The 230,686-nt window shown below is 71.4% G+C and carries 173 protein-coding genes, 2 tRNA genes and 3 pseudogenes (2 of these 178 cut by a window edge); 103 read left to right on the top strand and 75 right to left on the bottom strand.

The window, feature by feature from the left end; all coding sequences use genetic code 11:
* The 5 genes from ACN27J_RS13460 to ACN27J_RS13440 all read left to right on the top strand — a co-directional run.
* Positions 1-197: the 3' portion of a SigE family RNA polymerase sigma factor gene (locus ACN27J_RS13460; protein WP_421366479.1), read on the top strand. The gene continues 424 nt to the left of window position 1, outside the view; 197 of the gene's 621 nt are visible here — the last part of the coding sequence; the start codon falls outside the window, past its left edge; it ends in the stop codon at positions 195-197.
* Positions 198-224: 27 nt separating this feature from the next.
* Positions 225-1,505 carry a sensor histidine kinase gene (locus ACN27J_RS13455; protein WP_421366477.1) on the top strand — a complete coding sequence of 427 codons (1,281 nt, stop codon included), beginning with the start codon at positions 225-227 and terminating at the stop codon, positions 1,503-1,505.
* Positions 1,502-2,167, top strand: a complete 666-nt coding sequence (locus ACN27J_RS13450; protein ID WP_421366475.1) for a response regulator — start codon at positions 1,502-1,504, stop codon at positions 2,165-2,167. The genes ACN27J_RS13455 and ACN27J_RS13450 overlap by 4 nt, the downstream gene beginning before the upstream one ends.
* Before the next feature lie 174 nt (positions 2,168-2,341).
* On the top strand, positions 2,342-2,779 hold the full coding sequence (locus tag ACN27J_RS13445; protein WP_421366473.1) for a hypothetical protein: 438 nt from the start codon (positions 2,342-2,344) through the stop codon (positions 2,777-2,779).
* 1 nt (position 2,780) lies between these two features.
* Complete coding sequence (locus tag ACN27J_RS13440) at positions 2,781-5,315, top strand: FtsX-like permease family protein (RefSeq protein WP_421366470.1); 2,535 nt, start codon at positions 2,781-2,783, stop codon at positions 5,313-5,315.
* Between the two features lie 47 nt (positions 5,316-5,362).
* Here ACN27J_RS13440 and darG read toward each other — a convergent pair whose 3' ends face one another.
* The 4 genes from darG to ACN27J_RS13420 all read right to left on the bottom strand — a co-directional run bounded on the left by darG (position 5,363) and on the right by ACN27J_RS13420 (position 8,361).
* Entirely contained in the window at positions 5,363-6,427 is a 1,065-nt protein-coding gene (darG, locus tag ACN27J_RS13435; RefSeq protein WP_421366468.1) for a type II toxin-antitoxin system antitoxin DNA ADP-ribosyl glycohydrolase DarG, read from the bottom strand.
* 5 nt (positions 6,428-6,432) lie between these two features.
* Positions 6,433-7,119, bottom strand: a complete 687-nt coding sequence (gene darT / locus ACN27J_RS13430) for a type II toxin-antitoxin system toxin DNA ADP-ribosyl transferase DarT (protein ID WP_421366467.1) — start codon at positions 7,117-7,119, stop codon at positions 6,433-6,435.
* 84 nt (positions 7,120-7,203) lie between these two features.
* Positions 7,204-7,279: transfer RNA gene (locus ACN27J_RS13425), tRNA-Arg, on the bottom strand.
* A 56-nt stretch (positions 7,280-7,335) separates the two neighbouring features.
* Complete coding sequence (locus ACN27J_RS13420) at positions 7,336-8,361, bottom strand: alpha/beta hydrolase (protein WP_421366465.1); 1,026 nt, start codon at positions 8,359-8,361, stop codon at positions 7,336-7,338.
* Between the two features lie 116 nt (positions 8,362-8,477).
* On the opposite strand from ACN27J_RS13420, the gene ACN27J_RS13415 reads away from it, so the two are divergent.
* Complete coding sequence (locus tag ACN27J_RS13415; protein WP_278171057.1) at positions 8,478-8,888, top strand: PPOX class F420-dependent oxidoreductase; 411 nt, start codon at positions 8,478-8,480, stop codon at positions 8,886-8,888.
* Between the two features lie 102 nt (positions 8,889-8,990).
* On the opposite strand, the gene ACN27J_RS13410 is transcribed toward ACN27J_RS13415, so the two are convergent.
* A complete protein-coding gene (locus ACN27J_RS13410) occupies positions 8,991-9,482 on the bottom strand; it encodes an SRPBCC family protein (RefSeq protein WP_278171056.1) in 492 nt (163 codons plus the stop codon).
* 353 nt (positions 9,483-9,835) lie between these two features.
* Positions 9,836-10,855, bottom strand: coding sequence for an alpha/beta fold hydrolase (locus tag ACN27J_RS13405; RefSeq protein ID WP_421366463.1), 1,020 nt, complete (start codon positions 10,853-10,855; stop codon positions 9,836-9,838).
* Positions 10,856-11,439: 584 nt separating this feature from the next.
* Here ACN27J_RS13405 and ACN27J_RS13400 point away from each other — a divergent pair.
* The 3 genes from ACN27J_RS13400 to ACN27J_RS13390 all read left to right on the top strand — a co-directional run bounded on the left by ACN27J_RS13400 (position 11,440) and on the right by ACN27J_RS13390 (position 15,314).
* Entirely contained in the window at positions 11,440-13,068 is a 1,629-nt protein-coding gene (locus tag ACN27J_RS13400) for an FAD-binding oxidoreductase (protein ID WP_278171054.1), read from the top strand.
* A gap of 43 nt (positions 13,069-13,111) precedes the next feature.
* Entirely contained in the window at positions 13,112-13,849 is a 738-nt protein-coding gene (locus ACN27J_RS13395; protein ID WP_278171053.1) for an SDR family NAD(P)-dependent oxidoreductase, read from the top strand.
* Positions 13,850-14,129: 280 nt separating this feature from the next.
* A complete protein-coding gene (locus ACN27J_RS13390; RefSeq protein ID WP_278171052.1) occupies positions 14,130-15,314 on the top strand; it encodes an acyl-CoA dehydrogenase family protein in 1,185 nt (394 codons plus the stop codon).
* Between the two features lie 180 nt (positions 15,315-15,494).
* Here ACN27J_RS13390 and ACN27J_RS13385 read toward each other — a convergent pair whose 3' ends face one another.
* Both ACN27J_RS13385 and ACN27J_RS13380 read right to left on the bottom strand, forming a co-directional pair.
* Positions 15,495-15,974, bottom strand: coding sequence for a winged helix-turn-helix transcriptional regulator (locus tag ACN27J_RS13385; protein WP_278171051.1), 480 nt, complete (start codon positions 15,972-15,974; stop codon positions 15,495-15,497).
* An 88-nt stretch (positions 15,975-16,062) separates the two neighbouring features.
* Entirely contained in the window at positions 16,063-16,491 is a 429-nt protein-coding gene (locus ACN27J_RS13380; RefSeq protein ID WP_421366460.1) for a nitroreductase/quinone reductase family protein, read from the bottom strand.
* A gap of 322 nt (positions 16,492-16,813) precedes the next feature.
* Between ACN27J_RS13380 and ACN27J_RS13375 the strand changes: the two genes are divergently transcribed.
* From ACN27J_RS13375 to ACN27J_RS13350, 6 genes are all read left to right on the top strand, one after another.
* On the top strand, positions 16,814-17,251 hold the full coding sequence (locus ACN27J_RS13375; RefSeq protein WP_278171049.1) for an SRPBCC family protein: 438 nt from the start codon (positions 16,814-16,816) through the stop codon (positions 17,249-17,251).
* A gap of 245 nt (positions 17,252-17,496) precedes the next feature.
* Complete coding sequence (locus ACN27J_RS13370) at positions 17,497-18,381, top strand: single-stranded DNA-binding protein (protein WP_421366458.1); 885 nt, start codon at positions 17,497-17,499, stop codon at positions 18,379-18,381.
* 129 nt (positions 18,382-18,510) lie between these two features.
* The gene (locus tag ACN27J_RS13365) at positions 18,511-19,539 is read left to right on the top strand and encodes a cobalamin biosynthesis protein (RefSeq protein ID WP_421366456.1); all 1,029 of its coding nucleotides are present in this window, start codon (positions 18,511-18,513) and stop codon (positions 19,537-19,539) included.
* A gap of 31 nt (positions 19,540-19,570) precedes the next feature.
* Positions 19,571-21,193, top strand: a complete 1,623-nt coding sequence (locus ACN27J_RS13360; protein WP_421366455.1) for a cobyric acid synthase — start codon at positions 19,571-19,573, stop codon at positions 21,191-21,193.
* Complete coding sequence (locus tag ACN27J_RS13355) at positions 21,190-21,912, top strand: uridine kinase family protein (RefSeq protein ID WP_421366454.1); 723 nt, start codon at positions 21,190-21,192, stop codon at positions 21,910-21,912. The genes ACN27J_RS13360 and ACN27J_RS13355 overlap by 4 nt, the downstream gene beginning before the upstream one ends.
* A 31-nt stretch (positions 21,913-21,943) precedes the next feature.
* Entirely contained in the window at positions 21,944-23,065 is a 1,122-nt protein-coding gene (locus ACN27J_RS13350; protein ID WP_421366452.1) for a M48 family metallopeptidase, read from the top strand.
* Positions 23,066-23,133: 68 nt separating this feature from the next.
* On the opposite strand, the gene ACN27J_RS13345 is transcribed toward ACN27J_RS13350, so the two are convergent.
* A complete protein-coding gene (locus ACN27J_RS13345) occupies positions 23,134-24,612 on the bottom strand; it encodes a plasmid pRiA4b ORF-3 family protein (protein WP_421366451.1) in 1,479 nt (492 codons plus the stop codon).
* Between the two features lie 113 nt (positions 24,613-24,725).
* On the opposite strand from ACN27J_RS13345, the gene ACN27J_RS13340 reads away from it, so the two are divergent.
* Both ACN27J_RS13340 and ACN27J_RS13335 read left to right on the top strand, forming a co-directional pair.
* Positions 24,726-26,111: a dipeptidase gene (locus ACN27J_RS13340; RefSeq protein WP_421366448.1), complete on the top strand. Its 1,386-nt coding sequence runs from the start codon at positions 24,726-24,728 to the stop codon at positions 26,109-26,111.
* A 10-nt stretch (positions 26,112-26,121) separates the two neighbouring features.
* A complete protein-coding gene (locus ACN27J_RS13335) occupies positions 26,122-26,346 on the top strand; it encodes a hypothetical protein (protein ID WP_281551270.1) in 225 nt (74 codons plus the stop codon).
* A gap of 75 nt (positions 26,347-26,421) precedes the next feature.
* Here ACN27J_RS13335 and ACN27J_RS13330 read toward each other — a convergent pair whose 3' ends face one another.
* Both ACN27J_RS13330 and ACN27J_RS13325 read right to left on the bottom strand, forming a co-directional pair.
* Positions 26,422-26,706: a putative quinol monooxygenase gene (locus ACN27J_RS13330; RefSeq protein ID WP_421366446.1), complete on the bottom strand. Its 285-nt coding sequence runs from the start codon at positions 26,704-26,706 to the stop codon at positions 26,422-26,424.
* Positions 26,707-26,742: 36 nt separating this feature from the next.
* On the bottom strand, positions 26,743-27,768 hold the full coding sequence (locus ACN27J_RS13325) for a glutathione S-transferase family protein (protein WP_421366444.1): 1,026 nt from the start codon (positions 27,766-27,768) through the stop codon (positions 26,743-26,745).
* A gap of 227 nt (positions 27,769-27,995) precedes the next feature.
* Here ACN27J_RS13325 and ACN27J_RS13320 point away from each other — a divergent pair, with 227 nt between their 5' ends.
* The 3 genes from ACN27J_RS13320 to ACN27J_RS13310 all read left to right on the top strand — a co-directional run bounded on the left by ACN27J_RS13320 (position 27,996) and on the right by ACN27J_RS13310 (position 29,705).
* On the top strand, positions 27,996-28,367 hold the full coding sequence (locus ACN27J_RS13320) for a hypothetical protein (RefSeq protein WP_278171040.1): 372 nt from the start codon (positions 27,996-27,998) through the stop codon (positions 28,365-28,367).
* 130 nt (positions 28,368-28,497) lie between these two features.
* The gene (locus ACN27J_RS13315; RefSeq protein ID WP_421366442.1) at positions 28,498-28,917 is read left to right on the top strand and encodes a roadblock/LC7 domain-containing protein; all 420 of its coding nucleotides are present in this window, start codon (positions 28,498-28,500) and stop codon (positions 28,915-28,917) included.
* 53 nt (positions 28,918-28,970) lie between these two features.
* Entirely contained in the window at positions 28,971-29,705 is a 735-nt protein-coding gene (locus ACN27J_RS13310) for a Clp protease N-terminal domain-containing protein (protein WP_421366440.1), read from the top strand.
* 130 nt (positions 29,706-29,835) lie between these two features.
* Here the strand turns inward: ACN27J_RS13310 and ACN27J_RS13305 are convergent, their stop codons facing one another.
* A complete protein-coding gene (locus tag ACN27J_RS13305; RefSeq protein ID WP_421366439.1) occupies positions 29,836-30,897 on the bottom strand; it encodes a YihY/virulence factor BrkB family protein in 1,062 nt (353 codons plus the stop codon).
* Between the two features lie 274 nt (positions 30,898-31,171).
* Between ACN27J_RS13305 and ACN27J_RS13300 the strand changes: the two genes are divergently transcribed.
* Together ACN27J_RS13300 and ACN27J_RS13295 are read left to right on the top strand one after the other, a co-directional pair.
* Positions 31,172-32,347: an FAD-dependent oxidoreductase gene (locus ACN27J_RS13300; protein ID WP_421366437.1), complete on the top strand. Its 1,176-nt coding sequence runs from the start codon at positions 31,172-31,174 to the stop codon at positions 32,345-32,347.
* 180 nt (positions 32,348-32,527) lie between these two features.
* Positions 32,528-33,676, top strand: coding sequence for a sensor histidine kinase (locus ACN27J_RS13295; RefSeq protein WP_278171035.1), 1,149 nt, complete (start codon positions 32,528-32,530; stop codon positions 33,674-33,676).
* A 27-nt stretch (positions 33,677-33,703) separates the two neighbouring features.
* Here the strand turns inward: ACN27J_RS13295 and ACN27J_RS13290 are convergent, their stop codons facing one another.
* Complete coding sequence (locus tag ACN27J_RS13290) at positions 33,704-33,952, bottom strand: DUF5988 family protein (RefSeq protein ID WP_123604967.1); 249 nt, start codon at positions 33,950-33,952, stop codon at positions 33,704-33,706.
* A 209-nt stretch (positions 33,953-34,161) separates the two neighbouring features.
* On the opposite strand from ACN27J_RS13290, the gene ACN27J_RS13285 reads away from it, so the two are divergent.
* The gene (locus tag ACN27J_RS13285; RefSeq protein WP_278171034.1) at positions 34,162-35,085 is read left to right on the top strand and encodes an alpha/beta fold hydrolase; all 924 of its coding nucleotides are present in this window, start codon (positions 34,162-34,164) and stop codon (positions 35,083-35,085) included.
* 89 nt (positions 35,086-35,174) lie between these two features.
* Here the strand turns inward: ACN27J_RS13285 and ACN27J_RS13280 are convergent, their stop codons facing one another.
* The 13 genes from ACN27J_RS13280 to sbnA all read right to left on the bottom strand — a co-directional run bounded on the left by ACN27J_RS13280 (position 35,175) and on the right by sbnA (position 62,012).
* Positions 35,175-44,660: an SDR family NAD(P)-dependent oxidoreductase gene (locus ACN27J_RS13280; protein WP_421366435.1), complete on the bottom strand. Its 9,486-nt coding sequence runs from the start codon at positions 44,658-44,660 to the stop codon at positions 35,175-35,177.
* A 27-nt stretch (positions 44,661-44,687) separates the two neighbouring features.
* The gene (locus ACN27J_RS13275) at positions 44,688-51,053 is read right to left on the bottom strand and encodes an SDR family NAD(P)-dependent oxidoreductase (protein WP_421366433.1); all 6,366 of its coding nucleotides are present in this window, start codon (positions 51,051-51,053) and stop codon (positions 44,688-44,690) included.
* Between the two features lie 76 nt (positions 51,054-51,129).
* Positions 51,130-52,392, bottom strand: a complete 1,263-nt coding sequence (locus ACN27J_RS13270; protein WP_421366431.1) for an FAD-dependent monooxygenase — start codon at positions 52,390-52,392, stop codon at positions 51,130-51,132.
* Positions 52,389-52,658, bottom strand: coding sequence for an acyl carrier protein (locus tag ACN27J_RS13265; protein ID WP_421366430.1), 270 nt, complete (start codon positions 52,656-52,658; stop codon positions 52,389-52,391). The genes ACN27J_RS13270 and ACN27J_RS13265 overlap by 4 nt, the downstream gene beginning before the upstream one ends.
* Entirely contained in the window at positions 52,648-54,672 is a 2,025-nt protein-coding gene (locus ACN27J_RS13260; RefSeq protein WP_421366428.1) for an HAD-IIIC family phosphatase, read from the bottom strand. Before ACN27J_RS13260 ends, ACN27J_RS13265 begins: the two co-directional genes overlap by 11 nt.
* Complete coding sequence (locus ACN27J_RS13255) at positions 54,662-55,732, bottom strand: 3-oxoacyl-ACP synthase III family protein (RefSeq protein WP_421366426.1); 1,071 nt, start codon at positions 55,730-55,732, stop codon at positions 54,662-54,664. Before ACN27J_RS13255 ends, ACN27J_RS13260 begins: the two co-directional genes overlap by 11 nt.
* A gap of 91 nt (positions 55,733-55,823) precedes the next feature.
* Positions 55,824-56,849, bottom strand: coding sequence for a 2,3-diaminopropionate biosynthesis protein SbnB (sbnB, locus tag ACN27J_RS13250; protein WP_421366424.1), 1,026 nt, complete (start codon positions 56,847-56,849; stop codon positions 55,824-55,826).
* 98 nt (positions 56,850-56,947) lie between these two features.
* The gene (locus ACN27J_RS13245) at positions 56,948-57,160 is read right to left on the bottom strand and encodes an MbtH family protein (protein ID WP_416568969.1); all 213 of its coding nucleotides are present in this window, start codon (positions 57,158-57,160) and stop codon (positions 56,948-56,950) included.
* On the bottom strand, positions 57,157-59,001 hold the full coding sequence (locus ACN27J_RS13240) for a non-ribosomal peptide synthetase (RefSeq protein WP_421366422.1): 1,845 nt from the start codon (positions 58,999-59,001) through the stop codon (positions 57,157-57,159). The genes ACN27J_RS13245 and ACN27J_RS13240 overlap by 4 nt, the downstream gene beginning before the upstream one ends.
* Entirely contained in the window at positions 58,998-59,528 is a 531-nt protein-coding gene (locus tag ACN27J_RS13235) for a hypothetical protein (RefSeq protein WP_421366420.1), read from the bottom strand. Before ACN27J_RS13235 ends, ACN27J_RS13240 begins: the two co-directional genes overlap by 4 nt.
* 2 nt (positions 59,529-59,530) lie before the next feature.
* Entirely contained in the window at positions 59,531-60,046 is a 516-nt protein-coding gene (locus ACN27J_RS13230; RefSeq protein WP_421366418.1) for a GNAT family N-acetyltransferase, read from the bottom strand.
* Positions 60,047-60,051: 5 nt separating this feature from the next.
* Positions 60,052-61,008: a TauD/TfdA family dioxygenase gene (locus ACN27J_RS13225; RefSeq protein ID WP_278171022.1), complete on the bottom strand. Its 957-nt coding sequence runs from the start codon at positions 61,006-61,008 to the stop codon at positions 60,052-60,054.
* Positions 61,009-61,025: 17 nt separating this feature from the next.
* Positions 61,026-62,012 carry a 2,3-diaminopropionate biosynthesis protein SbnA gene (gene sbnA, locus ACN27J_RS13220; RefSeq protein ID WP_421372221.1) on the bottom strand — a complete coding sequence of 329 codons (987 nt, stop codon included), beginning with the start codon at positions 62,010-62,012 and terminating at the stop codon, positions 61,026-61,028.
* Positions 62,013-62,285: 273 nt separating this feature from the next.
* Between sbnA and ACN27J_RS13215 the strand changes: the two genes are divergently transcribed.
* From ACN27J_RS13215 to ACN27J_RS13200, 4 genes are all read left to right on the top strand, one after another.
* Entirely contained in the window at positions 62,286-64,754 is a 2,469-nt protein-coding gene (locus ACN27J_RS13215; protein WP_421366416.1) for a beta-ketoacyl synthase N-terminal-like domain-containing protein, read from the top strand.
* A complete protein-coding gene (locus tag ACN27J_RS13210) occupies positions 64,751-65,545 on the top strand; it encodes a thioesterase II family protein (protein WP_421366415.1) in 795 nt (264 codons plus the stop codon). Before ACN27J_RS13215 ends, ACN27J_RS13210 begins: the two co-directional genes overlap by 4 nt.
* 84 nt (positions 65,546-65,629) lie before the next feature.
* Positions 65,630-66,427 (top strand): AfsR/SARP family transcriptional regulator, encoded by a 798-nt coding sequence (locus ACN27J_RS13205; protein ID WP_278171018.1) that lies wholly within the window; start codon positions 65,630-65,632, stop codon positions 66,425-66,427.
* 337 nt (positions 66,428-66,764) lie between these two features.
* Complete coding sequence (locus ACN27J_RS13200) at positions 66,765-67,388, top strand: response regulator (RefSeq protein ID WP_123603269.1); 624 nt, start codon at positions 66,765-66,767, stop codon at positions 67,386-67,388.
* Positions 67,389-67,466: 78 nt separating this feature from the next.
* On the opposite strand, the gene ACN27J_RS13195 is transcribed toward ACN27J_RS13200, so the two are convergent.
* Entirely contained in the window at positions 67,467-68,492 is a 1,026-nt protein-coding gene (locus tag ACN27J_RS13195) for a ketoacyl-ACP synthase III family protein (protein ID WP_421366412.1), read from the bottom strand.
* A 193-nt stretch (positions 68,493-68,685) separates the two neighbouring features.
* Positions 68,686-70,245, bottom strand: a complete 1,560-nt coding sequence (locus ACN27J_RS13190; protein ID WP_421366410.1) for an MFS transporter — start codon at positions 70,243-70,245, stop codon at positions 68,686-68,688.
* A 267-nt stretch (positions 70,246-70,512) separates the two neighbouring features.
* Here ACN27J_RS13190 and ACN27J_RS13185 point away from each other — a divergent pair, with 267 nt between their 5' ends.
* From ACN27J_RS13185 to ACN27J_RS13165, 5 genes are all read left to right on the top strand, one after another.
* Complete coding sequence (locus ACN27J_RS13185) at positions 70,513-71,214, top strand: TetR/AcrR family transcriptional regulator (RefSeq protein WP_421366408.1); 702 nt, start codon at positions 70,513-70,515, stop codon at positions 71,212-71,214.
* A gap of 75 nt (positions 71,215-71,289) precedes the next feature.
* Positions 71,290-71,649 (top strand): hypothetical protein, encoded by a 360-nt coding sequence (locus ACN27J_RS13180; protein WP_416593193.1) that lies wholly within the window; start codon positions 71,290-71,292, stop codon positions 71,647-71,649.
* Positions 71,650-71,789: 140 nt separating this feature from the next.
* On the top strand, positions 71,790-74,801 hold the full coding sequence (locus ACN27J_RS13175) for a LamG domain-containing protein (protein ID WP_421366405.1): 3,012 nt from the start codon (positions 71,790-71,792) through the stop codon (positions 74,799-74,801).
* A 91-nt stretch (positions 74,802-74,892) separates the two neighbouring features.
* Positions 74,893-81,135, top strand: coding sequence for an RHS repeat-associated core domain-containing protein (locus tag ACN27J_RS13170; protein ID WP_421366404.1), 6,243 nt, complete (start codon positions 74,893-74,895; stop codon positions 81,133-81,135).
* Positions 81,136-81,168: 33 nt separating this feature from the next.
* Positions 81,169-82,164 carry a DNA polymerase domain-containing protein gene (locus ACN27J_RS13165; RefSeq protein ID WP_421366401.1) on the top strand — a complete coding sequence of 332 codons (996 nt, stop codon included), beginning with the start codon at positions 81,169-81,171 and terminating at the stop codon, positions 82,162-82,164.
* Between the two features lie 38 nt (positions 82,165-82,202).
* On the opposite strand, the gene ACN27J_RS13160 is transcribed toward ACN27J_RS13165, so the two are convergent.
* Positions 82,203-83,033 (bottom strand): siderophore-interacting protein, encoded by an 831-nt coding sequence (locus tag ACN27J_RS13160; RefSeq protein WP_421366400.1) that lies wholly within the window; start codon positions 83,031-83,033, stop codon positions 82,203-82,205.
* 211 nt (positions 83,034-83,244) lie between these two features.
* On the opposite strand from ACN27J_RS13160, the gene ACN27J_RS13155 reads away from it, so the two are divergent.
* The 9 genes from ACN27J_RS13155 to ACN27J_RS13115 all read left to right on the top strand — a co-directional run bounded on the left by ACN27J_RS13155 (position 83,245) and on the right by ACN27J_RS13115 (position 93,656).
* Complete coding sequence (locus ACN27J_RS13155; RefSeq protein ID WP_421366398.1) at positions 83,245-84,453, top strand: ABC transporter ATP-binding protein; 1,209 nt, start codon at positions 83,245-83,247, stop codon at positions 84,451-84,453.
* 49 nt (positions 84,454-84,502) lie between these two features.
* Positions 84,503-85,264: an isochorismatase family cysteine hydrolase gene (locus tag ACN27J_RS13150; protein WP_421366396.1), complete on the top strand. Its 762-nt coding sequence runs from the start codon at positions 84,503-84,505 to the stop codon at positions 85,262-85,264.
* Positions 85,265-85,307: 43 nt separating this feature from the next.
* Complete coding sequence (locus ACN27J_RS13145) at positions 85,308-86,030, top strand: cysteine hydrolase family protein (protein WP_421366394.1); 723 nt, start codon at positions 85,308-85,310, stop codon at positions 86,028-86,030.
* On the top strand, positions 86,027-87,148 hold the full coding sequence (locus tag ACN27J_RS13140; RefSeq protein WP_421366391.1) for an ABC transporter substrate-binding protein: 1,122 nt from the start codon (positions 86,027-86,029) through the stop codon (positions 87,146-87,148). The genes ACN27J_RS13145 and ACN27J_RS13140 overlap by 4 nt, the downstream gene beginning before the upstream one ends.
* A gap of 5 nt (positions 87,149-87,153) precedes the next feature.
* A complete protein-coding gene (locus ACN27J_RS13135) occupies positions 87,154-88,923 on the top strand; it encodes an ABC transporter permease (RefSeq protein ID WP_421366389.1) in 1,770 nt (589 codons plus the stop codon).
* A 94-nt stretch (positions 88,924-89,017) separates the two neighbouring features.
* Entirely contained in the window at positions 89,018-90,208 is a 1,191-nt protein-coding gene (locus ACN27J_RS13130; protein ID WP_421366387.1) for a M24 family metallopeptidase, read from the top strand.
* 4 nt (positions 90,209-90,212) lie between these two features.
* Positions 90,213-91,544 carry an MFS transporter gene (locus ACN27J_RS13125; RefSeq protein WP_421366384.1) on the top strand — a complete coding sequence of 444 codons (1,332 nt, stop codon included), beginning with the start codon at positions 90,213-90,215 and terminating at the stop codon, positions 91,542-91,544.
* A 116-nt stretch (positions 91,545-91,660) separates the two neighbouring features.
* On the top strand, positions 91,661-92,350 hold the full coding sequence (locus ACN27J_RS13120) for a GntR family transcriptional regulator (RefSeq protein ID WP_421366382.1): 690 nt from the start codon (positions 91,661-91,663) through the stop codon (positions 92,348-92,350).
* A gap of 76 nt (positions 92,351-92,426) precedes the next feature.
* On the top strand, positions 92,427-93,656 hold the full coding sequence (locus ACN27J_RS13115) for an MFS transporter (protein ID WP_421366380.1): 1,230 nt from the start codon (positions 92,427-92,429) through the stop codon (positions 93,654-93,656).
* Here ACN27J_RS13115 and ACN27J_RS13110 read toward each other — a convergent pair.
* Positions 93,653-95,566: a hypothetical protein gene (locus tag ACN27J_RS13110; RefSeq protein WP_421366378.1), complete on the bottom strand. Its 1,914-nt coding sequence runs from the start codon at positions 95,564-95,566 to the stop codon at positions 93,653-93,655. The genes ACN27J_RS13115 and ACN27J_RS13110 overlap by 4 nt on opposite strands.
* A 6-nt stretch (positions 95,567-95,572) precedes the next feature.
* Entirely contained in the window at positions 95,573-96,610 is a 1,038-nt protein-coding gene (locus tag ACN27J_RS13105) for a hypothetical protein (RefSeq protein ID WP_421366376.1), read from the bottom strand.
* A 147-nt stretch (positions 96,611-96,757) separates the two neighbouring features.
* Here ACN27J_RS13105 and ACN27J_RS13100 point away from each other — a divergent pair, with 147 nt between their 5' ends.
* The 7 genes from ACN27J_RS13100 to ACN27J_RS13070 all read left to right on the top strand — a co-directional run bounded on the left by ACN27J_RS13100 (position 96,758) and on the right by ACN27J_RS13070 (position 105,354).
* A complete protein-coding gene (locus ACN27J_RS13100) occupies positions 96,758-97,255 on the top strand; it encodes a WXG100 family type VII secretion target (RefSeq protein WP_421366374.1) in 498 nt (165 codons plus the stop codon).
* 43 nt (positions 97,256-97,298) lie between these two features.
* Entirely contained in the window at positions 97,299-97,589 is a 291-nt protein-coding gene (locus tag ACN27J_RS13095; RefSeq protein WP_421366372.1) for a WXG100 family type VII secretion target, read from the top strand.
* 164 nt (positions 97,590-97,753) lie between these two features.
* The gene (locus tag ACN27J_RS13090; protein ID WP_421366370.1) at positions 97,754-98,158 is read left to right on the top strand and encodes a YbaB/EbfC family nucleoid-associated protein; all 405 of its coding nucleotides are present in this window, start codon (positions 97,754-97,756) and stop codon (positions 98,156-98,158) included.
* The gene (locus tag ACN27J_RS13085; RefSeq protein ID WP_278170989.1) at positions 98,151-98,516 is read left to right on the top strand and encodes a hypothetical protein; all 366 of its coding nucleotides are present in this window, start codon (positions 98,151-98,153) and stop codon (positions 98,514-98,516) included. Before ACN27J_RS13090 ends, ACN27J_RS13085 begins: the two co-directional genes overlap by 8 nt.
* Positions 98,517-98,576: 60 nt before the next feature.
* Positions 98,577-103,982: a zeta toxin family protein gene (locus ACN27J_RS13080; RefSeq protein ID WP_421366368.1), complete on the top strand. Its 5,406-nt coding sequence runs from the start codon at positions 98,577-98,579 to the stop codon at positions 103,980-103,982.
* Positions 103,983-103,985: 3 nt separating this feature from the next.
* Positions 103,986-104,363 (top strand): hypothetical protein, encoded by a 378-nt coding sequence (locus tag ACN27J_RS13075; protein ID WP_421366366.1) that lies wholly within the window; start codon positions 103,986-103,988, stop codon positions 104,361-104,363.
* A gap of 88 nt (positions 104,364-104,451) precedes the next feature.
* Positions 104,452-105,354: a hypothetical protein gene (locus ACN27J_RS13070; RefSeq protein ID WP_421366364.1), complete on the top strand. Its 903-nt coding sequence runs from the start codon at positions 104,452-104,454 to the stop codon at positions 105,352-105,354.
* 197 nt (positions 105,355-105,551) lie between these two features.
* On the opposite strand, the gene ACN27J_RS13065 is transcribed toward ACN27J_RS13070, so the two are convergent.
* Positions 105,552-105,974 (bottom strand): hypothetical protein, encoded by a 423-nt coding sequence (locus ACN27J_RS13065; protein WP_421366363.1) that lies wholly within the window; start codon positions 105,972-105,974, stop codon positions 105,552-105,554.
* Between the two features lie 112 nt (positions 105,975-106,086).
* On the opposite strand from ACN27J_RS13065, the gene ACN27J_RS13060 reads away from it, so the two are divergent.
* From ACN27J_RS13060 to ACN27J_RS13050, 3 genes are read left to right on the top strand one after another with little or no spacing between them, the layout of a single operon-like run.
* Positions 106,087-106,410, top strand: a complete 324-nt coding sequence (locus ACN27J_RS13060; RefSeq protein WP_421366361.1) for a hypothetical protein — start codon at positions 106,087-106,089, stop codon at positions 106,408-106,410.
* A 25-nt stretch (positions 106,411-106,435) separates the two neighbouring features.
* Positions 106,436-108,226, top strand: coding sequence for an HNH endonuclease (locus ACN27J_RS13055; protein ID WP_421366359.1), 1,791 nt, complete (start codon positions 106,436-106,438; stop codon positions 108,224-108,226).
* A 7-nt stretch (positions 108,227-108,233) separates the two neighbouring features.
* Positions 108,234-109,475 (top strand): S8 family serine peptidase, encoded by a 1,242-nt coding sequence (locus ACN27J_RS13050; protein WP_421366356.1) that lies wholly within the window; start codon positions 108,234-108,236, stop codon positions 109,473-109,475.
* A 12-nt stretch (positions 109,476-109,487) separates the two neighbouring features.
* Here the strand turns inward: ACN27J_RS13050 and eccB are convergent, their stop codons facing one another.
* Positions 109,488-110,897, bottom strand: coding sequence for a type VII secretion protein EccB (gene eccB / locus ACN27J_RS13045; protein WP_421366354.1), 1,410 nt, complete (start codon positions 110,895-110,897; stop codon positions 109,488-109,490).
* Between the two features lie 7 nt (positions 110,898-110,904).
* Positions 110,905-112,311, bottom strand: coding sequence for a type VII secretion integral membrane protein EccD (eccD, locus tag ACN27J_RS13040; RefSeq protein WP_421366352.1), 1,407 nt, complete (start codon positions 112,309-112,311; stop codon positions 110,905-110,907).
* Positions 112,312-112,463: 152 nt separating this feature from the next.
* On the opposite strand from eccD, the gene eccCa reads away from it, so the two are divergent.
* Positions 112,464-116,429: a type VII secretion protein EccCa gene (eccCa, locus tag ACN27J_RS13035; protein WP_421366351.1), complete on the top strand. Its 3,966-nt coding sequence runs from the start codon at positions 112,464-112,466 to the stop codon at positions 116,427-116,429.
* 91 nt (positions 116,430-116,520) lie between these two features.
* Here eccCa and ACN27J_RS13030 read toward each other — a convergent pair whose 3' ends face one another.
* From ACN27J_RS13030 to ACN27J_RS13020, 3 genes are read right to left on the bottom strand one after another with little or no spacing between them, the layout of a single operon-like run.
* Positions 116,521-117,639 (bottom strand): hypothetical protein, encoded by a 1,119-nt coding sequence (locus ACN27J_RS13030; RefSeq protein ID WP_421366349.1) that lies wholly within the window; start codon positions 117,637-117,639, stop codon positions 116,521-116,523.
* Positions 117,636-118,904 carry a type VII secretion protein EccE gene (locus ACN27J_RS13025; protein ID WP_421366348.1) on the bottom strand — a complete coding sequence of 423 codons (1,269 nt, stop codon included), beginning with the start codon at positions 118,902-118,904 and terminating at the stop codon, positions 117,636-117,638. Before ACN27J_RS13025 ends, ACN27J_RS13030 begins: the two co-directional genes overlap by 4 nt.
* Positions 118,901-120,580, bottom strand: a complete 1,680-nt coding sequence (locus tag ACN27J_RS13020) for a right-handed parallel beta-helix repeat-containing protein (protein WP_421366346.1) — start codon at positions 120,578-120,580, stop codon at positions 118,901-118,903. Before ACN27J_RS13020 ends, ACN27J_RS13025 begins: the two co-directional genes overlap by 4 nt.
* A gap of 263 nt (positions 120,581-120,843) precedes the next feature.
* On the opposite strand from ACN27J_RS13020, the gene ACN27J_RS13015 reads away from it, so the two are divergent.
* From ACN27J_RS13015 to ACN27J_RS12980, 8 genes are read left to right on the top strand one after another with little or no spacing between them, the layout of a single operon-like run.
* Entirely contained in the window at positions 120,844-121,734 is an 891-nt protein-coding gene (locus tag ACN27J_RS13015) for a hypothetical protein (RefSeq protein WP_421366345.1), read from the top strand.
* Entirely contained in the window at positions 121,731-122,990 is a 1,260-nt protein-coding gene (locus tag ACN27J_RS13010; RefSeq protein WP_421366343.1) for a lipopolysaccharide biosynthesis protein, read from the top strand. The genes ACN27J_RS13015 and ACN27J_RS13010 overlap by 4 nt, the downstream gene beginning before the upstream one ends.
* Entirely contained in the window at positions 122,983-123,888 is a 906-nt protein-coding gene (locus ACN27J_RS13005; RefSeq protein ID WP_421366341.1) for a glycosyltransferase family 2 protein, read from the top strand. Before ACN27J_RS13010 ends, ACN27J_RS13005 begins: the two co-directional genes overlap by 8 nt.
* A gap of 1 nt (position 123,889) precedes the next feature.
* Entirely contained in the window at positions 123,890-125,056 is a 1,167-nt protein-coding gene (locus tag ACN27J_RS13000) for a glycosyltransferase (RefSeq protein WP_421366339.1), read from the top strand.
* Positions 125,056-126,441: an O-antigen ligase family protein gene (locus tag ACN27J_RS12995; protein WP_421366337.1), complete on the top strand. Its 1,386-nt coding sequence runs from the start codon at positions 125,056-125,058 to the stop codon at positions 126,439-126,441. The genes ACN27J_RS13000 and ACN27J_RS12995 overlap by 1 nt, the downstream gene beginning before the upstream one ends.
* Positions 126,442-126,499: 58 nt before the next feature.
* On the top strand, positions 126,500-127,936 hold the full coding sequence (locus ACN27J_RS12990) for a Wzz/FepE/Etk N-terminal domain-containing protein (RefSeq protein WP_421366334.1): 1,437 nt from the start codon (positions 126,500-126,502) through the stop codon (positions 127,934-127,936).
* A 41-nt stretch (positions 127,937-127,977) separates the two neighbouring features.
* Positions 127,978-129,249, top strand: a complete 1,272-nt coding sequence (locus ACN27J_RS12985) for a DUF1800 domain-containing protein (protein ID WP_421366332.1) — start codon at positions 127,978-127,980, stop codon at positions 129,247-129,249.
* A 1-nt stretch (position 129,250) separates the two neighbouring features.
* Entirely contained in the window at positions 129,251-130,492 is a 1,242-nt protein-coding gene (locus tag ACN27J_RS12980; RefSeq protein ID WP_421366330.1) for a DUF1501 domain-containing protein, read from the top strand.
* On the opposite strand, the gene ACN27J_RS12975 is transcribed toward ACN27J_RS12980, so the two are convergent.
* A complete protein-coding gene (locus ACN27J_RS12975) occupies positions 130,493-132,055 on the bottom strand; it encodes a trypsin-like peptidase domain-containing protein (protein ID WP_421366327.1) in 1,563 nt (520 codons plus the stop codon).
* A gap of 373 nt (positions 132,056-132,428) precedes the next feature.
* Positions 132,429-132,501: transfer RNA gene (locus tag ACN27J_RS12970), tRNA-Arg, on the bottom strand.
* A gap of 227 nt (positions 132,502-132,728) precedes the next feature.
* Between ACN27J_RS12970 and ACN27J_RS12965 the strand changes: the two genes are divergently transcribed.
* Together ACN27J_RS12965 and ACN27J_RS12960 are read left to right on the top strand one after the other, a co-directional pair.
* Complete coding sequence (locus ACN27J_RS12965) at positions 132,729-133,400, top strand: DUF433 domain-containing protein (protein ID WP_421366324.1); 672 nt, start codon at positions 132,729-132,731, stop codon at positions 133,398-133,400.
* Between the two features lie 323 nt (positions 133,401-133,723).
* The gene (locus tag ACN27J_RS12960) at positions 133,724-134,218 is read left to right on the top strand and encodes a hypothetical protein (RefSeq protein ID WP_421366322.1); all 495 of its coding nucleotides are present in this window, start codon (positions 133,724-133,726) and stop codon (positions 134,216-134,218) included.
* An 88-nt stretch (positions 134,219-134,306) separates the two neighbouring features.
* Here the strand turns inward: ACN27J_RS12960 and ACN27J_RS12955 are convergent, their stop codons facing one another.
* On the bottom strand, positions 134,307-134,477 hold the full coding sequence (locus ACN27J_RS12955) for a hypothetical protein (RefSeq protein WP_278170959.1): 171 nt from the start codon (positions 134,475-134,477) through the stop codon (positions 134,307-134,309).
* 207 nt (positions 134,478-134,684) lie between these two features.
* On the opposite strand from ACN27J_RS12955, the gene ACN27J_RS12950 reads away from it, so the two are divergent.
* On the top strand, positions 134,685-135,398 hold the full coding sequence (locus tag ACN27J_RS12950; RefSeq protein ID WP_421366319.1) for an iron transporter: 714 nt from the start codon (positions 134,685-134,687) through the stop codon (positions 135,396-135,398).
* A 48-nt stretch (positions 135,399-135,446) separates the two neighbouring features.
* Here the strand turns inward: ACN27J_RS12950 and ACN27J_RS12945 are convergent, their stop codons facing one another.
* Genes ACN27J_RS12945 through ACN27J_RS12925 form a run of 5 tightly spaced genes read right to left on the bottom strand, consistent with a single transcriptional unit; the run spans position 135,447 to position 147,449 of the window.
* Positions 135,447-136,649, bottom strand: a complete 1,203-nt coding sequence (locus ACN27J_RS12945; RefSeq protein ID WP_421366317.1) for a PP2C family protein-serine/threonine phosphatase — start codon at positions 136,647-136,649, stop codon at positions 135,447-135,449.
* Positions 136,650-136,675: 26 nt separating this feature from the next.
* Positions 136,676-136,978 (bottom strand): acyl carrier protein, encoded by a 303-nt coding sequence (locus tag ACN27J_RS12940; protein WP_421366315.1) that lies wholly within the window; start codon positions 136,976-136,978, stop codon positions 136,676-136,678.
* 23 nt (positions 136,979-137,001) lie between these two features.
* Positions 137,002-140,181: a non-ribosomal peptide synthetase gene (locus tag ACN27J_RS12935; protein ID WP_421366313.1), complete on the bottom strand. Its 3,180-nt coding sequence runs from the start codon at positions 140,179-140,181 to the stop codon at positions 137,002-137,004.
* A 60-nt stretch (positions 140,182-140,241) separates the two neighbouring features.
* Positions 140,242-141,795, bottom strand: a complete 1,554-nt coding sequence (locus ACN27J_RS12930; protein ID WP_421366311.1) for a class I adenylate-forming enzyme family protein — start codon at positions 141,793-141,795, stop codon at positions 140,242-140,244.
* Positions 141,792-147,449 carry an amino acid adenylation domain-containing protein gene (locus tag ACN27J_RS12925; protein WP_421366309.1) on the bottom strand — a complete coding sequence of 1,886 codons (5,658 nt, stop codon included), beginning with the start codon at positions 147,447-147,449 and terminating at the stop codon, positions 141,792-141,794. The genes ACN27J_RS12930 and ACN27J_RS12925 overlap by 4 nt, the downstream gene beginning before the upstream one ends.
* A 183-nt stretch (positions 147,450-147,632) precedes the next feature.
* On the opposite strand from ACN27J_RS12925, the gene ACN27J_RS12920 reads away from it, so the two are divergent.
* On the top strand, positions 147,633-149,051 hold the full coding sequence (locus tag ACN27J_RS12920; RefSeq protein WP_421366307.1) for a condensation domain-containing protein: 1,419 nt from the start codon (positions 147,633-147,635) through the stop codon (positions 149,049-149,051).
* A 285-nt stretch (positions 149,052-149,336) separates the two neighbouring features.
* On the opposite strand, the gene mmsB is transcribed toward ACN27J_RS12920, so the two are convergent.
* The 6 genes and pseudogenes from mmsB to ACN27J_RS12890 form a co-directional block, all read right to left on the bottom strand.
* Positions 149,337-150,518: a multiple monosaccharide ABC transporter permease gene (gene mmsB, locus ACN27J_RS12915; RefSeq protein ID WP_421366305.1), complete on the bottom strand. Its 1,182-nt coding sequence runs from the start codon at positions 150,516-150,518 to the stop codon at positions 149,337-149,339.
* Positions 150,515-151,450: pseudogene (locus ACN27J_RS12910) on the bottom strand (ATP-binding cassette domain-containing protein); the annotation flags it as partial. The gene mmsB and the pseudogene ACN27J_RS12910, both read right to left, overlap by 4 nt.
* 89 nt (positions 151,451-151,539) lie before the next feature.
* On the bottom strand, positions 151,540-152,862 hold the full coding sequence (locus ACN27J_RS12905; RefSeq protein WP_421366303.1) for an IS110 family transposase: 1,323 nt from the start codon (positions 152,860-152,862) through the stop codon (positions 151,540-151,542).
* A 225-nt stretch (positions 152,863-153,087) separates the two neighbouring features.
* Positions 153,088-153,705: pseudogene (locus ACN27J_RS12900) on the bottom strand (ATP-binding cassette domain-containing protein); the annotation flags it as partial.
* A 10-nt stretch (positions 153,706-153,715) separates the two neighbouring features.
* Positions 153,716-154,837: a multiple monosaccharide ABC transporter substrate-binding protein gene (gene chvE, locus ACN27J_RS12895; protein WP_278174601.1), complete on the bottom strand. Its 1,122-nt coding sequence runs from the start codon at positions 154,835-154,837 to the stop codon at positions 153,716-153,718.
* Positions 154,838-155,219: 382 nt separating this feature from the next.
* A complete protein-coding gene (locus ACN27J_RS12890) occupies positions 155,220-156,203 on the bottom strand; it encodes a LacI family DNA-binding transcriptional regulator (RefSeq protein WP_278174600.1) in 984 nt (327 codons plus the stop codon).
* Between the two features lie 664 nt (positions 156,204-156,867).
* Between ACN27J_RS12890 and ACN27J_RS12885 the strand changes: the two genes are divergently transcribed.
* The 7 genes from ACN27J_RS12885 (at position 156,868) to araA (ending at position 165,682) form a co-directional block, all read left to right on the top strand.
* A complete protein-coding gene (locus tag ACN27J_RS12885; protein ID WP_421372220.1) occupies positions 156,868-157,821 on the top strand; it encodes an ABC transporter substrate-binding protein in 954 nt (317 codons plus the stop codon).
* A gap of 137 nt (positions 157,822-157,958) precedes the next feature.
* Positions 157,959-159,485: a sugar ABC transporter ATP-binding protein gene (locus ACN27J_RS12880; RefSeq protein ID WP_421366301.1), complete on the top strand. Its 1,527-nt coding sequence runs from the start codon at positions 157,959-157,961 to the stop codon at positions 159,483-159,485.
* On the top strand, positions 159,482-160,627 hold the full coding sequence (locus ACN27J_RS12875; protein WP_421366299.1) for an ABC transporter permease: 1,146 nt from the start codon (positions 159,482-159,484) through the stop codon (positions 160,625-160,627). The genes ACN27J_RS12880 and ACN27J_RS12875 overlap by 4 nt, the downstream gene beginning before the upstream one ends.
* Complete coding sequence (gene yjfF, locus ACN27J_RS12870) at positions 160,624-161,646, top strand: galactofuranose ABC transporter, permease protein YjfF (protein ID WP_421366297.1); 1,023 nt, start codon at positions 160,624-160,626, stop codon at positions 161,644-161,646. The genes ACN27J_RS12875 and yjfF overlap by 4 nt, the downstream gene beginning before the upstream one ends.
* 43 nt (positions 161,647-161,689) lie before the next feature.
* Positions 161,690-163,372: a ribulokinase gene (gene araB, locus ACN27J_RS12865; protein WP_421366295.1), complete on the top strand. Its 1,683-nt coding sequence runs from the start codon at positions 161,690-161,692 to the stop codon at positions 163,370-163,372.
* Positions 163,372-164,109: an L-ribulose-5-phosphate 4-epimerase gene (locus ACN27J_RS12860; RefSeq protein WP_421366293.1), complete on the top strand. Its 738-nt coding sequence runs from the start codon at positions 163,372-163,374 to the stop codon at positions 164,107-164,109. Before araB ends, ACN27J_RS12860 begins: the two co-directional genes overlap by 1 nt.
* Before the next feature lie 76 nt (positions 164,110-164,185).
* Entirely contained in the window at positions 164,186-165,682 is a 1,497-nt protein-coding gene (gene araA, locus ACN27J_RS12855) for an L-arabinose isomerase (RefSeq protein WP_421366292.1), read from the top strand.
* Between the two features lie 162 nt (positions 165,683-165,844).
* Here araA and ACN27J_RS12850 read toward each other — a convergent pair whose 3' ends face one another.
* A complete protein-coding gene (locus ACN27J_RS12850) occupies positions 165,845-167,110 on the bottom strand; it encodes an APC family permease (RefSeq protein WP_421366291.1) in 1,266 nt (421 codons plus the stop codon).
* A complete protein-coding gene (locus ACN27J_RS12845; RefSeq protein ID WP_421366289.1) occupies positions 167,107-167,973 on the bottom strand; it encodes an SURF1 family protein in 867 nt (288 codons plus the stop codon). Before ACN27J_RS12845 ends, ACN27J_RS12850 begins: the two co-directional genes overlap by 4 nt.
* 129 nt (positions 167,974-168,102) lie before the next feature.
* Between ACN27J_RS12845 and ACN27J_RS12840 the strand changes: the two genes are divergently transcribed.
* On the top strand, positions 168,103-169,695 hold the full coding sequence (locus ACN27J_RS12840; protein ID WP_421366287.1) for a cobyrinate a,c-diamide synthase: 1,593 nt from the start codon (positions 168,103-168,105) through the stop codon (positions 169,693-169,695).
* On the opposite strand, the gene ACN27J_RS12835 is transcribed toward ACN27J_RS12840, so the two are convergent.
* Positions 169,675-171,738: a transglycosylase domain-containing protein gene (locus tag ACN27J_RS12835; protein ID WP_421372218.1), complete on the bottom strand. Its 2,064-nt coding sequence runs from the start codon at positions 171,736-171,738 to the stop codon at positions 169,675-169,677. The genes ACN27J_RS12840 and ACN27J_RS12835 overlap by 21 nt on opposite strands.
* A 182-nt stretch (positions 171,739-171,920) precedes the next feature.
* Here ACN27J_RS12835 and cobC point away from each other — a divergent pair.
* From cobC to cobA, 3 genes and pseudogenes are all read left to right on the top strand, one after another.
* Positions 171,921-173,012, top strand: a pseudogene (cobC, locus tag ACN27J_RS12830) (Rv2231c family pyridoxal phosphate-dependent protein CobC); the annotation flags it as partial.
* A gap of 95 nt (positions 173,013-173,107) precedes the next feature.
* Positions 173,108-174,157 carry a nicotinate-nucleotide--dimethylbenzimidazole phosphoribosyltransferase gene (gene cobT, locus ACN27J_RS12825; protein ID WP_421372217.1) on the top strand — a complete coding sequence of 350 codons (1,050 nt, stop codon included), beginning with the start codon at positions 173,108-173,110 and terminating at the stop codon, positions 174,155-174,157.
* Complete coding sequence (gene cobA / locus ACN27J_RS12820) at positions 174,154-175,434, top strand: uroporphyrinogen-III C-methyltransferase (protein WP_421366286.1); 1,281 nt, start codon at positions 174,154-174,156, stop codon at positions 175,432-175,434. The genes cobT and cobA overlap by 4 nt, the downstream gene beginning before the upstream one ends.
* Positions 175,435-175,480: 46 nt before the next feature.
* Here cobA and otsB read toward each other — a convergent pair whose 3' ends face one another.
* Together otsB and ACN27J_RS12810 are read right to left on the bottom strand one after the other, a co-directional pair.
* Entirely contained in the window at positions 175,481-178,090 is a 2,610-nt protein-coding gene (gene otsB, locus ACN27J_RS12815; RefSeq protein ID WP_421366284.1) for a trehalose-phosphatase, read from the bottom strand.
* On the bottom strand, positions 178,091-179,488 hold the full coding sequence (locus ACN27J_RS12810; RefSeq protein ID WP_123603184.1) for an alpha,alpha-trehalose-phosphate synthase (UDP-forming): 1,398 nt from the start codon (positions 179,486-179,488) through the stop codon (positions 178,091-178,093). It lies immediately after the preceding gene.
* A 359-nt stretch (positions 179,489-179,847) separates the two neighbouring features.
* On the opposite strand from ACN27J_RS12810, the gene ettA reads away from it, so the two are divergent.
* From ettA to ACN27J_RS12790, 4 genes are all read left to right on the top strand, one after another.
* Positions 179,848-181,524 carry an energy-dependent translational throttle protein EttA gene (gene ettA, locus ACN27J_RS12805; protein ID WP_421366281.1) on the top strand — a complete coding sequence of 559 codons (1,677 nt, stop codon included), beginning with the start codon at positions 179,848-179,850 and terminating at the stop codon, positions 181,522-181,524.
* 82 nt (positions 181,525-181,606) lie between these two features.
* Complete coding sequence (locus ACN27J_RS12800; protein ID WP_421372216.1) at positions 181,607-182,023, top strand: acyl-CoA thioesterase; 417 nt, start codon at positions 181,607-181,609, stop codon at positions 182,021-182,023.
* A complete protein-coding gene (locus ACN27J_RS12795; protein ID WP_421366279.1) occupies positions 182,020-182,802 on the top strand; it encodes a hypothetical protein in 783 nt (260 codons plus the stop codon). Before ACN27J_RS12800 ends, ACN27J_RS12795 begins: the two co-directional genes overlap by 4 nt.
* Before the next feature lie 129 nt (positions 182,803-182,931).
* Positions 182,932-183,573: a YbjN domain-containing protein gene (locus tag ACN27J_RS12790; protein WP_278170934.1), complete on the top strand. Its 642-nt coding sequence runs from the start codon at positions 182,932-182,934 to the stop codon at positions 183,571-183,573.
* A 7-nt stretch (positions 183,574-183,580) separates the two neighbouring features.
* Here the strand turns inward: ACN27J_RS12790 and ACN27J_RS12785 are convergent, their stop codons facing one another.
* The 3 genes from ACN27J_RS12785 to ACN27J_RS12775 all read right to left on the bottom strand — a co-directional run bounded on the left by ACN27J_RS12785 (position 183,581) and on the right by ACN27J_RS12775 (position 186,999).
* The gene (locus ACN27J_RS12785; protein ID WP_421366277.1) at positions 183,581-184,054 is read right to left on the bottom strand and encodes a globin; all 474 of its coding nucleotides are present in this window, start codon (positions 184,052-184,054) and stop codon (positions 183,581-183,583) included.
* A gap of 102 nt (positions 184,055-184,156) precedes the next feature.
* Positions 184,157-185,632, bottom strand: coding sequence for an MFS transporter (locus tag ACN27J_RS12780; RefSeq protein ID WP_421366275.1), 1,476 nt, complete (start codon positions 185,630-185,632; stop codon positions 184,157-184,159).
* 266 nt (positions 185,633-185,898) lie between these two features.
* A complete protein-coding gene (locus ACN27J_RS12775; RefSeq protein ID WP_421366274.1) occupies positions 185,899-186,999 on the bottom strand; it encodes a mechanosensitive ion channel family protein in 1,101 nt (366 codons plus the stop codon).
* 267 nt (positions 187,000-187,266) lie between these two features.
* On the opposite strand from ACN27J_RS12775, the gene ACN27J_RS12770 reads away from it, so the two are divergent.
* On the top strand, positions 187,267-187,806 hold the full coding sequence (locus ACN27J_RS12770; RefSeq protein WP_421366272.1) for an HNH endonuclease: 540 nt from the start codon (positions 187,267-187,269) through the stop codon (positions 187,804-187,806).
* 14 nt (positions 187,807-187,820) lie between these two features.
* Here ACN27J_RS12770 and ACN27J_RS12765 read toward each other — a convergent pair whose 3' ends face one another.
* Together ACN27J_RS12765 and ACN27J_RS12760 are read right to left on the bottom strand one after the other, a co-directional pair.
* Positions 187,821-188,912: a class F sortase gene (locus ACN27J_RS12765; RefSeq protein WP_421366270.1), complete on the bottom strand. Its 1,092-nt coding sequence runs from the start codon at positions 188,910-188,912 to the stop codon at positions 187,821-187,823.
* A 15-nt stretch (positions 188,913-188,927) separates the two neighbouring features.
* Positions 188,928-189,455, bottom strand: a complete 528-nt coding sequence (locus tag ACN27J_RS12760; protein ID WP_421366268.1) for a hypothetical protein — start codon at positions 189,453-189,455, stop codon at positions 188,928-188,930.
* Positions 189,456-189,660: 205 nt separating this feature from the next.
* On the opposite strand from ACN27J_RS12760, the gene ACN27J_RS12755 reads away from it, so the two are divergent.
* From ACN27J_RS12755 to ACN27J_RS12745, 3 genes are read left to right on the top strand one after another with little or no spacing between them, the layout of a single operon-like run.
* Complete coding sequence (locus ACN27J_RS12755) at positions 189,661-191,169, top strand: amidase (protein WP_421366266.1); 1,509 nt, start codon at positions 189,661-189,663, stop codon at positions 191,167-191,169.
* Between the two features lie 26 nt (positions 191,170-191,195).
* Positions 191,196-191,492, top strand: coding sequence for a hypothetical protein (locus ACN27J_RS12750; RefSeq protein ID WP_421366264.1), 297 nt, complete (start codon positions 191,196-191,198; stop codon positions 191,490-191,492).
* Complete coding sequence (locus ACN27J_RS12745) at positions 191,479-191,898, top strand: DUF5130 family protein (RefSeq protein WP_278170924.1); 420 nt, start codon at positions 191,479-191,481, stop codon at positions 191,896-191,898. The genes ACN27J_RS12750 and ACN27J_RS12745 overlap by 14 nt, the downstream gene beginning before the upstream one ends.
* 40 nt (positions 191,899-191,938) lie before the next feature.
* Here ACN27J_RS12745 and ACN27J_RS12740 read toward each other — a convergent pair whose 3' ends face one another.
* From ACN27J_RS12740 to ACN27J_RS12730, 3 genes are all read right to left on the bottom strand, one after another.
* Positions 191,939-192,973: an NAD(P)-dependent alcohol dehydrogenase gene (locus ACN27J_RS12740; RefSeq protein ID WP_421366262.1), complete on the bottom strand. Its 1,035-nt coding sequence runs from the start codon at positions 192,971-192,973 to the stop codon at positions 191,939-191,941.
* 295 nt (positions 192,974-193,268) lie between these two features.
* Positions 193,269-193,781: a hypothetical protein gene (locus ACN27J_RS12735; RefSeq protein WP_421366260.1), complete on the bottom strand. Its 513-nt coding sequence runs from the start codon at positions 193,779-193,781 to the stop codon at positions 193,269-193,271.
* On the bottom strand, positions 193,744-195,000 hold the full coding sequence (locus ACN27J_RS12730) for a helix-turn-helix domain-containing protein (protein WP_421366258.1): 1,257 nt from the start codon (positions 194,998-195,000) through the stop codon (positions 193,744-193,746). Before ACN27J_RS12730 ends, ACN27J_RS12735 begins: the two co-directional genes overlap by 38 nt.
* A 556-nt stretch (positions 195,001-195,556) precedes the next feature.
* Here ACN27J_RS12730 and ACN27J_RS12725 point away from each other — a divergent pair.
* Together ACN27J_RS12725 and ACN27J_RS12720 are read left to right on the top strand one after the other, a co-directional pair.
* Entirely contained in the window at positions 195,557-195,682 is a 126-nt protein-coding gene (locus ACN27J_RS12725; protein ID WP_421366256.1) for a hypothetical protein, read from the top strand.
* Positions 195,683-195,687: 5 nt separating this feature from the next.
* Entirely contained in the window at positions 195,688-196,311 is a 624-nt protein-coding gene (locus tag ACN27J_RS12720) for a GNAT family N-acetyltransferase (protein WP_421372214.1), read from the top strand.
* Positions 196,312-196,413: 102 nt separating this feature from the next.
* Here the strand turns inward: ACN27J_RS12720 and pepN are convergent, their stop codons facing one another.
* Positions 196,414-198,966 carry an aminopeptidase N gene (gene pepN, locus ACN27J_RS12715; RefSeq protein ID WP_421366253.1) on the bottom strand — a complete coding sequence of 851 codons (2,553 nt, stop codon included), beginning with the start codon at positions 198,964-198,966 and terminating at the stop codon, positions 196,414-196,416.
* Positions 198,967-199,188: 222 nt separating this feature from the next.
* Here pepN and ACN27J_RS12710 point away from each other — a divergent pair, with 222 nt between their 5' ends.
* The 4 genes from ACN27J_RS12710 to ACN27J_RS12695 all read left to right on the top strand — a co-directional run bounded on the left by ACN27J_RS12710 (position 199,189) and on the right by ACN27J_RS12695 (position 202,127).
* Positions 199,189-199,815, top strand: coding sequence for a DsbA family protein (locus tag ACN27J_RS12710; RefSeq protein WP_421366251.1), 627 nt, complete (start codon positions 199,189-199,191; stop codon positions 199,813-199,815).
* A 150-nt stretch (positions 199,816-199,965) separates the two neighbouring features.
* Positions 199,966-200,202: a hypothetical protein gene (locus tag ACN27J_RS12705; RefSeq protein WP_123603169.1), complete on the top strand. Its 237-nt coding sequence runs from the start codon at positions 199,966-199,968 to the stop codon at positions 200,200-200,202.
* Between the two features lie 192 nt (positions 200,203-200,394).
* Positions 200,395-201,594, top strand: a complete 1,200-nt coding sequence (locus ACN27J_RS12700; RefSeq protein WP_421366249.1) for a DUF1015 family protein — start codon at positions 200,395-200,397, stop codon at positions 201,592-201,594.
* Positions 201,595-201,659: 65 nt separating this feature from the next.
* Positions 201,660-202,127: a ribose-5-phosphate isomerase gene (locus ACN27J_RS12695; protein ID WP_123603168.1), complete on the top strand. Its 468-nt coding sequence runs from the start codon at positions 201,660-201,662 to the stop codon at positions 202,125-202,127.
* 60 nt (positions 202,128-202,187) lie between these two features.
* Here ACN27J_RS12695 and ACN27J_RS12690 read toward each other — a convergent pair whose 3' ends face one another.
* Together ACN27J_RS12690 and ACN27J_RS12685 are read right to left on the bottom strand one after the other, a co-directional pair.
* Positions 202,188-202,670, bottom strand: coding sequence for a hypothetical protein (locus tag ACN27J_RS12690; protein WP_421366246.1), 483 nt, complete (start codon positions 202,668-202,670; stop codon positions 202,188-202,190).
* 23 nt (positions 202,671-202,693) lie between these two features.
* A complete protein-coding gene (locus tag ACN27J_RS12685) occupies positions 202,694-203,953 on the bottom strand; it encodes a GNAT family N-acetyltransferase (protein WP_421366245.1) in 1,260 nt (419 codons plus the stop codon).
* 114 nt (positions 203,954-204,067) lie between these two features.
* Between ACN27J_RS12685 and ACN27J_RS12680 the strand changes: the two genes are divergently transcribed.
* From ACN27J_RS12680 to ACN27J_RS12670, 3 genes are all read left to right on the top strand, one after another.
* Positions 204,068-204,694, top strand: a complete 627-nt coding sequence (locus tag ACN27J_RS12680) for a hypothetical protein (protein ID WP_421366243.1) — start codon at positions 204,068-204,070, stop codon at positions 204,692-204,694.
* 90 nt (positions 204,695-204,784) lie between these two features.
* Positions 204,785-205,693, top strand: coding sequence for a phosphatase PAP2 family protein (locus ACN27J_RS12675; protein ID WP_421366242.1), 909 nt, complete (start codon positions 204,785-204,787; stop codon positions 205,691-205,693).
* A 47-nt stretch (positions 205,694-205,740) separates the two neighbouring features.
* Positions 205,741-206,631: a hypothetical protein gene (locus ACN27J_RS12670; protein WP_421366241.1), complete on the top strand. Its 891-nt coding sequence runs from the start codon at positions 205,741-205,743 to the stop codon at positions 206,629-206,631.
* A 27-nt stretch (positions 206,632-206,658) separates the two neighbouring features.
* On the opposite strand, the gene metH is transcribed toward ACN27J_RS12670, so the two are convergent.
* A complete protein-coding gene (gene metH / locus ACN27J_RS12665) occupies positions 206,659-210,300 on the bottom strand; it encodes a methionine synthase (RefSeq protein ID WP_421372213.1) in 3,642 nt (1,213 codons plus the stop codon).
* Positions 210,301-210,646: 346 nt separating this feature from the next.
* Between metH and ACN27J_RS12660 the strand changes: the two genes are divergently transcribed.
* The 5 genes from ACN27J_RS12660 (at position 210,647) to fabG (ending at position 214,868) form a co-directional block, all read left to right on the top strand.
* A complete protein-coding gene (locus ACN27J_RS12660) occupies positions 210,647-211,177 on the top strand; it encodes a hypothetical protein (protein WP_421366240.1) in 531 nt (176 codons plus the stop codon).
* A gap of 114 nt (positions 211,178-211,291) precedes the next feature.
* Positions 211,292-212,392 carry a WD40/YVTN/BNR-like repeat-containing protein gene (locus ACN27J_RS12655; protein ID WP_421366238.1) on the top strand — a complete coding sequence of 367 codons (1,101 nt, stop codon included), beginning with the start codon at positions 211,292-211,294 and terminating at the stop codon, positions 212,390-212,392.
* Position 212,393: 1 nt separating this feature from the next.
* The gene (locus ACN27J_RS12650; RefSeq protein WP_123604943.1) at positions 212,394-212,669 is read left to right on the top strand and encodes a ubiquitin-like small modifier protein 1; all 276 of its coding nucleotides are present in this window, start codon (positions 212,394-212,396) and stop codon (positions 212,667-212,669) included.
* A 46-nt stretch (positions 212,670-212,715) separates the two neighbouring features.
* Positions 212,716-213,990, top strand: coding sequence for an MFS transporter (locus ACN27J_RS12645; protein WP_421366236.1), 1,275 nt, complete (start codon positions 212,716-212,718; stop codon positions 213,988-213,990).
* Between the two features lie 119 nt (positions 213,991-214,109).
* The gene (gene fabG / locus ACN27J_RS12640; RefSeq protein WP_421366234.1) at positions 214,110-214,868 is read left to right on the top strand and encodes a 3-oxoacyl-ACP reductase FabG; all 759 of its coding nucleotides are present in this window, start codon (positions 214,110-214,112) and stop codon (positions 214,866-214,868) included.
* A gap of 13 nt (positions 214,869-214,881) precedes the next feature.
* Here the strand turns inward: fabG and ACN27J_RS12635 are convergent, their stop codons facing one another.
* Positions 214,882-216,507 carry a glycoside hydrolase family 43 protein gene (locus tag ACN27J_RS12635; protein ID WP_421366232.1) on the bottom strand — a complete coding sequence of 542 codons (1,626 nt, stop codon included), beginning with the start codon at positions 216,505-216,507 and terminating at the stop codon, positions 214,882-214,884.
* Positions 216,508-216,766: 259 nt separating this feature from the next.
* Here ACN27J_RS12635 and ACN27J_RS12630 point away from each other — a divergent pair, with 259 nt between their 5' ends.
* The 5 genes from ACN27J_RS12630 to ACN27J_RS12610 all read left to right on the top strand — a co-directional run bounded on the left by ACN27J_RS12630 (position 216,767) and on the right by ACN27J_RS12610 (position 222,846).
* A complete protein-coding gene (locus ACN27J_RS12630; RefSeq protein ID WP_278170900.1) occupies positions 216,767-218,050 on the top strand; it encodes an extracellular solute-binding protein in 1,284 nt (427 codons plus the stop codon).
* A gap of 9 nt (positions 218,051-218,059) precedes the next feature.
* Positions 218,060-218,989 carry a carbohydrate ABC transporter permease gene (locus ACN27J_RS12625; protein WP_278170898.1) on the top strand — a complete coding sequence of 310 codons (930 nt, stop codon included), beginning with the start codon at positions 218,060-218,062 and terminating at the stop codon, positions 218,987-218,989.
* Positions 218,986-219,882 carry a carbohydrate ABC transporter permease gene (locus ACN27J_RS12620; RefSeq protein ID WP_278170896.1) on the top strand — a complete coding sequence of 299 codons (897 nt, stop codon included), beginning with the start codon at positions 218,986-218,988 and terminating at the stop codon, positions 219,880-219,882. The genes ACN27J_RS12625 and ACN27J_RS12620 overlap by 4 nt, the downstream gene beginning before the upstream one ends.
* 143 nt (positions 219,883-220,025) lie before the next feature.
* Positions 220,026-222,038 carry a hypothetical protein gene (locus ACN27J_RS12615; RefSeq protein WP_421366229.1) on the top strand — a complete coding sequence of 671 codons (2,013 nt, stop codon included), beginning with the start codon at positions 220,026-220,028 and terminating at the stop codon, positions 222,036-222,038.
* Between the two features lie 49 nt (positions 222,039-222,087).
* Complete coding sequence (locus ACN27J_RS12610) at positions 222,088-222,846, top strand: arginase family protein (protein WP_421366227.1); 759 nt, start codon at positions 222,088-222,090, stop codon at positions 222,844-222,846.
* On the opposite strand, the gene atzF is transcribed toward ACN27J_RS12610, so the two are convergent.
* The 6 genes from atzF to ACN27J_RS12580 form a co-directional block, all read right to left on the bottom strand.
* The gene (atzF, locus tag ACN27J_RS12605; RefSeq protein WP_421366224.1) at positions 222,818-224,587 is read right to left on the bottom strand and encodes an allophanate hydrolase; all 1,770 of its coding nucleotides are present in this window, start codon (positions 224,585-224,587) and stop codon (positions 222,818-222,820) included. The genes ACN27J_RS12610 and atzF overlap by 29 nt on opposite strands.
* Before the next feature lie 92 nt (positions 224,588-224,679).
* Positions 224,680-225,852 (bottom strand): BMP family ABC transporter substrate-binding protein, encoded by a 1,173-nt coding sequence (locus ACN27J_RS12600; protein WP_421366222.1) that lies wholly within the window; start codon positions 225,850-225,852, stop codon positions 224,680-224,682.
* Between the two features lie 19 nt (positions 225,853-225,871).
* Positions 225,872-226,783 (bottom strand): ABC transporter permease, encoded by a 912-nt coding sequence (locus tag ACN27J_RS12595; protein WP_421366220.1) that lies wholly within the window; start codon positions 226,781-226,783, stop codon positions 225,872-225,874.
* Complete coding sequence (locus ACN27J_RS12590) at positions 226,780-227,838, bottom strand: ABC transporter permease (protein ID WP_421366218.1); 1,059 nt, start codon at positions 227,836-227,838, stop codon at positions 226,780-226,782. The genes ACN27J_RS12595 and ACN27J_RS12590 overlap by 4 nt, the downstream gene beginning before the upstream one ends.
* Entirely contained in the window at positions 227,835-229,400 is a 1,566-nt protein-coding gene (locus ACN27J_RS12585; RefSeq protein WP_421366215.1) for an ABC transporter ATP-binding protein, read from the bottom strand. The genes ACN27J_RS12590 and ACN27J_RS12585 overlap by 4 nt, the downstream gene beginning before the upstream one ends.
* Positions 229,397-230,107: a GntR family transcriptional regulator gene (locus ACN27J_RS12580; RefSeq protein WP_421366213.1), complete on the bottom strand. Its 711-nt coding sequence runs from the start codon at positions 230,105-230,107 to the stop codon at positions 229,397-229,399. The genes ACN27J_RS12585 and ACN27J_RS12580 overlap by 4 nt, the downstream gene beginning before the upstream one ends.
* Before the next feature lie 288 nt (positions 230,108-230,395).
* On the opposite strand from ACN27J_RS12580, the gene ACN27J_RS12575 reads away from it, so the two are divergent.
* Positions 230,396-230,686 carry the 5' portion of a DUF4956 domain-containing protein gene (locus ACN27J_RS12575; RefSeq protein ID WP_421366211.1) on the top strand. The gene runs 357 nt beyond the window's last position, so the window shows 291 of its 648 coding nt (coding positions 1-291); its start codon is at positions 230,396-230,398; the stop codon falls past the right edge of the window.

Here is a 230,686-nt window from a genome sequence, read left to right as displayed (position 1 = left end):
AGGTGGCATTGCTGCGGGCGCTGGCGGAGTTCCCGGTGCGCGACCGGGCGGTGCTGGTGCTGCGGTACTGGGAGGACCAGAGCGTGCAGACCGTCGCCGAGATCCTCGGCATCACCGCCTCGGCGGTGAAGATGTGCAGCATGCGGGCGCTGCAGCGGCTGCGTACCGTCCTCGGCGAGGACTTCCCGACCAGCTGATCGGGGCCGCGACCTAGGCTGGGCGGCATGCCGCCCGCGTCGACGTCGCCGTACCAGCCAGCGTCGCCGTACCGCTGGACGTTGCTCGACCTGGTCGTCGCGACGGCGGTGGCCACCGTCGCCTGGCAGTACCGCGCCTCGCTGGCGGACCTGGCGATCGGCTTCGGCATGGCGGCGGCGCTGGTGTGGCGCCGCCGCCGCCCGATGACGGTCATGCTGGTCGTCGCCGGTCTGGGCGCGGCGCAACTGCTCGCCGCCCCGGGCGTGCCGGCGTTCTACGACGTCGCGGTGCTGATCGCGATGGTCGCGGTGGTGACCCACGCCGGCCCACCGGTGTACGGCTGGCTGGCCGGCGGGTTGGTGCTGGTCGGAGTCGCGGTGGTGGCTGTTGACCGGGTGCTGCTCTCCGATGACCGGCACCCGGTCGGCCTCGCCGACTTCAGCGAGTACGGCGTGCTGGCCCTCGGCTGCGTGGCGATCTGGCTGACCGCGTACACCTTGCGGACCCGCAAGGAGCAGACGGCGGTCGCGGCCGAACGGGCGGCGGCCGCCGAGCGGGAACGCGACCAGCTGGCCCGGCTGGCCGCCGCCGACGAACGGGCGGCGATCGCCCGCGAGCTGCACGACGTCGTCGCACACAGCCTGGCGGTGATGACCGTGCAGGCGGACGGCGCCAGCTACATGATCGACCTGGACGCCGAGCAGGCCCGCAAGGCAATGGTCACCATCGGCGACACCGGCCGTGACGCGCTGGAGGACATGCGTCGCATCGTCGCCGTCCTGCGTCGGGTCGATGCGTCGCCGGGCGCTGCGGAGCCCGAGGCGGCCGGGCCCGCCGACACCGACTGGCGTCGGGCCGGAATCGCCCAGCTCAGTACCCTGGTCGAGCGGACCAGGGGAGCCGGTCTCGTCGTCGAGCTGAGCATCGACGGCGACCCGGCCCGGTTGTCGCCGGCCGAGGAGCTGACCATGTTTCGGGTGGTGCAGGAATCGCTGACCAACACGCTGCGACACTCCGGACCCGGCACCGCCGTCACCGTGGCCGTGCGGATCGGAGCGGACGCCGCCGAGCTGACCGTCATCGACGACGGCCGCGGGACGGCCACCGCCCGGACGGCAACCGCCCAGACGCCTGCCGGACCGACACCTGGCGGCAACGGGCTGCTCGGGATGGGTGAGCGGGTGGCCGTGCACGGCGGCGAGTTCACCGCCGGACCGCGCCCCGACGGCGGCTGGCAGGTGGCCGCCGTACTGCCGATCAGCTCCCGGACGCGGGCCGGGACGGTGCCGACGGAGGTGACGTCGTGACGATTCGGGTGTTCCTCGTCGACGACCAGGAGCTGGTCCGTGCCGGTTTCGCGATGGTGCTCGCCGCCCAGCCGGACATGGCCGTGGTCGGTGAGGCCGCCGACGGTGCCGCCGCGCTCGCCGCCCTGGCCAGCACCGACGCCGATGTGGTGGTGATGGACATCCGGATGCCGGTGATGGACGGCATCGAAGCCACCCGGCGGCTCTGCGCCCAGGACCGGGCTGACGCGGCGAAGGTGCTGGCGTTGACGACATTCGACACCGACGAGGACGCCTTCGCCGCGTTGCAGGCCGGGGCCAGCGGCTTCCTGCTCAAGAACGTCCGACCGGTCGAACTGCTGGCCGCGATCCGGGTGGTGGCCAGCGGCGAGTCGGTCGTCGCGCCCCGGGTCACCCGCCGGCTGCTGGACCGCTTCGCCCGACAGCTCACCCCGGACCCGGTCGCCGACGACCGGCTCGCCGTGCTGACCGCCCGGGAACGCGAAGTGCTGGCCCTGGTCGCCGCCGGCCTGTCCAACACTGAGATCGCCGCCCAGCTGTACGTCGCAGAAGCGACCGTCAAGACCCATCTCGGGCGGATCCTCACCAAACTCGACCTGCGGGACCGGGTTCAGGCCGTCGTCTTCGCGTACCGGATCGGTCTGGTCCGACCCGGGTCCTGACCGGTCCGTCCCCGCTTCCTGACCGGGGGCGTTGCGACCGGCATCGGATCGGACGTACGACCGCAGTCGTACCCGGCCAGGCCCGCAAGTCCGATCGTGCGCCGATGCGTCCGACACCCTCGCCGGCCGACGATGGTCCCTGCAAAGCGAACCAGATCGTCCGGAAGGCAACCGATGTCCATCTCATCCGACGCCAGCTCCCGCCGAACCACCGCGCTGCGCCTGATCGTTCTCGGCGCGGTGACCGTCGTGGTGCTGGCGGCTGTCGCGTTCGGCGGCAACTACCTGTGGCAGCTGCGCTTCGGCCCGACCCCGGCGTCGGCGGCCGACTGCCGGCTGGCCCAGGAACTGTTCGACCGGGGCAGCACCGCACCGGCCGACCCCGCCGAGGCCGAGGAGTGGGAACAGGACCTGCGCCGGATCCGGTACGCCGAGTTCGTCAACGACGGCATCAGCACCGAGGTCGGCCGGTTCATCCACTGGTCCCGGGTCAAGGCCACCGGTGCAGGGGAGCGGCCCACCGCCGACCAGGTCGCCGAGATGCGCCGCAACGCCGAGGGACACTGCGCCGGCAGCGGGATTGAGCTGACCATCCCCGAGCTGGCTTTCTGAGATGGGTGTCGTCAACACCAGCGTGCTGCGTACCCAGCTGCGCGGCATCCTGACCCGACCCGGTCGGCTGCTGCTCACCGGCCTGTCGGTGCTGGTCGCGGCGTTCGTGGTGGCCGGCGCGGTGCTCGCCTACCAGATGATCGCCCGCACCACCCTGGACACGTACAGCGACACCCCCACCGGGACCAGCCTGGTCGTCACCGCCGGCGGGAAGCCGATCGCCGACACCCAACGCACCGCGATCGCCGCCATGCCCGGCGTCGCCCAGGTCGCCGGCCGCGCCGACCTGACGCTCGCTGTCGGCGACCCGGCCGCCGGCACCTCGATCACCCTGGTCGCCGACCCCGGCTCCGGTGCGCTGTCGCGGGTCGTGCTGCGCGCCGGGCGGTACCCGGCCGCGGCGGGGGAGATCGCCGTCAACCAGCGCGCCGCCGACCGGCTCGGCGTCGGACCGGGCGGCACCCTGCGGCTGTACGGGGGCGACCCGACAGCCGCACCGGTCACCGCCACCGTCACCGGTGTCGTCGACGGCCCGGACACCAGCGTGGAGCAGGCGTACGCGCCGGACATCATCCTGGCGACGGTGGTCGCGACCCCGGTCGACTGGTCGCGGATCGACATCGTCGCCGTACCCGGGGCCGACCTCGACGGGCTCACCGACGAACTGATGCGCCACCTGGACCGGGTCGACCCGCACACGTACCCGAGCGTGGTTCCCGGCGACGCGAAGCGGCTGGCCGAGGCGCAGGACGCCGTCGCCCGGTTCGACCAGATCTTCGCGCTCGCCGCGATGTTCCTTGCGGTCACCGTGATCGCCGCCGTACTGGTCGCCTCGTCGACGTTCCGCATCGTCTTCGCCCAGCGGATGCGCCAGCTGGCGCTGCTGCGCACCATCGGCGCGCACCGCCGGCAACTCGTCGTCGCGTTGACCGTCGAAGGGGCGGTGGTTGGCCTGCTCGCCGGCACCGTCGGGGTGCTGCTCGCGGTCGCTGCCAGCCTCGCCGCACCGGCGCTCGCCGCCGCTGCCGGCCAGCAGCTGTCCGCCCCCAGGCTGCCGTACGGCGTACTGCTGGCCGTCGTCGTCGGCGCGGCGGCGCTCACCGCCGGGGCGGGCCTGGTGCCGGCGCTCGCCGCCGCGAACGTGCCACCGCTGCAGGCGCTGCGCAGCGCCGCGACGGTGACCGCCGAACCGGGCGTTACCGCCGGCCGCCTCCTGGTCGGTCTGCTGCTGGCCGCCGCGTCGGCCGGTGTCGTCGGGGTGACCATCACCGACCTGGCTACCGCCGACTCCGCTGATTCCGCCAGCGACTCCGCCGGCACGCTGCTGGCCATCGTCGGAATCGGCACCTTCGCGTTCGGCGCGCTCGTCGCGCTCGGCCCGCTGCTGGTCCGGCCGGTGCTGGCCGTCGTCGGCTGGCCGCTGCGGCGGCTCCGGCCGGTCGGTGCCCTCGCCGTCAGCACCGTCGGCGGGGTGCCGCGCCGGGCCGCCGCCGTGTCAGTGGTGGTCGCGCTCGGCGTGGCCCTCGTCGGCGGTGCCACCGTCGGCACTGCCAGCCTGCGGGCCTTCACCGACCAGAAACTGGCCGCCCGCGCCCCTGCCGACCTGGCACTGTTCGCCCACGACCAGCCGATCACCCCGGCCGTGGTCGAGCAGCTCCGGTCGCTCGACGCGGTCCGCCACGTCGCCCCGTTCCAGCAGGCCCAGGTCACCACCGGCGACCGGTCGTACGCCGCCATCGCCGTCGACCTCGCCGCCCTGCCCCGGCTGACGACGCTGGTCACCACCGACGGCGCGTTGACCGACCTCGGGCCGGGCCGGGTCGTGCTTGGCGAGGCGGTCGCCCGGGACCTGGCCGCCCAGGCTGGCGACCCGATCGCGGTACGGGGCGAGGCCGGGCAGCTGAACCTGACCGTCGCGGCGGTGCTCGGCGGTGAAGCACCACTTCAGTCCGATGTGGTGCTGGCATCGGGCGACCTGGACCGGCTCGGCGGCACGCAGACCGGGCTGCTCGCCGACTTCGCCGGTGGCGCCGGCACCCGCGACGCGACAGTGGCCGCCGTACGGCAGCTCGGGGTCGCCGTCGGTGCCGACGTGGCCGTGCTGTCCGACTACCGCGAGGCGACCGACGCCGAGGTGACGTCGCTGTTCCTGATCGCAGTGGGGCTGCTGGCGATGACCGTGCTGATCGCGGTCGTCGGGGTCGGCACCACCACCGCGCTGTCGGTGCTGGAACGCACCCAGGAAGTCGGACTGCTGCGGGCGCTCGGTCTGAGCCGGCCCCGGCTGCGGGCGATGATCCTGGTGGAATCCGGCCTGTACGGGGTGGTCGGCGCGGTGCTGGGGCTGGCGCTCGGCGTACCGCTGGCCTGGTTGTCGATCGAGGCGCTGCGGCTGGGCATGCCGCCGGTACTGCCGGCCGGGCAGCTGCTGGTGATCGTCGCGGCGTTGGCGGTGATCACCGCGATGGCCGGGTTGGCGCCGGCCCGCCGGGCCGCCCGGGTCAGCCCGGTCGCCGCCATCGGCGACCCGGACTGAACGATCGAAGGACGCCCGAGTCTTATCGAAGCCTGGCGGGAGGTGGCCTATGCAGGCAAGAGGCGATGGTCCGCTAAGCGGTTGGCGGCCAGGTTGATGTGCGCATCGGTGAAGAGGCGAGCCTTCCGTAGGCTCCAACTTGCCACGCGGTTGGTGAGCTCCGCGACGTCGGCGGTCGGTGGGTCCTGCACAGCGGCGAAATGGACGGTGGCCAGAAGTTCCAAACTGTACGGGGCTTCGAATCCGTCGACCAGGTCGAGCACCCTGGTGAGCTGCGAGACGTGCTCCGGATTTCGCTGCACTGACTCGTTGGCGACCTCGTAGCCCTCGGCAAAGGGCTTGATCGGTGCGAGGTCCGTCACCCGCGAGGACCGGTCACCGAGACCGGTGAGGAAGTGGCCTTCAAGCGTGGCCAGGACCTGTGTCAGGCTTTCAGAGTACGGACCGTACCGGCCCCGGACGAACGTCAGCTTCAGCGGCGCGCCGGCGAGTTGCAGGAAGTAGGCCAGCTTCTGCACCTCCAACTCGCTGATCCCGTCGCGGAATTCCTGCAGTCGGGCACGAGCCAGATAGGCGCCGATTGTCGCCACCAGCAGAGCGCGCAGTTCGGTCAGCTTCGGGCGGGGCGTGGCATCCGGCATGCTCGCGGGAAGCGGCGCGCCCTCCGGTGCGAACACCACGGCTCGGACCTGGGGCATCTTTCGGCAGGCCTCCTCGATCAGTGGCCGGACCTTGGCCCAGTCCAGCCCGCCGTTGCCGCAGCCGAGCGCCGGGATCGCAATTGAGCTGATGTTGTGCCGGGAGACGACAGCGACGAGATCTGCCAGTCCGGCACGGATGTCGTCAAGTTTGGAGGCGCTGCGCCAGTGCTCTTTCGTGGGGAAGTTGATGATGTACCGGCGAGGGCCGATAACACCACGATCCATCACGAACATCTGCCCCAGTCGTACCTCGCCGCGCTTGCAGGCGGCATGGTACGAGCGAAAATTGTCGGGGTATGCGCGTTTGAACTGCAGAGCGATGCCCTTGCCCATTACTCCGACCGTGTTTACCGTGTTGACGAGGGCATCCGTGTCTGCGGTGAGGAGGTTGCCGTGGCCGACCTCGATCATCTCCGTCACCTCCCAGTCCGCTGGAACCCGTAGTACCACGTCGGTCTGACAGCAATGCTCTCGGCTAGCTGATGATCACCCAGTGTCGCCTGCGCCTTGGCTGCATACGCTGAACTGTACGCCGCTACCTGGTGAAACACCGCCAAGGGAACTTCCTCGTGAACCAGGAACTCCGCCATCCGGCGACGCTGCCGGTCTGGATCGTCTACGGTGCTGTTCCAGCGTTCCGCTTGCATGAGCGGCCAGTCCACCATGCTGTCCAAGTCGTCGAGTGCTGTGGTGAAGGCTGACGTTGCGTTCGCCGCGTTGCCGTCGGTCGCGACCCACGCCGCACCAGCGTCCACGACTGCACCGACTGTCGCAGCGAGGTAGACCAACGGGCGGTCGCCGTCCGCGTACCGGCCGGCGATGCTGTCGCGATGGTCGCAGGCAATCCGATACATCATGGGTGAACGTGGGGCGAAGTAGAACGGGACGTAGTCCCCAACGTAACCCCGTGGGCCGATCGGGATCCGCCGCCGGCGGCGAGAGTCCTTGATCGCGGGATCGCCGACCTCCGTGCGCATGAGGCCGGCGCGGGCGGAAACATCGCAGGCCAACCGGCCTTCTGTAGAGATACTGGCAAGATTGTCGATGTGGGTGAAGTGCAGTATCCATCGGCTTCGTGCGGACGTCGACGCCGCTGGGGACATCTGGGTCAACCTCCGCTGACGTGACCGTGAGGACAGGAGTCCATCGGACAGCCTGCCCGCGAGCGTCGAAGCTCCGACCTGGGGTGGTGCGCCCGGTAGGGTTCGAACCTACGACCTTGGGATTAGAAGTCCCCTGCTCTATCCGCTGAGCTACGGGCGCTTGCTGATCTTCGTCCTGGCGTGCACATAGTAGTGGTCGCAGGTTGCCGTGACGAGTCAGTCGGTCTCCGGTAACCCTCGGTCGACCGGGCGTTGCGCCTCCACCGGTTGACCAGGGTCCGGGCCCAACGGCTCGGTGGTGAAGTAGCCGCGCAGCCAGCGGTCCAGCTCGCTGAACAGCTCGTCGCGGGCCGGCTGGTGGGACAGGGTCAGGTCGTGCAGGCCGCCGTCGATGCGGACCACGGTGACGTGCCGGCCGAGCCGGGGGGCCCACCGGGCCATGTGCTCGACGTCGAGTACCGCGTCGGCCAGGGTAGCCGAATCGTGCCAGCTGTGGCTGCGGTAGGACCGGGAGGAACAGGCCAGCAGGACCGGCGCGGTGATGTGCAGTCCGGCACGCAGCTGCCGTTGGGCGCGGCGGATCGCGGTCAGCCAACCGGCCCGCACCGGAAACCCGGTGAGCGGCTTCCATTCCAGGTCGTAGTCCCATTCTCCGTTCTGGGAGGCGTGCACGCTCTGCCCGTACACCCGGGAAAGCCCGACCGGGACGACGCGGTAGGGCGAGCGGCCGGTGAGGTGGCAGATGGCCGCCGCCACCGGCCGGCGGAGCAGCCACGGTGCGTTGAGGTCGAAGAACGGGCTGTTCAGGAACAACCCGTCCGGTGCGGTGCCCTGGCTGGCCCGCGCGTCGGCCCAGATCGCGGCGATCAGCCCACCGGTGGAGTGGCCGTTGACCAGCAACGTCTCGTTGCCGTCCTGCTCGCGGATGATCCGGGCGGCGGCGTCCAGCTCCGGGAAGTAGTCGCTGAGGTCGCGGCAGAAGTTCGGGGTCTGGTGCGGCAGCAGGCTCCGGCCGTACTTGCGCAGGTCGAGGGCGTAGAAGTCCCAGCCGCCGCGGACGAAGTGGTCGGCCAGATGGGTCTGGAAGAAGTAGTCGACGAAGCCGTGCAGGTAGAGCACCGCCCGCCCGGCCGGGCGGTCCGCCCGGCGACGGACCAGGGTCGCGACGACCGGACCCTCGTCGTCCGGGTCCAGCTCGATGACCTGCTGCTCGTACGGGAGTCCGAGGATGTCAGGCTGCACGACCTTGACCGTACCGCCGGATGGTTACCTCCGGGTAGGACCGCGCTGCGCGTCGCACAATCGAAGGCGGCACTGCCGGCGGCCGAGCGGCGGTGCGTGGTGCGAGGAGGTGCGAGATGAAGGCCGAACAGGCGACGGCGTTCCTGCGGGCGAACCATCGGGCGGTGATGGTGACCCGGCATCCGGACGGCCGGCCGCAGACCAGCCCGGTGCTGGTCGCCGTCGACGATGCCGGCCGGGTGCTGGTCAGCACCAGGGAAGGTGCGGTCAAGGTGCGCAACCTGCTGCGCGATCCACGGGTCACGTTCTGCGTGACGACGGACCGGTTCTTCGGAGACTGGGTGCAGATCGATGGACAGGCAGAAGTGGTACGGCTGCCCGAAGCGCTCGACGTGCTGGTCGACTACTACCGGCGGATCTCGGGGGAGCATTCCGACTGGGACGACTACCGGGCTGCGATGCGCCGCGACAAGCGGGTGGCGATCCGGGTGAGCGTCACGCATGCCGGCCCGGACGTGCACGGGTGACGGCTCCGGCGTGTACCGGGTGACGGCTCGGACGTACCAGGGTGACAGCCTGGACGGCCGGCACGTGGGCCCCGGTCGGGTTGACCGGGGCCCCACGGTGGATCAGCGGCTGGCCGATCCGAGCTCCACCTCAGCGGTGGTCTGCGCCTGGCCCGTGGCGTTGGGGGCGCCCTGGCCCTTGCCGATCAGGTCCTTGAGGCTGCCGTTGATGTAGTTGCCCCACCCCTCCTGGCAGGCGTTGTAGCACTCGAACTCGGGCACCAGGCCGTGGTGGGTGAAGACGACCTTGGTCTTGCCACCCTCCTCCGAGATGTCGAAGGTCATCGTCGTGTCGACCCACTCGGAGCTGTCCTTGACGAACGAGAAGTAGTTGTCCACCACGTGCCAGGTGACCTTCTCGCCGGGGACCGACTCGGTCACCCGGATCGTGCAACGGTGCAGGTCCTCGTAGTGGTACCGGAACTCGTCGCCGGCCTTCTCGGCGCTGCCCTCGATCTCGGCCGACCACCATCCCTGCGGATTGGTGATGGCCTCGTACGCCTCCTTCGGGGACTGGTCCACGGAGAACTCGGTGGTGTAACTCGGCCCGGTCATGACTTCCTCGCATTCGTGATATGCGGAAAAGGGGTTGGCGACGTCCCGCGACCGTGTGTCGCGGAAGTCGGCAATGCTCCGCATCGGGCGGAGCTGTCGGAACGTCGGCATCCTTTTTGGATGACCGGCATGTGTCGCGCACCCACTGACCTAGGCTAATGCGTCCACTTGTGTCACGCAAGTCACGTGTGGAGCGTGTTGGCGTGCCGTCAAGCAAGGTTCACATGCTGGCAATACGCACTTTCCGACAGTGGTACCAATCGATGTAACCGGCTCGCCTGCGCCGCTGAAGTCGCTGGCCACGACGCGGACACGGTCCACCGGGTGCCGGTGGACCGTGCCCGCGAGGCAGGTCAGGCGATGCAGCTCGAGAGTGACTCGGTGGGCGCGGGGACGCCCTCAGGCCCGAAGAAGAGGTTGGCGCAGTCGATCAGGAACTCCGGGGTCTCCTCCTGAATCCAGTGGCCGGCACCGGGGGCCACGACACCGCGCACGTCATCGGCCACCTGCTCGAACGACGCCGCGACACCGAGCCCGAAGACGAACTCGGCACCCATCGCGAGCACCGGCTGGGTCAGGCGCTTGGACTCGGCGTTGGCCTTGGTGTCCTCCGCGTTCTCCGGCCAGGCCCGGTAGTAGTTGTAGCCGGCGCTGCGCCGGGCCGGGTGCAGGTAGGCGCGGATGTGGCTGTCACGGTCGATCGCGTCCGGGACCGCCGCGAACTCGAAGACGTAGTTCAGGTAGGTGGCGACGTCGCTGTTGTCCACGATCTTCTCCGGGACCGGCGACGGCGCCATGTTGAGCTTGAAGTGGAAGCTGAGCGGGTACGCGTCCTCCAGACCGAAGCCCAGCAGCGGCGAGTCGAGCACCGCCAGGCGGGTCACCTCGCGGGGGTAGTCCCGGGCCCAGGCGTAGCCGACCAGCACGCCCATGTCGTGCCCCATGACCTTCACCTCGCGGTACCCGAGCCGGTTCACCGCCTGGTGCAGACGTGCGGCCGTGGTCTTCTGGTCGTAGCCGTCCCGCGGGATCGCGGAGTAGCCGAGGCCGGGCAGGTCGAACGCGATCACGGTGTGCGTCTTGGCCAGCTCGGGCATCACCAGGTGCCAACCCCACCAGGTCTCGGGCCAGCCGTGCAGCAGCACGAGGGCCGGCCCGGAACCGCCCTTGACGTAGTGCACCTTGCCGCCGTCGGTGTGGACCAGACCGTGGCGGAAGGTCCGGTCGAAGATCGCGCGACCGACGACCGGCTCGCGCTGGGCGTGTCCACCTCGCGCCGCGGTGGCGTCGGCGGCGCCGTTCGCGTCATGAGCCACCGCTGCCCCGACGCTACCGACGGTGACTGCCAGGGCGGTGATCCCTCCGACGATCATCCGTTTGAGTGTCAACCGCGATCCCCTGACCCGAGCATCGACCAACCGTGACGACATGGCTCTACCTCTTCCTCTCGTCGACCGCATGTGGCGGGTTGCGTCCAAGCTATGACGATTAGCGAAGAATGTATTCTTCTCGATTGCTGTCTCTCCGCGGCCGCCTCCAGCCCTCTCCAGGCGCGGACCATGGTGTGACGCAGCAGCGTCGGTGCGACGCTGGTCCGCCCCGAGGGACGGTCACCTGACTACTGGTCACCCACGTCGGATGGTGGGTTCGGGTCGTTGCCCGGAACTGGGACGCGCGCTCGACTGTGCCAATCTTTCAGGTTCCTCGGCCACTTCTGTGTTGCCCTGTTGGTTACCGACCTCGCCGTCATCGCCGGTCTAATCGCGATCCTCCCGCGGAATTTTTCAATCAACCGCAACGAGTAGTGGCAAAAGAAGCGGTCGCCGGGAGAGGGCAATTTCAAGGAAGCAAGCGGGTGCCGCCGGCTCATAGCCTGGCGACCGATGTGCGGACGTGGCCGGCGAACATTGGTGTCGTCCGCTCTCACTGTCTCTGATTCCGAGAGGACGGGATTGCCATGACTGACGAAGAGCGGAAGTTCGAACGGCGTACGTTCCTTGCCGGTGCAGCGGGGGCCGGAGGCGTCGCCCTGGCCGGTGCCGCGCTGCCCGGCACGGCACACGCCCACGGAAATGGTGAGTCGATTGCGCTGGTGGCGCCTGTCACCCCGGCTGACCCCCAGTACCCCGACCTCGTGATGGGGCTGAACAACCGGTGGACTGCGACGCCCGATTCGGTGTACGTGGTGGATTCCCCGCACCAGGTTGCCCCGATCGTCCGACGCGCGGTGCGTCGCGGAACCAAGCTGACCGTCCGAGGCGGCGGTCACGGATTTGAAGACTTCGTCTACAACAGCGAAGTCGAAACGATCATCGACATGACGAACATGAACCGGATCTACTACGACACGAGGATGAAAGCTGTCGCGGTGGAGGCCGGTGCCATTCTGCTCGACGTCTACGAAAAGCTCTACCAGACCTGGGGCGTCACGCTGCCTGGTGGCGTCTGCTACTCCGTCGGGATGGGCGGCCACGTCGCCGGCGGTGGCTGGGGCTGGCTCGTCCGTCGCAATGGACTGATCGTCGACCATCTGTACGCCGTCGAGGTGGTCACGGTCAACGCCGCCGGCCGGGTCAACACGATCATCGCCACCCGGGACCGGCGGGACCCGCACCGCGATCTCTGGTGGGCCCACACCGGTGGCGGCGGTGGGAACTTCGGCGTCGTCACCCGCTACTTCTTCCGCTCACCGGGGGCCCACGGTCGGAGCCCGGCGCAACTCCTGCCGAAACCGCCGTCCAAGGTGCTGTCCAGCTTCGCCCTGTGGAGCTGGAGCACCATGACCGAGGCCGACTACATCCGCCTGCTGCAGAACTACGCCAGCTGGCACGTCGCGAACATCTCGCCGGACAGCCCCACCCGCGAGGTGACGAGTCTGATTCAGTCGTTCCACCGGTCCAACGGCGAAATCCACATGTACGCCTTCGTCGACTCCGCCGTGCCGAACGCGCAACAGATGCTGGACAGCTACCTGGCCCATCTGCAGAACGGTGTGACGCCGGCCGTGTTCGCCGCGCAGAGCACCATGCCGTGGCTGCAGTTCTGCAAGCTCACCGGTACCACCAACACGCTGAACAACGACCCGACGCTACGCGGTGAGTACAAGTCCGCCTTCATGAAGGACACCTTCACCACGGCGCAGGCCGCAGCGATCTACCGGGCGATGACCCGGTCGGACATCAACAACCCGAATCTGAACATCGTCATCAGCCCGTACGGCGGCAGGACCGCGGCCGTGCCCAACGCCGCGACGGCGATTCCCCACCGGGAGGCCGCCTACAAACTGCTCTGGCAGGCGCAGTGGGCCAATCCGGCGGACGATGCGGCGAACATCGCGTGGGCCCGGGAGACCTATCGGGACACCTTCGCGGACACCGGTGGCGTACCCGTACCGAACGATCAGACCGACGGCTGCTACGTCAACTATCCGGACGCCGACCTGAGCGATCCGGCCTGGAACGGGTCGGCCTTCGCCTGGCACGACCTCTACTACAAGGAGAACTACCGCCGGCTGCAGGCAGTGAAGAAGGCCTACGACCCGCGGAACTTCTTCAACCACCGCCAGTCGGTCGAGCTCCCGTCCTGATCGGACGGGTGTCAGAAGAAGTCCAGACGAAAGGGAGTACGGAATGCACACGATCACCGGTAAGACGGTCCTGGTGACCGGCGCCAACCGTGGCATCGGCCGGGCGCTGCTCGAGGAGGCGCTCAACCGGGGCGCGAAGCGGGTGTACGCCGGGACCCGTCAGCCGTTCGACCACCCGGACGGGCGGGTCACCGCGGTGACGCTGGACGTTACCGACGCGGAGCAGATCGCACAGGCCGCGAAGACCGTCGGCGAACTCGACGTGCTGGTGAACAACGCCGGCGAGGTCACGTTCGACGACCTGAGCGATCGCGCGGTGCTCGAAAAGATGTTCGCGGTGAACTTCTTCGGGGTGTACGACACCATTCAGGCGTTCCTCCCGGCGCTGATCCGGTCCCAGGGCGCGATCATCAACAACATTTCGGTGAACGCGTTCGCGCCGTTCCCGTTGGTCTCCTCGTACTCGGCAGCCAAGGCGGCGGCGTTCAACCTGTCTCAGTCGCTTCGTGGTCTGCTGGCGGGTAAGGGCGTCGGCGTGCACGCCGTCATGACCGGGCTCGTCGACACCGACATGACCAAAGGCTTCGACGTGATGGCCAAGGCGGCGCCCGAGCACGTGGCCAAGAACGTCTACGACGGGCTGGAGAAGGGCGAGGAGGAAATCTTCCCCGATGCCATGGCCGAGCCGCTGGCCGACAGCTGGCGTTCGGGCGGGGGGAAGAACCTGGAGCGCCAGTACGCGCAGATGGCGGCGCAGATCGCCGCAGCTCAGTCCGCCTGAGCGACAACCTACGACGGGCGGTACCGCCCGATGCGGGTCAGAGAAGGGCAGTGGACGCCGTCGGAATGGCGTCCACTGCCCTTCTGCGTTCAGCCCGCGAATGTTCTGTTGGACTGGAACTCAGCCGGAGGATCGGTATGCAGTTCGTTCCTGAGCAACGTGAGAGATGTGGACCGTAGGGGCCTCATGCCAGAGTTTGTGACGACGGGACGTCCCCCCGGCATCCTGCCGCAGTAGCTGCGCCAGGCACCCATTTCTGCCATCGTCTGGAGGAGTAAAGATGACGGTAATCGAGTCCGCGCCACAGCCCGAACTCGTACAGCGAGCCAGGGACCTGGTCCCGCTGATCCAGAAGCATGCCGCGTGGCAGGAGGAGAACCGCGTCCTGCACCCGGAGGTGCTCGACGCGCTGAAGGAGGCCGGCCTGCTCCGGTTGCGGTTCCCGGCGCGGTACGGCGGTACCGTGCCGGACGCGCGTACGGTGGTGGACGTGGTCGCCGAGCTGGGCCACGGCGACGGCTCCACCGGTTGGACCATCAGCACCATGACTATCGGTGCCTGGCTGGCCGGCCTGCTGCCGGATGAGGCGCAGGACGAGATCTTCGCGAACCCGGAGGACCGGTTCTGCGGCTCGGTCGGCCCGAACGGGGTCGCCGTGAAGACCGAGGGTGGCTACATCCTGAACGGTCGGTGGCACTTCAACACCGGTGCCCCGCAGGCACAGTGGGACACGCACTCCATCATGATCGACCTCGGTGACGGCAACATGGTGCCGGGTATGGCGGTCGTTCCGGTCTCGGACCTGACGATCGTGGACGACTGGCACACGGTCGGCCTGCGCGGCACCGGCAGTGTCACGACCATCGCCCAGGACCTGTTCGTGCCCGAGAACCGGGTGCTGAACATGGTGCCGGTCATGATGCACAACCAGCACGCGTCGAAGATCAACGCCGACTATCAGGCATGGCGGGTGCCGTTCCTGCAGTTCGCGGTCGCCGTGGCGGCCGCCCCGGCGCTCGGCATGGCGCGGGCCGCCTGGGACGCCTTCATGGAGCGGCTGCCGAGCCGGCGGATCACCTACACCAACTACGAGAAGCAGATCGAGGCGACGCTGACCCACCTGCAGGTTGCCGAGGCGCGAGTCAAGATCGACGAAGCGGAGTTCCACCTGCACCGGGCGGTGCGCCGACTCGATGAGAAGGCCCTCAGCGGCGAGCCGTGGACCCTGGAGGACCGCGCTGCGGCACGGATGGACGCCGGTGCCGTGTGCGCACGGGCGAAGGAGGCCGTGGACATCCTGAACAACGCCAGCGGTGGTTCGTCGGTGTACTCCGAGGTGCCGATCCAGCGGATCGAGCGGGACGTCCAGACGATCAACCTGCACGGCATCATGCACCCGAACACGAACCTGGAGACCTACGGCCGTGTTCTGTGCGGCCTGGAGCCCAACACGATGTTCCTGTAGACGGTGCCTCGTTCGCGTGGCCGGACCTCATGGTTCCGGCCACGCGTTCGTTTGTGCGAGACCAGCGGACCACGCGGTTTCCCGCAGCTGTTCCCCGCACCAGCCGCACGGTCGCACTAGCAGACCTGGTCGAGCCAGCAGACTTGGTCGAGTCAGCAGGACGGTCGAGGTTGCGGCGGGTCAGCGTCGCTGTCTGCGCTGTTCGCGCAGCGCGATGAACCGGGAGTCGGCGCGCGCCGCTACGTCGCTGGGTGCCGGGGAGCCGCCGCACCCGGCGCACCCGGCCTGCAGACTGACGTGGCCGCCACAGCCTTCGTGCTCGAAGGTGACCGGCCGCCCGTCCGGATTGGCCCAGCGGTCACCCCACTCGGTGAGCGCGATGATGACCGGTTGCAGTTGGCGACCTTTCTCGGTGAGCACGTATTCGACATGGGCACCACCGGCACTCGGCTGTGTCTCGAAGACGCCCGCCTCGACGAACTCGCTCAACCGTTTGGCCAGGATGTTCGTGGCCACACCCAGGTCCCGCTGGAAGTCCGTGAACCGGGTCATCCCGAAGAACATCGCGTTTCGGATGATGAGCAGGCTCCAACGCTCGCCGACGACCTCGAGTGTCCGCGCGGCAGAGCAGACCTCGTTGGCGTACAGGCGTCCCAGCACAAGTCGAAGTCTTGCATGTCGGCTTGCGTGGTGCAAGCGGATGTGTTGAACTGGCCGGGTGACCGCCCCGCTGACCGGAGTCGCGCCGTCAGTCCGTCCGGGTCAGCAGGAACATCGGCAGCCGCCGTCCAGTCCTGGCCGCGAACTCGTCCGGGCCGGTGGTCTCGCCGAACAGCTCCGACCACAGCCGGCTGCGGGCCTCATCGCCGAGCGGCTCGACGGTCACCCGGAAGGTCTCCTCGCCCAGTTCGACGGTCGTGCTCGCCATCGCGGCCAGGTTCGCGCACCAGGCTGGACGGACCGGAGAGTCGCCGTTGGATCCGATGACGGCGTAGCGGCGCTGGTCGTCGAACGGAAAGCAGATCAGCGGCGTGATCCGGGCGATCCCGGTCCGGACGCCGACGTGGTGCACCAGGATCACGAGGGAGTCGGCCAGGATCCCGCCGACGCGGCCCGCGTTCGCGCGGAACTCCTCGATGACCCTTCGGTTGAAGTCGATGGCCTCGTCCCTGGGCATCAGTGGCATGGGTTCACTCCAACTCGTGGGCTGAGGGGCCGTACTGCCGGCATCCGCAGCTGCTCCGGATTTCCACGGTACCGATCCGGCGCGGCGGCAAGGGCACCGCGAACGTCACCGGGCCGGCGACCGGTCTCGCGGTTCTCCGATTTTGCCCAATGTAGAGCAGGATCCCCGGGGACCGTGTGGTGCGCCGTACGCTGGCGAGAAGAAGGCGTGAGTCTCGCCGGGCGGCGAGGACCGATGGCCCGCCCGACGCAGCGTCGTGTTCACATCCGAGGCCGCCTGCGTCCACCGCAACATCCCAACCAGGAGGAAGAACATGAGCGAGAGCTACACGACGTCCTTCACCGTGCACCAGAACCCGGAGGACGTCTTCCACGCCATCAACGACGTACGCGGGTGGTGGGACGGGGAAATCGAGGGAACGGCCGACAGTCTCGGCGCCGAGTTCACCTACCGACACGGCGCGCTGCACTACTCGAAGCAGAAGGTCACCGAGTTCGTGCCCGGCAAGAAGGTCGTCTGGCTCGTCACCGAGGCCGACATCACCTTCGTGACGGACCGGACGGAGTGGAAGGACACCCGGGTCGTCTTCGACATCGCGGAAAAGGACGGCAAGACGGAGGTCACGTTCACCCACGAGGGGCTCGTGCCACAGTTCGAGTGCTACGACGGCTGCAGCGACGCCTGGGGATACTACGTCAAGGACAGTCTTCCCAAGTTCATCGCCAAGAGCCGGTCCGAGGTCGGTAGCTGAGCCTACCGGTCACCACCGGACACCATCCGACTTCCATCCGGCGGGTGGGCCGCTGAGCAGCGGCCCACCCGCCGGTTCCGTTTCGCGCCTTAGCAGATCAACTCGGTATCGGAGCGGTTGTCCACAGCCGGGGATCTGTCCACAGCGCCGCCGGACCGTGGCTGGCCGGCAGGGGTGCCGTCCATCAATGCTGAGCGTCGAGTCGACTCGATCAGATCAATCCGACGAGCCCCTGCGGAGATGCGATGTTCGATACGTACGTAACGGTTGTCGGTAACGTGCTGACCACGCCGGAGTGGCGGCGTACCACCCAGACCAACACACTGGTCGCCAACTTCAAAGTGGCCTCGACGGCGCGCCGGCTCGACCGGGAGAGCAACCGCTGGGTCGACGGCAACAGCCTGCGGGTCCGGGTGAACTGCTGGCGCAAGCTGGCCGAAGGGGTCTGCTCCTCGGTCATGCTCGGCGACCCGGTCGTCGTGGTCGGCCGGCTCTACACCCGCGACTGGGTGGACGGCGACGGCAACAACCGCCTGCAGTACGAGATGGAGGCCGTGGCGGTCGGCCATGACCTGGCCCGAGGACGGGGTCGGTTCACCCGCAACCGGCCGACGTTGGCGACCAGCGAGGTCGACGGGGACGACCCGGAGCGGCGGGTGCAGGGTGAGGCCACCGCCGAGGTGCCGGCCGACGAGGTGCCGGCGACCCGCAACGAGCTGTTCGACGGGGACGACGACCCGATGTTCCTGGAACCGTCGGTGCCGTCGCCGGTTGAAGGGGAACCGAACCGTCCGGGTGGCCGGCCGGTCACCCTCGCCGTGGACGTGCTCGCCGCCGGGGCGGCCGAGGCCGCCTCGGTCCCGGCCGGCACCGCCGCCGCTTCGACCGAGGACCCCGGAGCCGGCACCACGACGACCGACGGCGACGCCGGTCACCGCGACGAGCCATCGGACATGCTGATGGACACGCCGTCGTCGCGGTCGCCCGGCGGCGACCGGGATCCCGACGACCCGACCGGCGATCCGCTGGCGGTCGAGGATCTGCGGGCCGCAGATCTGCCGGCCGAGGAGCGGCCGGTTTCGTCCGGCCGGGCCCGGCGGTCGCGGAGCCGGACGGCGGTGCCGGTCTGACCCTGGCCGGCCCAGACCGACGAGCGCGGTGGTACGGGCCCGTCTGCCGTACCACCGCGCCGACGGTCGACCGACCGGTGACCGTCAGCCGACCCGTCACCCGTCACCGGCTCCACGTAGGCTGCCGTAGTGGCTACCAGCGCTGGCAGGGTCAACGCGTCGGCCGCCGCGGCCACGGCCGGCGGTCTGGTCGCCGGCTACGCCCTGGATACCCTGTTCGGCGACCCCCGCCGCTGGCATCCGGTCGCCGGGTACGGCCGGTTTGCTGGTGCCGCCGAGCGCCGGCTGTACCGGCCGACCCGTCGGGCCGGCGTCGCCTACACGGCCGTGGCCGTCGGAGGGCCGGTGATCGCCGCCGTGGCGGCGTCGGTGCTGACCCGGCGGCATCCGATCGCCCGGGCGGCAATCGTCGCCGGCACCACCTGGGCGGTGCTCGGCGGTCGTACGCTGCGGACCGAGGCGGATGTGATGGCGGGGGCGCTGCGCCGGGCAGACGTACCAGCGGCCCGACGCCGGCTCAACCATCTCTGCGGCCGGGACCCAGCCGCGCTCGACGCGCCGGAGCTGGCCCGGGCGACCGTCGAGTCAGTCGCCGAGAACACCTCGGACGCCGTGGTCGCGCCGCTGTTCTGGGGTGCCGTCGCAGGTCTGCCCGGCCTGGTCGGCTACCGGGCGGCGAACACGTTGGACGCTATGGTCGGGCACCGGTCGTCGCGCTACGAACGGTTCGGCACGGCTGCGGCGCGACTCGACGACGTGCTGAACTTCGTTCCGTCGCGGCTCACCGGGCTGGCCGCCGTGTGGTGGTCGCCGGCAATCAAGGGCGACCGGGCACGGGCCTGGCGGGTGTGGCGTCGGGACCGCGCCGACCATCCGAGCCCCAACGCCGGTCAGTGCGAGGCGGCGTTCGCCGGGGCGCTCGGGGTCCGGCTCGGTGGGCGCAACATCTACTTCGGGCGTTCCGAGGTGCGTCCGTATCTTGGTGACGGTCCGCGTCCCTCGCCTCGGCAGATCCGCCGGGCAGCCACCCTGTCTCGGCGGGTCGGCGACACCGCTGCCGTCGCGTCTGTGTTCGCGGCGCCCGTCGTGCAGGTGACCGCCGCACAGCTGACCGTACAGATGGTCAGAGCCGTCGTGCGGACCATCCGCCGCCGGTAGCGGCAGGACCAGGAGTGGAAGGGAGTCCGGGGTGCCGGGGAGTGCTGGCCCCGCCGGTGGTGGCGGCCTACTGGTCGCCGGGACCACCTCCGACGCGGGCAAGAGCTTGCTCACCGCCGGAATCTGTCGATGGCTGAACCGGCGTGGGGTGCGGGTCGCGCCGTTCAAGGCACAGAACATGTCCAACAACTCGGCGGTGGTCGTCGGGTCGGACGGCCGGGGCGGCGAGATCGGACGGGCGCAGGCGGTGCAGGCAGCCGCTTGCGGGCTGGAGCCGCAGGTACGGTTCAATCCGGTCCTGCTCAAACCAGGCAGTGACCGGTCCAGCCAGGTCGTGCTGCTGGGGGAGGCGGTCGACACCGTCACCGCGACCAACTACCGCGCGATGCGCTCCCGCCTCGCCGACACCGTGCACACCACCCTCGCCGAGCTGCGTGGCGAGTACGACGTGGTGATCTGTGAAGGAGCCGGCAGCCCAACCGAGATCAACCTGCGGGCTGGCGACTTCGTCAACCTCGGGCTGGCCCGGCATGCCGGGCTGCCGGCGATCGTCGTCGGTGACATCGACCGGGGTGGCGTCTTCGCCGCCATGTTCGGCACCGTAGCCCTGCTCAGCGCCGAGGATCAGGGACACATCGCCGGGTTCGTGATCAACAAATTCCGTGGTGATCAGGAGTTGCTGCGGCCCGGGATCGACATGCTGCACCAGGTGACCGGCCGACCCACCTACGGGGTGCTGCCCTGGCAGCCCGATCTCTGGCTGGACGGCGAGGACTCGCTGGCGTACGGCCAGACGATCGGACGAGCCACGGCGCCGCGCGGCCGCGACATCCTGCGGGTCGCGGCGGTGCGACTACCCCGGATCTCCAACGCCACCGATCTCGAAGCGCTCGCTGCCGAGCCGGGCGTGCAGGTCCGGCTCACCGTCGACCCGACCGAGGTCGCCGCCGCCGACCTCGTCGTCCTGCCCGGCACCAGGTCGACCGTGGACGATCTGGCCTGGTTGCGGGGGACCGGGCTGGCCGCGGCGGTGACCACGCACGCTGGCGCCGGCCGCCCGCTGCTCGGCATCTGCGGTGGGTTCCAGATGCTCGGCCGGGTGATCCACGACGAGGTGGAGAGCCGCCGGGGCAGGGTACCGGGGCTCGGCCTGTTGCCCGTCGAGATCACCTTCGCCGAGCGCAAGACCGTGACCCGCAGCGCGGGGCGGGCCTACAGCGACGTCCCGGTGCGCGGCTACGAGATTCACCACGGGTACGTCTCCCGGTCCGACGGGTCGACCTCGCCGCTGTTCACCGGCACCAGCACCAGCACCGAGGTGGGCACCGGCACCGGCCCTGGCGCGACGGGCGGCACCGAGGGCGTACGGCTCGGTCCGGTGTGCGGCACCCACTGGCACGGTGCCTTCGAGTCCGACGAGTTCCGTCGCCGCTACCTCACCGACGTGGCCCGCCAGGCCGGCCGGCACGGCTTCACCGTCGCGCCGGACACCAGCTTCGCGGCGCTGCGCCAACGCGGACTCGATCTGCTCGGCGACCTGGTGGAGGAGCACCTGGACACCGCCGCGCTGTGGCGGCTGATCGAGTCCGGGCCGCCGGCCGGACTACCGTTCATCCCACCCGGAGCTCCCCGGTTACCCGGAGCTCCCCGGTGACGCGGGGGATCTCGACCTTCGAAAGTCTGGCCCGGCGGGTGTACGCCGCCCCGGCCCGCCTCGGCCGGGTCCGGCTCGTCGTCATCGACGGCCCGAGCGGCGCCGGCAAGTCCACCTTCGCCGACCGCCTGGCCACTGCCTGTGCGACGGTCGCAGCGAGGGGCCCGAACCCGGCCATGCCCCCGGCTGCGAATCCGGCCAGCACCGTCGCCGGACCGGCCGTCGCCGTCGTACACACCGACGACCTGCTGGACGGCTGGCGTGACCAGTTCACCTTCTGGCCCCGGCTCAGCACCCACGTGCTTGACCCGCTGCGGACCGGCCGGCCGGCCCGCTACCGACGATACGACTGGGCCGCCGGACGGTTCGGCGCCGGCTGGACCGTGATCGAACCGCCCGCCGTACTCGTGATCGAAGGGGTGAGCGCGGCCCGCGCGGCGGTCCGGCCGGCCGCGACGCTGTCGGTCTACGTCACCGCACCCGAACCGGTGCGCCTGGCCCGGTCGCTCACCCGCGACGGGGCCGCGATACAGCCGACGCTCGACCGCTGGCGGCGGGCCGAGGAGCGGTTCTTCTCCGCCGACGGTACGCCCGGTGCGGTCGACCTGCTCGTCGACGGCGCTGCTGAGCTCCCGTCCGGCCAGCTGGCGTACGGGTGGATCCGGGACTGGCCGGACGTAGACGCCGGTGGCGCCGGTGGGGCACCATCGGCCGGGTAGGCCAGTCAGCCGATCCCGGGGAGCGTCCGCCATGACCGCAGACGACGACGGCACCACGCCCACGGCTGCGGCCAGCGGCGGTACGCCGGACGCCACCACCCCGCCGGACCGGCGGCGGATCACGTTGACCGGGATCAGCTCCCGTGCCTGGGAGCACCCGGCCGACCGGGGCGCGTTGACCGCGCTCCGCGAGCTGCGTGGCTTCGACGACGTGGTCCGGACGTTCTTCGGGATGTGGAACGAGCGGGCCTTCCGGCTCAGCTACCTGGCGTCGGCGATCCGGGTCGACCACCGTCAGTACCCCCGGGTGCACCGGTTGCTCGCCGAGGCGGCGACCGCGCTGGACGTTCCGGAGCTGCCGGAGCTGTTCGTGACCCAGTCCCCGGTGCTCGGTGCCCAGGCCATCGGCCTGGACAAACCGTTCATCGTGGTCAACACCGCCTGCGTACAGCAGCTCGACGACGCCGAGCTGCGGACGCTGCTCGGCCACGAGCTGGGGCACGTCCGCAGTGGTCACGCCGTCTACCAGACAATTCTCACCATCCTGACCCGATGGGCGGCGAACCTGAGCTGGCTGCCGGTCGGCGCGATCGCGCTGCGGGCGATCATCGCAGCGATGCTGGAGTGGTGGCGCAAGGCGGAGCTGTCCGGCGACCGTGCCGGGCTGCTCGCCGGTCAGGACCCGGCGGCGGCGCAGCGGCTGCTGATGAAGCTGGCCGGTGGCGGCGACCTCAGCCAGATCGACACCGCCGCGTTCCTGGAGCAGGCTGCCGAGTACGACGGCGGCGGTGACCTGCGGGACAGCCTGCACAAGTTCCGGATGACCGCGTGGAGCACCCACCCGGTGCCGGTGGCGCGGGCTGCGGCACTACGGCAGTGGATCGACTCCGGCGGTTACGCGCAGGTGCTGGCCGGTGACTACCCGCGCCGTGCCGACGACCCGGCCGCTTCGGTGACCGAGGAGATCAAGGCGGCCGCGCAGGCGTACCGCGAGGAGTTCGGCCGCAGCCAGGATCCGTTGGTCGGCCTGCTGCGTCGGCTGGGTTCCGGCGCGGCCGATGTCGGCGAGTGGGCCAGCGGCGCCGCCGGCCGCGCCCGGTCCTGGATGGGCGCGGCCAGCTCCACCGGCCGGCCCGGTGGCCGGCGGAGCTGACTTCAGGCCGGCCTGGTGGCCGGCGGGGCCGACCTGCCGCCGGTCAGCGCAGCGCGGCCAGCCGCCGGTCAGCGCAGCGCGGCCAGCCGCCGCTCGATCACGTCGGGATCGAACCGCCCCGGGTCCAGCGGTGCCTGCCCGTCGTCGAGGCCGAGCCAGTCGCGCCGGTCCGCGTACTCCGGATGGGACGGGTCGGCCAGCACGTCGAGCAGATGGGCGTAGCCCCAGACGCCGCCGCAGTCCTCCGGTGGGGCGGCCCGCTCGCCTCCCGTACACCGGGGGTAGACCGCCGTCGGGTCGCGGTCGGTGACCGCCACGACGGTGATCTCGTGGGTCCAGTCGTCGCCGAAGTCGTACCGGTAGGTGATCATGTCGCCGACGGCCGGGGCGACCTGCTCCAGGGTGACCTTGCGCTCCGACTGGCGCCCGGTCCGGTCGCCGGGCGGTGCGAACTCGCCGTACGGCGTCTCGAACAGGTGCAGGTGGCTGTCGTCCCAATCGAACGCCGACTGGATCACGTGGTGCAGGTCCTCCAGCGGAGTGTCACCCACGACCTCCAGCTGCCGCCGGACCGGCGGCTCGCTGCCAGCCAGCACCACGTCGACCCGGTAGGCCGGCGCCGGTCCCTGTGACTTCTTCCGTTTGGCCGGCAGCTTGCGCGTCGGTGCCGGCCGGACCGACCCGGGACGGTGCTGCGCGGGAAACCCGCCGCCGCCGGGCAGGCCGGGGAGCAGGTCCGCCAGGTCGTCGGGACCGGCTTCGTGGTGCGGGGCCGGCGGCCGGTCCGACTCCGGCATGGTGGCCAGCCGGGCGTCCAGCAGGGTGGCCAGCACCGGGTACGGCGGCCCCTCGTCGTCGTCGGGCTCCGGTTCGTCGTCGAGTTCGGCGTCGGCCTCGTCGTGCACGCTGCGGGCGTCCAACGCCTGCTCGACGTGCCACCGCAGGTCGGCCGGGTCGAGTCGGGTCCGGGTGGTGCCCGGATCCCGGGTCAGTTCGTCCAGGGCCGCCGGCAACTGGTCACCGTCCAACAGCAGGATGTCCTGGGCGGCCGCGCAGTCGGCGTGGTCGACGACGACCATCATGGCGTGCGTACGGCCGGCCCGTCGGAAGGCGACGGTGAAGACCGAGTCGGTACCGTCGGGGCTGTCGATCCGCCAGCAGTCGTCCACCGTCACCTCGGCGGCGACCTCGTCGGCCCACTTCGGCATCGGTACGCCGGTCCCGGCGAGGGCCGTCACTGCGGCTCTGGCCACCTTGGCGGCGGGCGGTGGGGACACTGCGGCGATGGCGGTCAGCAGGGCCACCGCCTCGGGGCCGCCTCGGTCGGCGAGCTGCGGGATGAGCCCGTCGCGGAGCGGGCGGACGCCGTCGGGGTCGGGTTCGTCGCCGACCATCGCGACGAACATCGCCCCGGTGAGTTCGGCGGCGATCGGATCGTCGTCGTCGACCAGGGCGGCGGCGCCGCTCAGCAGGGTGCCGATGACGTCGCCGGTCTCCTCACTGCAGCCGGGGCAGTCGCACGGTTCGGGGTTGTCGGTGCCGTCCATCGCGCCAGTGTGCCCGTCCGCTTGCGGCGGCGCGAGGGCGAGGCCCCCGGCGTGTCGTCGGGTGAGCACCGGACGGCGGTGACCCCGCGCCGGCCGGCCCCTACCATCGTCGGATGACGACTGCCATTCCCACCGCCGCCGATCTGCGTTCCGCCATCGCCCGGGAGTTGCCCGGGGTCCGCGCCGACCTGGAGCGGCTGATCCGCATCCCCGGTATCGCCTTCGACGGGTTCGACCACAGCCAGGTGGAGCGGTCCGCCGCGGCGGTCGCCGAGCTGGCCCGGGGCTGCGGACTGGACGTGCAGGTGGTCCGGGCCGGCGGGCAGCCGGCGGTGCTGGGCCGCCGGCCGGCGCCGCCCGGCGCCCCGACGGTGCTGCTGTATGCCCACCACGACGTGCAGCCGGTCGGCGATCCGGCGCTGTGGTCCAGTGACCCGTTCGAGCCGGTGGAGCGGGACGGCCGGCTGTACGGGCGGGGCGCCGCCGACGACAAGGCCGGAGTCATGGCGCACGTCGCCGCGCTGCGGGCGTTCGGCGACGCGCTGCCGGTCGGCGTGGTGCTCTTCGTCGAGGGTGAGGAGGAGTACGGCAGCGAGTCGCTGTCCCGACTGCTGGACGCCCACCGCGACGAGCTCGCCGCCGATGTGATCGTGATCGCAGACTCGGCGAACTGGGAGATCGGCGTACCGGCGTTGACGACGTCGCTGCGGGGCCTGGTGAACTGTTTCGTCGAGGTCCGCACCCTTGAGCAGGCGGTGCACAGCGGCATGTTCGGCGGTCCGGTGCCGGACGCGCTGACCGCGCTCTGCCGGCTGCTGGCCACCCTGCACGACGAGGCCGGGGACGTGGCGGTACCGGGCCTGGTCGGGCGGACCGGCGCCGCCGTCGACCTGCCGGAGCAACGGTTGCGGGACGAGGCCGGCATGGTCGACGGGGTGCGGTTCACCGGCACCGGCGCGTTGACCGACCGGCTGTGGACCAAGCCGGCGCTGGCCGTGCTCGGCATCGACGCCCCGGCCACCGACAGCGCCCCGAACGCCCTGGTGCCGGCGGCGCGGGCCAAGCTGAGCCTGCGGTTGGCCCCGGGTGACGACCCGTCAGCGGCGTACGCGGCGCTGACCGCGCACCTGCGGGCGCAGGCCCCGTGGGGGGCGCGGGTCGAGGTGAGCCTGGAAAGTGACGGCGACGCCTGTGTGATCGACGCGACCGGTCCGTACTTCGACGCGGCCCGCGCGGCGTTCGCGGCGGCCTGGGACGGCACGGCACCGGTGGACGTCGGTGTCGGCGGTTCGATTCCGTTCATCGCCACGTTCCAGGAGATGTTTCCGGACGCGGCGATCCTGGTGACCGGGGTGGAGGACCCGTACACCGCCGCGCACGGGCCGAACGAGAGCCTGCACCTGGGCGAGTTCGCCCGGGTCTGCCTGGCCGAGGCGTTCCTGCTCGCGGCGGTCGCGGATCCGGCGATTCAGCTGCGCGAGCTTCCGTCGGTACGCTAGTCTTTCGAACATGAGTACGAACGAGGTGATTGCGCGGCTCGACGCCGCGGTCAGTGCTCTGCGGGGCGTCAGCGTCTCCGCCTGGTCCGAGGAGTCGCTGCGCGCCCAGCTCGGCGAGGTCTCGGTCGCCCTCTGCGCCATTGATTCCGCGTTGGCCCGGGTGGCCGACGAGGTGCGTGCCCACGGTCTGCGGGTCGAGGAGCCGGCCACGGCTGGCGTCTCGGGCCGGTCGTGACCTGGTCCGTCAGTCGGCCGTGACCCAGGCTGCGGCCGGCTGACGGAGAGCGTCACGGCCGGCTGACGGAGAGCGTCACGGCGAGCCGACGGACGACACCTCGAAGCGCTCGACCCGGGCGTCGCGGATCGCCGCCGTCTGCTCTGCCGACGGGCCCGAGTCCCGGAAGCGGAGCAGGTCTGCCTCGGATTCCCACCGTTCGTAGACGTTGATCCGGTCCGGCTCGACCAGGTCGGCGCTGAGGCTGAAGTCGAGGCAGCCGGTAGCGGCGCGGGCCGCCTGCACCACCGGTTGGCATTCAGCCAGGTACGCCTGTCGGCCGGCGGGCTCTACGTACAGTGCACCGGCGATGATGATCAATGCCGCTCCTTGCGTCGGTCGCTGGCCAGCTCGGTCTCAGCTCAGCGGGGTGTGGTCGGCTGGCACGCGCTCGGCGGCCGGTGGCGGCCCCGGCGGGCTGCCGGTGCCGAACGGGCGCCCGCCGAGCCTGTCGCGTCCGTGCGGGGTCAGCCAGTTGGTGAGGTCCGGGCCGGCCGGTACCACCCCGGTCGGGTTGATGTCCCGGTGGACCTCGTAGTAGTGCCGTTTGATGTGGTCGAAGTCGATGGTGTCCCCGAACCCTGGCGTCTGGAACAGATCCCGGGCGTACGCCCAGAGCACCGGCATCTCGGTCAGCTTCTGCCGGTTGCACTTGAAGTGTCCGTGGTAGACGGGGTCGAAGCGCACCAGCGTGGTGAACAGCCGTACGTCGGCTTCGGTGATGGTGTCGCCGACCAGGTAACGCTGGTTCTCCAGTCGCGTGGAGAGCCAGTCGAGCCGGTCGAACAACCGTCGGTACGCCGCTTCGTAGGCCTGCTGGCTGCCGGCGAACCCGCAGCGGTAGACCCCGTTGTTCACGTCGGCGAAGACCACTGAGTTGACCTCGTCGATCTCGGCGCGCAGCGGCTCCGGGTAGAGCTGCGGCGCGCCGCTGCGGTGGTACGCGGTCCACTCGGTGGACAGGTCGAGGGTCATCTGGGCGTAGTCATTGGTCACCACCTGCCCGGTCGGCACGTCGACGAACGCCGGCACGGTGATGCCGCGCTCATAGCCGGGGAACCGGGCGAAGTAGGCGTCCTGTAGCCGTTCAACACCGAGTACCGGATCGCGTCCGTCCGGGTCGAGGTCAAAGGTCCAGCTGCGCTTGTCGTGGGTGGGCCCGGCCACGCCCATCGACAGAGCCTGTTCCAGACCGAGCAGCCGGCGGACGATGATTGCCCGGTTTGCCCACGGGCACGCCCGGCTGACCACCAGTCGGTATCGATCCGGCTCCACCGGGTAACCGTCGCGACCGTCGGCGGTGATCCGGGTCGCGATGTACCGCTGGTCGCGGGTGAACTCACCGCCGGGGTTGACGTAGCTGCCGTCTGCCGTCTTCGCCATGTCTGCACCGTACCCATTCGACGCGCGCCGCACCTGGTCCGGACGCAGCCGGGCCGGCGGCGACAGCTCACCGTGCGGTATCGGTCATGCCGGTGACTTCGGTGGACGTCGGACGGGGATTGGTAGTCTGCTCAGCCAGTTATCGCCCGGCGACGTGCACCCTGGCTCATCGTCGTGCAACTCTCCGGTGGGCGTTGACCCACCTGAAATCACCCCGGAGGCAGGGCATGGCTTCACTCGACACGGCACTCAAGGACGCGATGGGCATCGAGGGTGCAGTCGGTGCCGCGCTGGTCGACTACTCCAGCGGCATGACACTCGGCACCGCCGGTGGCTCTGCTGAGATGGACCTCGCGGTGGCCGCGGCAGGGAACACGGACGTGGTCCGGGCCAAGATGCGCACCCTGGAGATGTTGAAGATCCCTGACGGTATCGAGGACATTCTCATCACGCTGGACACCCAGTACCACCTCATTCGTCCGGTCTCCTCCCGGTCCGGTCAGGGCCTGTTCTTCTACCTGGCGCTGAGCCGTTCCCGGTCGAACCTGGCCCTGGCCCGGCACCAGCTGCGACAGATCGAGGCCTCGATCGAGCTCTGACCGGGATCAGTAGGAGTCTCGTCTGCTCGCCGGGGTGGGCGGCCGGGTGCGCTCGGTCGCTCTCCCCGGCGAGTGCGCTGCCCGGGTGGGACGACGACACCCGCACCGTACCGTCGAACGGAGATCAGTCATGTCTGGAACCAACGGCAGCGTGCCGTCACCTCCGGATCCGGCGTCCGCTGAACTGGCCTCGCTGAAACACGGCGTCACCGGCGTGATCGGCTCGGTGATCGCCGGTGTCGACGGGCTGTTGCTGCTGCACGATCTGACCGACGGGACAGAGCCGCACGACCTGGCGGCGCTCGCGGCGGCGACCTTCGGACTCGGCCGGCAGACCGGCCTCGCGCTGCGGCAGGGCCCGTTTCGGGAGTCCACCGTCCGCAGCCACAAGGGATATTTCTCGGTGTACGCGATCAACGACAAAGCGTTGCTCGCGGTGCTCGGCGCCGACGGGCTGAACGTCGCCCGGCTGCACATCGAGGCGCGCGGGGTGGCCGGCCGGTTGACCACCATGCTCGACGAGCATCTGGCCAATCAGGTGCGGCTCTGAGAGAACGTCAACCTATGGTTGACGCAAGACATGCGTCAACCTATGGTTGACGCATGTCCGAATACCTGCCGCTCGGCAATCCGGTCCGCCTCGACGACCTGATCGCCGGGATCAAACGAGCCAGTGACGATCGACTCGCCCAGCTCAGCAACGCCGTCGTCGTCGGCGACCACCTCGGCGAGCTCGCCGATCACCTGATCGGCCACTTCGTCGATCAGGCCCGCCGGTCCGGCGCGTCCTGGACCGACATCGGGCGCAGCATCGGGGTCAGTAAGCAGGCCGCGCAGAAGCGGTTCGTGCCGAGGACCCCGGAGGAACCCAACGACCTCGACCCACAGCAGGGGTTCAGCAGGTTCACTCCGCAGGCCCGCAACGTGGTGGTCGCCGCCCAGCACGAGGCCCGCAGGGCCGGCAACGACGAGATCACCACCGGGCATCTCGTCCTGGCCCTGCTGGCCGAACCGGACAGCCTCGCCGCCCGGGTTCTGGCCGACCGGGTGGGCGACCCGGATCGGATTCGTCAGGTGGCGGCGACCGCCCTGCCGCCGGCGGTCGACCACGTGCCGGAGCTCGTCCCGTTCGACGCCCAGGTGCGCAAGGTGCTGGAGCTGACCTTCCGCGAGGCGCTACGGTTCGACGACCGGATGGTCGGGACGGCCCACATCCTGCTCGCCCTGCTGGAGTACGCCGCCGGGGTCGGCCCGCTGGCCGATCTGGGAGTCACCAAGCCCGATGTCGAGACGTACGTCCGCTCCGCGGCCTCCCGGGAGGACCTGCCGGCGGCCTGACCGGCCAGCGGCGGTCGCGGCCGTCCGACAATCCAGCCGTCAGCCGTCAGCCGTCAGCCGTCAGCCGTCAGCCGTCAGCCGTCAGCCGTCAGCCGTCAGCCGTCAGCCGTCAGCCGTCAGCCGTCAGCCGTCAGCCGTCGGTCTCGGCGGCCGACGGCTGACGGTTGGCGGGCAACTTGCGGGTGTCCCGCAGCTGAAGGTACGGCTCGCGGTCGTCCGGATGACCGGCCGCGATCGCCCGGCCCCGCTCCAGCTCGGCGTCCAACTCGCCGCCGAGCAGGATCGCGATGTTGGTCAGCCACAACCAGACGAGGAAGACGATCACGCTGGCGATGGCACCGTAGGTCTCGTTGTACGACCCGAAGTTGGCGACGTAGAACGCGAATCCGGCAGAGACCAGCAGCCAGAGCAGCACCGCCAGGACGCTGCCCGGGCTCACCCACCGGAACCCGCCCTGCCGGGCGTTTGGCGTGGCCCAGTACAGGATCGAGAACATCAGGCTGACCAGGACCACCAGCACCGGCCACTTGGCGACGTCCCAGGCGGCGACCGCCTCCGGTCCGACACCCAGCAGTTCCCCGGTCCGGGCGGCCAACTCCCCGGTGAAGACCACGATCAGCGCGCTGGCGATCAGCATCAGCCCGATGACCGCGGTGACGCCCAGCCGGATCGGCAACGTCTTCCAGATCGGGCGGCCCTCCGGCACGTCGTAGATGGCGTTCGCGGCCCGCATGAAGGCCCCGATGTAGCTGGACGCCGACCAGAAGGCGGCGAGCAGACCGACGACGGCCACCAGGCCGGCCGTGTCGGAATTTGCCCGGACCTGGCGAATCGACTCGTCGAGGAAGCCACCGATCTCGCCCGGCGCGAGACCGCCGATCACGCCCTGGACGTCATCGGTGGCACCGCCGCCGAGCAGCCCGAGCACCGCCACCAGCACCAACAGACCAGGAAAGATCGACAGTACGCCGTAGTAGGTGAGCCCGGCGGCCAGGTCAGGTACCGCGTCGGCGGTGACCTCGCGGACCGTACGCCGAGCGGCCGCCCACAGCGACGCAGCTGACAGCCGGGCAGGACTGGCCGGCCCGTCGTCCGGCCCCACCGGCGGCCGGCCGGGATCGTCCGGGTCACGGCGGTCGGTCGCCGGCCCGTCCCGGTCCGGCTGAGTCCCTGTGGTGCCCGCTGTCGACATCGTGGCGACCTCCGATCGGTACGGTACGAGGATCCTGCCCAACCGCCGTCCCGGCCAATCCTCGGGTCGCCTACCGGCACCGGACCGGCCGATCGAGTCCAGGGCACGCCCTGGATTGCCAAATCGGGTCGGACACGCACCCCGGGCAGGATGCGACGATGAACGGCGGCAGCCGGCTGACGGCGGCCGGCCCTCGCCGGCCGCATCTCAAGGGGCGCTGCAGTACCTGGCGGCACACTTCTCGGTGCGTGACAGTCACGACGGAAGGATTCCGATGACACTTCGTGCCACGATTGTCGGTGCCGGGCTCGCCGGATCGCTGACCGCGGTCGCGTTGGCCCGTTCCGGCGTCGGAACCTCCGTCTACGAGGCGTACCTCGATCCGGCCGGGACGACCGGGGGCTTTCTCAACCTGACCGCCAACGCGCTCGGGGCGCTGCATTCGGTCGGCTGTCTGGAGCAGATACAGGCACGCGGGATCGTGGTGAACCGGCTGTGCCTGTGGAACGGCGAAGGCCGGCTGCTGGGCCGACTGTCTCGGGCCGGTCGCCTGGCCAACCGGCCGATGAATCTGTCGATCATGCGTGGCGACCTGGTGTCCGTGTTGCGTGACGAAGCGGTCCGGGCCGGAGCAGAGGTCCACACCGGCCGCTGGCTGGCCGGTGCCACCAGCAGCACCGGTGGGGTGACTGCGCAGTTCATCGACGGGGCCCGGGTGGAGTGCGACGTGCTCGTCGGTGCCGACGGGACGCATTCGCGGGTGCGCAGGGTGATCAGCAACGCGGCGCCACCGCCTGAGTACGGCGGACACTGCGCGATCGACGGGGTGACCCGGCTGCCGGGCATCGCGGCCGGGACGTTGCATCTGGTGGTCAGCCGGCAGGGCTGCTTCCAGTACACCGCCAAGCCGGACGGCACCGTCTGGTGGAACGCGTTGGTGCCCACCGGCGACCTTGACCCGGCGGAGCTGGCCGGCATCAGCGAGCAGGGCTGGCGGAGCCGGCTGTCCGCGCAGTACGGCCAGGGCGACACCCCGTGCGCCGCACTGATCGCGCAGTGCACCACGCTGGGCCGCCCCGCGCCGCTCTACCTGCCGCAGCGGTTGGCGCACTGGCGGCGGGGCCGGATGGTGGTGCTCGGCGACGCCGCCCACCCCGTCGGGTACGGGCTCGGTGCCGGGCTCGCCCTGGAGGACGCCGTGGTGCTCGGTCGCTGTCTGCGCGACATCGACGACGTGCCGATGGCGCTGACCGCGTACGAGTCGATGCGTCGGTCCCGGACGGAGCGGGCGCTGCGCGCCGGCACACGGTACGGCCGGTTCCGTAACCTGCCCGGCCGCGGCTGGCTCGACGTCGCTCTCGCGCCGCTCTACCGCCGGTACTTCTGGGGTGGGGCATCCTCCTGGCTGCTGGCGTACGACGTGGAGTGGCACCGCCAGGTCCGCGTCTGACCAGCGTCGGTCCGACCCGGCGTCGGTGGTCGGATCACCGCCCGACTGACCACCGTCGGGTGGCCGCAACGACCGACCCGGGCCGCCGCCCGTTCGACGTCGATCGAACCGTTCGGTCCCGATCGACGCTGGACGATCAGCTGGCGGATCCTCTGGACGTCGCGTGGTTGAATTGCCGGCATGAGCGCCGTTGCGGAGGCGAAGGTCTCTCCTGGACGGGAATTCTGGCTCCGCCGACGCGGCATCCAGGTACGCCTGTTCGCCCTGTCCTGCCTGGCGTTTCTCGCCTTTCCGTTGAGCGTCGTGCACGACCGAAACAAGGCACTCTACGTAGGACTTGCACTGTTCGTGCTCGGCTACGCCCGGGTGGTCGTCCGTAACACTCCGCAGCTGCACACCAACCGTGCGCCGGTGACCGTCGCCGTGACATTGATCTGTGGCCTGGCGATGGTGCCGCAACTGCGCTACGACTGGCTGTCCGGGCTGGCCTTCTTCAGCCTGGTGATGCTGCTGATCAACTGCCCGTTGCGGTGGTGGCCGGCGTTGGTGGTCGGCCACACCGTGGTCTTCGTGGCCATCGCGGTGGGCTGGCTGCGGGTCAGCGCCGACTCGGTCGTGATCCTGATCCTGCTGATCGCCATCACCAGCGGCGTGCAGGTGGCGATCTACAACCAGATCGACACCTCGATGCAGCTACTGCAGGCGCGGGCCGAGCTGACCCAGTTGGCGGTGGCCAGGGAACGGCTCCGGATCGCCCGCGACCTGCATGACATCCTCGGCCAACGGCTGTCTGCGGTGACCCTCAAGGCCGATCTCGCCGCCCGGATGGTGGACTCGGCGCCGGACCGGGCGGTGACCGAGATGGCCGAGGTGGCCGAGGTGGCGCGGGACGCGCTGGCCGAGGTGCGGGCAGCGGTCTCCGGCTACCGGAAGGTCTCCCTGGCGGTGGAGGCGCAGTCCGCCGAGGCGTTGCTGCAGGCGTCGGGGGTCGTGGTCAGCGTCCGTGGCACCCTCGACGACCTGCCGGAGCCGATCGAGGAGTGCGCGGCCTGGCTGATCCGGGAGGCCGCCACGAACATCGTCCGGCACGCCCACGCGCGTCGCTGTGCGATCGCGGTGACCCGCCGCGAGGGACGGTTCATCCTGGAGGTACACGACGACGGGGTGGGCGCGGGGCTGACCGGCGCGCCACCGTCCGGTACCGGGCTGACCGGCCTGGCCGAACGGGTGGAGCTCGTCGGCGGGGACCTGTGCGTCGGTCCCCGCGACGGCTGGTTCGTGCTGCGTGCCGAGCTGCCGCAGACCGTGGCGCCGATGGTCCGGGGCTGACCGGCTCCGCGTCGGCTGACGTGGCGGCTACTCGGCGACCCGGGTGCGGGCCGTCCACTGGAAGACCACGGCCGCTCCGTGGTCTACGCCGGTGACGAGATCGCGTTCGAAGTGCTCGTAGCCGCCGAGCCACGGAATTTTGATCTTCCGCTGCTCGGGAGTCACCAGCCGGCGGCGCTGCTCGGCGGTGAGACTCGCCGGACCGCCGTGCAGGACGGCCGTCACCATCGCGGGGTCCACTCCGGCCGGGTGGACCGGGTTGGGGTGGTCGGACATCGGCACCTCCGGGTTTCTGCGAGTCACCTGCCGGCCGATCGCTACCTGGCGTCCGACCCGGCTGCGGTGGTCGGTTGCTGTTGCTGTGACGCTAACGATCGGCGCTAAAGAAGCCCTTGAGCAGCGTGGGAGCAGCGCCGGCTCCGGTGGCACCGGCTGGCGGCGGCCGGATCAACCGGTGCTCAAGGGCGGCGCAGCACGCTCGACGCATGACGATTGGACCAGGACCTGCCCAGGTGACGGGTACGGCGACGTCGCGGGTGAGCGCGACGCGTCCCGAGGAGATCGAGATCGCGTACCAGCGTCTCGGTGACCCGCAGGGTGAACCGTTGCTGCTCATCATGGGCCTCGGCATGCAAATGATCATGTGGCACGACGACTTCTGCTCGGCGCTGACCGAGCGGGGCTTCGCCGTGGCCAGATTCGACCACCGCGACGTCGGCGCCTCCACCCATCTGCACGCCGACGGGCGACCGACCATCCTGCGGATGATGCTTCGACCGGGTGCCGCGACGTACCGCATCGAGGACATGGCGGGCGACGCGCTCGCCGTGCTCGACGCGCTCGGCTGGCCGCGGGCGCACGTGGTGGGCATCTCCCTCGGCGCGATGGTCGCCCAGCAGTTGGCGATCGAACATCCGGACCGGCTGCTCAGCCTCACGTCGATCGCCGCGACCGCGACACCCCGGATCGGCCGGCTTTCGATGCGGACCGCGATGAAGCTGCAGCGAATGCAGGACCGGCCGGTCGCCGACCGCGACGACGCTGGTCAACTGATGGTGGACCTGTACGACCTGATCGGTTCGCCCGGCCACGACATGGACGTGGACTGGCTGCGCGAAATGGGCCGGCGGGCCTTCGACCGCGGCTACGACCAGGCCGGGCGACTACGGCACGAGGCGGCTCTGATGGCTTCCCGGGACCGGCGGGCCGGCCTGGCGAAGCTTCGCATCCCGGCGCTTGTGGTGCACGGCGAGGCGGACCGGATCTGGCGGCTGCCCGGCGGCGAGGCGACGGCAGCCGCGATTCCCGGCGCCCGGCTCGTCACCTATCCAGGGCTCGGGCACGGCATCCTGCCCCGCGATCTGTGGAACGACGTGATCGACCACATCCGCCAGCTGGTCCCGGCCTGACCGGACCGGCCGCCGACGGACACCCGGCCGCCGGCCGTCGCCCCGGTGGTGTGGTGCCACGACGTGGCACCACACCACCGGTGTGATCGTCAGGGCCCGGCGGCGAGATCGGCCCGGGCCGCCTCGATCAGGTCGGTGAGGGAGAGCGAGGCCAGATCGGCGGCGTCCACCGCCGACTCCGCCGGCCGCGCGGGCTCTGCCGACTCCGCCGACCGCGCCGACTCCGCCGGCTCTGCTGGCCCCGGTGCGCCGCCCAGCTGGTCCGCTGCCGGGAGCCGGCTGTCCACGAAGGCGGTCATCGCCCGTACCGTCGGGTGGTCCAACGCGGCGGTTGCCGGCAACTCGACGTCGAGCGCGTGTGACAACCGGGCCCGCAGGTCGATCGCCATGATCGAGTCGAGGCCCAGCTCGGCGAAGCCCCGACCGTCGTCGATCCGTCCGGTGTCGCCGATCGTCTCACCCACCAAATCCGAGATCGCCGAACGCAGCCGGTCCTGCCGGTCCGGGCCGGCCAGCCCGAGGAGCATGCCGCGCAGCCAACCCGCCGGTCGGCCGGCCTCCGCCGGTCGGCCCGTGGCCGGGCCGCCCGCCGACCGGTCGTAGGTCGCACCGGAGACGTCCGCTACCAGTTCGCGGACCAGCGCAGCCCGAGGGTGCCCGGCGGCCCGCCCGGCGTACCGGGCCAGGTCCACGGCGACCGCGACCAGCCGGGTGCGCCGCGCGCCGAGCGCGGCGGCCAGCAGCGGGGCCGCCTCCGCGTCGGTGAGAGCCCGCACGCCCAGCTGACCGGCGGCCCGGCGGACCGCCTCGGTGGCGGCCAGCCCGCTGCCCCCTGCCGGTTCCCAGGGACCCCAGTTGACACTGACCGCCGGTACGCCGTCGGCGCGTAGCGCGGTCGCCAGCCCGTCCAGGTAACCGTTGGCGGCCGCGTAGTTCACCTGACCGGCGGAGCCGAACACACTCGACACCGAGGAGAAGAGCACGAAGGCGGTCAGGTCGAGGCCGCGTACCGCGTCGGCCAGTGCGCGGGCACCGCCCACCTTGCCGGCGAAGACCTTCTCGTACGCCGACTGAGGCAGCGTCGCGAAAGCGCCGTCGTCGGTTGCGCCGGCCAGGTGCAGGACGGCCCGCAGCGGACCGAGTCGGCCCGCCGCGGCGACGGCCGTGGCACAGCCGGCCGGATCGGCGACGTCCGCGGCGACCACCTCGACCCGTACCCCCCGGGCGACCAGCTCGTCGATGGCGGCCCGGGCGTCGGCACCCGGGGCTGACCGGCCGACCAGCGTGATCGTCCGGGTGCCACCGTCGGCCAGGATCCGCGCGATGCTCAACCCCAGCGCGCCCAGACCGCCACTGATCAGGACACCGTCCGGCCAGCTCGACACCGGACCGGGTTCGACGGCGGCCAGCCGGGGCACCTCGACCCCGTCGGCGTGCAGCCGTAGCCGGGGCTCGGTGACGCCGCTGGCCAGCACCGCGTCGATCTGCCGGACCAGCCGGGCCGCTGCCGTCGTGTCCGGCTCGACCAGGTCGACCCGCAGCAGCCGCCGCTGCGACTCCTCCGCTTCGACCGCGGCCAGCATCCCCCAGAGTGCCTCCCGGTCGGGTGCGGCCTCGTCGCCGGCCGGGCAGACCACCACGTACGGCGTCGACGTCGACTGGCTCCGGAGCGACTCGCCGAGCGCCAGCACCGGCGCGGGCACCAACCCGACAGCATCGCCGTTCGGGTGGTCGCCGGTCGGGTCCGTGCCGGGCCGGCCTACGGCCAGGAATCTGAGGTCAACCACGAGGTCCGCCCCGGACCCGGGTCCGGACCGGTCGACGTCCACCGTGTGCCCGAGGTCGCGCAGTTCAGCCGCCAGCGCCTCGGCGAAGTCGGTCGCCGGGCCGACCAGCAGCACCGACCGGGACCCGCCCGACAGGGCCGCTCCCGTCGGTGCGGTCGTGTCGCGCCCGCCGGAAACCACCGGCCCGGTGCCCGGGATTCGGCCGTCGTCGGCCGGCTGCCACCGCACCGTGTAGAGGCCGGCCCGGTCGTCGCGCAGGCTCCGGCGTAGCAGCTCCCGGGGCGCGTGCCGGACCCGGAAGTCGTCGACCGCGAGCAGCGTCGTCCCGTCCGGCGTGGCCAGCCGCAGATCGGCGGCGGTGACCCGGCTGCGGCCACGGGGCAGCGGCTCGGCGTCGCGGACCCGGACCCGCCCCCACAGCTCCCCGTCGATCCGGTCCCGGGCCGGAAACTCCAGTCGGGCCGCGGCGAACGGGATGGCCAGTGCGGGAGCCTCCTCGGCGACCTCGTCGACGAGGAAACCGGCGATGCTCTGGAAACAGGAGTCGATCAGTCCCGGGTACAGCTGGTAGTCCGCCGGGTCGTCGGGCAGCGGCGGCTGAACGTAGCGGACCAGCGCCTCGTCCCGGCCCAGCCAGATGTCAGCGATCCACCGGAACGACGGACCGAGGGTGTAGCCGAGGTCGCGGAAGTACGCGTAGAACTCTCCGCCGGTGACGTGCCGCTGTGCCGAGGCGATGAAGGCGGCCCGGTCGGCAGCCGGGTCCGGTGCCGCGAGGTCCGCCACTGCGGAATCCGCCACTGCGGAATCCGGTGCTGCGGGGCCGGTCGTCGCCGTCGGCCGTACCCGGGCCGCCAGATGCTCCTGCCAGAGGTCCCGGTCGGCGTCGACCAGACTGCTCACCGCGAGCCGGCCACTGGACCGGTCGACGGTCAGCTGGACCTCGTACCGTTCCTGCTCGGTGATCACCAGCGCCCGGGGGCAGACCAGATCGGTCAGCGTCACCGGGCTGCCGTCTGGCGCCAACGCCTGCACCAGGGTGGCCAGATGTGACGCGGCCGGGGTGACCACCGTGCCGTAGAGCCGGTGATCGGTCAGGTAGGCCGGGAACGCGGCACTGCGGGTGAACTCGAAGACCCGCCCACGGAGCGCCGGCGAACGTAGTTCCCGCCCGACGTGCGACTGGGTCGACTGCCCGGTTGCCGCTGCCGGCGGCTGTCCCGTCGGCGGCTCGTCCACCGTAGCCGTACCCGTAGCTGACGATGACGCTGCCGGCGGCTGGTCAGCCAGCGGTGTCCAGTACCGGGTGTCGGCGAACGGGTACCGCGCGGCCCGCTGCCCGGTCGGTCGCGGTCGCCGTGGCTGCACCGCCGCCCACTGGACCGGCTGACCGGCGAGGTAGAGGCTGCGTACCGCGTCCAGCAGCGTGGCCCGGTCGGCGGCGCCCCGCCGCAGCGAGGTGACCACCCCGCCGTCCGGTGCCGACCCGGCGCCGGTGACCAGGCCGGCCAGCGTACGTCCCGGCCCGATTTCCAGGAAGACGTCGACGCCCAGCTGGCGCAGCTGGCCGATGCCGTCATGGAAGCGGACCGGCTGACGTACGTGGCGGCACCAGTAGTCGCCGAGGTAGGTGTCCGGCCCGGCGAGCCGTCCGGTCAGGTTCGCCACGATCGGCAGCGCCGGTGGGCGGCTCGGCAGCGACGCCAGGGTCTGCCCGAAGTCGGGGAGCATCGGCTCCATCAGTCGGCTGTGGAACGCGTGCGACACCACCAGCTGCTGGCAACGGACCCCCTTCGCCCGGCAGCCGGCGGCGAAGGCTGCGATCTCCTCGGCGAGTCCGGCCACCACGACCGCGCGAGGGCCGTTGATCGCGGCGACGTCCAACGTGGTGCCGACCAGCCACTCGGCGACCTGGTCCGGCTCGGCCGCGACGGCCAGCATCGCGCCCGGCCGGGTGTCCTGCATCAGCCGCGCCCGCCGGGCCACCAGCGCCAGTCCGTCGGCGAGATCGAGCACGCCAGCGTGGATCGCCGCCGTGATCTCCCCGACGCTGTGGCCGATCACCGCCGACGCGTGGACCCCCCAGCTCGCCCAGAGCGCGGCGAGGGACAGCTCCAGCGCGACCAGCGCCGGCTGGGTCGCCCAGGTCTGGTCGAGCAGCTCCGGCCGCGCGCCGTGCCACATCAGCTCGGGCAGCGAGCTGCCCAGTCGCGGAGTCAGGATCTCGTCGCAGGCGTCGAACGTCTCCCGGAACACCGGTTCGGTCCGGTGCAGTTCGGCGCCCATCCCGAAGTACTGACTGCCTTGGCCGGAGAAGAGGAAAGCCACCCGGGGTGGTCGGCCGGCCCCGGCGGGCGCTGTGGGCTGGGCCAGTGCGCGGCGTAGGTCCTCGACGGACGAACCGAGCGCGGCCCGGCGGACCGGCAGGTGGGCCCGGCCCGCTCCGGCGCTGCCGACCAACGCCGGCAGGTCCGCGTCCGTGCTGCCGGCGAGGACCTTGTCCCAGGCCGCCACCGACCGGTCCAGCCCGGCCTCGTCCGGCGCGGACAGCGGCAGCAGCCACGGGCCGCCGGGCTCGTCCCCGGCCGGCCCGTTGAGCACCGGTCGCCCGGCCGGCTCATCAGCTACCGGTCGCCCGGCCGGCTCCTGCGGCGGTGCCTCGGCGAGTACGACGTGCGCGTTGGTGCCGGAGAAACCGAAGCTGGACACCCCGGCGAGGCGGGGCCGGCCGCCGGAACGCCACCGTACCGGCTCGTCCAGCACCCGGACGTTCATCTCCGCCCAGCCGATCTGCGGGTTCAGCTCGGCACAGTGCAGGTTGGCCGGCAGCCGGCCGTGCCGCAACGCCAGGACGGTCTTGACCACCGACACGATGCCGGAGGCCGACTCGCAGTGGCCGACGTTGCTCTTCACCGACCCGAGGTGCAGCGGCTCACCAGGTGCCCGGCCGTCGCCGAGCACCTGCCAGGCGGCCCGGACCTCGACCGGGTCGCCCAGCGCGGTGCCGGTGCCGTGCGCCTCCAGGTAGGACACCTGCGGGCCGGACGCTCCGGCGTCGGCGAGCGCGGCGCGCAGCACCGCCTGCTGCGCGGTCCCGTTCGGCGCGGTCAGGCCGGACGACGCCCCGTCGGAGTTGACCGCGCTGCCGCGTACCACGGCCAGCACCCGGTCACCGTCACGCAGCGCGACCGACAGCGGTTTGAGTAGCACCACCGCGGCGGCCTCGGAACGGACGAAGCCGTCGGCGTCGGCGGCGAACGTCTTGCACCGGCCGGTGGGGGAGAGCATGTGGGCCCGGCTGACCGCGACCGACGCCTCCGGCGAGACGATCACGTTCACGCCGCCGACCAGCGCCGTGTCGGTCTCACCGCTGCGCAGCGACCGGATCGCCAGATGCAGCGCGACCAGGGCCGAGGAGCAGGCGGTGTCGACCGCGATCGCCGGCCCGTGCAGACCGAGCAGGTACGCGATCCGGCCGGCGGCCGCGTTGAGCGAGGTGCCGGTGCCGAAGTACGCGTCCAGTTGGTCGAGCCCGCCACGTTGCAGCAGCCGGGCGTAGTCGGAGTTGGAGATGCCGATGTACACACCGGTCCGGCCGCCGGCCAGGCCGGCGGGGTCGACGTCGGCGTCCTCCAGCGCGTGCCAGGCACACTCGAGCAGCAGTCGGTGCTGCGGGTCCAGGCTCTGCGCCTCCCGGGCAGGGATCCCGAAGAACCCGGCGTCGAACCGGTCGACGTCGCTGAGGAAGCCGCCCTGGTCGGTGGTGATCGTGCCGGTGCTCATCGGGTCGCTGTCGTGCAGCGCGGTGCCGTTCCACCGGTGCGGCGGGACCGGGCCCACTCCGTCGCGGCCGTCGACCAGCAGTTGCCAGAACTCGTCGATGGAGTCGGCACCGGGGAACCGGCCGGCCATTCCGATGATCGCGATCGGCTCCCCAGCCGCGGCTGCGGCTGCAGCGTCGGCGTCGGCCACCGGGTGACGGTCGACATCGGCCCTGGTGCCGGTCCCGGTGCCGGCCGGCTGCGGCGTGAGTGCCGGGGCCGGGGCCGGTGGCCGGGTCGGCTCCGGGGTGCCCGGCTCGGCCGGTCGGTCCGTCGGATGCTGCCGTTGCCCGCCGGCCGGCGGTACGGCGCCGGAGTCGACCCGACCCAGCATCAGTGCGGCCAGGTCGGAGATCGTCGGGTGGTCGAAGACGTCGGCCGCCTGAAGCGGTACGCCGTACTCGCCGGTAAGGGCGTCGACCAGATCGACCGCCATCATCGAGTCCAGGCCGAGATCGAAGAATCCCTGATCCTGGCGGACCTGCTCGCCGTCCGGGTAACCGAGGATCCGGGCGACGACCGTACCGACCTGGTCGCGAAGCGCCGCTGGTCGGGCCAGCACGGGCAGGGCCAGCAGACGCTCGCGTCCCGCCCCCCCGGTACCGGCGGGCGGCTCGGCGGCGCGGGCCCCGGCCGGGTCGGCGGGTCCCGACGCCGGCCCGGCCGGGGGGTAGAGGGCGCCGCCACCGGCGGCGGATCCGGCGGTCAGGTCCCGGTACAGCGCCCGGGGCCGACGGGCCGACATCACTGCGGCGAACCGGTCCCACCGGACCGGGCAGCAGAGCAGCACCGCGTCCGGCCCGGCCGTGCGGGCGGTCAGGCTGGCGGCACCGGTCTGCGCGGTGACCGGGTCGACACCGCCGCGGGCCAGCTCGGCCAGATCGGTCGCGTCCACCATGCCGTCGACCGTCCACGGTCCGAAGGCGATGCTCGTCGCGGCCAGGCCGGCGGACACCCGGTGGTTGGCGATCATGTCGATCCCACCGTTGGCGGCGGCGTAACCGCCGTAGCCGTCGGCTCCCCAGTGCGCCGACACCGACGAGACCGTCAGGAAGAAGTCCAGCGGGTGGTCCCGCAGCAGCAGATGCAGCCACCAGGCGCCGGTGAACTTGCCGCGCAGGGTTTGCTCGAAGGCGGCCCGGTCGGCGTCCGCCAGCGGCGTACGGGTGAGCTGCCCGGCGGCGTGTACGACACCGCGCAGCCGGGGCAGGTCGTCGTCGAGCGCTCGGGTCAGCGCCGCCGGGTCGTCGCAGTCCGCCGTACGGTAGCGCACCTCTACGCCGGCGTCGGCCAGCTCGGCGAGCAGTTCGGCAGCGGCCGGCGCGATGTCGTCGGCGGCCCGGCGGCCGGTCAGCAGCAGCCGACGGGCGCCCCGGCGTACCAGGTCGCGGACCAGGCAACGACCGACCCCGCCGAGCCCACCGGTGACCAGGTAACTGCCGTCCGGGTCGATCGGCAGCTGCGGGGCGTAGTCGGCGGACACCGGACGCAGCCGGGCCGCTGCCGCCGTGCCCCGGCGGACGGCGAGCAGGTCCTCCTCGCCGGCGCCGGGCAGTGCCCGTAGCGCCGCCCGCAGGTCCGCCGGCCCGGGGTCGACCGGCAGGTCGACCAGGCCGCCCCAGGCCGGCAGCTCCAGGCCGAGCACCGGGGCCAGCCCGTGCAGCAGGCCGTGGGTGCTGGCCCGGACCGGATCGTCGGCACCGATCCGTCGGGAACCCTGGGTCAGCACCACCACCCGTCGGTCGGGCGCACCACCGGGCAGCGCCCGTACGGCGGTGGTCACCGCCGCGCACAGCGCCGCGCCGGCACCGGCCAGCCCACCGTCGCCTGTGGTGGCGAGCTCGGTGGCGGTCGGCTCGGCGGGAGCCAGCTCGGCGGGGAGCGCTTCGGCGGCCATGGCGAGCAGCACCAGCACCTTCTCGGCCGGGTCACGCCGCTGCCAGAACGCCTGCCACTGCTGGCCGTCGGCCGGCAGCGGCTCGGTCGCGGCCGGCAGCCCGGCCGGGCCGAGGACGACCGTCGGCCAACCGGCTGTCCGGGCCACGTCGGCCAGCGCGGTCAGCAGCTCGCCGTCGTCACCGGCGAGCACCAGCGTGGCGCCGTCCGGTTCGCGGCCGGCGATCGGCTGCCAGTCCAGTTCGTACAGGGGTGCCGGCGGCGACGCCACGTCGGACGACGCGGGTCCGGACTCGACCGGTGGGGCGTACCGCTGCCGCTGCCACGGGTAGTGCGGCAGCTCCACCACCTGTCGCGGCAGGTCGGGCAGTGCCGTCGGCAGATCCCCCTCGTAGACCTGCACCGTCGGGGCGTCGGTGCCGTCGGCCAGCGCGGCCAGCGCGGCCGCGGCCGCCGCCGGGTCGGCGGCGGTGACCCGGGCGCGGACGGCGTGCCGGGTCCGGCCAGCGGTGACGGTGTACGCGAACGCGGCGTACTGCTCCGGCCGCAGTTCGGCCAGCCGCCGGCCGTACCGGTCGGCGAGTTCCCGCAGCGCCGGCCGGCTGCCGGCGGAGATCTCGAACCCGGTGACCGGCACGGCGTCACCCGCGACCGGCTGGTGGTGGCCTGGCGCGGAGCCGGCGGGGCCGGCCGGTGCGTCGGCCGGCTCCGGTTCGCCGACGATGACGTGCGCGTTGGTGCCGCTCATCCCGAACGAGCTGACGCCGGCATGCCGGAGCCCGCCCGGCCGGCCCGTCCAGGGCAGCAGCCCGGTGGGCATCCGCACCCGGGTGCCGGTCAGATCGATCCGCGGGTTCAGGGTGGAGAAGTGCACCAGCGGCGGTACGGCGCCGTACCGCAGCGACAGGATCGCCTTCACCACACCGACCACGCCGGCGGCCGCCTCCAGGTGACCGACGTTGGTCTTGGCGGCGCCGACGTACAACGGGTCGTCGGCCTCGGTGGGCCGGCCCAGAGCCGTCGTGACCGCCTCCATCTCGATCGGGTCGCCCAGCGCGGTGCCGGTGCCGTGGGTCTCGATCAGCCCGATGTCGGCCGGGGTGAGCCGGGCGTCGGCCAGCGCCGCCCCGATCAGTGCGGACTGGGCCAGCACGTTCGGCGCGGTGAACCCGGACGACCGCCCGTCCTGGTTGACCGCAGATCCGTTCAGGACGGCGTGCACCACGTCACCGTCGCGCCGGGCGGCGTCCAGCCGCTTGAGCACCAGCACGGCGCAGCCCTCGCCCCGGATGAACCCGTTCGCCCGGGCGTCGAACGCCTTGCACCGCCCGTCCGGGGAGAGCGCACCCATCTGCGGCCCGAGCAGCCGGGTGGAGCGGGGGGACATGATCAGGTTGACGCCGCCGGCCAGCGCCACCTCGCACTCGCCGCGCCGCAGCGCCGTACTGGCCTGGTGGATCGCGACCAGCGACGACGAGCAGGCGGTGTCGACGGCGACCGCCGGGCCGGTCAGCCCGAGCGCGTACGCCACCCGCCCGGCCGCGAAGCAGTGCCCGTTTCCGGTGGCCCAGTAGGCGTCGGCGCCGTGCGGCTCCCAGTCCCGGTAGTCCTGGTGGGTGATGCCGACGAAGAAGCCGGTACGGGTGTCGCGTAGCTGCTCCGCCGGCCGGGCCGAATGCTCCAGCGCCTCATGGCAGACCTCCAGCAGCAGCCGGTGCTGCGGATCGAGAGCCCTGGCCTCCCGTGGGCTGATCCCGAAGAACGCCGCGTCGAAATCGAGGACCTCGTCGAGGAACCCGCCGAGCTGCGGCAGCTGTGCCCACTCCCGCTCGAACGGGGCCCGTCGGGCGGCCGGCAGCGGCCCGATCAGGTCCCGGCGCTGCGCCAGGGCCTGCCAGAACCCGTCGAGGGTGTCGATCCCGCCGGGCAGGCGCAGCCCGACACCGATCACCGCGATCGGCTGGTTGTCGCCACTGGCCTCCAGCTGCGCCCGCAGCTTGCGGATCGTGTCGAGGGCGCGCGACAGCGGCGTCGGCGCGGACGGCGTCGTGCCGTTCGATGTGGTCGTCACAGCGGTTCCTCCGCAGGTCGCAGGTCGCTACTCGGTGGCGGGCACGGCGTCGGATGCGGGCACGGCGTCGGGTGCCGGCACCGGCCGCTCGTCGCCGCCGGCGGGCAGCCGGTCGCAGAGCATGCCGGTCAGCGCGCCCGACGTGCCGTACGTCCACAGCAGGGTCGGCGACAGCTTCAGGTCGAAGGCCGCCTCCAGTCGGTTGCGCAGTTCCAGACTCATCAGCGAGTCCAGGCCGAGCGCCTTGAACGGGGTGTCCCGGTCGATCACCGTCGGGTCGATCCGCAGCACCCGGCCGGTGAGTTCCCGTACCTTGGCCTCGACCAGCGGGGCCCGGTCGTCGGCCGGGGTGTTGCGCAGCTGGTCGAGGAACTGCCCGCCATCACCGCCGGCCGCTGCCGCTGCCCGGCCGGCGCGCAGCTCCTGCCAGCTGGGCAGCGCGGCGGTGTCGGGGTAGGCGTCGAACCATTGCCGCAGATTGAGTGGCAGGTAGCCGACGACCGTGGCGTCGGTGGTGAGCAGCCGGGTCAACGCCGGCCAGGCCTGCTCGGCGGGGAAGCTGCCCATGCCGCGTTCCGCCAGCCGGTCACCGCGGTTGCCGTCCCGGGCGGCGAGCCCGACCCCGGCGAACGGCCCCCACTGCACCGACAGCGCGGCGAGCCCGCGTCGGCGACGGTCCTCAGCGAGCCCGTCGAGGTACGCGTTCGCGGCCGCGTATGCCGCCTGCCCGGCGTTGCCGACCAGCGCGGCGGCCGAACTGAACAGGACGAACAGGTCCAGCGGATCGGTGCCGGTGAGGGCGTCCAGGTGTCGGGCCCCGTCGACCTTGGGGGCGAGCACCCGGTCGAGCTGCCCGCTGTGCAGTGTGGCGATGGTGGCGTCGTCCAGTACGCCGGCTGCGTGTACCACCCCGCGTAGCGGCGGCAGGTCGGCGCGTACCTGGGTGAGCACGTCGGCCAGCGCGGTCTGGTCGGCGACGTCGACCTGGTAGGTGCGTACCTGGACGCCGCCGCGCCGGACCGCGTCGATGCGCGCGGCGGCGTCGGCGTCCGGCGCGGAGCGGCCGAGCAGCGCGATCGCCCCGCCGCCGGCGGCGGCGACGAACTCCGCCAGGGACAGCCCCAGCGCGCCGAGGCCACCGGTGATCAGGTAGGTGCCGTCGTCGCGGAACCGGCCGTCGGGCAGCGGCTCGGGCGCCACCGACGCCACACTGTCCGGCCGGCTGAGCACGAACTTGCCGATGTGCCGCCCCTGCGACATTTCCCGGAGCGCCTCGGCGGCCTGGTCGAACGGGTAGCCGATCACCGGAAGCCGGCCGAGCTGGCCGGTACGGACCAGCTCCCACACCTGCCCGAACTGTTCGGTGAACCGGGCCGGCCGGCGTTGCATCAGACCGGCCACGTCGACCGAGGCAAGCGAGATTCCCTTACGGAACGCGCTCAACGAGATGGTGCGGTCGGCGTAGATGTCCTTCTTGCCGACCTCGATGAACCGGCCATCCTCGGCCAGCACGTCCAGGCCACGGGTGATCGCCGCGCCGGTCAGCGAGTTGAGGATCACGTCGCAGCCGCGTCCGCCGGTCGCCGTCAGCACCTGCTCGGCCCAGGACAGGTCGCGGGAGTCGAACACGTGCCGGATGCCGAGCCGGCGCAGGTGTTCCCGTTTGCTCTCGGTGCCGGCGGTGGCGATCACCTCGGCACCGAGGTGCCGGGCGACGGCGATCGCGGCCAACCCCAGCCCGCCAGCGGCCGAGTGCACCAGGACGGTGTCGCCGGGGCCGGTTCGGCCCAGCTCGACGAGTCCGTACCAGGCGGTCACCCCGACCAGTGGCAGCGCCGCCGCGTCCTCATCGGACAGCTCCGGCGGGATCGGCCGGACCCGGCCGGTGCTGACGGTGACGTGCGAGGCCAGGGCACCGAAGACGCAGGCGACCACCCGGTCCCCGACGGCGAGGCCGGTCACCCCGGCACCCACTGCGGTGACCCGGCCGGCGCATTCGCCGCCGAGCAGCCCGGCCCCGACCGGGTCGGGGTAGGTGCCGACGGCCTTCATCACGTCGATGAAGTTCAGCGCCGCAGCGGTTACCTCGACCTCGACCTCACCGGGGCCGGGGCGTCGGCGGCGTAGTGGGCGGAACTCCAGGCCGTCCCAGCCGCCGGCGCGGGCCGGGATGAGCCGGAACGGCTGACGCGGGGTACGCCAGCGCGGCCGCGTACCGTCGGCGACCCGGTCCAGGTCGGCCCGGCCGGTGGCCAGGATGCGGCCGACGTACCGGCCGTCGGGGCGCAGCACCACCTGGTCGTCGCCGTCGGCCGCACCGAGCTCGGCGACCAGCGCGGCGGCGGTGTCGGTCGACTGAGTGCCGGCGGAACCGGCGGTGCCGGCCGTCCCGGGCAGATCGATGACGGTCGCGGCGAGCTCCGGGTGCTCCCGGCGCAGCACCCGGGCGAAACCCCAGAACAGGGCGGCGCCCGGGTCCGGCCGGTCGGCCGCCGTCGCGGTCTGGGCGTCCACGGTGACCAGCACCAGTCGGGGCGGCACCGGGCGGCCCAGGCAGGCCCGGACCAGGTCCGCCAGCTCGGCGAGGGCCTGCCGCTGACGGTCCAGGCCGGCCGGGGCGGCCGGTGCCAGGTAGACGAGGCCGGTCAGGTCGCCGTCGCGTACCGCGTCGACATCGCCGTCGGCGGCCGGCACGTCCGCGTCGGCGCCGACCCGGCGCAGCTCGGCTGCGACGCCGTCGGCGGCGGTGCCGCTGGCGTCACCGGAGCCGACGATCAGCCAGCGGCCGTCGGGCGCACCCGGCTGCTGCACCGGTCGGGGCAGGAACCGCAGTTGGTGCAGCAGCCCGCCGTCGGGATCGGCCGGCCCGGACACGTCCAGCTCCTGCAACGTCAGCCGGTGCAGGCTGAGCAGCGGGGTCCGGTCGGCGTCGTAGAGGTGCACGTCGTACCGGCCGTCGTCGTGACGGAACACGTACGACCAGGCCGCGACGGTCGGCTCGGCGAGTTCGCCGTGCACATCGATCCGGTCCACCCCGGTCGGTACCACGGTCGCCGGGCCGGCGTGCAGTGCCAGACTGACCTGCAGCGCCGCGTCCAGCAGCGCCGGGTGCAGCGGGTACGCCGCCGCCCCGGCCCGGCACCGGGCGGGCAGCGCCAGCTCGGCGAGTGCCCAGTCGGCGCCGTGGCGTAGCCGCCGGATCCCCTGGAAGGCCGGCCCGTAGCGCAGCCCGCGCTGGTGGCAGCCGGCGTAGAAGGTCTCCGGGTCGACCTCGGTCGCCTGGTCGGTGAGCCGCTGCCCGGGAAACTCCATCGGGTCCACCGCCACGGTCGTGTGCCGGACCTGGGCGGTGGCGTGCCGGAACCAGCTGGCGCCGTCAGCGCCGAGCGACTGCAGCACGAACGAACCGCCCTCGGTCACGTCGTCGCGCCACAGCAGGCCGAGCCGGGCCGGTCCGTCGGCCAGCGTAAGATCACTGTGGAACGTGATGCGGTGCAGGGTGGTCGGTAGCTGATCGGTACGGGCCCGGCCGGTCCCGAGACCGAGCACGATCATCGCGGCACCCGGCACCACGACCGCGTCGTGCACCCGGTGGTCGTCGAGCCAGGGCTGGTCGTCGACGCCGAGTTCCAGCTCCGCCTGCCACAGGTCGGTCTCCGACGGGGACGGCACCAGGGCGATCTCGGTGCCGGCGGTACGGGAGCGTCGCCGGGCCGCCGGCGGCCAGTGCGCCGACCGCTGCCACGGGTAGCCGGGCAGGTCGACGCCGAACCCGTCGGGCAGCGCGGCGAACGGGGCCAGCCCGGCGACGTAGCCGCGGCCGAACGCGGCAGCAAGGTCGGCCGGGGTGCCCTGGTCGCGGCGCAGCGTGGACAGCACCCGCGGCGGATCCTGCCGGGCCGCCGCGAGCTGCTCCAACGCCGGCACCAGTACCGGGTGCGGGCTGATCTCCACAACGTGGGTGACGCCGTCGTCGAACAGTCGACCCATCGTGTCGTGGAACTGCACCGGCTGGCGCAGGTTGTCCACCCAGTAGCGGGCGTCCATTTCCGGCCCGGCCAGCGGGGCGACCCGGACCGTCGACATCAGCTCGACCTCGCCCTGACCGGGCCGCACCTCGTGCAGCGCGGCGAGCAGATCGTCGGTGAGCGCGTCCATCTGCGGGCTGTGTGAGGCGTAGTCGACGTCGACCAGCCGGCAGAAGACCTCGTCGGCGTCGAGCAGCTCCTTGAGGGTGAGCACCGCCTCGGTCTCGCCGGACAGCACGCACGAGTTGGGACCGTTGTGCACCGCCAGGGAGACCAGCTCCTCGAAGCCGGCGAGCGCGTCGAGCGCCGCGTCCCGGTCCAGCGAGACGGCGAGCATCCGGCCGTTGCCCGAGGTACGCAGCGCGAGCGCGCTGCGCCGGGCCACCACCATCGCGGCGTCGGAGTAGCTGAGGATGCCGGCCACCGTGGCGGCGGCGACCTCGCCCTGGCTGTGCCCGACGACCACATCCGGCACGACACCGTTGGCCCGCCACAGCTCGGCCAGCCCGACCGAGGTGGCCCACAGGGTTGGCTGCAGCATGTCCACCCGGGACAGCCAGCCGTCCCCGGCGGCACCCGAGACGACCTGGGCCAGGTCCCAGTCGACGTACGGCCGCAGCGCGTCGGCGCACCGGTCGATGACTTTCGCGAATGTCGGCACCTCGGCGTAGAGCCGCTGTCCCATCGCTGCCCACTGGGCGCCCTGGCCGGGGAAGACGAACGCGGTCCGGCCGGCGGTGTCGGCTCGTCCGGCGGCCACCCCGGCGAGGTCCGCCTGCGGATCGTCCAGGTGGGCATCGATCAGCGTCACGGCCGTTTCGGCGTCCGCCGCGACCACGGCGGTACGCAGCGGGAAGTGGTCGCGGCGGTGCGCCAGCGCACCGGCGAGTCGCTGCGGCTCGGCCCCGGCGGCGAGCCGGTCACGCAGGTCACGCAGGCGCTGGGTCAGGGCCTGGTTGGTGTGCGCGGAGACCGGCAGGACGGCCGGCACCGCCGGACCGGTCGCGGTGGTGGCCGGCGCCGCGCGGCGGTTCGTGCCGGCCGGCGGGTCGGCGACCACGACGTGTGCGTTCGTGCCTCCCCAGCCGAACGAGTTGACGCCGAGGCAGACGGCCTCGTCGACCGGCAGCGGCAGCGGCTCGCGGACCAGCTGCAGGTTGAGGCCGGCGAAGTCGATGGCGGGGTTGAGCTCGGCGGAGTGCAGGCTGGGCGGCACCACCCGGTGTTCGATGGCGAGCAGCACCTTGACCAGGCCGGCGAGCCCGGCGGCCGCCTCGGCGTGCCCGATGTTGGTCTTCACCGAGCCGATGGCCAACGGAGTACCCACCTGACCGCCGTCACCGGCACCGTCACCGGCGCGGGCGCCGGCCCGGCCGAGGATCCGGCCGATGGCGCCGGCCTCGATCGGGTCGCCCCGGCCGGTGCCGGTGCCGTGCGCCTCGACGTAGCGCAGCCGGTCGACCACGCCGTCCAGCCCCTGGTACGCCCGGCGCAGCAGGTCCTCCTGACCGGCCGGGTTCGGGGTCACCAGGCTCTCCCCGCCGCCGTCGTTGTTCACCACGGTGCGCACGATGACGCCGCGGATCCGATCGCCGTCGGCGATCGCCCGGTCGAGCCGCTTGAGCATCAGCGCCGAGACGCACTCGGCCCGGACGAACCCGTCGGCGGTGGCCGAGAACGCCTTGCACCGACCCTCCGGGGAGAGCCCACCGAAGGCGGTCAGCCCGATGGACACGTCGGGGGCGAGGATCAGGTTGACCCCGCCGACCAGCGCCGCGTCGGTCTCGCCGGCGCGCAATGCCTGACCGGCCAGGTGCAACGCCACCAGCGACGACGAACACCCGGTCTCGACGACCAGTGACGGCCCGGTCAGTCGCAGGAAGTACGAGACCCGGGCGGCGATCACGTCCAGGGCGTTGCCGACCGCGCTGTGCGTGGTGGCCCCCAGGCCGCGTTCCTTGCGCAGGATCTCGTAGTCGTGCCAGGAAGCTCCGACGTAGACCCCGGTACGGGAGCCGCGCAGTCCGGCCGCCGGCTGGCCGGCGTCCTCCAGGGTCCGCCAGACGGTCTCCAGCATCAGCCGCTGCTGCGGGTCGATGTCCTCGGCCTCCCGGGGGGAGATCCCGAAGAAGCCGGGGTCGAACAGGTCGACTTCGTCGACGAATCCGCCGACGTCCTGAACGTGCCGTTCCGGGTCGAGCTGGGCGCTGGCGTCCCACCGGTCGCCGGGCACCGGGGCGATCGCGTCGCCCCGGTCGCGGAGCAGCCGCCAGAAGCTGTCCACGTCCGGTGCCTGGGGAAACCGGCCGGCCATGCCGACGACCGCGATGAGCTGGGTCGGGTCGGTACCGTCGTTGTCGAACATAGCGAGACCGCCTCGGGAGACAGGGGTGCGGGAGCAGGTTCGGGTCTGATGTGGTACGGGTACGGGCCGGGTGAGGTCAGTCGCCGGTGCCCACTGCGGGTCCGGTCCGGACGTCCTCGGCGAGATCCGCCGGGTCGATCTGGTGCGGCGCGTTGAGCACGCTGCCGAAGATCCGGTACTTCAGCGGCAGCACGTCGAGGGTCCGGTAGCGGGCCCGACGCAGCAGTACGCCGACGGTGCCGCCCTGAGCCAGAGCGGACTCCTGGATCCGTTGGAACCGGGTGACGAACGCCTTGTGCCGCTGCCGTTGCGTGACGAAGTCGGCGGTGTCGGCGGCGGTGACGACCGGGCCGCGGTCCGCTGCCAGCGCGGCGGCGATCACCGGGGTGAGGCAGACGGCGTCCTGGATGGCCACGTTCACGCCCTGGCCGAGGATCGGTGTGCAGGTGTGCGAGGCGTCGCCGACCAGGATCAGCCCGTCTCGGCTCCACTGCGGCACCTCGGCGGTGAAGATCTCCAGGAACGAGGTGTCGTCCCAGGTCCGCAGGTGTTGCTGGACAAGCGGAGCGAGCCGGGGGTCGAGGGCGGCCACCACCGAACGGAACGCGTCGAAGCCGGCCTTGCGCAGCGCGCCGAGGCTGCGTTTCGGCAGGTTGGTGCCGATCCGCAGCGAGTCGGGGAAGGTGGGCAGCACCACCAGGTGCCGGTCCCGGTTGATCACCAGCTCGGCCTGTTGCCCCCACTGCGGTGGCCGGGGCAGCCGGAACGACAGGAAGTCGCGGGCCATCTGCTGCACGTCGGCGGTGAGCCCGGCGGCGTGCCGTACCTTGGAGAACCGTCCGTCGGCGCCCACCACGAGCCGGGCCCGGACCTCGACCGACGAGCCGTCGCGGCGGCGCAGCCAGGCACCGCGGATCGCACCGTCCTGCTCGATCAACCGGGTGAAGGTGGTCCCGAACTGGTAGTCGAACCCGCGATGCTGCTGCCCGGCGTCAATGAAGATCTTGATCAGGGCGGGCTGCGGGATGTCGATCGGCACCTCGCCGACGCCGAAGCGGCGGTAGTCGACGTGCATCACCCGCCGCCCCTCCATCCGCATGGTGACGCCCTCGGTCGGCAGGTAGCCGTGGCCGTCCAGCGCCGGGCCGAAGCCCAGCCGGCGCAGGGTCACCACCGACGGGGCGGCGATCGTCTCGCCGCGGAACTCGCGCTCCAGGCTGGTCTGCCGCTCGGCCACCAGCACGTCGATCCCGCGCCGGGCCAACAGGTGACCGAGCAGCGCGCCGGCCGGTCCGCCGCCGACGACCAGGACGTCGGTCTGCATCGTCTGGTCGCTCACCGGACCGGCCCTTCGCTCGCCGGGACCGGTGCGACCAGCGCCGCCAGGTCGGCGACGGTGGTGGCGGTGGTGAACCGTTCGTAGTCCACCGACGCGCCGCTGCTGCGTTCCAGGTAGACCAGCACCCGCAGGGCGTTCACGGAGTCCCAGCCGTCGATCGCGGTCAGCGGGGTGTCGGCGGTGACCTGCTCGGACTCCAGGTCCAGCAGGTCCGCGAGGATGTCGGCGATCAGATCGACGCCGGAGTCAGGCCGGTCAGCGGACATCGAAGGGCTCCTCGTTGTTGGTGATCTCGATCCAGCCGGGCAGCTCGACGAGGTCGCGCAGTTCGTGGCGGAACTCGGCGGCACCCGCCGGCTCGGTGGCGGCGGCGGTGCGGTCGGCGTCAACGGTGCGGTCGGCGTCAACGGTGCGGTTGGCGGTGTCGGTCGGGTCGACGGGGTGGAAACCGAGCCGTGGATAGAAGTCGGCGAACCGGGCGTTGCGCTCGGTGCGGCGGAAGCTGCCGTACACGGCCGGCACCCCCCGGGCGACCGCGCTGCGCAGCACCAGGCCGACGATCGCTCCTTCCACGTCCCGGGAGAAGACCCGGCAGCTGAGGACAAGGTTGTCGATGCTCCAGGCGCCGTCGGTGCGTCGGGTCAGGGCCAGCGCCGCGATCAGCCCGTTGTCACCGAACCGGTCGGTCAACCGGGCACCGTAGAAGGCCGTGGCGCCGCTGCCGGCCGGACCACTGTCGCCGCCGACGTCGCCGCCGGACGGGTCGGCCCCGTCGCCCAGCTCGGCGGTGCCGTACCGGATCCCGGTGAGGTTGAACTGGTTGGTCTTGGCGAACAGTTGGGTGATCCGGCCCGCGTTGTGCCGGTCCAGCGGCTGCACGGTGAGCCGGGACTCCAGCCCGGCCAGGTAGTCGTCCAGGCTGCCGGCGTCCCGGACCAGCTCCCGTCGGCGGGCGCTGGCCTGGTACATCGCGACCCGTTGGCGGTCCTCGTCGGTGAGGCTGAGCACGGTGAAGTCGCCCCGGGCGGCGAGGCGGTGGGCGTACCCGGCCGGCTCGCCCGGCAGGTCGACGGTGCCGACCTGCGGTGCGAGCCGGTGCATCAGGTCCCGCTCGGCCGGGTTGTCGTCGACGAACACCAGCGCGTCGAGACCGATGTTGAGCTCCTCGGCGATCGCCCGCAGGTTGTCCGGCTTCGGCTCCCAGTTGATCCGGGTAGCTACGAAGGTGTCCGGCCGGAGCACCATCTCGGGGTGCCGGGCCAGCGCCTCTACCGCGACGTCGTGGTCGTTCTTGGAGGCGACGGCGAGCAGTACGCCCTGCGCCGCCAGGTCCCGGGCCAGCTCCTGCAGTTCGGTGTGCGCCGAACCGGGGTAGCCGCCACCCACCGTGACGGCGTCCGGGCCGATGTCACCGACCACCCCGCTCCACAGCGTCTCGTCGAGGTCGAGCACCAGGCACTTGGCGGCCCGGCCGAGGTCAGCGGCGGCGACCCGGGCCAGCTCGTGGGCGAAGGCCGACAGATAGCCGGGGGAGTACGCGTGGCCGGCGACGTGGCGCATCCGGTCGTCGGCGAACGTGCTCCCGGCCCGCTCGGCCAGGTCCGCCGTTGACAGGACGACCGTCGCCGGATGGTCGGCGGCGAGTTCGGCGATCGCGGCGTTCATCCGCGACCAGACCGCGTCGAGCCGGGCCCGGGCGGCGTAGCTGATCAGCCGGTGCCGGCGCAGCGGATGCAGCGGTACGGTGCCGAGCACGGTCAGCCCGCCGAGCACCTGCCGGCACGCGGTGAGCCAGGACGCCAGCTCGGCCGGGAACGCGGCGCACCGGGCGGCGATCTCGTCGACGTCGACCGGGTCGGCCAGCCCGGACAGTACGGCAGAGTCGTCGAGCAGCAGGGCGACGATCCGGGGCCGCAGCTCGGCGAGGTCCGGCGCGCCGGCGGCGATCTCCAGCCGCCACTGGTCGAAGCCGGCGGTGCGGATCTCGGGCAGTATCGCGTACCGCACGCCAGCCGCGGTGAGCAGCGCCGGCAGCGGGTCGAGCGTGGCGCTGCCGAGCAGCGCGATCCGGGTCGGCGCCAGCTCGGCGCGCAGCTGGTCAGCGGCCCGGCGGCCGCGCAGCAGCGAGCCGGCGGCCTCCAGGTCGAGCGGGTCGGTGAGCCGGTCCAGGAGCGGCCGTAGCCGCCGGACGTCGCCGGCCGACCCGGCCCGGATCAGCGCCCGCAGCTCGGCCAGCGGCGGGCCGGCCGACGTCGGCGCGGAGATACTGTCAACGGACATCGTCGGCCTCCTCGGGCCGGTGCCGCAGCGCCATTCCGGTCAGCACCCACTTGGACGACTCGACGGTGGTGACCAGCAGCCGCCCGCCGATGCCGGTGCCCGCCGCGATCCGCCGCATCGCCCGGTTGAGCTGGATGAACGGCAGCGCGTTGCCGTTGTTGCCGGTGTCGGCGACGCAGCTGACCGCCTGCTCGGGCCGAACCCCGAGGTAGCGCCGGATCTTCTCGGTCATCACCCCGTTGAGCTGGGGGATCAGCAGGTGTTCGACGTCGTCGACGGGCCAGCCGGTGACCGCGACCAGCTCGTCGAGGATCGCCCGGGCGGCCTCCGGCACGTGCTGCTCGATCGCCTTGTAGTCCTCCTCGGACATTGCTTCGCGGACCGGTTCGCCGCGCGGACCGGCGACCGTCGGCGCGCCCTCCGCGCCGTACCAGCGGACGATCTGCGCCGGCGACCGGCCCTTGCCGACGGTCCGGGTGAACAGGTGCTCGACGACCAGTCCCGGCCCGTCGGTGCCGGCGTCCACCACGGCCGCCCCGGCCCCGTCGCCGAACAGCGCGAAGCTCACCATCTCGGCCGGCCGCAGCTGGGCGATCGCACCGTCCGACGGCCACAGGTTGCGGCAGGTGTCGGCCCCGATGACCAGGCCGCGCCGCAGCTCTCCGGCGGCGAGCAGGGCACGTGCCGTGTAGAGGCCCTGCAGGGCGCCGGCGCATCCCGAGGTGAGCTGGAAGGTCGGGATGTCGTTGAGTCCGAGCCGGTCGGCGACCAGGTTGACGGTGGCCGGCATCAGGTGGTCGGGCGACGCGGTGGTCAGGATGACGAAGTCGAGGCTGGCCGGGTCCAGACCGGACCGCAGGAGGGCCTGCTCGCCGGCGGCGGTGGCCAGGTCGCTGGTGGACCGGGGCACCCCGGGCGGGCCGTCCGGCCGACAGAAGTATCGGGTGCGGTTGCCGGTCATCGCGTCCAGCCACCGTTCGTGCAGGCCGAACCGGGCGGCCATGTCCGCGTTGGTGACCGGCTCGCCGGGAAGTACCTCACTGAGGGATACCAGTCGCACGGCTGCGTCCTTACGTCGGTTCGTGCGGGTACGGGGATCGGGTTGCCGGCGGGTCAGGTTGCGACCTGCCGGCTACGGCGCCGGGGCCGGGTCAGCCGTACCGGCTGACGTCGTGGAAGAAGCCGGGCACGCTGTGCAGTCCGCCGGCCGCCGCGATGCTGTCGTAGACGTGCTTGGCGAGCACCAGGTCCAGCACTCCGAGCCCGAACGGGGAGAAGATCACCGGCTGGTCGGCGGGTACGTCGATCCGCCCGGTCAGCACGTCGTCCAAGGTGCCGGCGACGAACCGCCGGTGCCCCACCCGCTGCTCGGTCAGGTGCACCGAGGTGTCCGCCTTCATACAGTGCTCGACGTCGTCGACCACGTTCGTCGAGGCGAGGATCAGCTCCGGGGACAGGTCACGCAGCGAGACGTGCAGCACCAGCGGATGGTGGGCGAGCAGCTGCGGGTCGGACAGGTGGGGCCGGCCGGCGACGGTGGCGAAGACGATCAGCGGGTACGACCGGACCAGCTCCTCGGCGTTGCCGTACAGCTGGACGTCGTCGTGCCCGCCGCGGACCAGATGGTCGCGGAACCCGCCGGCGTGCTCGGCGGACAGGTCGTACAGCCCGACGCTGTCGAACTCGCACCCGTTGCCGACCAGGTAGGTGTGGATGTAGCGGGCGATCAGGCCGGTGCCGACGAAGCCGACCCGGCGCGGCACCCCGCCGCGGGCGGCGGACAGCCGCAGCGCGGCGGACGCGGCGGACGCGGCGGTCCGGGTCGCGCTGATGATCGACGACTCCAGGCAGGCGATCGGATACCCGGTCTCGTAGTCGTTGAGAACCAGCACGGCCGAGGCCCGGGGGATCCCGCCGGCGACGTTGTCCGGGAAGCTGGAGATCCACTTCATGCCGTGTACCTCGACCTTGCCCCGTACCGAAGCGGGCAGCGCGATGATCCGGCTGTTCGGGCGGTCCGGGAACCGCAGGAAGTACGAGTCCGGGTTGGTGGTTTCCCCGGCTCCGTGCAGCCGGTACGCGGACTCGATCAGCTCGGTGACCTCCGGCTCACGTCCACTGATCGTGTCGTGCACCTGGGCGCCGGAGATGACGGCGAAGGGCGGAATCTCTGCCATGGGGTGGTGTGCTCCGTCGTTCGGGACCGCCTCGTCGGGGCGGCGGTCGTCGGCGTACGACCGGCCGGGTCGGGCACCCGGCCGGTCGTCGGGTCCGGTCAGTCGGTCGAGCGCGCCGCCATCGCCCGGCGCAGACCGGCCGGGCGCAGGTCGGTCCAGGTTTCGTCGACGTGTGCCGTGCACTCGTCCTCGGTGCCCTCGAATCCGGCCGGTCGCCACCCGCCGGGTGCCGGTCGGGCGGCAGGGAAGAGCCCGTACTGCTCCTCGTCGTTGACCAGCACGGCCCACCGCTCGACGGGTTCGCCACTCATGCCGGGGCCACCTGGTTGAGCCGTTCGTTGACCGCCTCGGTGAAACCGGCGAAGGTCGGGTTGCGGAACAGCAGTTGGGTGGGCACCTTGACGCCACCCAGTTCGGCCCGCAGCCGGCTGGCGACCTGCATCGCGCTCAGCGAGTGACCGCCGATGTCGAAGAAGTCGTCGGTGTCGCTGATCGTGTCGATCTTCAGAATCTCGCACCAGACGGTGCGTACCGTCTCGGCGGCGTCAACTGGCATCGGAGGCTCCTCGTCGTTGTCGGGTCCTGGTCCGTCCGGACCGGACGTCAGGCGGTTGATCAGTGCGCCCCGGTCGGCCTTGCCGCCGACGGTCAACGGGATCGTGTCGACCACCGTGTAGTTGCCCGGGCGCATCCAGGACGGCAGCTGGCTGGCGGCGTGTTCGCGTACCGCGGCCAGGTCGGCACCCGGGCGCAGCCGGACCACGGCGGACAGTTGGCCGCTGTCCACCTCCGGGTGGTACAGCACCACCGCGCGGGCGACCCCCGGATGGTCGGCGATCACCGCCTCGATCTCACCCAGCTCCACCCGGTGTCCCCGGATCTTGATCTGGTCGTCGGTGCGACCGATGTAGCGCAGCGTGCCGTCCGGCTGGCGGACCACCCGGTCACCGGTGCGGTACATCCGGGCACCGTCGTCGGCGAGCGGATCCGGGACGAACTTCGCCGCGGTCAGCCCCGGCCGTCCCGAGTAGCCACGGGCCAGGTACGGGCCGGCGACGCACAGCTCACCGGGGGTGCCGTCGGGCACCGGTGACAGCGTCGCGTCGACGATGCGGGCCTGCACCCCGGCCAGCGGGCGGCCGATGTGCGGCGGCTCGCCCGGCACGATCGGGGTGCCGGCCACGTTCACCGCGGCCTCGGTCGGGCCGTACAGGTTCATCGCCGTCAGCACCCCGTCGGAGATCAACTGCTCCAGGGTGGCCCACAGCGGCGGCGGCACCGCCTCACCGGCGATGAACAGCCGGAGGAACCGGTCCTTGGCGGCCACCGTGGCCAGCTCCTCGATCAGCATCTGGGCGTGCGACGGCGTCATGTCGGCCTCGCTGAGCCGGTGCTCGACCATGAACTCCGCGAACTCCTCCGCGTCGCGGCGCATGTCGTCGGTGAGCACCCCGACCGTGTCGCCCCGCAGCACCCGGACCCACTCCTGCACCGACGCGTCGAAGGCCACCGAGGCGTTCCAGGCCAACCGGGCGCCGGGCGGGCCGAAGAAGCCGCCCTGCTCCATGCCGTTGAGGAAGCTGACCAGCGCCCGGTGGGAGATCTCCACTCCCTTGGGCCGGCCGGTCGACCCCGAGGTGAAGATGACGTACGCCAGGTTGTCCGGATGCAGCGGCACCGGCGCGGTACGCGGATGCGCTTCCCAGTCGATCCGGTCGAGGACCACCGGGTCGCCGACGCCGGTGTCCGGCACCGACCCGATCAGGTCGGCGTGGGTGATCGTGGTGACCAGGTCCGCGTCCCGGGCGATGCGGGCCAGCCGCTGCGCCGGCTGCTCCGGGTCGAACGGAACGTAGACGGCACCGGCCTTCAGGATGCCGAGGATCGCCACCAGCAGGTCGACCGACCGGGGCAGCAGCACCCCGACGGCGCGTTCCGGGCCGGCGCCCCGACCGGCCAGGATGCCGGCGAGTCGGTCGCTGCGGTCGTCGAGCTGCGCGTAGCTGAGCCGGCCGTCGGTCGCGATCACCGCGTCCCGGTCCGGGTGGGCGGCGACCACCTCCTGGAACGCGGCGATCGCCGACCCGTGCCACTCCGGCCGGCCGCGCCGGTCGGCGGGTGCCGCGGCGGGCGCTTCAACTGTCTGGGTCATCGGGTGGCCGCCTCCTGCTGCGCGGCGACCTGCGCCAGCAGCGCCTCGGTGTCCTGCAGCGGACCGGCCTCGGTCTGCAGCACCACCCGCCACCGGTCGTGGTCACGCAGCCAGCAGGTGACGTGCACGAAGGTGATCGTGGTCTCGGCCGAGTCGAAGCGGACCACCTCGAGGATCTGGCCGCTGATGCAGTTCTGCACCACCGACTTGATCGGCGTGACGTGCAGCGTCCAGGTCGGCTCGTCGAAGTACTCGCGCAGAATGCGCCCCCACGCATCCCGGTTCATCCCGACGGTCCCGTCGGCGCCGAGCCCGGTGGCGTTCTCGTTGATGAAGAACGAGATGAACTTGTCGTAGTCCCGCTCGGCGAACGCCCGGTCGAACTCCTCGCCGGCGACGGTCAGCTCCGCGACACAGCGGGGGCATCCCGCGTCACCGGCCTGGCCGGCGGTGAACGCGGTCTGCGGGGCGGCCGCACCGGCCAGCGGCGCCGCCTGCGGATCGATAACCGCGAGCTTCTCTCGCATCGTTACTCCTGTCTCGGTGTGGTCGGCGGTTGCGGGGTGTGCCGCATCAGCAGCAGCACCCCGTCGGGGCACATCGGGTCGGGGATCGTCCCGTCCGGCATGAAGCCCTCGGACGCGTACAGCGTGCGGCCCCTGGTGTTGTCCGGCTTGACGTCCAGCCAGACCTGGCGGGCGCCGTGGACCCGGTAGGCCCGGTCCACCGCGGCGCGGAACAGCCGGCGCCCGTACCCCGCGCCCCGGTGCCGGTGCGACACCACGATGCGGCGCAGTTCGACGACGCGGTCCGGCCGGCGCAGCCCGGCCAGCACGACGAAACCCACCACCGAGGTGCCGGCCTCGGCGACGATCTGTTCCTGGTCCGGATCGGCGTGGGCCCGCTCGTGATAGGCCAGGCCGGTGATGCCGAGGTACCGGGTCGTCTCCGGCCCCTGCTCGATCCCGACCAGCGCGTCGAGTTCGTCGACGGTGGCCGGCCGGACGCCGAACTCGGTCGGGACGTCCGTCGTGGGGGGTGCCACGGCGGTTACGGCTCGACCGGCGCGTCGGAGGCCTCCGCCATCGCGATGGCGATCCGGCGGCCGCCGGTGAACGGCTCCCGACCGTGCGCGGTGAGCATGTTGTCGATCACCACGAGGTCGTCGGCCCGCCAGTCGAACCGGGTCAGCGCCGCGCGGTACGCCTCCTGCAGGTGCTTCATCACGTCGTCGGGGATCCGCGCGCCGTCGCCGTAGTAGCTGTTCGTCGGCAGGTTCTCTTCGCCGTACATCTCCAGCATCTCCTCCTGGTAGACCTGCGGCAGGGTGCTGATGTGGAAGAACGTGGCGTGGTTGAACCAGACCGGTTCGCCGGTCACCGGGTGCGGGTGCACGGGCTCGCGGACCGCCCGGGTACGCAGCCCGTCGGTGCCGATCCATTCGACGTCGATGCCCTGGCTGCGGCAGTACCGCTCGACCTGCGACCGGTCCTCGGTGTCGTAGAAGTACTGCCAACTGCCGCCCATTTCACTGAACGTGCGCACGTACATCCACTTGCGCCGGATGAACTCCTCGGCCACCGACGGGTCGATGTGCCGGTAGACCTCACGGACGTCGGCGAACGGGGTAGCACCCTGGGTCTCGGCCGGCTGCAGGCAGTAGAAGAACACCTTCATCGGCCACTGCGCCTGGTAGGAGCACTCGTTGTGCAGGAAGATCTCCTCGGTCGGCGGGTAGTCGGTCGAAGTGAAGACGTTGCCGGAGAGGCTGCTGCGCGGCGACGTCCGCTCGGTGTAGTCCAGCGGAGCGCCGGACAGCGCTCGGACCACGTCGTGCAGTCCGTCGACGCCACCCACCTCGAAGCCACGGAACATCGCCGCCCCGGTACGGGTGATGAGCGAACGGATCTCCGCCCGGTTCTCCTTGATGACGTCGAGAATCGACAGGCCGTTGTCCGGTTCGATGACTGCGGGGAGGCTCTGCCCCGGCAGTGCGGTTACCAACATGGTTTCCCCTTCGCTGATCAGTGCCGGCCGGCGGCGGCGATCCCGGACTCTTTCCACAGGTGTGACACGTCGCCGAAGTTCTGTTGAACCCACTGGTCGGAATAGATGGTGTTGAGGTAGCGCTCGCCGCGGTCGGGAAAGACGAGAACGCAGGTCGCGCCGGCCGGAATGTGGTCGCGGAACCGTTCCAACGCCGAGATGACCCCGCCGGAGGATCCGCCGGCGAGAATCGCCTCCCGGGCCATCAGCCGCCGGCAGCCGACGACGCAGTCGAGGTCGGAGACGTGCACCACCGGGTACGTCCCGGTGGTGGCCAGCAGCGGCGGTCGCGCCGACGCGCCGTGGCCCGGGATCAGCCGGTGCCGGCTCTCGTCACCGAAGATCGCGCTGCCGACCGCGTCGACGGCGACCACCCGGGTGGCCAGCGCCTGCTCCCGGACGTAGTCGAGCACCCCGGTCAGCGTGCCGCAGGTGCTGGTGGCACAGAAGATGAAGTCCGGCGGGGCCGGCAGAGCGGCGATGATCTCCCGCATCGTTCGGTGGTGCGCGGCCGGGTTGAGCGGGTTGGCGTACTGATTGGGCCAGTAACCTTCCGGATGCTCGGCCAGCAGCTCGCGGACCCGGCGGATGCGTTCCGGCAGGTACTCTCCGGTGACCGGGTCGGGCCGGTCGATGATCTCGATTTCGGCCTGGAACGCCCGGAGGATGGCGATGTTCTGCGCGGTCGTCTTGGCGTCGACCACGCAGATGAAGCGCAGTCCGAAGTAGCGGCAGACCTGGGCGATGCCGATCGCCAGGTTGCCGGAGCTGGATTCGATGACCACCGAACGGTTCGGCACCAGTTCCGCCGCGTGGATCTTGTGGAGCAGCATGTTCAATGCGGTGCGGTCCTTGATGCTGCCGCCCGGATTCGCCAACTCCAGTTTCGCGAACACCCGCGCCGGAATGTCTCGCAGCAGGCCGTTCAGCTCGACCAGCGGCGTATCCCCGATACATCCGAGAATCCCTTGCACGCTGCGTTGAACCCCTTGCTCGGTGCGTTGGGTCACGTCGCCCCCTCTGGTCGCGCCATTCGTGCCGACCGGTCACCTCGGACCGCGTACGCATTGCGGTTCAGGCGTGAACGGCAACGAGTCTTGCCGGGGATGCTTGAGTGAACCTTGACGCTCTCGCAGGCCGGCGGTGCGGCCGGCGGTCCCAAGGTCCACTCAAGCGCCGCCGGTTACGTTCGGCCAGCTTCGATCACCATCCCCGGCCAACGGACATCGAGGATCGACGTGGAGACAACAGACCTGCGTACGCTTGTCGAAGAGCAACTGCGACTGTCGCACCGGCTGCGGGCGAGGATCCGCGAGCTGGAAGCCGAGCGCGCGGCACCCCTGGCCGTCGTCGGGACGGCGCTGCGCTTCCCCGGCGGCGTAACCACCCCCGAGCAGTACTGGGAGTCGCTCACCGGCCCGGCGTCCGGGCCGCAGGAGATCCCGACCGACCGGCCGGGCCTACGCTCGGTGCACCACCCGGAAGTGGGTCGGCCCGGCCGTTCCTACGTGGAACGGGCCGGCTTCCTGGCCGACGTGGCCAGCTTCGACCCGGACTTCTTCGGTATCTCGCAACGGGAGGCCGAGTCGCTGGATCCGCAGCAGCGGCTGTTGCTGGAGACCTCGTGGGAGGCGCTGGAACGGGCCGGCGTCGCGGTCCGCCGGGCCGACCGGCTGGACGCCGGCGTCTTCGTCGGCCTGATGGCCGCCGAGTACGGCGAACGGTTCACCGACGCCGACCCGGACCGGCTCGACCCGTACTTCGGCACCGGCGGCGGGCACTGCTTCGCCGCCGGCCGGATCAGCTACGCGCTCGGACTGCGCGGCCCGGCGGTCACCCTCGACACCGCCTGCTCGTCGTCGCTGGTGGCGCTGCACTCCGCAGCCCGCAGCCTGCGGTCGGGGGAGTGCCGGTACGCGCTGGTCGGCGGGGCGAATCTGATCTTCTCGCCGAGGCTGATGGTGTCGCTGTGCCAGAGTCGGGCGCTCGCCCCGGACGGCAGGTCCAAGCCGTTCACCGCCGCCGCCGACGGCTACGGCCGCGGCGAGGGTGTCGCCACGGTGGTGCTGATGCGGTTGGCCGACGCGGTCGCTGAGGGCCGGCCGGTGCTGGCGGTGGTGCGTGGCAGCGCGGTCAACCACGACGGCGCCTCGTCCGGCTTGACCGTGCCGAACGGTCCGGCGCAGCAGGAGGTGATTCGGGCCGCCCTGCGTGACGCCGGGGCCGATCCGGCCGAGGTGAGCTACGTCGAGGCGCACGGCACCGGCACCGCGTTGGGCGACCCGATCGAGGTCGCCGCGCTCGACGCGGTGTACGGCCGGCGGCGGTCCGACGCCCGGCCCCGGCTGCTGGTGAGCAGCGTCAAGGCCCGACTGGGTCACCTGGAGGCGGCCGCCGGCCTGGCCGGGCTGATCAAACTGGTGCTGATGCTGCGTCACGAGCGGATCGTCGCCGACGTGCCGGAGGCCGACGGGCCGCTGAACCCGCTCGTCCCGTGGGCGGACGGTCGGATCGAGATACCGCGCCGGGCGGCCGACTGGTCCGGCGCCGGGCGGATCGCCGGGATCAGCGCGTTCGGGCTGAGCGGTACCAACGCGCACGTGATCGTCCAGGCGGCGGACCCGGCCCCGGCCCGGCCGTCGGACCCGACGGCCCAGCCGGGGCGTCCGGAGCTGCTGGTGCTGTCCGCCCGCAGCCCGCAGGCGCTGCAGACGCTCGCCGCCTCGGTCGGCACCTACCTCTTCCGTAGCGACCCGGCCGAGCTGTCCTCGGTGTGCCACACGTTGCGCGCCGGGCGGGCGCCGTTGGCGTACCGGCTGGCGGTCACCGGGACGTCGGCGCGCGACCTCGCCCGCAAGGTCAGTCTCGCTGTCGACGCCGTGCCGGAGCCGGCCGGTCCGCTGTCCGGCGCGGCCCTGGTGCTGCACCCCGCGGCCGCGGACGCGTTGGTCAAGGGGGTCGCGGCGATCGCCTCGGAGCTGCCGCTGCTGACCGACGAGGGCCGGGCACCGGAGCTCGACCCGGCAGGTTGGCTGACCGGGGCGCTGGACCTGCTCGGCGTACCGACGGTCGTACGGCAACCGAACGCGGACTCTGCCGGCCCCGGCGCCGAACATGTCCACCCTGCGCTGCTTGATCTCGGCGACCAGCGGGTGGCGCTGGTGCCGGCCGATCCGGACCGGGCGACCGCCGTGTTCCTCGATGCGTTGGCGGCGTTGTTCCGGGCCGGCGCCGAACTGCGGATGGACCGGCTGCGGGCGCCGGACGCCCGGTTCGTCGGGGACCTGCCGACCTATCCGTTCCAGCGACGCCGCTGCTGGGTGCCGGAGCCGGTGGCACCGTCGCCAGCCACACGCGACTCCGGTGCCGCCGCGCTGCCGGACGGAGTCCGGCCGCCGTCCCAGAACGCCGTCGGGCCGGCTGCGGACGCCGTCGGGCCGGCCCCGGATGCGGCCGATCAGGCCGCGGTGGAGAGCTTCCTACGTACGGAGCTGGCCGAGGTGCTGAAGGCGAACGGCGAATTGGACCTGCGGCTGACCTTCGCCGAGCTGGGTGGCGACTCGTTCACCGCGATGCTGTTCCTCAGCCGGGTGCAGGAGTGCTACCAGCTCGACGGGGCCAGCGCCGAGCTCGCCGTGGACGAGCCGCTGTCGGCGTTGCTCGCCGGCCTGGCCCGGGACGTCGCCAGCGCGGCGGTGCGGGGATGAGCCGGTTCGTCCGGCCCCGTCCGGCCGGTGACGCCACCCTGCGTTTCATCGCCTTCCACCACGCCGGTGGATCCGCCGCTGGCTACCACCCGTTGGCCAGGGAACTGCCGCCGGACTGGGAGGTGCTGCTGCTGGACCTGCCGGGGCGGGGCCGACGGTACGCCGAACCGCCGCTGCGGGCGATGACCGCCGTCGTCGACGAGGCGACCCGAGCGGTGTCACCGCACGCCGATCGGCCGTACGTGCTGTTCGGGCACAGCATGGGTGCGGTCGTCGCGGTCGAGGTCGGGCGCCGGCTGTCGACGGTCGGCGCGGCACCGCTGTGGGTGGGGGTGTCCGGGCGGGCGGCCCCGACGACGCCCACCCCGCCGGTGCCCGGTCTCGGTCGGCTCGGCGACCTGGCCGACGCCGAGCTGCTGGAGGTCCTGCTGGGCCTCGGTGGCACGCCACACCGGCTGCTCGAGCTGCCGGAGATGCGGGAGCAGTTTCTCCGGGTCGCGCGTGCCGATCTGCAGGCGGTCGACTCGTACCGGCCCGAGCCGGACCGCTCGCCGCTGCCCTGCCCGCTGACCGTGTTCAGCGGGCTGACCGACTCCTGGGCACCGCTGGACTGCCTGCCGGCCTGGCAGGTGGAGACCGCTCACCAGCTGCGTCAGTGCTTCTTCCCGGGTGGACACTTCTACTTCCACGGCACGGCGTACCCGCACCTCGCCCGGGAGATCCGTACCGAGGTGACGGCCGTGCGGGGCGCGGCCGAGCAACGGCATGAGTTCTTCACGGTCGGCAGGTGATGGTGTCACTGGATCCGTGCCCCGATCCGTCGCAGACTGTTTTCAATGAGTTGCCAAGTCTGATGGCGAATCGGGGAACGAGTCATGCGAATCAACCTGCTCGGACCATTGCAGGCGACAATTGACCAGACGTCGATCGTGCCGTCTGCGGCCAAGCCGTGCCAGATTCTGGCATTGTTGGCCCTGAACGGCGACCGGCTGGTCACCAAATCCGCGATCTTCGAGGAACTCTGGGAGAACAACCCGCCACACAGCGCCACGACCACCCTGCATACCTACATCCACCAGCTCCGGCGGCAGATCAGCCGGGCGATGGCCGGCGACCCGTCGGGCGATTCTCGTGACGTTCTGGTGACCGAACGTGGTGGCTATTCGCTGCGGATGTCCGGCGGCCTCACCGACGTGCAGGAGTTTCAACGGTTGGGCCGGGCCGGCAGTGCGGCCTTCGAGCGGCGTGACTACCACGCCGCGAGCAGCCGGCTCGGCGACGCCCTCGCGCTGTGGCGGGCGCCGATGCTGTCGGACATCCAGTTCGGACCGCAGCTGGCCATGCACGCGCTGTCCCTCGGCGACCTGCGGCTCGCCGCACTGGACCGGCGGATCGAGGCCGACCTGCAGCTGGGCCGGCACCTGGAGGTACTGGGGGAGCTGCGTGCCCTCACCGCCCAGCATCCGCTCAACGAGAGCTTCGCCGCTCACTACATGACGGCGCTCTATCTGTCCGGTGACGTCGGTACGGCGCTCGGGGAGTTCCGCCGGATCCGTACGCTGCTCGTCGCCGAGCTGGGTGTCGAGCCGGCGCGTCGGCTGCACGAGCTGCAGCAGGTGATCCTCAGTGGAGGCGTTCCGCTGTCGGGGCGTGACCTGGTCGGCGCGGCGTAGCCGGCAGAGCCGCACCCCGAGCGACACATGGGTCCGGGTAAATTCGGTATATTCCGGCCTAACCCGCTTCCGTTGCCGGCAATAGTTGAAGGCAGGGGGTACCCTGTGGTCGGTCGCTGAGTCGGCGGATGGGGTCAATAACGCGGACCCAATGTCGGAACGCGGACCTGATGTCGGTTTTGGGAGGGAAGCGCGGGTGAGGTCTTCAGCCCTTTTCGGTGGAGCCTGAAATCGGCGTGCCGGAAATGGTGGCCCCGCCCGCGTGGCTGATCGCGGCATTAGTACGGTGCGTCGTCGACCGTGACGCAGCGGTCGTGCAGGAGGCGGGAAACGAGTCATGCAGACGTGCCCGTTGCGGGTCCTACTGGCTGAGGACGTCCACATGGTCCGTGGGGCGCTGGTCGCCCTGCTCGAACTGCAACCGGACATCCAGGTTGTCGCTCAGGTCGAGCGGGGCGACGCGATCCTGCCGGCCGCGCTGACCCACCGTCCGGACGTGGCGATCATCGACGTCAACCTGCCCGGGATCGACGGCCTCTCGGCGGCGATGCTGGTACACGACCAGCTTCCCAGCTGCCGAACGCTGATCCTCACCGGTATCGACCGGCCGGGGATGCTGCGGCGCAGCCTGGAAGCGGGGGTGACCGGTCTGATGCTCAAGCACGCCCCACCCGCCAGTCTCGCCGAAGCGGTGCGCGAGGTTGCCGCCGGGCGACGGGTGGTCGACTCGCAGATCGCCCTTGCCGCGTTGAACGAGCGGTCCACGAGCCCGCTCTCGCCCCGGGAGATCGAGATCCTCAAGCTGACGGCGAACGGGCACTCGGCGAAGGAGATCGCCGCGATGCTCTATCTCTCGGCAGGAACCGTCCGTAACCACCTGACCTCTATCGCCACCAAACTCGATGCCCGTACCCGGGTCGACGCGGTGCGGATCGCCCGGGATGCCGGCTGGATTCTCTGATCCGGCCGGCATCCCGACGCCGGGCCGGACGCCCCGGCCGGCCCGGTACCCGCGGACCGGGACCGGACCGGGCGCGGATCAGACGAACTCCAGCACCGCAACCGTCCACATGAATCCGATGCCAGCGCCGACGGTGATCAGCTTGTCGCCGGACTTCGGCTGGTTGGTCTCGACCAGGTGGTTGATCCCGCCGATCTGGTCGCTGTTGCCCATGTGTCCGAGGTCGCGCCCCCACTCATAGGTCGTCCGGGCCGGGTCGAGGCCGAGTGACTTGTGGAAGCCCCACTCGACGATCGGCTGGATCAGATTGGCGTGCACGAACCAGTCGGCTTCGGTGACGCTGGTCCCCGCCTCGGTCACTGCCTGGTCGAGCACACTGGTCAGCTTCTGGTTGACCAACTCGAGGGCGTCGTCGTAGGCGTCCTCGTAGCGCATCAGCCACTCGTCCTTGCGCGCGGTCAGGTCGACCGGCTTGCCGGTGTCGAACGGCGCCCAGGTCCACGGCCCACCACCCCGGTACAGCGGCTCCAGGCTCGGCTCGGTGGTGCTCGCCGTCGCCAGCAGCCGGGCGAAGCCCTGCCGCTTGGACAGCACCAGGGCGCTGCCCGCGTCGCCGAAGATGGTCTGGTCGTCGCTCTTCCAGCGGTCGATGTACGGCAGCCGGAAAGCGTCCCCGGCGGTCAGCAGTGCGGCGGTGGTGTCCGGCCGGGCGGCCAGGTAGGACGCGCCGAGCTCCAGCGCCGCGAGCAGACCGTTGCAGCCCTGTCGCATCTCGATGGTGACCGAGGGGCCGCCGCCGACCGTCTCCTGCTGGACGTAGTGGGCCGGGCTCCACATCTCCCGGCCCTGGTGTGACACGTACCCGTGCAACACCAGGTCGATGTCCTGCGGGTCGTGACCGGAGCGGGACATGGCCTGCCGTCCGGCTGCGGCGGCCATCACCACACCGGCCTCGTCGTCGTTGGCCACCCGTACCGCCCGGATGCCGTTGGTCTCCGCGGCGGAGGCGTCATAGGCGCCGTCGGCGACCGCCTGCTCTGCGGTGTACTGCTGCTCCGGCAGGTACAGCCCGGTGCCGGCCAGATAGATGTTGTCCCAACGCACGGTGCCTCCTTCGGCAAAATCGGTCCACCGACAGCAAACCGGTTGCCACTCGACCGGACCTTGAGCCGGTATGCCGGACGGACCCTGAGCCGATATGCCGGACGGACCCTGAGCCGGTATGCCGGACGGACCCTGAGCCGGTACGTCGGACCGGGCCGGGCACCGACGTGGTGCCCGGCCCCGTCCGACGGTTTCAGGACGCGGCGGGTGCCGCGACCGGCTTGGCGTCGCTGCCGCCGGCATCGGCCGGTGCGTCGGCACCGTCGGTGGCAGACCCGTCGGGGGAGGTGCCGGCGGCCGGCGGCGGTGCGGCCGGCAGACCGCGGAAGCCGATCAGACCGGTCAGCAGGCTCAGCCCGACCCAGACGAACAGAGTGGCGATGCCGAGGTGCAGTGCCTCGTTCAGCGCCTCCGGCCCGACCTGGCCCTGCTCGGCGAGGTCGGTGAGCCGGCCCTGCAGCACGGACGCGGAGATGGCCAGGGCCAGCGCCCCGCCCACCTGGGTGGCGACGTTCAGCACGGCCGACGTGGTGCCGGCGTCGTCCTCGGTGGCCATCGAGGTCCCGACCGTCGGGGTCGGGATCAGGCAGAGGACCAGGCCGACGCCGAGCAGCGTGGTGATCGGCAGCATGATCGTCCAGTAGGACCCGCTGGTCGGGGTGCGCATCAGCAGGACCAGCATGACGGCCAGCAGCACGGTGCCGACGACGTACGGGATCTGCGCGCCGATCTTCGGGATCGCCTTGGACAGCGGACCGGCCACGATCATCATCGCGAGGGTCGTCGGCAGGTACGCGAGCCCGGTCTCCAGCGGCGAGTAGCCGAGGATCGTCTGCATGTAGATCGGCAGCAGCATGAAGCACGGGATCATCAGACCCGCGGTGAAGAACTCACCCAGGCTGCCGGCGACCACACCGCGCAGTTTGAACAGCCGCAGCGGCAGCAGCGGCGCCTCCGCCCGGTGCTCGATGGCGATGAACGCCGGCAACATCACGGCCGCGACCAGGAACGCCGCCAGGGTACGGACGTCGGTCCAACCGTGGTCGGTGACGCTGACGATGCCGAAGACCAACGTACCCAGGCCCAGGGTGCCGGTGAGTCCACCGAGGATGTCGGCCTTGGGGCGTGGCCCGGTCGGCGCGCCACCGCGGATCAGCCACAGCGCGCCGATGGTGAGCACCACCGCGATCGGGATGTTGATGTAGAACGCCAGCCGCCAGTTGACGTCGACGATGGCACCGCCGAGCAGGGTGCCCAGCCCGGCGCCGACGCCGATGACCGCGCCCCAGACGCCGAACGCCTTGGCCCGCTCGGCCGGGTCCCGGAAGGAGACGACCAGGAGGCTCAGGCAGGCCGGGGAGAGACCGGCGGCGGCCAGACCCTGGATGGCCCGGGCGATCAGGATCTGGTCGTCGGTCTGCGCCATCGCGGCGAGCAGCGACCCTGCGGTGAACAGGGCGAGGCTGCCGAGGAACATCCGGCGCCGGCCGATCACGTCGTTGAGTCGGCCACCGAGCAGCAGCAGACCGCCGAACAAGATGATGTAGTTGTTGAAGACCCACTGCAGCCCGATCGGGGACAACCCGAGGTCGCGCTGCAGCTCCGGGCCCATCACGCTGGCCACGGTGGTGTCGAGCGCGATCATCAGCTGCCCGACCGAGACGACGACCAGCACCAGCCAGCGCCGGCTGTCGGGGACGGGCCCGCCGGACGCTCCGACCGGCGCAGCGGCCTTCTGTTTCTGGCTTGTCATGGCTTCCTCTCGACCTGAGATGGATTCGGGGATGGCTGTGCCGCAGAGCTGACAGGACCGGCGGTTGATGCCGACCTGCGAGGGTGGTGAGGTTCGATACGAGGCTGACAGGAGCGGTGCTCTCTGTCAAGACTATTGCTCGTGAGTACGACCCATGCTCTAATTCGTGGTACCCGGTCGGGTAAGCTTCGGCGGTACTGACCTGCACGATCGGTGCGGTGGTGCCTGGTGCCGGGACCGACGGGACCGCTCGAAGGAGGAGAGGCCTTGGCTTCCGCACGCGCGCTGCGGGAACGCGTCCGCAAGGAACTGACCGAGGAGATCGTCGAGATCGCCAAGGCGCAGCTCGCCGACCGGGGAGCCGAGAACCTCTCCCTGCGGGCGATCGCCCGGGACCTCGGCATGGTCTCATCGGCGGTCTACCGCTACTTCCCGAGCCGTGACGACCTGTTGACCGCGCTGGTCACCGACGGCTACAACTCCGTCGGCACCGCCGTCGAGCAGGCCGACGCGGCGGCGGCGGCCGACGACTTCGCGGGCCGGTGGCGGTCGGTCGGGCAGGCGCTGCGCAGCTGGGCGATCGAGCACCCGCACGAGTACGCACTCCTCTACGGCTCACCGGTACGCGGCTACCACGCCCCGGAGACCACTCTGCAGGCGGCGATGCGGGACAAGGTGGTGCTCGGCCGGATCATCAGCGACGCGCACCGGGCCGGAGCGCTGCGTACCCCGCCGACCGCCCAGGCCACGCCCGAGTCGCTCGGCGGTGATCTTGAGCGGGTGCGGTCGGCCGTGCTCCCAGCCGTGCCCGACGAGTCCGTCATCGCCGCGCTGGCCGCGTGGAGCGGGCTGTTCGGGATGCTCAACCTGGAGCTGTTCGGCCATTTCAACAACATCATCGACGACCGGGCAGCCCTGTTCGACCAGGCCCTGACCCGCCTGGCCGAGTTGGCCGGACTGCCGACCTGACCCGCCACACCACGCCCGAACGCCGCCACGCCCGAACACCGCGCCACACCACGCCCGAATAACTGGAGACTGTCCGTGCGGATCATCGTCATCATCTGCTCAGCCGTGCTCATCATGGAGTTCGTCCTGCACGGCCTCGCCATGTACATCGGCATGGAGGCAGGCATCCAGCCGTTGCAGAACCACTTCGGATTCCGCCCCAGCCGGGCGTTGACCCTGCTGATCGCGGTCCTCGACACCCTGGCCGCCGCCGGCCTGGTGATCGGCATCTGGCGGCCGGAGATCGGCGCCATCGCCGCTGGCTACACGGTGGCCTTCTTCGGGATGATGCTGATCCTGCGCTTCTACCGAAACCTCGGTGGCATCCTGCCGCCCGACTTCCCGCTCTTCTTCTCCCTCGGCGTGGTCGTCCTGGTACTGCAGCTGATGCGTTGACGCCCGCAGCGTCCGGAGCCGGTCGCCGGAGCGCGGTTGCACATTTCTGCAACGGCTTCCATCGATGCCATTGACCGTCGACGGAAGCCGCGCCCATCCTTCGTAGGCCAGCTCAGCGAGGCCTGACGGGGGAGTGCACAGTGCTGATCGGTACCCGGCACGTACCTGCAAGTCGCGTACGCACGCAGCGGACGCGAGTTCGGAGCCGGTGGGCGGCGGCGACGCTGGCTGTCCTGCTGGCCGGGGCCGCGTCGCCCGCCGTGACCACCGGCCCGGTCAGGGCCGCGGCGGCCACGGTGGGCGAGGCTGGCACGGCGGTCAGCGCACCGGCAGAGGCGGGCGAGGCGGCCAGCGCACCGGCCGGGGCCGGCTGTGCCGCCACCGCGCCGGACGAGACCGCTGCGGTGGCGGCGGCCGCCGAGTGCGGGCGGCAGGTCGAGGTGCTCGACGCCCGTACCGAATATTCGCAGGTCTTCGCCGACCCCACCGGCACCCGCACCCTGGTGAGCGCCGCCGCGCCGCAGCGGGTACGGCGCGACGACGGCGGCTGGGCCGACGTCGACCCGACGCTGCGACCGGCTGACGGGGCAATCGTCCCCACCGCGACCCTCGCCGACGTGCGGTTCTCCGCTGGTGGCGCCGGCCCGTTCGTGACCTGGCGGGAGCGGGACGAAATCTTCACCCTCTCCTGGCCGCAGCCGTTGCCGGCACCGGTCCTGGACGGCGACACCGCCGTCTACCCCGATGTCCACCCCGATGTCGACCTGCAGGTGATCGCCACCGTCGACGGATTCCGGCACGCCCTGGTCGTCAACAGCCGGACGGCTGCGGCCGACCCGGCGCTGCGGGAAATCCGCTACCACGCCGGCGGCACCATGCGGCTCGAGCGGACCGACGACGAGGCGCTCCGACTGGTCGACTCCACCGGCGCATTCGTCGCCGAGAGCTCCGGTGCCCGGATGTGGGACTCGTCGGCCGATCCCGCCGCCACCGGGGAGGTCCTTCCCGAGGTGGCGGCCGCCCGATCCGTCGCGGCGGCGAAGGGCTGGACGGCGGTGAACCCCGAGTTGCCGGCCGCGCTGCGGTCGACATCGGCCGCGCCCGGCGTCGGCGCCAACTCCGCCGAGGTCGGCGTCGCCACGTCCGGCACCGACCTGATCCTCGCCCCCGCGCCGGGCATGCTGGACGACCCCGACGCGGTGCTGCCCATCTTCATCGACCCGCCGCTGAACAAGCTGCGCACCCTCTGGCAGTACGCCAGTAGCAACAACGAGAACAACGACGGCTCCGCCGCCCGGGTCGGCAAGCAGCCACCGGACCAGTACAGCAGCAACGGACAGCTTTACCGGTCGTACTTCAACTTCAGCGTCTCGGCGATGCACGGTGCGCAGATCCTCGCCGCCGACATCACCATGGAGTTGGAACACTCCTGGTCCTGCGGCCCGACCTGGGTGCATCTCTACCGAACCACCGCGATGTCCGGCACCAGCGGTTCGCGGCTGGCCTGGGGGGCGAAACCACTCGGGTCCGGTGCCGTCTACCTGGACGCCTGGGCCGGCAACGCCAACGAGGCCGGCGGTTGCGGATCGGTGCAGCAGAACGCCGACGCCGTCTTCGAAGGACAGAACCTGATCGACGACCTTCAGTACTACGCCGACGGCAACTGGAGCAACTACAGTGTCGGCCTGTGCGCCTGCAACAGCTCCAACGAGTACGAGTCCACCACCGACCGGTGGAAGATGTTCCGCACCAACCAGACCTACCTGATCGCCACGTACGACAAACCACCGAACCCGCCGGTGGCCCAGCCGTTCTCCACCACCACCGACTGCTACCAGCGGTGCGGCGCCTCGGCGATCGTCCGGACCACCCGCCCCACCTTGCGGGCCGACGTCTCCGACCCGTTCGACGGCAGCGGCCCGACGATCTTCGAGGTGCGGACCGCCCAATCCGACACCGCACCCGTGGTCACCGACAACCGGGACGGGATGACCTGGACCGCGTTGCCCGCCACCGCCGCCTGGCAGGTGCCGGCCGGCGCGTTCGTGCATGGCGGGACGTACCACTGGCGGGCCAAGTCCCGGGACGAGAACTTCCTCTGGGGTGACTGGTCGACCTGGCAGACCCTGACCGTCGACACCGAGCCGCCGGCCATCTCGGCGCCGGCCTCGACCGACTTCCCGCTGGAAGACTGGGGCGCGCAGGTCGGCACCGCCGGCACGTTCGACCTGGTCGGCACCGCCGACGTCGAGGACTTCGTCTGGTGGGTCGACGCCGGGCCGACCACCACGGGCACCGGCACCGGCACCGGCACGCGGACCGCGACTGTCGACCACACCCCGGCCACCGACATGGTGCACACCCTGTACGCGCGGGCGCTCGACCTGGCGGGCAACGTGGCCGGTCCGGTGGAGCACCAGTTCTGGGTCTCGCCACCACCGAACAAGTACGCCCACTGGCCGCTGGACGAGGCCGCCGGCACGGTGGCGGCGGACGCCGGCAACCCCCAGGGCAGCGCCCTGTCACCCGGGGCTGTCGCCGGCCCGGCCAGCTTCGGCCCCGGTCGCATCGGCGGGGCACTCACCCTGGCCGGACCGGGCGCGCAGCTGACCACCAGCGCACCGGTGCTCGACACCACCCGGGGCTTCACGGTGCTGGCCTGGGCCCGGGCCAGCGATCTGGCCGCCGGCACTGTGCAGACCCTCCTCAGCCAGGACGGCGCGACCGCCAGCCGGTTCGAACTGCAGTACCGGGCGGACGTCAACGGAGGTGCCGGCGGCTGGTGCTTCACCATGCGGGCGGCGCAGACCACCGGGACGCCGGTGTCGGCCTGTGCGGCCGGGGTCCTGCAGGCACCGCCGACCGAGGACGTCTGGGTCCATCTGGCCGGCGCGTACGACCCGGTGACCGGGCAGATCTCCGTCTACGTCATGGGTGACACGCAGACCTGTGCGGGCGAGACGGCGCAGGCGGCGTTCACCGGTGACTGGGCGGCGACCGGGTCGTTCGTCGTCGGCCGTGGCCTCGCCGCCGGAGCGGCCAGCAGCCAGTGGTACGGCGACGTCGACGACGTCTTCGCCTACCAACGACTGCTGTCGACGTACGAGATCTGCCAGCAGGCCCTGCGGACGAGCGGCCCGCCGCCGTCCTGACCACCTCGTGCGGCCGGCGCCCGGGCCGCACCGCACCGGATCGCCGTCCGTTCCGCCGCCGTCGCTGTACGAACACGTGGGGAGTAGCGCGATGAGAACTGGCACCACGAGCCGGATGTGGCTCGCCGGGCTCGCCCGCCGGGCCAGGTGGGCGGCGGCGCCGCTGCTCACGGTGGTGACGGTGCCGCTGCTCGCGGTACCGGCGACGGCGAGGGAGACCGCCTGGCAGCCGCCGGTCCCCGACGAGGTGACCGGAGTCGGAGTCCGGGACCATCCGCCGGAACCCGCCCGGCCGGCCTGGTCGGCGGACCGGCACGCGGTCCGCGGCGCGGCGGAGGTGACCTGGCCGGCGGCCGGCACCGCGCGGGTCGACCTGAGCAGCGGTACGGCGGCCCGGATCGCCGCCGACGGGCTGGCACCCGCTGGCGAACTGCCGGTCCGGGTCGGCTCGGTGACCGCCGACGACCTGCCGCCCAAGGCCCGGACCGGACCCGGCACGGTCTCGGTGACCGTCCACGACCGGACGACCGCCGAGTTGGCCGGAGTGGCCGGCGTCCTGATCAGCCTGGACCGGCCGGGTCGCGGCAGCGGCCGGGTCACCGTGCAGGTCGACTACTCCGGATTCGCCGCCGCCTACGGCGGTGACTGGGCGTCCCGGCTGCGGCTGGTGCGCCGGCCCGCCTGCGCGCTGACCACGCCGGACGACCCGGCCTGTCGGACCCGTACCCCGGTGGCCACCACCAACGACGCCCGCGCCGGCACCCTGTCCGCGACGGTGCCACTCGCCGGTACGGGCGCGACGCTGCTGGCCACCGAGTCCGGCCCGAGCGGTGACAACGGCGACTACACCGCCACCGACCTGTCCCCGGCCGGGACCTGGCAGGTCTCCACCCAGACCGGCGACTTCAGCTGGACCTACCCGCTGCGAACGCCGCCCGGTCTGGGCGGTCCGGAGCCGTCGCTGGCGCTGAGCTACTCGTCGGGCAGCGTCGATGGCCGGACCGGGTCGACGAACAACCAGGGTGGCTGGGTCGGTGACGGCTGGTCGATGTGGCCGGGCTACATCGAGCGCAAGTACGCCGCCTGCAGTGACGACAACCCCAGCCGGAAGACCGGCGACCTCTGCTGGTTCAGCGACAACGCGACGCTGTCACTCAACGGCATGGCGACCGAGCTGATCCGTTCCGGCAACGTGTGGCGGCTGGCCGAGGACGACGGCACCAAGGTCGAGCGGCTGACCGGCGCGGCCCGCGACAACGGCGACGACGACAACGAGTACTGGAAGGTCACCACCACCGACGGGGTGATGTACTTCTTCGGCTACCACAAGCTGCCCGGCTGGACCTCCGGCAAGCCGGTCACCGACTCGACCTGGACGGTGCCGGTCTACGGCAACGACGACGGCGAGCCGTGTGCGGACGGCGCGTTCGCCGACTCGTGGTGCCGCCAGGCGTGGCGGTGGAACCTCGACTACGTGCTCGACCCGAACGACAACGCGATGGCCTACTACTACGGCAAGGAGACCGGAGCGTACGGCCGCGACCTCGACCCGGACCAGCGGACCACCTACACCCGGGGCGGCTGGCTGCGCCGGATCGAGTACGGGCTGCGCCACGACACGGTCCACAGCCAGACCGCGCCGCTGCGGGTGGTGCTGGGCACCAGCGAGCGTTGCCTGGACGACTGCTGGGAGGGCGCCGCCTGGGACTCGGAGCCGATCCCCTCCGCCTGGCCGGACACGCCATGGGACCAGGACTGCTCTGCGGCGCCGTGCGAGGACGCGGTCGCACCGACGTTCTGGTCGGCGCGCCGGCTCACCGGCGTCACCGCGCAGGTCCGCAACGGCCCGGACACCTACCGTACAGTCGAATCCTGGACCCTGCAGCAGGAGTTTCTCAGCGCGGGCACCGGTGAAGGCATCCCGATGTGGCTGCGGGGCGTAACCCGCACCGGGCACGTCACCACCGCCGGCGGCCAGTCGGTGACCGATCCGCAGATCACCTTCAACCCCGGGGCCGAGCCGCTGGCCAACCGGGTCGACGGCGCACAGGACCAGCGGACCGCGTTGAACCGGTGGCGGATCAAGCAGATCCGTACCGAGACCGGCGGCGACATCCTGGTCAGCTACTCCGACAGGCAGTGCACCCGGTCCACACTGCCCACCCCGCACAGCAACACCAAACGGTGCATGCCGTCGTACTACTCCTGGCCGGGCACCGGGGACCCGACCATCGACTGGTTCCACAAGTACGTGGTCACCGAGGTCAACCTCGACGACCTGGTGACCGACCAGCCGACCCAGACCACCTACTACGACTACCTGGACACCCCGGCCTGGCACTACAGCCGGGACGAGATCACCAAGGACAAGTTCCGGACCTGGGGCGAGTGGCGAGGCTACGGGCGGGTCCGGGTCCGGCAGGGTCACGCCACCGGGCAGCAGACCGCGGTCGAGTACCGCTACCTGCGCGGTATGCACGGTGACCGGCAGCCCGGCGGTGGCACCCGGACCGTGTCGGTGACCGACTCCTGGGGTGGCACCATCACCGACCACGAGGCGCTGGCCGGCTTCCTGCTCCAGGAGATCACCTACGACGGCCCCGGCGGCGACGAGATCTCCTCGACCCGCAACGAACCGTGGCGGGTCGGGCCGACCGCGACCCGCAGCCGCAACGGCGTCACCACCAACGCGTGGCGGGTCGCGGTCGGCACCGAACGGAACCGGACCGCGCTGGCCGCCGGCGGCCAGCGGACCACCCGGGTCACCACCAGCTTCAACGCCGACGGGCTCCCGGTCACCCGGGACGAGACGGGCGACGAGGCGGACACCGGGGACGAGACGTGCACCCGGACGACGTACGCCCGTAACGACGGCGACTGGATGATCGACCGGGTGGCACAGACCGAGACGCTCTCGGTGGCGTGCTCCGACGCGACCGACCCGGCCGTCCCGGCCACGGTGCTCTCCCGCGAGCGGACCTTCTACGACAGCTACACCGGCGAAGCGTCATTCGGTGCCGCGCCGACCCGCGGCAACCCGGTCCGTACCGAGGAGCTCGACCACTTCGACGGTGGTAACCCTGTCTACATCCGTACCGCGACGACGGGGTACGACGCCAACGGCCGGATCATCGCGGCCACCGACGCGCGCGGGCACACCACCGACACGGCCTACACCACCGCCAACGGGGGACTGGTCACCCAGACCGTGGTGACGAACCCGCTCGGACACCAGACCGGCACGGTGCACGAACCGGCCTGGGGGCTGCCGACCAAGGTCACCGATCCGAACGGCGTGGCGACCGAACTGGCGTACGACGGACTCGGCCGGTTGACCGAGGTCTGGCTACCGGGACGGTCCAGGGCCACCCAGACGCCGAGCATCAAGTTCGCCTACCTGCTGCGGGGCGCCGCCGGACCGACCGCCGTCACCACCGAGACCCTGCTGCCGACCGGCGCCGGCTATCGCAAGTCGGTCGACCTGCATGACGGATTCCTCCGGCTGCGGCAGAACCAGCTGCAGGCCACCGGCGGCGGTCGGTTGCTGACCGAGACGTTCCACACCACGGCAGGACAGGTGGACTGGACCTCGAAGCCGTACTACGACTCCACCGGTGCCGCGCCCGGCACCACGTTGGGCAGCCCGCAGGGCGCGGTCCCGGCGGTCACCGAGCACCTGTACGACGGAGCCGGTCGCGAGACCACACAGATCGAGAAGGCGTACGGCGTCGAACAGTGGCGCACGACGACCGGACACGGCGGCGACCGGGTCCACACCACCCCTCCGGCCGGCGGCACCGCCACCACGACGATCTCCGACGCCCGTGGCCGGACCGTCGAGCTGCGTCAGTACCGGTCGCCCGCCGACGTCGGCAGCGCCGACCCGGCCGACTACCACCGGACCCGCTACACCCATACGCTGCGCGACGAGATCGAGACGATCACCGATGCCAAGGGCAACGTCTGGTCGTACGAGTTCGACCTGCGGGGCCGGCGGGTCCAGGCGGTCGATCCGGACCGTGGCACCACCACGACCACCTACGACGCGGCCGGCAACGTGCTGACCTCGACCAGCCCGGTCGGCTCGGCCACGGAGACCCTCGCGTACACCTACGACGAGATCGGCCGCAAGACCAGCATGCGCGACGACAGTCCGACCGGAGCGGTGCGGGCCCGGTGGACCTACGACGCCACCCCGATTTTGCCCGGCGGAGCCCTGGCCAAAGGTCTGATCTCCGCCGCGATCCGCTACCACGACGGCAACGCCTACACCAACCGGGTGGAGAGCTACGACAGCTACGGCCGCCCGACGTCGAACTCGGTGGTGCTGCCGGCAGCCGAGGCCGACCTGTGCGCGGCCGCCGCTGCGCAGCCGTGCGTCTACACGAGCACCGGCGCCTACTGGCCGAACGGCAAACAACTCCGCACCACGATGCCGGCCGTCGCCGACCTGCCGGCGGAGCAGCTCACCCACAGTACGAACGACGTCGGGGACGACGCCGGTCTGCTGTCGGCGGCGGCGGTCTACGCGCAGGCGACGTACGACAAGTTGGGGCTGTTGGACCAGCGGCTCTCCGGGCCGTTCGGTTCCCGGCTGGTGGTGGACTTCGACACCGACGAGTCGACGCGCCGGCGTACCGGGATGAACGTGGTCGCCGAAGGCCAACCGGAGATCGCCGACTACTCCTACAGCTACGACGACGCCGGCAACGTGACCCGGATCTACGAGGAGCCGGCCGGGCAGACCGCGGACACCCAGTGCTTCGGGTACGACCACCTGCGCCGGTTGACCGAGGCGTGGACGCCGGAGTCGGGCCTGTGCGCCACCGCGCCGAGCCTGGGCGGGCTGGGTGGGCCGGCGCCGTACTGGCGCAGCTGGACCGTCGACGAGATCGGCAACCGCCTGTCCCAGACGGAACATGCCGCGACCAGCACCACCTACCAGTACTCGTACCCGCAGTCGGGACCGGGATCGGTGCGTCCGCACACCGTCACCGGGATGACCGCGTCGGGAGGGCAGTCCTGGAGCCGCAGCTACACCTACGACGACGGCGGCCACACCAGGACCAGGCCTAGTGCTTCCGGTGCCGGGCAGACCCTGGTCTGGGACCGCGAGGGCAATCTGGTCTCCCTCACCCAGGGCGCCGACGTCACCGGCTACCTCTACGACGTCGACGGCAACCGGCTGATTCGCACCGATCCGGCGGGCAGGACCCTCTACCTGCCCGGCGGCACCGAGGTCCGGTACGACAACGCCACCGGCTCGACCACGGCCACCCGGTACTACTCCCACGCCGACGAGGTCGTGGCGGTCCGTACCGGTGCCGGGTTGTCCTGGATCGTCGCCGACCACCACGGCACCGCGGAGCTGACCGTCGACGCGACCAGTCTGGCCGTGGCGCGACGCCGGACCCTGCCCTACGGCGAGCTTCGGGGCGCCACCGTCGGGACCTGGCCGGCGACGATGGACAAGGGCTTCGTCGGCGGGACCGTCGACGACACGGGCCTGACAAACATCGGTGCCCGGGAGTACGACCCGTTCCTCGGCCGGTTCGTCAGCGTCGATCCGGTCATGGATGTGAGTGACCCACAGCAGATGCACGGCTACGCCTATTCGAATTCGAACCCGGTGACCTGGTCGGACCCGACCGGCCTGATCCATTGCGGGGACAACGGGTGCAACCAGGTGGCATATCCGAATCCGGGCGGGGGCTACACCGTACGGGGCGATCCGGTCAACGACGTCTGCATGGGCCCATGTCAGAGCAACGGCGCGCCCCCGCCGCCAGGTAAGACCCCACAGCCAGAGCCGAAGGACGACTGCTGGGCCTGGTCCTGGGTGTGCCGCGTAGGTTCGTCGGTGAACCCCACCTTCAACAACTCAATGAACCGGCTTTCGGAGAACTCGGAGGAGATCAAGAAGGCCAACGATGTCTTGTGCGAGGCCTACGGCCCCCTCAGTCCTGCCTGTGCGGCAGGCACCCTGGATGACATTCATTCTGCGGACCATAAGTTCTGGGGTCTGTCTGTCTGTGGCATCGTCTGCTATGGGATCTCAGGGAATGAAGAAGGGCTCTATTTCGAGATGGGCGGGTTGGGCTGCTGTGGTATCGCTGCGAATTACGGTGCCACGTCGGTTGCTCCGTCCGAGATGAACGGTAGTGGCTACCATATGGAGTGCGCCTCCTTTTTCGGTGGGGGTTGCTACTCGGGTGGTGCGAAGTCTGCCGGTGGCATCTGGCATGGGACGGCATTGTCCCTCGGATACAAGGTCGGTGGACATCTGGGCTTCATGGCATCCTGGAAGATCATCGATGGAAACTTTGAGCCCTAGGCCGACCGGTGATCGGCGTGGAACGATGGGCGGATGCCACGAGGTGCGAAGGCGGGTGGGGAGCGGGCCGGGGTGCCGTTGACCAACCTCGACCAGCCGCTGTTCGACGGTGCCGGCGCGACAAAGCGTGACCTGGTCGACTATCTGGACGCGGTGCACGATCGGATCGTCCCCGCGCTGCGCGACCGGCCGCTGTCGGTGGTCCGGGTCCGACCCGGCCAGCCACCGTTCATGCAGAAAAACCTGCCCGGGTACGCACCGGACTGGATCGCCACCGCCGAGGTGTGGGCGGACCGTTCCCGGCGGATGCTGACCTACGGCCTGTGCAACGACCGGCGGACCCTGCTCTGGTTCGCCAATCAGCGGGCGGTCGAGTTCCATCCGACGTTGACGACAGCCGGCGAACGGGCGTACCCGACGCATCTGATCCTCGACCTCGACCCGCCGCCGGGCGGCTCGTTCCGGTCGGCGGCGCAGGCGGCCCTGCTGGTCCGTGAGGTGCTGACGTCGTGCGGCATGGCCGGGGCGGTGAAGACCAGCGGTGCCAAGGGCGCGCACGTGTTCGTGCCGTTGGCGGGTGACGCCGGCCACGACGACGTCGCCGCGGCGACCCGGGCGATCGCGGCCCGCGCCGAACGCCTGGATCCGGCGCTGGCGACGACGGCGTTCATCGTCGAGCAGCGGGAGGGCAAGGTCTTTCTCGACTCGACCCGGGCCGGCGGCGCGACGGTGGTCGCACCGTACAGCCCTCGGCTGCGGCCGGGTCTGCCGGTGTCCTTCCCGCTGGCCTGGGCGGCGCTGGAGTCGGCGGTGCCGACCGACTACACCATCGGTACGGTGCCACCCCTGCTCGGCGGCGACGACCCGTGGGCGGCGCTGATGCCGCCGCCACAGCGCCTCGACCCCGGCCTGGTCGAGCAGGGCCACGGCATCCCGATCGCCCGGGTGGTCGCCATGCACGAAGGCAAGCGCCGTGCCGCCGAACGCCGCAGGCGCGAGGCCCGGGAGCCCGACGGCGGGCCGGGCTGACGCTGGCCGGGTACGACGGCCCTGGCCGGGTACGACGGTCAGTCGATCCGGCCGACCGGCTCGCGCTTCTCGGCCTGGAACACGTCCTCGGTGCGGCCGCGGGCCCAGTAGCCGGAGATGGAGATCGCCTCGCGGGGGATGCCCCGTGCCTGGAGCACCTTGCGGACAGCCTTGATCGACTCACGCTCGCCGTGGGCGAAGACCTGCACGGCACCGGGAGAGTCCTCGGCGGGCGGCCAGGGCCAGTCCTCCATCGCGCGGGCGAGGAACACGGTGTCGCCGTCGTCGGCGTTGACCAGCCAGTTCACCGTCACCTGGGCGGGGTGTTCGAGGTCGATGATGTCGGCCGGATCGGTGATCTCGAGGTGCGCGACGCCGCGCGCGTGCTCCGGCAGTGCCCGCAGGGACGCGGCGATCGCTGGCAACGCGGACAGGTCCCCGGCGAACACGTGCCAACCGACCGCCGGGTCGGGCGCGTACGCCCCGCCGGGACCCGACAGCACCAGCCGGTCGCCCGGTGTGGCTCGGGCCGCCCATACCGCCGCCACCCCGGCGTCGCCGTGGGTCACGAAGTCGATCGCCAGCCGCCGGGTGGCCTGGTCGAACCAGCGGACCGTGTAGGTACGGGTCACCGGCCGTTGCCCGGCCGGCAGGGTGGTTCGCAGCGCGGCGAGGTCGTAGGGCGGTTCGAGCCCGAGCGTGGGGTCGACGAACAGCAGTTTCACGTACGCGTCGGTATTGCCGTCGCAGTTGAACCCGGCCAGCGACGCACCGGCGAGGACCACCCGTACCAGGTGCGGCGTCAGCCACTCGGTGGACTCGACCGTGAGTACGTGCTGATTCGGTGTTTTCCGCTGTGCCGTAGCCATCCCATGTTCCTCTCCATCGCTACTCCTCCTTAGGTTAGGCGAGCCTACGTCGCGGCGCGCACCGCGCCGATGGAGGTCGGCGCAACCCCCGGGCGACCTCGTCGTGTATCGGCTCCGTCATGACTTGCTAACCGCACCGCAACAGCCAGGGCGACATCGTCGTAACAAGGTCTACCTAATCTCGTCTCTAGTCTATAGAGAAGGGAGTGAGATGACCGCTACGCAGAGTGCGGCCCTCGTTGAGGCGGCCGGCACCCACAACGAGGTGCTGGCGTCGAGTGCCCCTGAACCTGCGCCCATGGTGTCGATCGTCGACCTCCACAAGCAATATCGCACCGCCGACGGCGATGTTCACGCCGTACGGGGGATCAGCTTCGACATCGCCAAAGGCGAGTTCGTCACGCTGCTCGGCCCGAGCGGCTGCGGCAAGACCACCATCCTGCGCTCGGTCGCCGGCCTGGAGACGCCGACCTCCGGCGAGATCGCCATCGGCGGCCGACCCGTCTACTCATCCAACCGTCGGATCCGGCTCACCCCGGCGCAGCGCCAGATCGGCATGGTGTTCCAGTCGTACGCGATCTGGCCGCACATGTCGGTGTTCGACAACGTGGCCTACCCGCTGCGGCGGCGCAAGCTGCGCAAGGCCGAGATCAATGCCCGGACCACCGAGGTACTGGAAATGCTGGGGCTCGACCACGCGGCGCAGCGCCCGGCAACCAAGCTCAGCGGTGGACAGCAGCAGCGCGTCGCGGTGGCCCGCGCCCTGGTGTCCCGTTCCGAACTCATCCTCTTCGACGAACCACTGTCGAACCTCGACGCAAAGCTGCGTAAGGAAGTTCGCCAGGAGATCCGCGACCTGCAGCAGCGGCTCGGCATCACCGTCCTCTACGTCACCCACGACCAGGAAGAGGCGATGGCGGTCTCGGACCGGATCCTGGTGCTGGAGAGCGGCGAGATCAAGGACCAGGGCGCCCCGACGCGGGTCTACTCGCGCCCCGCCGACGTGTTCGCGGCGAACTTCGTCGGCGAAAGCGAGACGCTGCCGGGCACCGTCGTCGACGCCGACGACGATCACTGGCTGGTACAGACCGGTATCGGCCAGCTTCACGTGGCGCGACAGCCACACGACACCGTACGGGTCTCCGAATCCGTCGTGCTCACCGTCCGTCCGGAGCACCTGCAACTGCGGGAGGCGGCCTCGGACACCCCGGTGCCGGCGATCGCCGGGTCGGTGCGCTCGGCGTCCTTCCTCGGCCCGTTCGCCGAACTGGTCGTCGAGCTGGAGTCCGGCCACCTCGTCACCGCCCGGGTGACCGGCGGCGCGGGCGCGGCACTGGGCAGCCGGGTGCACGTGCGGATCGAGCCGCACCACGTGGTGCTGCACCCGGACCGCTCGCCGGCGGGCCACGACATGCAGTGACAAGACGACCAAGACCAGTGCGATGAGCCAGCGACTCAAGGAGAACGAAATGACATACAACCAGGTGCACCCCAAGAGCCACGCCGTCGAGATCATCGACCGCGGCGCGACGCTCAGCAAGCTGAACGACGCCCTGGAGATCGACTTCGCGAAGACCGCCGTCGTGCAGATCGACATGCACGTACGGCAGATCGACAAGGACTGGTCGTCGTTCCCGCAGAACGTGGCCGAGCGGATCCTGCCGAACGCCGCCGCCTTTCTGGACGCCGGCCGGGAACTCGGGCTGCCGGTCATCCACGTCATGGTCTACCAACGGCTCGTCGAGCGCGGCATGCAGCCGCGCACCGCGATCGTGCAGAGCACCGGCCGGCACGGTACGCCGTACGGCCAGGCACCCCGGCCCGGGTACCACCCGGATGCCCCCGAGGGCTACTTCGAGTGGGACGTCATGCCGATCCTCGGCCCCAAGCCGGGTGACTACATCATCAACACCAAGCGGCAGATGACCAGCAGCTTCCTGTCGACCGACGTGGAGCACCTGATCCGGTGCCTCGGCGTCGACACGTTCTTCGTCGTCGGCATCAACACCAACAACTGCGTCTCCAACTTCTCGTTCGACGCCTACAACCGGATGTGGACGCCGATCATCGTCACCGACGCGGTGGGCTCCACCCACGGCAAGGACCTGCACGAGTTCGCGCTGCAGAACTACCCCCGCACCATCGGGCTCGCGATGTCCTCGGCCGAGGCCGTCGAGCGGCTCAGCGCCGCCAAGGCCGCCGCCGCGGACACCGCGATGGCGGGTATCTGACCTGCCCGCCGACTGATCGTCACACCAATCGAGGGGAAGACATATGCTCACCGGACCCACGGTCGACGTTTACGACCGTAAGGAATTTCTTCAGGTCATCAACGACGCCGTTCCGATCGTCCCGGCCCGCTCTGCGGTCGTGACGGTGGAGATGACCAAGCGTCGGCTCACGCCCACCGCGCCGTTCCCGCCCGGCGTACGCGACGAACTGCTCGCCAACACCGAGGAACTGCTCACCCTGGCGCGGGCCAGCGGCACCGCCGTGATCCACGTCCTGTCGGCGCTGCGGCCGGTCGAGACGCAGGCGCGGGCCAACACCCGGGTCGGCCGGGCCTGGGCCGCGATCGGCGAGTCGATGAGCCCGTACGGCCCGGTGCCCGACGAGTCGGTCGACGTGCAGGACGGCACGTTCAAGCCGGACTTCGCGGTCTCGGTCGCCGACAGCGACTACATCATCAAGACCAAGAAGTCGTTGAGCGCCTTCTACCAGACCGACCTGGAGTGGCTCACCAAGGCGCTCGGCGTCGACACGCTGATCCTGGCCGGCGCGAACACCAACGCGGACATCCAGTCCACCGCGTACGACGCGAGCTGCAAGGCGTACAAGGTGATCACCGTCGCGGAGTGCGTCGCCACCTGGTTCGGCGAGGACCTGCAGGAGCTCGGCCTGCAGCAGCTCGGACGTTGCCAGGGCTGGGTGCTGTCGCTGGCGGAGCTGGCCAGCAAGCTCAACTCCGCCCCGGCCGCGACGGAGGTGCCGGCATGAGACGTCGCAACCCGACCTTGCTGAAGGTCACGGCTCCGCTGACGGCGGCCGCGTTCGTGATGGCCGCCTGCGGCGGCGGTGACGACGCCGACGCCGCGACGACGGCGTTGCCGGAGGAGCTCGCGGTGGCCTCGACGGTCGACATGACCGACGAGGAGTACGCCGAGTACATGACGGCGTTGGAGGAGGCGTCGAAAGCGGAGGGTGGCGTACTCAGCTACTACTTCAGCGCTCCCGCCGCCGCCGCGGAGAACCAGATCAACCTGTTCATCGAGGAGTACCCGTGGGTGGAGCTGGAGTACACCTCCGGCGGCACGCTCGAGCTGATCGAGCGCGTCATCACCGAGAACGCGGCCGGGCGCCCCAGCGCGGACGTGCTGCAGGGCGGCCCGCTGGAGGACAACACACTGTGCCGCGACGAAGGGCTCTGCCTGGCGTACGACCCACGGGGTGAGGGTGACCTGCCGGCCGACCGCGCCTACCCGGACTGCGTCTGCTCGGTGGCCGACTTCTTCACGTTCCACATCACCTACAACACGAACAACGTCACCGCAGCCGAGGCCCCACAGTCGTACGAGGACCTCACCGATCCGAAGTGGCGGGGACGGTTCGGTATCAACATCGACCAGCTCGACTGGTTCGCCGGGATGCTGGCCGAGATGGGCGAGCAGGACGGCCTGGCGCTGATGGAGGCGATCGCGGCCAACGAGCCGGTCGTCTACGCCGGGGCCGACGGTCTGGAGAAGCTGTCGGCGGGCGAGTTCGACGTCGCGTTCCCACAGAGCGCGACCCGTACCGTCCGGGACCTGATCGCCGACGGGGCACCGATCGAGATCGTCACCACGCCGGTGACCATCGCCCAGCCGGACATGTACTTCCCGTTGAGGAACGCGCCGCACCCGGCCACCACCCGGCTGTACATGGAGTGGCTGATGAGCGACGACTGGCAGAACAAGGTCGGCGAGGCCGTCGTCAAGGTGCCGATCAAGGAAGGGTCGCCGATCCCCTCGTCGGCCGAGGGCATCCTGGACAGCGAGCTGTTCTTCGAGACCACCGACAACTTCGGTGACTACGACACCCGCGTCGAGCAGCACCAGTCGATCTTTGTGACGGGCTGATCGACATGACCACCCTCGTGGACAGCTGGGCCCGGCTCACCACCGGTCGGGTCACCCGCTTCCCCGCGCTGCGGGGGGTCTTCACCCCCCGCAGCGTGGTCTACGGCCTGGTCCTGATCATTCTGCTGGCACAGGTGGCGCTGCCGATCGCCATCCTGCTGTTCACCAGTTTCAAGGACGCCAGACCCACCGACGCGGACTTCTTCTCGCTCAGCTTCACGTTGGAGAACTTCCGCGACGCGTTCGCCTCCGGCCGGCTGCTCAGCGTCACCTGGACCACGGTGCAGTTCGCTGGCGGATCCACGCTCGTCGCGCTGGCGCTGGGGACGTTCCTGGCCTGGATCGTCGCCCGCACGAACGCACCGTTCCGCAACCTCGTCGGAGTGCTGACCATCGTCCAGATGGCGGTGCCGGGAATCCTCGTCCCGGTCGCCTGGACGTTCCTGGCCAGCCCGAAGATCGGGGCGATCAACGTGGCCTGGCGCAACCTCACCGGCACCGACGGCACCCTGTTCAACGTCTACTCGATGCAGGGTCTGATCCTGGTCAACGGGCTGACCATGGTGCCGATGGTCTACCTGTTCGTGGTCACCGTCTTCTCCTCGATGAACTCCTCGCTGGAGGAGGCCGCCGAGGTGTCGGGCGCCTCGAAGCTGCGTGCGGTACGGGACATCTCGCTCCCGCTCGCGGCGCCCGGCATCGCCGCCGTGGCGATCATGGCCCTGATGCGGGCCTGGGAGGCGTTCGAGATCCCGTGGTTCCTCGGGGTCAACGAGAAGATTTTCACCTACGCCTCGGAGATCTACCTGCGGACCAGTACGCCGCCGAGCAACGTCGGTCTCGTCTCCACCTACGCGGTCTTCATGCTCCTCGGGGCCGTGGTGATGATCTGGTGGTACGACCGCTTCAACCAGGCGGGGGAGCGGTACGCCGTGATCAGCGGCAAGAACTTCTCCTCGGTCCGGATGGACCTCGGCCGGTGGCGGATGCCGGTGACCATCCTCACCTTCGCCGTGCTGACCCTGGTGATCCTGCTGCCGCTGTTCATGCTCCTGTGGATGTCGCTCAACCCGTTCTTCCGGCAGTTCAGCTGGGACGCCGTGACATCGCTGTCACTGGATTCGTACGTGGCTGCCCTGCAGACGCCCAACATCATGCAGGGGTTCGTGAACAGCCTGCTGGTCGGCGTACTGGCGAGCGTCGGGGTGCTGACCCTGTCGACCCTGGCGGCGTGGTTCTCCGCCCGGCGGGTTCCCGGCGGCCGGCTGCTCTACCTGTTGACGTCGGTGCCGATGGCGCTGCCGAACGTCATCGTCGGTGTCAGCTTCCTGTGGATCTTCCTGATCACGCCGTTGCCGATCTACTCGACGCACTGGGCGCTGGTGATCGCGTACATCACCATCATCATCGCGGTGGTGTCCCGCCTGGTCAGTGCACGGATGCTGCAGATCAGCTCCGAGCTGGAGGAGGCCGCGCAGGTGGCCGGGGCGAGCTTCGCGCGGGCGATCTGGACGATCGTCGTGCCCCTGCTGTCGCCGGCGTTGCTGGCCGGCGCGCTCATCACGATGGTGATGAGCTTCCGTGAGCTGCAGACCACTCTCTACCTCGCGGGTCCGCAGACCCGTACCGCGGCGGTCGTCATGTTCGACATGGCCGGCGACGGACAGTTCTCCACCGTGGCGGCGTTCGGCATTGTCACCTTCGCCGTACTGCTGGTGGGTCTGGTCGGCTACAACCGCCTCAACGCCCGGATGGGACTCGAGGGCGGCCTCTGAGGCCGCCCTCGGGCCCCGGGCCCAACACCCTTTGCCGGCCGGCGTCCATCCCGCCGGCCGGCACCCACCCTTCGTAACACCCTAGTGAGGACCCATGACCACCACCGCCGCGCTGCCACTGACCGACCGTGACTATCCCCACTTCACCGCCGCCGAGTTCGACCGTCGCGACGCCGAGATCCGCGCCCGGATGGACGCCCTCGACCTGCAACTCGTCGTCGTCTGCGGCCGGGGCGGGCGGGACCCGAATGTGCTGTACCTCAGCGACTGGTGGTCGACGCGGGAGGCCTGGGTCCTGTTCCCCCGGCACGGCGACCCGACGATGCTGATCCAGCTGTCGAACCATCTGCCGCTGGCCCGGCGGATGTCCCGGTTCCCGGACGTACGCTTCGGCGGCTCGGCACCGACCGGCTCGGTCGACACCACCCCCACCCTCGTCGAATGCCTGCGGGAACGCGGCGTCTCGACCGGCCGGGTCGGCCTGGCCGGAACCGTCACCTGGCGCGAGTACGCCCGGCTCACCGCCGCCTTCCCCGGGGTGGAGTGGGTGGAGTTCGGCGGGCAGCTGGCCGATCAGCGTCAGATCAAGAGCGCCGAGGAGCTGCAGCGGCTGGCCGTCTCGGCGCGGATGTGCGACGCGTCGGCGATGGCGATCGCCGAGCAGGCCCGGCCCGGCATGACCGAGCACGAGCTGGCCCGGATCATCGAGGACAGTTACCTGGCCGACGGCGGGATCAACGGCATTCACTTCATGGTGGCCACCCAGATGGCCGACCCGCGTGGCGGCGTACCGTGCCAGCACCAGTCCGACCGCCGGCTCCAGGTCGGTGACGCGCTCGTCGCGGAGCTCAGCACCAACTACGCCGGCTACTCCGCCCAGGTGCTGCGCAGCTACACCATCGGCGCGGACCCCACCCCGCTCTACGCCCGGCTGCACGACGTCGCGCTCGAGGTGTTCGACGCCGTCAGCTCGGTGATCAAGCCGGGCGCGACGGTGTCCGACATTCTCGACGCGGCGGAGGTCGCCCAGCGACACGGCTACACCATCTACGACGACCTGGTGCACGGCTGCGCACAGCTGCCGGCCATCGTCCGCACCCGCCAGACCTACCGCGGCGAGCCGGAGGGCTTCGTGTACCGGGAGGGCATGTGCCTGGTGGTGCAACCGAACGTGGTGACAGCCGACGGCCTCGCCGGCGTCCAGTACGGCGAGATGTTCGTCGTCACCGCGTCCGGTCTCGAATCGCTGCACTCGGTGCCGCGCGAGTTCTTCCGGTGCGGCTGACCGCGTGACCGCCACCGACAACCAGGGACGCACGCAGCGCAGCGGGGCCGTCCGTCGCCGCCTGGTCATCGACGTCACCCCGCTGCGCGAGTCACCGGACTTCCGGCGGCTCTGGACCGGCCACGCCGTCGCCATCCTGGGTACCCAGATGACCAGGGTCGCCGTGCCGTACCAGGTCTACGTGCTGACCGACTCGACGCTGATGGTCGGTTTGGCGAGCCTGGCGCAGCTCATCCCGCTGATGGTCTGCTCGCTGTTCGGCGGGTCGGTGGCGGACGCCGTCGACCGCCGCAAGCTGCTGGTGGTCACCGAGGGTCTGCTCGCCGTCGTGGTCGGCGGCCTGGCGCTGCTCGCGCTGCTCGACAGCCCGCCGATCTGGGCCATCTTCGTGCTGGTGGCGGTCACGGCCGGACTCTCGGCGCTGGAGAGCCCGGCGCGCAGCGCGGCGGTCGCCGGCCTGGTCCGTCGGCAGATCCTCCCGTCCGCGTTCGCGTTGAACCAGACCCTCACCCAGGTGGGGGCGATCGTCGGCCCGGCCGTCGCCGGCGTGGTCATCGCGGCGCTCGGCCTGTCGACCACGTACGCGCTGAACGTCGTCACGTTCCTGGTGTCCATCACGGTGCTCACCCGGATGCGGCCGATGCCGCCCGCCCACCAGGTGACCAAGCCGGGGCTCAAGTCGGTGATCGAGGGCCTCACCTACCTGCGGAGCAAGCCGGCGGTGATGGGCTGCTTCCTCGCCGACGTGAACGCGATGTTCTTCGGTATGCCTCGTGCGTTGTTCCCGGCGATCGCCCTCGGCCAGCTCGGCGGCGACGCGGTGACCGTCGGCCTGCTGCACGCGGCCCCGGGCGCCGGGGCACTTATCGGGGCCCTCACCTCCGGCTGGGTCGGGTCGGTGACCCGCCACGGGCGTGCCGTGATCATCTCGATCATCGTGTGGGGCCTGGCGATCGCCGGGTTCGGGGTGTCGCACTGGCTGCCGCTGACCATCGCCCTGTTGATGGTGGCCGGTGCCGCCGACGTGGTCTCGGCGGTGTTCCGCCAGACGGTGCTGCAGCTCAGCGTCCCGGACCACCTCCGGGGGCGGCTCTCCGCCGTGCACATCGGGGTGGTCACCGGAGGGCCGCTGCTGGGCGATGCGCGGGCCGGGGCGACGGCGAGTTTCAGCAGTCCGGCGTTTGCGATGGTCTCCGGCGGGCTGGCCTGTGCGGCGGTGATGGGAATCCTCGGCTGGCGGCTGACCGCGCTGCGCCGGTGGACACTCGCCGATGCCGAGACCGTCGCCGATGCGAGTGCCGCAGCCGGTGCCGAACGCCGAGAGGACGGGACCTGACGTGGCGCAACGCACGAGACCCCGCAACCGCGATTGTCTGACGACTCGACTCTGTAGAATCGAGCCATCGGACGGTACGCCGGTGGGTGTACCGCGGGGTGAGGAGAATCGAGGGCATGGCAGTGGTGTCCGACAACCACGAGGCGACGTCCTTCGCCGGCATCTCCGGGACCGTCCACGAACGCGTCCGGGACTGGATGCGCTCGGCGATCGTCGACGGAACGCTCAAGGCCGGGTCGCGGATCGTCCAGACCGAGATCGCGCAGCTGCTGGGCGTCAGCCCCACACCGGTACGCGAGGCGATGCGCGACCTGGCCGCCGAGGGCCTGATCAAGGTGCACGCCAGGAAGGTGGCCACGGTCACCGCCATCGACGCGGACGAGCTGCGCGACATCCGGCAACTGCGGGAAACCCTCGAAGCGCTGGCGGCCCGACTGTGCGCCGAACGGATCACCGAGGCGGAGCTCGCCGAGGCCGAACGGATGCAGGAGGAGATGGAACGCGACCCGGACCTCGGCAAGTACGTCGAGCTGAACCGGACGTTCCACGTGTTCCTGTACAACGCGGCACGGTCGCCGCGTCTCACCCAGATGCTGGTGTCGCTGCGGTCGGCCACCCCGGGCATGCTCTCGGTGGCGTTCACCCGGTCCAAGGAGCGGCGACTCGACGGGCTCGACGAGCACCGGCGCTTCCTGAAGGCCTGCCGCGACCGGGACCTCGACGCGGCGGAGGCAATCTTCCGTACCCACTCGTCTCCTGCCTTCGACGAGATGGCGGCCCTGCTGGAACGCCAGCCGACCGCCTGACGCCCCGGCCGTCCCGGCGGCCGCTGCTCGCACGGATGCCCCAGCCGGCGCGGCCGTACCTCGGCGGAGGCCGGCCGTGAGCGGCGGTGCCGGCCGCCCGGCCCGGACCCCGTTGGCCGCCGCCGTACCCCCGCTGCTGGTGTTCTTCAACCCGCTCACCCAGTTGGCGTACATACCGATCTCGGTTGGCCTGGGGCGCAGTCTCGACCTGAGCCCGGCCCAGATCGGCATCACCATCGGTGCGCACAGCGTGGCCACGGCGGCCGCCGGTGTGCTCACCGGCCCGCTGCTCGACCTCGTTCCGGTCCGCCGGATCCTGCTCCCCGGGATGCTGGTCAACGCCGTCGTGTCGATCCTGCTGTGCCTGTACCAGAACTACGCCGTACTCACCGTCGGACGGCTGCTCACCGGCTTCGCCAGCGGCGCCGTGGCGCTCTGCGGCCAGGCGCTGGTGGCCGACCTGACCCAGGGCGACCCAAAGGCCCGCGACCGGGGCTACTCGATGCTGCAGACGTTCGTCAGCATGGGCGCCGCCTCGGCGCTCGCGCTGGGCGCGTTCGCCGCGTCGCTGCAGCAGCCGGTCATCGTGTTCGCGGTCGGCGCCGGCTACGCGACCGTCCTGCTGGCCGTCGTACTCGTTGCCAGACTGGGCCGGGAACGCCCGCCCGCCACCCATCCGGCCGACGTCCCGTTCGGACAACGGATCCAGCTGACCCTGCGGGCGATCCGCCGGATGCTGGGCGAACGGCGCCGCCGCTGGCTGATCCTGTCCAGCATCGGCATCGGCCTGGTCATGCAGGGCAGCCACTTCGGCATCAGCGTGCTCCTCGACCGGCTACCCGACCTGAGCACACTGGAACGGATCGGCGTGTCGATCCTCATCCCCTGCGGGGTCTTCACCGGCAGCTTCATCAACCGGATGTCGCTGAAACGGATCAGCCGCGAACAGTTGTTCACCCGGCTCTACCTGGTCATCCCGCTCGCGGCGGCCGCATACGCGGCGGTCGCGTTCGCCGGGCTGGATGTGGTGGCCGTCGCGCTGACCCTGGTCCTGCTCGGCACCTGCCTGGGCGCGCTCATGCCGCTGTCCATGGCGATCAGTGTCAACTGGAACCCGGAGCTGCGGGCGACCGCAGCCGCCACCGACGCGCTCTCCCGCAGCGTCGGTCAGACCACCGGTCCGATCGCCGTGGGCGCGCTGGTCGCCGTCGGCGGCGTCAGCACGGTCGGCGTGGTCGTCTTCGGCGCGACCCTGCTCGGGCTGGCCGCCTCCCGCAACATCTTCACCGCCACCAACTCAGCCTAGTTGCCGCCCAGGACGGTGGGGGGTTCGGCGCGGTAGCCGGTGTTCTGCTGCTGCTGTTTGACCACGCCGCCGCCGGGCGTCTCGACGCTGAACGCCTCCTCGTCGGTGACGATCTTCTGGCCGTCCTCGGCGGCGCCGGCACCCGGCACACCGGTTTGCGACACGGAACGCCGCGCCGCCAGTTCTGGCGACACCGTGCCGGGCGCCTGGCGCGCCGCCGCCTCGGTGCTCCGCCCGCGCAACTGGGTAGGCACCTCTTCGAGCCGGGACAAGCCGGCGCCGCGAGCCGGCGGGGTGGGGGCGCCGAGGACCGGCGGGCCGGCGTCGTCGCGCGCGGTCCGCACGCCCGTCCACTCCGAGCCGGGCGGCGGCTGCTGCGACCGGGTGGCACCGGTTCTTCCCCGCTCCGGTCGTCCGGGCCCGGTCGGCTTCTGCTGCGGCGGGGTGGTGCCGGGGCGGTTGAGTACCGGCGGGGCGGCTCCGGGATGCAGCGGCGTACCAGGCTCGTGCGGACCCCCGGCCCGGGCCGGCGGCGTCAGTTCCTCCCGGCTGCCGGGCCGGCGCTGGTTGGGGCGCTGGTTGTTCAGCACCGGCGGCGCGGTGCTGCCCGGTGGCCGGGAGAACGCGTCCTCGGTCTCAACCGGGCCGGGGACCAGTGTGCGGTCCTCCTGGCCGGTGCCCGGCGGCTTGCGGCCGAGCGTACGGCCTGGTGGCTGGGTCATCCCCGGCGGCAGGCCCGGTGCGCCGGTCTTCCCTTGCAGGACGCCCTTCTTGAGCCCGCCCATGCCCGGGGCCGGCGGGAGGGACGGCTGCCCCAGCGGCTTGTTGAGGGCGCTCGGTACGGTGCTCGGGCTCGTCGCGGGTGGCGCGGTGGGCAGGCCCTGGTTGGTGCCGGGCACCGGTGGCGGGACGAAGCCGGGCACGGTGGCGGGGTTCACCGCCGACAGGCCGTCTGGCAAGGCGGGCGGCAGGTCAGGATCGGGTACGGCGCTCGGCGTGGGTTGGTTCTGCGTGCCCAGGGCCGAGGGCGGCGCGGGCGGGTTCTGCGTGAGGTTCAGGATCCGCTGCCTCAGCGGAAGTGTCGGGGGAGCGGTCGGGGTGGTGACCGGCGCCGTGGGCGGCGGGGTGGCCAGCGGGACCGGGGGTGGCGGGACCGCAGGCGGCGCGACCGGGGGCGGGCCGCCGGGGAGCGAGGGGAACGGCGGATGCGGCGGGTTCATCACCGCGTCCATGGGGACGAACAGGGGGCCGTGGCCGCCACCGATCTTGTTCTGCACGTCCCAGTACTGCTCGGCGTACCTCCAGGCGAGCGCCTGCGCCTCCCGGTTGTACTCCTTCTTCTTGTTGTTGACGTCCTCGATCTTCTCTTCCTTGCGCGCGGCGTCCACGTCCCAGCGCCAGACCTGCCACGCCACCTCGAAACGCGTGCCCCAGTCGAGCTGCGCCGCCTCCCTGATCGCGCCCTCGTACTCCTGCCAGAGATCTTCCATCTCCCTGCGGGACTCCCGTGCGATGTGGACGAGCGAGCGGAGTGCCGTGACGTTGTTCAGCGCGCTGTCCATCCACTCGTCGAGATAGGCGAGGGTTTCACCCGGGCCGCGCTTCATGAACGCGTCGCGGGCCTCGCCGTTCGTCCACTTCTCCTGGTAGAGCAGGTCGCTCTGCTCGAAGAGCAGGTTCTTGATGTGGGACATCAGGCTGTACGCGTTCATCCACTGATCGGCCAACGCGGCGATGTCCTCCGGGTGCTGGCCCATGATCTGCTGGCGGATGACGTCGATGGTCTTCGGGTTGTCCTCGCTCGCCGGCATGGTGAAGTCGACCTCTGTCGGCTCGGGCCTCACGTAGTGCGTGCCTTCGCCGTTCGGACCGGAGAAGTAGTACGCCTGGGCGCCCCAGTATTCAGCCATGGCTGCCTACCATCCTTCGCCGCTCTGAATGCGCTCGATCGCCTCGTTGGCCGGGTCGTCGGGTGTGCCAGTGCCGCCCTCGGTCTGCTCGCCGATCGTGACGACGTGGCTCTCCTCGCCCTCGGCGTCCTCCCTGGTCGTGGTCTGCGAGCCGTCGGGGTTGGTCACCGTCTCGGTCGAACTCGTGGTGTTGCCGTCAGCGTCCTGGTTGACCGTACTCTGGGAGGACACCTCCCCGCCCTCGTACGCCGTGCGTTCCTCGGTGGTGCTGCCGTCCGGGTTCGTGGTCCGCTTCACGACCGTGTTGCCGCTCAGGTACGTCAACGTGGTCGTGCTGCTGGAGCTGAGCTGGGTGCCGTTCGCCGCGTAGACCGTTGTCGTGGTGACCGTCTGCGAGCTGCCCGGAACGGTGAACGTCCGGATCTCCATCCGCTGGCCGTTGGGGCCGGTAGCCGTCCGGGTGACGCTGCCGTCCGGGTTCGTGGTCCGGCCGGCATCTGTCCACAAGGGGCTCGTGGCCGGCGGCGCGGCGGTGTCGCCGTTGTCCAGGCTGTCGAAGTAGGCGTCCCAGTACGTGGTGCCCTCGATCATCGGGGGCAGCCCGGACGGCCGCTCGGTGCCCGAGACACCGAATGCGAACTCGATCGCGTTGAGGTCGGCGGCGGACCAGCCATCGGTGCCGCCGTAGGAGTCGGCGACGGTCTGCGCGGCTGACCCGACGTTCATCAGCGCCGTGGCCAGGTGGCTGAGGTAGACCTGCAGTTCGTTGTAGTTGTTGAGCATCCTCGTCATGGTGTAGGCGCCCTCGGGCAGGACGATGCCCTCCCACGCCTTGCCCGGCAGCGAGGCGAGCAGCGAGAGGCTGCCGATGTTGTCCAGCAGGTGTCTCTGGATGTCGACCACGTGCTGCGCGTACTCGGCCATGCCGTCGAGGTCGACGTCGATGTCGGCCCGGCCGTCACTCCAGTCGAACCTCAGGTTCTCGCTCGTCTCGTTCTCGTACGGATTGTCCCAGCCCTCGTACGGCAGCTCCTCGTCCGGCACCAGCCCTCCCCGTCGGTTCCGGCAGACGCGCGGTCCACCACACTCCCCGGTGTTGTCCCCGAACCGAGCGTAGCCGGGCGCCGCACGTGGGGATACCGGTTAGCGCACGTCGGCGCGAGACGTGGTAATAGCCTGCATAACAGGCAAATGCCCCGCCCTCGACCTGGCCTGAGTGGACAAGTGGCGCTACCCTCGGTTACGGAGACAGGGCCATGGGTCTCGTGTGTCCTGTGGGGAGGCTCTCCTGAAGCGGGGGGCGGGACAGAGGAGCGGGGTGAACGCACCTTGACAGGTACTCCAGGCGTTGGCCAGGTACACGCCACGCAGGAACAGCTCAACGCAATGGCGCAGCGGTGTCAGGACACCGGGGAGACGCTGGCCACCGGCATGGCGCAGTTGCTCGACCGGATCCAGTCGCTCAGTGGTGGCGGCATGAGCGGTGCCGCCAACAACGCGCTCCAGGGGGTGTCGGCTGACCTCAACTCGGGTCTCACGACGATCCTGAACGCGCTGGACGAGCTCTCCGGCAAGATCAGCAATGCCTCGTCGCAGTACGGCGTGAACGACGAGGACGCCGCGAACGAAATCCGTGCCGCCGCTGAGGCGACCGGCAACAGCACCGTCATCAACGCGCTGCGCGGCTGACCGTCGTTGTTCCACCCGTCGAGAGCCGAAAGGCGATAGATCCATGGGTCAACCCATTACCTACAACTTCGGCCAGATCGCCGACGTGGCGACAGCCATCGGCACCTACCAGGGCAATATGGACCGTATGCTGGGCGAGTTGTACCAGTCCTTCACCCAGCTCTTCGCAAACGACTGGTCGGGCGCCGCGGGTCAGGCGTGCGACGAGGCCCGGATCAAGTGGAACCAGGGTGCGGACGAGATCAAGGAGGCGCTCATGCGCCTCGGCACCACGGTGGGTGCTTCGGCTGAGCGCATGCAGCAGGTCGACAACCAGCTCTCGGCCGGCTTCTGAACGAATCGGCCGGCTCCTGAACGAAGAAGCGCACGCGGGTCGGCATCCCGGCGACGTACCCGGGCGTCCGGGGTGATCGCCGGGATGACGGCTGCGCCGGGTACTGCCAGTACCCGCTATCCTTCTGGGTACCGCTGTCGTGGCTGTCGGGGGAGGTTGCTGCGGTGGAGCGTCCTGACTGGAATTCATTGAGCGGCATCATCGGCGATTTGAAGCGTGCCACTGCCGAGTTGCCCGATCTACACAAGAAAATGTTGAAAGTCACCGGCACCGCCTGGTCCGACGACCGCATGATCAAGGCAGTGGTCGGCCCGCGTGGGCACCTGCTCGAACTCGACATCGATCCGCGTGTCTTCCGTAAGCCCAACTCCAAGGCGCTGTCTGCCGCGATCGTGCAGACCGTGCGGCTCGCTGTCGAGGACGCGACGCGGCAAAGTGCCGAGATCATCGACGAAACCCTGCCGAGTGACCTGCGTTCGGGCCGGCTCGCCGATGGCCTCGACATCACCAAGCTCGTACGCAGCCACGACGCCGATGTACGGCTGAAGGAGGACGAGGACCGTGGGTAGCTTCGTCGAGATCAAGACGAGCATCGGCGACATCGTCGGCATCGCCAACCGGCTCAGCGATCGGGGCGGCACCCTGAGAGACGACATGCAGGGCGCAACCGATCGGGTCACCGAGTTGGAGAACCACGAGGAGTGCCTGCCGCCCGACAAGTTCACCGAGCCGTTCCTGGCCAACTACCACCAGGCCGTCGACAACGGCGACGGCGAAACGATCCCCGCCAACCAGGCGATGAAGCAGAGCGCCATCGGGCTCGGCCAGGCGCTGCAGGACCTGGGGGAAAAGGTCTCCACCGCGATGTGGAGCTACGCCGGCACCGACGACGACAACGCCACGGACATCAGGCAGACGGGCACCTGATCCGGCGTCACAGTCGACCACGCCGGGCTCGCCGACGGCGGTGAGCAGGGAAGGTGGCGGGTGAGCGACCACGTCCTCTCCGACATCCTGGACTGGTTCTGGGAGATAGAGGAGTGGATTCCGGGGATCCACAGCACCGTTGGTGAGATCATCTTCGGGCCTATCCCGCTGTCGGACGGGGCGCGCCTCTACGACCTGGCCGAGGCCTGGGGCGAGGTCGCGAACGGACTCGCCGAGGCGTACGAGGAGGTGCGCCCCGCCGCCGACAGCATCATCGAGGCGTGGAGCGGCGACGCCGCGGCCATGCAGTTCGCCCAGCAGTGGATGAGCTACCTGGAGGCGTTGCGGACGACCGCCGACAGCGTCTCCTCGATGCAGCAGGGCGTGCAGGGCCTCGCGCTCCAGGTCGAGATGATGAAGTTCATGGCAGTGATCAACCTGATCATGCTGGCCGTCTCGCTCTACATCATCATCGCCGCCCTGATCCCCAGCGCCGGCACATCGATGGGCGGGGTGCCGCCCGCCCTCGCGGCGTGCCGGACCGCGATGTGGGCAGCCGTCCGCAAGATCGTTCAGGCGATCACCGGCATCACGTTCCGTACCGCCCTCAAAGGGCTGGGCCAGTTCGCGACCCGGGCACTGCCCGCTGCCGTGCGGGCGGCACCCAGGGTGCTGCCAACCGTGGTAAGGGCCGTGCCCCGGGCTGCCACCACCACCGGCCGGGGCCTCGGCACCGTGGCCAGGAACACGTTCACCCGGCTTACCCCGCGCAACGTCGTCGCGCGTACCGTCGCCGACCGGCTGGCCGGTCAGGCCATGAACCGTGCCGCCCGCACGGCGCTGCGTAACCAACTAGGCCGCGGTCTGGGCAGCCGGGCCGCGGCCAACGCCGCGCGTTCACAGGTGGCCCGCGAACTGCAGCAGCAAATTCTTGTCAGCTGGGGCGCGCGGACCGCAGCGCAGGCGGCGGGCCGGACGGCGGCCAACTCGGCGGCTCGCTACGCCGGCAACCAGATGCTGGAGCGCGCCGTCCAGCAGGGACTCGCCCGGGCGGCGACCGAAGCCACTGAGGTGGCATTCCGCAGAGAGTTGGCCAAGTACCTCGGCATCCGGGTGGCCTTCGGCGCCGGCTTCCTCGGCGGCGGCGACCTGCTCGGCCAGGGCCTGCAGGTGCTCGACGGCAACCGCAGCGGCATCGACATGACACAGACAGCGGTCACGGCGGCGCAGGGCGCGGCCTTCGGCCTCGGCATGTGGGGCGGGCTCGGCGGCCACATCCTCGGCGGCGCCGCCGCCGGCGGCATGGTCGGCTTGGGCACCGCGATGGCCAGCGAGGAAGGCTTTGACTGGAGGGATCCCGACGACTGGGCGAAGGTCGGGCACGAGGCCGCGAAAGGTGGCATGGCCGGTGCCATCTTCGGGGCCCAGAACAACCTGGAGATGGTACGCGTCAACGCGCCTTCGCGGATCGGCGGCGCCGACATCCGCACCTTGCCCGACTCACTTGCCGCCGGGAGCCGGACATCCGGTGGCCTGCCCGGCGGTCTCGCCGGCGTGCGCAGCGGTGAGGGCTTCGCCCCAGGGCTCGGTGACGGCGTCGGGAGCCTGCCGGACGGCGACGGGATCGGCCTTCGGCGCGACGGCGAGTCCGCGCCGCGCGCACCGGAAGCCGAGACGCCACGCGGGGTCGTGGCGCCGGCGCTGCCCGTCGTAGACGCGTTGACGCGCGGCGAGGCGCTGCCCGCCCGGGGCGGGGACGGCGGCGCGGGGCCGGGCCCGCGCCAGCCTGCCACACCCGCTCCCAGCGGCGGTTCGTCGCCGCGCGCGGCCGATCAGGTCCGCGACGAGGGGGGCGCCAGGCCGGGTACCATCGAGCGGACGCCGGTGCCGGTCGAGCCGCTACGGGTCGGCGACGACGCGCCGCCGCCGCGCGACCCGGATGCGCCGGGGCGGGGCGGCGACGAGTTCGTCCCGGAACGGGACCACGAGGGCTATTTTCCAGATCGCACCGGAGAAGACCTGGAGATTTTTAGGGGACGGGAGAACCTAGGTGGCGATCCTGCTCGATTTTCAGAAGACCAGGGAAGACAGTCGGGAGGTCGAATATATTCTCGGGATCCCGGAGAAGATGGACCGCCGGTTGGTGATCGAGAAGGCGTCGGAACAGGGGAGGCCACTGGACGGGGACCGGAACCACCAGTTCTCGGCCGTGTTCGTGAAGATTCTGCGCTATCACAAGGCGCAGAACAGGTGGCCGGCGAAGGGCTCGTACGCGGCGTAGCGGGCGAGCAGGTCCCCTACCGGCTGGTGCCGGTCGAGCCGGTGCCCACGACCCGGGTCGCCGAGGTGCCCGACGCGGTGGCCGCCGTGATCGACCAGCACGTCACCGGCCTGCTCGACGGGCGCAACGTGGACGTGGTAGACCAGCCGCACCGGGCCATGTGGAATCCGGAGTCGGGCACGCTAACCGTGCGTTACCCGGACGGATTGGAAGCCCGCGTCGTACTCCAGGTCAACTCGTCGCTGCCGCCCGGCCATCCCATGGTGCTGCGCCCGACGATGGAGTTCGTGCACGGTGCCTGGCGGCAGGCCGACGCCGCCGGTGTGATCCTGCCCGCGCACGCCCCAGCGGATCCGATGGCCCGGGCCGGCCTCGTCCAGCGGGAACTGGGCAACGCGTGGAGCACCCTGCACAACGAGTTGCGTGACCTGTCCGACCTGCGCCCACCCGCCGACGGGCCGTCGCGCCAGGACGGCACGCTGGCCGGGCTGGAGGAAGGTGGCCCGGATGCGCCGGTGCTCGGGCCCGAACGGGTGACCTTCCTGGACACCACACCGGCGGTGCCGCTCGAGCCCTCGCCGCTGGCGCCCGAGGCGGTCCAGCGGATGCTCGCCGACCCGATGCTTGCCGAGCCGGTCGTCGGCTGGGTGCGCGACAACCTGGCCGTACGCACCGCGGACGGGACCTACCTGCCCCGGTCGGCGGACGAGATCGCCGCAGCGATCGCCCAGCTCCAAGCCGAGGCGGCCCGCGCTGTCGGTGGCCCCGAGCCCGCCACGCCGCGCGACATCACCGCCTCCCGCGTCGAAAGATCCCAGTTCCACGGGTACGGGCGCCCGGACGCCGATCCAGCGGCCGTGTTGCGCGTCGGGCAGGAGGCGCTGGACGGCGCTGTCAACCGGCTACCGGGCGACGCGCCGCTTCGTGGCCTCCGCCTCGGCCTGACCGCCGTCCCCGCCGACAGCCTGCCGCAGCGGGCGGTGGCGCGTTCGGTGCCGGTCGACGACCTCGGCAACGACCTGCCCCGCGGCACCGTCCCGTCCGACGGGGGTGGCTACCGTATCGAGGTCTCGGACCGGGCCTCCGAACCCGCGATCCGCCGCGGGATGGCACACGAGGTCTCCGAACTCTCTGCGACCCTGCACCGCGCGGCCGAAGGGCTGGACCGGACCTCGTCGGACGTGCTGCGGCCGGGCGAGTTCATCGACGGCTCACAGCTCAGCCCGCACGACGTGGGCCGGTTGGCCGAGATCGAAGAACTGGCCCGGATCCTCTCCGACCCCCGCCACGCCGGCTACGCACACGCCGAGATCGGCGCACTCCGCGAACACCTCGGCCTGCGCCCGGAAGATCCGGGCGCGGCGGGCCGGCGCGGGATGGTCGACCCGAACCTGAGCCCGGAGGCCCGTGCCGCGCTGGACAACATGGGGCCACCGCGCGACGGGGCGGAGCCGTACAAGCTCTCGGAGGCGGAGAACGAGCGGATCTTCCGAGATCTGATCGTGCCGGAACGCCTGGCGGGCAGGACCTCGCAGGAACAGCCGGTGGTGGTCTTCGTCGGCGGGCAGACCGGCGCCGGCAAGACCGCGATCACCAACATGATCAAGAACGCGCTGGCCACGCGAGGCGAGTACATCAACGTCAACATGGACTACTACAACCCCCACCATCCCGCGATGGAGCGGCTCCAGGCGGCCGACGAGACGACAGCCAGCGCGTACGTACGCCCGGACGGCGACGTCTGGTGGGACAAGGCACAGAACTACGCGATCGCGAACCGCAACGACGTGGTGCTGGAGACCGCGATGCGTACCCCGGCCGAGTTCGAGTCGATCGCGGCGAAGTTCAAGGCGGCCGGCTACCGCGTCGAGACGGCGATCGTCGCGGTGCCGGAGGCGAGCAGCCGACTGGGCGTACTGGATCGCTACTGGAGCGAGTTCACCGAGCGCGGCGTTGGCCGGTACGTGGAGCAGGCCAGCCACGACGCGACGTACAACGGTGTGATCCGAGCGGCGAGGGCGCTGGACGCGACACACCTGTCGGACCAGGTGTTCGTCTTCCGCCGGGGCGGTGAGCAGCTCTACAGCAACCACCTCACACCGGAGGGCCAGTGGGCGCGGCCCCCGGCCACAGCCGAGGCGGTGCAGGCCGAGCGTACCCGCACCTGGACGGCGACCGAGGAGCAGTGGTTCATCGACACCGTCGAGCGGCTGCGCGGCGAGATCGCCTCCCGCTACCGGGCCGAGGTCGACCAGATCGCCGAGCTGGGCCGGCCGCTCTCGCCGACGATGCAGGCCGCCGAGACCCCGCAACCGGCGCTTCCGGCCGCGCCAGAAGGGGGCACGCCCGCGCGCGCCGAAGTTCCGCCGCCCGAGACCGGCCCGCCGCCGGAGACCGCTCCGCCGCAGGAGGCCGGGCGGCCGGCCGATTCGACCCCGGCCGCCGCCGATCCCACCTCCGTGCTCGTCGGTCCGGCGCACGGGCCCGGGGACCCCACTCCGGCGGTGAGGGATCCCGCGCAGGTGCCGCCGACCGACCCGGGATCGGCGACACCCGGCTCCGCCGACGTGGTCAACGCGTTGCGCGGCGAGCAGTCCAGTGACTATCTCCCGTTCGACCGCAGTGACCTTGACCCCAATCCCCGGCCCGACGAGACGCCCGAGCAGGCGGCCGATCGCGTGGAGACGGCCGAGGCCGCGATGATCTACAACGATCTCGGCCCCGAGCCGCCGCGCATCAACCTGGCCGAACACGACGCGACGTACGGGGCCCACGGCGCGCACACCGTCGAGCGGCACGACTCCACCGTGCCGCTGCACCGGGATCCCACCACGCGGACGATCGAGGGCCGCATCTACGGCGACCCGCCGTGGCCGGGCCGGGAGAACTTCTCGTACCGGTGGCTCGGCCCATCGACGATGAACCGCACGATCAACGAATACCTCCAGCAGAACTGGGCGGCCATTCGCGAAGATCTCGCCCTGAACCGCTACCACAAGAATGTTATAAACATGGGTCGCGCCATCGGCGAGGGCTTCTACAACCGCACGGGGTACCAGCCCGGGCAGCCGGTCGCGCGATACCATGTCACGAGCATGATGAGCATAACGCTCCGTATGGTGCCGGGCAGCGATCCCGCACAGTTCTTCATCATTACCGTGTTCCCGACCGGTAGGGGGTTCTAGACCGTGGACATCTCGCGTCTGCCGGAGCCCTTGCGTAGGCGGGCCGAGGAGCTCGAGCGCCTGCCAACGGTGGAAAAGGTGCGAAGCTTCCTTGGCGCCTTTGTCGCCGACATGGTGTCCCTGGACGAGGTCCAGGCTGGCATGCGACAGGTCGCGGCGTCCGGCACCTTTGGGCTGAAGCGCGAGATGCGCGCACTTGACCAGCTCCTCGTCGAGCCGCAGCCGCCGGGAGTGCTGGCCGAGCTGGTGGCGTGGGACGCCAACTGGGTGTTGGACGACCCATCCGACGTGGGGGCGGCGGCGTTCCTGCGGCAGATCGCGGCCATGCTGCGCGATGTGCTGGCGGAGGCCGAGCAGCGGCGTCGAGATGACCGGGCATAGTGGGTGCCTCGGCCCTGGAGTGCGCGAGCTTCGCCGACGCGTCGGCCCGGTGGTGCCGGCACCATCGAGGTGGGCGAGAGGAGACACAGTGACCGACGACGACGGGATCCTCAACAAGGTACGGCCGCACGGCTTTACCCCCGAAGAGGTGCGCGACTTCGAGATCGCCATCGACCGGATCAACAGGGTCATCGCCGTCTACTCCGCACAGTACCACGAGCGGCGCGACGATCCCGTCGCGGTGACACTGCTCCGCGCCGAGATAAGCCGGTGGGTGCGGATGCAGGAGAGCCTGAGCCCGGGCGATCAGGAGCGCGTGGCGGCGATCCGCCGCGAGGGTGAAGCGATCATCCGGGAGGCGCGCGGGCGCTCGGCGCCGTGGCACCCTGGCGAGTCGAGGCGACGGCCGTTGGGGGACGACATACCGTCCGAGCTGGCCGCGCGGCCACCGCTGGCCCGCTCCAGCCTGGAGGCCCACCTCTACATGGACCTGCACCCGTGCGCGTGCGGGGAGACCCGGTTCGATCGGGCCAGCGTCGTGGAGGAGTTGCCCGGCGGCGACCTTGCCCGGCGGTACACGGGCCGGTGCCCCAGCTGCGGCGCCGAGCGCGAGTTCGTGTTCAGCCTGCCGCAGGAGCCGCAAGACCTGGAGACCGGCGAGATCCGGTACGGCGACGCGGAGCCGTCCGAGCTGCTCGATGCCGGCGAGTGGCTCTGGGTCGCCGACTCGTACGCCCGGTTGGTGCCGCCGCAGCCCCATCGGTTGCCCGAGCCCGACCGCCGGCGCGCCCGCACCCTGCTGGCCAGCGCAGCGGCCGCAATCGACGAGGTGCTCAAGCTGATCCCGCCGGGCGACGACCGGGTGCCGCAGGGTGCCGTCCGCAGCCGGGTCGGCGCGCCGGTATACCTGCGCGAGCCCGGCCGGTTCCGGGCCCCACGGCTGATCGCGGTGCGCGACGCGTACCAGTCGGCGCTGCGACTGTTCGGCTGAGGGGCGGATAGGGTGCGATGATCAACACAGTGGGGCTGCGACGGCACGTGTTCCAGCCGGGTGAGGACGTGGCGAAGCGGTTTGCCGAGCCGCTTCGGCCGGCCAGCCGGCCTCCTGGGTGCGTGAGCCGGTAGCGCAGCGGCTCACCCTGCCGTCGTCCTAGCCGGACGTGTCCCCGCTGGCCAGCGCGTCGGGCATCAGCCCACGCCGGGTGTCGGGCCGGTCTCGGTCAGCCGGACCGCGCAGGACGGGTTCTGACCGGTGTGTTCCACCAGAAGCTTGCCGTCGATGTGGATCTGGCAGCGGATCTTCGACAGCAACGGGTTCGGGTGCGTACCCGGCACCTCGGTGTCGAAGCGGAAGGAGCCGTTGAGGCGGACCCACTCGACGTCCGGATGGCGCACGGTGACCTCGTGCGTCCAGGACGCGCCGAACTCCGTGACTCCCGTTTCGAACCCCGTGTCCTGGGTGTAGTAGGCGGAGATGTCGGCAAATGCTCGGTCGCCCACCATGTTGAGGTCGTAGCGGACCTGGTAGGACACCGGATCCGGGCCACCGCAGCCCGAGACCGCCAGCACGAAGGCGGTCACCACGGCGGCCGGGAAGGCGAGGCGTCGCATTCCTCGGAGCCTATGCCATCCCACCCGGGTCACGGGCTGGCCACCTATTCTGTCAGAGGTGTACGTCAATGCGGGGTGGACCGGTTGGGGTGTGATCATCGTACCGATTTGGGTGCTGTCCGTGTGTGGCGGGCCGTACCTGGCGGTGCGGCTGCTGTACGACCTGGCCGTGCAGGGTGACGGCGGCATCGACCATAGTGGTGTTCCGCTCGGCGGCCTGGCGGTCGGCCTGCTCGCCGGCGGCGCGGTCAGCTACCTGCTCGGGCTGGCGCTGAACCGGCGCCGGGGGCCCGGCGGCGGCTGGATCCGGACCGCGCGGCACGCGTTCGCCGACATCCCGGTGGAGAACGTGGGCCGGCACACGTTCGTCGTCGGCGCGCTGCTGTGGCACCGCCGCGCGAAGGTTCGCGCCGCCGGCCGGGCGCGCGCTCAGTAGGCTCGAACCCGGGGAGGTGTCCGAGATGACCCAACCGGCGCTGCCGCCCATTCCGGGCGCGCGGCACGCGTTCCGGGTGGTTCACGCCGGATCGCCGATGCTGCGGATCCGGTACCGGCGCGGCGTGGCGTTCGGGCCGCACGGCTTCCCGGACTGGACGCCGTACGCCCGGGCCCTGGTCGAGCTGCCGCCGGCCCCGTCCGACTTCGGCATGGACGAGGCGCGCGTGCTGAACGTGCTGACCGCCAACGAGACGATGACCCGCACCGGTGATCAACTATGGGCGGCGGGCACCGGCACGCCGGTTGGCTGGACCTGGGCACACCTGGCCGGCACGCGGCGACTCGCGCTGGTGCCGATCGAGTTGCACGGCGCCGCCCGGCACCTCGGCGGGGTCAGCACCGGGGCCGCCGACCGCAGCCGGCGCGGGCTGCCCGTCGAGAACGGACCGCCGCCGCCGATCCACTTCGCCGCGCGCCTGTCACCCGAGGCGGTGGGCAAGGTGGAGGAGCACCTGGGGTACGCGCTGCCGCCCGCGTACCGTGATTTTCTGGTGCGCACGAACGGCGGCCGACCGGCGTGGCCGGCCGTCCACCCGCGCTTCGGGTTCGTGGTCGACCAACCGTTCTTCGGCGTCGCCCGGCAGGACTGGCTGCAGGACCTGGTCTACGCCAACGCGTGGTTCGGCGACCGGCTCACCGCCGAGTTTCTCGCGGTCGGGTACGTGCAGGGCGGCCTGATCGCGGTCCGGGTGCGCGGCGGCGACGAGGGCTCCGTCTGGTACTGGGACGACGACGATCCCCGCGACACGGACGCGTACGGCGCGGCTGACGTGGCGGACCGGCTGCTGCACCGGTGCGCCGATGGTTTCGCCGACTTCTGGCGTGCGCTGCGCGAGGTCCCCCCCGTCGCTGCGGGCGATCGCCGAGCGAGGCGCGGCCGGCGGTCGCGCGCGGCCGGTGTGGGACGAACGGATGGGTGCCGACCTGCCCACCGCCCGACGAGCGCCGGAGGTCCTGCCATGACACAGTCGTGGGAGCCCGCGAACGAGACCGAGCGGGCGATGGTCCGCGCCCTGCTGGACGGCGACCGCCAGGACTTCTTCCGCATCCTGGCGTTCAGCGACCTCTACCTGCCGCAGCGCACCACCGACCGGGGCGGGCCGCAGCGACTGATGACCATGCAACTGTTCGGGCAGACGTTCCTGCCGGTGTTCACCTCGGTCGAGGGCATGGCGGCGCAGGTGGGCGGTGCCGCCGACGGGTACGCGGTGACAAACTGCGCCGAGCTGCGGCGCAAGTGGCCCAACCCGCAGTGGCGGCTCGCCGTAAACGTCGGCTCGCCGATCGACATGTACCTGCCGATCGAGTCGGTGCAGGCGGCCGCGCTCGGAGAGATCGTGGTCCCGACCGTGTCAGAGGTGGTGGCCGAGGCCGAACAGGCGCCGGCGGAGGGCGACGTCGACCCCGACGGTTACATCCAGGCCCTGCTCGACACGGTGGTGCTGCTGCCGACCCTGGGCGAGGTGCCGGACGCGAACCAGATCCTGGCGGACGGCTTCCCCTGGCGGCCGGTCGGCACGGAAGAGGCGCCGTTCATCGAGGTCTTCACGTCCGAGGAGACGTTCGCCGAGGCGTACCCTGAGCCGGTGCCCGCCGTGACCGTGGCGTTTCCGTTCGTGCTGTCCCTGTGGCCGGAGGGGCACAATCTGGCGGTCGACCCGCGTACCGCGCAGGAGTTGACGGTGCCGAGCGAGCACGTACAGATGCTCCTGCTGCTCGGCGCACCTGAAGACGCGGAGGAGGACGAGCGGTGAAGGCCTCATGAGGCGGCTGGCCCGCGCTGCCGTGGTCGCGGCGGCCGGTGTGGTCGCGGCGGGCCAGGTCACGCCGACTCCGGCCGTGGCCGGCGTCGTCACGCCGGTTTCGGCGCTGGCCGCGCCCAGCTGCGCCGATCCCGGCGAGGCCATCGATCCGGTGCCCTGGCCGCAGCGGATGCTCGGGCCGGAGCGGATCTTCCCGTTGACCAGGGGCGGTGGGGTGACCGTCGCGGTGCTCGACTCCGGTGTCGACGCCGGCCACCCGCAGTTGGCCGGCCGCGTCGAATCCGGATTCGACGCGGTGGCCGGCGGCGGGTCCGCGGACAGCGACTGCCTCGGTACGGGCACGCAGGTCGCCGGCGTGATCGGTGCCCAGCAGGAGCGCTCGGGCGGGCTCACCGGCGTGGCACCCACCACCCGGATCCTGCCGGTCCGGGTGGTGGCCGACCGGCTCTCCGGCGAGGGCGCCGATCCGCAGGTGCTCGCGCAGGGCATCAATGCGGCCATTGACGGCGGCGCCGACGTGATAGCGGTGTCGACCATCACGTACCGCGACTCGCCGGCCCTGCGCGCGGCGGTGGACCGGGCGTTCTCCAGCGACGTGCTGGTCCTGGCCGCCGTCGGTGACCTCGGCGACGGCGAGAACCCCACTCCGTACCCAGCGGACTACGACGGCGTGATCGGCGTCGGCGCGATCCAGGACAGTGGCGAGGTCTGGACCAAGTCGCAGCGCGGCGACTACGTCGACCTGGTCGCGCCGGGCGTCGGGGTGGTCACGCTGCAACGGACGCGCGGCCGAGCGGTGGTCGACGGCACGGGGGTGGCCTGCGGCTTCGCGGCCGGCGCGGCGGCACTGCTGCGCGCCCGGCGCTCCGACCTGACCGCCGAGCAGGCCGCCCGACAGTTGCTGACCACTACCGTCCCGGGACCCGGCGGGTCCGCGTACGGCCACGGCATCGTCAACCCGTACTCGGCGGTGCACGACAGTCTGGCCGACGGCGGTGAAGCGCAGCCGTTGCCCGCGCTCGGCAAGCCGTCCAGCGGGGGGTCACCCGCCTGGGCGCGCAGCCGCGACCTCGCTCTGGTGGGCACCGGTCTGGCGGTCGCCGTGGTGCTGACCGTACTGACGCTGTCGATCGCGCTGCCGCGGGGCCGGCGGCGGTTCTGGCGCTCGGCGGTGGCTCCCGCGCCGGCGCGGCGGGACGAGTCCGAAGAACCCGGCCCGCCGGTCATGCTCTTCGACTGAGCGCCCCCGGCGTCAGTCCGCGGGGGCGGCCGAGGCGGGGCGGGTGGCCGCGACTGGGTCGAGCGTCGGTCCGGTGGGTATCCGCGAGACCAGCGTGGTCGGCACGTCGGTGGCCTGGGTCGCCGGGTAGCCGAGCTGCCCGAGGACGGTCGCGTTGGGCACCGGGAACTTGATGCCGAGGTCGGTGACGACGTAGTACGGGCCGGCATCGGCGGTCGGCGCGCCAAGCACCCGTACGACGGCGACCTGGCCCGGCGGCACCAGCACATAGTCGGCGAGGATCACGCCGTCGCGGGTGACCGAGCCGGTCGGTACGGCCTCGTCGAGGCCGGCCTCCGTACCGGCAACAGAGGTGATCGTTGGTACGGCGCGCGCGTCGCTGGTGACCGCGCACAGCGCGTCGCCGGTGGCCGGTCGGATCAGCACGGGCGGCGTCGCAGGCGGCGCGCTGTCTCCGGTCGCTGGCCGCACCTGGCTGCTGACCGGTGCCGACGTGGCCTGGGACACAGGTATCTCGACCGGCTCCACGGTGAACTCGGCGCGCAGGATGTTCTGCTGCAGCTCGGTGATCGGAGCGAGCCCGTCGTCGAGGACGAGGTAATACTGCGGGCCCGAGCCGGTCTGCGTGACCAGCACGTCGCCGATCGTCCAGCCGTCCACTTCGCTGGACGGCTGGTTGCGCCCGCTGAACGCGACCCGTTCGATGGCGTTGCCGGCGGGTAGCGCGTTGAGCCACGCCGCGCCGACCGGTGCGGCGTCGACCGCTCCGAAGAGGGCGGGTACGACGTTGCGGGCGTCGCGGACCAGGAACCGGCGGCCGTGCCAGACGAGGTACGTCGCGTCCTGCCGGGAGTCGCGGACCAGCACGCCCTCCTCCGCCAGCGACCGCCCGCCGACCGGTGCCCGAGACACGACCAGGGAGACGGTCTCGACGATTCGGCCGGTGTCGTCCCCGCTGGGCGCCGAGCAGATCGTCCAAGGTAGACCAGCTTGCTTACTGGCCGGTGCCAGAGAGTTGGGTGCGCCCGGAATGCCGATCGTGACGCCGCGGGGCGCGCTGGCCAGCGAGTTGCCCGGCACCCGGAACACGGGCGCGTCGGGGCGCCCGGAAGCCAGCACCGCCGACGCGTAGTTGAGCGTCGGGTGCAGTTTGCCCTGCAGGTAGATGAAGCTGGCGCCGGTCTCCTTTTCGATCACGACCGCGCCGTCGGCCTGCCACCTGTCGCTGCCGGCCTTGGTGATGATGCCGTAGATGCCGAACCCGGCGGCTACCAGGATGGCGATCATCAGGCCGCCGAAGATCGCGCCGATACCGCGGCGCAGCGGGGATTGCTGCGGGTCGGTCTCGCGCATCACGAAGGCAGAGATGACCCGTTGGGTGAGGAACTGGTACGAGTGGAGTTGGTCGCGTCGTGTGGCCATGTCCGGGTCACCCGCCGATCGACGAGAACAGTCCTTGAATCGCGCCGAAAAGGCCGGCGACCGCGCAGGCCAGCGGGATCAGCGCCAGGATGGCGAGCACGTCGACGATGTCGGCGGCGCGACCCAGGTAAGGCGACGGGCTGCGCCGGCTGTAGACCAGGCTGGCGGCGAGCACCGCTGCGGCGGCGACCACGATCAGGAGCAGGATCAGTAGCCGACCGCCGTGGTCGGCGTCCAGTGTGTTGCCGAAGGCCAGCAGCGCCATCCCGACCACACCGCTGACCAGCAGCGGCACCCGTTGCTGCGGAAGGGCGAACAGGCGGGCGCGCAACAGCAGCGCCGCCGCGGCCGCGAAGCCGAGGAGCTGGGCCGGTATGCTTCCGTCCACAGCAATCAAGATCATGGTGGCGCAGACCCCGGTGACGGCGGCGGCGAGCAGCATTCCGGAGAGTAGTTCGGTCGCCCGCGCGACGGCGGCGAACACGTCGGACCGCCTGGGCACCGGGCGGTCTTCGAGGATCTCCTCCGGGCGGTCCGGGAGCTCGGGCACCGGTAGCCGGCCGAGCCAACTGGCGAACAGTGGGTAGCCGGGGAGCAGACCGATGACCGTGGTGAGCGTGACAGCGGCGGAGCCGGACGGCGACATCCCGGCCAGGCACAGCACCGCGGCGAGCAGGCCGGCGACGCTGATCGCCAGCCCGGCCATGAAGAGCCGCTGCACGGCGGCAACGCCCGTGTAGCCGATGACACTGAACACCAGCAGCGCCGCCGAGCCGAGCAAAAGGCTCGGCGCACCCAGCCGGAGCAGACCGATGTCGCTGGGCGCAGCGAGCAGCGCGCCGCCCGCGAACGCGTACGGCAGGCCGGACGCGGCCACCGCAGCGCCGGCGGTCGCGTCGGAGAAGGCCCGGGACAGCAGCAGTCCGACTATCGCGAGGACCGCTGCCATCCCCAGCGCCACGCCCGCCGGCAGCGGCCACGGCGGTCCGGACAGCACGAGGGTCAGCAGACCGAAGCTCAGCACCGCGGCGGCGACCGCGAGGCCGCACCGGCGGGTCGCGGAGCCTCCCCAGGAACGCCCGGCCCGCCGCGCGCCACTCGCGATCACCTCGACCACGTCGTCGTACGCGAGCTCGGGCCAGTCTTCCCGGCGCGGGGCCAGGTGCAGCAGTTCGCCGTCGCGTACGCCCTGCACGGAGAGGTTGCGGGTGGCTTCGAGCACGCCGCCGGTGGCGCGGCGCAGCACCCAGCCGCCGTGCCGCTCGCCGACCTCGCCGAGGTCATCGCCGGCATGTCGCAGCAGATGCGGCAGCAACTCCCCGACGAGCATGTTGTCGGGCAACGCGACGTCCATGCGCCGCTTCGGCGCCGCCACCGTCACTCTGGCGAGGCTGAGGCCTCCCGGGGCAGTCACGCTGGTCACCTCCACCGGAGCCCGCCGCCGCTCGTCGAGCGCCAAACTAGCATGTCCCTGCCACGCGACTGATCCATTCTTCACGGTGGATCCGGTCTATAGAATTGCCCTGCACACAAAGGGAACGAGCCGGCGCGGCGGAGGTCGATCGGGTGACATCGGTGATCGTGAAGCGGCCGCCGCGTCGGCCCGCGCCGCCGCTGCCCACCGGCGAGGTCGTGCTGGATCCACCGCCCGAGATTCCCCCACCCGCCGGCAAGGCGTGGACCCGAATGCTCATGATTCTGCCGATGGCGGCCGGCGGTGCGGCCATGGGCCTGATGATGGCCGGCCAGCGCGGCGGTGGCGGACCGCTGACCTATGTTGCCGGTGGAATGTTCGGCATCTCCATCCTCGGAATGATGGGGATGATGATGCTCAATCAGACGGGCCCGGGCAAGAAGGAGATGATCGAGGCCCGCAGGCAGTACATGCGCCGCCTGGCACAGCAGCGTGCGCAGATCCGCGCCACCATCAGACAGCAGCGGGAGGCTATCCACTACCGGCACCCGGAGCCCGACGCGCTGTGGTCGACGGTCACCGGCGGACGGCTCTGGGAGCGCCGTCGCGCCGACGCGGACTTCAGCGTCGTACGCATCGGCATCGGGGCACTGGAGGTCGCCACGCCGCTGATACCGCCGCAGACCCGCCCGGTCGACGAGCTGGAGCCGCTGTGCGCGATGGCGTTGCGCAAGTTCGTGGCGACGTACTCGGTGGTCCCCGACCTGCCGGTGGCCATCGCACTGCGCGACTTCTCCCACGTCTATCTGCGCGGCTCCGAGCGGGCGGTGCGCGACCTGACGCGCGCGCTGCTCGCTCAGATGTCCGCCTTTCACTCCCCGGACGACCTGCTGATCGGTCTGTGCGTGCCGGACATGCAGCGGCCCAACTGGGAATGGGCCAAGTGGCTGCCGCACGCACAGCACCCGGCGAAGCTCGACGCAGTCGGGCCGGTACGGCTCTTCGCGCCCGCCGTCAACGCGCTGGAGGCGATGCTCGACGACGTGCTGGCGAACCGTCCCCGGTTCGAACCAGCCATGGCGAACTCGATTCCCGGGCCGCACGTGGTGGTGGTCATCGACGGCGGCTCCACCACCGGCTCCGACCATCTGATGACCGACGGCGGCGTCGCCGGCGTGACCATCCTCGACCTGTCCAACCCGCCGCCGCGGCTGCTCGACGACACCTCCGTCGTGCTCGACGTCGCCGACGACGGCACCATCTCGGGCACCACGATGGACGGGCTGATCCAGGTGGGCACCGCAGACCGCCTCGACGTCGCGCAGGCCGAGGTGCTGGCCCGGGAGCTGTCGCCGCTGCGGCTGTCTGCCGCATCGTACGCAGACCAGCCCGCCGGAGTGACGTTCGACCTCGGACTTGCCGAGCTGCTCGGCCTCGGCTCGCCGTACGACTTCGACCTCGGTCACGCCTGGGCCAGCCGACCCAACCGCGACCGGCTGCGGGTGCCGCTCGGCGTGGGCCCGGACGGGCGGCCGATCGAGATCGACCTCAAGGAGTCCGCGCAGGACGGCATGGGCCCGCACGGCCTGCTGGTCGGCGCCACCGGGTCGGGCAAGAGCGAGTTGCTCCGTACGCTGGTGCTGGCCCTCGCGATCACCCACAGCTCCGAGATCCTCAATTTCGTGCTCGTCGACTTCAAGGGCGGCGCGACGTTCACCACGCTCGACCGGCTGCCGCATACCAGCGCCGTCATCACCAACCTCGCCGACGAGCTGTCCCTCGTGGACCGGATGCTGGGTGCCATCCAGGGCGAGCTGATGCGCCGGCAGGAGCTGCTGCGCCGAGCCGGCAACTACGCCTCGCAGCGCGACTACGAGCGTGCCCGAGCGGCCGGGGTGCCGCTCGTCCCGCTGCCGAGTCTGCTGCTGATCGTCGACGAGTTCTCCGAGCTGCTGACCGCGCGCCCCGACTTCATCGACATGTTCGTGCAGATCGGTCGGGTGGGCCGGTCGCTCGGCGTACACCTGCTGCTCGCCTCGCAGCGCCTTGAGGAGGGCCGGCTGCGCGGGCTGGAGACGCACCTGTCGTACCGCATCGGCCTGCGTACCTTCTCCTCCATGGACAGCCGGGCGGTGCTCGGCGTGCCCGACGCGTACGAGCTGCCGCGGGCGCCCGGTCACGGCTACCTGCGCACCGGCACCGAGGGGATGATCCGCTTCAAGGCAGCGTACGTCTCCGGGGTGGTGCGCCAGGACGGCTCCGGCGCAAGCGTGGGCGGCCGGGCCACGGACCCGGTGCGGGAGTACCCCACGTACTACGTGGCGTCGCCGCGTGACGACAAGCCCGTCGCGGAGGAGGCCGAGCCGGAGGAGGACGTGGCGGTCGGCGAGAGCCTGCTGGACGTGCTGGTCAACCGGATGGAGGGGCAGGGTCCGCCGGCGCACCAGGTGTGGCTGCCGCCGCTGGCCGAACCGCCGACCCTGGGCCAGCTGATGGCGCCGATCGTGCAGTCGCCGGAGCGCGGACTGAGCGCACCGGACCTTGACCCGCAGCGCGCGCTGCACGGCCTGGTCGGCATCATCGACAAGCCGTTCGAGCAGTTGCGCGAGCCGATGTGGTTGGACCTGTCCGGCAGCGGTGGCAACCTGGTGGTGGTCGGCGGGCCGCAGAGCGGCAAGAGCAACTTTCTGCGTACGCTGCTCGGCAGTCTGGCACTGCAGCACACCCCACGCGAGGTGCAGTTCTACTGCCTCGACTTCGGTGGCGGCGGCCTGACCGCCATGGCCGACCTGCCGCACACGGGTGGCGTCGCCGCCCGGCGCGATGTGGACAAGGTACGCCGCACGATCGCCGAGATGCACGGGCTCATGCAGGCCCGCGAGGGCCTGTTCGCCGCGCACGGTGTGGAGGGCATCGCCGCCTACCGTCGAGCCAAGCGGCAGGGGCGGTTCACCGAAGACCCGTTCGGCGACGTGTTCCTGGTCATCGACGGCTGGTCGGCGCTGCGCAGCGAGTTCGAAGACCTCGAACCGCTGGTGAACGAGCTGGCCAACAGAGGCCTCGGCTACGGCATCCATCTGCTGGCCGCGACCAACCGGTGGATGGACGTGCGGGCGGTGGTCCGCGACATGTTCGGTACCAAGATCGAGCTGCGCCTGGGCGAGCCGAGCGACTCGGTGATCAACCGGCGGGCCGCGGTCAACGTGCCCGAGCAGACACCCGGCCGCGGTCTCACCCCGGACGGTTTCCACTTTCTGGCCGGGCTGCCCCGCATCGACGCCGAGCAGCGCGTCGACGACCTTTCCGACGCGGTGGCAGAGTTCGTCAAGCTCGCCCAGACGTACTGGACCAACCCGCCGGCGCCCGCGGTGCGGCTGCTGCCCGCCGAGCTGCCGTACGCCGCGCTGCCCGCGCCGCAGGGCGGGAAGCTGCCGATCGGCATCGCCGAGTCCGACCTGCAGCCGGTTCTGCTCGACTTCGACGCCGAGCCGCACGCGCTGCTGTTCGGCGACATCGAAAGCGGCAAGAGCTCGTTCCTACGCAGCCTGGCCAAGATGGTCACCACCAGCTACGAACCCAGCCAGGCCCGGCTCATCTTCGTCGACTACCGGCGGACCCTGCTCGGCTGCGTCGACACGCCGCACCTGATCGGGTACGGCACGTCGCAGCAGAGCACCACCGATCTGGTGAACCAGGTGACCACCGTGATGCGGGAGCGGCTGCCCGGCCCGGAGGTCAAGCCCGAGCAGCTCCGCGACCGGAGCTGGTGGTCCGGGCCGGAGCTCTTCCTGCTGATCGACGACTACGATCTGCTCTCCGGCGGGATGACGAATCCGCTCACCCCGCTGCTGGAGTTCCTGCCCCAGGCCCGCGACATCGGGCTGCACCTGGTGCTGACCCGGCGGATCGGCGGCGCCAGCCGGGCCATGTTCGACCCGGTGATCAGCCGGATCCGGGAGCTGGCCTCGCCGGGCATCATGATGTCCGGCCCCCGTGAAGAGGGCGCACTGTTCGGCACCGTCAAGCCGCAGTTCCTGCCGCCCGGCCGGGCCTGGCTCTTCACCCGCCGCCAGGGCGCCCGCCTCGTCCAGCTCGCCTGGACCCCGCCGGCCCACTGACCCGCCTCAGGCCGCCCGCAGGGCAGGTCCGTCGGCCAGCCGACATCGACGGTATCTCGCGGGGACGGAGCGGGAGTTCGTGGCGGGGCGGTCAGCGGCGCGGGGCACCCAGGTGCTGATGCTCGATGTCGGTCTGTGCCAGCGAGATGTAGCGCAGCGTGCCGTCACCGACCAGCGCGACCATGTCCTCGGCCATCACCTGCAGAAACTGGGTGCTGTTCGACGGCAGCTTCAGCGCCCCGCCGGCCTGCGCCGCCTCCGCGCCGGCCAGCCGCTGCAGGATCACCAGGTTGCAGTCCTGAATCGCCGGTACACCCGGCTGGTCGAGGCGGCGCAGGACGGTGAGCTGCGTCTGCCACGGCCCGAGCGGCTGGGGCGTCGCGGCGCCGACCACGCCAAGGTCGTAAACCACCAGCACCGGTTGCTGCGGGGTCGCGGCCAGTGCCAGCGGCTGCTCGGCGCCGAGGACCGTCAGGCGGTCGCTGCGGCCCGTGGCCCGCTCGCCGAAGCCGTGCCAGGCCTGCGGATCGGCGGCCACCAGGGCCACCCGCGCGCCGAGGGCGAGTGCCCGGAAAGCGACCAACTGCCCGGCCCAGGCCCCACCGACGAGCGTGACGCGAGTGGACTCCGGCCGGAACATCCGTACGGCCACAGGTTTCTGCTGCCGGTCGGAGCCCAGGATCAGCCCGGTGCCCGGCGCGGAGATGCGCATCTGGGCGAGCGCCGGGCGGGACAACGTGTGCCAGCCGATACGCAGCCGCGCCAGCCGCCCCGAGACGCCGCCGTGGCCGTTGCCGTTGGGACCGGGCGGCGGGCCGCCGTCGTACACCGTCCCCGGTGGGCCTTGGCCTGCGGCGTCCGGCGCGGCGAGCGGCTGCGCCCTGGCGGGGGTGGCGGCCGCAGCTGCGGCCGCCACCCCGGCCTGCGTGGCGGGGCGGGCGACAGTAGCGGACTCGGCCGTCGGTGCCTGGGCCTGCGCCGGCTTGGCCTGCTGGGCCGCCGATGGTGCGTGGACCTGCCGTACGGGCGGCTGCCCGGTGCGCGGTACGGGTGACGCCGGCTGCTGGGCCGCCGAGGCTTGGTCGGCGGCAGGATAGCCCGAGGCTGGCCGGCCCGGGACCGCCGGCGGGTGCTGTGGCGCTTGGGACTGCTGCCTGTTCTCCTCGTCCCGCGGCCTGGGCCTGTCCTCCTCGTCCTGCGGCCTGGTCACCGTGCGCCACCGCCCGTCGGGGCCGACGCGTAGACGGCGGGGCCCTGCTCGCCGTGCAGCGGAAAGAGGTCGGCCCCGGCCCGTTCGACGCCATGCGCGACGGACTGGCAGAGCTGGCCGAGGTCGGCGGCGGGCGCCGACACGCGAACCAGGCCGCGCAGGTCGATCATCTTCTGGCTGCTGTCCGGCGCCATGATCAACGCTACGTTCGTCATCGCGGCCGGCACGGTCGACACCCAGTCCAGCAGGCCGGAGACCTGCCCGACCGGAGGCCAGTCGCGGATCCAGAACGAGCGGTGGGCCAGCCGCGACGAGTGCCAGTCGGACCACTCCTCGCGGGGCGGCGCCGCCTCCCGCTGCGTGTCGGGCGCCGCCGGCTCCAGGTCGCAGGAGCGCACCAGCGCGGTGAGCAGGCCGTCGGCGTCGAGCAGGCGGCACGAGACACCGACCCGGCGCAGCGACTTGGTGACCCGCCGGACAAGCGCCGCCACCACTGCGGGTGCCGCGTCGAGGTCGGCGTCGCCGGTTGCTGCGGCTTCGGCCAGCGCCCGCGCGTCCAGCCGTACCGCGATCCAGGTCGCCCGGTCCGCGGGCAGCGGCACACCGCCGAACCGGGCCAGCAACTGGTGGTACGACTGTCCGGCTGGGGCGGACGGGTGCATGTCGACGCTGGGCGCGGGCACCGTCTGGGTGACAACCTGGAGCACTGTGCCCGGCTGGTCGGCCTCGGACAGCGCGTCGGCCAACTTTTCGAGCGGAAGGCCGCCGGCCACACCGCGCATCGGCGTGCTCGGCGTCACCGCGGCCACCGCGTACCAGCCGGCGTCGTCACGGGCGACGCCGACCTGGGCGCCATCGGCCACCGCGACGTTCTCCACCACGAGCCCGGGGGCGAGCCGGTGCAGCGCGGCCACCCGGGGATCGTCGGCTCGCGGGGTGCCGGACGTGCCCTGCCGGCGCCGCCGGTACTGCCGCGTCATCGCGCGTCGTTCCAGCCACCACCGGCCCTGGCGCCGGCCCAGCGTCGCCGCGAGCAGCAGCAGGCCTGCGGCGCTGGCGCCCGTCGTCAGCGCCACGCCTCGGCCGAGGACGGCGAGGACGGCGACGATGACCGCCTCGACCAGCAGCAGTTGCATCACGTGTACGGGGCCGAGGTAGCCGGGACGCCGGCGAGGCAGCAGGATCGCGGGGCCGGAGGCGTCGGGCGTCTCGGCGCTGACCCGCGCGGCGCCGCCAGGCGCTCCGTCGACATCGGAACTCGTCATCGGGTGGCGGCCAACAGATCATCGAGCACCAGGGTGCGCAGGTCGTCGCGCGACGGCATCCGGCCCAGCGCCCGCAGGCGACCGGACTGGGCCTTGCGCATGCCCTCCAGCAGTTTGCGCGCCTCGCGCGCGTTGCCGAAGTTGCGATCACGCTCGATCTGGCCGAACCACTCCAGGAGCGCGTCGTCGAGCCCGGGTTCGAGCAGGTAGTCGTCGTTACGGGCGATCCGGTTGACGATCAGCACCAGCTCGTCGGGCGCATAGTTCTCGAACTCCAGCGTCTTGGCGAACCGGGATGCCAGACCGGCGTTGGCGTCGAGGAAGTCGACCATCTCGTCGGTGTAGCCGGCGACGATGACGGCCACCTCGTCGCGGTGGTCCTCCATCAGCTTCACCAGGGTGTCGATGGCTTCCTGGCCGAAGTCGGCGCTGGCGCCACCGGCGCGGGACAGGGTGTACGCCTCGTCGATGAAGAGCACACCGCCGAACGCCTCCTCGAAGACCTTCGTGGTCTTTTCCGCGGTGTGTCCGATGTACTGGCCGACCAGGTCACGCCGGGCCACCTCGCGGAACTGGCCGTTGGGTAGTACGCCCAGAGCCTTGAGAAGCTGGCCGTAGAGGCGCGCGACGGTGGTCTTACCGGTGCCCGGTGCACCGGTGAACACCAGGTGGTTACTCGTCCCGCCGACCGCCAGGCCGGCGCTGCGGCGCCACTCGTTGACCTGGATCTCGTCGATGAGCGCGCGGACCTCGCTCTTGACGCCGGCCAGGCCGATCATCGAGTCGAGTTCGGCGAGCAGCTTGTCGACCCGCTCGGTGTCCTGCTGGGTCGCGCCCTCGATCGCGCTGACGCCGACCCGGGGCTGGTGCCCGCCCTCGTCGGCCTTGCGTACGGTCGCGGTGGCACCCTCGTCGAGCTGGATGCCCGGCGCGGCCGTGCCCTCCACCCGGGTACCCTCGACCAGGCCACCGCAACCGCGACCGATCATGATGCCCACGCCGCGAGTGTCGTGCACCCAGCTACCGGTGATGGTCGGCGAGCTCTGGTGCGCCACCGAGATGCCGGCGTCGCCCGTCGATGAGATGTCACACCGTTCGATCGTGGGCCGGCCGGCCTGGTAAATGTAGATGCCCCGGTATCCGCACGCGCTGACTGTCGAATTCCGGATCGCCGGGTCCGCGCCGAGCCGGACGATGATCCCGTCCTCGGCAATGTCGCGGACCTCGCACTTGTCGATCACACCGCCCGCGTCTTCGATGACGAAGCCGGATTGACCTGCGGTGATCTTCACATCGGTGGCTGTGAGCACCGCGCCGTCGGTGACGCTGACACCGGCGGCGTACTGCGCGGCGACCTCGCACCTCTCGATGGTGATGCGGCCGCCGCGTGCCTGCACGCCGGGATAGTGCCCCGACCTGACGACCAGTCCCTGCAGGGTCACGTCGGCGCCGTCGCTGCCGACCGCCGGTCCGGCGCCGTCGCCCGCGTCGATCGTCACGGAGCCGGCCTCACCGGCCGCGACCAGGCTCAGCCGCTGGCCACTGATGCGGACCGTCTCGGCGTAGACGCCCGCCTCGATGGAGATGGTCGCACCGTCGGGCGCGACCTCCAGAGCATCGCGGATGCTCGGGTAGGCTCCCGAACGCTGCGTCGAGACGACAAGTACGCGCGCCATCGATTCCTCCCCGTACTCCTTGCTGGAGAATCGTAGCGAGTGACTGCCCGCGTCCATCACCCCGGAGACGCCAGCCGTGCCCGACAAAATGCGATTGCTCCAAATTAGTGAGTCGGGTTCGGCGGGGCCGGCATGATCCAGTTGGATTGGTCGACCCCGGTCCAGGAAGGAGTCGGTTCCGAGGCCACTTGACAGGTTGATCGAGAGCCTGTTTCGTACTCCTGTCCTGGGCGTGTGGCGGGCGATGGTGCGGTGGGGGCACGGTGAGCGGTCTGCTCGGCATCTCGATCGTCAACTACCGCAGTGCGGGCGACACCGCCGGCCTCATCCGTTCCATCGTGGCCGGCCGGGCCGCCGGTCCGCAGGCCACCGGTCCGCGCGTCGCGATCGCGATCGTCGACAACAGCGACCAGGCCGCCGAACTGTCAGAGATCGCCGGGTACGCCGAGCGTGCCGGCGTGACGGTCCGGGTGATCGCCGGGCACGGCAACGTCGGGTACGCCGCCGGCAACAACCTCGCCGCCACCTGGCTGCTGGCCGAGGGCGCCGACGTCATCTGGGTGCTCAACCCGGACACCCGGATCCGGATCGCGGGCGGCGGACTCGCCTCGGCCCTCGACGTGCTGCACGCCGGCGACCGCGCGATCGGCGCGACGGCCAGCGTCGCACCGGGCGGCGGGCCGGACCTCGGCATGGTCGACCTGTGGACCGGCCAGAGCGGACGACCGCCCGCCAGCGGGGTGGCAGGGTCGAGCAAACTGGTCTACGCGGCCGGCCACTCGCTGCTCGTCACCCGCCGCGCGTGGCAGGATCTGGGCGGGTTCTCCGAGGACTTCTTCCTGTTCTACGAGGAGGCTGACATAGCGCTACGCGCGGCCCGGATGGGCATCCCGACCACAGCGGTCCCGGACCTGGCCGTCGAGCACACCGGCGGCGTGGCGACCGGGGCGACGGCGGACATGGCGGCCAAGTCGACCACGACGTACTTTCACGCCAGCCGCAGCTGCATGGTCTTCTTCCGCAAGCACTACCGGCACCGGGTGCCGTTCGCCGCCGCGGCCCGGCTCGGCTACGCCGCGAAGGCGCTGCTCGCCCGCCGCCCCGACGCGGCGACCGCCGTCATCCGGGGCACCGTCGCCGGGTTGCGGGCTTGACGAGCCGAGGGCTGAGCCCGGGCCGGTCCAGTCCGGGTCGGGCTGCGCTGGCCGCGTACGCGATCCGGCGCGCGGTCGGCAGCGCGACGGTGATGTACGTGGCCGCGCTGGCCATGTCCGGGTTCGCCATCCTGCTCAGCGTCGCACTGCCGCCGGCAGAGCGCGGCCTGCTGGTCGCGACGACGACCAGCGCGACCGTCGGCGTCGCGGTCGGCGGCCTGTCACTGGAGACGTTCATGCTCGCGCAGGGCAGCGACTGGCTACGGGAGCGGTCCGGGCGGCGCAGCCTCGCCGTCTACGCCGCCACGGTGCCGCTGTCGGCCACGCTGGGCTGGGTCTTCGCCTGGTACGCGGAGGCGGCGTCACCGGCACTCGCGGCGACTGGTGCGGCGTGCGTCGCGGCCGGCACCATGCCCGCGGCGGCGGGCCTGACCCTCGGGCGGTTCGTCGCCGTCTACCGCCAGCGCGCGCTGTTCGCCGCCGTCGCGCCCGTGCTCTACCTCGTGCTCATCCTCGCCTCGGTCGACGACGCGACGGTCTGGCTGCTGGCCTGGCTGGGCTGCCAGGCGGTGATGGCCGTCGCGATGTGGGCGGCGCACGGGGCACCATTGGGCGCGATGGCGCGGCGCGCCTCGGCGGAGCCCGAACGCCTCGCCCGGCTGGGCCTGACCCACACCGGCGCGGTGGCACAGATCTTCACGTACCGCTTCGACCAACTCGCGCTGGCCCGCTACCAGGGCGCGGACGCATTGGCGATCTACTCCCTGGCGGTAGCGGCGATCGAGTTCTCCCAGGCCGGCGCGGTCGTCGCAGCCCAGCGGACGCTGCGCGACCACGAGGAAGGCTCGGCCGACCGGCTGCGCGGGGTGCTGCGCCGAGCCGTCTACCTGGCTGTCGGCATGGGAGTGCTGGTGCTCGTCGGGCTGGCCGGCATCGGGGTGCTGACCAGCGGGTACGCGGCGGCGGTGCTGCTCGGCGCGCTGCTGGTGCCGCGCAGCGTCGCGGTGTCGGTCGGTAAGGTCCTCAGCGCGCGCCTGGTCAACCTCGGCGGCGAGCGCACCACCGCCGTGATCGCGCTCGGTACCGCGCTGGCCGCGGTGGTCGGCTATCCTCTCGTCGCCGCGCCGTACGGGGCGTGGGGCGTCGCCGCGCTGTCGGTGGCTCTGTTCGCCGCGCACAGCACGGTGCTGGGCCTCGCCGTCCGGTCCGGGGCCGGTCATCGGGTGGCGGGGGACAGGGTCAGTGGGCGTGGATAGCGACGGAACCCGCGTCGTCGCGGTGGTGCTCAACTGGAACTGCGCGGACGACACGATCCGCTGCGTCCGGGCGGTCGCCGCCGGCAGCGTCGTGCCGGAGATGGTCGTCGTCGACAACGGCTCCACCGACGACTCCATCGACAAACTGCGCGCGCTCGGTGACGCGGTGACGCTGGTGCGGCTCGACGCCAACCTGGGCTACGCCGGCGGGATGAACGCCGGCATCAGGGTCGCGCACGACCGGGACGCGGCCTTCGTCTGGCTGCTGAACGCGGACTGCGTACCCCGGCCGGACACGTTGTCGGCGCTGTTGGCGCATGCGGACCGGTTCGCGGTGTCCACATCAGCTCAGACGACGTCCGCGCGACCCGACGACCCCGACCCGGAGCCGTACGTCGTCGCCGCGATGCTGCCGGGCGGCCGGGTACGGCCGTTGCGCTGCGCCGGGTGCGAGGTCGGTGCGCACGATGTGGACGTGGTGACCGGCGCGGCCATCCTCCTCGGCGTCGGTTGGGCCGTCCAGGTCGGCCTGTTCGACGAGCGGTTCTTCCACTACAAGGAGGAGTTCGACCTGGTACGGCGGATCGCCGCAGCGGGTGGTCGGATCGGCCTGGTATGCGCCTCGCAGGTGTGGCACCGGCGGGGCGGCAGCCTGGCCGGTTCGAGTCCTCGCGCGCAGTACTACCATCACCGCAACGAGATCCTCTACGTACGCAAGCACTACCCCCGTCCGCTGCGGCGGATCCTGATCGGGGAGCCGGTCCACTACAAGAACCTGGCCAGGTCGGTGCTCCGCCTCGTCGCCGGAGGCCGCAACGACCGGCACCGGGCGCTCGCCGTCCTCGCCGGTTACTGGGACGGGCTACGTGGAGTGCACGGCCCGACGGAGAGGTTCTAGCGTGCACGTCCTGTTCGTCAGCCACTCCGCCGATCTCATGGGCGCGGAGCGTTCGTTGCTCGCCCTGGTCGGCGAGGCGGTGCGGGCGCGCGGTCACCAGGTCACCGTCACGGTGCCCGGGGACGGGCCGCTGCGCGCGCAGCTCGCTGCGGCCGGCGCCGACGTGGTCGTGCTGGCGACCCGGCTGTGGATGGGCCGGCGGTACGGCCCTGCGGTCGGCGCGGTCCGGCTGCTCCAAGCGCTCGCCTCGGTTCCCCGATACCGGCGGTTGCTGCACCGAACGCGGCCGGACGTCGTGGTAACCAACTCGGCGGTGGTACCAGCCGGGGCGATCGCCGCGCGGATGTCCCGGGTGCCGCACGTCTGGGTGGTGCGGGAGAGCCTGCTCAGCAACCCGAGCCTGCGGTCCGTGCTGCCCCGGGCCGCGATCGCCCGGCTCATCGCGCGCCTCTCGGACGGCGTCGTGGCGGTTTCCGCGTACGCCGCCGGTCAGGTGACCAGCGCCGTGCCGATGGCGCGGGCGAAGCTGCGGGTGATCCCGCCGCCGGTCGAATCCGGGCCGGACACGGACTGTCCGTCCGGGCCGGACGGTGTTTCCGGGCCGGGTGCGGACCGTCCGGTCGCACTGGAGCGGCTGGTGCTGCTGGGCCGGCACAGCGCCGAGAAGGGTCAGCAGGACGCGGTGGAGGCGCTGGCGATCTGCGCGCGCCAGGGCCGCACGTTCACCCTCACCCTGGCCGGGGTCGGCGACGGTGAAGCGCGGCGGGGCCTCGTCGACCTGGCCCGCCGGTACGGCGTCGAGACGCAGCTCGAAACCGTCGCGTGGACGGACGACCCGGCCGCGTTGTACGCGCGGGCCGACGCGACGCTGATGCTGTCCCGCAACGAGGCCTACGGCCGGGTGACGTTCGAGTCGCTCCGCTCCGGCACACCAGTGATCGGCTACCGGGCGGGCGCCACGACAGAGATCCTCGCCGGTGGTGGCGGACTGCTGGTGGACCCCGACGCCGGTGCGCTCGCCTCGGCGCTGCTGGATCTGGCCGCCGACCGGGAGGCGTTCGGGCGGCTCGCGGCCGAGGCGTCACGGCGCGGGCGGGAGCTCGCCACCGAACCGTCCCCCGCCGCACGCTTCGTCGCGTACCTCGAAGAGCTGGGCGCGGTCAGCTGATGTCGCACCTGCCCACGTTGCGCGGCGCGTCCCGGCCGGCGGACCCGGCCGTGGCGGTCGTCGCCGGGGCGGCTGCCGTCGCGGTCGGGGTGGTGGCGGCCTGGCAGCCGTTCGCGCTCGCCGCCGTGGCCGTGGTCGGCCTGCTCGCCTGGGGGCTGTGGACCCCGGACCGGCTCAACTACACGCTGTTCGCGGTCCTGTTGCTCGTCCCGGTCACCGCCGATCCCGGATACCCGGTCGATCCGGTATGGACAGTGCTGCTGGCGGCGACGGCGATCGCCGCACTCGGCCGGATCCAGCGCTTCCAGCCGTACGCGCCGCTGCCGTCCGTCGGGATGCTGGGATTCGCGGTCCCGGCGGTCTGTGTGCTCACCGGCCTGGTGTGGTGGACCGGCCCGAAGGACATTGTGATCGCCGTCGCGCCGCTGGCCTGCTACGCGCTGGTCGGCTGGCATGTCGTGGCCGAGGCGCGGGCCGGTGCGCCGGTGATCCGCCTGGCGCGGGCGTTCGCCTGGGTCGCCGTACCCATCACGCTGCTGGCCGTCTACCAGCGGATGTCCGGCACCTGGCCGGTTCTCGACCAGTTGGCCATCAGCAACGCGTTCACGGCACAGGCGGGAGCCGGCAGGTCGGCCGGCACCATGGGACATCCGATCGTGTACGGCACGTACGGCATGCTGGCGATGTGCGTGGCCGTTGGCCTGCGCGGCCGGCTCTGGCAGGTGCCGTTCGCCGCGGGCGCGGTCGGCCTGCTGCTGTCCGGGTCGCGCAGCGCGTGGATCGGCACGGCCTGCGCGCTCGGCATCTGGTACCTGGCCCAGCCGCGCAAGCTCACCCGGCGCGGCGTCGGTCTGGTCGCGGCGTTCGCCGCCGCCGGCACCGTGCTGGTGGCCGTCGGTCCCAAGCCGGTGCGGGACCTGACTGACCTCGTCCGGGCCCGCCTGACCAACGTCGGCGGGTCGAGTTCGGCGACGGCGCGCTATCGCCGTACGGAAGAGGCGTGGTCCGGCATCATGGACGGTGCCGGCAGCGCGCTGTTCGGCCTGGGTCCGGAGGCGCACGTGCGGTTCTTCCAGCAGGTCGGCATCTCCGACGGGCAGGCACAGGCGTTCGACAACAGTTACCTCACCCTCTGGTACGACTTCGGCGTGCTCGCGCTGCTGGTGTTCGTGTCCATCCTGGCGGTCGTGCTGGTCAAGCTCAGATCGCTGACCGCACGGATGCTCATCGTCGGTTTCGCCGTGCAGATCTGGTTCTTCGATTTCTACCTGTGGCCGGCCGCCGCTGGGACGCTGCTGCTCGCCGTCGGCATCGGCGCCGCCGAGTCGCTGCGACCCGTCGACTGTAGGCTCCCCGACCCGGCGCTGACGGCCTTGCGACGATGAGCGGAGCGGACCTGCTGTTAACATTGCGCCGCTATTCCGGCGGGGTGTGAGGTTCAGCGTGAAGCTTTCCGGGCGGTTCGCCCCGGCTCGGCTGCTCAGGCGGCCTGCCTCCGACGGGCCGGGCGACGGCGCGCCATCCGTACACCAGCAGTGGCACCAGCAGTGGCAGCAGCTCACGCTGGAGCGCCATCTGCGAGCCGTGTGGTCGCAGCGGTGGCTGGTGCTGGCGCTGGTGCTGCTCGGCGGCGCGGGCGCGGGTCTCGCGTCCGCCCAGCAGGAACCCATGTACCGGGCGGACGCCCAACTGTTCTTCGCGCCGAACTTCACCACCCGCGACATCGGCCAACTCAACGAGGGCGGCAACTACATCCTGCAGCGGGTGCGCTCGTATGCCGAGGTGGGCAACAGCCCCGAGGTGGCCGAAGCCGTCGTACGGCGGCTCGGGCTGCCGTACCAGCCTTCGGAGTTGACGCAGCGGGTCACGGTGACCGGCGCGGCCGGCACGGCGGTGCTCACCGTCGAGGTCCGTGACCCGGACCCGGTACGCGCCCGCGACATCGCCAACGCGATCGCGGCGGAGTTTCCCGCATACGTCGCGCGCCTGGAGAAGCCGACCGGCATCGACGAGTCACCGGTCAAGGTCTCGGTGACCCGGCCGGCGACGACGCCCTCGGCCCCGGCCACGCCGCAGGTCGCGGCCGACACCGGGCTCGGCGTCGCCGGGGGCCTGGCGATCGGAGTCCTCGTCGCGGTGGTCCGCTACGCGCGTGACCGCACCGTACGCGACGAGAGCCACGCGGCCGAGGTCGCCGGCACCGTCCTGCTCGGTGCCGTCGCGGCCGGCGGGGGAAGACCGCCGCTGGTGACCGGCGACGACCCGGAGCCGCGCGTCGAGGCGTTCCGGCAGATCCGGGCCAACCTGCGGCTGCGCGCCGCCGGGCACCGGTTCGCCAGCCTCACGGTCACCGGCTCGGTGCCGGGGGAAGAAAAAACGGCTACCGCGGCGAACATCGCCATCGCGTTCGCCCGGGCCGGCGAGCCGGTCGTGCTGATCGACGCGGACGTCCGGGATCCCGGCGTACACCGGCTCTTCGACGTGCCGAACACGGTCGGCCTGACCAGCGTGCTGCTTGGCGAGGTCGCGGCCGAGCAGGCCACGCACCGGCACCCGGACCTGCCGCTGTACGTCCTGCCGGCCGGCCCGGCCGGGCCTGGGCCGAGCGAGCAACTGCTGGCCTCGGACGCGCTGGCCCCGGCGCTGGAGTCGATGCGGCTCAGCGGCCGGTTCGTCGTGGTCGACGCGCCATCGCTACTGTCCGATGCGGAGACGCTGCTGCTGGCGAGCGCGACCGACGCGACGCTGCTGGTGGCCAGGGTCGGCTTCACTCGCGCTGATCAGCTGGCCGCCGCCGCCGACGTGCTGCGTGCCCTACCTGTCAACCTGGTGGGCCTGGTGGCGACGCGGCGCGGGGCGGCGATGCGGCGCGGGCGCTAGGCGTTACCCGGTCGCCGGCACAGTCGCGTACGTTAATCCACATGAGCGATAGCGTCGCACTGCTCCTGCGACGTGTGGGGTTCGGTCCGACCTCGTCCGAGTTGGCCGCCGCGTCGAAGGCCGGGTACGCGGCCACCGTGGCGCGCCTGATGGACCCCGGAGAGCAGGACCGGGGTGCTGCGGCGGCGCCGATGCCGGAGCTTGGCCCCGACGCGTTCGACGATCTGCCCGACCCGGGCGCCGAGCGGCGCGCCGCCGCGGAGGCGCTCCGCCGCCAGCAGACCGACACGATCATCCGGTGGTGGCTCGACCGGCTGACCGTCGCCGACCACCAGGCCACCGAGAAGCTGCTGTTCTTCTGGCACGGGCACTGGGCGACCTCGATACGAAAGGTCGGAAGCCCACAGTTCATGCTCGCGCAACACCAGAAGATGCGGAGCTCGCCGACGTTCACCACAATGGCCCGCAAACTGGTCACCGACCCGGCGCTGGTCTACTGGCTCGACGGGCACACGAACACCAGACGGGCGCCGAACGAGAACCTTGCCCGAGAGCTGATGGAACTGTTCATGCTCGGCATCGGGCAGTACAGCGAACGTGACGTCAAGGCGGCCGGCCGGGCACTGACCGGCTGGAAGACCGACCTCAGCGTGCCGGCGACGGCGATCTTCGTGCCCAAGGACCACGATGCCGGTCCCAAGACCATCCTCGGCGCCACCGCGAAGTTCGACGCGCTTTCGCTGGTGGACCACCTCGCCGCCCGGCCGGCCTGCCCCCGGTTCATCGCGGACCGGCTGTGGTTCCGGTACGCCTCCGCCACCGAACCGATTCCGGAGTCCACCCGGGGGAAGATGGTCGCGGCGTTTCCGGTGGGCATCTCGATGCTGCGCGCCCTGGTCGAAGACGAGCAGTTCCGCTCGGGGCGCTACCGGATGGTGAAGCAGCCCATGGAGTGGCTGGTCGGGGCAATGCGGCAGCTCGGCATCCGCCCGGCGCGACTCTCCGGCGAGGCCTTCCACACTGTCGTCAGTGGGCTCAAAGGTCTCGGACAGGTGCCGTTCGCGCCGCCGAGTGTGGCCGGCTGGCCGAGCGGGACCGCCTGGCTGACCTCCTCGGCGGCCCAGGTGAGGCTGGGCCTCGCCGGCGTACTCGCCGAGTTGGCCGGTGGCTCGTGGATCACGGTGGAGCGGTTGGCCGACGTACTCGTGGTTCCGACCTGGACCAACCGCACGTACGCGGCGTTGAAACAGGCGACGACACCGCAAGAGCTGATCACACTCGGCCTGGCCAGCCCGGAATACCTGGTGAACTAGCATGGATCCGTTGACCCGACGCACGTTCCTGCTGGCCTCCGGCGCGGTCGGCGGCGGTGCGCTCGCCGCAGCCGGCCTGGGCATCGCTGAGCTGCTGGCCAAGGGCGACAAGGACGGCGAGCCCGGACCGGCCGACACGCTGGTGATCGTGACGCTGTACGGAGGCAACGACGGGCTGAACACGGTCATCCCGTACGCCGACCCGGCCTACCACTCTGCCCGGCCGGAGCTTGCCTACGCCCCCGAGGAGGTGCTGCACCTCGACGGCGTGCTCGGCCTCAACCCCGCGCTGGGCGGACTGAAGCGGCTCTGGGACGACAAGCGGTTGGCAGTCGTCCTCGGCGTCGGATACCCCCGGCCGGACCGCAGCCACTTCCGGTCGATGGACATCTGGCAGACAGCGTCGCCCGACGCGCCGATCCGGACCGGCTGGGTGGGGCGCTGGCTCGACGGGATCCAGGCATCGCCGGAAGCGGCCGTCAGCTTCGAGCCGGTGCTTCCGCCACTGCTGGCAGGCGAGACGCGGGCGGGAGCGAGTGTCACGCTCGGCGCACCCCAACTGCCCGCCGGGATCAGCGCGGAGATGGTCCGCGCGCTCGGGCGCGAACAGCGGGGCGAGGACGTCCTGCAGGCGCGGGCGGCGACCGCGCTGCACGACTTCCTGCGGGTCGACGGCCTGATCCGACGGGTACGGGAGTCCGATCAGCCGTTCGAGGCCGGCGAGGCCGGACACCTCCCGGCCACCGGCACGGGCGGTGAGACGTCACTGGCCACCCAACTCGCGCTCGTGCACCGGTGCATCGAGGCAGGTGTGCCCACCCGGGTCTACTCGGTCAGCCTGGGCGGCTTCGACACGCACGCCGACGAGCGGCCCGCGCAGGAACGGCTGCTCAAGGAGGTCGACGGGGCGCTGGCCATGTTCATGGACCGGCTGGCGACGAGCCCGGCCGGGCGCAACGTCACAGTCGTTGTCTACAGTGAGTTCGGCCGCCGGGTGCGCGCCAATGCCTCCGATGGCACCGACCACGGGACCGCCGGACCGGTCTTCGTACTCGGTCCCCGGGTAGCCGGGGGCTTCCACGGCGAACAGCCCAGCCTCACCGACCTCGACGACGGCGATCTGAAGGCGACCACCGACTTCCGGGACGTCTTCGGCACGCTGCTCGCCTCCGTACTGCACGCCGATCCGGCCCGCTACCTGGAGGGATACCAGCCGAAGCCACTGTCCCTGCTCGCGCTGTAGCTAGTGGTGGCGGTTGGGCCCGTGCGGGTCGGGCCCGACTTCGTCGGGCAACGCCTCGTCGTCGGGCCACGTCTCGTCGTCGGGTGCTGTCCCCTGTCGCGCGGCGGGCGGCGACTGGTGGGTGGGTGCGGGTGGCTGGTAGTTGGGTGCGGACGGCTGGTAGATGGGTGCGGGCGGGTATTCCTGCGCTGGCTGTTGTGCCGGATAGGCGGGTGCCGAGGGGTACCCGGGCGTGGGCTGGCCCGGGTATCCGGGCACCGGCGAGAACGGGTACGTCGCGGCCGGCGACACCAGCTCGACCGACGCGGCCCGGCGGCGGGCACGGCGCCGCAGAAGCAGCACCACGAGCACGATCAGCCCGATCACCAGCGCACCGCCCGCTGCGCCGCTGGCCCAGATCAGCCAGCCGGCTCCGTCGGCAAACTTGTCCTCGATCTTCTGCAGTTCGGTGGCGTTCTGCCGGTACGTCTGGGCGACCGAGTTCACCGGCGAGTTCTCTACGACGGTGCCGAGCTGGCTGATGGCGGTCTCGTAGTCACCGGCGAAGTAGGCGTCGAGCCCGCTGCGGAACAGTTGGTCGGTCTCGCCCAACGCGTTGTCGACGCCCGCCTCGGTGAGCAGCGCGGTGACGGTCGTCATCGGCACCAGCGCACGGTTCGCCCGGTCGGGCAGTTCCAGGTCGTTGTCGAGCACACCGACGACGTGACCGTTCGTGTCGATAGCCATCCCGCCAAGCGAGTGGATGCCGACGTCCTCGTTGACCCGGTACAGCGACGCGGAGCCGCGGGTGCCGGTACCGATGACCTTCACCGGCCTGGAGCGCAGCGAGTAGGTCGCCGTGCGGGGATCGACCTCGTCGGTGGCGTAGCCGACCACGACCAGCGAGGCCCCCGGGTCGAGAGTGCCCGACGAGGCCAGCTCGACCGCGGGCAGGTTCTGCTGCTCCAGCTTGACCAGGGCGATGTTGCCGGCGTCGGCGTCCAGCACCTCGACCACCTCGCCGGGGATCGCCGGGCTCTCCGTCAGACCGCCCGTGGGTGCCACGCCGAGCTGCCCGTACACCTGATGGTCCGGCTCGTCTGCGGCCTCGATGCCGGTGAAGACGCTCTGGCGGAGGTTGTCGGCGACGTAGCGGTCGAGCGCGTCGGACTCGAGAGTCTCCTCCGCGATGAGGATGCGTCCGAGCGAGTAGAGGGCGTTCTGCGCTGCGGTGTCCTTCGCCGGCCGAACGCAGAGCCCGTTGGTGATCACCTCGCCGCCGGTGCCGACGACGAAGCCGCTGCACCGCCGGGTGAAGGTGATCGGCGACGCGCGCAGTGGTGCGTTGGACTGCTTGTCCCGCAGGTATCCGGTGTAGACCACTTCGACGTAGACCAGTGACGGCGAGGCGATCGCCAGGGCACGCTCATCCAGCGTGTACGGCGGAGCTGCGGTCGCCGGAGCCGGCGTCACAAGGACCCCCAGCGCCATGGTGACCGCGGCCGCGTACGCGACAACGCCGGTCAGCCACGACGCGCGCGCGCCCGCGCCGAGCGTACGGGATGAAACTCGCCTAACAGTCATTTTTGGACTCACAGGTTGGGCTGGTGCTGGTAGCGTCTTCCACCCTACGCACCAGTCGCGAAACACCCGCGTATGGTGACGGGCCTCCGGCACTGTGGCTGTGGCACCCCGAAACGACTCTCCGGGCTGCTGTGCCTGCCGTCACAACGTGTACTCGTGATCGAGCGCGCTTGGCGACTGCCCTGGGCTAGGTGGCGCTGCCGCTGGGGCGCGGACGAGCTTGCGAAGCTGGAAGCGGCGCAGGACCGCGCGGACGCCGACGCTGAGCGGATCTGGGGCGTACGAGCCGAGTCCGGCTGGCTGCAGATCCTGCTGCCTACGACCGCGATATGCGTACGCGCTGGTCAGCTGGCGTTTTCGCTGATCTCTGGGGTGCCCCCGGCAGGATTCGAACCTGCGGCACACGGTTTAGGAAACCGTTGCTCTATCCCCTGAGCTACGAGGGCGCGAGGGCCCAGTCTAGCGACCTGGGGTTCACCTTGGGTGGCAGGGAGTCGCCCACGTTCACCCACGTCCCCCGCCCCCGTTCTCCCAGGCCAGGACCACAGCTCGAGTACACGAATCCCGGTCTGCGACCGGCGGTCCGTCCTACGCGGGCTGCACAGCCATGAAGGCGTCGCACAGGGCCGTCTGGCATACCCATGGAGAAGCTGATGCGTGGGAGACTGGCACGGTGGTGAGCGTCCTGGAGCGTGAGATCTTCTCGGAGGCGGAGGCTGCCCGACTTCTGCGGGTGGCGCAGTCGACGCTGCACTACTGGCTGGACGGCGACGAGCGTAAGGGACGCCGGCACAAACCCGTGCTACGCACCGAGCCGCGCGGCGCCCGTTCGGTCACGTGGGCCGAGTTCGTCGAGGCGGGGCTGTTGCGGGAGTACCGCCGTACCCACCGGGTGCCGATGGTCGAGCTGCGGGCGTTCATCGACCTGCTCCGGGAGGAATTCGGGGTGCCCTACCCACTCGCCGACCGCCGACCGTACGTCGCCGGCAAAAAACTCGTTCTGCAAGCTCAGGCGGAGGCCGGTCTCGACCCGGAATACTGCCTGGTGGCCGCAGTCGGTAACCAGTTGCTGCTCACTCCTCCGTCGGCGGCGTTCGTCGAGCGGGTCACCTGGGACGGCGATGTCGCTGCCGGCTGGCGACCGGACCCCAACCCCCAGTCCCCGGTGCGTATCCTGCCGGATGTCCGGTTCGGTCGGCCGTCGATCAAGGGGATCAGCACCGAGGTGCTCTGGGAGCAGGACGAGGCAGGGCTGGGCGTCGAGGAGATTGCCGAGACGTACCAGCTCGACGTGCCCGACGTGCGGTGGGCGCTGGCGTACGAGAACTCCCAACGCGCCGCGTGAGCAGGATCAAACCTGCCGAGGTCCGGTTCTATATCGATGCCGACCTCATCGGCCTTGCGCGCGTCCTCGCCGGCCTCCGAGCCGCGACCCTTCATCTACGCAGCCACATTTACGCAGCCACCCGAACCACGATGCGGCAGATCCCGCTGACCTGACGCGGTCGTGAGAGGCCATCGCCCACGGGCATAAGCGGAGCGCCCGGTGGCGGTGACTCGTCCTGGCCGGTGGGCGTCGTCGCCGGTCGCCGGGCTCGGTCGGCAAGCGGTCCGTACCCGGGCCAAGTTCTTACGGAAAGGTGACGTCCCATCACTGTAGGTGTCCTGATGGAGATCGACGGCCGTAGCATTCTGCTGTCCCTCCGCCGGGCGGACCGATCCAGAGGAGAACATGTGAGAATGCCTTACGCGGCTCGGGTGGCAACGGCGACGGTTGTCGGTCTCGCCGCCGTCTCGCTCACCGCAGCCAGCTCTGCCAGCGCCACGGGATCCACGGCAGCCAACCGTCGCCCAATCTGCAACAGTGTGGGCTTCAACCTGCCAGCCACGGTCGGCGGGACGGTCACCATCCCGGTCACCGACCACGCCGCCGATCCTGACCTGACCCCGATCTCTCTGGTAGGGGTGTTCGGCGGTGCGCCCCTCGGGTCGGTGGTGATCTCCGACAACGGCACCGCCGCGACCACCAACGACGACGTTCTGATTTTCACCCGTACGAGTGGCAGCCGCGGCGCGGCGCACCTTTACTGGACCGTCTCGGACGGCACGCTCAACGCGCAGTGCGTCGCGACCGGTTACGACCTGCCGCCGGGTAACGGCTGACCCACTGACGCGACGACGGCAACAAACACGGCAACGGCACCAGCCCGCCGACAGCACGGAGCCGGAAGCGGGCTGGCGCGGCCGCTGGTCAACGGCTCATGGCCTGCTTCGCGGTCTGCTTGGCTGACTGCGGGTCTGCGCCCTTGCCGACCTTCTTCAGCGCCTGGCGTAGCTCGGCCTCGGACATCTTCGAGTTGCCTTCGATGCCGGCCTCGTGTGCCTGCCGCCGCAGATCGTGCAGCTGATCGCGGTTACCCATCTCGACCTCCCGGGTCCGGTACGGCACGCGTCCGGCGTGCCCCGATGTCCATCGGCTTCCCGGCCGACGGCGTGGCTAACGTCTGCCGGTGGGTGACCGGTGCCGCCCACCAGGTGACCCAGCCTGCCCGGCGGGGTGAAGTAATAGCGCGGCCGCTGCGGGGTAGACCCAGGTGAGAAGGCAACCAGATCGACCCGGAGGGTCACCATGACGACACCAGCGGCGCAGCCGCCCATGCGGACCAGCAACGAGGCCACCGAGGAGCAGCTCGCCGTCGCCCGGCGGCAGGGTCAGGCGTACGGCGGCGCGCTGCGCGCCATGGCCGAGGAGGACGGCGCGCTGAGCCAGCTGGCCGGCGACTACCTCGTGGCGTTCGTCAACGAGGAGGCGGAGGGCATGTACGAGCTCTCCGGCGGTCAGCTGGTCTGGCGGGAGGCTGCCCCGGATGCGAACGTGCATCTGGAGGTCGCGGTCGCGGATGCCGCCGACGGCCGGTTCATTCCCGGTCTGGACGTGCGGATCACGGTCAGCCGGAACGGTCAACCGGTCGCCACCGCCGGCCTGCCGTTCCTGTGGCACCCGTTCCTGTACCACTATGGCGGAAACGCCTCGGTGCCCGGTCCCGGCCCGTACGACGTGACGGTCCGGATCGCGCCGCCGCAGTTCATGCGGCACGACCCGGTCAACGGCAAGCGGTACGCGACTCCGGTCGAGGTGCGCTTCGACCAGGTGACGTTCGCAAACGGGCGCAAGACCAGCCCGGACGCGCAGCCCCGGGGTGCCGACGCCCCGACGATCGGCGGGGACGGCACCGGCCCACGCGACTGGGCGGACACCGCTGCCGCCTCCCGTACCTCGGACGACGCCGGTGCCCGTACCCCGCACGACGCCGCCGGGGTGCCGTCGATTGGCCGCTGGTAACGCCCGCGACATCGACTGCAGCTGTCGGCGGCGGAGCGCCAACAGTGGCTACCGGCGGCGGAGCGCCAACATGGCGATGTCGTCAACCAGTGGTCGGCCGTCCACCAGCGCGCCCATTGTCTCGGCGCAGGCCGTCTCGGCGCTGGTGGCGACCAACGAGTCGGACAACTGACGCAGGCCGTTGTCGATGGTCGGCCCGCACCGCTCCACCAGGCCGTCGGTGAAGAAGAACAGCAATGCGCCGGGCTCGAGGGCGTGCCTGCGCACCCGGCGTGGCCGGTGGATGCGGGTGCCGAGCGGAAGGTCCGCCGGCACCGGCAAGCTGTGTGCGGCGTGGCCACCGCCGATGGTTACCGGCGGCGGATGGCCGGCCGTCGACACCGACACGACCGTCCGGGTGGGGTCGATCGTCGCGTAGCACACCGTCGCCATCATGCCCGGCTCGAAATGCTGCACCTTGCGGTCCAGCCGGGCGAGCACGTCGGCCGGGTCGGTGGTTTCCAGAGCGTACGCGCGCAGCGCGCTGCGCAGCCGGCCCATCACGGTCGCCGCGTGCAGCCCGCGTCCGGTGACATCGCCGATCGCCACGCCGACCCACCCGTCGGGCAGCGGCAGTACGTCGTACCAGTCGCCGCCGACCCCGGCGTCGTGGCCGGCGACGTACCGGGCGGCGAACTCCAGCCCGGTGACCGTCGGTAGTTCGGTAGGTAGCAGGTCGTACTGCAGCGCCAGGGTGGCGGCGCGGTCGACCTGGCTTTCGCGGGCCTGGTCGGCCAGGGCGATCCGGTCGGCCAGTAGCCGTAGCATTTGTTCGTCGTCGCAGGCCGGCCCGCGTCGTCGGGTTGCCACGTGCAGCACCCCGCCGACCGAGCCGCCGATCGTCACCGGCACCGCCAGCAGTGACCGGATGCCCTGCCCCTGCAACGCCGGATGCGCCAGCGCGTCGTCGTCAGGGTCGGTCAGCGTGACCGTGTCACCGGTGGTCAGCACCTTGCCGGCGTACCCGCGACCGAGCGGCAGCCGGGCCGGCGGTTCGTGGCCGGCCTCGATACCCCAGGCCGCGGCGGTGACCAGCTGCTGGGAGTGTGCGTCGAGCAGGCAGACGGCGGCGGAGTCGACGCCGAGCAGCCCGCCGGTGCGGGCCAGCGACTCGACCAGCAGCGCGTCGAAACCCAGCCGGGACAGGGCAGGGTCGGTGATCGCCTCGATGCGTTTGAGGCGCTCGTCCGCGTTCCCACCCTCGACCGACACGAACGCAGCCTAGTCGAGTGGCCGGCTCACCCGGGGGTGGTGGCCCGGTCCGGCTCCGCCTCGTCGCGGGCGTCGACGATCGCGGCCACCAGGTCATCCAGAGTGTCCATCCGCTGGCCGGGGCCGTCGAACTCCACCTCGACGCCGAACTCGGCCTCGACGGCGTCGACCAGTCGGAGCAGGCCCAGCGAGTCGACTCCCAGCGCGATCAGCGATCCGCCGTCGGTCAGCTGGTCGACCGGCACCGTGCCGCCGGTTGCCTCGTCGACCAGCTCCATCACCCGCTGCCGCAGCGTCGTGGTGTCCACCGAGTCCTCCTTCGTCTCCACGTTGTTCAGCGTCGGCCGCTGGTTCAGCACCGGCCGCCGGCTTCGCGGACCAGGTCGGCGATCTCGGCGATCGTCGGCGTGTCGAAGAACGCGTCCAACGGCACCTCGACGCCGAGCCGACGGTGGATCCGGCTACTGATCCGGGTGATCGTCAACGAGTGCCCGCCCAGGTCGAACAGGTCTTCGTCAATGCCGATCTCGGCGATCTGCAGCACGTCCTGCCAGATTGATCGGATCTCCTCGACGATTGGGTCGGCCTCGACGACCGCAGCGGCGCCGTCGACCAGGTCCGTCGGGGCCGTCGGGTCCGTACCGCCGGTCGTCGGTGCCGGCAGCGCGGCCCGGTCCAGTTTTCCGTTCGGGCTCACCGGTAGCCGATCGAGCAGCACCCAGTCGGTGGGCACCATCGCCGTGGGCAGCGTCTCGGTCAGGTGCCGGCGCAGCTCGGCGATGGTCGGCGCGGCACCGCGGGGCACCAGGTAGGCGACGAGCCGCGGCGACGCCTCGTCCGTCCCGTTCAGTAGTACGGCGGCCTCGGCGAGAGCCGGATGCTCCAGCAGCCGGCCGGTGATCTCACCCAGCTCCACCCGGTGGCCGCGGATCTTCACCTGGTCGTCCGCCCGGCCGAGGAATTCCAGCCGGCCGTCGGGCAGCCAGCGACACAGGTCGCCAGTGCGGTAGAGACGACAGCCGGCGTCGGTAGCGTACGGGTCGGGGACGAACCGCTCGGCGGTCAGCTCGGGGCGGTTCAGGTAGCCGTCGGCGACGCCCCGCCCGCCCAGGTACAGGTCGCCGGGCACTCCGATCGGCACCGGCCGCCGCCGCCCGTCCAGCAGGTACGCGGTGGTGTTCGGCACCGGCCGGCCGATGGTGACCTCGGCCGGTTCCGGCGGGATTTCCGCCATCGTCGCGTAGATCGTCGCCTCGGTCGGGCCGTACCCGTTGACCAGCCGGGCCACCCGTGAGCGCAACTGGCGGGCCAGCGGGACCGCCAGCGCCTCGCCGCCGGTGACCGCCACCACCTGGTCGTCGAGCCCGGCCTCCAGCAGGACCCGCCAACCCGACGGAGTCGCCTGCACATGTGTCACCCGGCTCTCGCGCACCAGCCGTAGCACCCCGGCGCCGTCGAGCGCGCTGACGCCGGAGGCCACCACCACCTGGCCGCCGGTGGTCAGCGGCAGGTAGACCTCGACCCCCGAGATGTCGAACGACGGCGAGGTCAGGTTGAGCCACCGGTCAGCCGGCCCACTGTCGAACATGTCCCGCATGCCGAGCAGGAGGTTGGCCAGCGCACCGTGCGGGACACGCACCCCCTTTGGCCGCCCGGTGGAACCCGAGGTGTAGAGCACGTACGCCAGCTCGTCCGGGCCGGGCAGGTCCGCAGTCCCCGGGTCAGCGGACCCCGGGTCTGCGGTTTCTGGGGCAGCGGTCGTCAGGTCGAGCTGGTCGAGGGTGAGCACCGGTGACCCGGCGGGCAGGGCGGCCGCCGTACCGCTGGTGGTCAGTACCAGCGCCGGCGCGGCGTCGTCGAGAATCATTGCCTGCCGGGCCGGCGGATAGTTGGGGTCGACGGGCACGTACGCGGCCCGGCTGCGCAGCACCGCGAGCAGCGCGACGACCGCCTGCCAGGAGCGGTCCAGCAGCACCGCGACCAGCGATCCCGCCCCGACGCCACGGGCCCGCAGCAGCCCGGCGAGCCGGGCACTGGCCGCGTCGAGTTCGGCGTAGCTCAACGTACGTCCACCGTCGACGACCGCGACGGCGTCCGGTGTCCGCCGTACCGCCGCCGCGAACAGCAGCGGCACGGTCGCGTCGGCCGGGTAGTCGCGGCCGGTGGCGTTCCAGCCACGGCAGACCAGCTCGGACTCGGCGGGAGGCAGCACCGGCAGGTCGGCGACCGGCTGTTCCGGGTCGGTGGCCACGGCGGCCAGCAGGGTCCGCAGGTGGTCGCCGATCCGGGTGACGGCGGCGGCGGGAACAGCCGTCGGGCTGAACTGCAGGTTGATCTCCAGGTTGCTTCCCAGGTGCTCCTGGTCGCTGTCCGGTGCCGGCCCGTCGACGACCTGGATGTGCAGCGCGTTGCGGGCCGCGCCGCTGAACATCGCCCAGTCGACGGTGGTCGGCACCGCAGCGAACGTGGGTTCCGGCGCGCGGCGGCGGTAGCCGATCGACACCGGGGTGAGCGCGGGCGCCGGCCGCAGCCCGGTGGCCACGTGCGCCAGCGGGACGGCCCGGAACCGGTTCAGCGCCCGCGTCTCGTCCCGGACGGCGTGCGCGAGGTCGCGGAAACCCGCGTCGTCGGTCACCGGAACGGTCACCGGCAGTTCGTTGACGAACAGTCCGATCTCGTCGGCGTCGTCGGCGGTACGGGTCGACACCCCGACACCGACCGGGACCTGCTGGTTGCCGTACCTGTGCAGCAGCGCGTGCACCGCGGCCAGCAGCAGCTCGAACCGGGTGACCCCGAGCTTGCGCCGGGCCTGGTCGAGCCCGGCGACCAGACCCGGCTCCAGGACCACCGGTACGGCGTCGCCGGGTTCGGCGCCGGTCGGCACCCGGGTGAGACCGGGCAGCACCAGCCCACCCGGGCCGGACCAGCGGGTGGCCCAGTGGTCTGCGGCCGCCGCCGACTCGGCCGCGACCCGGTCCCGTTCGGTGCCGGCACGTGCCGCGTACCCGTCGGTCGGGGCCGTGTACCCGTCGGTCGGGGCCGCCGGCAGTTCGACCGGGCGACCGGCGCGGGCGGCACCGTACGCCGCCGCCAGGTCCCGGACCAGCACGTCCTTGGACGTACCGTCGAAGACCAGGTGGTGGGCGGTGATCAGCAGCAGGTGCCGGCCACCGCCGGCGGCGGGGATCAGACTGAACCTGGCCAGCGGACCGGTGCGCAGGTCGTGGCGGCGGGCGATCTCCGCCGCGATCAGCCGGTCGACGTCCGCGCCACCGGCCGGCGGCGTCAGCCGCCGCAGCGTCGGGCGGTCGGCGGCCGGGGCGAGTCGCGGTACGCCGTCGCTGTCGTCGACCCGGGCGGCCAGGACCGGGTGCCGGTCGACGACGGCGGCGCACGCCGTGGCCAGCGCCGCCTGGTCCAGGCCGGCGGCGAACCACACTCCGAGAGCCATGTGGTACGCCGTACCCGCCACCCCGGCCTGTTCGGTGAACCAGACGGCGTGCTGCGCGTACGTCGCTTCGGCGGTGCCCACGGGATCCTCCTGATGCTGCTGCTTGTCGATGTCGGACGGTGCGGCCGGGTCGGAGCCTGTTCAGCCCGACGGGTCGAACAGCGCGGCCAGCGTCCGTTTGAGGACCTTGCCGGCCTCGTTTCGGGGCAGCGTCTCGACGACCAGCACCCGGGCCGGCAGTTGGTAGTCGGCGAGCCGGTCGGCCAGGAATGCGCGCACCGTGGGCAGGGTGAGTTCGTGCGGCGGCTGCCCGGCGCGGGGCACCAGCACCGCCCCGACAGCCGACCCGAGCACGGGATGCGCGACGGCGACCACCGCCGCCTCGCCGACGGCCGGATGCTCGTGCAACGCGGCCTCCACCTCCAGCGAGGAGATCTTGAAGGCACCGGACTTGATCATGTCCTGGTGCCGGTCGGCGAGGTACAGGTAGCCGTCGGCGTCCAGCCGGCCGAGATCGCCCATCCGGACCCAGTCCTGACGGAACGTCGCCTCGGTGGCCGGGCCGTCGCGGTAGTACGAGCGCGGATGCGGGCAGCGCAGCCAGACCTCGCCGACGCTGCCCGTCGGCAGCGGCCGGCGCTGTTCGTCGGCGATCATCAGCTGACCGTCGGCCGGCCGGCCCACGGCGGCCCGCCGTGCCGGGTCGAAGATCATCACGGTCTGGGCGGGGGCGGCCTCGGTCGACGAGTAGTAGTTGACGATCGTCGCGGCCGGGAACGTCGTCGCCAGCCGGGTGGCGACCGCCGGTGCGAGCGCCGCCGCCGTCGACCCGATCAGCATCACGCCGGAGGTGTCCCGGCCCCGCAGGGCACCGGAGTCGAGCAGTTCGATCGCCATCGACGGGACCAGGAAGACGGTGCCGGTGCCGGGCGAGGTCACCAGGCGGGCGAACCGTGCCGGGGTGAACCGGGGCAGGGTCAGCGCGGCCGGCTTCGCGGTCAACGCGTTGAACAGCATGGTCTGCCCGGCGTTGGTGCCGATCGGGAAGGCGTGCAGGAAGCGTTCCGAGTGGGCCAGGGCCAGCCGGCGCGGGTGGTTCGGTGCCCCGGCCACCAGGTTGGCGTGACTGGCGCCGACGCCCTTGGGCCGGCCCGTGGTGCCCGAGGTGTAGAGGATCTGAGCCAGGTCAGCGGGTCGCACCGGGGGAGCGGACGCGCCGGTGCCGTCGGCGACCGGGCCGTCGGCGACCAGGTCGGCGAGCGCCAGCGGCGCGACCCCGGTGGGTACGGCCGGCGCCGGCCCGGCCGGAGCGGTCAGCGGGCCGTGCAGCACCAGCCGGGCGGCGCAGTGCCGTACCGCGTACTCCAGTTGGGCCGGGGCGAGGCGGTCGGACAGCGGCACCGCGACCGCGCCGGCCCGCAATACCCCGCAGTACGCCACGGCGTAGCCGGTCCACTCCCGCGCCGCGAACACCAGCGCGACCCGGTCACCGGGGGCCACCCCGGTCCGTCGCAGCGCGGCGGCGACCGCCAGCGACCCGGCCCGCCAGTCGGCGAAGGTGAGCTGGTCCACGCCGTGGACCTCAATGGCGACCCGGTCGGGGTGCAGGGCGCAGCGCCAGTCGAGCAGCTCGGGTACGGTCCGAGCGGCCGGCGCGGCGGCCGGCCGCCGGGGGACACCGGTAGCTGGGCTCATCGGCCACCGCCGGGGGACGCCGCCATCCGGGCCTGCCGGCCTCCGCCGGGGGACGCCGCCACCCGGGCCTGCCGAGTCTCGATGCCGACCAGGTCGTCCGGCGGAGCGTCCGGCACCTCGTCGTCGAACCGGGACAGCACCCGGGTGCGCATCGAGACGATCGCGGTCAGCGCGATGCAGGCGCCGAAGGCGATGTAGAGCAGGGCGATGCCCCGGCCCGGACCGACCCCGATGACCTGCCCGACCGTGTCGGCCAGCGCCCCGTCCGGCATCAGCAGCGGCTCCATCAGGCTGGTGGCCAGCGGGGCGATCACCCCCCAGCCGAGTGGCATCGTCGACCAGGCGACCATCTGGTTGAGCGCGAACACCCGACCGTGGAACCGGGGCGGCACCTTGATCTGGATGATCGTGTTGTAGATGCCGTTGACCAGGCCGAGCGCGCAGTACATGCCGAACGCCCCGGCACCGATGACGAGCAGGCTGGGGCGCAGCCCGGTCACCGTGCAGGCCACCGCGATGCCCAGCGTGCCGATCAGTACCGCCCGCATCCGGTAGCGGCGCGGGCCGCCCCAGACCAGCATCACCAGCCCGCCGACGGCCGCGCCGACCCCGCCGGTGAGCGCGATCTGGGCCACCTCGGCCAGCTCGGCGAAGCCCAGCACCAACGGGGAGAGCAGGAACAGCACCGGGAACAGGAACAGGTTGAGGGCGGCGAAGAAGGCGAGCATGCCGCGGAACTCCTGGCGGCGCAGCGAGTAGCGCAACCCACCGAGGATCTCCTGCCCCAGGCTCTCCCGCCGCTGCAGCGCCAGCGTGCGGGGGAACCGGATGGCGATCAGCACCGCGACGGCGAAGACGTACGCCACCACGTCGATGATCATGATGCCGCGCAGTCCGACCGCCTCCAGCAGCGCGACCGCCAGCAGCGGCACCATGAACTGGGTCAACCCGACCGCGGTCTGGGTAAGGCCGTTGGCGTGGCCGAGGAAGCGTTTCGGCACCAGCTGCGGCACCGCCGACACGAACGACAGCCGTTGGAACGCCAACGCCACCGACAGCCAGCCGACGAGCAGGTAGAAGTGCCAGATCTCGGCCCGGTCGGCGATCAGCAGCCCGGCCATCACCGCCTTGGCGCCGCCGGCGGCGACGCTGGCGGCCAGTAGTACTCGGCGGCGACTCGTCCGGTCGATCAACGCCCCGGCCAGTGGGGCGATCAGCAGCCCGGGAAGCAGGCTGACGATGGAGAACAGGGCGAACCGGGCCAGCGAACCGGTCTCCAGGTAGATCCACAGTGGTACGGCGAAGTTGGTCAGCGCGGTGCCGGTGGTGGTGACGATCTGGCCGGCCGCGACCAGACCGAACCGGCGCAGGCTGGGCTGTGGCCCGCCTGCCCGGTCCGGTCCGGTCGCCGCCCGGTCCGGTGCCGACGGTCCGGACCGGGCCCCCGGCGGGTCGGCGGCCGGGCCTCGGTCGGAGACCGCGTGCAGCCGCCACGCCGGGTCGTCCACCCCCGCGCCGTCGGTGGGTGGCACGTCGGATTCGACCGGTGCGTCCAGCGGCGTCTCGCCCGCCGGCGGCGAGTCCAGCCGCAGGTGGACGCCGGTGACGATCTCCGCCAACTCGCCGGCCCGGTACTTGAGGAAGTAGTGCCCTGCCTCGTCGATCACCGCCAGTGCGGTGCGGTCGGACAGGAAGTGCCACTCCTGGAAGCGTTCCTCATGGAAGTCGGTGCCCCGGTCGCGTTCCCCGACCACCGAGATCACCGGGGCGTGCAGCGGGGTCACCTGGTCACGCATCAGCGCGGTGAAGTAGTCCTCGGAGGCCCGGGCGTCGTGACGCATCGCCCGGATCAGGAACGCCGCCTCCTCCGGGTCGAGGGAACCGATCGACGTGCCCTGCGCCTGCAGCCAGGTGCGGTAGATCCGGTCGCTGCGGACCCGCTCCACCAACCGCAGCCGCAGCAGCGGACCGAGCAACCCGCCGGTCGGCCGGCCGAACGGGAAGATCGCACCGAGGTAGACCGCGGTCAACTCCCGCCCGGCCGCCTCCAGCCGGCGGGCCACCTCGACGGCGAGCGCCCCGCCGGGCCCACAGTGGCCGTAGAGGATCAGCGGCCCGTCGACCCGGTCCAGGATCTCCGCGACCACGCCCTCGGCAACTTCGTCGATCGGCGCCGGCTCGTCGGCCAGCCCGATGTCGTGCCCGGGCATCGCCACCGACAGCAGCCGCCAGCCGGCCGGCAGCGCGTCGGCGAGCGGCTGGTAGACCACCGCGCTGCCGCCGCCGTACGGGACACAGACCAGGGTGGCGACCCGCTCGGCGGCGGAGGCCGGTGCGGTCAGCTCATGCAGCAGCCGACCCCGCTCGGCGTCACCGTCGGTCAGCAGGGCGGCGAGTTCGCGTACGGTCCGGTGCCGGAACAGGTCCATCACGCTGACCGCCGGAGGCGCGCCGTCACCGGCGCGGACCGTCGGCAGTTCCCGGCGCAGCCGGGCGACCACCTGGGTGGCCAGCAGCGAATGCCCGCCCAGCTCGAAGAAGTCGTCGTCGGCGCCGACCCGGGGCACCTGCAGCACCGCCTGCCAGACGGCGGCGATCAGCGTCTGCACCGGACCGGCCGGCTCGACGTACTCCCGGGCGGGCTGATCGTCGCTCGGATCCGGCAGCGCCCTGCGGTCGATCTTGCCGTGCTCCTGCAGCGGCAGCCGGTCCAGCCAGCAGTACCGACTCGGGATCATGTGGTCCGGCAACCGGTCGGCGAGCAGCCGGCGCAGCTCGGCCGGCTCCGGCTCGTGCGCCGGCCCGTGCGCCGGCCCGGGTGCCGTTTCCGGCGCCGGGCCCTGCGGGGCACGTTCCAGGTAGCCGACCAACCGGTCGTCACGCAGCAGTACGGCGGCCTGCCGTACCCCGGGAAGCTCGCGCAGCGCCGCCTCCACCTCACCCAGCTCCACCCGGTAGCCGCGGATCTTGACCTGGTGGTCGGTGCGGCCCAGGAAGAGCAGCTCGCCGTCGGCGCGCCACGCGCCGAGGTCACCGGTGCGGTACAGCCGGGAGCCGGGCGGGCCGAACGGGTCCGGGACGAACCGCTGACTGGTCAGTCCGGGCCGGTTCAGGTAGCCGCGGGCCAGCCGGTCGCCGCCGAGGTACACCTCACCCGCTACGCCGACCGGCACCGGCCGCAGCCGGGCGTCGAGCACGTGCACCCGGGCGTACGGCAGCGGACGGCCGACCGGCACGCTGCCCGGCCCCCGCTCGTGCGCCGACACCCGGTACGTGGTCACCCCGACGGTTGCCTCGGTCGGTCCATAATGGTTGAACACCGGCACGCCGTGCCCGGCCAGGTCCGCCGCCCAGTCCAGGTCGGCCGCCTCGCCGCCGAGGATCAGCGCCCGCCGGGGCAGCAGCCGCGCCGTGTCCACCTCGGCGGCCAGCGCCCGCAGATGCGACGGCGTCATCTTCAGGTAGTCGATCCGCCCGGTGCGCAACGCGTCGGCGAGCTCCTCACCGGTGCACCGCCTCGGCACCAGATGGACCCTGCCGCCGGTCGCCAGCGCCAGGTAGAACACGGTGACGCTGAAGTCGAACGACAGCGACTGCAGCAGCGCGTACCGGCCGGCCGGCACGACGTCGAACCGCTCGGCGACCCCGTCCAGATAGTTCAGCACCTGCCGGTGGGCGACCGCGACCCCCTTGGGAACGCCGGTCGAGCCGGACGTGTAGATGACGTAGGCCAGGTCGTCGCCGCCCGCCGCCCCTGCCGGCGGCCCGGTCGGCTGTCGCGCGACGACCGAGGCGATCCGGTCCAGGCAGATCGCCTCGGCGAGAGCCGGCGGGGCGGCGTCGCCGCCCAGCTCGCCGCGGATCTCGCTGCTGGTCAGTACCACTGTCGGGGCGGCGTCGGCGAGCATCAGCTGCAGCCGGGCGGGTGGCTGCTCGGGGTCGAGCGGCAGGTAGGCCCCGCCGGCCCGCAGTACGGCGAGCAGCGCGACCGCCAACTGCACCGACTGGTCCAGGCAGACGCCGACCAGGTGGCCCGGCGCGACGCCGTGCTCCCGCAGCTGGTGGGCCAGCTGGTTGGCGCGTCGGTCCAGCTCGGCGTAGCTGACCAGGTCGTCGCCGTAGACCACGGCGGGTGCCTGCGGGGTGGCCGTGGCGTGCCGGGTGACCAGGTCGCCGAGGGTGTCCGCCCCGGCAGTGGCCGGTCGCGGTCGGTCGGCGGCGGGCACCGGGCCGGTGCTGAACGCGGTCAGCTGCCGCTGCTGTGCGTCGTCGAGCAGCGGCAGGTCCACCACCGGCCGGTCCGGGTCGGCCACCGCGGCGCGCAGCAACGCCCGGTAGTGCCCGGTGAGCCGTGCCACGGTGGCGGCGTCGAACAGGTCGGTGTTGTAGACCAGCATGGCCCGCAGCCCGTCGTCGGTCTCGCTGACGTAGAGCGACAGGTCGAACCGGGCCGCCGCCGCGTCGCTGCCGAACGCCCCGGTGGTGATCCCGCGCGGCCAGCTGCTCTGCGCCCGCGAGTAGTTCTGCAGGGTGAACAGCACCTGGAACACCGGTGCCCGGCTGACGTCGCGGGCGACGTTGAGCTCCTTGACCAGACGTTCGAACGGGACCTCCTGGTGGCTCAGCGCCCGTAGCACCCGCCCCCGGGTACGGCGCAGCAGCTCACCGAAGCCCGGCTCACGGTCGCCGGCATTGCTGCCGCTGGCGCTGCCGGCACCGCCGCCATCGGCACTGTCGGCCGGTGCCCGGGACAGGTCGGCCCGGATCGCCACCGTGTTGACGAACAGCCCGACGAGGTTCTCCACCTCCGGCACCACCCGGCCGGCGACCGGTGATCCGACGGCGAAGTCCCGCTGCCCGCTGTACCGGAACAGCGTCGCCTGCCAGCCGGCGAGCAGCGTCATGTAGAGGGTGCTGCGGTGGGCCCGGCTCAGTTGGCGCAGCGCGGCGGTGAGCTCGGCGTCGAAGCCGAACCGGTGCACGTCGCCGGCGTAGGACTGCACGGCGGGTCGGGGCCGGTCGGTCGGCAGCTCCAGCGGCGGTACTCCGGCGAGCGCCCCGGTCCAGTAGGCGAGTTCCCGCTGGGCGGCCGGTCCGTCACCGCGTACCCGCTGCCAGGCGGCGTAGTCGGCGTAGTCGATGGCCGGTGCCGACGGCACCGGCAGACCGTCGGTGAGCGCGCCGTAGAGGACGGCGACCTCGGCCAGCAGCAGGTTCAGCGACCAGCCGTCGCTGACGATGTGGTGCATCCCGACGTGCAGCACCTGGTCGTCGTCGCCGAGCCGGACCAGGAGCACCCGCAGCAGCGGTGCGACGGCCAGGTCGAACGGGGTCCGCACGGCGGCGTCGACCAGCTCCCGGGCGTATGTCTCGTCGTCGGCGTCGAGCACCGTGAACGGTACGGTGACCTGCGGTACCACCTCGACCCGCGGCTCGCCGTCGAGGTTCTCGGTGAACCGCATCCGCAGGCTGTCGTGGCGGGCCGCGGCGGTGTCCACTGCGGCGCGCAGCAGGTCGGCATCGAGCGGGCCACCCATCCGTACCGTGCTGTGTACGACGTAGCCGGCGGTGCCCGGCGTCAACTGCTCGGTGAACCAGATCCGCTCCTGCCCGAACGACAGTGCCGGACTTTCCCCATTTCGGTGCTGAATCACTTGTGATTGGATCGGGACATCCTGCGCTGGTACGTCGAGATTCGTCACCCGGATTGCCTTTGATTTGTCTACATGAACCATCAGCCTGACTCCCGTCGTCGGCACGGCGGAATCAACTTTTGGTGCACAGTGGTGCGGACGAACGATCGATTCGATGCACGTCGTGCCGTCGTACCGTCGGGAATGCGATTCGCTGATGCCGTCGTGCCCGCCGAGTGGGCCATGGACGAGTTGATCCACGCGGAATTCCACGGTGGTCGGACCGAGGACGCGCCGATGACCTGGGCACAGCAGGTCATGTGGCGGGCCGCCACCCTGTCGAGGACCCAGCACCTGTTTCTCAACCTGCGCCGGGTGCTGGCGGTGCCGCGCCGGGCCCCGGCCGACCTGTCCAGCGTGGTGCGGGCGATCGGCACGCTGGTCGGCCGGCACGGCGGGCTGCGTACCCGGGTATGCCCGACGGCGGACGGCACGTCGCGGCAGGAGACCGCGGCGGCCGGGCAGGTCCCGGTCCTGGTGGTTGCGGGCACCGGCGACGGCGCCGCGGCGGCCGCCGAGCTCACCCGCCGGCTGGGTGACGTCGCCTTCGACCACGGTCGGGAGTGGCCGGTGCGCTTCGCCGTGGTGCAGGTGGACGGCGTGGTACGCCAGCTGGTGCTGGTCTTCAGCCACTCGACCGTGGACGCGTACGCCGCCGAGGTGGTGCTGCGGGACCTGCGGCTGATCCTGCTCCGGGGCGACCTGGGCACCCCGGCCGGGCTGCAGTCGGTGGACGTGGCCCGCCGCCAGCACGGGCCGGACCAGCGGCGCTCGGGCCGTACCGTGGCGTACTGGCTCCGGCAGTACCGCCGGCTGGCCGACGTCTCGCTCGACGAGCCGGCGCCGCCGGCCACCCCGCGGCTGCACCGGGGCACGCTGGTCTCGTCGGCCGCCGCCACCGCCGCCCGGATGGTCGCCGCCCGGCACCGGGTGAGCGTCTCGACGGTGCTGCTCGCCGCTACCACCGCCCTGTCCGCCGGAGCGACCGGGCGTCAGGTCTGCGGACTGTTCAACATGTCGCACAACCGCTTCCGGCCCGAGTACGTCAATGCGATCGCCAATCTCGGTCAAATCGGCTTCTGCGTGCTGGACATCGCCGATCGGCCGGGATTCTTTGAGCTGTTACCACGGATCTATCGGGTCGCGCTAGACGGCTATTTGCACGCCTACTACGACGCCGTCGCGATGCGGACGACGTTCGAGGAACTCGGCTACGACTACACCACCGCATTCCTGCCGCACTACTATTTCAACGACGTCCGGCTGCCCGGCGGGGACTTGGTGGACGACGCGCCGCCGGTCGCCGAGCAGCAGTTGCGGGCGGCCGCCGACGACAGTCGCTTCTCCCGGACCGACGGACTGGACGCCGCCTCCTGGCACCGCCTGCTGCACGTGGTGGACGAGCCGGAGGCGCTCGGCCTCACCTACACGGTCGACACCCGGTTCCTGGCACCGGAGACGATCGAGCCGTACCTGCGCGACCTGGAGGCGCTGCTCATCGAGGCCGCGTACCGGGACGTGCCGTGGCCCTGGCAGCCCGGCCGCGCCGGTGGGCGGAGTTGACCCGCCGTACGGCACCGGGGCGCTGGACGGGCCGGCGGACAGATCTGCCCCGCCCCCGTCGTGTGGGGGCAGGGCAGATCACGGTAGGCGTGGTTACCTACGGATACGGGTGGCCACCGCAGGCGGCCGGATCGGCCACCGTCACCGGGTTGGCCGGCGCTGGCGGAGCTACTGAGCCCCAGCAGGTTAGCGACGCCCGTGGCATGAGGCCCTGCTGCGCTGGTCGATGGTGAGCTGCGCCGCACCCCGGTGGACAACTCAGCTGGTACGGGTGGATCGGCGGAGTCAGCGGGAGGCGACGCCGGCGCGGCGCTTGCTCCACACATCGAAGGCGACCGCGGCCAGCAGCACCGCACCCTTGACCAGCATGACGTTCTCACTGGGGGCGCCGATCAGCGACATCCCGTTGTTGATCACGCCCATGATCAGACCGCCGGTGACCGCGCCGACCACCTTGCCGACCCCGCCCTGCACGGCCGCCCCGCCGATGAACGCGGCGGCGATCGCGTCCAGCTCGAAGGTGTTGCCGGCGGTCGGTCCAGCCAGGTTGAGCCGGCCAGCGAAGATGATCCCGGCCAGCGCGGAGAGCACCCCCATGTTCACGAAGATCCAGAACACGACGGACTTGACCTTGACCCCGGACAGCACCGCGGCCTGCAGATTGCCGCCGACCGCGTAGATCTGCCGACCGAACACCGACCGCTTGGTCAGCAGCGAGTAGCCGAGCACCAGTGCCGCCAGCAGCACCAGCACCCACGGCAGGTTCTTGAACCGGGCCAGCTGCACGATCACGAACAGCACCGCCGCCGAGGCGCCGACGATCTTGAACAGGAAGACCGGCAGCGGCTCCACCGCCTGGTCGTAGCCGAGCCGGGCGACCCGGGCCCGCCACTGGCTGACCGCGATACCGCCGACCGCGACCAGACCGACCAGCAGGCTGACCAGATCGGCGCCGCCGAGCGGACCCAACCCGATGTTGCCCAGGTAGCCCTCGGTGAAGCCGTTGGCGAGGGTACGCACCGGATCCGGGAACGGCCCGATGCCCTGGTTGCCGAGCACACTCAGGGTCAGCGCCCGGAACAGCAGCATCCCGGCGAGGGTGACGATGAACGCCGGGATTCCGAAGTACGCGATCCAGAAGCCCTGCCAGGCGCCGATCGCGGCACCGGCGATCAGGGTGATCAGCAGGGCCAGTGGCCAGGGCAGGTCGTGCTCGACCATCAGTACGGCGGCGATCGCCCCGGTCGCGCCGACCACCGAGCCGACCGACAGGTCGATGTGCCCGGCGATGATGACCAGGATCATGCCGATCGCCAGGATCAGCACGTACGAGTTCTGCACGATGATGTTGGACAGGTTCTGCGGCTGCAGCAGCGCCCCGTCGGTCAGCACCGCGAACAGCACGACGATCAGCCCGAACGCGATGTAGATGCCGCTCTCGCGAACGTTGATCCGGGCGACGCTCACCGGTCGGCCCCCGATCCCTGCTCCTGTCCCTGCACCATGTGCTGCATGAGTCGCTCCTGGGTGGCGTCGGCCCGCCGCACCTCGCCGGTGATCCGGCCGGCCGACAACGTGTAGATCCGGTCGCACAGCCCGATCAGCTCGGGCAGCTCAGAGGAGATGACCAGGACCGCCGTGCCGTTGTCGGCGATCTGGTTGATGATCGAGTAGATCTCGTACTTGGCGCCGACGTCGATGCCCCGGGTCGGCTCGTCCAGGATCAGCACGTCCGGCTCAGTGAAGATCCACTTGGACAGCACGACCTTCTGCTGGTTGCCGCCGCTGAGCTTGCCGACGATGCTCGCCACGCTCGGCGCCTTGATGTTCATGCTGCGGCGGAACTCCTGCGCCGTCCGGTGCTCGGCGCCCTCGTTGACCCAGCCGCGACGGGCCAGCCGGGTCAGCCCGGCCGCCGACACGTTGCGCTGGATGTCCTCGATCAGGTTCAGCCCGTACCGCTTGCGGTCCTCCGTGGCGTACGCGATGCCGTGGTCGATCGCCTCGCGGACCGAGCGCAGCTGGATCTGCCGGCCGTCCTTGTAGACCCGGCCGCTGATGTCCCGGCCGTACGCCCGGCCGAAGACGCTCATCGCGAGCTCGGTGCGGCCGGCTCCCATCAGCCCGGCCAGCCCGACGACCTCCCCACGGTGCAGGGTGAGGTTGGCGTCGGCGACGACCACCCGGTCCCCGTCCGGGGACCGCACCGTCCACTCCTCGATCCGCAGCGCCTCGGCGCCGATTTTCGGGGTGCGCGGTGGGAACCGGTGCTCCATCGACCGGCCCACCATGCCGGAGATCAGCCGGTCCTCGGTGACCTCGTCGTTCGCCAGGTCCAGCGTCTCGATCAGTTCGCCGTCGCGCAGGATGCTGATCGTGTCGGCGACGGCGAGGATCTGACCGGAAAAACAACCGTGAGTGGGCAGGCGGCAGCGTCGGGGCGCAGCCCCGACGAGGTTCTGAATTTGTCCGTTGGGTGTGGTGCTGGTCAGGCCGGGTTGAGCTGAACGGTGTGGCCGAGGGCTTCGAGCTGGCGGATGAGGCTACGGGTCTTGCGGTGCTTGTTGATATGGGTGGCGTAGTGGTCCGGGCCGAGATCGATGAAGCTAGCGGTCGGGTCGGCCAGGATGTGCCAGACGATCGTCAGGATGGATCTGGCGATCGCGACCAGGGCTCTGGCTTTGCCTCGGCGTTTGACCAGGCGCCGGTAGCGTTCGCCGAGGAAGGTGTCGGTGCGGGCGGCTGCCGCGGCGGCGTCACCGAGCACACTTTTAAGGTAGGGGCTGCCACGGCCGGTGGGTCCGCGGCGGGTCTTTGACCCGGACTGCATGGTGCGTGGGGACAGTTTCGTCCAGGACACCAGGTGGCCAGCGGTGGGGAACTGGGCCATGTTCCCGCCGGTCTCCGCGATGATGATCTGAGCGACCCGAGGTCCGACACCAGGGATCTCGTCGAGCCGCTCCAAGACCGAAGGCTGATGGGCCGCAGGAGGACAGTCCTCACCAGTACCCGTCGGAGGCAGTGCGGCGATTAGCTGGTCGATGATCACGGTGAGCTTGTCGATCTCGACGTCAAGGGCATCGATCTGCTGCAGCAGGACGGCAGCGATCGTGGCGTGATGGTCGTCGAAACGGCCGGTCAACGCCTCAACCAGAGCGGGACGTTTGACCCGTAGCTTGCCCAGGGCCAGCTCGGCCAGTCGGCGGGGATCGCGTTCACCCGCGACGAGAGCGTCGATCATCGCTCTTCCGGACAGCCCGAGGAAGTTGGTAGCCACCGTGGACAGCTTGATCAAAGCGTCTTCCAGCAGCTTGTCCAAGCGCAGCTTGTAGCGGGTCCGGTCCGCGACGAGGTCGTGGCGCAGCCGGGTGTAGTCGCGGATGTCCCGGATCGCCTTCGGCGGCACGAACGAGGGCCGCAGCATCCCACGCTCGTTGAGCTTGGCCAGCCAGACCGCGTCGAGCTTGTCGGTCTTGGGTCGGCCCGGGACCTGCTTGACGTCGTTGGCGTTGACCAGCCACACGGTCACCCCGTGGGCTTCCAGGATGTAGTAGAACGGTCGCCAGTAGTCGCCGGTCGACTCCAGAACGACACGTTCGATCTGATCGGTGACCAACCGCTGGGCCAAGGCGCAGAGCTCGTTGGTCGTGGACACGACGTCCCAGACCAGCGTCACCCTGCGGTGAGGCTGAGTCGGATGCGGTAGCCGGGTACAGACCTTGCCGGATGCCTTCGCGACGTCGATGGCCGCGACCCGGCTCAACCGGATCTCATGGTCGGGGTCGTGGATCTCTTCAGGTTCTCGTGACATGCCACCGGGCTCCATACGGGCAGAAGGGGGTGGGAGGTCGCCCGTGGGCCACGGTCGGGAACCAAGAAATCTGACCGGCGTGCTCGAAGCAACAGTGTGCGACCCATCGAGGTCGGGCCCCGCGCCAGACTCGTTAACGGCTTCAAGTGCCAAGATCCCATCGGCGTCGGCGGGCGACCGTACCGCAGTTTTTCACGCCATAGCGGCGTGCTCGGCACAGGGTGACTCGTTCAGCTTGTGCGAGATGATTACACAGGTGATGCCGGTGTCCCGCAGCCCGCGGAGCAGGTCGAGCAGGTGCGCGGAGTCCTCGTCGTTGAGCGCGGCGGTGGGCTCGTCCAGGATCAGCAGCTTCACCTGCTTGGACAGCGCCTTGGCGATCTCGACCAGCTGCTGCTTGCCCACCCCGATCTCGGTGACCAGGGTGGTCGGATTCTCCGTCAACCCGACCCGGCGCAGCAGCTCGGCCGCCTGGTGGTTGGTGTGGTTCCAGTCGATCAGCCCACGGCGGGTCTGTTCGTTGCCGAGGAAGATGTTCTCGGCGATGGTCAGCTGCGGGCAGAGCGCCAGCTCCTGGTGGATGATGACGATGCCCCGGTGCTCGCTGTCCCGGATCCCGGCGAACCGGGCCGGCTGGCCGTCGAAGGTGGTCTCTCCGGCGTACGACCCGTGCGGGTAGACGCCGGAGAGCACCTTCATCAGGGTCGACTTGCCGGCGCCGTTCTCGCCGCAGATGGCGTGGATCTCGCCCCGGCGTACGGTCAGATTGACGTCGTGCAGAGCACGCACGCCGGGGAACGTCTTGGTGATGCCCCGCATCTGCAGGATGGCGTCGGTCGGCATGATCGTGGACTCAGCCCAGCTGCTCGGCCGAGTAGTAGCCGCTGTCGATCAGCACCTCGTAGTTGCTCTTGTCGATGATCACCGGCTCGAGCAGGTAGGACGGGACGACCTTCTCCCCGTTGTCGTAGTCGGTGGTGTTGTTGACCTCCGGCTCGTCGCCGCTGAGGATGGCGTGCGCCATCTCGACGGTCTTCTGCGCCAGCTCGCGGGTGTCCTTGAAGATCGTCGAGTACTGCTCGTCGGCCAGGATCGACTTGACAGAGGCCTCCTCGGCGTCCTGCCCGGTCACCACCGGGTAGGGCTGGCCGGCGGTGCCGTACCCGCTGCTCTTGAGCGCGGACAGGATGCCGATGGAGAGCCCGTCGTACGGTGAGAGCACCCCGTCGACGGTGACGCCGCCCTGGTAGGTGCGGGTGAGCAGATCCTCCATCCGTCGCTGCGCGTTGGCCGGGTCCCAGCGCAGGATCGCGACGGTGTCGAAGTCGGTCTGGCCGCTGCGGACCACCAGCTTGCCCGAGTCGATGTGCGGCTGCAGCACCGACATCGCGCCGTCGAAGAAGAAGGTGGCGTTGTTGTCGTCCGGCGATCCGGCGAACAGTTCGATGTTGAACGGCCCGTCGGCCTCGCCGGCGGAGCCGTCCGCGTTGAGTACGCCGAGCCCGACCAGCAGCGACGTCGCCTGCTGTACGCCGACCTGGAAGTTGTCGAAGGTGGCGTAGTAGTCCACGTTGGGGCTGCCGAGGATCAGCCGGTCGTAGGAGATGACCGGGATGCCCTGGTCGGCGGCCTGCTGCAGCTGAGTGGTCAGCGCCTTGCCGTCGATCGAGGCGATGATCAGCAGCCGGGCGCCCTGGGTGATCTGGTTCTCGATCTGGTTGACCTGGGTCGGGATGTCGTTCTCCGCGTACTGCAGGTCGACTTCGTAACCCAGCTCCTCGAGCGCGGCCTTGACGTTGTCGCCGTCGCTGATCCAGCGTTCGGAGGACCGGGTGGGCATCGTGACACCGACCAGGGCCCCCGTGTTGTCGCCGTTGCCGGTCTCCTGGTTGATGGTCTTCTCGCTGGAACCGCAGGCGGCCAGACCGGTCGCCAGGGCGGCGGCTGCGCCGATCGTGGCCAGCCGTCGAATCATGGTGCTGGTGCGCAGTTGCACGGACGTCTCCCTCTTCTGGGATGGGCTGCGGGCGGTGGCGCCGCAGGCGGGAGGTTGTGGTGCCGTGGGCGATGAGGTGCCGGGCCGCTGGGCGGTGACCCGGTACGGCGGACGGCCGCTGGCCATGCGGCCCCGTCACGCTGTCGGGTTGCTGCAACTATCGGTGGCTATGTGAGTCGCAGTGTTATCGCTCACAAGATCGCTGTCAAGAGCCCCTACGCGATCCTGGGGAAACCGATGCGAAACATCTGACCGGCTTGGTCGGCGACTCAACCGCAGCCACCCCGACTCCTCCGTCGGAGCACGTTCCCGCAGCTCAGAGGATTGACTTGGGGTGTCGTCAGCTAGGCCCGGGGCCGGTTCAGCTGGGTGCGGCGACGCTGCGCCGGTGCACCAGGGTCGGCTCGATGGTGTGCCGCTCGTCGCTGCGCGCGCCCGACTCGATCTGCCGCAGCAGCAGCGCCAGACTCGCCTTGGCCACCGCGTCGAAGTCCGGCCGGACGGTGGTCAGCGGTGGGGTGAAGTAGGCGGCCTCCGGCACGTCGTCGAAGCCGATGATGCTGACCTCGTCCGGCACCCGCCGGCCCCGCTCGCTCAGTGCCCGCAGGATGCCCAGCGCGAGGTGGTCGTTGGCGGCGAAGATGGCGGTGACGTCGCGCATCCGGGCCAGCATCTGCCCGGCCCGGTAGCCGGACGCCGCGCTCCAGTCGGCCGGCACCAGTGGCGGGACCTCGGCACCGGCGTCCCGCAGGGTCTGCTCCCAGCCGTGGATCCGCCCGGCGCTGTCGAACCAGTCGCCCGGACCGGAGACGTGCCAGACGGTCGGGTGACCCGCGTCCAGCAGGCACCGGGTGGCGGCCCGTGCCCCGGCCGCCTGGTCGACGGTGACCAGCGCGGTGTTGCGCTGCGGGTCACCGTCGATGGTGACCAGCGGCACCCCGGCCGGCACCTGTTCCACGGCCTCGCCGGCGGAGACCACCGGTGCGATCACTACCAGGCCGGCGACCCGCTGGTCGAGGTGGCGGTCGACGACGCCGGCGATGGACTGCCGGTCCAGGCTGCGGACGCTGCCCACATTGACCGCGAACCCGGCGGCCCCGGCGGCCTGCTCGAACGCGGCGAGCAGGGACGCCGGGCCGTAGAGCGTCGAGTTCTGTGCCACAACGCCGATCACCTGTGACTTGCCGGTGACCAGGGCGCGGGCGGCGCGGTTCGGCCGGTAGCCCAGCTCGGCGATGGCGGCCCGGACCCGCAGCCGGGTCTGTTCGCGCACGTTGGGGTGACCGTTGAGCACCCGGGACACCGTCTGGTGGCTAACCCCGGCCAGTCTGGCCACATCCGTCATCGCCGGTTCCCGGACGCTTCTGCTGCTCACCGCTGCCCACCTCAAGTCCGGCCGGGACGTGCCGGCACTGCCGATGATCTTTCAGACCCGGCGTGGTGCCAGGGCCGTGGAACTGGACCGGCCGGGTGGGCCGGGCTGTCTTCCGGTGCCCGTGCCAGCTCCGTCAACAGCGAGGTTAGCGGTCACCCGCCGGGAGCCGCCATGGGCTGGCGGCGAGCCGAGGGGAGAACCTGGTCCCATCGATCCGGCAGTGGTAGCCCACTACGGGGACCCGACCGGATATCCTTGTCTGCGACAGTTGTCGATGTTATCGCTCATCTGATCGTCCAGCCCCACTCGGTGTCGCCGAGGAAAGTTGTCGCAACAGAGCGGTAACGGCCGCGATCCACCCCCTTGACGTGCTTGATGAGAACGGTAACACTCCTGAAACGCGGCGGTTGAGCCCCAGCCGTCGATGGCATCCCGACCAATCTGGCCACCTGGGAAGGGTGTCGGCAGGGTGAAAGCTCGGCGCATGCCGGGTGTTTGACCAGGCCACGAAGTTAACGCTAACAATCGGTCCACCGCATCCGTGGGCCGTTTCGACCGCCGGTCGTCCGGCCAACCGGCGGACGACATCAGCCTCAGCGGGAGGTAGGCAGTGTTCAGACGTTTTTCCGCCGTCATGATCGCGGCGATGATGGTGGCGACCACCGCCGCCTGTGGTGACTCGGGCGCGGAGGGGGGTGGCGGGGGCGACGACCAGATCGTCCTCGGCTTCTCCCAGGTCGGTGCCGAGAGTGGCTGGCGTACCGCGAACACCAAGTCGATCCGGGATTCCGCAGCCGAGGCCGGGATCGAGCTGAAGTTCGCCGACGCCCAGCAGAAGCAGGAGAACCAGATCAAGGCGATCCGCAACTTCATCGCCCAGCGGGTCGACGTGATCGCCTTCTCCCCGGTCGTGGAGTCCGGGTGGGACACGGTGCTCAAGGAGGCCAAGGACGCCGAGATCCCGGTGATCCTGACCGACCGGGCGGTGGACTCGCAGGACGAGACGCTCTACGAGACCTTCATCGGCTCCGACTTCGTCCTCGAGGGTCGGCTCTCCGGGGAGTGGCTGGTCGAGGAGTTCGCCGACGAGTCGGGACCGGTGCGGATCGTCGAGCTGCAGGGCACCACCGGCTCGGCCCCGGCCAACGACCGCAAGCAGGGCTTCGGCGAGGCGATCGCGGCCGACCCGAAGTTCGAGATCATCGCGTCGCAGACCGGTGAGTTCACCCGGGCCAAGGGCAAGGAGGTCATGGAGGCCTTCCTCCAGGCCCACGACGACATCGACGTGCTCTTCGCGCACAACGACGACATGGGTCTCGGCGCGATCGAGGCGATCGAGGCCGCCGGTCTGGTGCCCGGCCAGGACATCACGATCATCACGATCGACGCGGTCCGCGACGGCATGCAGGCGCTCGCCGACGGCAAGATCAACTTCATCGCGGAGTGCAGCCCGCTGCTCGGGCCACAGCTGATGGAGCTGGTCGAGCAGGTGCACGCCGGCGAGTCGGTGCCCAAGCGGGTGGTCACCGAGGAGACCACCTTCACCCAGGAACAGGCCAAGGAAGCACTGCCCACCCGGGAGTACTGAGCCGGGCCGTCGCCCCGCCCGGCCACCGCGCCGGGCGGAACGACGGGGGCAGGCGCCGGCCGCCGGCCCGGTCGGCCCTCGCAGGCGCCGACCGGGCCGGCGGTGGCCGGCCGCAGCGACAGCAGTGAGAGGTACGGATGACCGACGCGGCGCCGATCCTGGAGATGACCGGGATCGGCAAGACCTTCCCCGGCGTCGTCGCGCTCGACGACGTCGATTTCCGGATGTTCCCCGGCGAGGTGCACGCCCTGATGGGCGAGAACGGCGCCGGCAAGTCCACCCTGATCAAGGTTCTCACCGGGGTCTACGGGATCGACCGCGGCGAGATCCGGCTCGCCGGCCGGCAGGTGCGGTTCGCCGGTCCGCTGCAGGCCCAGCAGGCCGGCGTCAGCACCGTCTACCAGGAGGTGAACCTCTGCCCCAACCTGTCGGTGGCGGAGAACATCTTCATCGGGCGGGAGCCCCGTCGGTTCGGCGCGATCAGGTGGGCCACGATGCGGCGCCGCTCGGCCGAGCTGCTGCACCGGCTGCACCTCGACATCGACGTGACGGCGCCGCTGTCCAGCCACTCGCTCGCCGTACAGCAGATGGTCGCCATCGCCCGCGCGGTGGACATCTCGGCCAAGGTGCTCATCCTCGACGAGCCGACCTCCAGCCTCGACGCCTCCGAGGTGGAACAGCTGTTCGCGGTGATCCGCCAGCTCAAGGAGTCCGGCGTGGCGATCCTGTTCGTCTCGCACTTCCTTGACCAGGTCTACGAGATCGCCGACCGGATGACCGTGCTGCGCAACGGCCGGTTGATCGGTGAGTGGCCGGTCGCGCAGCTGAGCCAGCTGGAGCTGGTGGCCAAGATGATCGGCAAGGACCTCAGCGTGCTGGAGCAGCTCGACGGTGAGTCCAAGCCGGACCTGGCCACCCTGGAGGGCGGCCAGCCGGTGCTGGAGGCCACCGGACTCGGCCGGTCCGGGGCGATCGCCCCGTTCGACCTGACCATCCACGCCGGCGAGGTGGTCGGCTTCGCCGGGCTGCTCGGATCGGGGCGTACCGAGGCGGCCCGACTGCTGTTCGGCGCCGACCGCGCGGAGCGGGGCCGGGTGAGCATCGCCGGCAAGCCGACCGCGCTGCGCGGCCCACGCGCCGGGATGGCCAACGGCATCGCCTTCTGCTCCGAGAACCGGCGGGCCGAGGGCGTCGTCGAGGACCTGACCGTACGGGAGAATCTGGTCCTCGCCATGCAGGCCGCCCGGGGGTGGGCCCGACCGATCCCGCGTCGCCGCCAGGACGAGCTGGTCGCCAAGTACATCGCCGCGCTGCAGATCCGCCCGGCCGACCCGGAGCTGCCGATCCGCAACCTGTCCGGCGGCAACCAGCAGAAGGTGCTGCTGGCCCGCTGGCTGATCACCGAGCCCAAGCTGCTCATCGTCGACGAACCGACCCGGGGGATCGACGTCGGTGCCAAGGCGGAGATCCAGCGCCTGGTGGTCGAGCTGGCCGGCGGCGGCATGGCGGTGCTGTTCATCAGCGCCGAGCTGGAGGAGGTCCTCCGGCTCAGCCACAAGATCGCGGTACTGCGGGACCGGCAGATGATCGACCAGCTCGCCAACGGCGCGGGCGTCGACGTGGACCGGATCATGCGGACCATCGCCGGGGAGGCGGCAGCATGAGCGACACGCATCGACGACTGACCGGCCTGGTTCGGCAGCGGCTGTTCTGGCCGGTGCTGATCCTGGTGGTGCTGCTGGTCAGCAACCTGTTCTTCACCCCGAGCTTCTTCTCCATCACGGTTCGCGACGGGCACCTGTACGGGTCGTTGATCGACATCCTGCGGGCCAGCACCCCGCTGGTCCTGGTCGCCGTCGGGATGACCGTGGTCATCGCCACCGGCGGCATCGACCTGTCCGTCGGCTCGGTGATGGCCATCTCCGGCGCGCTCGCCTGCCTGCACATCAGCGGTCTGGCCGACCAGAACAGCGTCGGCGGCGTACTGTTCGCCGTCGTCCTCGCGCTCGGGCTGTCGGTGCTGCTCGGCCTCTGGAACGGCACCCTGGTCGCCGCGATCGGCATCCAGCCGATCATCGCCACGTTGATCCTGATGGTGGCCGGCCGAGGGCTGGCCCAGCTGATCACCGACGGGCAGATCATCAACGTCAACTCGGCGCCGTACAAGGTGATCGGCGCCGGCTACGCGCTCACCCTGCCGGTGTCGGTGCTCATCGTCGTCGCGGTGGTCACCGCCGCGGCGCTGCTGATCCGGCGCAGCGCGCTCGGCATGCTGGTCGAGTCGGTCGGCGGCAACCCGACCGCCAGCCGACTGGCCGGCATCCGCGCCCGGCAACTCGTCATCCTGGCGTACGTCTTCGCCGGACTGTGCGCCGGCATCGCCGGTCTGATCTTCAGCTCCAACGTCTCCAGCGCCGACGGCAACAACGCCGGCAATCTGATCGAGCTCGACGCGATCCTCGCCGTCGTCATCGGCGGTACCGCGCTCACCGGCGGCCGGTTCTCCCTCGCCGGCAGCGTCCTCGGCGCGGTGATCATCAAGGCGCTGGACATCACCATCTACACCATCGGCATCCCCAGCGAGGCGACGCTGCTGTTCAAGGCGGTCGTGGTCATCGTGCTGTGCCTGGCCCAGTCGTCGGCGTTCCGCGCCCGACTGGCCGGGATCACCCGCCGGGGCGGCCCGGACCGCCCACCCGGCTCCCCGCCCGGTTCGCCGTCCGGGAAGCGACCGGACGGCACCGGTGGCGGGCTGCCCCAGCAGGCCGGCCCGGCGGCACCGGCAGAGGCGGAGGTACGGGCATGATCGACGTCAGCGACCCCCGGCAGGCGACGGCCACCGCGCCGACGCCGACCGTGCGCCCTCGGCGGTACCTGCCGCAGCAACGGCACCTGCCGGTGCTCGCCACGCTCACCCTGCTCGCCACCATGTACGGTCTCGGCGCGCTCAACTACACCGGGTTCGCCCAGCCGCAGATCCTGCTGAACGTCTTCGTCGACAACGCCTTCCTGCTGGTCGTCGCGGTCGGGATGACCTTCGTGATCCTCACCGGCGGCATCGACCTGTCGGTCGGCGCGGTGGTCGCCCTGACCACCGTCTGCGCCGCCGTGCTGCTGCGCGAAGGCTGGCCGGCCGGCGTGGTGCTGCCGCTGGTCCTGCTCATCGGCACCACGCTCGGGCTGCTGATGGGCCTGATCATCCACTTCTTCGACATCCAGCCGTTCATCGTGACCCTCGCCGGGATGTTCTTCGCCCGTGGGCTCTGCCACCTGATCACCAGCGACTCGATCCCGATCACCGACGCGTTCTGGACCGCGGCGGCGCAACACCGGATCCGCTTCGGCGACGGCTACTTCATCTCGATCAGCGTGGTCATCGCGCTCGTCGTCGTGCTGATCGCCGCCTTCGTGCTCGCGTACACGCCGTTCGGCCGCAACGTGTACGCGATCGGCGGCAACCCGCAGTCCGCGTTGCTGATGGGGCTGCCGGCCGGGCGGACCCGGATCGCCGTCTACACCGTCAGCGGGTTCTGCGCGGCCCTCGGTGGCGTGCTGCTCAGCTTCTACATGCTCTCCGGCTACAGCCTGCACGCCCAGGGAATGGAACTCGACGCGATCGCCGCGGTGGTGATCGGCGGCACGCTGCTGACCGGCGGATCGGGGTACCTGCTCGGCACCGTCCTCGGCGTCGGGGTGCTCGGTCTCATCCAGACGATCATCGCCTTCCAGGCGGATCTGAGTTCCTGGTGGACGAAGATCGTCATCGGGGTGCTGCTGTTCGCCTTCATCATCCTGCAACGCCTGGTCACCCGGCGGCGCAGATGACTCACCATAGTGGCCAGGCCAGAATCCACCACAGGGAGAACGGGTGAACACCGACCAGTACACCATCGGCATCGACTTCGGCACCCTGTCCGGGCGGGCCGTCGTGGTCCGGGTCGCCGACGGCACCGAAGCCGGCTCGGCGGTGCACGAGTACCGCAACGCCGTCATCGACCGGGCCCTGCCCACCAGCGGCAAACCGCTGCCGCCCGACTGGGCCCTGCAGGACCCGGAGGACTACCGGGACGTGCTGCGCCACGCCGTGCCGGCGGCACTCGCCGACGCCGGCGTGGCCCCGGCGCAGGTGATCGGCATCGCCACCGACTTCACCGCGTGCACCGTGCTGCCGACCCTGGCCGACGGCACCCCGCTGTGCCAGCTGCCCGAGCTGGCCGAGCAGCCGCACGCCTGGCCGAAGCTGTGGAAGCATCACTCGGCGCAGCCACAGGCCGACCGGATCAACGCCCTGGCCCACCAGCGCGGCGAGCCGTGGATCGGCCGGTACGGCGGCAAGATCTCCGCCGAGTGGCAGTTCGCCAAGGCGTTGCAGGTGCTGGAGGAGGACCCGGAGGTCTACTCCCGTACCGAGCGGTGGATCGAGGCCGCCGACTGGATCGTCTGGCAGCTGTGCGGCGCCGAGACCCGAAACGCCTGCACCGCCGGCTACAAGGGTATCTACCAGGACGGCCGGTACCCGGACCCGGCGTACCTGGCCGCGCTGCACCCCGACTTCGCCGACTTCGCGGCCACCCGGCTGGAACACCCGATCCTGCCGCTGGGCGCCCGGGCCGGCGGGTTGACCGCCGAGGCCGCCGGCTGGACCGGGCTGCCGGCCGGCATCGCGGTGGCCGTCGGCAACGTCGACGCGCACGTCACCCCGCCGGCGGCCGGCGCGGTCGCACCGGGACAGCTGCTCGCCGTGATGGGCACCTCGACCTGCCACGTGATGAACGGCACCGACCTGGTCGAGGTCCCGGGCATCTGCGGCGTCGTCGACGGCGGCATCACCGCCGGGGCGTACGGCTACGAGGCCGGCCAGTCCGGCGTCGGTGACATCTTCGCCTGGTTCGTCGACAACGGCGTACCGCCGGCGGTGCACGACGAGGCCGCGCGCCTCGGACTCAGCGTGCACGACCTGCTCACCCGGCAGGCCACCGAGCAGCCGGTCGGCGGGCACGGGCTGGTCGCCCTGGACTGGCACAGCGGCAACCGGTCGGTCCTGGTCGACCATCACCTGTCCGGGCTGATCGTCGGGCTGACCCTGGCGACCCGGCCGGACGAGATCTACCGGGCGCTGATCGAGGCGACCGCGTTCGGCACCCGGACCATCGTGGAGACGTTCGAACGGGCCGGGCTGCCGGTGACCGAGTTCGTCGTCGCCGGTGGGTTGAAACGAAACAAGCTGATCATGCAGATCTACGCCGACGTGCTGCGCCGGCCGGTCAGCGTGGCCAGCTCCGACCAGGCACCGGCGCTCGGTTCGGCGATCCACGCGGCGGTCGCCGCCGGGGCGTACCCGGACGTGGTCACCGCGGCAGGGGTGATGGGCGCGGTGGAGACCGCCGTCTACCGCCCCGACCCCGATGCCGCCGCCGGCTACGACCGGCTGTACGCCGAGTACCAGCTGCTGCACGACCACTTCGGCACCGGTGCCGACAAGGCGATGCACCGGCTGCGGGACATCCGCAACGCCGCGCTCGCCCGCTCCGACCGGGAGGTATCCGCCTGATGAGCACCACCGCCCGCGCAACGACCGCCGGCTCCGCAACGACCGCCGGCTCCGCCACCGACGTCGCAGCCACCGACGTGGCCGCCGAGATCACCCGGCTGCGTGCCGAGGTGTGCCGGCTGCACGAGCACCTGACCCGCTGGGGGCTGGTCACCTGGACCAGCGGCAACGTCTCGGCCCGGGTGCCCGGCGCCGACCTGCTGGTGATCAAGCCGTCCGGGGTCAGCTACGACGAGCTCACCCCGGCGCACATGGTCGTCACCGATCTCGACGGCTCGCTGGTCGAGGGCGACTACGCGCCGTCGAGCGACACCGAGGCACACGCGTACGTCTACCGGCACATGCCGCAGGTCGGCGGGGTGGTGCACACGCACAGCCCGTACGCCACCGCCTGGTCGGCACGCGGCGAACCGATCCCGTGCGCGGTGACCGCGATGGCCGACGAGTTCGGCGGCGAGATCCCGGTCGGGCCGTTCGCGTTGATCGGCTCCGACGCGATCGGCCGGGGCATCGTCGCGACGCTCACCGGACACCGGTCACCGGCGGTGCTGATGCGCCAGCACGGCCCGTTCACCATCGGCGCGACCGCGAAGGCGGCGGTGAAGGCGGCGGTGATGTGCGAGGACGTGGCCCGCACCATCCACCTGGCCCGCCAGCTCGGTCCGGTCGAGCCGCTGCCGCAGGCGGCGGTCGACGCGCTGTACGAGCGCTACCAGAACGTGTACGGCCAGCGGTGAACCGCAGCCGGCAGAGATTGTCCAGATGGGACCGAGAAGTGTGGCACAGGGGGGATCCGTGGTGATGGAGGCATCGATGCGGTCGGCGCAGGTGTGGTTTCTGACCGGCAGCCAGGGGCTGTACGGTCCGGAGACGTTGCAGCAGGTGGCTGAGCAGTCCCAGGAGATCGCCCGGCGGTTGGACGACGCCGACGGGCTGCCGGTCAAGATCGTCTGGCAGCCGGTGCTGACCAGCCCGGAGGAGATCCTGCGGGTCTGCCTCGCCGCCAACGCCGAACCCGGCGTGGTCGGGGTGGTCGCCTGGATGCACACGTTCTCCCCGGCGAAGATGTGGATCTCCGGCCTGGACGCGCTGCGCAAGCCGCTGCTGCACCTGCACACTCAGGCGAACGTGACGCTGCCGTGGGCCGAGATCGACATGGACTTCATGAACCTGAACCAGGCCGCGCACGGCGACCGCGAGTTCGGCTACGTGCAGACCCGGCTCGGGGTGGCCCGCAAGACCGTCGCCGGCCACGTCAGCGACCCCCGGGTCGTCGGCCGGATCGCCGGCTGGGCGCGGGCCGCGATCGGCCACACCGAGCTGCGGTCACTGAAGCTGGCCCGGTTCGGCGACAACATGCGCAACGTCGCGGTCACCGAAGGCGACAAGGTGGAGGCGCAGGTCCGGTTCGGCGTCTCGGTCAACACGTACGGGGTGAACGAGCTGGTCGAGGCGGTCGACGCGGTACCGGACCCCGACGTCAAGGTCCTCGTCGACGAGTACGAGCAGCGGTACCGGGTGGACCCGGCGTTGCGGGCCGGTGGCGACCGGCACGACTCGCTGCGCTACGCCGCCCGCATCGAGCTGGGCCTGCGCGGCTTCCTGACCGAGGGCGGCTTCCGGGCCTTCACCACCAACTTCGAGGACCTGGGCGGGCTGCGGCAGCTGCCCGGCCTGGCGGTGCAGCGGCTGATGGCCGACGGCTACGGCTTCGGCGGTGAAGGCGACTGGAAGACCGCCGTACTGGTACGCACCCTCAAGGCGATGTCCGTCGGCACCTCCGGTGGTACGTCGTTCATGGAGGACTACACCTACGACCTGACCCTTGGCCAGGAGCTCATCCTCGGAGCGCACATGCTGGAGGTCTGCCCGAGCATCGCCGCCGACACCCCGTCGTGTGAGATCCACCCGCTGAGCATCGGCGGCCGGGAGGACCCGGTACGGCTGGTCTTCGACGCCGCACCCGGCCGGGCCGTCGTGCTCGGCATGGTCGACCTGGGCGAACGGTTCCGCCTGGTGGCCAACGAGATAGAGGTCGTGCCGCCGGCACAGCCGTTGCCGAAGTTGCCGGTGGCCCGGGCGGTGTGGCGCCCCGAGCCGGACCTGCCGACGTCGGCCGAGGCGTGGCTGACCGCCGGCGGCCCGCACCACACCGTCCTCTCCCAGGCCGTCGGGGTGGACGAGTTGCACGATCTGGCCGAGATGACCGGCACCGAACTGGCGGTCATCGACGCCGACACGACGGTCCGGCGGTTCGCCGCCGAGCTGCGCTGGAACCAGGCGTACCACCGGCTCGCCCGCGGCTTCTGACGCCTGCCGGTCTCGCTGCCCGGGTGCTGGCGCCCCGGGCAGCGGGACCGGCGGGGCCACGGTCCGGGCCGTCGAGGGAACCGTCATTGTCGTCAAATCGGCTCCAAGACAACCATGTGGGTTCCCTCGCCGCCGGGCATCGCTCGCGGGCGGCCGGATGGCTCAGCGGCGGGCGCGGACGCTGCGGCCGGCCCACCAGACGACGCCGCCGACGGCGAAGACCACCAGTCCGGTGAGCACCGCCGTGCCGGGCAGGGTGGCGGCCAGCAGCAGACAACCGGCGATCCCGACGACCGGTACGGCCTTAGGCAGCGCGCCCTCGTCGCGGCGCAGGGTCAGCGCGGCGGCGTTGGCCACCGCGTAGTAGATCAGTACGCCGAACGACGAGAAGCCGATCGCCTCGCGCAGGTCGGCGACGCAGACCAGGGCGACCACCGCGACCCCGACCGCGATCTCCGCCCGGTGCGGCACCTGCCGACGTGGGTGTACGGCATCCAGCCCGGCCGGCAGGTGCCGGCCCCGGGACATTGCGAACACGGTCCGGGACACCCCGAGGATCAACGCCAGCAGCGCGCCGAGCGCCGCCGTAGCCGCGCCGATCCGTACCACCGGGACCAACCAACCGGCACCGGCCTGTGACACGGCGGCGGCCAGCGGTGCCGGAGCGGCGGCCAGCCCGGCCGGGCCCAGGGCCCGCAACGTGGCGATCGCGACCAGCGCGTACACCGTCAGGGTGATGCCCAGCGCGATCGGAATCGCCTGCGGGATGGTGCGCCGCGGGTCGCGGACCTCCTCGCCGAGGGTGGCGATCCGGGCGTAGCCGGCGAAGGCGAAGAAGAGCAGCCCGGCGCCCTGCAGCACCCCCCAACCGTCGACGGGTACGCCGCCCGCCGCGCCGACGACCGGCCCGGTGCCGCCGAGCAGGCCGGCCACGACCACCGCCGCCAGCACCACCAGCACGACACCGACGATGATCCGGGTGGCCAGCGCCGACCGGTGTACGCCGAACAGGTTCAGCGCGGTGAGCGCGACCACCGCGGCGACCGCTACCGGCCGGGCGTACCCCGGTGCCAGGTAGCTGCCGACGGTGAGCGCCATCGCCGCGCACGAGGCGGTCTTGCCGACCACGAACCCCCAGCCGGCGAGGTGGCCCCAGAGGTCGCCGAGGCGTTGTCGGCCGTACACGTAGGTGCCGCCGGACTCCGGGTAGCGGGCGGCCAGTCGCGCCGACGACATCGCGTTGCAGTAGGCCACCACGGCGGCGACGCCGAGCGCGGCCAGCAGCCAGCCGCCGGCGGCCGCCGCCGCCGCCGGGGCGAACGCGGCAAACACCCCGGCGCCGATCATCGCGCCGAGACCGACGACCACCGCGTCGCCGGTGCCGAGCCGACGGGCCAGACCGCCGGGCGACGGGTCGGTCGGGCTCACCGCACGGTAGTCGGACGCTGGTTGACCGGGTCGGCATCGCCTCCGGTGGCATCGGCCCGGTCACCGCCGCTGTCTGCGGCCCGGTCACCGCCACCGGCGGCCGGCCGCCGCCGGTGGTGTGCCTCGCGCCGGGCCAGCCAGCCGAAACCGACCAGGGTCATCGCCGCGAAGATCCACCACTGGGCCACGTAGCCGCCGTTCTGCCAGCTGTTCTCGTGCCGGATCGGCACGGCGACGAAGACCGGGTCGGCCGGCGGGTCCTGCTGCTGCAGCAGCACGTAACCGCCGTAGATCGGGTAGGGCAGCTCGGCGGCGAGCACCGGGGTGGCGATCCGCCGGGTCTGCAGCGTGCCGTCCTGGCGGGTCACCGAGCCGGACATCGGCTCCGGCTGGCGCAGCAGCCCGGTCACCCTCACCTCGCCGGTCGGTGCCGGCGGCACCGGCGGCGCGACGGCGAGCCCACTGTCGTCCGGCGGGATCCAGCCCCGGTCGACCAGCACCGCGGAGCCGTCCGCCAGCACCAGCGGGGTGAGCACCTGGTACCCGACCCGGCTGTTCACCGTACGGCTGCGGACCAGCACGTGGTTGTCGCTGTCGTAGCGCCCGACGGCGGTCACCCTGGTCCAGGTCGCCGACTCCGGCGGCGCGTCGCCGGCCTGCCCGGGTGCCGGACCGGGGCGGCCGGCGGCCTGGGTCAGCTCGGCCGGGGTCTGCTGCCCGGCGGCGTCGATCCGGTCGTTGACCGCGCTGCGTTGGTGGTAGCGGTCGAGCTGCCAGTTTCCCAGCTGTACCATCACCGCCGCAGCGGCCAAGGCCACCGCGAGGTAGCCCAGCCACCGGGGCGTCAGCAGGAACCGGTACACATTGCGGAGACTACCGGGTATCGTCTTGCGGCTGTTCGACCGATGCCGTCGGTGGCGGTCCGGCCGACCCCACCGGGCGTCCGTCGGGCCCGGGACCGCCCGCCACCCGTACGTACAGAGGAGTCGTAGATGCCGTCCCTGCCCCGCCTGGTGGTGAGCGCCCCCGCGTCCGGCCACGGCAAGTCGTCGGTGGCGATCGGCCTGCTGGCCGCGCTGCGGCACCGAGGGCTGAGCACCGCCGGGCTGAAGGTCGGGCCGGACCACACCGACGCCGCGTACCTGGGTGCCGCCGCCGGGCGTCCGGGCCGCAACCTGGACCCGATGCTGGTGGGCTCCGGACGGATCGGTCCGTTGCTGGCGCACGGTGCGGCCGGAGCCGACATCGCCGTGGTCGCCGGGGCGATGGGGCTGTTCGACGGTCTCGGTAGCCGACCGGACAGCCCGTCCACGGCCACCGTCGCCACCGCCGTGCGCGCCCCGGTGCTGCTGGTGGTGGACGCGGCGACGATGGGCCAGTCGGTGGGCGCGCTGGTGCACGGCTTCCGGGCGTACGACGAACTGCTCTGGCTCGGCGGGGTGATCCTCAACCGGGTCAGCTCGGCGCGGCACGAACAGGTGCTCCGTACCGCGTTGGACGAGATCGGTGTGCCGGTGCTCGGTGCGCTGCACCGGGGCGAACTGCCGGCGGGGATTCCGCGCCCGGCCGGGGTGGTGCCGGTCGCCCACCACAGCATCGACACGGTACGGCTGATCCGCCGGCTCGGTGAGGCGGTGGACGCGGCCGTCGACCTGGACCTGGTGCTGGCGATGGCCCGGTCAGCGCCGCCGCTGCCGGTGCCGGAGTGGACCGCCGGCGACGCGTTGGCGGCCGAGGCCGAGGCGGCCGGGGTGCCGCCGGCGCCGCCGCCGGCCCGGCGTCCGGTGATCGCGGTCGCCGGCACCGCCGAGCTGATCTACGGCTACGCGGAGACGGTCGAACTGCTCACCGCCGCCGGTGCCGCGGTGGTGCCGGTCGATCCGCTGCGGGACGAGTCGTTGCCGGAGGCGACGGCGGCGCTGGTGCTGCCCGGCGGGCTGCCGGAGACCTACCTGCCGGAGTTGTCGGCGAACCGGGCGTTGACCCTCGCGGTGGCCGACCTCGCCCGGTCCGGTCGGCCGGTGCTTGCCGAGGGGACCGGGCTGCTCTGGCTGGTCCGGGAGTGTGACGGGCGGCCGATGGGTGAGGTGTTCGACGCGGCGGCGTCGACCACCGACCGGATGATCGTCGGCTACCGGGAGGCGACGTCGCGGGCGGCCACCCCGGTCGCGCCGCTCGGCGGCCGACTGATCGGCTACAAGCAGCACCAGATGGTGGTTTCCCCGCGTGCCGGCCACACCCCCGCGTGGACCTGGGGCAACGGGGTGCCGGAGGGCTTCGTCTGGCGTCGGGTGCACGCCTCCCAGTTGACGCTGCACTGGGCGGGGGCGCCGGAGATCGCCCGGCGACTGGTGGTCGCCGCCGCCGACGGCCGCCCGGGGGCGGGCTCACCCGGTCCGGGCTCACCGGCCGGCGAGCCCGGACCGCCGGTGCCGCCGCACCCGTCCGGCCCGCATCCGCCCGGCCCCTACCCGCCCGCTTCGCATCCGGCCGCGCCGCATCCGGCCGGGCCGCGGCCGCCGTCGGTCGGCGACGACGAGGACACCGAGCCGGTGCTGGTGGCCTCAGCCGACGATCTCGGCTGACGGCGGAGTGAACTGGCGTACCGGCTTGTCCTTGAGGGCGTTCTTCAACGTGCCGGCGGCGGAGTCCACCGGCTTCTGCGACTGCCAGTCGCCGACCGCGTTGAACGGGTTGTCCGGGTCGGCGATGAAGCTGGCCACGGCGAGGTCCGGGGTGTAGCCGGTGAACCAGGCGGACCGGGTGCTGTCGGTGGTACCGGTCTTGCCGGCAACCGGCCGCCCGACCGCCTTGGCGACCCCTTCGGCGGTGGCCCAGCCGCCACAGCCGCCGGCGGCCGGGCGGTCACCGACCGGGCAGCGGGCGGCGTCGGTGGCGGCCCGGGCCACGTCCGGCGAGAAGGCCGCCCGGCAGCGCGGGGTTGCCACCTCGACGTCGACCCCGGTCAACGCCCGGTAGGTGACCGGGCTGCCGTCCGGGTTCTCCACCGCCAGCACCGGGGAGTCCTCGCAGTGGCTGCCGTCGGCGGCGATGGTGGCGTACGCGTTCGCCATCTCCAGCGGGGTCACGTCGGAGACGCCGAGGGTGAACGCACCCCACTTGCTGGCGTACTCCGGTGAGGCGTTGCGCCGGTCGACGTCGGTGCGCCAACGCAGCCCGAGCCGCTCGGCCATCTGCACCGCCTTCTCCGCGCCGACCTGCTGCAACAACCAGACGAAGTAGGTGTTGACCGACTTACCGAACCCGGACCACATGTAGTGGAAACCGGCCATCGACCCGTCGGCGTTGCTCGGGCACCACCGTCCGCCGCAGCTGCTGGAGCCCTGGCCGCCGTCGTAGATGGAGTTGATCCGGTGCGGCGCGTTGAACCCGGAGCGCAACGGCATCCCGGCGTCCAGCGCGGCCAGCATGGTGAACATCTTGAAGGTCGAGCCGGCCTGGTACCCGGGCAGGTCGCCGCCGCCGAGCAGCGGTGTCACCGTGTTCGGGTAGTTGCCTTTGACCTTCTCCCGCAGGTTGGGGTTGGAGTGCTGGCCGTTGTCGGTCTGGTCGAGCGAGTAGACCCGGTTGACCGCCATCGCCTTGACCTGTCCGGTGCCGGGTTCGACCGCCACCAGGCCGTGCGCGAACGGGCTGCCGATCGACTCCCGGGAAGTGACCTGTTCCTGGGCGACCTTCTGGATGCCGGGGTCGAGGCTGGTGACGATCCGGTACCCGCCGGTACGCAGGTTGGCCAGCCGCTCGGACGGGCTGTCGCCGAACGCCTTCTGGCTCATCCACCAGGACTTGAGGTAGTCGCAGAAGAAGCCCCAGTCGTTGTGCTCCTGCGGCACCGACACGCACTCGTTCGGCGGGGTGCTCAGGTTGAGCCGGATCGGTTCGGCCTTGGCCTGCTCGGCGGCGACCGGGGAGAGGTAGCCCAGGTCGGCCATTCGGTCGATCACGTAGTTGCGCCGCTCGGTGGCGGCGGCCTGGTCCGATGTCGCCGGGTCGTACTCCGACGGTGCCTTGACCAGTCCGGCGATCAGCGCGGCCTCGCTGGCGGTCAGCGCCTTCGGGTGCTTGGAGAAGAAGATCTCCGCGGCGGCGTAGATGCCGTACGCCCGGTGACCGAAGTAGGCGGCGTTGAGGTACCGCTCCAGGATCTCCGGTTTGGACATCTGCTTCTCGAGCTCCATCGCGATCCGGATCTCCCGGATCTTGCGGCCGGGGGTCTGTGCCGTGGCCGCCTGCAGCTCCAGCGGGTTCTGGGCGGTCTGCTGCAGGGCGAGCCGGACGTACTGCATGGTCAGGGTGGAGCCGCCCTGGGACACCCCGCCGGCCTGCTGGTTGGCGACGAACGCCCGGGCGACGCCCTTCGGGTCGACGCCGGAGTGCTGGTAGAACCGGTTGTCCTCGGAGGCGACGATGGCCTGCTGGATGAACGGCGACATCTCGGTCAGCGGTACGTACTTGCGGTGCTCCTCGTAGAACATCGTCACCAGGGTCTTGCCGTCGGCGGCGTAGACGTACGACGTCTGGGCGGGCTGGGCCTCGCGCAGCTCGCTGGGGATCTGGTCGATCGCCTTGGTGCTGGCGATGACGCCGAGACCGGCGACGGCGGCCATCGGGTACGCGGCGGCGGCGACCACGACACCGGCGATCAGACCGGCCCGGAGCAGTTGGACGAGGCGGCCACTGCGAGCTGGGTGGCGGGTGCGTTTCCTCACGGCCCAAAGCTAAGCCGGACAGCCACAAAAAGTGACCAAAAGGATTAACACCATAAGACGAATCGTGTCACAAGCGTCACCCTTCGTCGATTTCATCCCGCCCGCCCGGCATGATCGCCACCATGCAGGAGTACGATCTCGGGCACCACGGCGACGTCGAGGCCACCCCCGGCCTGATCGACCTGGCGGTCAACGTCCGCGTCGGCGAACCGCCGCGCTGGCTGACCGAACCGGTCTCTGCCAGCCTGCGCGACCTCGCCCGCTACCCCGACCAGCGGGCCGCTGTCACGGCCGTCGCCGCCCGGCACCGCCGGCCCGCCAGCGAGGTGCTGCTCACCGCCGGCGCCGCCCAGGGCTTCGTCCTGATCGCCCAGGCGCTGCGCGACGCCCGCCGCCCGGTAGTGGTGCACCCGCAGTTCACCGAGCCGGAAGCCGCCCTGCGCAACGCCGGGCACCGGGTCGACCGGGCGCTGCTGTCCGCCGACACCGGGTTCACCCTCGACCCCGCCCTCGTCCCGGCCGACGCGGACCTGGTGCTCATCGGCAACCCGACCAACCCGACGTCGGTGCTGCACCCCGCCGAGACGGTCGCCGCGCTCACCCGACCGGGCCGGGTCGTCGTCGTCGACGAGGCGTTCGCCGACACCACCTGCGCCGCCGGCGTTACGGGCGAACCGCAGTCGCTGGCCGACCGGCGCGACCTGCCCGGACTCGTCGTGGTGCGCAGCCTGACCAAGACCTGGGGACTGGCCGGGTTGCGGATCGGCTACCTGCTCGGCCCGGAGCCGCTGCTGCGCCGGCTCGCCACCGCGGCGCCGCTGTGGCCGGTCGCCACTCCGGCGCTGGTCGCCGCCGAGGTGTGCGCCAGCCGCCGGGCGGTAGGCGCCGAACGCCGGTTCGCCGCCGCGCTCGCCGCCGAGCGCGCCCACCTGGTCCGACGGCTCGCCGAACTGCCCGGGGTCACCGTGGCCGGCACCCCGGCCAGCGCGTTCGTCCTGATCCACGTCGCCGGTGCGCAGCGGGTGCGGCACCGGCTGCGTGAGCGGGGCTACGCGGTACGCCGCGGTGACACCTTCCCCGGGCTGGGTGTCGACTGGCTGCGGATCGCGGTACGGGACACTGCCACCACCGACGCCTTCGTCTCCGTGTTGTCGACCACCCTGGAGGACTGATGCCCGACGGTCGTGGAGGACTGATGCCCGATGGTCGTGGAGGACTGATGCCCGACGGCTCTGGAGGTCCTGTGCCCGACGGCCCGACCGGCTCACTGATCGAGGCGACCCTGGCGCGGATCCGGCCACCGGACGGCGACGCGATGACGCAGGCCCGCGCACTGCACGCCCGGCTGACCAAGCCGGCCGGCTCACTCGGCGCGCTGGAGGAGCTCTCGGTACGGCTCGCCGGCCTCGCCGCGGCCTGCCCGCCACCGCTGTCCGAGCCCGGCGCGGTGGCCGTCTTCGCCGCCGACCACGGGGTGCACCGGCAGCGGGTCACCCCCTGGCCGCAGGAGGTCACCGCGCAGATGGTGGCCAACTTCCTGGCCGGCGGCGCGGTGGTGAACGCCTTCGCCCGGCAGATGGGGGCCAGCGTCACCGTGGTCGACGTGGGCGTGGCCGCGCCGCTGGAGCCCGCCGACGGGCTTGTGTCGGCCCGGGTACGCCCCGGCACCGCCGACCTGTCCAGCGGGCCGGCGATGACCGTCGACGAGGCCCGTACCGCCATCGAGGTGGGTATCCGGGTCGCCGGCGACCTGCACGACGGTGGCGCCGCCAGCCTGCTCACCGGTGACATGGGAATCGCCAACACCACTGCGGCGGCGGCCCTGATCGCCGGCTTCACCGGTGCGACGGCGGCTGACGTCACTGGCCGGGGCACCGGGGTCGACGAGCAGACGTACCAGCGGAAAGTGTCCGTGGTGGAGGCGGCGCTGCGCCGGCACCGGCCGGACCCGGCCGACCCGGTCGGGGTGCTGGCCGCGCTCGGCGGGCTGGAACACGCGGCGCTCTGCGGCTTCCTGCTCGGCGCCGCCGCCCGGCGGATCCCGGTGATCCTGGACGGGGTCAGCGCGGTGGCCGCCGCGCTGGCCGCGGCGGCCCTGGCCCCGCACACCACCGCCGCGATGGTCGCCGGGCACCGTTCGGTGGAGCCGGGGGCTACCGTTGGGCTGCGCCAGCTCGGCCTGCACCCACTGGTCGACCTGGAGCTGCGCCTGGGAGAGGGCACCGGCGCCCTGCTCGCCTGGCCGATGGTGGCCAGTGCGGTCCGGGTCCTGCACGAGGTGGCCACCTTCGACGCGGCGGGAGTTTCCGAGAAGTGAACCTTTACCCACTGGGGCTGCGGCTGGACGGCCGGCGGGTGCTGGTGGTCGGCGGCGGCACGGTCGCCACCCGGCGGGTGCCGGCGTTGCTGGACGCCGGAGCCGACGTGCTCGTCGTGTCACCCGAGCTGACCCCGGCATTGCACGGCCTGGTCACCGCCGGTCGGCTGGGCTGGCGGCAGCGGCGGTTCCAGCCCGGTGACCTCGACGGTGCCTGGCTGGTCCAGGTCGCCGTCGACGACCCGGCGGCGGCGGCCGAAGTCAGCGCCGCCGCTGAGCCCCGGCGGGTGTTCTGCGTACGGGCCGACGACCGGACCGAGGCGACCGCCTGGACCCCGGCGGTGACCCGGCACGGCCCGGTGACCGTGGCGGTGCTCGGCGGCGGGGACCCGCAGCGGGCGGTCCGGGTCCGGGACGCGATCGACCAGCGGCTGGCCGACGGCACCATCCCGGTTGCCGGCACCGCCGGGGAGGCACCGGCCACCGCCGGCCCCGGCCCGACCGGCCGGGTGGTCCTGGTCGGCGCCGGCCCCGGCGACCCGGAACTGATCACCGTGAAGGGCCGCCGCGCGCTCGCCGAAGCCGACGTGGTGGTCGCCGACCGGCTGGTGCCGGGGCTGCTGCTGGACGAGCTGCCCGCCCGGGTCGAGCTGGTCGACGCCGCGAAGATCCCGTACGGCCCGGCTGCCGCCCAGGAGGAGATCAACCGGATCCTGGTGGACCGGGCCCGGGCCGGGTCCGTCGTGGTCCGGCTCAAGGGCGGTGACCCGTACGTGTTCGGCCGGGGCGGCGAGGAGCTGCTGGCCTGCGTCGGGGCGGGCGTACCGGTGTCGGTGGTGCCCGGCGTGAGCAGTTCGGTCGCGGCACCCGCCGCCGCCGGTATCCCGGTCACCCACCGGGGGGTGGCCCACGAGTTCACCGTGGTCTCCGGCCACCTGCCGCCGGGGCACCGGCTGTCGCTCGTCGACTGGCCGGCGCTCGCCCGGCTGCGCGGCACCCTGGTGGTGCTGATGGGGCTGAAGAACCTGCCGGCGATCGCCGAGACGCTGCTCGCCAACGGCCGTGGCGCGGAGACCCCGGCGGCGGTGGTGCAGGAGGCGACCACCGGTGCCCAGCGGGCGCTGACGTCGACCCTGGGTGCGGTGGCCGGCGAGGCCGCAGCCGCCGGGCTGCGGCCGCCGGCCGTGGTGGTCGTCGGCGACGTGGTCGGCACGCTGGACGTGCCGACCGATCGAGCCGACCGGCCAACCGATCGAGCCGACCGGACCGAGGACTGAGCGGTCCGGCGCGCCGGGGGAGCGGCGCGCCGGACCAGCCCCGGTTTCAGAGCTTGAGCATGTCGTCCAGCAGCAGGGCGCACCGGATCAGCCCCAGATGGCTGTACGCCTGGGGATGGTTGCCCAGCCCGCGTTCGGCGAGCGGATCGTACTGCTCGGGCAGCAGACCGGTCGGGCCGGCGGTGTCGATCATCTGCTCGAACAGCTCTTCGGCGTCACCGCGCCGCCCGGTGCGCAGGTATGCCTCGATCAGCCAGGCGGTGCAGATGTGGAACCCGCCCTCCCGGCCGGGCAACCCGTCGTCCCACCGGTAGCGGTACACCACTGGGCCGCTGCGCAGGTCCGCCTCCACTTTGAGCACCGTGGCGAGGAACCGCGGGTCGTCGTCGGGCAGCAGCCCGGACAGCCCGATCCACAGCGAGGAGGCGTCCATCTCCTCGTCGCCGTAGGCGACCGTGTACGCGCCGGCCTTGGCGTGCCAGCCGTGTTCCAGCACGTTGCGGCCGATCCGGTCGCGCAGCTCGACCCAGTCCGGCCGTTCGCCGCCGCCGTGCCGGCCCGCCATCCGCAGCGCCCGGTCCACCGTCATCCAGCACATGACCTTGGAGAAGACATGGTGCCGGGGAGCGAGCCGAGCCTCCCACAGGCCGTGGTCCGGCTCGTGCCAGCGGCGTTCGACCGCCTGCACCATCGCCTCCAGCACCCGCCACTCGTCGTCGTGCACGGCACCACGGGCGTCGGCGACCACCGCGAGCAGGTCGGCGATCGGCCCGAACACGTCGAGCTGCAGCTGGTGGTTGGCCAGGTTGCCGACCCGCACCGGGCGGGAGCCGGCGTAGCCGGGGAGGGTGTCGATGACCGCCTCCGCGCCCAGCTCCAGACCCTCCACCGTGTAGAGCGGGTGCAGCCGCTCCGGGTGGCCGCCGGTGCGCTCGACGCAGCCGTCCACCCAGCGTAGGAACGCCTCGGCCTCGGCCAGCGAGCCGAGGTCGACCAACGCCCGGGCGCTCATCGCCGCGTCCCGCAGCCAGCAGTACCGGTAGTCCCAGTTGCGTACCCCGCCGAGCTCCTCGGGCAGTGAGGTGGTCGCGGCGGCGAGGATCGAGCCGGTCGCCTCGTGGCACAGCCCCCGCAGGGTGAGCGCGCTGCGGGCGACCAGCTCCCGGCCGGTGTTCGGCAGCTTCAGCTGCCGGACCCACTCCCGCCACGGCTGTTCTGCGGTGGACTGGCGCTGCTGCACGGTGACGGTGTGGTGTTCCAGGCTGTGCGAGCCGAACCGCAGCTCCATGGTGAGCATGCCGTCGAGTGCGGCCAGGTCGACCAGAGCGCGGGCGGTTTCCCGACCGCCGTCGTCGACGACCTTCCACTCCACCCCGGGGGAGTAGAGCGCCACCGGCTCGTTGGAGCCGAGCACCAGCAGCCCGTCACCGAGCGGCTGCAGCTGCACGGCCACCTGGCCGAACTCGGGGCGCGGGGCGAACTCCAGCTGTGCCTGCCCGGTGCCGGTGAGCACCCGGACCAGGGTGGAGTCGGCGCCCGGTAGCACCGTGTCGCCGGCGGAGGACTCGGCCGGCGGGTGGTCCAGCCAGTCGGTGACGGTCAGCCCCGACCAGCGGGTCTCCACGGTCATCGTGCCGGGCCGGTAGCGCTGCCCCAGCGGGAACCCGCCGCGGGCCGGTGCGACGGCGAAGTGCCCGGCCGGTGCGCCGCCGAGTAGATCGGCGAAGATCGCCGACGAGTCCGGCTTGGGATGGCACAGCCAGGTCACCTTGGCGTCCGGGGTGAGCAGCGCGATGGTCCGGCCGTTGGCCAGCATCGAGTGGCGCTCGATCGGCACCGCGTGCTCGCCGTAGAGCCAGTTGCGCCGGGTCTCCAGCAGGACGCCGAGCACCCGCGCGGCGTCGATCGGTTCGGCGACCCGGAACGGCGCCCGGGTGTCGCCGTCGCCGATCTTGATGCCGACGTCCGGGCCGTGCAGGTTGGCGAAGGCGCTCTCGTCGGTGATCGAGTCGCCGATGAACAGCACGCCGCTGGCCGACGTCTGGGTGCGGATCTGGTCCAGGGCGGTGCCCTTGTCGGTGGCGACCACCGACAGTTCGACGACTTCCTTGCCCTGGGTGACGGTGACGTCGGGCCAGGCGGCCGGTCCAGTGTTGACCGCCGCGACGACCGCTTCGGCGACCGCCGGATCGGCGCCCCGGGTGTGCACCGCGACGCTGGCCGGTTTGACCTCCAGCCGTACCCCGGGCTGGTCCTTGATCAGCTGCCGTAGCTCCCGCTTGAGCTGGGAGTGCACCTGCAGTTGCTCGGGGGCCAGCCGTTCGACGAAGCCGATGTCGAACTCGGACCCGTGGCTGCCGACCAGATGGACCTCGCTGGGCAGCCGGGACAGCGCGGCGAGGTCGCGCAGCGCCCGGCTGGAGACCACCGCGACGGTGGTCTGTGGAAGCGCGGCCAGCGCCCGCACCGCCGCGACCGACTCCGGTAGCGGTACGGCTCGGGTCGGGTCCTCGACGATCGGTGCGAGGGTGCCGTCGTAGTCGCAGGCCACCAGCAGTATCGGCATCCGGGCGATCCGCCCGATCGCCGCGCGCAGCTCGGGATCGATCTGATCCGCGGCCGCGCGTACGTCCCCGTCAAGGACGGACGTTCTCATTCATTCCTCCGTCTCGGGCACACCGAGTTCTGTGAGGAAGGAGCGGGCCCAGTGGCCGACGTCATGGGTCCGCAGATGGCGCTGCATGATCCGCATCCGCCGCCGGGCCTCGGAACTGTCGACGTGCACCGCCCGCAACAGGGCATCCTTGACGCCGTCCGGGTCGTGCGGGTTGCACAGGAACGCTTGACGCAGCTCCGTTGCCGCGCCGGCGAACTCACTGAGCACGAGGGCACCGCCGGTGTCGGCGCGGGCCGCGACGTACTCCTTGGCCACCAGGTTCATTCCGTCTCGCAGTGGTGTCACCATCATCACATCGGCCGCGCGGTAGAGCGCGGCGAGTTCACTGCGACTGTACGACTGGTGCAGGTAGTGCACGGCGGGCACACCCACCCGGCCGAATTCACCATTAATCCGGCCAACTTCGCGCTCAACCTTGACCCGAAGTGCCTGGTAGTGCTCGACCCGCTCGCGGCTGGGGGTGGCAACCTGCACCATAACCGCGTCCGGAACTGTCAGCTTTCCGTCAGCAAGAAGTTCCCGGAACGCTTTCAGCCTGAGTTCGATCCCCTTGGTGTAGTCGAGCCGGTCCACCCCGAGGATCACCGTCTTCGGATCCCCCAGCTCGGCGCGGATCTGCTTCGCCCGCGCCTCCACCGTCGCGTCGTGGGCCATCCGTTCCATCTCCGGAACGTCGATCGAGATCGGGAATGCACCCGCCTTGACCTTGCGGCCGTCGACCTGGATCATCTGGCCCTCGTACCGCAGCCCGAGCAGGTGGCGGGCCAGCCGGACGAAGTTCTGCGCGGCCAGTCGCTGCTGGAAACCGACCAGGTCGGCGCCGAGCAGCCCGCGCAGGATCTCGGCGCGCTGCGGCATCTGCATGAACAGCTCGATCGGCGGGAACGGGATGTGCAGGAAGAAGCCGATCCGCAGGTCCGGGCGGATCTCCCGGAGCATGGCCGGCACCAACTGCAGCTGGTAGTCCTGCACCCACACCGTGGCACCCTCGTCGGCGACCTCCGCTGCCGCCTCGGCGAACCGGGCGTTGACCACCCGGTACGCCTCCCGCCAGCGGCGCTTGAACGCCGGCGTCTCGACCGCGTCGTGGTACAGCGGCCAGATGGTGGCGTTGGACTGACCTTCGTAGTACCGTTCCAGCTCTTCGGCGCTCAGCGGGACCGGGTGCAGCCGGATGCCTTCGAGGTCGAAGGGCTCCGGTGCCGCACCGGCGCCACCGGCCCAGCCGACCCAGGTGCCCTGGTGCGCGGCGAGCACCGGGTGCAGGGCGGTCACCAGACCGCCGGGGCTGCGCCGCCACTGGCGACCTTCCGGCGTGGTCACCTCGTCCACCGGCAGGCGGTTGGCGACCACTACGAACGAGCTCCGAACCGTCACGTTCCGTACACCTCCGGTGATTACGGGACCGCCATGAGCGTACTGTGCGGGCCAGACGGGCGGACCCCCGTCCCCCTCTTGGTGCCCAGCTGATCAGGACATCGAAACCCGGCCGGGCGCAATGAGGCAGGTAACACTGGCGCGAAGATCCCGGCCGTCCGGTGGGGTGAGGTGCGGCTGGGGCGTCGGACCTGTCAGGATTGACAACGGCGTACGCACCGATCGGACCGTCGTACCGCGCACGACCGCGTACCGCGTACCACCCGCAGCCGCTCCGGTCGGTGCCGGCGGCCGGTACGCGGGGTCGTGACCTGCCCGTACCGACGGGTCCCACGAGAGTTCTGGAGGTAGGCCGCACCGTGGCCCAGTTCATCTACGTCCTGGAAAAGGCGCGCAAGGCGCACGGCGACAAGGTCGTGCTGGACAACGTGACGCTCAACTTCCTGCCGGGTGCCAAGATCGGTGTGGTCGGCCCGAACGGCGCCGGCAAGTCCAGCCTGCTGAAGATCATGGCGGGTATGGACCGGCCGAGCAACGGCGACGCCCGGCTGATGCCCGGCTACACCGTCGGCATGCTCGCCCAGGAACCGCCGCTCAACGACGCGAAGACGGTGCTCGGCAACATTGAGGAGGCGGTCGCCGAGACCAAGGCGAAGCTGGAGCGGTTCAACAAGATCGCCGAGCAGATGGCCACCGACTACTCCGACGAGCTGATGACCGAGATGGGTCAGCTGCAGGAGGAGCTGGACCACGCTGACGCCTGGGACATCGACTCCAAGCTCGAACTCGCGATGGACGCGCTGCGCTGCCCGCCACCGGACGCCGAGGTGACCCAGCTCTCCGGCGGTGAACGGCGTCGCGTCGCGCTGTGCAAACTGCTGCTCGAGGCGCCGGACCTGCTGCTGCTCGACGAGCCCACCAACCACCTGGACGCGGAGAGCGTGCACTGGCTGGAGCAGCACCTGGCCAAGTACGCCGGCACCGTTATGGCGATCACCCACGACCGCTACTTCCTGGACAACGTCGCCAACTGGATCCTCGAGCTGGACCGCGGCCGGACCTATCCGTACGAGGGCAACTACTCCACGTACCTGGAGAAGAAGGCCGCCCGGCTGGCGGTCGAGGGTCGTCGCGACGCCAAGCTGAAGAAGCGCCTCGGCGAGGAACTGGAATGGGTCCGGTCCAACGCCAAGGCACGCCAGACCAAGTCCCGGGCCCGGCTGGACCGCTACGAGGAGATGGCCAGCGAAGCGGAGAAGACCCGCAAGCTGGACTTCGAGGAGATCCAGATCCCGCCGGGGCCGCGGTTGGGCAACACCGTCATCGAGGCGGTGAACCTGAAGAAGGGCTTCGGCGACCGGGTCCTCATCGACGACCTGAGCTTCTCGCTGCCGCGCAACGGCATCGTCGGCATCATCGGCCCGAACGGCGTCGGTAAGACCACGCTGTTCAAGACGATCGTCGGGCTGGAGCAGCCGGACAGCGGCCAGGTCCGGGTCGGCGAGACCGTGGAGCTGTCGTACGTCGACCAGAACCGCTCCGGCCTGGACAGCAGCAAGACGGTCTGGGAGGTGGTCTCCGACGGGCTGGACCACCTGATGGTCGGCAAGGTCGAGATGCCGTCCCGGGCGTACGTGGCCGCGTTCGGCTTCAAGGGCCCCGACCAGCAGAAGCCGACCAAGGTGCTGTCCGGTGGTGAACGTAACCGGCTCAACCTGGCGCTCACCTTGAAGATCGGCGGCAACGTCATCCTGCTCGACGAGCCGACCAACGACCTCGACGTGGAGACGCTGTCCAGCCTGGAGAACGCGTTGCTGGAGTTCCCCGGCTGCGCTGTGGTCATCTCCCACGACCGGATGTTCCTGGACCGGGTCGCCACGCACATTCTGGCCTGGGAGGGCGACGACACCAACCCGGCGAAGTGGTTCTGGTTCGAGGGCAACTTCGAGGCGTACGAGAAGAACAAGATCGACCGGCTCGGCGCGGAAGCGGCCCGGCCGCACCGGGTGACCTACCGCAAGCTGACCCGTGACTGATGCGGCACTGGCCGGGGGCTCGTCGACGACCGGCGAGGTCCCGGCCGCCGGCGGTGGCCAGCGCTACACGTTCCACGCCGCGCTGCGCTGGTCCGACCTCGACGCGTACGGGCACGTCAACAACGCCCGGTTCCTGACGCTGTACGAGGAAGCCCGGGTCGCGTTGATGTTCTCCGGCGGGCGGGCCTGGGGCGTCGGTTCGTTCGCCGACGGGGTGCTGATCCACCGGCACGAGGTCGACTACCTGCGCCCGGTCGACTACCGGATGGGCCGGTCGACCGCCGATCAGGCACCGACCGTCCGGATCGAACTCTGGATCGAGCAGGTCCGTCCGTCGCGGTTCACGGTCGCCTACGAGATGTTCGACGGCGACCTGCTGGTCAGCCGGGCCCGTTCGGTGCTGGTGCCGTTCGACCTGGAGCAGGGGCGGCCGCGCCGGCTGACCGAGGCGGAGCGGGCCTTCCTGCTGCCGTACGTCCGGCCGGCCGCCGCCGCATGATGGCCGGCCGGACGCCCCGGACGCCCCGGGCCGACTCGGCGTCGGCCGGTCACCGGCTGACCGGGCTGGCCGACGCCGGCGCGTTCCTGGCCCGGCTGGTACGGCTGGACCCCGGCGCGCCGGTGCGGCTGCGGTCGGTCGGTCGGGACCACACCGAGCTCTGGGCCCGCCTGCCGTGGGCGGTCCTGGTGCAGCGGACCGTGGCGGGGCCCGGCCCGGGGGACGCCACGGTGTCCGCCGCGGAGCTGCTGGCCCGGCTGACGGCGGTCGCCACCGGGCTGCCGCCGCGCCGGGACAGCGCGTGGCGGTGGCCGTTGCCGCCCGGCCCGGCGCGGGTCGTCGAGGTGGTGCCGGCGGCCGATCTGCGACGGGTCGCGGTGGCGGCGGCCGGCACCCTGCGGGCCGCCGAGACGCAGGGCGTCGGTGGACGGGCGGTGGGCCAGCGGTCGGTACGGGACGCTTTGCTCGACCACGTGGCCGTGGTGGTGACCGTCGACGGTCCGACCGGCGAGCGGATCGAGATCCGCCAGGGGCTGGTACAGGCAGTGGCCCGGATGGGCTTCCTCGGCACGGCCGAGGGGCCGGTCGGTCGGTCGGAGCCGGTCGACTGTCGGGACCGGACCGACCTGCCGGGCCGCCCCGTGGATCCACTTCAGTCGGTGGTACGGGTCGGGACAGTAGGCAATTGGGTAGCGCTTGATGCGCCGTTCGGAGTGGCCTGGACACAAAGAGTTAACAATCTTGCACTCACGCCGACGATCACTCAGCCGAAAGTATGATGCTCCCTCATCCCTCTGGTTCGGGGGGTCCGTTGGGGGGGTGCCTAGGAACGGCTATCCGGGTACCGTCGGGCCTCGGATCCGACGCAACGTAGGCGCCCGGATCCGCTGGGGAGTGAGGTGCGGATAATGCCATGGTGGTCGTGGCGCTCCGGTCACGCAGATGGCGGTGAGCCGGATACCCGAAGCAGGACCGGAGTGGACAGCGGTGTCCGGCTTGGCCCGCCCGCGCCACGAACGCCGGAGCAGACGCCCCGGTCGTCGTCGGCTGAACTCGGGCCGACCAGGCCGGTAGGGCCGTCCTGCCCGATCTCGTCGCCGGCCGCGGCAGCGGGCAAGGAATTATCGCCGCAGGTGGTGCCGGTGACCCTCCGCCGGATCGGCACCGCACTGGACATGTTGGACATCCGGTATCTCGCGGACGGCGACGGCAGCCTGCTGGCGATGTGGGAGCGGCACGCCGTCCTGTTCACCCTCGAAGGGCCGGAGGACGAGATCCTGGTGGTCCGCGCCCGACCGCACTCCACCGTGCCGCCCGACTGGGCAGACCGTGCCTACCGGGTGGTCAACGAGTGGAACCACACCAGACGGTTCTGCAAGGCGTACGTCGGCGACCCCACCGACCGTGGCCAGTTGCCCATCTACGCCGAGCTGCAGGTCCCACTCGCCGCCGGAGCCAACGACGCGCTGCTGGTCGAACTGCTGGACTGCGGAGCGGCCGTGGCGACCAGTTTCGTCGACTGGCTGCACGACGAGGGTGCCCTGCTCTGACGGCCGGTCAGCCGCCGGCCAGGTCGCGCCGGGGCGGATCGGACGGGTCCATCTCGTTGACCATGAAGTAGGCGGCACGCTCCAGGTAGTCCCAGAGCATCCCGGCGAGCTCCGGATGCAGGTCCAGCCGGTCGACCGCCCGGCGCATGTGGGTCAACCAGGCGTCCCGCTCCGCCGGACCGATCCGGAACGGTGCGTGCCGCATCCGCAGCCGGGGGTGCCCACGCTGCTCGGAGTACGTGCCGGGGCCGCCCCAGTACTGCATCAGGAACAGGGTCAGTCGCTCCGCAGCCGGCCCCAGATCCTGCTCCGGATACATCGGGCGAAGCAGCGGATCAGTGGCGACGCCGGCATAGAACTCGTCAACGAGCCGGCGGAAGGCGGGTTCGCCGCCGATGGCGGCGAAGAAGGTCGGGGCGGGACCGCCGGCCGCGGGCGCCGCGCCGGCCGAGTCGTTGGCAGGATCTGACGCTGTCACCACTCCATCCTGCCAGCCGGTCCGCGCCCGGCGGTCCCCGGTGCGGCATGGCGCGGGCGTGCGGGCATGGTGTGCGCCGGCGCCGGCGCCAGCGCCAGCGCGGGCTCAGGCGCTGCCGACCTCGTCGGCCTGCTGCGCGTCACGGGCCTGCGGTACGGGGTTGCCGTTGCTGGCCGCCGCGCCAGCGGCAGAGCCGGCGGCGGAAGTGCCCGGTGTCTCCGTTGTGTCGGCGGTCCCTGTGCCGGCTGCGCTGGAACCACCGCCGGTCGCGGCACCAGGAGCGGCACCGGTCGCAGCACCGGGAGCGGCTGCGACGGCGGCGATCGCCGCGTCGAAGCGCTCCTCGGCCGGCCACCGCAGCAGCGCCAGGGAGATCACCACCGCACCGGTCAGGCTCCACAACCCGACCACGGTCGGGATGTCGAACCGGTCGGCGAGCAGGCCGGTGACCAGCACCGCGGCTCCCTGGCCGACCTGGATGCCGGTAGCGATCACGCCGAACGCGCGGGCCCGGTAACCGTGCGGCAACGCCTGGACGAACAGCCCGTTGGTCACCGGCAGCAAACCGGCCACCGCGAAGCCGCAGACCCCGGCGAGCACCGCCACCACCGGCGGCGACGGGTCGAGCAGAGTGGGGACCAGCGCCAGCGGGGCGATCACCGCGAACGGTCGGATCAGTCTGCGGCGGCGGCCTGGACGGACCAGCCGGCCGATCAGCAGCCCGCCGACGATGTAGCCGGTCGGACTCGCCGCCATGATCATCGCCTGGGCGAGACCCCGCTCGGAGTCGGACACCCCCGGCTCCGCCGCCCAGGCGGCGGCCAACCCCTCCGGCACGATGGCGAACAGCGGGACCGTCCAGACCAGGATCGCGATGGCCCGCAGCACGTCGGTCCGCCACACCAGCTGGAAGCCCTCGGCGGTCTCGCGGAGCAGGTGTTGGCGGCGGTCCGGGGTGGTGGCCGCCGGCCGGGCCCGGACCCCGAGCCGGATCACCAGGGCCGAGACGGCGAAGGTGGTCGCGTTCAACAGCAACGCCGCCCGTGGGTTGACGGAGGCGATCGCCGCGCCGGCGATGTAGCCGCCGACCTGGGCGAGCTGGCCGGTGCTGGCGATCAGCGACAGCCCCACGATCAGCCGGTCACCGGTCAGCACGGTGGGCATCAGCGCGGACCGGGCGGCCTGGTTCGGCGGATTCGCCAGGGTGGTGCAGAACAGCAGGCTGATCATCGCCCAGACCGGCAGGCCGGGGGTGGCGACCACGGCGATCAGGGCCATCCGGATCAGATCGGTGGTGATCATCACCCGGTGGTACGGGTGCCGCTCGGCGACCGTGGTGAGCAGCGGACCACCGATCAACCAGGGCAGGAAGCTGACCGCGAAGGCGGCGGCCGACAGGGCCACCGACTCCGTCTCCCGGTAGACCAGGACGGTGACCGCTGCCTTCGCGATGTAGTCGCCGATCCAGGACAGCGCCACCGAGACGAAAAGAAAGCGGAACTCATCCGCCGCGAACACCTCGCGGAAGGTCGCCGGACTCCCGGCGGTTTGTGCCTCGTCGGACACGGACGGCGCCTCCATCGTTCTCGGCGGCACCCGCTCGTGGCGGGTGCTACCGGGGAACGTCCCGGACGTACGGCTGAGCGAAGTGGTGGTGACACTCCGATGACACTCGTCCCGGATCATGCCCGATCGGGTGACATCTGGCTAGTGTGAACGGCTGGTTTGTCGTCACTCCGACTAAACATTCGGATGACAACCAGTTCGCCATACGGTGCATAGTCCCTGCTAGTCGGCCGAGGCGGACACGTCGTCCCGGTACTCGGACACGCCGTCCCGGTGACCGGTCAAGTCGTTCCGCCCTGGCCGGGCTCCTCCTGCCCACCTCCCGACCCACGGGTGACGAACATCCGCCCAGCCACGATCTGTGCCGAGATCCCGGAGGTGTGCAGTGCCGCGGCCAGCTGACGGCGCAACTCGCGGCCCACCACGAACTGCCCCTCGGCGGTGGTCTTGGCGACCGTACGGATCACCGCGCCGTCGACCGTGACCTGCTCGACGCCGAGCACGTCCGGCGGCTCCACGAAGTGACCGGCCATCTCCTCGTCGGCGGCCACGCCCAGGGCGGCGGTACGCAACACCGCGGTGGCCTGCTCGGTGTCGGCGAAGCCGACCGGCATGTCGACCACCACCATGGCCCAGCCCTGGCTCTTGTTGCCGACCCGGATGATCTCCCCGTTGCGGATGTACCAGAGCACGCCCCGGGCGTCCCGGACCGTGGTGATCCGCAGACCCACCGCCTCGACCACGCCGGTGGCCTCACCCAGATCGACGATGTCGCCGACGCCGTACTGATCCTCCAGCAGCATGAACAGCCCGGCGAGCAAGTCCTTCACCAGGGTCTGCGCCCCGAAACCCAGCGCGATGCCGGCGATGCCGGCGCTGGCCAGCAGCGGTGCCAGGTTGAAGCTCAGTTCGCCAAGCACCAGCAGTACGGCGATCCCGAACACGGTCGCGCTCACCGTGCTGCGCAGCACCGAGCCGATCGCCTCGGCGCGTTGCCGCCGCCGTTCCGGCATCACCACCGTCCCAGCCGGCGGTGTCCGTTCTCGCAGCGGCCGCAGGATGGTCGGCCCGGCGACCGTCGAGGTACTGGTCACCAGCCGGCGGATGGCCCGGTGCAGCAGGTACCGCAGCACCACCGCCACCACGACGATCAGCACGATCCGCAGGGGTTTGACCAGTAGCCAGAAGCTCCCCTCCGCCAGCCACGGCAGCCCGGTCCAGTCGAGCACCTGGCTGCAGACCGGGTCGTCGTCGGGGCACACCGGGCTCACCGAGGGCTGCGGCTCCGGTTGAGCCCACTGGTACGGCGGGTCGGTCGCCGCTGCCCCGGCCGCCGGGTCGGGAGGCTCGGGGTCAGCGCGGGCGGGCGATCGTGCGGTCACCGTCAATTCGTACCGTACCGCCCTGCCCGGTCGGCGGCCGACCCACACTGTCGGCCTGACCAGGCGGAACAGGCCAGCGACCAGCCATCGGCCGAACGCCCGAGGGGTCAGGCCCGAATAGTACGTGCATTTGGGTCATCTATCGGGGACTATTGGCGCACGGGCGCTGGCGATTCGCCAGCGCCGGTCGCGGTCCGACCGTCGGTCCGCGTCGAGTCGCAGTCGGCACTAGGAGCGGGTGGGAACACAACCGAGAGGGTGAGCGGGATGCCTGACATACGACCCACGGTGGGCTCCGGTTCGTTGGTGCTCAACGCGACGTATGAGCCGCTGTGTGTCGTATCCGTACGCCGGGCCGCGATCCTGGTCCTGTCCGCCAAGGCGGTCTGCGTCGCCGACGGCGAGGGCATGCTGCACAGTGCCCGGCACTGCCTGCCGGTGCCGTCGGTGGTGCGGCTCACCCGCTACGTTCGGGTGCCCTACCGGACCCACGTCGGCCTCTCCCGCCGGGCGATCTTCGCCCGCGACGGCTGGCGGTGCGCGTACTGCCGGGGTCCGGCGGAGACCATCGACCACGTCTTTCCCCGCAGCCGTGGTGGCCGGCACATCTGGGAGAACGTCGTCGCCGCGTGCGCCCGTTGCAACCACAGCAAGGGCGACCGGACCCCGGCCGAGCTGGGCTGGCGGCTGCCGTCGCCGCCGGCTGCCCCGAAGGGCACCGCCTGGCGGGTGCTCGGGCACCGTGCGCCGGATCCGCGCTGGGCCGACTGGCTCGACCTGTCGTCCGAGTCAGAAGCCGTCGCCTGACCCGGCTGCGGCGGTCAGCCGTGCTGGGCGCCGACCAGTGACGCGAAGACGACGACGTTGTCCGCGTACCCGGTGGAACCACCGACCCACTGACCACCGCAGGTGATCAGACGCAGCCCGGGGTGACTGAAGTCGTCGTACACCCGGTCCACCGGCAGGGACGACTTGTCGAACTGCTCTACCGAGGTGACCTCGAACAGCGCCACCGACCGGTCCATCCGGCGGACCTGGATCTGCGCCCCCGGGTGCAGCGTGGCGGCCCGGTGGAACACCGACGGACCGGTACTGGTGTCGACGTGGCCGACGATGACCGCCGGGCCGTTCTCACCCGGCGTCGGGCTGGCCACGTACCAGCCGGCCTCGTTGTGCCGGTTCAGTTCCGGAACCGCGATCGTGCCGTCCTCGGCCAACCCGACGTCGTGCACCGCGGCCTGCAGGTTCAACGCCGGGATGGCGAGGCTGACCGGGTCGCTGGCACCCAACGGCGGGTGCGTCTCGGGCGTCGCGCGGTGCGCTCCGGGCAGCCACTGCCCGAGCGGGGTGCCGGTCACCCGTTCGAAGCCGAACCCGGCGACGAAGACGCCCGCCACGATCAGCACCAGCGCGACCGGACTCCACCGTGACGGCGCGTCCGGGCGACCCCGGTAGCCACCCACCGCCACCCGCTGGGCGGCAGCCGCCTCGGCCCGGCGTCGACCCGGGCGCAGCGACCCGAACCCGGGCCAGCCCCGCCGTCGCCGGGGTGGGCCGTGCGGTGCACGACGGTTGGCGGCGGGCCCGTTGACGCTGCGGCGACCGGCGGCACCCGGCACCGCGGCCACCCCACGCAGCGGGGCACGGGCCACCCCGCGGGCCGTGCCGGGGATCGCCGGGTACGCCGGGTACGCCGGGTACGCCGCCCCGTCCGTCGGCGGATCCGTCGCCCCGTCCGCCGGCGGATCCCCCACTTCGTCCGTCGGCCGATGTGGCGGTGTCGGCCTCGGCTGACCGTAGGTCGACACCCGGGGCGCCACCGTGTGCGTCGTGGTACCCGCCGCCGTGACCTGGGTCAGGAACGGGAGCACCCAGCCGCCCGGGCGGCCGCCAGCCGGGGTAGGACGGACCATCTGGCCGCCCGCTGGTTACGCGCCGGAGTCGGCGCGTCGACGGCGCATCGCGAACAGCGCGATCCCGGCGCCCAGCCCGATCGCGGCGATACCGCCGACCAGCAGGGCCGAGCCGCCGGAGCCGGTGCTGGCCGACGCGGTGCCGCCGCCTCCGGCGTCCGGGCCTCTGGTCGGGTGCGCCGTGCCGGTCACGGTCAGGGTGGTCGTCGCCGTGTTCCCGTTCTGACACTGCAGGTCGACCGGGTAGCGCCCGGGACGTTTGCTGCCGGGCACCGTCACCTGGCCGGTCAGCACGTCCTGGTCCGGCATCACGATCACCCGCCCGAACGCGTCCGACTCGACGGTCGCCTGGCTGGTGTTGTCGTCCCCGCAGCTGGCCCGGATGGTCACCCGGCCACCGGCGTTCACGGTGCTCGGATCGGCCTCCACGTAGGTGCTGCCCGCGTACGCCGGCGACGCGTCGACCCCGGCCGCCACCGTGCCGATCAGCACGGCGGCGGCGAGTCCGGCCAGCGTCCGGACCGGATGGCTCACTCCTGGCATGATCTCCCCCCGACTACGCTCCGGCCGGCCGGCGATGCCGGCTGCGTCGGCGGCGACCGGTGTGCCGTGCCGACGGCCGGAGCCCGCTGGCCCGACTTCCCGTCCCGGCGCCGGCTATGCCTCCCCCTCCCGGGTGAACCGGCGCCCGGTCAGGTCACCCGTACCTGGCCGCTGCGGCCGGCGAGTGACCTGCCAGGATCGGCCAATGTCGCAGATCCATGATCTGACCGCGTTGGAGCAGGCCGCCGCGATCCGCCGGGGCGAGCTGAGCGGCACCGAGATCGTCGAGCACTACCTGGCCCGGATCGACGCCCACTCGGACACCGTCGGGGCGTTCGTCACGGTCACCGCCGATCACGCCCGGGAGCAGGCCGTCGCCCTCGATCGGGTCCCGCCGGGCACCCGGCCCCGGCAGCACCCCGGCCCGCTGTACGGCGTACCGGTGGCGATCAAGGACCTCACCCTCACCGCCGGGGTCCGCACCACCTTCGGCTCGGCGGCGTTCGCCGACTACGTGCCGAGCGTCGACGCGGACGTGGTCCGCCTGCTGCGTGCCGCCGGCACCGTCAGCCTCGGCAAGACCACCGCCGCCGAGCTGGGCTGTTCGCTCTACACCGAGGGGGAGGTGGCGCCGCCGGCGCGTAACCCGTGGGATCTGGCCTGCACCGCCGGCGGCTCCAGCGGGGGAGCGGCGGCGGCGGTGGCCGCTGGGCTGGTGCCGTTCGCGCAGGGCTCGGACGGCGGCGGGTCGTGCCGGATCCCGGCCGCGCTCTGCGGCCTGGTCGGCTACAAGCCGACCCGGGGGGTCGTCTCCGGCGGCCCACTCGGCGCTGGCGGCTTCGGCCTGCCCAGCCACGGGCCGATCGCCCGGACCGTCGCCGACGCGGCCGCGATGCTCGACGCGATGGCGGTGCCGGTGCCCGGTGAGCCGTACCTGGCGCCGCCACCGCCGTCCGGCGGCTATCTGGCGGCGGCCCGTCGCGCGGACCCCGGCCGGCTGCGGATCGGCCGGTTCACCACCCCGATGCTCGCCGACGAACCGGTGCATGCGGACTGCCTGGCGGCGGTGGACACGGCGGCCGCGCTGCTCGCCGACGCCGGCCACGAGGTGGTCGACGTTCCGGCGCCGCTCGGCCCGGACCTGTGGCCGCTGTTCGAGACCGTCTGGTACGTGCTCGCGCTGGCCCCGGTGCCACCGGAACGGGAGGCGCGGCTGTTGCCGTTGACCCGGCTGCTGCGTCGCCGGGGCAACGCGATCAGCGCCGCGACGCTGGTCGCCACCCTGGCCGAGCTGCAGGTCCAGGTACGCCGGGCGATGCACGCGGTGGTCGGGCTGGACCTGCTGCTGTGCCCGACGTTGAGCGCTCCGCAGGCCCCGGTCGGCTGGTTCACCGAAACGGGTGACCCGGCCGAGGACTTCGACCGGCAGCGGCGCTTCTCGCCGTACTGTGCGGTGTTCAACGTCACTGGGCAACCGTCGGTGTCCGTCCCGGTGGCGCAGAGTACGGCCGGGCAACCGGTGGGAGTTCTGCTGACCGGCCGCGGTGGCGCGGACGCCACCGTGCTGGCCGCGGCCGCTCAGCTGGAGGAGCGGACCGGCTGGCCCGGTCGGCACCCGGAGATCTGGCGGGCCGGGCCCTCCGCTACCGTGAAGGCGTCTGAGCCGGAACGGGCTGGCGGTGTGGCCAGGTCCACCACTCCAGACATCCGCTGAGTCCCTTGAACCGATGCCGGGGGGCGTTGAGATTGTCTGTTACCAACACGGTGCTCTTCTTCGTCGTGATCCCGGCGGTCATCGTGCTCGTGGTGGCCGGTCTGGCGATGATCGGCGGGCGTGGCGGCGCGGACCGCCGCTACCGGCCCGGCCGGCAGTTCGACTTCAGCCCGGTCTGGTACGTCTCGTCCGGCGACCGGTCCACCGGAACCCCGGCGGCGGCGCTGCCGGCCGGCACCGAGCCGGCGGCGATCGAGTCGGCCAACCTCGGCGGCGGGCAGCCGCGTCCAGGCGCGACGGGAGGCGCAAGTGACCGTTGGTGAGCAGGCCCACGAGCAGTCCAGCGAGTCCACCCGGACGAGCGCTACCTTGCCGGGGCCGTTCGGCACCCGACAGCTGCTCCGGCTCGACGAGGCGTTGCGGCTGGCCGACTCGGCCACCGGCCTGGCGTTCAGCATCTACGTCGGTGAGCTGGAGGAGCCGACGCGGGAGTACGCGGTGACGCTGCACCGGCAGCTCACCGACCCGGACGACGCGGTGCTCATCGCCGTGTCGCCGAATCAGCGGGTGCTGGAGGTCGTCACCGGCGCCGAGGCCCGTAAGCGGATCCCGGACCGGGACGCGAAGCTCGCCGCGCTGTCCATGGTGGCCTCTTTCGGCGGCGGTGACCTGGCCGGCGGCCTGGTCAGCGGGATCGACCAGCTGGCGTCCCGGGCCGGCCGCGCCTGACAGATCCGGCCTTACCGGATCTCCCAGTCACCATCGCCGGTCAGGGGACCAGCACGGCGCGGCCGTGGATCTTCCCGTCCCGCAACTGCTGGTACGCCTGCACCGCCTCGCTCAGCGGGAAGGTCTGCACCTCGGCGCGGAGCAGGCCTTGGCGACCGAGGGCGATCACCTCGGCCAGCTCGGCGCGGGTGCCCCAGAACGGGATGACCGCGCTGGTCTCCATCGGCACCGGCGGTGGGCCTTCGACGGTCGCCGCGATCCGCAGCGTGCCGCCGCCCAGGCCGACCATCGTCAGGTGACCGCCGGTGGAGACCACCTGCCGGGCGGTGTCCAGGGTGGCGTCCACGCAGACGAAGTCGAGCACCACGTCGGCGCCGTCCGGGGCCGGGCCAGTGAGCTCACGGATCTGGTCGACCGCCGCCGGACCGGCCTGCACGGTGTGGTGCGCGCCCATCCGTTTGGCCAGCCGCAGCGCAGCGTCGCTGGTGTCCACCGCGACGATGGTGACGGCGGTGGTCACCGCCAGGATCTGCACCGCCATGTGGCCGAGTCCGCCGACGCCGATCACCACCGCGTGGGTGCCGGGCCGCAGCGCGTCCCGGCTGAGGGAGATCGCATGGTACGGGGTGAGCCCGGCGTCGGTCAGCGGTGCCGCCTGCACCGGGTCCAGCCCGCCGAGCGGCAGCAGCCGGTCCGCCGGCACCACCACGTGGTCGGCGAGTCCGCCGTCGCGGCTGATGCCGACCCCGCCGACGGGTACGGTGCGGCACTGGTTCTCCAGCCCGCGTAGGCAGGCCCGGCAGCGCCCGCAGCCGATGATCCCGTACACCGCCGCAGTGTCCCCTTCGGCCCATCCGGTCACCCCCGGACCGAGTTGGGCGACCTGGCCGGCGATCTCGTGGCCGATGGTCATCGGGGTCGGGAAGACCCCGGCGGGCGCGTCGAGGATGTGCAGGTCCGAGTGGCAGGCGCCGACCGCCGCCGTGGCCAGCAGGATCTCGCCCGGACCGGGCTTCGGTGTCGGCACGTCGACGAGTTCGAGGGTGCCGGGCGCGGTGAGTTGGATGGCACGCATGCCCTCAGCGTCGGCCAGGTTCGCGCACGGCGTCCGCCGAACCGCCCCGGATCACCCCCTGCGGCTGAACCGCCGCATGCGGAGGTACGGCCGGCAGCCAGCGACGTGCTCGGGCTTGCTCCGGGGATCCGATGGTGCTCCGGGGACGTGATGCCGCAGGTGCATCTTGATGCATCTCTGGCATCAAGCTCGACCGGTACTCCTGGCCCGGCGGGGTGACACTGCGTCTAAGCTTCCTCGCTTTTGGTGGTCGCCGCTGCATGCAGCCCGGCCCACGCCCGGCCGGCGGGGTAGGTCAGTCACGGCGGGCGCCAGGAGGCCAGATGACTGTTACCGGGATGCCGTTGGTTTCGGCGTAGGCGACGACGTCGGCGGTGCCGCCGTAGCCTCGGGCGGGCTGGCCGTCCCACACGGCGAAGAGCCGATCCGAGTTGTCGACCATCAACCTGCTGGCCGCCATGTGGGCGTCCGAGTCGGAGATGCGGTAGTCGCAGCGGTGGACGGCCTTGGCCTGGTTGATCAACTTGTCGTACGTGGCGTGAGCGGTATCGGGCAGGCCGTCGCGGTACTCCTGGGCGGGTACGACGACTTCAAGCCGGCCGCCGCACCGGAGCACCGCCTCAGCGAAGAGTTGATCTGCCCCGTCGGCGAGGCAGGTGATGCCGACGATTTCCCCCTGAACCAGGGACAACTTGTCATCGATAGCTTTGATGACCTTGGCTGTTACTTCGTCGTTGAGCCCGCGATGCCCGGTGATAGCGATCCGCAAGTTATCGATCCTCCTGGTATCTGCTGTAAAGTCGCTCATCGAGATTGAGCGTCAGTTTTCCTGTCTGTCCTCCTAGGTTTTTGCGGAATCGAGCTACTGATTGGAGGATCTTCTCTGACTCGTATTTCTTGCCTGCGTCGAAAGCCTGGCAGGCGATGTTGCAAGCCTCGTCGAGGTGTCCGGACTTCGCCAGGATCTCTGCTTGAAGGACGTCGGACAGGGCCTTTGCTTTCGGGCTCTGAGCTGGACCACTGGCTGCAATGGAAAGCGCGTGGCTGGCGGCGCTTGGCTGATTCAATTTGCTTGCGGCCTGCGCTCGAAACGATGCTAGTTTCTGGTGATCGAAGCGGAAAATCCAAGGCCAGATGGGTTCATCGTTCCGAGCCTTCGCTAGCCGATCATCGGCCTGGCCTAACAGGAAGATCGCCTTCTTGTCGCCGGCCTCAGCGAGTGCAAGCGACTCGATCGCGTCTATCCAAATCGTGGAGATAGTGGGAGCTGAACGAGGTAGGGCATGCCTGGCGGAGGCAACAAGCCGGATGGCGTCGTGTGCGTCGCCGCAGTTTGCCGCAAACTGGCCCAGGCTGGCCCGCATGTACGCAAGTAGCAGCGGGTGTCCTGACCGCTCCGCCGCATGGACCGCCAGCTTGTAGTGGCGGCGGGCACTGGCTTGATCGTCGACATCAACGTACAACCAGGCGGTCAGCCCTGCGGTTTCGCTGAGCACCGAGTAAAGCTGACGGGTATGTGCAGGTGAGCGTTCATTCCGCGATGCGAGTTGGCGGGTGAGTGCGAGGTGCGCGCTGACAGGTGGAAGGAGGCTGCGTGCAGGCAGTCGCTGCTCCAACCTGCGGTAGGTGGTCGAGGGGATAGTCAGTAGTTGTTCGTCGTCGCGTGATTCGAGGGGAACATCTCCTGCGGCAGTGCCGATCAGCGTAACCCCTGTGGCCGCTGCCGCTGCGGCGACGAATTGGCGCCGGTTCGTGTCATCCTCCTGTTCATCTAGCAAGCCGGCCAGGGATCGAGGTATCCCCAAACCATCGCAGAGCGCCCGTACGGTGCGAAGCCCTGGATCTCGGCTCCGTCCGCTGAGCAGCCGAGAGACATGGGGCTGCGATATGCCGACAGCTTGCGCAATCTCCGTCTGCGACACCCGAGCTTCTGCCGTGACGACCTGCAGGACGGTCGCCCAGTCGCCGGCTCTCAACGCCTGGCGAACATCTGCGCGATCCAGGACCTCGGGCGGCAGTTTGATCACCTGCTTATGCCTGCGCAGCTTGGCGTTGAACCAGGTTCTTGCATCTACGGCCCTCCGTGCCTGCTGGGCATCCGTCCAGCCCGGGGAGCGAACTGGACCCCTCTACTATGCCGTCTCGTCGTCCCAGGCGTATGCCTGGAGGTATAGATCTTGGCCCCTATGCCGGCGTGAGTGGCACTGACTATCCGTGATCGCAAAGCTGCGGGTCGTCGCGATTCCGTGACAGGAATTACCCAACCGCTCAAGAGCGCGCCGGGCGGAGCACGACTACGTCGGCGTGGATGGGAGGACCAGGAGTGTTGACCTTGGTGGGAGTCGTGTTGGCGGCGCTGGGTGGGTTGTGCGTCGGCTTCTTCACGTTCCGGTTGAAGCAGCGGTGGTGTCCGAGGTGCGGGCAGATCTTGTGGTGTCCGGAGTGCGCACCTCGGCATTCGATGCGGTTCAGCCCGACCGGGCCGTCCAGTCTGACTGGTGCGGTCGGTGCCGGTTCGGCTGCCGCTGTGGGTCGGGCGGCGGTGGATGCTGCCCGGGTCAACCGGGGCCGGTGGTCGCGGTGATGGAACAACTACGGGAGCTGGGCGGGTGCGGTTGTCAAGTGGTCGAGCGGATGACCGAGGCGGCGTTCGACCTGCCCGACGTCACCTCGGCGAAGTTGTTCGACCGGTTCCTGGTGTGGACGTGACGGCCATGCTGACCGTACGGGCCGCCACGGCCGCCGACGTCGAACCCCTGGCCGAGTTGTTGGCGCAGTCGTGTGTGCTGGATCCGGTGGTGTCCTGGCTGATCAATGATCACGCCCTGCGGTACCTGACAATGCACCAGTTCTTCACCGCCGAGCTGGAGTTCGCCGTCCGGCACGGGATCGTCGACGTTGTCGGGCACTGCGACGGGGTGGCGATCTGGTACCCGCACCCGGCGGACCGGCTGCTCGGTGCGGAGCATCAGCGGCGCAGGTTGCGGGCCTGCGGTGACCGGCACGGCCCGTACGCGCACTACGCATTCACCGCTGGTCGCGTGGAAGCGACCGGCCGACACCACCATCTGGCGTTCCTGGCGGCCGCACCCTGGCTGAGACGGCAGGGGATCGGGTCGGCGTTGCTGGCCGCCCACCACACCCAGCTGGACCGGATCGGCATGCCGGCGGTGGTCGAGGCGAGCAGCCAGCGACAGCAGAGGTTCTACGAACGCCACGGCTACCGGATCGTCCGGGTGGCCCACCTGCCGGCCGACGGCCCACCGCTGTGGGCGATGCACCGCTCCGGTGACCCGGTCGATCAACCACCCATGGCCGCCGCACTGCGCGTCGGCTGACCAGGTGACCGGAGAGCCGCATCGAGGTGAGGCTGAGACACCTTAAATCTGCGTCGTAGGGTGTCTCAGCCTCACCTCGATGGCGGCTGGCGCGGGCGTCGCTCAGCTGGCGGCGGCCGTGTCGGTGGCCCGTGCGGTCAACGCCCGGACCACCCCGTCGCGGCCCTCAGCGACCAGCCGGCGCAGCGGAGCCGGGTGACCCTCGCCGGCCAGCCACTCGTCCGTCGCCGCGACGGTCTCCTCGGAGACCAGGTACGCCGGGTAGGCCAGCATGACGAACTCCTGCGCCGGCTCGCTGTCCCGGGTGGCCCAGATCCGGCCCAACACGTCGAAGTACGCCGTCCGGTACGGCTCGGTCAGCTCCACCTGCGTCGAGTGCTGGAAACCCTGCAGCAACGCCCGGTGCTGCCAGTTCGGCAGGCTGTCCGGCCCGGTCAGCTTGGCCCAGATGGCGGCCTTGTTGGCCGGGTCCGGCAGCAGGGCGCGGGCCAGGGCTGCCTCCCGCTCACCGCTGGCGGTCCGGTCCCGCTGCAGCTCCGCGTCGATCTGCTCGCCGGTGGCGGCACCGTTGGCGGCCAACGACTGCAGCACCGTCCAGCGCAGCTCGGTGTCGATGGTCAGCCCCGGCACCACGTCTGCCCCGTCGAGCCAGCCACGCAGCACCGCCAGGTCGCCGTCGGAGCGGGCCGCCGTGGCGTAGCTGCGGGCCCAGGCCAGCTGGAAACCGCTGCCCGGCTCCGCTGCCTGCAGCGCCGCCCGTGCCGTCCGAGCCAGGTCGGCCCAGCCCTGCGCTGCCCAGCCCGGCTCGGCGTAGAACGTCAGCGTGTTGGTGGCCTGCCGCAGGGTCGCGGTCACCAGGTTGATGTCGGTCTCGTTGGGCAGCCCGGTGAGCACCAGGGCGACGTAGTCGCGGGCGGCGAGCTCCCCGTCCCGGACCATGTCCCAGGCCGCCGCCCAGCACAGCGCCCGCGCCAGCGACGACTCGAACGCGCTGATGTGCTGCACCACGTTGGCCATCGACGCCGGGTCGAGCCGCAGCTTGGTGTAGCTCAGATCGTCGTCGTTGAGCAGCAGCACGTCGGCGGCGGGCAGCCCGGCCAGGCCGGTCAGCTCGGCGCGCTCGCCGCTGATGTCGACCTCGGCCCGGTGCCGGCGGACCAGCCGGCCGTCGACCAGGTCGTAGAGGCCGACCCCGATCCGGTGGGTACGCAGCGTCGGGTGCCCGGCCGGTGCCTCCTGAAGCACCGTGACCTGCTGGTAGGTGCCGTCCGGGCTAACCGACAGCTCCGGCCGCAGCGTGTTGACCTGGGCGGTCTCCAACCACTGGGCGGCGAACTTGCGCAGCTCCCGGCCGGAGGCGGTCTCCAGCTCGGAGAGCAGGTCGTCGAAGGTGGCGTTGCCCCATGCGTGCCGCTGGAAATAGGCCCGCAGACCGGCGAGGAAGGGCTCCAACCCGACGTACGCGACGAGTTGCTTGAGCACGCTGGCGCCCTTGGCGTACGTGATGCCGTCGAAGTTGACCTCGACCGCCTCCAGGTCCGGCATCTCGCAGTAGACCGGGTGGGTGGAGGAGAGCTGGTCCTGCCGGTAGCCCCAGTTCTTGCGGACCGACAGGAAGGTGGTCCAGGCGTCGGTGAACCGGGTCGCCTCCGAGTTGCACCAGTGGCTGGCCCATTCGGCGAACGACTCGTTCAGCCACAGGTCGTTCCACCAGCGCATGGTCACCAGGTTGCCGAACCACATGTGGGCCAACTCGTGCAGCACGGTGTTGGCCCGCTGCTCGTACTCGAAGTCGGTCACCTGGGAACGGAAGATGTAGTGCGCCTCGGCGTGGGTGACGGCGCCGAAGTTCTCCATCGCGCCGGCGTTGAAGTCCGGCACCCAGATCTGGTCGTATTTGGGCAGCGGGTAGCGGACCCCGAACTGGGCCTGGAAGAAGTCGAAACCCTGCGCGGTGATCAGGTGCAGATCGTCGACGTCGAGGTGCTCGGCCATGCTGGCCCGGCAGAAGTAGCCCAGGTCGACGCCGTCGTGGCTGCGCCGGACCTCGTGGTACGGGCCGGCGCACAGCGCGGTGATGTAGGTGCTCATCCGGGCCGACTCGGCGAAGTGGACGGTCTTGGTGTCCGGCCCGGCCGGCTCCTCGGCGGCCACCGGCATGTTCGAGATGACCCGCCAGTGGGCCGGTACGACGGCGTGCCAGGTGTAGACGCTCTTCAGATCCGGCTGGTCGAAGCAGGCGTACACCCGCTGCGCGTCGGCGGTCTCGAACTGGCTGTACAGGTAGGTCTCGCCGTCGACCGGGTCGACGCTGCGGTGCAGCCCCTGCCCGCTGGCCGAGTAGATGAAGTCGGCCTCGACGACCAGCGTGTTCTCCGCAGCCAGGTCCGGCAGGGCCAGCCCGGACTCGGCCGACCAGCCGGACGGGTCGAGTCGCTGGCCGTTCAGCGTCGCCGAGTGCAGCTGGTCCGCCGCCACCTCGATGAACGTGCTGGCTCCGGGCTCGGCGCAACGGAAGGTGACCGTTGTCGTCGAGCGGAACACCCGGTTGTCCGTTGCGCTGCCGGCGGCGGACAGGTCGAGGTGGATGTCATACCCGGTCACGTCGAGCAGGCGGGCGCGTTCGGCCGCCTCGACCTGGGTCAGATTGCGCACTCCAGCCACCGTGTGCCTCCGTCCAATCGTTCAACCGCCGACGTCGACGTCGGCGGCGTCGGGGACAGCTGGGAATGACCCCGTTCGGCCAAGTCTTTCACGTCGTGGGGGCCTGGCGAGGCCGGCCCAGATCCTGGACTTGGTGGGTTGGGGCGGTATCTGGCGAGGTGACCCGGACAATGGCGGCGGACAGCCGCCGGACGAAAAAAGAAGGGGAGTCTGATGTCCGACCGTCAGACCGTGGACATGTACTTCGATCCGTTGTGCCCGTGGGCCTGGATCACCTCACGTTGGTTGTTGGAGGTCGAACAGGTCCGGCCGGTCGACGTGCGGTTCCGGGTGATGAGCCTGGCCGTGCTCAACGAGGGCCGTGACCTGCCGGAGAGCTACCGGAAGCTGCTCGACGGGGCCTGGGGTGCGGTCCGGGTCGCCGTCGCGGTCCAGCAGGACCACGACGACGCTGCGGTACGGGCGCTCTACACCGCGCTGGGCAACCGGATCCACCTGGAGAAGCAGCCGACCGGACCGGAGCTTTACACCGCCGCGTTGACCGAGGCCGGGCTGGACCCGGCGCTGGCCGCCGCCGCCGACGATCCGACCTGGGACGGCCCGCTGCGGGCCAGCCACGCCGCCGGGATGGCCCCGGTCGGGATGGACGTCGGTACGCCGGTGATCCACGCCCCGGGCCCGGAGGGTGCCGGCCCGGTCGCGTTCTTCGGCCCGGTGATCACCCCGGTGCCGCGCGGGGAGGCCGCAGGCCGGCTCTGGGACGGTGTGCTGCTGGTCGCCGGGACGCCGGGATTCTACGAGTTGAAGCGGTCCCGCGAGGTGGATCCCACGTTCGACTGACCAATTCGTCGGTGTCGGGGACGAGTTCCACGTCGCCCGGCGTGTCGCTGCGCGGCGCACGTGACGCGTCCCAGGCCACGTCGTTGCCCAGGATGTTCACCCCGCCGGCCCGGTAGGAGACCGGGCCACACCGACGCATCGGAGGTCAACATGCTGGTCGACATCGACTCCGACTACTGGGATCTGCCCGTGCTGCGCGAGGCGATCGCCGCCCAGGTCTGGGGCGCGCCGAGTGACGGCAGCCGGCACCGGCGGGAACCGTCGGTCCACGAGGTGGAGCGGGTGCCGGTCGCCGTACCGTCGGGGCTGCCGGCGTCGACGGTCGGCGCGGTCCCGGCGGCCCGGTCCGGCGGCGGCCGGCACCGGCGCCCGACCCCGGTCGGGTGATCCGGTCCGGCCGGTCACTGCGGCCACCGCCGTCGACAGCGGCCCGGGCGACCGGGCCGCTGTCCGTTCCACCTGCCCGGGCGACCGGGCCGGCGTCCGTCGCGCTGGTCCGGCGACCAGGTCGGCGTCCATCCGGTGGACACGGCCGATGTATCGGTCGTCACAGCGGACCCCGCCGGTAGCGTCCGCGCCATGACGGTCGTTCACCCGATTTCCCGCGCCTGGATCACCACCGGTGAGACCGGTGCGCAGAACTACGACGAGTTCGCCGACGACGCCGAGATCACCGCGATCATCGAGGCGAATCCCCGTAGCGCGCTGGCGGTGGAGATGCCGCACCGGGCGCCGGACAGCCTCGGCCGGTCGTTTCTCGACTGCCTGCCGGCGGCCGCCCGACGGCTCGGCGAGGCCCGCGCCGACGGTAGCTACACACCGGCCGAGCAGGTCGCCGTGCTCTACCGGATCACCGAGCCGGCCAGCGACGCGGCCGCGTACGGCCTGTTCGTGATGGTCGACACCGACCAGATCTCCACCAGCGCCGACGAACCGGGCCTGGTGATCCGCAACGAGGACGTGTTCATCGCCAAGGTCCGGGAGCGGGTGGCACTGGCCGAGGCAGTCGGACATCTGCTCTCCCCGGTGCTGCTGCTGCAGACCGGGCGCGGCGACGAACTGCACGCCGCGCTCGCCGAGGCAGCGGAGGCGGCCGGCGCGCCGGCCGCGACCGATCTGGATCAGGCCGGCCGTACCCACGCGATCTGGCCGGTCGGTCCGGGAGAGCTGCAGCAGCGGCTCTGTGCGCTGGCCGGTGGCGGTGAGCTGGTCGTCGCCGACGGCAACCACCGCAGTCTGGCCGCGCAGACCGGCGGCCTGTCCCGGTTCCTGGCCGTGGTCACCACTCCCGCGTCGGTGGCCATCCAGCCGTACAACCGGCTGGTCAGCGAGCTGACCCTGAGCCCGGACGAGACGCTGGCCGGGCTGCGGGCCGCCGGTGCGGCGGTGACCGCGCTCGACGGCGCGCCGACGGTTCCGGCTGCCGGCGGCGAGGTACGGCTCTACCTGGCCGGACGCGGCTACCAGGTCACCCTGCCGACCGGCGGCGGTGACCGGGTGGACAACCTCGACCACGCCCTGGTGGAGCGGGTGCTGCTGCGCGGTGTGCTCGGCCTCGACCCGGGTGACAAGCGGATCACCTACGTCGGCGGCGACTATCCGGCCAGCTGGCTCACCGGCGAGGTCGACGCCGGTCGGGCCGAGCTGGCCGTGCTGATCGCCCCGGTCACCGTCGACGATTTCGTCGCGGTGAACCTGGCCCGGCAGAAGCTGCCCCGCAAGAGCACCTGGTTCACCCCGAAGGCGCGCGGCGGCCTGGTGCTGGCCGAGATCGGCTGAGCCGTTACACGGGACCGGCTGACCCGGCTGTACGGCCTACCTGTCGGCGCTGAGAGACTGCGGGTATGCGCGTCTACCTGGCAGCCGACCACGCCGGCTACGAGCTCAAGGTGCATCTGGTCAACCACCTCGCCAAGCAGGGGTACGAGGTGACCGACGTCGGGCCGCACGAGTTCGACCCGGACGACGACTACCCGGCGTTCTGCCTGCATGCCGGGACCCGGGTGGTCGCCGACCCGGGCAGCCTCGCAGTGGTGATCGGCGGCTCCGGCAACGGCGAGCAGATCGCCGCCAACAAGGTGCCCGGGGTGCGGGCTGCGCTGGCCTGGAACCTGGAGACCGCGCAGCTGGCGCGCACCCACAACGACGCCAACGTCGTCGCGATCGGCGCCCGCCAGCACACCCTCGACGAGGCGACCACGCTGGTGGAGGCGTTCCTGGCCACCGGTTTCTCCGGTAACGACCGGCACGCCCGCCGGATCGCCCAGGTCGCCGCGTACGAGGTCGACCGGGAGCTGCCGGCGCTGCCCTGACCCCGTCGGTCCGCAGCGGCACCTCTCGGTGTCCGGTGGGTCACGTCGGGACCGGCCGGTTCACCGCTCCCGGCGGGGCAGTTCCTCCCGGGGCACCCAGTGCCGGCGGACGATGGTCAGGGTCTCCTCGGCCCGGGCGAGGTCGTCCTCACTGGGGCGGGACGCGTCCCGCGCCCGCAGCGCCGCCGAGGTGCTGACCTGTGAGGTGCCGGAACCGACCAGTCCGCGCAGGCCACGGTCGGCTTCCCGGTCGTCGCCGCCGGACCCGCCGCCGGCGGAACGGCCCGACGTCTGCCGGCGCTGACGGTGCGTCGGCGGTGGCTCCGGGACGCGCTGTGACGGCTCCGGAGCACGCGGTCCCAGTGACTGCGGGCGCGGCCCCGGCCCCGGTACCGGCCTGCCGTCCGGCTCCGGAGTGCTCGGAGTGCTGTCCTGCTCCGGATCGTGCACCTCGGCGGTGCTGGCGCTGGCCGGTCCGCTGTCGGGGCGTTCCGTCGGGGCGCCGTGCCGGTGCCGTCGCCTGCGCCGTTCGAAGTCCGCCATCCGCCGACCGTACCGCGACCGGCTCAGAAGATCTCGATGCCGGCGGGGGCACGGTCCCAGCCGAACGCGGTGTTGGCCTCGGCCACCGCACCGTGGCGCAGCTCGCGTACCCGGCCGGCGTCGGCCAGCGACCGCAGCGACGGGCCGCCCAGGTACACCGCCGCCAGGTCGGCCACCCCGCAGGCGAGGTCCGCCGGCTCGTCGGTGGGTACGCAGCGGGCCTGTTCCCGGTCGCCGGTCAGTCGCCAGCGGCCGGAGTTCTCCGGCAGTAGCGGATCGGTGACGTCGATGACCATGTCGACTCCGGTGGCGTACCGGCGGGCGGACAGTGCCGCCGCGACGTCGATCAGCCGCACCCAGAGGCTGTCGGCGAGCGCGGCACCGAGTTGCCGGGGCTCGTCGACCAGCTGGAACAGCGGCTCGTCCAGCGCCGCGAACCGGAAGGAGAGCGCCCGGCTGAGGTCGATGCCGGTGAGGAACCGCCACAGGGCCCGGTATCCGTCTACGCTGCCGGCCACCGCCTCGATCACCCGTACCCGGCCCTTCGGCCCACGGGCGTCCCAGTCGCTCACCGTGCGCCACAGGGCGTAGCCGTCCGGGCCGGTCGGACCGTCGTGCAGCACCACCCGCAGCGCGGTCTGGCCGGACTGGCGGGCCGGGCTGTCGGCCAGCACGTACCGCCACCACCGGTCGTCCCGGCCGGACCAGCCGGGACGGCCGGGGCGCAGCCGTTCGTACACCGCTGCCAGCTCGGGCCGCAGCCGCCCGGGGTCGCCGACGCGCAGCGACCCGACGCCAGGGCCAGCGGACGGGTCGGCGCCCGCGCCCGGGCCGGCCGGGTCGAGCACCCGGGTCTCCCGCAGGTCGATGTCCAGCTCCAGCCGCTGGGCGGCCATCCCGTAGCCGTACCGCGGGTAGATGCGGCCCTCGCTGGCCCACAGCACCGCGACCGGTTCGCCGCCGTCGCGTAGTTGGCGCAGCTGGCGGCGCATCAGCCGGGTCAGCAGCCCGCGCCGACGGTCGGTCGGGGCGACCACGACCATGGAGACGTGGGCGGCGGGCAGCACCGCGCCGGGCACGGTCAACTCCCTGGTGTACGCCCCCGCGTGCCCGACCAACCGGTCGCCGTCGGTGACCACCAGCGACCGGTCCGGCTCGAAGACGCCCCGCTCGACGTGGTGCAGGTCCGGGTCCGGGTTCTGATGGAAGGCCGCCAGCAGCAACTCCATCACTGGGTCGAAGTCCTGCGGCACGCCGGCCCGGATCGGAAACGGTGCATCCATCTGCCCTGTCTAACCGATCGGTGGCGGGGTCGGCGACCCATTTGCCGGCTCGCTACTCTCGGATGTGAGCGTCTAAATGGTACGGGGGTCCGCCCGCACCCGTGGGGAGGAAACATGGCAGATCGGCATACACCCTGGGCCGAGCGGACCGTGGAGGTGCCGCCGCAGCGCACGGCTCCCGGCGCAGCGGACGCGGACCAGCCGATGGCACCGGACGCGGACCAGCCGACGGCACCGGGCGTCGCCGGCCTTTTCCGGCGTGGGGTGGCGCAGGTCGGCCGGGGCGGGCCGCCGCCGACCGCCGAGTTCACCGCGCCGCACGAGCCGACCGGCACGGGCTGGCCGTCCGACGCCGGGCCGGGCTGGTCGGACGGCCGGATCCGGCCGCCCCGGCCACCGCTGAGTCAGCAGCTCGCCCAGCTCCGTCGCGGCGGCGAGTGGAGCGTGCTGGGTGGCCTGTTCGCCTTCGTCTGTTGGGGGGTCTGGGCCATCTCCGCCCGGGGGAACCTGGCCAGCCCGGTGCTGACCTTTGTGCTGACGATGCTGGTCGGGGCGGGTCTGTTCGCGCTGTGCCGGGTGATCGGCCGGGTGGTGCTGGAACGCCAGCTGGGTCGGGTCCGGCACGGTGCCCGCGTTTCGCACATGGTGACCGGGGCGTACCTGATCGTCGTCGGGTTCGCCTACCTGCGGCAGACCGAATGGGTGGTCAGCGTCTGGAACTGGTTCGCTGGTTGGTTCTGACGTGCTGGGATTCCGGGTTCCCACGTTGTGACCGAGCGCGGGACGTTCTGACCGAGCGCGGGAGCCGGGCCGGGCGGCTACCGTGACGGCATGCGCAGTCGCGGCGCGGTGCTCCTGGGCGTCTGGTGCCTTCTGCTGGCCGCCGGCCAGACCGCGGCCTTCGGCGTGGTCTGGTGGGTCTTCGTGCGGACCTGGCGCGGCCAGTGGCTGGACACCATCGCGCTGACCGGCAACTCGATCGGCCAGGACGAGGCGTACGGGCCGGCGAGCACGGTGCTCGGTGTGGTCTCGGTGGCCTCGCTCGCCCTGGCCACCGGGGTGATCGGGTTCATCGCGCTGATCCGGGGCCGGGTCCTGCTGGCGGTGGTCGCCACCGGGGTGATCGCCGGCTCCAACCTGACCACCCAGTGGGTGAAGTACGCCGTCGCCCGGCCGTCGTTCGGGGTCGATCCGGTCGACGCGAACCCGGCCAACAGCCTGCCCAGCGGGCACACCACGGTTGCCGCCTCGGTCGCGGTGGCGCTGGTCCTGGTGCTGCCGGCGGCGCTGCGCGGCATCGGCGCCCTCGCCGGTGCCGGCTACGCGGCGGCCGCCGGGGTGGCCACCCTGTCCGCCGGCTGGCACCGGCCCAGTGACGCGGTGGCGGCGCTACTGGTCGTCGGGGGGTGGGCGGCGGCCGGGATGCTCGCGCTCACGCTGGCCCGGTCGCCGGACGACGAGCTGCGCCCGAGCGGACACCACCCGATGTCACTGGCGCTGCTGCTGCTCGCCGGGGTCGGACTGCTGGCGGCGGCCGGGGCCGCGATGGCGGTGACCGACCAGGTGACCGGGCTGCCGCTGGAGGCGCTGAGCCGGCGGCGGCTGTTCGTGGCGTACGCGGGCAGCGCGGCGGGGATCGCCGGCACGGCAGCGGTCACCATGGCCCTGGTGCTGGGGACGGCCGGCTACGCCGTACCGGCCCCGGTGTCCACCGGCCCGGATCCGGCCGGAGGGAACTGAACCGGTTGGGGTGGAACCGATCGGGATAGAGCGACGTCTCAGCAGACATGACGATTTTTCGAGGCGTACGGGCGGCGGCCACCGCCGCCTCCCTGTTGCTGCTCACCGCCGCGTGCGGACAGAACCCGGGCACCGACTCGTCCACCGACGGCACCGCCGGCGGGTCGTCGCTGCCGGCCGACACGCTGGTCCTGCGGGTGGACCACACCGGCGGTTTCACCATGCCGGCGGCGTTGCTGACCCGGCTACCGGTGGTCAGCGTGTACGCCGACGGCCGAGTGATCACCCAGGGCCCCACCATCCTGGTCTACCCCGGTCCGGCCATGCCGAACCTGCAGGTGCAGACGATCAGCGCGGAGCAGGTCGACGAGTTGGTCAAGCAGGCGCTGGCCGCCGGGGTCGGCACCGAGCAGGACCTGGGCCGGCCGCCGGTGGCCGACGCGACGTCGACCCGGTTCACCGTGCTGACCGACAACGGCGTCGAACAACTCGAGGTCTACGCGTTGTCCGACGACGCTTCCGGTGACGCCGGGCTGACCGACGAGCAGGTCGCCGCCCGGGACAAGCTGCGGGACTTCGCCGACTCGCTCACCGAGCTGTCCGGCGCTGTCGGCGCGGCACCGGAGGATTCCGAGCCGTACGTCGCGCACGCGATCGCCGCGGTCGCCGAGCCGTGGGTGGCGGTCGACGAGTCCGTCGACGCCAGCCAGCCGGAGGTGGCCTGGCCCGGCCCGGAACTGCCCGGCGAATCGCTGTCCGAGACGCTCGATCTCGGCTGCGTGACGGTCACCGGGGAGGCGTTGGAGAAGTTGCGGTCCGCAGCGGCGGACGCGACCGCCGCCACCCCGTGGACGTCGGCGGGTAAGCGGTGGACGGTGACCCTGCGCCCGCTGCTGCCGGACGAGACGGACTGCTCGGACCTCACCGCCGCGGGCTGATTCCTCCCCAGCCCGCGCGGTGCGGTTTCAGTCGGTCTCGTAGCCGAGGTTGGGGCGCAGCCAGCGCTCCACCTCGGCGAGCGGCATCCCACGCCGGGCCGCGTAGTCCTCGGCCTGGTCCCGGCCGATCCGCCCGACGGTGAAGTACCGCGAGGCCGGGTGGGCGAAGAGCAGGCCGCTGACGCTGGCCGCCGGGGTCATCGCCCCGGACTCGGTCAGCTCGATGCCGGCCCGCCCGGCGTTTAGCAGGTCGAACAACTGCCACTTCTCACTGTGGTCCGGGCTGGCCGGGTAGCCCAGCGCCGGCCGGATGCCGCGGAACCGCTCGGCGTGCAGGTCGGCCACGTCCGGGTCGGCGTCCGGCTCGTACCAGTCCCGTCGGGCCCGCAGGTGCAGGTGCTCGGCGAACGCCTCGGCCAGCCGGTCCGCCAGCGCCTTCACCATGATCGCCCGGTAGTCGTCCTGGGCGGCCTCGTATCCGGCGGCCAGCTCCTCCGCGCCGTGCACGGCCACCGCGAAGCCACCGAGATGGTCCCCGGCCGGTGCCACGTAGTCGGCGAGGCAGCGGTTCGGCCGCCCGGCGGGTTTGGTGGTCTGCTGGCGCAGCATCGGGATCCGTACCGGCTGGTCGGTGCCGCCGCCCGGCGGGTCGGCCTGTCCGGCGGCGATGACCAGGTCGTCGCCCTCGGAGTGGGCCGGCCAGAAGCCGTAGACGCCGTGGGCCCGCAACGAACCGTCGGCGATGATCTGGTCGAGCATCGTGTTGGCGTCGTCGAACAGTTCGCGGGCGACCGGCTGCTCCAGGATCGCCGGGTACTTGCCCTTGAGCTCCCAGGCGAGGAAGAGGAACTGCCAGTCGATCATCGGCCGCAGCTCGTCGAGGCCGGGCTCGACGTACCGTACGCCGGTGAACGCCGGCACCGGCAGATCCTCGAAGGACACCGGCTCCGCGTTGGCCCGGGCCTGGGCGAGGGTGAGCAGCGGCTGCCGCCGGTTGGTGTGCTGCTCGCGCAGCCGGTCCTGCTCGGCCCGGTTGTCGCTGTCGAACTGCTCCACCCGGTCGGCGCTGAGCAGGTCGGAGACCACCCCGACGACCCGGGACGCGTCGAGCACGTGCACGGTGCTCCCGTCGTACGCCGGTGCGATCCGCACCGCGGTGTGCTGCCGGGAGGTGGTGGCCCCGCCGATCAGCAGCGGTAGTTTCAGCCCACGCCGCTGCATCTCGCCGGCGACGGTGACCATCTCGTCCAGCGACGGGGTGATCAGGCCGGACAGCCCGACCGCGTCGGCGTTCTCAGCGACCGCGGTGTCCAGGATCTTCGCGGCCGGCACCATCACCCCGAGGTCGATGACCCGGTAGTTGTTGCAGCCCAGCACCACCCCGACGATGTTCTTGCCGATGTCGTGCACGTCGCCCTTGACGGTGGCCAGCACCACGGTGCCCGGTCCGCGTTCCCCACCGCCCTCGGCGGCGGTCTCCTGCCCGGCCGGTGCGTTGGCGGCGTCCTGCCGGGCCTGTTCCTTCTCCGCTTCCAGGAACGGCTCCAGGTAGGCCACCGACCGTTTCATCACCCGGGCGCTCTTGACCACCTGCGGCAGGAACATCTTGCCCGAGCCGAACAGGTCGCCGACGACCTTCATGCCGTCCATCAACGGCCCCTCGATCACGTCGAGCGGCCGGGCCGCCAGTTGGCGGGCCTCCTCGGTGTCGGCCTCGATGAAGTCGACGATGCCGTGCACCAGCGCGTGCGACAGCCGGTCGGCGACCGGGGCGTCCCGCCAGGACAGGTCGACGGCGCGCTTCGTGCCGGAGCCGGAGACGGTGCCGGCGAAGGTCACCAGCCGGTCGGTGGCGTCCGGGCGGCGGTCGAACAGTACGTCCTCGACCAGCTCCAGCAGGTCGGCCGGGATGTCCTGATAGACGGCGAGCTGCCCGGCGTTGACGATGCCCATGTCCAGCCCGGCCCGCACGGCGTGCAGCAGGAACGCCGAGTGCATCGCCTCGCGGACCACGTCGTTGCCCCGAAACGAGAACGACAGGTTGGAGATGCCGCCGCTGGTGCGGGCACCCGGGCAGCGCTGCTTGATCAGCGGCAGCGCGTCGATGAACGCCTTGGCGTACCCGTTGTGTTCGCTGATCCCGGTGGCGACGGCCAGCACGTTCGGGTCGAAGATGATGTCGGTGGGGTCGAACCCGGCTTTCCCGGTGAGCAGGTCGTACGCGCGGGCGCAGATGTCGACCTTGCGTTCGGTGGTGTCGGCCTGGCCCTGCTCGTCGAAGGCCATCACCACCACCCCGGCCCCGTACTCGCGGATCTTGCGGGCCTGGTCGAGGAAGACCTCCTCGCCTTCCTTCAGGCTGATCGAGTTGACCACGGCCTTGCCCTGTACGCACTTGAGGCCGGCCTCCAGCACGCTCCACCGCGAGCTGTCGATCATGATCGGGATCCGGGCCACCTCGGGCTCGGTCGCGATCAGGTTGAGGAAGGTCACCATCGCCTGCTCGCTGTCGAGCAGGTCGGCGTCCATGTTGACGTCGAGCAGGTTGGCCCCGCCCCGGACCTGGTCCAGCGCCACGTCCACGGCGGCCTGGAAGTCGCCGGCCTCGATCAGCCGGCGGAACTTCGCCGACCCGGTCACGTTGGTCCGCTCACCGATCATCACGAACCCGGTGTCCGGGCCGATCTCGAACGGCTCCAGCCCGCTGAACCGGCTGGTCCGTGCCGGCTGCGGCACCGGCCGGGGTGCCTTGCCGGCGACCGACTCGGCGATCCGGGTGATATGTGCCGGCGTGGTGCCGCAGCACCCGCCGACCAGGTTGACCATCCCGCTGTCGGCGAAGTCGGCCAGCATCGCGCCGGTCTCGTCGGGGGTCTGGTCGTAGCCGCCGAACGCGTTCGGCAGACCGGCGTTCGGGTGGGAGGCGACATAGCTGTCCGAGATGCGGGCCAACTCGGCGACGTGCGGGCGCATCTCCTCCGCGCCGAGCGAGCAGTTCACCCCGACGACCAGCGGCCGGGCGTGCTCGACGGAGCGCCAGAACGCCTCGACGGTCTGCCCGGACAGGGTCCGCCCGGACAGGTCGACGATGGTCACCGAGATCCACAGCGGCAGCTGCGGCACCACCTCGCGGGCCGCCGCGATAGCCGCCTTCGCGTTCAACGTGTCGAAGATCGTCTCGATGAGCAGCAGGTCGACGCCGCCCTCGGCGAGCGCCGCCAGCTGCTCGGCGTACGTCGCCTTCACCCGGTCGAAGGTGACGGCGCGGTAGGCCGGATCCTCCACCCGGGGCGACAGCGACAGCGTGACGTTGAGCGGGCCGACCGAGCCGGCCACGAACCGGCCGCCGAACTCGTCGGCTGCCTGCCGGGCCAGCTGCGCGCCGCGCAGGTTCATCTCCGGCACGTACGCCTCCAGACCGTAGTCGGCCTGGGCGATGCTGGTCGCGGTGAACGTGTTGGTGGTGGTGATGTCCGCGCCGGCGGCCAGATACTGCCGGTGTACGTCGAGGATCACGTCCGGGCGGGTCAGGTTGAGCAGGTCCGGGTCGCCGGTGACGTCCCGGGGGTGGTCGCCGAACCGGTCGCCACGGTAGTCGGCCGGGGTGAGACCGGCACCCTGCAACATGGTGCCCCAGGCGCCGTCGAGCACCGCGATCCGCTGACTCAGCAACTTCCGCAGCGCCCGCTCGCTGTCGCTGGCGCGTGACAAATGCTTCACCTGACACCTCCGCTGGTAGCTCGGAGGCGCCCTTGTCTGGTGGTCACGCCCGATCAGGGGCCGTGATCGTGGCCGAGCGTGGCGGGCATCTCGCGGCCCGTCGCAGCGCCTCTCGACCTCGTGGTGATCCTACCCGTGGCCCGGTCCGGGCACCCGGGTGATTCTAGCCGGCCCGGTCGGACACACCCGCCGCCCGGCTGTTGCGGTGTTCGCACACCTGTCGGGTAGCTTCGGTGACCGGCTCCGCCGCCAGCGGACGCCGGCAGCCATCCGGACCGACGGGAGATCTATCGACATGGGCAGGAAGACGGTGTACGTCTCCGATTTCAGCGGTGCCGTGCTGGACTCGGCGGACGAGCTGGTGCGGATCGTCGTCCTCGAACATCCCGACCTGGTCGCCGGTCCGGTGCGGCTGGAGGCCCGGCCGGACGAGGTGGAGAGCATCGACGACGCGGCGCTCGACGTCGCCGTCGTGGAGATCCACGACGGACAGGGCGACGGCGAACCACGTCGGGTGGTACTGACCGCCAGCGAGTTCGACTCGCTCGCCACCGACGTGCCGATGGCCCAGCTGCTGCGTACCGCCGAGCGGGTCAAACCGGCCAGGACCAGCCGCAAGGCCGCCGAGCGGGTGGACTACGCGACCCTGGAGCACGCCGGCAAACCGCACCGGGGCAAGACCACCGACGAGGAGGCCCGGCTGGTCCGCGACCACCTCGACGAAATCAACAAGCGGTTGGCCGACGAAGGGCTGCGCCAGATCGACCCGGCCGATCCCGACCACGCCGAGCGGTACGGCTTCGCCCGCTCGGCCGATCCCGACTGACGCCGAGCTCGCCACCCCAGCCGACCTGACCGGAATTGTCGGTCCGCCTCGGCATACTCCGGTTCGGGCCGGCGACGTCGCCGGCCGGTGACCAGAGGTGACCAGGAGGGATCGATGGGGACACCGCATACCGGGGCGCTGCTCGCGATCGGCACGGAGAAGGGTCTGTTCCTCGCGACCAGCACCGACGACCGGCGCGGCTGGCAGGTCAGCGGCCCGCACTTCCCGATGACCGCGGTGTACGCGGTGGCGATCGACAAACGCCGGGCGGTGCCCCGGCTGCTCGCCTCGGTGGCCAGCCCGCACTACGGGCCCAGCGTGGCGACCAGCGACGACCTCGGGCGCACCTGGTCCGAGCCGGAGCAGCCGCCGGTCGCCTTCCCGGCCGACACCGGGGCCACCCTGGAGCGGGTCTGGCAGCTCACGCCGGCGTCGGCCGCCGAGCCCGACGTGGTGTACGCCGGCAGCCAACCCTCGGCGCTGTTCCGGTCGACCGACGGCGGGGCCAGCTTCGAGCTGGTCCGGCCGCTGTGGGAGCACCCGCACCGGCCGCTGTGGGAGGCCGGCTTCGGCGGCCGGGCGATCCACACCGTCCTGCCCGACCCGCGGGACCAGGCGGCCCTGCTGGTCGCCATGTCCACCGGCGGCGTCTACCGTTCCGCCGACGCCGGGGCGAGCTGGGCACCCGGCAACACCGGCATTCGCGCGTACTTCCTGCCCGACGAGTGGCCCGAGTTCGGCCAGTGCGTGCACAAGGTGGCCCGGGACGCCGTCGACCCGGACCGGCTGTACGCGCAGAACCATCACGGCGTCTACCGCTCCGACGACGCCGGCGCCACCTGGTCGTCGATCGCCGACGACCTGCCCAGCGACTTCGGCTTCCCGATCGCCGCCCACCCGCACCGGTCCGGGGTGATCTACACGTTCCCGCTGGTCGCCGACTCGCGGCGGTTCCCGGTCGACGACCGGTGCCGGGTGTTCCGGTCCGCCGACGCCGGTGCCACCTGGCAGCCGCTGACCGCCGGGCTGCCGCAGCACCCGTACTATCCGGCGGTGCTGCGTGACGCGCTGACCACCGACGACGCGTCGACCGCCGGGGTCTACTTCGGCACCCGCAGCGGGGACGTGTTCGCCAGCCGTGACGAGGGCGATTCCTGGCAGCCGGTCGCCACCGGCCTGCCGGACGTGCTCTGTGTCCGGGCCGCGGTGGTGTGACGTGGTGACGCTGCTGGTGCCGGGCGCGCTGCGGGCGGACAGCGGTGGGCAGGCCCGGCTCACCGTCGACGCCGACGGCACGCTGCGGGCGGTCCTCGACGAGGTGACCCGCCGCTGGCCGCGACTCGCCCGCCGGATCCGCGACGAGCAGGGCCAGATCCGGCGGTACGTGAACGTCTATGTCGACGGTGCAGACCACCGGCACAGCGGCGGTCTGGACACCCCGGTCCCGGCCGGTGCCCAGGTGCAGGTGATTCCCTCGGTCGCCGGCGGGTGACCCGGCACACGTCATTCCGGGCGGCGGCGCGGGGCATGATCCACGGGTGCCCAGTCTCCTGATCGACCTCGGCCCGTTGCGGGCCAGCGCGCCGTACCGCCGGATGTGGCTCGGCGCCTCGCTGTCCGGCATCGGCACCAGCCTGACCACGGTGGCGGTCGGTCTGCAGGTCTACGACCTCACCGGTTCCACATTCAACGTCGGCCTGGTCGGGTTCTTCGCGCTGGTGCCGCTGGTGGCGCTGGGCCTGTACGGCGGTGCGGTGGTCGACGCGTACGACCGGCGGCGGGTGGTGGTCGCCACCTCCACCGGCCTGTTGCTGGTCGGGGTGGGTTTCACCGGGCAGGCGCTGTTCGACGTCGGCAGCGTCGGGCTGCTGTACGGCCTGGTCGCGGCGCAGAACGGGCTGTTCGCGATCAACAACCCGGCCCGTACCGCGATCGTGCCGAGGCTGCTGCCGATCGGTCTGCTGCCGGCGGCGAACGCACTGACCAACCTGTCCATGGGGCTGTCCCACACGCTGGGTCCGCTGCTGGCCGGGGTGCTGATCGGCTGGTGGGGTTACCCGGGGACCTATCTGATCGAGGTGGGGCTGGTGGCGGTGGCCCTGGCCACCCTGGTGGCGTTGCCGTCGATCCCGCCGGAGGGCGAGGTCCGCCGGGCCGGGCTCGCCTCGGTCTGGGAGGGCCTGCGGTTCCTCGGCACCCGGCCGAACGTGCGGATGACGTTCCTGGTCGACCTGGCGGCGATGGTGCTGGCCATGCCCCGGGTGCTGTTCCCGGCGATCGGCGCGACCGCGCTCGGCGGCGGGGCCACCACGGTGGGGTTGCTCACCGCCGGCATCGCCCTCGGCACCATGGCGGCGAGCCTGCTCTCCGGGCCGCTGGGTGCGGTGCGCCGGCAGGGCCTGGCGGTGCTGGTGTCGGTGGCCGGCTGGGCGGTGGCGATCACCGTGTTCGGGCTGATCGTCGTGGCGGCGCCGGGGCCGGCACCGGGCGGTGGTGCGCATCCGCTGCTCTGGGCGGCGGTGGCGGTGCTGCTGCTGGCCGGCGCGGCGGACGCGGTCAGTTCGGTGTTCCGGATGACGATCCTGCAGGCGGCGACGCCGGACGCGCTGCGCGGTCGGCTGCAGGGGGTGTTCATCGTCGTGGTCGCCGGTGGCCCGCAGTTGGGCCAGTTGGTGCTCGGCGCCACCGCGCAGCTGACCGGTGAGGCGGTCGCGGCGGTCGCCGGTGGCCTGGCCTGCCTGGTGGTGCTGGCGGCGCTGGCCCGCCACCAGCCGACGTTCGCTCACTACGACGCCCGGGATCCCACTCCGTGAGCGGACCTCCGGCACCGGGCACAATGGTCTGCGCCGACCCGAGGGTCTGTGCCGACCCGCAGGTCCGCACCGGCGAACACCCCCCGTCGGTTCACCCCAGCGCCGAAGGAGTCGCTTCGATGGACAGATTCGCCGACCGGGTCGCCCTGGTCACCGGAGCCGCGCAGGGTATCGGGGCCGCCACCGCCCGGCGGTTGGCCGCCGAGGGCGCCACGGTGGCGGTGGTCGACCTGACCGTCGAGCGGGCCGGTCCGGTGGTCGACGAGATCGTCGCGGCCGGCGGCGGCGCGGTCGCGGTCGGCTGTGACGTGACCGACCCGGTCGCCGTCGACGCGATGGTCGATCGGGTGGTGACCGACCTCGGGCGGCTCGACATCCTGGTCAACAACGCCGGGATCACCCGGGACAACCTGCTGTTCCGGATGCCGGCCGACGACTGGGACGCGGTGCTGCGCACCAATCTGTCCAGCATGTTCCACTGCTGCCGGGCGGCGCAGCGACACATGGTGCCGGCCCGCTACGGCAAGATCGTCAACCTGAGCAGCCGGTCCGCGCTGGGCAACCGTGGCCAGGTCAACTACGCCGCCGCCAAGGCCGGCGTGCAGGGGCTCACCGCCACCCTGGCGATCGAGCTGGGGCCGTACGGGATCAACGTGAACGCGGTCGCACCCGGCTTCGTGGCGACGTCGATGACCGCGGCGGTGGCCGCCCGGATCGGGGTCGACCCGGACGAGCACCGCCGGCAGGTCGCGGAGCAGACGCCGCTGCGCCGGGTCGGCCAGCCGGCCGAGATCGCCTCGGTGATCGCCTTCCTGGCCAGCGAGGACGCGTCCTACGTCAGCGGGCAGACGCTGTACGTCAACGGTGGTGCCCGGTGATCCGGCCCGCCGCTCACAGCTCCCGGTAGGTGGCGTGGTCGAAGTCGGCGTACCCGCCGTCGTTGCCGATGTCCTGCACCCAGAGCCCGACGAAGGCGCCGGTGAAGCCCCAGGCCTCCGGCTCGCCGTCGGTCATCCGGGCGGCGTACTCGTCGGACAGGATGGTGGCGTCGAGTTCGACCGGCAGCTCGCGCCAGTGGTCGCCCCGGTGGTAGCCGAACCGCAGCACCGGGCCGTCGAACACCACCCGCAGCCCGAGCCGCGCGACGTCGGTGACGTCGACGCTGACCTGAGGGTGGGACTGTCGGCGGCCGCTGTCGCAGCTGAGCAGCTGCAGCTCCTGGCGACCGTCGTCGGTGCGGGTCAGGTAGGCGTAGTGCCAGTTCTCGGTGTTGTAGTAGCCGGTCACCCCGGCGAGCTGGCGGGGGGTGGCCGCGCGGAACTCGACGAGCGTCTCGAAGACGCAGTTCGGTGCGGTCACCCGGCGGGCGACCAGGCTGGGGCGTTGCCGTCCGACCGGGGACTGGCCGCCGACGATCCGCAGGTGTGACGGGCGGCTGGTCAGGTCGGTCCAGTCCGGCCCGGCCGGTCGGCGCAGGGTCGACCAGCGCGGGCCGAGGGTCGCGGCGTCGAAGTGGTCGGTGGACGGCTCGGTGGGCCAGGGGTGCGCCGGCAGGTCGGGGGCGGGCACCTGCTCGGCCGGGACCTGGCCGGCGACCCGCGGCCAGCCGTCGGCGGACCAGTCGACCCGCTGGATCGCGGTTTCCCGGCCGAGGACGCACCGCCCGAGCGGGGTGTAGGGCCGACCGACCAGGTGGGCGAGGTACCACTCGCCGCGCTGAGTCTGCACCAGGCTGCCGTGCCCGGCCTTCTGCAGGGTCAGTTCGGGGCGGCCGACGGAGGTGAGCATCGGTCCGGCCGGGTCGGCCTCGTACGGCCCGAGCAGGGCGCGGGACCGGGCGACGGTCACCTGGTGCTCCCAGCTGGTGCCGCCCTCCGCGGTGACCAGGTAGTACCACCCGTCGTGCCGGTAGATGTGCGGTCCTTCGGTGAGCCCGGTCGGCGTACCGGTGAAGATGGTGACCGGGTCGCCGACCAGCCGCCGGGCGTCGCGGTCGTAGCGCTGGATCTCGATGCCGCCGAACCGGTCGCGCCCCGGCCGCCAGTCGGCGGTCATCGCCAGCAGCCAGGTGCTGCCGTCGTCGTCGTGGAAAAGCGACGCGTCGAAGCCGTGGGCGTGCAGCGGCACCGGGTCGGACCACGGGCCGTCGATCGACGGGGCGGTGATCAGGTAGTTCTGCGGGTCCCAGTAGCCGCTGGCGAAGCTGGCGACGTCGCTGTAGACCAGGTGGAACAGTCCGTGTGCGTACGTCAGGTCGGGTGCCCACACCCCGCACGAGTCCCCGGCACCGGTCAGGTCCAGCAGCCGTCGTTCGGTGAGGATTCCGTCGAGCGGGCGCCAGTGCACCAGGTCCCGAGAGTGGTGCAGGGTCACTCCCGGGTACCACTCGAAGGTCGACGTGGCCAGGTAGTAGTCGTCGCCGACGCGCAGCACCGACGGGTCGGGGTAGAACCCGCGCAGCACGGGGTTGGTGATGACCCGGGCCGAGGTGGCCACGTCGGTCGTGTCGGTCGGCATCGGTGGTCCTCCGGGCTCGGCTCTCGAAAGCTTCGGCAGTTTTCCGGAAAGTATGCCACCCGCGGAGGCTTCTGCGGTCCGTTGACGACGGTCGTTGTGTGGAAATCGGGTCTTGACCGGGCGGTAACGCCGTCGTAGCGTGCGCAACGTCACCAACTCATGGCGTTCCGCAGGTGAAATTTTCGGTGACATCGGTCGATTGCTCGGCATCCAGCGGTGGGTGGGGACCACGCTCGCCGCTTACCTGAGGGGACGGCACATGGCGACACCGATCCACCTTTCCCGCCGTACGCTGCTGAGCCTCGCCGGCCTCGGAGCCGGCGCGGTCGCGCTCGGCGGGTGCGGCGACTCCGGAAGCGACAGTGCCGGCATCGAGTGGTGGCACATCCAGAACACCGACCCGATGCTGCCCGTCTGGGCGGCGTTCGCCGAGGAGTTCCAGGCGCAGAACGAAGGCGTCGGCATCACCATCACCCCGCTGGAGAACGAGGCGTTCAAGGCCCGGCTGACCACGGTCACCCAGGCCGGCGACCCGCCGGACATCTACCACACCTGGGGCGGTGGCGTGCTCCGGCAGCAGGTCGAGGCCGGGCTGTGCCAGGACATCACCGACGCGGTCGCCCCCTGGCGGGACATCCTGCAGCCGGCCTCGACGCTGCCGTACGAGATCGACGGACGGCTGTACGGCGTCCCGTTCGACATCGGCATGGTCGGCTTCTGGTACAACAAGGCGCTCTTCGCCGACGCCGGCATCACCGCACCGCCACAGACCTGGGCCGAGTACCTCGAGGTCGTCGGCCGGCTCAAGGCCGCCGGGATCACACCGATCGCGCTGGCCGGCGGCGAGAAGTGGCCCGGCCACTACTACTGGGCCTACCTGGCGATGCGCATCGGCGGCATCGAGGCGCTGAGCCGGGCGGCCGAGGACAACAACTTCACCACCCCGGCGTTCATCGGCGCCGGCGAACGGCTGGCCGAGCTGGTCGCCCTCGAACCGTTCCAGGAAGGCTTCCTCGGCGCGTCGTACGGTGAGCCCGACGGCCAGGCCGCCGCGATGGGCAACGGGGACGCGGCGATGGAGCTGATGGGCCAGTGGGCCCCGGCCGTCCAGGAGGAGGCGTCCGGCGTCGAGGGCGGGATCGGCACCGACCTCGGCTTCTTCCCGTTCCCGGCGGTCGACGGCGGTCAGGGATCGGCCTCCGACGCGTTCGGCGGCGGCGGCGGGTTCGCCATCGGCCGCGACGCCTCGCCGGACGCGATCCGGTTCCTGGAGTTCATCAGTCAGGTGGACAAGCAGCGCCGGGCCGCCGCCACCGGCGCGTTCCTGCCGGTCACCATCGGCGCCGAGGACGCGATCGAGGACCCCAACCTCGCCGCCGTCGCCGAGACCCTGGCCAACGCCAGCAACTTCCAGCTCTACCTGGACCAGGCGTACGCCCCGGCGGTCGGCCAGGAGGTCAACGACCGGGTCGCCGAACTGATCGCCGGGCAGATGACCCCGGAGCAGGTCGCCGAGGCCGTCACCGTCGTCGCTCAGCGCTGACCGGCGACGATGGACCGCAACCTGAGACGCCGCCGGATCAGCGACCGGATCACCATCGGCCTGTTCCTGCTGCCGGCGCTGGTGCTGTTCGGCGTGCTGGTCGTCGCCCCGATCCTGGTCGCGGCGTACACCAGTCTGTTCCGCTGGAACGGGTTCGGCGGCCTACCGACCGACTTCATCGGCCTGGACAACTTCGTCCGGCTGCTCGACGACCCGGTCTTCATCGGCGACCTGCGACGCGGGGCCCTGCTGGTGGTGCTGTCGGTCACCGTACAGCTGCCGCTCGCGTTGGGGCTGGCCCTGCTGCTGAACCAGAAGCTGCGCGGCCGGGCGGTCTACCGGGTGCTGTTCTTCGCCCCGTACGTGCTGTCCGAGGTCATCACCGCGGTCCTGTTCGACATGGTCTTCAGCCAGAACCGGGGCCTGGCCAACCACGTGCTGGCCCTGGTCGGGCTGGAGAGCCTGAGCTCGACCTGGCTGTCCGACCCGTCGACCGTGCTGTACTCGGTGTTCCTGGTGATGACCTGGAAGTACTTCGGCTTCCACATGATCCTGCTGCTCGCCGGCCGACAGAACATCCCGCGGGAACTGCACGAGGCGGCGGCGACCGACGGCGCCGGCGGCTGGCAGATCTTCCGGCACGTCACGCTGCCGCTGCTGGCCCCGACCATCCGGATCTCGATGTTCCTGGCCGTGATCGGCAGCATCCAGCTGTTCGACCTGGTCTGGGTGCTCACCGGCGGTGGTCCGCTGAACGCGTCCGAGACCATGGCGGTGACCATGTTCCAGTACGGGTTCCGGCGCTTCGAGGTGGGCTACGCCAGTGCGATCAGCATCGCGATGTTCCTGATCAGCCTGATCTTCGCGGTGCTGTACCAACGCTTCATCCTGCGCCGCGACCTCGAAGGAGCGATGACCACCATGGGGGATCAGCGATGAGCGCCCCGACCCGTACCGCACGGCCCCGGCCGCAGCGGGCAGCCCGGGGTGGCGACCGGGTGTCGCGGCTGCTCGGCCCGGCCCGGTCCCTGTCGTTGCACACCGTCTCGATCATCGTCGGGCTGATCATCGTGGTCCCGATCGTCTTCGCGCTGCTCGGCGGGTTCAAGGACAACCGCCAGCTGTCGAACAGCCCGTTCGGTCTGCCGTCGCCGTGGATACCGGAGAACTACCTCGAGATCCTCGGCTCCGGATCGTTCTGGCGGCAGCTGTTCAACAGCACGCTGATCGCGCTGGCCACCGCGGTGATCGTGGTCGGGGTGGCGGCGCTGGCGTCGTTCGTCTTCGCCCGGTACGCGTTCCGGGGGCGGGAACTGCTGTTCCTGTTCTTCACGATCGGGCTGATGTTCCCGTTCGCGGTCGCCATCCTGCCGCTGTTCATCCTGCTGCGCACCATGGGTCTGCTGGACAACCCGCTCGGGGTGATCCTGCCCCAGGCCGCGTTCGGCCTGCCGGTGACGATCATCATCCTGCGGTCGTTCTTCCGGGCGATACCGGGGGAGCTGGAGGAGTCGGCGATCCTCGACGGCTGTACGCCGTTCGGCTTCTTCTGGCGGATCCTGCTGCCGATGGCCCGGCCGGCGATCGCCACCGTGTCGGTGCTCGCCATCGTGGCCAGCTGGAACAACTTCATGCTCCCGCTGGTGGTGTTCAACGACCCGAACTGGTGGACCATCCCGGTGGGCGTGCAGGAGTTCCAGGGCCAGTACGCCGACGACAGCGCCAAGGTGCTGGCGTACGTCGTGCTGGCGATGGTCCCGGCGCTGGCCTTCTACTCGATCGCCGAGCGCCAGCTGATCGGCGGCCTCACCGCCGGTGCCACCAAGGGCTGAGCTGGTGCGACCAAGGGCTGACCGGGCGACCCGGATGATCGCCGCGCGGTGACGATAGTCCCGCCGACCTGGCCGGTCGGCGGGACAAGCCGGCCCCGGGGGTGGTTGTTCCGGCCGCCGTCGGTTGGTGAGACTGCGTGATCATGAGTCGTCGCAGTCTCGTGACAGTCGTGGCCGCCGTGGTCACCGTCCTCGCCGTGGCCGTCACCATCACCCTGGTGGTGCTGAACCGCCCCGGCGAGCCACTGACCGCGAGCGACCCGGCGGCCGGGGTGACCGTCCGGGTGGACGGCTCGTCGGTCGACGGCCGTGGCGCCAGCCTGCGGGTCGGTGTCGCCGACGACGCTCCGGGCTTCCCGGAGCCGAGCATGATCACCCCGCTCGGTGAGGTGGCCAGCGTCGAACTCGACGGCGGCGAGCTGACCGGGCCGGCCACCATCACCTTCGACTATCCGGCGGACGCCCCGGTCGACGACATGTTCATCGCCGTCTACGTCGACGACTGGGGGCAGTGGCTGCCGCTCGGCGGCGACATCGACGCCGACGCCGGCACGATCACCACCCAGACCCGGCACTTCTCCCACTGGGTGCTCGCCGCCTGGGACGAGGAGGAGACCGCCGCGCAGGCGGCCCTGGCGCTGCAACGCGAGATCAACGCCAACCGGTACGTCGCCGGAATCGCCGGCATCCTGTCCGTACCGCCGCCGTTGGAGTGCCGATACCAGGCCCTGCCGGTCCGGGTCGAGCTGGACAACTTCGTCCCCGGGCTGGAGACCTGCGCGACCTTCCACCCCGACCGCGACGGCACCTACCAGTTCAGTATCGGCAACACCGTCGGCTACCCGCTGCTGCTGGAGTTCCCGCCAGCGCTCACCGTCGAGACGGCCCCCGACTCGGGCACCGGCCCGACCGGGCGGGACAACATCTACACCGCGTTGATCGAGGACGTCCGGACGCTGATGGGCGACACCGCCGTGGTGCTCAGCTCCGGCACCCGGGTCACCTTCCGGCTCGACCCGGCGAAGCTGCCCGAGTCCGGCACGATCACCCTCAGCGCCCGACTGGACTACGGCCACGTCCTGCTGGACGCCTCCGGTCTACTACTGCAGCTGCTGCTGCCGTTGAGCCCGGACAGCAGGGCGCTGCAGATGTGGCGGCAGTCCGAGAAGTACCTGCAGACCGCCGAGTGCATCCTCACCGAGAGCATCAAACTTGGCCGGATCATCGGCAACCCGACCGGCAACGACATCACCGGCTGGGTGCTGTCCGCCGCGAACGCCTACTACGAAGGCGTGGTGCGGTGTGCCGAGCAGATCGTCGACTTCGTGCTGAAATTCATGGAGAAGCCGGCGGAAACGTACGTCGAAGGGATCTTCAACGCGATCAGCAACAGCCTGGGCGGCCTGGTCAAGCGCCGGTTCGACGCGGTGCTGGCCGTCTGGCGTAACGCCGGGGCGATCCGGGAGCTGCTCTCCGGGACGGTGGAGCTGGCCCGGCAGAGCTTCACCGGCGACAGCGGCCGCCGGTCGGCGCGGCTGACCGTCACCGATCCGCCGCTGGACCGGCTGCACGAGGTGGTGCCGAGACCGGGTGACGGCAACTACCGGGCCGGCACCGGACCGACCGACTTCGTGGTGACGCAGGAGAGCCAGTTCGCCCCGTTCGGCCCGTTCCGCGGCTGCCCGGGGGACCCGGAGTGGCAACTGGACTGGAGCTCGACCCCGCACGGTGTCGGCTACCTGTACCTCGGCGGGGCCAGCGACCTGATCAGCGCCCAGGTGCAGGTGTCGCACGTCCCGGCCGGGCAGCGGGCCGCCGTCGAGGAGTATCTGCGGCAGTTGGGTTCCGTCCAGTGCCGCGCCGAGCGCACCGCCGCCGACTACACCGAATACGGTCCGGTGGTGACCGCCAAGGACTATCCGGCGGTCACCCTGGTCTGGAACGCGGTGGAACAGACCCCTGACTACCAGGCGGCCGGCAGCATCTGGTGGGGCTTCGACCCGCGTACCGGCTATCTGCTCAAGTTGCAGACCCAGCCGTTCGACAACCCCGAGATGCCGATCGGTGAGGTGACCGAGCACAGCGAAACCGCCTGGTACTACCTGGTGAAACGGGCCGAAGCGATGCTCGGGACCGGGCTGGCACCGGCATCCTGACCGATCAGGTCCCCTGTGGAGAGGCGGTGTCCACGGTAGTCTCTGCCGGGTGACGAGCATCCTGGTGCCCTACCATCTCGATGAGTACCTGCCCGAGCTGGACGTGCCGGGGTCGGCGGAGACGACCGTGATGCCGTCGCTGCCCGACGGCACCCGGTGGGCGCGGATGGCCTGGCTGTACGGGGCGGTCGCGGTGACCGTCGCCGGTACGGTGTCCGCCGGGCACCGGCCACTGGTCCTCTCCGGCGACTGCACCACCGCCCTCGGGGTGGTGGCCGGTCTGCAACGTGCCGGCGTCGACCCGATGGTGGTCTGGTTCGATGCCCACGGCGACCTGCAGTCCCCGGAGACGACCAGCAGCGGCTACCTGGGTGGGATGCCGCTGCGGCTGCTGACCGGCCATCGCCGCGACCTGATCGCGACGGCGCTGGACCTGCGGCCGGTCGCCGAGGCCGACGTCGTGCTCGCCGACGGCCGGGACCTCGACCCGCCGGAGGCCGACCAGCTGCGGCGGTCGGCGATCCGGCACCGGCCGGTCGGTGACGTCGCCGACGCGGTCGGCCAGCTGCCGGACCGGCCGATCTACCTGCATTTGGACGCCGACGTCGTCGACCCGGTCGAGCTGCCCGGGCTGCGCTTCCCGGCACCGGGCGGCCCGCAGTTGGCCGAGGTCGCCGACGCGGTGACCGCCGTGCTGGACACCGGGCGGGTGGCCGCCGTCGGCGTCGCCTGCACCTGGGACCCGGGTCATGGTGCCGCCGCCCGGCTCGGCCCGCTGGTCAAGGAGATCCTGCGTCGACTGGCCTGAGGGCGGCCCGCCAGCCACCGGCGGCGGTGACGTCGACCGCGTCCCGTACGCCGTGCTCCTCGGCGAGGAAACCGGTGACCCGGCTGCCGTCATCGAGTTCGACCGAGCCGAGTCCGAGCGGCGGCGGTACGGTGCCGAGCAGCGCGCCGACCGCCTGGTGCGGCAGCCGCCACACCTCGACGGCGATCCCGCCGGCCGGTCCGTCACCGGTGCGGACCAGCCCGGGGCGGGGCAGCCCCGGCCCGACGAGCCGGTAGAGCCGGTAACCGGGGGCGGTCCGGGCCCGGTAGGCCAGCCGCCCGCCCAGCTCGACCAGCTGCGGGTTCAGCGGCAGCCCGGTCAGGTGCGCGCCGGCCACCGCCACGGTGGTCGTCCCGGTCGGCTCGTCGGCCGGGGTGGTCACCGACTCACCGCACCAGAGCGCGGCCAGGTCGAGCAGCGGCGCGTCGGCGAAGGCCGGGGCGACGAACTGGACACCGAACGGCAGCCCGTCGGTGCGGGCCCCGGCCGGTACGGCGACCGCACACAGGTCGAGCAGGTTGACGAAGTTGGTGAACCGGCCCAGCCGGGCGTTGACGCCGACCGGGTCGGCGGCGACCTCGGCCAGGGTCGGGTGGCCGGGGGTGACCGGCAGCAGCAGCGCGTCCACGTCGGACCAGACGCCCTCGGTGCGGCGGCGCAGCGCCGCGAGCCGGTCCAGCCCGGCGAAGACGTCCGGCCCGGCGATGTCGCGGCCCCGCGAGACGATGGTCCGTACCGTCGGGTCGAGGTGCGGGCCGTCCGGCTCCAGCAGGTGCCCGAACGCGGCCCAGCGGGCGGCCAGCCACGGCCCGTCGTAGAGCAGCCGGGCGGCGGCCAGGAACGCGGTGACGTCGACCTCGACCACATGCGCGGCGACGGTACGCAGCCGCCGCAGCGCCGCCCGCCAGGCGGTCTCGTGCACCGGGTCGAGGTCCAGCGGCCGGTCCGGGACCGCGACCACCCGCATCCGGTCGGCGACCCCCGGCGGCGGCTGGGTCGGCACCGGCCGGGACCACGGGTCGTCGGGATCGGCCCAGGTCAGCGCGGCCAGCGCCGGTCGGGCCTCGGCGACGGTACGGGTGAAGGTGGTGACACAGTCCAGTCCGGCGCAGGCGGGCAGCACGCCGACGGTGGAGACCAGCCCCCGGGTCGGTTTGACTCCGACGATGCCGTTGAAGGCGGCCGGTACCCGGCCGGACCCGGCGGTGTCGGTGCCCAGCGCCAGCGGCACCAGTCCGGTGGCGACGGCGAGGGCGCTGCCGGAGCTGCTGCCGCCGCTGACGTGTGCGGCGCTGGCGACGCTGTGGCAGGCGCCGTACGGGCTGCGGGTGCCGACCAGCCCGGTGGCGAACTGGTCCAGGTTGGTCTTGCCGATGGCCACGGCGCCGGCGTCGGTCAGCCGGCGTACCGCTGCGGCCGACGTGGCTGCCGGCGGCCGGTCGGCCAGGGCCGGGCAGCCGGCGGTGGTGGGGTGCCCGGCCAGGTCGAGGTTGTCCTTCACGGCGACGGCGGTGCCGGCCAGCGGGGCGTCCGGGTCGACGCGGGCGGCAGCGTCGTCGACCTCGGCCGGGTCGAGCAGGGTGATCCAGATCGGCTGGGCAGGGTCGGCGGCCAGGTGCGCGGCGCGGGTCGCGGCGGCCAGGATCGCGGTGGGGGTGGCGGCGGCCGATCGCGCGGTGCGGGTCGCGGCGGTCACGTCGTCCGGTGCGGTCGATGTCACGGGGGATACCTCCGGTGGCGCCGGGGGTACGGCCGATGCGGGACCGGGCGCGCGGTGGGGCGCGCACACCGGCCGTACCCCGGGCGGGTCGGTCAGGACGACGGGATCTGGCCGACGACGCCGTCGACGAAGTAGTCGATCGACTCGATCGTCTGGTAGTCGGGGATGGTGTCGGCGGGTACCCGTACGGTGCCTGCCTGGTCGACGACCGGCCCGGCGAACGGCGAGCCGTCCTCGGCGCTGATCTTGGCCTTGGCCTGTTCGACGAGGTCCTTGGTCGCGTCGTCGACCGCCGGACCGTACGCCGACTGCACGAACGGGTTGTCGCCGGTCTTGAGCCCGACCCGGAAGTTGGCGTTGTACTCGCTGCCGGTGAACTCACCGTCCAGGACGGTGCGCACCATCTTGGTGTACAGCGGTCCCCAGTCCCATTCGGAGCCGGTGAGCCAGCCGGTCGGGGCGAGTTCGCTGGCGTCGGCGTGGTAGCCGACGGTGTAGGCGCCGGCCGCCTCGGTGGTGCGGATGATGGTGGCGGTGCAGTCCTGGTGCTGGCTGATCACGTCGACGCCCTGGGAGAGCAGGCTGCTGGTGGCCTCGGCCTGCTTGGCCGGGTCGCACCAGCTGGAGGTGTTCACCACGTAGGTCTTGACGTCGGGGTTGACCGAGGCGGCACCGAGCTGGAACGCGTTGATGTTGTCCAGCGTCTGCGAGATGGGGAACGCGTACACGTACCCCAGTTTGTTGGTCTTCGTGGTCTTTCCGGCGACGATGCCGGCCAGGTAGACCGGCTCGTAGACGGTGCCGAAGTAGGTGCCGAAGTTCGGTGGCACGTCGCCGTCGACGATGTTGCCCTGCTGCAGCACCACCACGTCGGGGTTGGCGGCGGCGACCTTGAGCGCCGGGTCCTTGTGGCCGTACGAGGTGGCGAAAATGATCTTCGCGCCCTTGCGGATCATGCTCTCCATCACCCGGGTGGCGTTGTCGTCCTCCGGCACATTCTCGGCGGTCAGCACCTCCAGATCCGGGTACGCGGCGGCGACGGCCTGGCTGCCGGCGTACGCGGCCTGGTTGTAGCCGTAGTCGTCCTTGGGTCCGACGAAGATGAAACCGATCGCGGTGCCGCCGGTGCCGGGTGCCTCGGCGGCGTCCCCGGTCGACGCGGCGGTGGTGGTGTTGGTGGCGCAGCCGGCCAGCAGTACGGCTGCCAGCGTGCTGGCGGCCGTGGCGGCCAGCGCGCTGCGACGGGACAGTCCTCGGATACTCATCTGGGGTTCCTCCGGTGATCTATTTGGCGGGGGTCAACTCGAAGACCCGGGACAGTCCTTCCGGCGCGGCGTTGCTGCGGCGGCGGCCGAGCAGCACCAGCGCGGCGATGGTCACCAGGTACGGCAGTGCGTCCAGGGCGAACTGGTTGAAGCCCAGGCCACGGGCCTGCAGCGCGGGGGAGAGGGCAAGGGCGGCACCGAACAGGTACGCCCCGCCGACGGCGCGCAGCGGATGCCAGGCGGCGAAGATGACCAGGGCGACGGCGATGAAGCCCCGGCCGGCGGTCATCCCCTCGAACCAGGCGTTGGCGTACGCGGTGGACAGATGCGCGCCGCCGACCCCGGCGAGCAGCCCACCGGTCACCACGGCCAGGTACCGCACCAGCTGCGGCGAGTGCCCGTACGCGGTGAGCACCTCGCCGCGTTCGCCGGCTCCCCGGATGGTCAGCCCGACCCGGCTGCGGTACAGCAGCCACCAGATCGCCGGGGCGAGCAGGTAGGAGCCGTACACGAGCGGGTCGTGCTGGAAGAAGATCGGCCCCAGCCACGGAATGTCGGCGAGCAGCGGCACCGGGTACGGCTGGAACGGGCTGATCGCCCGGCCCACGTACGCGGCCCCGAACATCGAGGTCAGCCCGAGGCCGAGGAAGAGCACGACGAGACCGGTGGCCAGCTGGTTGGCGGCCCGGCCGAGGACCATCACGGCGTGGACCAGGGCGAGCAGGCCGCCAGCGGCGGCCCCGGCCACCACCCCGGCCCACGGGCTGCCGGTCTCGGCGGTGACGGCGTACGCGGCGAGCGCGCCGGTGAGCATGCTTCCCTCGGTGCCGAGGTTGATCACCCCGGCGCGTTCGGCGATGGTCTCGCCGAGGGCGGCGTAGAGGATGGCGGTGCCGCCGCGCACCCCGCCGGTGAGGACGTCGACGATCACTTCTTGCTCCTTCGGGTGAAGCCGAGCACGACCAGCAGCACCATGGCCATCAGCACGTTGACCGAGGCGGCCGGCAGGTTGGCGTCGATCTGCAGGCTGTCGCCGGCCATCGCGATCGCGGCCAGCAGCAATGCGGCTGACGCGACCCGCAGCGGCCGGTGCAACGCCAGCCAGCTGGCCAGGAAACCGACGTAGCCGAAGTTGGCGGTCATGCCGGGGCGCAGCTTGAACTCCGTACCGGCGAAGTGGACCAGCCCGGCCAGGCCGGCGAGCGCGCCGCCGACGAGCATCGAGGTGACCAGCAGGGTGCCGACCCGCAGGCCGGCGCGGCGGGCCGCTTCCGGGTTGCCGCCGACGACCCGCAGCCGGAATCCCCAGCCGGTACGCGACATCAGCCACCAGATGGCGACCAGCGCGATCCCGGCGACGACGATGCCGGTGTTGAGGGTGCCGCCGGGCACGAACAGTGGCAGCCGGGCGGTGTCTTCCAGGGGTCGGCTGGCGGGTTGGCCGAAGCCGGAGGCGTCCTTCCACGGGTCGTAGATCAGCAGCAGCATGATGTCGATGGCGATGAAGTTCATCAGCAGCGTGGTGATCGCCTCGTTGACCTTGACGGCGAGCCGCAGGCCGGCGGCGATGCCGGCCCACGCCGCGCCGCCGACCATCGCCGCGACGATCATCAGGGCGAGCACCAGCGGGCCGGGTAGTCGTTGGTCGGCGACCAGGCCGACGCCGGCGGCGCAGACCGCGCCGATCACGATCTGGCCCTCGCCGCCGACGTTGAGCAGGCCGGCCCGTGCCGGTACGGCGACGGCGAGCGCGGCCAGCACCAGCACCGAGGCCCGCACCAGTACGGTCTGCGCCTGGGCCGGGTCGACCAGCGACCTCACCATGTCGGCGTACATGGCGACCGGGTCCACGCCCTTGGCGGCGGCGAAGGCGCCGAAGATCACCGGAGCGGCGAGTACGGCGACGACGACCCGCAGCCACAGTTTTGCTCGATTGTCGACAGTTTTTGCCTGTTCGGGGGCAGGGCGTACCAACGTGTCGGTCACCTCAGGTCACTCCTACCAGCCGCTTCGGCGTGGTTGCCGCCCAGCATCAGCTGGCCGATCGCGTACCGGTCGGTGCTCGCCGGAGCCACGACCCCGGCCAGCTCCCCGTTGTGCAGCACCGCGATCCGGTCGCTGATCGCCAGCAGCTCGTCCAGGTCCTCCGAGACCACCAGCACCGCCGCCCCGGCGTCGCGCTGCTCCAGCAGCAGCTCCTGGGTCCGCCGGGTGGTCGCGATGTCCAGCCCACGACTCGGGTACGCGGCCACCACCACCGTCGCCGGCACCCCCAGCGCCCGGGTCAGCAGCACCCGCTGCACGTTGCCGCCGGACAGCTCGGCCACCACCCGGTCACCGGCCGCCATCCGCAGCCCGGCCCGCTCCGCCCGGCGCGCCGCGCCGGCCGCCACCGCCCGCCAGTCGATGCCCAGACCTCGACGGACCGCGCCGAGATCGGCCAACGCCATGTGCTCGGTGACGGTCAACCCGGGCACCACCGCGTCGGTGAGCGGATCCTCCGGCACCCCGACCGCCCCGGCGGCGAGGGCCTGCCGGGGCCGGCCGTGCACCACGACGTCCCCGATGTGCACCGAACCGGCGGCCACCCGACGCTCGCCGAGGATCACCTCGCAGAGCTCGCGCTGCCCGCTGCCGGCCACCCCCGCCACCCCGACCAGCTCACCCGGACGCAGGTCCAGGTCGATGGCGCGCAGCGCCGGGGCACCCCGGTCCCCGGTGACGTCGACACCGCGCAGCCGCACGATCGGCTCGACGTCAGCGCCCGGCGGCTGGCGGTGGCTGGCCAGGCCCGGCACCGAGCGGCCGACCATCGCCTCGACCAGCTCCGCGTCGGTGTGCCCGGCCGGGTCGGCGTTGCGCAGCACCACCCGGCCGCCGCGCAGCACGGTCACCCGGTCGGCGATCGCCCGCGCCTCGGCCAGTTTGTGGGTGATGATGACGATCGACAGTCCGTTGGCCCGCAGCGCCCGCACCGCGGCGAACAACGCGTCGACCTCCTGCGGGGCCAGCACGCTGGTCGGCTCGTCGAGGATCAACAGCCGCGCCCCGGCCATCAGCACCTTGAGGATCTCCACCCGCTGACGTTCCCCGATGGACAGGTGCGCCACCAGCGCGTCCGGGTGCACCGGCAGGCCGTACCGCCGGGCCTGCTCGGCGATCCGCGCGGACAGTGCCCGCCGCTGGAACCGCAGCCCGCGACCGGGCAGGGCCAGGGCGATGTTCTCGGTGACGGTGAACGCCGGGATCAGCCGCAGGTCCTGGAAGACCATGCCGATCCCGGCTGCGCGGGCCGTCGCCGGCGAGTCGATCGTCGCCGGTACGCCGTCCACCCGCAGCTCACCGGCGTCCGGCCGGTACACGCCGTAGATCAGTTTCATCAGTGTGCTCTTGCCGGCGCCGTTCTCGCCGAGTACGGCGTGCACCTCGCCGGGCGCGACGTCGAAGTCGACGCCGTCGTTGGCGACGACCGCGCCGAACCGGCAGGTCAGGTCGCGGACCGAAAGCAGCGCGGTGGCGTTGTCCACCGGCGTGGCCACGGCGGTCATTGCAGCGGCCTTGTCTCGACGGCCATCATCCGGGTCAGGGCCTGCGCGGCCCGTTGCTCGACGACGGCGACGGATTCCCCCAGATGCATCGTGAACCTCCGGTGTGCGGTGTCGAGGTCGCCACCGAGGACGGCCTCCAGGATGCCGAGGTGCTGCGTGATCGTCCGGTCGATCCGTTCGGCGGAGAGGAAGTCGTGCATCCGGACCACCCGGATGCGTTCGTTGACCACGCCGAGCATCCCGGCGAGGGCGTTGTTGCCGGCGGACTCGGCCAGCCGGACGTGGAAGCTCTCGTCGAGCAGCACGAACCCGGGATCCGGGTCCGGGGTGTCGCGGCGCAGCACCAGCCAGTCGTCCCGCAGCGGCTCGACGACGGACAGATCGTGCGGCTCGCCGGTCTCGGCCGGCCGGTGCAGCGCCGCCAGCTCCAGGGCGCGGCGTACCTCGTACAGCTGCCGGACCTCGACCAGGTTGGACGCCGCCGGCACGTAACCGCCGTCCGGCAGGCGTTCGACGAGCCGTTCGGCGTGCAACCGGGCCAGGGCCTGGCGGACCGGGGTACGCGACACCGACAGCAGGGTGGCCAGCCGCTCCTCGCCGAGCCGGATCCGCAGCGGGAAGTCGCCGACCAGCAGCCGCCGCTTCAGCTCGGTGTAGGCGTGCTCACCGGCCTGTGCTCGCGGAGGTGTGTCCAGTCTTGTATCCAACGCCGGATCCATGGACGGAACGTAGGGGCGTCGTGCTTCCGCGGTGTTTCGCGGCGGTAAGCAGCCCGACGCGGCAGCGGGCAAAACATCATGAATCGCTGTTTACCCGGGCAAGTCAGGCGCAAAATGGGCAACATCGGCGGAGTTTGCTTTACTGGCGAGCTGCTATTCATGCATCGAATATCATTCATGGCGGTAATCGGATTCCTTCTTCCTGCAAATCGTTGTCCCGTCTTCCTGATCGCTACTCTCGAATTGCTCGGAAGGTTACGGAGAGGGGAACAGAATATGAACGTTGGTGTCGCATTGATCCTGCTGTTCGATCTGGTGGCGGCCATCGTGCTCGTGTACGGCATCTATTTCCGCCGACACCGCCGACGCGACATGCTCGTCGCGTACCTGGCGCTGAACGTCGGTGTGCTCGCCGTCACCGTCGCGCTCTCCTCGGCCAGCACCGGCGCCGGTATCGGCCTCGGCCTCGGTCTGTTCGGCGTGCTGTCGATCATCCGGCTCCGCTCGTCCCAGCTCACCCAGGAAGAGGTCGCCTACTACTTCGCCGCGCTCGCCCTCGGGCTGCTC

This window comes from Solwaraspora sp. WMMB762 (assembly GCF_049179115.1).
Taxonomy (GTDB): domain Bacteria; phylum Actinomycetota; class Actinomycetes; order Mycobacteriales; family Micromonosporaceae; genus Micromonospora_E.
Note: the sequence above shows the minus strand (reverse complement) of the source record. Positions and strands in the feature narration are given on the sequence as shown.

Excerpts from the sequence above, each read along its gene's own strand:
- darG (WP_421366468.1), bottom strand. The coding sequence starts at position 6,427 with ATGATCGAGGTCGGCCACGGCAACCTCCTCACCGCAGACACGGATGCC.
- ACN27J_RS12620 (WP_278170896.1), top strand. The coding sequence starts at position 218,986 with ATGAGCGCCCCGACCCGTACCGCACGGCCCCGGCCGCAGCGGGCAGCC.
- ACN27J_RS13235 (WP_421366420.1), bottom strand. The coding sequence starts at position 59,528 with ATGCGAGAGAAGCTCGCGGTTATCGATCCGCAGGCGGCGCCGCTGGCC.
- ACN27J_RS13390 (WP_278171052.1), top strand. The coding sequence starts at position 14,130 with ATGACGGTAATCGAGTCCGCGCCACAGCCCGAACTCGTACAGCGAGCC.
- ACN27J_RS13275 (WP_421366433.1), bottom strand. The coding sequence starts at position 51,053 with ATGTTCGACAACGACGGTACCGACCCGACCCAGCTCATCGCGGTCGTC.
- yjfF (WP_421366297.1), top strand. The coding sequence starts at position 160,624 with ATGATCGACGTCAGCGACCCCCGGCAGGCGACGGCCACCGCGCCGACG.
- ACN27J_RS12975 (WP_421366327.1), bottom strand. The coding sequence starts at position 132,055 with ATGACTGTTAGGCGAGTTTCATCCCGTACGCTCGGCGCGGGCGCGCGC.
- ACN27J_RS13410 (WP_278171056.1), bottom strand. The coding sequence starts at position 9,482 with ATGACCGGGCCGAGTTACACCACCGAGTTCTCCGTGGACCAGTCCCCG.
- ACN27J_RS12585 (WP_421366215.1), bottom strand. The coding sequence starts at position 229,400 with ATGACCGCCGTGGCCACGCCGGTGGACAACGCCACCGCGCTGCTTTCG.
- otsB (WP_421366284.1), bottom strand. The coding sequence starts at position 178,090 with ATGAGAACGTCCGTCCTTGACGGGGACGTACGCGCGGCCGCGGATCAG.
- ACN27J_RS13170 (WP_421366404.1), top strand. The coding sequence starts at position 74,893 with ATGAGAACTGGCACCACGAGCCGGATGTGGCTCGCCGGGCTCGCCCGC.
- ACN27J_RS13025 (WP_421366348.1), bottom strand. The coding sequence starts at position 118,904 with ATGACGAGTTCCGATGTCGACGGAGCGCCTGGCGGCGCCGCGCGGGTC.
- ACN27J_RS12980 (WP_421366330.1), top strand. The coding sequence starts at position 129,251 with ATGGATCCGTTGACCCGACGCACGTTCCTGCTGGCCTCCGGCGCGGTC.
- ACN27J_RS13100 (WP_421366374.1), top strand. The coding sequence starts at position 96,758 with ATGCCCCGCCCTCGACCTGGCCTGAGTGGACAAGTGGCGCTACCCTCG.
- ACN27J_RS13350 (WP_421366452.1), top strand. The coding sequence starts at position 21,944 with ATGACCGCAGACGACGACGGCACCACGCCCACGGCTGCGGCCAGCGGC.
- ACN27J_RS12920 (WP_421366307.1), top strand. The coding sequence starts at position 147,633 with ATGCGATTCGCTGATGCCGTCGTGCCCGCCGAGTGGGCCATGGACGAG.
- ACN27J_RS13160 (WP_421366400.1), bottom strand. The coding sequence starts at position 83,033 with ATGGCTACGGCACAGCGGAAAACACCGAATCAGCACGTACTCACGGTC.
- ACN27J_RS12885 (WP_421372220.1), top strand. The coding sequence starts at position 156,868 with ATGATCGCGGCGATGATGGTGGCGACCACCGCCGCCTGTGGTGACTCG.
- ACN27J_RS12710 (WP_421366251.1), top strand. The coding sequence starts at position 199,189 with ATGTCCGACCGTCAGACCGTGGACATGTACTTCGATCCGTTGTGCCCG.
- ACN27J_RS13110 (WP_421366378.1), bottom strand. The coding sequence starts at position 95,566 with ATGGCTGAATACTGGGGCGCCCAGGCGTACTACTTCTCCGGTCCGAAC.
- fabG (WP_421366234.1), top strand. The coding sequence starts at position 214,110 with ATGGACAGATTCGCCGACCGGGTCGCCCTGGTCACCGGAGCCGCGCAG.
- ACN27J_RS12905 (WP_421366303.1), bottom strand. The coding sequence starts at position 152,862 with ATGTCACGAGAACCTGAAGAGATCCACGACCCCGACCATGAGATCCGG.
- ACN27J_RS12960 (WP_421366322.1), top strand. The coding sequence starts at position 133,724 with ATGGAGATCGACGGCCGTAGCATTCTGCTGTCCCTCCGCCGGGCGGAC.
- ACN27J_RS12635 (WP_421366232.1), bottom strand. The coding sequence starts at position 216,507 with ATGCCGACCGACACGACCGACGTGGCCACCTCGGCCCGGGTCATCACC.
- ACN27J_RS13050 (WP_421366356.1), top strand. The coding sequence starts at position 108,234 with ATGAGGCGGCTGGCCCGCGCTGCCGTGGTCGCGGCGGCCGGTGTGGTC.
- ACN27J_RS12995 (WP_421366337.1), top strand. The coding sequence starts at position 125,056 with ATGTCGCACCTGCCCACGTTGCGCGGCGCGTCCCGGCCGGCGGACCCG.
- ACN27J_RS12675 (WP_421366242.1), top strand. The coding sequence starts at position 204,785 with ATGCGCAGTCGCGGCGCGGTGCTCCTGGGCGTCTGGTGCCTTCTGCTG.
- ACN27J_RS12695 (WP_123603168.1), top strand. The coding sequence starts at position 201,660 with ATGCGCGTCTACCTGGCAGCCGACCACGCCGGCTACGAGCTCAAGGTG.
- ACN27J_RS13265 (WP_421366430.1), bottom strand. The coding sequence starts at position 52,658 with ATGTCCGCTGACCGGCCTGACTCCGGCGTCGATCTGATCGCCGACATC.
- chvE (WP_278174601.1), bottom strand. The coding sequence starts at position 154,837 with ATGATTCGACGGCTGGCCACGATCGGCGCAGCCGCCGCCCTGGCGACC.
- ACN27J_RS13240 (WP_421366422.1), bottom strand. The coding sequence starts at position 59,001 with ATGACCCAGACAGTTGAAGCGCCCGCCGCGGCACCCGCCGACCGGCGC.
- ACN27J_RS13290 (WP_123604967.1), bottom strand. The coding sequence starts at position 33,952 with ATGTCCGACCACCCCAACCCGGTCCACCCGGCCGGAGTGGACCCCGCG.
- ACN27J_RS13155 (WP_421366398.1), top strand. The coding sequence starts at position 83,245 with ATGACCGCTACGCAGAGTGCGGCCCTCGTTGAGGCGGCCGGCACCCAC.
- ACN27J_RS13395 (WP_278171053.1), top strand. The coding sequence starts at position 13,112 with ATGCACACGATCACCGGTAAGACGGTCCTGGTGACCGGCGCCAACCGT.
- ACN27J_RS13065 (WP_421366363.1), bottom strand. The coding sequence starts at position 105,974 with ATGCGACGCCTCGCCTTCCCGGCCGCCGTGGTGACCGCCTTCGTGCTG.
- ACN27J_RS13400 (WP_278171054.1), top strand. The coding sequence starts at position 11,440 with ATGACTGACGAAGAGCGGAAGTTCGAACGGCGTACGTTCCTTGCCGGT.
- ACN27J_RS12735 (WP_421366260.1), bottom strand. The coding sequence starts at position 193,781 with ATGAGCGACTTTACAGCAGATACCAGGAGGATCGATAACTTGCGGATC.
- ACN27J_RS12690 (WP_421366246.1), bottom strand. The coding sequence starts at position 202,670 with ATGGCGGACTTCGAACGGCGCAGGCGACGGCACCGGCACGGCGCCCCG.
- ACN27J_RS13305 (WP_421366439.1), bottom strand. The coding sequence starts at position 30,897 with ATGTCGACAGCGGGCACCACAGGGACTCAGCCGGACCGGGACGGGCCG.
- ACN27J_RS13210 (WP_421366415.1), top strand. The coding sequence starts at position 64,751 with ATGAGCCGGTTCGTCCGGCCCCGTCCGGCCGGTGACGCCACCCTGCGT.
- ACN27J_RS12955 (WP_278170959.1), bottom strand. The coding sequence starts at position 134,477 with ATGGGTAACCGCGATCAGCTGCACGATCTGCGGCGGCAGGCACACGAG.
- sbnB (WP_421366424.1), bottom strand. The coding sequence starts at position 56,849 with ATGGCAGAGATTCCGCCCTTCGCCGTCATCTCCGGCGCCCAGGTGCAC.
- ACN27J_RS13055 (WP_421366359.1), top strand. The coding sequence starts at position 106,436 with ATGACCCAACCGGCGCTGCCGCCCATTCCGGGCGCGCGGCACGCGTTC.
- ACN27J_RS13415 (WP_278171057.1), top strand. The coding sequence starts at position 8,478 with ATGAAGGCCGAACAGGCGACGGCGTTCCTGCGGGCGAACCATCGGGCG.
- ACN27J_RS13205 (WP_278171018.1), top strand. The coding sequence starts at position 65,630 with ATGCGAATCAACCTGCTCGGACCATTGCAGGCGACAATTGACCAGACG.
- ACN27J_RS13340 (WP_421366448.1), top strand. The coding sequence starts at position 24,726 with ATGACGACTGCCATTCCCACCGCCGCCGATCTGCGTTCCGCCATCGCC.
- ACN27J_RS13120 (WP_421366382.1), top strand. The coding sequence starts at position 91,661 with ATGGCAGTGGTGTCCGACAACCACGAGGCGACGTCCTTCGCCGGCATC.
- ACN27J_RS13325 (WP_421366444.1), bottom strand. The coding sequence starts at position 27,768 with ATGGCGAAGACGGCAGACGGCAGCTACGTCAACCCCGGCGGTGAGTTC.
- ACN27J_RS12875 (WP_421366299.1), top strand. The coding sequence starts at position 159,482 with ATGAGCGACACGCATCGACGACTGACCGGCCTGGTTCGGCAGCGGCTG.
- ACN27J_RS13285 (WP_278171034.1), top strand. The coding sequence starts at position 34,162 with ATGACGATTGGACCAGGACCTGCCCAGGTGACGGGTACGGCGACGTCG.
- araA (WP_421366292.1), top strand. The coding sequence starts at position 164,186 with ATGCGGTCGGCGCAGGTGTGGTTTCTGACCGGCAGCCAGGGGCTGTAC.
- ACN27J_RS13225 (WP_278171022.1), bottom strand. The coding sequence starts at position 61,008 with ATGTTGGTAACCGCACTGCCGGGGCAGAGCCTCCCCGCAGTCATCGAA.
- darT (WP_421366467.1), bottom strand. The coding sequence starts at position 7,119 with ATGTCCCCAGCGGCGTCGACGTCCGCACGAAGCCGATGGATACTGCAC.
- ACN27J_RS12615 (WP_421366229.1), top strand. The coding sequence starts at position 220,026 with ATGAGTCGTCGCAGTCTCGTGACAGTCGTGGCCGCCGTGGTCACCGTC.
- ACN27J_RS13345 (WP_421366451.1), bottom strand. The coding sequence starts at position 24,612 with ATGGACGGCACCGACAACCCCGAACCGTGCGACTGCCCCGGCTGCAGT.
- ACN27J_RS12760 (WP_421366268.1), bottom strand. The coding sequence starts at position 189,455 with ATGCCAGGAGTGAGCCATCCGGTCCGGACGCTGGCCGGACTCGCCGCC.
- ACN27J_RS13405 (WP_421366463.1), bottom strand. The coding sequence starts at position 10,855 with ATGATCGTCGGAGGGATCACCGCCCTGGCAGTCACCGTCGGTAGCGTC.
- ACN27J_RS12890 (WP_278174600.1), bottom strand. The coding sequence starts at position 156,203 with ATGACGGATGTGGCCAGACTGGCCGGGGTTAGCCACCAGACGGTGTCC.
- ACN27J_RS12670 (WP_421366241.1), top strand. The coding sequence starts at position 205,741 with ATGACGATTTTTCGAGGCGTACGGGCGGCGGCCACCGCCGCCTCCCTG.
- ACN27J_RS12625 (WP_278170898.1), top strand. The coding sequence starts at position 218,060 with ATGGACCGCAACCTGAGACGCCGCCGGATCAGCGACCGGATCACCATC.
- ACN27J_RS13190 (WP_421366410.1), bottom strand. The coding sequence starts at position 70,245 with ATGACAAGCCAGAAACAGAAGGCCGCTGCGCCGGTCGGAGCGTCCGGC.
- ACN27J_RS12700 (WP_421366249.1), top strand. The coding sequence starts at position 200,395 with ATGACGGTCGTTCACCCGATTTCCCGCGCCTGGATCACCACCGGTGAG.
- ACN27J_RS12795 (WP_421366279.1), top strand. The coding sequence starts at position 182,020 with ATGATGGCCGGCCGGACGCCCCGGACGCCCCGGGCCGACTCGGCGTCG.
- ACN27J_RS12770 (WP_421366272.1), top strand. The coding sequence starts at position 187,267 with ATGCCTGACATACGACCCACGGTGGGCTCCGGTTCGTTGGTGCTCAAC.
- ACN27J_RS13020 (WP_421366346.1), bottom strand. The coding sequence starts at position 120,580 with ATGGCGCGCGTACTTGTCGTCTCGACGCAGCGTTCGGGAGCCTACCCG.
- ACN27J_RS13375 (WP_278171049.1), top strand. The coding sequence starts at position 16,814 with ATGAGCGAGAGCTACACGACGTCCTTCACCGTGCACCAGAACCCGGAG.
- ACN27J_RS13095 (WP_421366372.1), top strand. The coding sequence starts at position 97,299 with ATGGGTCAACCCATTACCTACAACTTCGGCCAGATCGCCGACGTGGCG.
- ACN27J_RS12685 (WP_421366245.1), bottom strand. The coding sequence starts at position 203,953 with ATGGATGCACCGTTTCCGATCCGGGCCGGCGTGCCGCAGGACTTCGAC.
- ACN27J_RS13295 (WP_278171035.1), top strand. The coding sequence starts at position 32,528 with ATGAGCGCCGTTGCGGAGGCGAAGGTCTCTCCTGGACGGGAATTCTGG.
- ACN27J_RS12630 (WP_278170900.1), top strand. The coding sequence starts at position 216,767 with ATGGCGACACCGATCCACCTTTCCCGCCGTACGCTGCTGAGCCTCGCC.
- ACN27J_RS13135 (WP_421366389.1), top strand. The coding sequence starts at position 87,154 with ATGACCACCCTCGTGGACAGCTGGGCCCGGCTCACCACCGGTCGGGTC.
- ACN27J_RS12840 (WP_421366287.1), top strand. The coding sequence starts at position 168,103 with ATGCCGTCCCTGCCCCGCCTGGTGGTGAGCGCCCCCGCGTCCGGCCAC.
- ACN27J_RS12705 (WP_123603169.1), top strand. The coding sequence starts at position 199,966 with ATGCTGGTCGACATCGACTCCGACTACTGGGATCTGCCCGTGCTGCGC.
- ACN27J_RS13320 (WP_278171040.1), top strand. The coding sequence starts at position 27,996 with ATGGCTTCACTCGACACGGCACTCAAGGACGCGATGGGCATCGAGGGT.
- ACN27J_RS13140 (WP_421366391.1), top strand. The coding sequence starts at position 86,027 with ATGAGACGTCGCAACCCGACCTTGCTGAAGGTCACGGCTCCGCTGACG.
- ACN27J_RS12680 (WP_421366243.1), top strand. The coding sequence starts at position 204,068 with ATGGCAGATCGGCATACACCCTGGGCCGAGCGGACCGTGGAGGTGCCG.
- eccB (WP_421366354.1), bottom strand. The coding sequence starts at position 110,897 with ATGGCCACACGACGCGACCAACTCCACTCGTACCAGTTCCTCACCCAA.
- ACN27J_RS12860 (WP_421366293.1), top strand. The coding sequence starts at position 163,372 with ATGAGCACCACCGCCCGCGCAACGACCGCCGGCTCCGCAACGACCGCC.
- ACN27J_RS12780 (WP_421366275.1), bottom strand. The coding sequence starts at position 185,632 with ATGGAGGCGCCGTCCGTGTCCGACGAGGCACAAACCGCCGGGAGTCCG.
- ACN27J_RS13165 (WP_421366401.1), top strand. The coding sequence starts at position 81,169 with ATGCCACGAGGTGCGAAGGCGGGTGGGGAGCGGGCCGGGGTGCCGTTG.
- ACN27J_RS13245 (WP_416568969.1), bottom strand. The coding sequence starts at position 57,160 with ATGAGTGGCGAACCCGTCGAGCGGTGGGCCGTGCTGGTCAACGACGAG.
- ACN27J_RS13300 (WP_421366437.1), top strand. The coding sequence starts at position 31,172 with ATGACACTTCGTGCCACGATTGTCGGTGCCGGGCTCGCCGGATCGCTG.
- ACN27J_RS13335 (WP_281551270.1), top strand. The coding sequence starts at position 26,122 with ATGAGTACGAACGAGGTGATTGCGCGGCTCGACGCCGCGGTCAGTGCT.
- ACN27J_RS12930 (WP_421366311.1), bottom strand. The coding sequence starts at position 141,795 with ATGAGCCCAGCTACCGGTGTCCCCCGGCGGCCGGCCGCCGCGCCGGCC.
- ACN27J_RS12600 (WP_421366222.1), bottom strand. The coding sequence starts at position 225,852 with ATGAGTATCCGAGGACTGTCCCGTCGCAGCGCGCTGGCCGCCACGGCC.
- ACN27J_RS13440 (WP_421366470.1), top strand. The coding sequence starts at position 2,781 with ATGGGTGTCGTCAACACCAGCGTGCTGCGTACCCAGCTGCGCGGCATC.
- ACN27J_RS12880 (WP_421366301.1), top strand. The coding sequence starts at position 157,959 with ATGACCGACGCGGCGCCGATCCTGGAGATGACCGGGATCGGCAAGACC.
- ACN27J_RS12765 (WP_421366270.1), bottom strand. The coding sequence starts at position 188,912 with ATGGTCCGTCCTACCCCGGCTGGCGGCCGCCCGGGCGGCTGGGTGCTC.
- ACN27J_RS13150 (WP_421366396.1), top strand. The coding sequence starts at position 84,503 with ATGACATACAACCAGGTGCACCCCAAGAGCCACGCCGTCGAGATCATC.
- ACN27J_RS13315 (WP_421366442.1), top strand. The coding sequence starts at position 28,498 with ATGTCTGGAACCAACGGCAGCGTGCCGTCACCTCCGGATCCGGCGTCC.
- ACN27J_RS13455 (WP_421366477.1), top strand. The coding sequence starts at position 225 with ATGCCGCCCGCGTCGACGTCGCCGTACCAGCCAGCGTCGCCGTACCGC.
- ACN27J_RS12720 (WP_421372214.1), top strand. The coding sequence starts at position 195,688 with ATGCTGACCGTACGGGCCGCCACGGCCGCCGACGTCGAACCCCTGGCC.
- ACN27J_RS13200 (WP_123603269.1), top strand. The coding sequence starts at position 66,765 with ATGCAGACGTGCCCGTTGCGGGTCCTACTGGCTGAGGACGTCCACATG.
- ACN27J_RS13310 (WP_421366440.1), top strand. The coding sequence starts at position 28,971 with ATGTCCGAATACCTGCCGCTCGGCAATCCGGTCCGCCTCGACGACCTG.
- ACN27J_RS12790 (WP_278170934.1), top strand. The coding sequence starts at position 182,932 with ATGCCATGGTGGTCGTGGCGCTCCGGTCACGCAGATGGCGGTGAGCCG.
- ACN27J_RS12655 (WP_421366238.1), top strand. The coding sequence starts at position 211,292 with ATGGGGACACCGCATACCGGGGCGCTGCTCGCGATCGGCACGGAGAAG.
- ACN27J_RS13445 (WP_421366473.1), top strand. The coding sequence starts at position 2,342 with ATGTCCATCTCATCCGACGCCAGCTCCCGCCGAACCACCGCGCTGCGC.
- ACN27J_RS13130 (WP_421366387.1), top strand. The coding sequence starts at position 89,018 with ATGACCACCACCGCCGCGCTGCCACTGACCGACCGTGACTATCCCCAC.
- ACN27J_RS13380 (WP_421366460.1), bottom strand. The coding sequence starts at position 16,491 with ATGCCCAGGGACGAGGCCATCGACTTCAACCGAAGGGTCATCGAGGAG.
- ACN27J_RS12660 (WP_421366240.1), top strand. The coding sequence starts at position 210,647 with ATGGGCAGGAAGACGGTGTACGTCTCCGATTTCAGCGGTGCCGTGCTG.
- ACN27J_RS12725 (WP_421366256.1), top strand. The coding sequence starts at position 195,557 with ATGGAACAACTACGGGAGCTGGGCGGGTGCGGTTGTCAAGTGGTCGAG.
- ACN27J_RS13260 (WP_421366428.1), bottom strand. The coding sequence starts at position 54,672 with ATGTCCGTTGACAGTATCTCCGCGCCGACGTCGGCCGGCCCGCCGCTG.
- ACN27J_RS13370 (WP_421366458.1), top strand. The coding sequence starts at position 17,497 with ATGTTCGATACGTACGTAACGGTTGTCGGTAACGTGCTGACCACGCCG.
- ACN27J_RS12985 (WP_421366332.1), top strand. The coding sequence starts at position 127,978 with ATGAGCGATAGCGTCGCACTGCTCCTGCGACGTGTGGGGTTCGGTCCG.
- ACN27J_RS12835 (WP_421372218.1), bottom strand. The coding sequence starts at position 171,738 with ATGGCCGCCGTCGCCGGTCTCGGCGTCATCGCCAGCACCAAGGCGATC.
- ACN27J_RS12740 (WP_421366262.1), bottom strand. The coding sequence starts at position 192,973 with ATGCGTGCCATCCAACTCACCGCGCCCGGCACCCTCGAACTCGTCGAC.
- ACN27J_RS13145 (WP_421366394.1), top strand. The coding sequence starts at position 85,308 with ATGCTCACCGGACCCACGGTCGACGTTTACGACCGTAAGGAATTTCTT.
- ACN27J_RS12755 (WP_421366266.1), top strand. The coding sequence starts at position 189,661 with ATGTCGCAGATCCATGATCTGACCGCGTTGGAGCAGGCCGCCGCGATC.
- ACN27J_RS12950 (WP_421366319.1), top strand. The coding sequence starts at position 134,685 with ATGACGACACCAGCGGCGCAGCCGCCCATGCGGACCAGCAACGAGGCC.